The sequence below is a fragment of the Actinoplanes sp. DH11 genome (assembly GCF_020873875.1).
In the GTDB taxonomy this organism is placed as follows: domain Bacteria; phylum Actinomycetota; class Actinomycetes; order Mycobacteriales; family Micromonosporaceae; genus Actinoplanes.
On record NZ_JAHWGU010000004.1, the window covers coordinates 1 to 228494 of the forward strand.

Here is a 228494-nt window from a genome sequence, read left to right on the forward strand (position 1 = left end):
TCCTACCGAACCCGTCACCGGCGAGAACTCCTCGCCAGAGAAACACGCGCCAACCGCTCATAACCGCAGGTCCGTGGGGTCAACTTTCCCGAACCCGCAGAGGGTCAGATTTCAGAAAGCGCTGACATCTGTGGAGAGGTTCGCGGAGGTTGCTGCGATTGGGACGGCAGCGAGGGTTGCCAGCTCACCAAGGATGCCCGGAGCAATGGTGACGAGCGCCTCTGGTGTGCCTACCGCTTGGTGGCGTTCTCCTTCCGCAGCGTCGCGCCAAGGCAGGAGTAGGGCGAGGTCGCCTGGCCAGAATGCTGCGGCAAGAAGTTCTGCCTCCTTGCCCACGGAGAAGCGCTGACGCACAGTTTCGGGGGATGGTGCGACGAATAGGAGAGACTTGTCCGGCGGCCTCTTCTTGGTGGTGAAGATGCGGGCGCAGGCGCCGGGGTTCGAGGCATCGCAGCAGAGCATGTACCAGCGTTCGGTCGGGACGACCACGAGTTCGCCAGCTTCGATGGCGCGTGCCGCGAGATCAAGGTCACTTGACGTCACTATTCGCATTAGTGGTCTCCAGCCGGGGCAAATTGTGTGATTGACACGAAGTTTTTACTTGCAAGGCATAGCCGGGCGAGCCTCAGCCAAGCCGCTGGATCGGACGTGCGCACTGCCGACGTGGACAGCTTTTCCTGGATGCTGCGATGCCTGTCATCCCAAAGGTGAATCACGGGTGTTTGAATGCGGCGCAGGGTGGTAGCGAGTTGGTCAAGTCGGACCATGAGGAGGTGCCCGGCTGGTGGCCGACGCTCTCGAACTACCAGGTCGACGGCGGCGAGCGGGATAGTGTCATCGCAGATGTGATCCAGTAACGCGAAGCCCGCACAGACTCGCGGGTTGATTTCGTGGACGGAATATGGATTGGCCGAGACGACACCGTCGGTGCCGAATGCGCCGGCATAGTCGATCCGCTGCTGCAACCGGCGTGCCGCTGCCCGGACAGCCGAGCGGGAGGCAGCCTCCTGGTCGCCGATTTGTACGGGGCGAATGACCCCGGGCGCGTAGAGACGCCAGCTACGACGATCCCAGTAGGCAAGAGCCTCGAAGGGCCGAAGTCTATTACGTGATCCGACGTGAGGAATCCGTAGTAGGTACATGGAAGGCCGGTGTTCAGGGGCGCCAGTATGATATCGGCGCAATCCTCGGTGATGCGGTCGAGCATCTGGCTGATCCTGCTACGCGAGGCATCTACTGGTAGGAGATACGTGTGACTGACGCCGATCGCGAGGAGCCCGCGCGGTACGCCTTGTATAACAGCGGGGCCATGGGCGACTTGCTCGATGATCGCCTGACGAACGTCGGTGTGGTTCTCGATTCTGAGTAGTTGACGGTCTGAAGTTGCTACTCCAAGTAGTCGATATTGGACGTCCTTTCGCTCGGCGGCGAAGTGGGACTCAAGTCGGTAGCCGAGCACCCGCCGTCCGCAGAAGTTGCGGACGGCGGTGTAGGAACCGGCATACACCAGTCCACGGCCGTCACGGTCGAGATCGTCAACCCTCCGGACGAGGGCTGCCGGCGGATCTGCCAGTAGCTGTTCCCCGGCGGCCAGACGGGACGCGAGTGGCCCCGCAGCTTCGGGAAGCACGAGCCGGTGCACGGCGGCAGCGCCGGCGTCGGCGAAGAAGTCCTCCATCCCCTGGCTGGTGGCCGCGTTGCCGGTGAGAAGTACGACGTGGCCGGAGACCAGAGGCCGCGCCATCTCCAGCGCTGCATTCCGCACAGCGCGACTCGCCTGGCCCATGGGGTGATCAGGCCGTGACGGTGCGGATGTCCGGGTATTCCAGCCAGGGGTCGCGGAGCGCGTCCAATCGTTGGCGTGCGTGCTTGGCGTGGCTGACCCGGAAGTAGGCCATGATGCGGGGCGTCGGTGAGGTGTTGCGGCCGACGGCATGGGGCACGAGGTGGTGCATGAGCAGCACGTCCCCGGGCGAGCCGAGCAGCGGGGTGCCCTGTTCGGCGTCGATGCGTGGGGGCACCTGGTCGGTCATACCGATCGACCATTCGGTCCGGAACCATTCCGCCATGTCCACATGGCCACCGGGTACGTACCGCAACGCGCCGCCGTCGGAGTCGGCGATCTCGGAGAGTACGACGCCGGCCAGAAGCGTGAAGGTTCGCAGTTCGCTGGGGTCGAGATGCGGGCAGGCTACGCCATCGATGTGCATTGCCTTCTCGGGCTGGGTGATGCCGGTGTCTGACTCGGGGACGCGGATCTGGATCTGTGCCGTGACGACCGGCTCGATCTCGGGTACGAGCGAGATCACCAGATCCGCGACGCCGGATTCGTGGAACAGGGCGAGGACGTCGTGGTCATTGCCGAGGTCGGGGGCGAAGGTGCGCTGGGTGTAGGAGCTGATGAGGGCGGGATCCATCTCGGTGCGGTACCAGCCGTCAACACTCGATCGGACGCGGTCGACGAGGCGGCCGGGGACGAAGGCACGGCGAACGACGGCGCCGTCTCGGACGAAGGCGGCCGTCTCCTGCGGAATCAGTGCGGTCTGCATGGGTCCTCCCGGGGGCGCGGATTACGGATCAGGCTTGTTCAGGCGAGCCAGGATGTCGGGGCACCGGTCGAGGGCGCTGGCGATGATCTGTTCGCCGAGTTCGGCGGTCGCTCTCCTCGCGTTGCCGCCGATGATGCCGAGCTGGGACATGGAAGGGTGGTCGGAGTTCCATGGCCACGTGGTGCCGCGATCGAGGACGAGCCGGCGGGTGCCCTCGGCATGGTTAGGGTCCGGCTCGTAGCTGTCCGGCAGACGTTCCAGGTGGACGTCGTCGGGGGCAAGCGCCAGCATCACCGATGTCTCACGGAGGCCGGCGTGGACTTCGGGTAGTTCGCTGTCTGCGCGTACGGTGGCCAGCGAGCTGGGGTGGATCACGCAGACGTTGACGTCGTGCCGTCGGTGCAGGTCGTAGATGACGGCTTCGAGGATGCCGCGGTTGCCGCCGTGCCCGTTGACGATGAGCAGGTTCCGGGCGGGCGTGGATCGGACGTATTCGCCGCAGGTGGCGTCGATGAGGTCCGTGAGCACTCTGACGGGGAGGGTGATGGTGCCCAGTCGTGCTCGGGAGACAGGCCGTACGGGATGGTGGGCAGCATCCACAGGTCGTGGCTGTCGCCGTACTGGTGGACGAGTCTGGTGGTGAATTGCTCGGCGATCACCGTGTCGGTGTGCAAGGTCAAGTGGGGGCCGTGCTGCTCGTACGAGCCGATCGGCAGGCAGAGCACCGATGCGGAGGCCAGCGCGTTGGTGATCTTGTCAGTGGTGAGCCGGCCGAATTGCCGGTCGAGGACGTGGCTCACGTCTGGCTCCGACGGCCGATGCGGATGAGGAACTCGTTCTCCTCATCGAAGGTGTCGTCGCTGCTGAATTCGGTCAGCGTGCGGGTGACGGTCGCCTCGAAGTCGGCGAGCCGATCCCCGAACAGGTGGGGAGCGGCGAACGAGGTGGAGTAGAGGTAGCCGAGGATGCTCTCGGTGGACCACACCCGCTGGACGGGCACGCGGAACTCTTCGACCTGGTTGAATGCGGACTCTTCCATGATTTCGCTGTAGGGGCGGTTGTGGTGGTTGAAGACGCCCGCGCCGGCCCGGCGTTGTTCGCCCAGGAAGTCCTGGATGACGGAGCGGACCGCGGTTTTCCAGGGGCTGGAGGCCACCCAGAAGCTGTTGTCGCCGAAGATCGCCACCGCGCCGTCTTCGGCCACCTGGGATTCGAGGCGTTGCAACACCGCGGCCTGGTCGAGCCAGTGGAACGCGCGGCAGATGGTGACCAGGTCGGCACGCCAGTCCTGCGGCGGCGTGAACTCCTCCGCGGAGAAGCGCTGCAGAACCATCCGCGTTCCTTCCGGAACCATGGGGCGCATTGCCGTCTCGGCGGACGCCAGCATGTCGGCGTCGTTGTCGATCGCGATGATGTCGTCGAATCGGGTGAGCAGCGCCTCGACGACCAGCCCAGTCCCGGTGCCGATGTCGAGCAGACGCCGGGGGTGCCGGTCTGGCACGGCAGCGGCGAGGATGTCGGCGACCTCCTGTGGGATTCCGGGGCGGTACTTGCGGTAGTGCTCGACGGTTCCAGCAAAGGTGCTCATCGGTCTCTCCCTGCGCAGATTTCCCTGACGTGTCCGGTGGCAGCGGCAAGGTCCGTTGCCACCAGAACATTGGATTTGACGGCCTCGGTCGCTTCGGGCAGGGGACGGCCCCCGGAGATCCAGATGGCGCGTGCCCCGACCCGAGTAGCCCCGAGGATGTCGCACTCCCAATCATCCCCAATATGCACCATCTGCGTAGGATCGATACGTCGCTGGGCGGCAACAGCCTCGAATGCGCGGGGGTCGGGCTTGGCGTATCCGATTCTGCTGGACGGGAAATGGTCGTTCACCCACGGCGTTAGGAGCCGCCTCAGCTGCGGCAGGTCTGCCTCCACGCACGTGACGTTCGACAGCGTCACCACCGGCAGCAGGACGCTGATCTGTTCGAGTGCGGCAGCCGCGAACGTGAACAGACGTAGCGGCGTGGCGGTCGCGTGGCGTGGAAACGCCGTGACCGGGATCCGTAGTGCCCGGCACACCTCTTCGACTACCTGATCGGTGATGGCGGGTGCCGTGTGCAGTCGTTCGCGCAGCAGCCGTACGGCGTCGCGGCGTGCCAGCGGCGACGCGGCGACCAGGGCGGCCGTGATTCCGGGGCTATCCGTGGTGCCGATCGTGCCGCCGACGTCCACCGTGACGAGCGCTGGTGCAGCGGCCGAATGATCGCCGTCGTTGCTTTCAGGTTCCTCGGCGGCAAGGCTGTCCACTGAGGCGACGGCGTCCGCGATGACGGCAATGCGGGCTTGGCGGATCGTTTCGGTGGTCGCTTCTTCCAGGAAAGTCAGCGCGTAGCGCAACTCTGCCTCGTCGAGTAGGTCGAGCGTGCGGTGCCGCCGTGAGACCTCCAAGGCGAGGTCTTCAGGAATCGTGCGGCGCCGCGACCCGTGCGACAGGTGCAGAACCCCGGAGTACGTGTCCGCGGCGCCGGCCAGGGCTGTTGCTTCCACAGGGCGCAAGACGGTCACGTCGTCGAGAGTGATGATTCGTACGGGGACTCGCTGCTGACCGATGTCCAGAACGCCGGTAAGGAAGGTGTCGTATCCGACGAGTCGTTCGGTGAGTACGACCTGCGGGGTCCCGTCGCCGTCGCTGATGGATCCCTTGATCGGCAGGCTGTGGGCGGTTGCGGGCATCAGCGTCTCCGTGGGGTCGGGCCAAGCCCAGGTGCGCTCGGCACTACTACCTGCCCGCCCTCGCATTCGAGCGGGTCGGTGAACAGGAGCTGTCGGTGGGGTTCCCATTGCAGCTGGTACTCGACGGCGGCAATCGCCTCGGGGAACGCCGCCGCGAGGTGCACCGCCGGAAGTAGCGACCGACCGTGCGGGTACACCGGCACGCTGGCCGCTGCTGCCTCGGCCACCAGCTCAGCCGCGACGGTGAGGCCGCCGCAGCCGACGACATCGATGGTGAGCGCGCCGAGGTTGGGCAACACCAGCAGCTCTTTCGAGTCGTCGCCGAGATGAAGTCGCTCGCCGAGAGCGAGGGCCGGGTACGGGCATGCCGTCGCGATATCGCTGTATCCGGTGCCGTCGTAAGACGCGAGAGGTTCTTCCAGCCAGATTATCTTCGCGTGGTCGACTTGTTCGCTGAATCTGAGCGCGAGTGCCGGGTCCCAGGTCCAGAGAGCGTCGAAGGCGGCAGGTGATCCCGTAGCCTCGGCGACTTGGTGGACGACGCCGGCCATGCGCTTGGCGTCGTCTGCGACGGGAAGGCCACGGCTACGGCGCAGGCTCCACTTGGTGAACTGCCAGTCCTGGCTGGCTATCCGCCGGATCGTCTCTGCGTCAGCGAGTTGTACGTCCAAGGTGAGCCAGGACGCGTACGCCGGGACGTGGCTCCGTGCTGTGGTGGAGAGCAGGGCTGCGACGGGTCTCTGCTCGATCCGGGCATGTAGGTCCCATATCGCGCAGTCGAGGGCGCCGACGGCCCAGGACGTGACGGCATCGCCCAGCTTCGCGGAAGCTCCGTGGAGCGCGGACAGCAGACCCGAGTGATCGGTGACGTCCGTGCCGATAGCCGAGGCCGCCAGGCTGCCGTCGAGCGCGGTGGCGGCGGCTACGCTGACCGGTCCGTACCAGCCGATCTGACCGGCAGCGTGAACAGCGACGAGGTGGCCGTCGTCTCCGGGCCCCACCAGATCTGTGCAGTCGATGATCTCGACGTTGTCGATGTTCAAGTCGTTCATGTCCGCACCGCCTGGAGGCGTTCTGCCGCAGCGCACACACCGGCGACGTCCATCCCCATCGTCTCGGCCAACTCTCGCTGGCTCATCGGCCGCTCAGGCTCGTGCCATCCGATGACCTCGACCGGTCGGCGGAGCCGATTCTCGATCAGCCCCCAGACGGCGGCCGGGTGGCCGAGCGTGACGATCAGTAGCGGCGTAGCGGAGCCGAAGTAGCGATCGCTCTCCTCCGTCGACAGGCCCACCGGCCATCTGCTGGGTTGGCCGAGGACCGTCAGGTCGTGCACGGCCACGACACGAACGCGTGTCCCGTTACGGCGGCGTATCTCCGGAACGGCCTCGCTGATCACGGCGGCTGGTAGATCGCCGACTATCACCAGGGTCAGATCGGGTTCGTCGAGGTCGCTCAGGTGAGGCCAGACGGCGAGGCCACGTCCGAGTTCTTCGTCGATCGTCTCGATCGGTCGATTCGTAACGGTGTGTTTACCCGCGAGGATGACATTCAGCTTTCCGGTCGAGCAGAGTGCGTCGTCGACGGCTGCGGCCAGCCTGCCGGGGTCGGCGGGCGTCAGCACCCGCACCGCCGGGTCGCCGGTTGCGAGCAGTGCGGTGATCAAGGAGGGGTCGCCGTGGGTGTAGACGTTGTTCCAGCCGTACGAGGTCAACAGCAGGTTCAGGCTCGGTCGGCTGGGCGATGATCCGTTGATGAGGCGGCGCTGTTTGAGTAGTTGGACGAGCCCGGTCGTCAGCAGGGGCGCGAACGCTTCGTAGGAGATGAGCAGACCGCGTCGGCCCGTGGCGGTCCAGCCGGCCAGCCAGCCCAGGAGAACCTCTTCGGCGAGGATTTCGCTGACCCATGGTTCGTCAACAAGTTCACCGAGCCGGTTGGATCCCATCTCGTCGGGACTGAATACGCGGAGGTCGCCGGTGGCAGCATGCCGCCGCAGGACCGTGGTCACCGCCTCGGAGAAGCTGCGGCCGACCTGAAGGCTTACCGACCTGGCTCTCGATACCCGGGGGCGAACGACGCGAGGGTGGGCGTCACGCCGGATCAGGTTCAGGGCGTCGGCCAGCATTCCCTTTGCCGTGCCGTCCGTGTTGAACAGTTCAGCGGGCCGGTATGAGGACAGCCAAGCGGTAAGCGCAGCGAACTGCTCGGGCCGGTGTTGCGGGTCGGCGATGGGCGTCTTGTGGGCATTCGGCGAGTTCAGGATGGGACGTCCGGATACTTCTGACGGCCCGCTCCATCCCTTGACGCATCGCAGGAAGATCACCGTGCGTGTGCCCGCGGCGGCGGCAGCCGCGGCGGCCTGGAGTGCGCGATGAAACTCTTGGTGCTCGTTGTAGCTGGCCGCGTCGACTCTCACCACGGCAGGCTTCCATCCGAGCGCGTCCGCGTATGCGCACAGGCCGGCATCGTCCATGCGGCCGAGTTGCGACGTCCGTCCCATCCGATAGCCGTTGACGTGCACCACCGGCAGGACGGGGCATGGTCCGGGCAATGCATGCGCGGCCAGCCAGGAGGCTGCGGTCGTCGGCGTCTCGCATTCGCCGTCGCCCAGAATCGGCATCACCACCCGGTCGGGAATGTCGAGCGCCATGCCCTGCGCGAACGCGAGTGCGCCTCCAAGCTGTCCGCCGAGATAGGACCCGGCCGGCAACAGCGGCGACACCTCGGCGCCGAGTCCGCCGACGTCGGGGAAGGAGCGCACCAACCGGCTGAGGCCATCGGCGTCAGGTGAGAACTGGGGCCGTATCGCGGCCAGTTCTCCGGTCAGCCAGGCCATCGCGATCTGGACGACACCCGCGTGGCCCGCGCCGAGAATGGGCATGATCTCGACGGAACCGCCGAGTGAGCCGATGGCGGCATGGCTCAGCGCGAAGGCGGTCCCGGGGACCGTTCCCCAGTGGCCAGCAGGACGGGGCTTGACCTGCTCAGGTGCCAAGGGCTCCAGCGACAACGGGTTGGAGTTCAGATGAAGCTGAGCAACGCTCACGTAGGTGACGGCCCGCCACAGAGCGTCCGCGAACCGGGCGGCATCCCTCATCTCGCGCTACCGGCTACGGTGTCGGTGATCAGCGCCTCGTCGCCGAACGTGAAGTACCACAAGGGCCGGTAGCACTCCCAAGCTACGGGGCGCAGGCCGGTCGGTCCGACACTCGTCTCGATGGCTCGGCGAGCCTCTAGGTAGAAGGCGAGGTCATCGGCGGCCGGTGCCCGCAGACCCGCCATGATCGAGTTGTGGGCTTGGTACACCTGGAAGTTCGGGAACTCGGTGATGTGCGGCGCAAGAGCGTCGATGCCCTTCGTCATTGTCGGCAGCGAATCCAGTCCGACGATGTAGGTGTAGGAAGTATCAAGGCCGGCGCGGCGGGCCAGCGCCAACAGATCCGGCATCTGCTCCACGAGCAGGGTGGCTTTGCTCGCCTTCAGCATCAGGTCACGCCGGGTGAAGCACTCGGCGGTCAGCCGCAGAACGAACGGCGCAACATCTGCGGCGATCTGCTCGAATGCCTCGCCACTGCGGATGACCGAGGTGAGGAATCCGATCCGGGCCGAAATCCTATGACGAGAGCAAGCTGCCCGCAGCGCGACCAGGTGCTCGACAGCTGCCTGCTCCCGCTCGAAGCAGCCGGTGGATACCGTCACCTCCGCCAGTTCGGCGAGGCTTCGTCGGGGATGCTGCTCAACGAGCGCCGCGAACAGTTCATCCAGAGCTCTGTCCTCGGCCAGGCGCGGATCAGCTGCGGCTTCGAGCGTGTTGGGGCAGAAAGCGCAACCTGTGCAACGACTGCGTGCGTTCGGGTTGAGCGTGGCCGCCCGCCCACCGTCGCGGAAATAGCCTCCCACCGCCTCGTCGGCATCGATGCGCTCGACGTGCCCGATCAGCCGGCCCTGGATGACCAGGTCTTCGCCGGACAGCTCGAACGGTGACTCCTGAGCGTTGAGCGGCACGATGACCTGCCAGGCGACGCTGGGCTCGCTGACGAGGCGCACCGCGACCCTCGCCCGGCGCCGATCCTGATCTGATGAGATTCCGTACAGGTTGATGGCGATCAGTAGCACGTCCTCAAGGGGCACCCGGTGCTCCATGGCGAGCCGTTCGATGTTTCGGATGTCAGCTACCGGGTTGCCGAGCGGTCGGAAGTTGCGTGTTACGGGCACCATCGCTGCTCCCCATCTAGTCGCGAACCGGCCGATTTCTTCGTAGATCCGAGCGGGCATCTTCTCTGGCGCCGGGAGGACGATCCCTAGTCCAGGCGACGCGATACTTGCAGGACAATTAATTTCGCTTTTCGCAGCGCCATTCCCCCTTGAATTGACTGCGACCGGCCGGGCTGGCGTTGCCATTGACGGCGGAAGTCGTCGTAGTGATAGCCGACCGCGACGTACTCCTTGAACGCAAGTTCGAGCGGGAGGGCGCCGGCCAGACCGAGTTCGAGGGACTGCTGGTTGATCAGCAGGTTGCCAGTGTCATCGTCGTGGGCGAGTAGATACAGCTCAGCGTGCAGAGGCAGGACGCCGCGTGGGTCGAGTCGAAAGGTGGTAGGCACGGGGTTGGCCTTGTCAGCAGTCGCGAACATGGTCATGGCGCGCCGGTCCCGGTGGCATCGGGGTGCGGCGTGGCGCGTAGCCGCTCGTGGGTGCCGCCGTAGAGGTCAGCGCCTCGGAGAAGGTGTTTGGGAAGGCTGGCGAGCATGGTGTAGTTCGGATCTACGACGTTGCCGACCGGTGCGGTGCCGGCCTGCGCGACGAGCTGGTAGGCCTCGAGGGTGTCGAGGCCAGTCAGTTGGGCGGTCCAGCCGACCAGATCGTGTTGGCTGATCCGGAACGCGTCTTCGAGAGGGCGGGCACAGCCCACGGACATGATCGCGTTATCGGACTCGATCCGCGGCCACAGCGTCGGCACGCCTTTGATCACTTCGATGGCGATGGTGGTCGTCATGGCGACCTCGACCGCGACCCCGCTGGACTCTCCTTGGCCCTGGCGAGCGTGTCCGTCGCCGAGGCCGAGCATCGCTCCGTGCATGTTGACGCCGAGGTAAAGGGTGGTGCCGGCGCGTAGCTCCGGGGTGTCCATGTTCCCGCCGTGGGCGTCGCAGGTAATGGTGCTGCGGGTTTCGAAGGCGGCCGGGGCGACACCGACAGTGCCGTGCATCGCGTCCAGCGGCAGGTCCGCTGTGAAGTCTGAGTTGCGGGCGCGGTAGCGCACCAGTCCGGCCTCGGCGTCGATGTCGTAGAGCCAGACACGCTCCTCCAACGGCGGTTGCAGGGCGGCCGTGTGGGAGGTGGACGTGAGCGCCTCGAAATGCGGGAACGTGCTGGAGACCCCGGTCTTGCGGGCAGGCACGATCGACAGAAAATGGACGGCAAGGGTATCCCCGGGCTCCGTGTCCTCGATGAAGAACGGCCCGGCGACCGGGTTCAGGTATGGAAACGTGCAGACCTGGCTCGGAAGGTCGTCGACGGTGGTGACGGCGCCGCCGAAGCAGTCCTCGGTGAACAGCGTCAGCACGTCGCCGGAGCGTAGGCTTGCCACCGGCGGGACCCCGCCGAACGTGTAGGACAGGTCCTTTGCCGTCGGGGTGTACGTGTGTTCTCCCATGAGCGTCACACCTCCTGACGTGCCGGGGTCGCCGGCTGTGACACGGGCGCGAAGCCGGATAGCTCCGGTCGACGCCCGGCCAGGTACAGACCGATGAGCACCAGGACGCCGAGGCCGATCCACACAAACCCGAGGCGCTGGGCGGCGACGTTCGCGTTCCAGACCACGAACCCGAGGATCGTCGCGCCGACCAGCGGCATGAGCAGGTGGGCGACCAGGTTGCGGCTGCGCTTGCGGATGACGTGGTAGACGATCACCGACAGGTGCAGCAGCAGGAACGCGGTCAACGCCCCGAAGTTGATCAGACTCGACAGCAGGGCGAGCCCGTCGCCGCGCTGGTTCATGTAGATGCCGAGCGCGAGCGAGACCGCGGCGACGAGCCAGATCGCGTTGCGCGGCACGTTGCGCTTGCGGGACACCTTCGCCAGAAACACCGGGAGTTGCTTGTCGCGGGCCATCGCGTACAGCAGCCGGGAGATCGCGACCTGCGCGACCATCGAGTCCGGTAGGGGGACTACGGCGAGATCGCCGCTTACACCGGAGCGCACTCCGCCATCACAGGCCCGTCCACCGGCCGTCGACTCCGGATGCTGGCCGACTACCTGGAACTGGACTGGGCGTGGCTCGTCGAACGCTGCCGACAGCTGGGCGAGCACGGATGCAGCGGATTTGCCGCGCCCCGAAGCCGACTACTTTCTGTCGCAGGCGTTGACCGTGCCTGCCAGTACGTGGGCGAAGTCGGCATGATCAGCCGATAGGCTCCGATTATCCGTTCCTTGAGGTGGAGGACAGCCACTGTGGGTGTTGAGATGCCCAAGCCACGCCGAGTCCTGGTGGTCAGCCTGGGCGGCACGATCACGATGACCGCCGCAGCGAGTGGCGGTGTCGTCCCCGCTCTTGCAGCACATGACCTGCTGGCGGCAGTTCCGGGACTTGCGGACCTCGACGTCGCTGTCGAGACCGGCGACTTCCGGCGACTACCGGGGGCGTCACTGTCCCTGGCGGACGTCACGGCGCTGTCCCGGCTGGTGCGCCAGCACCTCGCCGATGGTGTCGACGGCGTGGTCGTGGTGCAGGGCACCGACACCATCGAGGAGACCGCCTACCTGCTCGACCTGTACCACCCCGGGCCGGAACCGGTCGTGGTCACCGGCGCGATGCGCAACCCGACCCTGGCCGGGGCTGATGGGCCGGCGAACCTGCTCGCCGCCGTCCAGACCGCCGCCAGCCAGACCGCCCGCGGCCTGGGCTGTCTGGTCGTGTTCGCCGACGAGATCCATGCTGCCCGGCGCGTCCGCAAGACCCACTCGACAGCGGGGTCCACGTTCCAATCCCCGAACGGCGGGCCGCTCGGCTACCTGGTCGAAGGCCAACCTCGGCTCCTCAACCGGCTCGGCTCTCGTCATGTCGTCCCGCTGCCCGGCGACCGGCCGCGCCCCCGGGTGGTGCTGCTAACGATCAGCCTCGGCGACGACGGCGTCCTGCTGGACGGCCTCGCTGACCGGGCCGACGGTGCGGTGATCGCCGGGTTCGGCGTGGGCCACGTCCCACAGGATCTCGTTCCGACGCTGGCGGATCTTGCCGACCGGATTCCGGTTGTGCTGGCCAGCCGGACCGGCGCCGGACCGGTGCTGACCGCGACCTACGGCTTCCCCGGCTCGGAACGGGATCTGCTGAGCAGAGGACTCGTCCCCGCCGGATTCCTCAACCCGTACAAGGCCCGCATCCTGCTGAACGCGTTGCTTGCCGCTGGAGCCGATCAGAAGACGGTCACTGCGGCGATCGCCGCAGCCGGCGGCTGCGGCGACCCCGAGGCGTGGCCGTGGGCGACCGGCGCCGACAGCACACCGGCGAAGCCGGAGGTTCAGGGTGCGTAGTCAGCAGGTCGACATCGGCCGGAGCTTCGTCGTCGTGTTCGACCACGGCGACGACTTCTTCACCGCCCTCGCCGATTTCTGCCGCGCCAACAACGTCCGGCACGGGATCATCCCCACCTTCATCGCCGGATTCTCGCAGGTCGAGGTCGTCGGCACCTGCGCGAAACTTGACAATCCACAGGCCCCGGTCTGGTCCGCCGTCCACCTGAGCAACGTCGAGGCCCTCGGCGGGGGCACCATCGCCTACGACGAAACAGAGCAGCGGATCCTGCCGCACATCCACGTGTCCGTCGGGCTCAAGGAGCACAGCGCCACCGCGCACACTAGCCACCTGCTGTCGGCCGCCGTCCAGTTCCTCACCGAGATGTACCTCGTCGAAGTCTCCCGGCCGGCCCTGCACCGAGAGCGCGATCCCAACCTCTACGACGTCCCGCTCCTGCGTTTCGACACTGCGAAAATTGAGGAGCGGCAATCTCCTGGGTCGGCTCAAGCAGCCACGGAACAGAGACCTGCCGCGCCAATCGACCATTGGCAGATAGGCCATCATGGGGGGTGGGCCGCATGAGGCGCCACCCTGTGCCAGGCCAGAGCCACCCGAAGAATCCCATCGGCTGCTTTCCGACGTGCGGAGGATGGTGCCACGGTGAACCAAGGCAAGCCGGAGCCCAATTCGCTACTGATGCAGGCGCGACGCTGGCGGCCGTCTCCGTCCGGGTCAGGGCGGCCGATGTCGCGGCAGGAACTCGCCGAGGCCATCAACCTCTACCTCTGGCAGCACCACCAGATCGTCCACCAGTGGGACGAGACAGACATCGGCCGACTGGAGCGCGGCGAGAATCGCTGGCCCGGCAGACGACGCCGGGAGGCATTCCGCGCGGTCCTGCAGGTGGCAGCCGACCATGAGATCGGCTTCTACATCAGGCGCTCATCAACCGCCACATCCGCCCACGGCCAAGCCACCGGCAAGGTCCACGAAGAACTCGACGCCACCAAACGTCAGCTCAAAGAAGCGTCGATCGCCATCGACCGCTACCTCACCGCATTCGAGCGTGGAACCTTCGACGACCAGGACCCCCGACGTCAAAGCCCGCCTGGTCGATCTACGCAAACAGACCAAACAACTCCGAGCCGACAAGGCTCGCCTCGAATTCGAGCTCGACCAAACCCCCGGCCGGCCCCTCTCCCGAAGAACTCGCGCTGCTCCGAGGCCAGATCACCGAGATCATCCGATCGGGCGGGCACCGGGCCAGGAAGGCACTCTTCGAAGCCCTGATCGAGGACATCGAGATCCAGTCGGACGACAGCGTCATCCCGAGGTTCCGCATCCCGACCACGAGAGACGACGAAGGGCTGACCCTGGAGTCAGCCCTTGATCAAAATCAGCCGGACGGTGCGGTTCGCGCACTGCCAACTTTGGTGGGCGATACTGGGATCGAACCAGTGACCTCTTCCGTGTCAAGGAAGCGCGCTCCCGCTGCGCCAATCGCCCTCACTACTGCGAGGTGGAGACGGGATTTGAACCCGTGTACACGGCTTTGCAGGCCGTTGCCTCGCCTCTCGGCCACTCCACCGAGGCGGCCGATGCAAGCTCGCAACAGCCCTCTCCGAGCGGACGACGGGATTCGAACCCGCGACCCTCACCTTGGCAAGGTGATGCGCTACCAGCTGCGCTACGTCCGCACGCCCCCGGAAACTTTCCCCGGCGACGGATGAACCTTAGCTGAGCCCTGCCACCGATGACAAAGCGGGGCCCTCAGTGTGGGTCGCCGAGGACCCGGCGGACCTCGGCGACGAGCTCGGACTGGAAGGCGGCGAGGCTGCCGTCGGTGACTCCGACGCGGTAGTCGGCGCCGGTTTCCGGGTGGTCGGCCTGCTGCTGGTCGTGGTGGCGGGCGGCGCCGTCGGCGTGACCGGCGGTATACGCCTGCAAAGAATCGTCGAACATCGGGACAATCTCGCACTTCAAGCCCGGCTCGGACACCGGCCGGGCAGGGGATGCGAGGGGTACGGGCGGACGCCCCGCCCACCCGGCGGACGGCGACGACCTGCCGTCCCGGCGGCCGCCGGTGCCGGACGGGTGAGGGACTACCGGACGGGTGAGGGACTACAGGACGGGTGAGGGACTACAGGCCCAGCAGGGCGGGCTCGTCGGCCAGTGACCGGAGGCGGTCGGCGGGGGCCGGCACGAGACGGCGGGTGGTGCGGTCGAGCAGCCCCGCCGTTCCGGTGACGACCGCGACAGCGGTGCCGTCGATCCGGGTGAAGTCCTGCTCGACCCGGAACGTCTTGCCCGTACCCCAGATGAACCGGCAGCTGACGTCGACCTCGTCACCGGCTCGCAGCTCTTTCAGGTAGCGGATCGTGGTCTCCAGGACGACCGGGCCGATCCCGCCGCCGACCAGCACGTCCGGTGTCACCCCGGCGGCGATGAAGCACTGCCATCGGGCGTGTTCCCCGTACTGCAGGTAGACGGCCTGGTTGACGTGTCCCTGGATGTCGAGTTCGTATCCGCGTACCGCGATCCGCGCCTGGAAGACCATCGCTCGATGGTCACACAGGGGGGTCGGCTCCGGGGGGTGCCGCCCACTCCAGCAGCCGGCGCAGGTGATCGTCCGCCGCGCCGCTCGTCACTGCCGCCTCGCCGAGCACGATCTCGCCGCTGCTGCCGTCGATCGTGACGACGGTGCCCTCGGGGTAGGAGTGCTCGCCCACCCGTACCCGGGAAGCCGGCAGATCGACGGAAAGTCCGGCCTGCACCACCGCGGGTTTTCCCATCGCCCGTGCGACAACTGCCGCATGGCTGGTGGGCCCGCCGAGGACCGTGACGACTCCGGCGGCCGCCGCCAATCCGTGCATGTCGAGCGGTGAGGTGTGCGGCCTGACCAGCACCACCGGTCCGTGCGCGGCCATCTGCGCGGCGTGGTCCGCGGTCAGCGCGATGCGGCCGCAGGCCACACCGGGGCTGGCGCCCCGGCCTCTGGCGATCAGGTCGGAGCCGTTGCCGGTTCTGCTGATGGTGGGCGTACGGGCGGAGCGGACATGCCGTGGGCTCACCCGCCGCACCGCCTCCCGCCGCTCGATGAGCCCCGCGTCGGCGAGGTCGACGGCGACCCGCACCGCCGCCCGCCCGGCCAGCCCGCCCGGCCGCACCTGGAGGAACCACAGCGACCCGGATTCGACCGTGAACTCGACGTGGCAGGCGTCCCGGTGGTGGACCTCCAGCCGGTCGAGGGCCGCCCGCAGCGCCGCCCGCACCGGCTCGGGCAGCACGGTCAGCGGTTCGGTGGGCCGTTCCCCCGAGACCACGGCGTCACCGCGCGCCTGCCGGACGATCTCGCCGTAGAGTTCCGGCTCCCCGGTGTTGGGGTCCCGGCCGAACGCGACGCCGGAGCAGCTCCGCTCGTCTCTGTCGCCGTGCACCATGGCCTGCACGATCACCGAGGTGCCGAGGTCGTGCGGGATGCCGTGCACCTCACGGTAGGTGACGGCGCGCGGGCTGTCCCACGACCCGACGACCGTGGCGACCGCCCGGTGCAGCGCGTCCCGGGTGCCGACGCCGAGGACGGTGCTCATCATGCCGGGCATCGAGACGGCCGCACCGGACCGTACCGAAACGAGCAACCCCTCCCCTCCCCCGCCGCCCGTGCCGCCTCCCGCGTCGTCTTCCGTGCCGCCTCGCGCGCCGCCTCCCGCGGCGCCGAAGTGCAGCCCGGTGGCCGTCTCGAGGGCCCGGACGCCGTCCGCCAGCTCAGCGGCCAGCCCGTCCGTGACCAGCCCGTCAGTCACGCCGGCCCGGCACTCCGCGGGGCCGATCGCGAACCAGGGCGGCACGGGCAGGCCCAGCTCCCGCAGCACCCGGAGGCCGCGCTCCTTGCCGCTGATCATCGCGGGATCCCGAGCGTCGCCAGCAGGTCCTCGTGCAGCTGGAACCAGACCGAGTGGTACGAATCCATGCCGTCCGCCAGCCACTCCAGGTCACCGGCCCGGACCCGGCCGAGGGCCGCACCGAGCCGATCCGGGTACCGCCCGAACCGGGGCAGCGCCGCGGCCAGTTCCGCGCACACCGTCGTGGCCCGCCGGTGCAGGTCGTCGACCCGGGCCAGCACGCGCGCGTCGTACCCGGCGTCGCCGTGATCGTTGACCTCGCCGACCCCGTCGGTGACGCGCATCTGCCAGGCCGAGCAGAGGTCCAGCAGTTCCGGGTTGAGCACCAGGAACCGTTCGAAGGCCGCCGTCACCGCGGGCCGGGCCCCACCCCCGTCCAGCTCGGCGGCGATCCGCTCGGCGTCCGCCGCCCGGCCGGCGTCGGTCAGACCCCAACCACCGAAGGCGCCAGGGGTACGGGTGACCAGCCCCGCCACCGCCAGGTCGATCAACTCGGACTCGGTCTCCGGTTCGCCGAGCCCGGCGGCGCGGGCCACCCGGGCCAGTTCCGCGAACCCGATGCAGCGCAGCGTGTGCAGGACGAGCAGGTCGGCCGGGGTGCTCACGACGCCACCGCCACGGCGTGCCCGGCACCCCGGCCGCTCGCGCGGGCAACGATCACGCCGCCCCGGACGCGAACCGCCACCTCCGTGCCGTCGCCCGGCTCCGCACAGACCACCGCGGCCACCTCACCCCGGTCGTCGAGCACAAGCTGGAACCACCTGTCCCCCGCCGGAACCGCCGGCCCGCCCGGCGGAACAACAACCGGAAGCGTCGGCCCGGCCGGCGGAACAGCGGCCGGACGCACGTCGGCCGCCCGTTCACCAGGCGGCCGGGCTCGCGGGCCGGTAAGGCAGCTGAGCAGGATGGTCAGCCGGAGCCGGACCAGCGCGCCGGTTTCGGCCGGGTCGCCGGTCACCGCGGCCACGGTGATCGTGTCGCCGGGGCGGGCCGCGCGGACCGCTTCCTCGGCCGCGCTCAGCCGGCCCGAGCCGAGCACCACCACGAGCCCGTCGGCGCGGAGGTCGGCGGCACGGCCGGTGAGTTCGTCGGTCAGGCCGGTGGGCGCGGTCCAGGTCTCGCCGGACGGCTGGGCCGGTTCGACGAAGGCCAGGTGCGGCGGATCCCAGCTGTCCGGCAGGTCGATGGCGGTGAGGTGACGGCAGGCCCGCACCACGTCGAACGGGTCACCGAAGCCGGGCGCGGAGCGGGCCAGCTCGGCCGCGCCGTGCAGCAGGGCGAGGATCAGCTCGGCAAGGCGAACCCGCCGCCCCGGCGCAGAACCGGCCCGTTCCAGGGCCAGGGCCAGCAGCAAGGCCTCCAGGCGGGTCAGCTCGGCCGACGCGGTCCGGCCCGGCTCGTCGTCGAAGACCCCGGCCAGCGACGCCGACCGGAGGCGGGCGCCGGCCGCGGTGTCCCCGGCCAGGGGCAGCCGGTCGAGCCAGGCGCGGGCGACGGACTCCGCCACCTCGGCCGGCCCGGCCAGCGACGGGCCTGCGAAAGGCAGGCCGGCGAAAGGCAGATCGGCGGAAGGCAGGTCGCCAGGAAACAGGTGGCCGGAGGGCGACAGGGTCGGCGCCCGGAGATGGCTCGCGGCCTCGAGCAGCACCGCGAGGTAGAGCTGTCGCTTGCCGGCGAAGTTGGAGTAGACCGCGCCGCGGGTGAGGTCGGCGCGCTCGGCGATCCGGTCGACCTTGGCGTCGGTGTAGCCGTGTTCGCCGAATTCGTCGCGCGCTGCGGCCAGGACGGCGGATCGGGTGCGGGCCTGCTGTTCTGACCTGGTGAGCCGGACCATGGCGCTCAGGATACGCACATCATCCGGATGTTGTGAACATCTGATCAGCGCTGGGCGCCCAGTTCGACCTTCACGTCGGCGGTCTTGCCGTCCCTGGTGAGGCCCGCCGTGACCGTGTCTCCGGGTCGTTTGATCATGGTTACCGCGGCCACGTCGTTGGTGGTGGTGATCGGTTCGCCGTCGATCGCGGTGACGATGTCGCCGGGTCGCAGGCCGGCCTGTGCCGCGGGGCTGCCGGGCGCGACCGACCGGACGTACACGCCGCCCGGCTGGCCCTGCACCGGAGGCACCGTGACCACGTCGAAGCCGAAGTAGGCGTGCGTCACCGTCCCGTTCTCGATGATCTGGTCGGCGACCGACTTCGCCAGATCGACGGGGATGGCGAAGCCCAGCCCGATGTCACCGGCGCTGCCGCCGCCGGAGGCGTCCGGGACGCTGGCGCCGGCCGACGGCACCCCGATCAGCTCGGCCGCGCAGTTGACGAGCGCGCCGCCGCTGTTGCCCGGATTGATCGCGGCGTCGGTCTGCACCGCGGAGACCAGCAGCGCCGTCCCGCCGTCGTCGCCGGGCACCTCGATCGTGCGGTCCAGCGCGCTCACGATGCCGGCGGTGACCGTGTTGGAGAGCCCCAGCGGGGCGCCGAGAGCCACCACCGGCTGACCGACCTGCACGTCCTCGGAGCGTCCGAGTGGGATGACCGGCAGGTCGGCCTGCCCGTCGACCTTGATCACCGCGAGGTCCGCCTGGGGATCGCGGCCGGTGATCGTGGCGGGGACGCTGCGGCCGTCGTTGAAGAGCACGGCCACCTGGCCACCGTTCGCGGCCACCGAGATCACGTGGTTGTTGGTGAGGATGTACCCGTCGCCGCGGATGACCTCGCCCGACCCGGTGCCGGCGCCGGCCTCACCGGAGGCCGAGATGGTCACCACCGAGGGCAGCGCCTTGGCGGCCACCTCGGTCGCGGCGCAGGTCTGTGCGGTGCCCGGCAGCGGCGCCGACGAGGCCTCGCTCCCGGTCGCGGACGGCTGCTCGCCGGCCGACACCACCGCGCCGCCCACCACGGCACCGAGCACGGCGGCCAGCGCCATACCGACCCACGTCATCCAGCCGACGCTGCCCCTGGCGATCTCCATGGCCCACCGTCCTCGCGACCTCGCGGCCCGGTCCGGCGGACCTGGCACCTGGTTCAGCGAAGACGACCGGGGCCGCCGGCACATCCTCCGCGGAGAATGAGCCGACGACCCCGGGCCGCCGGCGACGGTCAGCCGGTGACCGGTTCCCCCGGCACCGCGAAGAGCGGCTGCCACGGCTCGTCCGGGCTGATCGGGAACTCGGTGGAGGGCGCGTCACCCTGCGTCGTCCAGCGTGCCTGGTACGGCAGGCCCTCGAAGAGCACGCGGTCACCGCGGATGTAGGACTTCTTCGCGTCCCACGCGGCGGTCACGCCGGTCACCAGCGGGCTCGGGCTGGGCGCCGTGTCGGTCTTGGTGACCGGCCCGATCACCGACCACGGGCTGGGCGTCCCGGAGTCGCCGTCGGCGGACGGGTCGTACCCCTGGTTGGCCCATTTGGCCTCGTAGACCACGCCGTGCCAGACGACCTTGTAGTTGGCGACGTACTGGGCGGTCAGGCGCCACACCGGGTACGGGCTGGTCTTCGGGTCGTCGACGACGGCCGCCTGGGCCGGCATCGTGATCGACTCACGGCCGGAGGCGTCGGTGCTGCCCGGCAGGCCGGCGAAGATGGTCGAGAAGGCGAGCTTCTCCTGCGGTACGCCGCTGCACGTGTTGGAGTGGACCACCACGTTGGTGAAGGTGCCCTTGCAGGGTGCGTCCCGGTTCACCGACCACATCGAGACCCGGCCGAGGCCCTTGTCCACCGCGAAGGTCGCGAGGCCCCGGGCGTCCTCGACGGTGAACCGCTCGGCGTCCACGTCGTTCTGGCCGATCATCGGGGTCGCGCCGATCCGGGACCAGACCTGCGGCGACGTCAGCTGTACGCCGAGCCGCAGGTAGAGGTCGGAGAGCTGCTTGTGGGTGGCCTCCAGTGCGCTCGTGGAGAGTTCCAGCATGTCCGGTTCGGAGCTCTGCGCGGAACCGAAGTCCATGGTCATCACGTTCACCCCGCGCAGCGCGACGCCGCCCTCCAGGGTGGTGCGGACGGCGGCGAGGCCGTCAGCGGTGAGGCCGCTCGGGCTCACCGGCAGGGTCATCCACACGGTCAGCTCGCTGCCGGCCGCGGTCTGCTCGGCCTGCAGTGTCCTCAGCGCCGCCGCCCGCCGCTGCAGCGACGCCCGGTCGGCCACGGCGGTGCCTTCGATGTCCAGGTCGAGCGTGGTCAGCCCGTACCGCTTGATCAGTTGCCGGTAGGCGTCGGTCAGGCGCGCCTGATCCGTGCAGGCCACCGCCAGCTCGGTGTTCGTCAGGCCGCCGACGCTGAGCATCACGTTGCCACCGGCGGAGCGCAGCTGGTCGATCCGGCGGTCCAGCTCCAGCGACGCCGCCGCCTCGTCCGGCGTGTACGCCCCACCCCAGCTCGGCGCGCACCCGTCGGACGGGTCGGCGACCACGAAGCCCAGCGCCACGTTGTTCGCCGGGTTCGCCGCCGGGTCCTGGAACTGGAAGGTCGGGGTGAGCGTCACGTCCACGTACGGCACGGCCCACGACTTGGCGGTCGGGCCGGCAGTCTCCCGCAGATGCATCACGCCCAGGGTGCCGCCGGTGCCGATCGCTCCCACCAGCAGGGCCAGGAAGCCGACCCGGAGCCAGGACAGCCGGCGCTGCGGCTGGTCCGGTTCCTGCCAGTCCGGATCAGCGAGCGGATCGTCGTGCTCCACCCGCGCGGTCGGCGGGTTCGCTCGATCGGTCAGCATGGGGGCCCTCTCGTTCGCCGGGGTCGTCGACGGGCCTCGCCCGCTGTCCCTGAGCATCGGCAGCAACCGCGCCGGCTGAAGGGTGCCGCCGGAAACCTTCAAGCTCCCGAGCCGCAGCCGATGGAACACGAGACCGGCAGGCACGGCGACACGAGTGAGGGGCTTTCATGCAGCGCAATGCGGCGGAACAGCGCAGACCGGAAGGTCCGCGCCAATGGGGAGCCGACCATCGGTCGGATCCCCATCCCCTCGTGCCGCCGCCGGTCTCCGAGGGACGGATCGCCCGCGGCCGGCTGGCGATCGTACTGACCATCGCCGTCTGGGCCGGATATCTGGCCTACACGGTGTTCGAGCAGTTCATCGTCGGTAAGGCGAACACCGCGCGGCTCGCGGTCGAGGCGATCGTGTACATGCTGGTGATCACGGCGCTGACCGCCTCGGCGATGGCGTACCTGATCACCCGGATCGGCTTCTTCTACCGCAGCCGGTCGCACCGTCGGGCGCCGCGGATCGCCCTGGACCCGTTCCTGGCCGGCGAGACCCCGGCGGTCACCGTCCTGGTCCCCTCCTACCAGGAGGACGAGCGGGTCATCCGTACGACGCTGCTGTCCGCCGCCCTCCAGGAGTACCCGGACCTGCGGGTCGTGCTGCTCATCGACGACCCGCAGCAGCCCCGGACCCGGGCCGCGCGGGACATGCTGCTCGGCGCGCGGGCCCTGCCCGGTGCGATCGAGGCCGAGCTGGCCGTCCCGTTCACCCGCGTGCAGGCGGCCTACGAGCGGTTCGAGCAGGGGTACGGGGACACCCGTACCGTCACTCTCGGCGACATGCGTGCCCTCGCCGCCGAGTACCGGTTCGCGGCGGGCTGGCTCTACGGGCTCGGCCGGCGGCAGGAGATGGTCGACCACACCGACGTCTTCTTCGTCGAGCACATCGTGAACCGGCTCGCCGGTGACCTGGGCACCATCGCCGGCGCGCTGGAACAGGGGGCCGAGGAGGAGGCCACCGTCCCGGCCGAGCGGCTGGTCCAGCTCTACCGCCGCCTGCTGGCCATCTTCGGTGTGTCGGTGACCGGCTTCGAGCGCAAGCGGTACGTGTCGCTGTCGAGCGAGCCGAACAAGGCGATGAACCTGAACAGCTACATCGGGCTGATGGGCGGCAGTTACCAGGAGGTCAGCACCCCGCTGGGTGTCGCGCTCGTCTCGGCGCGGCCCGGCCGTGCCCAGCTCACCATCCCGAACCCGGACTACGTGCTCACCCTGGACGCCGACAGCGTGCTGCTGCCGGAGTACGCCCTGCGGCTGGTGCACCTGCTCGAACAGAGCGCGCACGCCCGGGACGCGGTGGCGCAGACGCCGTACAGCGCGTTCCCCGGCTCGGCCACCCGGATCGAGCGGATCTCCGGCGCCACCACCGACATCCAGCACATCGTGCACCAGGGCATGACGCACTACGGCGCCACGTTCTGGGTCGGCGCGAACGCGGTGCTGCGCAAGAAGGCCCTGGACGACATCTGCGAGGTCGCCTTCGAGGGCGACTGGGAGATCAAGCGCTACATCCAGGACCGTACGGTCATCGAGGACACCGAATCGACGATCGACCTCGGGGTGCACGGCTGGACGCTGTACAACTACCCGGAGCGGCTCGCCTACAGCGCCACCCCGCCGGACTTCGGTTCGCTCTGCATCCAGCGGCAGCGCTGGGCGAACGGCGGCCTGCTGATCCTGTCCCGGTTGAAGGACCAGTTCCGGGCCAAGTCGGGCCGGGGGCAGAAGAACCGGTTCGGCGAGCTGTTCCTGCGGGTCAACTACATGGCCTCGATCTTCTGGAGCTCCATCTGCCTGGTGATCATGCTGGCGTACCCGTTCAACGCCGACCTGCTCAACCCGGTTCTGCTGCTGGTCTCGGTCCCGTACTTCATGATGATGAGCGCCGACCTGAAGCACCTCGGGTACAAGCGCTCCGACGTGCTGCGGATCTACGGCTTCAACCTGATCCTGCTGCCGGTCAACCTCTCCGGCAGCTTCGCGTCCCTGCTCCAGCTGCTGACCGGCGAGAAGAGCCAGTTCAAGCGGACACCCAAGGTACGCAACCGGACCACCGCGGCGACCTCGTACCTGATCGCGCCGCTCGCCCTGATCGCCCTCTGTGCCTACACGGTCGTGCGTGACGTCCAGCTGCACCAGTGGTCGAACCTGGCCTTCGCGGTGATCAACCTGGTCCTCTCCCTGTACGCCATGATCGCTTTCGTCGGTCTCGGCAACACCGTGGTGGACCTGCTCACCCACGTCCGTGACTGGCTGTACCGCCCGGTCACCGCCAAGCGGAAGCCGGCCATCACCGCGAAGCACAGCGCCAAGGCGGGCGCGACCCCGGCCGCCGGCGGCCACGCCGAGGCCCGGGCCACCGCCGGCGCGATCGGCGACTGGGCGTCCGTACTGCACTACGGCGGCGAGGCCGGTTCGGCCGGCATGGTCGCGGTCCGCAACACCCCGGCGGCGCCGGGCGCCACCCGCCGGACCGCCGGCACCGGGTCCAGCTCGTTCGAGGAGTTCACCTTCTTCACCGTCTTCCAGCCGATCTTCGACCTGGACTCCGGCGACGTGGCCGGCTACGAGGCGCTGACCCGGTTCGCCGACGGCAGCACCCCCCAGGGCGGCCTGGCCGCCGCGGAACGGCAGGGTCTGCACATCGACCTGGACGCCGCCCTGATCCGGGCCGCGCTCGCCTCCGCCGGCACCCTCCCGGACGGCGCCTGGCTCTCCCTGAACGTCTCGCCGGAACTGCTGCGCCGCACCGGTGAGCTGGCACAGTTGCTCGCCGAGACGAACCGCCCGATCGTCCTGGAGGTGCACGACGCCGACCGCGCGGACCTGGAGAACCTGCCCCCGAACGTCCGGATCGCGGTCGACGACGCCGGCGCCGGATACGACAGCCTGGCCCGGATCGAGCAGCTGAAGCCGGCCTTCCTCAAGCTCAACCCGGCCGCGCTGACCGAGATCACCACCAGCGAGGCCCGGCAGGCAGCGATCCGCTCCCTGGTCACCTTCGCCCAGTCACACGACTGCACGCTGATCGCCGAGGGCATCGAGACGGCACCGCAGCGGGACGCCCTGCTGGCCTGCGGGGTTCCGCTGGGCCAGGGCTTCTACCTGGGCCGCCCGGCCCCGGTGGAGCGGGCCCTGGCGCACGCCGCCAACTGACCGGACGCCGAACCGCGGGGTCACCACACCGGTGGCTCCGCGGTTGCCGCTTTTGCCCGCTGCCGCGAGCACACGTGCCTGGCGCGTGGAGTCACCTATCCGCACTCTTACCGCATTTGGCCACGCTGAACTTCTGATCGTTCCCGGTCGGCGCGACCGCATTGAAAAGGCGCAGAGATTTGCATTCCGCGCCTTTTCGAAGCGGATCGCGCATGGCCTTCCAACACCGTTCCAGCGGTCGCATACGATCGGAGACCTGCCCGCTGATGCCGCCGCGCCGGCTGCCGCGAGAACAGTGCGGCGTCCACCGGACGACCGCCCGGCCGCCCGGCCCCGGACACCGCCGCGGGCCTGATTGTTCTCGGTCCCCGGCCGCGGAGCGGCGCCGGCTGAGCCGGCATCCGCGGCTCCCGCCATCGACCAGTCGCTGGCCTTCCCGCCACATTCCAGCTGGTAGATGGCCGATAGACCCACCGGGGACCTGCCGCCGATCCGCACCGCAACGGATCTCAGCCGCGAGCACCTACGAGCCGCCCGGCAGCCGTCAGATCGTCGATCCGTGCCTGTGCGTGCTGCGGCGCGCCATGGCCCGGGCCTGGCGAAAGGCGATCTCAGCACCCTGAAATCGGGCCGAGATCATCCATTAAACAATTCATGAACGTCTTTTTGTTACATCGGTGAACCTCGTTCTAAAAGGGTGATTGCAAGGTGTTGGTGAGTCTGCCACTCTGCGTCAGGAGCTCACTCGGAGCAACCGAGTGGCCACGGGGAGGAGACACCATGCGCAACAGATTCATGAGGTCAGCGGTTGCGGTCGCGGTGACCGCGGCACTGGCGGCCACCCTCAGCCCGGCCGCCGCGCAAGCGGCGTCCGACGACCGGAACACGGTCTCGAGGTCGGCGGCCGTCTCCCAGTCGAAGAGCTCGGCCTTGGCGCCGCTCGCGGTGAAGAACAAGAAGTCGGGCAAGTACCTGCAGCCCAGCAGCTCGTCCAACAACGCCATCGTCCGCCAGCAGAACGCCAGCGCCAACAATCTGCAGGGCTGGACCCTCGTCAACGACGCCGGATACACCACGCTCTGGAACTTCGGCGTGAACCGGAACATGGGTACCTCGGGCGCCAGCACCGCCTCCAACACGTCCGCGGTCATCGTCAACCCCTCCGGCAGTTTCGACCAGGACTGGCTCGTCTCCTGGATCAACAGCACGGAGTTCTATCTGAAGAACCGCAAGAACACCGGGATGTGCCTGGGCATCGACGGTGCCAGCACCGCCGCCGGCGCGCGGGCCGCCATCTACGGCTGCGCCAACGCGATCAACCAGACGTGGTCGTTCACCACGTTCTAGGCCGTCACGCGCCTCCGTCGGCGCACAACCGCCACCTGAGCGGACGCCGATCGCGAGGTCACCACACCGGTGACCTCGCGATCCGGCCGTTCAGCCCTTCTCGCGCAGCGTGTCCACCACCGCGACCCGGTCGATCAGCCAGTCCGCGGTGCCCACCAGCCGATGGGTTCCCGGGTCGAAGATCCAGACCACGCGCTCCGCCGTGTCACCCGGCCCGGCCCACGCCACGCCCACACCCTCGCGGCCTTGCACGTCCGTCACTCCCTCGACCAGCCGGACCCCGTCGAGCAGCCCGATCGCCCGGTAGAGAGCCGCCCGCTGCGCCGGCCGCATCCAGAACTGGTAGGCGAGCACACCGACGTACCTGCCCAGGTCGCCGGCCTGGGCGTCGCCGGCCTCGGCACGGACGTAATCCCTGATCCAGCCGGCCATGGCGGCCGGTTCGGTCGGCATGTCCGGCCGGTAGCGCCGCACCGGCTCGCAGCCGACAACGGTCCTCCCGTCGTCCGCCGTCGTCCGGTTGTTGCGACAGCCCGGCGAGATGCGGTAGTTCCCGTTCTGGTCACGGCTCCGGTTGTCGTGCTCGCCGTCGATGGACAGCCAGGTCTCGTGGAGCGTGCCGATCCGGCCGACGGTGCGGTAGTAGAGGTACTGGTCGTCGCGGGGAACCGTCTCCGGGTCACCGGCCGCGACAGTGGCGGCCTGATCGAGGAACGCGGCGACGGCCGTCATCTCCGGCACCCGCGTCGCCGTGCCCGCCGTGGCCGGGGTCGTGGCCGGGGTGCTCGGCGTGGTCTGCGCGGTCTGCACGGCCGGGAGCACCACGACCGGGATCGTCACCGCGGCGACGGCCGCCGCGGCCAGCCCCGCCACCGTCAGCCGGCGCCGCTTGCGCCGGGGCGCCACCTCCGACAGCAGGGCCGTCCGCGCCCGGCTGAGGCGTTCCGGTGACGGCAGCGGCGTCTCCGCGCCCAGTTCCCGGACCAGCGTGATCTCATCCATGACGAATCCCCTCCTCGGCGGTGTTCAGCGGATTGCTGCCGCCCAGCGCGGCACGCAGCTGGGTCCGGGCCCGGTGCAGGCGCGACCGCACCGTGCCCACCGGGATGGCGAGCGCGGCCGCGACCTGCTCGTACGTCAGTTCCTCCTGCACCACGAGCAGCAGCACATCGCGGTCGCCGTCGCCCAGGTCGGCCAGGGCCGAGGTGAGCACATCGCGCAGCGCGGCCGCGGTGACATCGGCGGCCACCCGGTCGGCGTGACAGGTGGTGTCCGGCTCCCGCGGGACGGCCCGGTGCAGCCGCAACCGCCGGAGTTCGGCACGGCGATGCTGGGCGACCAGATGGGTGGCGATCCCGTAGAGCCACGGCCGCGCGTCCCGCTGACCCGCGCGGAACGTGCCGCGCCGCCGGAACGCGACCAGGAACGTCTCGGCGACCAGGTCGTCGGCCTGCTGATCACCGAGACGCCGGGCCAGATAGCGATGGATGTGCGCGGCATGCCGGTCGAACAGGGCCGCGAAATCCCCACGGATCAGCGCGACGTCGTCCGGTTCGGTGCTGTGCTGCATGAACCGTCCTTCCAGAGCAGAGTGACACCTGTTATCCGTCACTCGCCGGAAAAGAGTTCACGCCACCCACACCCCCCTGGCCGCCGGGAGTGACCAACAACGCAACCCGGGGCGTGCCAGGCCCTTGGATCAGCGAGGCATGTGAGCGCTCGGGAGGTCACCGGAGCAACAAAGGCTGGAGAGGCCCGCGCCGCGGGCGGCTGCGGTGGGTCCACCCTGCGGTGTTGATCTGCTAGCGCTGCGAAATCGCGGTCTTAACCCCTTGATCACAGCGATTTCGTAGCGCTAGCAGATCAACATCTCGGCACCGGCGGCGTGCCCGGCGCCACCGGCGTGGAAACGAAGAGAACCGAGTTGATGCGCGGGCGGCATCGGCTGGACGGCGATCGGGGTGCAACAGGGCGCCGAGCCGACAAAGGTCAGGGCGCCCCAGCCAGGCAACCGAAGGCAACCAGAGCGACCCCGCCCAGGGACCCGAAGGCAACCAGGGCGACCCCGCCAGCCAACCGAAGGCAACCAGGGCGACCAGGCCAGGCGACCGAAGGCAACCAGGGTGACCAGAGGCAAGGGGGTGCGGGTGGCGAAGCCCTCGCCCGCGCGACGAAGTCGCGCAAATAGAACGAGGCTGGAAGGTGAGCGCGTCACGCGAACACAATCCAGCCCCAGTTTCGTGGGCGATACTGGGATCGAACCAGTGACCTCTTCCGTGTCAAGGAAGCGCGCTCCCGCTGCGCCAATCGCCCTGAAGGTGCGAGGTGGAGACGGGATTTGAACCCGTGTACACGGCTTTGCAGGCCGTTGCCTCGCCTCTCGGCCACTCCACCGAGGTGGCCCCGTGAACAGGCCGCTCCGAGCGGACGACGGGATTCGAACCCGCGACCCTCACCTTGGCAAGGTGATGCGCTACCAGCTGCGCTACGTCCGCACGCCCCCGGTGTTTCCCCCGGCGACGGAGAAAACATTAGCCGGTCACCGAGCCACTCGCCAAACCGGGGTACCCCGGCGTGTCGTCACCTGGGCAAACGCACGAGGATCGGCGCGTGGAGCTGATTACCTGGTATCTCGAGCAGGGTGATGTCGCGCAGGTCCGGCCGGGCCGCGAGCCGGCGGTGCCGGTGGAGGTGCGGCGGGCGGAGCTGCCCAGTCCGGAGCTGAACCGTTTCCTTTACACGGCGGTGGGTGGTGACTGGTTCTGGACGGATCGGCTGGCCTGGGCGTGGCCGCAGTGGCAGGACTGGCTGTCGGCGCCGGGCGTGGAGACCTGGGTGGCGTCGGTGCGGGGCACCCCGGCCGGCTACGCGGAGCTGGACGGGCGACGGCCAGGTGAGGTGGAGATCGCGTATTTCGGGTTGCTGCCCCAGTTCGCCGGGCAGGGCATCGGTGGTCACCTGCTGACCGAGGTGCTGCGCCGGGCCTGGGATCTGGCCGGCCGCTGGCCGCACCAGACGGCGATCAGCCGGGTCTGGGTGCACACGTGCAGCCTGGACGGCCCGGCGGCGCTGGCGAACTACCGGGCGCGTGGCCTCACCGTCTACCGGACCGAGGTGACCTCGGCGGCGGACGGCGCGGCGGCACCGGGCCCGTGGCCGGGCGCCCAGCGGCCGGCCACGGGGGCATGAGCAGAAATCAGGGGAGGGCGCGGGCCATCCCGAGGGAGTACGGCGCGGTCTCGCGGAACCCGTGCCGCTCGTAGAGGCGGCGGCCGGGCGGGGCGGCGCGGCGGTCACGCCACCGGCAGGCCGGGGGACGTGAAGGCGCGGCCGTCGTCGGTGACGGCGGCCGATTCGTACCCTTCGGCGGCCTTCTTGGCGAGCCAGGCCAGGCCGGCTTCCCCCATGGCGAGGGCTGCGGTGGCGTACGCGTCGGCGAGTGCCAGGTCGGGGCCGGTCACGGTGACCGATCGCAGGCCGGTCGCCGGTTTCCCGGTGCGCGGGTTGATGATGTGGGCGCCCCGCTCGTACGTCCCCGAGGTGGCCACCGCCCCGTCGGTGAGCGCCAGCACCCAGCTCAGCTTGTCCGCCTCCCAGGGGTGCCGGACACCGACCCGCCAGGGACCGCCGGACGGCCCGGCGCCACGCATCCGGATGTCCCCGCCGGCGTTCAGGTAGTGCCGCCCGGAGCCGGCGTCGTGGAGGCGCTGCGAGGCCACCTCGACGGACCAGCCCTTGACGTAGCCGGACGGGTCGAGCTGCCCGCCCGCGTACGCGTCGAAGTAGCCGTCGGTCTCGCGCCACAGGTCGGCGCACCGGTCGAGCACGTGCCGGAGGTCGGCTGAGCAGTCGTCGAGGGCGATCTCGCCGCGGCGGAACCGGCAGACCTCGCTGTCGTCGCGGTAGGTGCTGAACCGGGCGTCCACCTCGTGCAGCCAGGCACAGGTCGACGCGATGAGTTCCGGCCCGGCGGAGTCGTCGGGCAGCTCGATGCTGACGACCGTACCCATCACATGTTCGACGTGGCGCACGAAGCCTGACCCTACGCGCCGGCCTTGTCCAGGGCCGCCTGGAGGGAGTCGACGTAGGAGCCGCTGGTGGCAGTCGCGCCGGACACCGCGTCGACCTGGGCGCTCTGTGCCGCGAGGGTGGCTTCGCTGAGCTTCTTCACCGCGTTCGGGTTGATCGTCCCGCTGAAGCCGCTCGTCGGGTACGTCGCGTCCGCCGCCGAGATCTTCCCGCCGCTGACCTTGATGGTGACCTGGACGGTGCCGTACTCGTTCTGCACGGCCTTGCCCTTGTAGGTGCCGGCTTTGAGCCCGGCCTCCTCCTCCTTTTTCTCCTCCTCGGCGGGCTTCTCGGCGGAGGAGGAGTCATCCGACTCCTTCTTCTTGGCGGGCTTCTTGCTGGCCGTGGCCTCGGGCTCGGCGGCAGCCTCCTGCTCGCCACCACCGTCGCCGTCCGCGGGCGCCTCCTGCGAGACCGGCGCCGTGGCGACCGGGGCGTCCGGCGGCTGCACGCTCAGGCGCACCCCGAGGATCAGGGCCGCGCCGGTGAGGGTGCCGACGGCTGCTGCGGTACTACGTCGCATCGCGAGAACTCCAGTCGTGAGGAGAGGAAGGGGTCAGAATTCGAACGGGTCGAGGTGCAGCTGGCTGTCCGGCACGTCGAGCCGGCGCAGCGTGCCGACCGCCGCGTTCACCAGCCCGGGCGGGCCGCACAGGTAGACGTCGCGCCGGTTCACGTCCGGCACCAGGCCGCGCAGGCCCTCCGGGGTGAAGAGCCGCTGCGGGCCGGGATCGGTGCGGGAGCCGACGATGTAGCGCACCCACGCGTCCCGCTGCTCGGCCAGTTCCTCCAGCTCGGCGCGGAACACCAGCTCCTCGGGGCGGCTCGCCCGGTAGATCACGATGGTGTCCGCCGGCATGTCCTCGAGCAGGGCCCGGATCGGCGCGATGCCGCTGCCGCCGGCGATCAGAAGTGCCCGGCGACGGGTACGCCGCTGCGCCGTGAACGTGCCGAAGGGACCTTCCGCCCAGACCGGCGTGCCCGGCCGCATCGTGGCCAGCTTCGCGGTGTGCCCCCCGGCGATCGTCACGGTGAGCCGCAGCCACTGCGAGTTCGGCGCCGCGGACAGGGAGAACGGGTGCGACTGCCACCAGCCGTTCGCGGTCAGGAACCGCCACCGCATGAACTGGCCGGCCTGCACCGGGATCTTCTCGAGGCGCTTGCCCTCGATGTAGATCGAGAACGTGTTGGCACCTTCGCTGACGACCTCGGCGACGGTGAACCGGTGCCGGGCGTTGAGCCAGACCGGTTCGACCACCCGGCCCCAGATCAGGGCGGCGAGGGTGAGGCAGCCCAGGGCCGGCCAGAAGACGGACGCGAACCGGCCGCTCATGTCGGCGCCGGCGGCGATCTGGTGCCCGTACCCGAGGAGCAGCACCCCGTAGCTGGTCAGGTGGATCAGGTGCCAGAGCTCGTACGGCAGGACGTTGCGGATGAACCGGATCGAGACCAGCGCGATCACCACGAGCATCACTGTCGCGACGGTGGCGCTGATCATCTCCGGGAACGTGGTGATCACGGTCCAGGCCTGGTCGACGACGCCGGTGCCGGCGGTCAGCGAGTAGGCGTAGACGATGAAGACGATGTGCGCGACCACCATGGCCAGCAGCGAGGTGCCGAGCCAGCGGTGCCAGCGCAGCAGGTCACGCGAGCCGACCCACTCCTCGAGCCAGGAGACCCGGCTCATCATGAGCAGCTGGATGAAGAGCAGGTAACCGCCGATCAGGCCGGTGATCCGGCCGGCCGCGAGCATCAGGCTGGTGGTGTCGCCGACCGCACCGGCCTGGGTGTTGAAGAGCCAGAGGGCGACGCTGGTGGCCAGGCCGGAGAAGAACAGCAGCACGGTGAGCAGCCGGTTGCCGCTTGTCGCCTCGGCCGGTGGGCGGTCGTCCGCGATCGGGAAGCCGGTGCCGGCCTTCCACCCGCTGGGGTCGGTGAGCGACTCCACCACGATGTCGCCGCGCCGGTAGGGGTCGGCGGGCTGGTACGGGTCCGCGGGCTGGTACGAGGCCGCCGGCCGGTAGGGGTCCTGCCGGTACGACTCCGCCGGCTGCTCGTCGTACTGCTGCTGGTCGTACTGCTGCTGCTGGTCGTACTGCTGCTGCTGGTCGTACTGCTGCTCGCGCCAGGACGGCATGGGCTCGTCCCAGCCGGGCCGGGCCTCGTCGCGCAGGCTGGCGAAGTATCCGTCGTCGTCGGGCAGCTCACGCTGATCCTGGAAGGCCGGTATGGCCATCGTCCTCACCTGTCCAGCAGTCGTCTCACGGCGTCTGCCACCCCTGCGGCTGACGTGGCGGCCCCGGTCGGCGGAGGAGCCGTCAGGGATGGGTACGCGCGCGAGCTCCGGTCGGCTCAATGCCGGTCCGGAAAATCTGCGTCAGGTGCCGCCGTCTAGGTTTCTTCCCATGAACGGGACGGACGTGATCACGGTGATCGGCATCGGCGCCGGTGGGTGGTCCGACCTTTCCGGTACGGCCCGGCGTGCTCTCGCCTCGGCCGACGTGGTGCTCGGCAGCTCACGGCAGCTGGAGCTGCTTCCCGCCGAGGTGGCCGCACGCCGCGTGCCGTGGCCGTCCCCGCTGGTCCCGGCCCTGCCCGGGCTGATCGAGGCAGAGCACGGCCGATCCGTCGGCGTGCTCGCCAGCGGCGACCCGATGTTCCACGGCATCGGCGCCACGCTGGTCCGGCTGTTCGGCGCGGACCGGCTCCGGGTGCTGCCACACCCCTCGTCGGTGTCGCTGGCGGCCGCCCGGCTCGGCTGGGATCTGGCCCGCACCGACGTGGTGAGCTTGGTCACGGCACCCGTCGCGACGCTGAACCGGCTGCTCAACCCGGGTCGGCGGATCCTGGTGCTGGCCGCCGGCGCGCACACCCCGGCGGAGGTCGCCGAACTGCTCGCCGCACGCGGCTACGGGTCGGCGGCGGTGACCGTTCTGGAACAGCTGGGCGGCCCGGCCGAGCGGGTGGTCGCCGGCACCGCCGACGGCTGGGCGATGCCGCCGGGCGACCCGCTCGCCGTGATCGGGGTGGAGCTCGGCGACGGGCCGCCGGTCTCCGGTCTGGCCGGGCTTCCCGACGAGGCGTACGAGGGTGACGGCCAGCTGACCAAGCGGGAGGTGCGGGCCGTGACGCTCGCCGCCCTGGCCCCGGTGCCCGGGCAGCTGCTCTGGGATGTCGGCGGCGGCTCCGGGAGCATCGGCATCGAGTGGATGCGCAGCCATCCGGCGTGCCGGGCGATCGCGATCGAGTCCTCCGCGACCCGGGTCGCCACCATCACCGCGAACGCGGCCGCCCTCGGCGTGCCCGGGCTGCGGGTCGTGCACGGCCGCGCGCCGGAGGCGCTGGACGGCCTCGACCAACCCGACACGATCTTCATAGGAGGCGGCTTGACCGGCGACGGAGTCCTGGACCGGTGCCTCGCGGCGTTGCGGCCCGGCGGCCGGCTGGTCGCCAACGCGGTCACCGTCGAGTCCGAGGCGGCGATCGCGGCCGGGTACGCGCGACTCGGCGGCGAACTGACCCGGCTCACCGTGCAGCGCGGCTCGCCGGTGGGCGGCTTCACCGGCTGGCGGTCGTTCATGCCGGTCACCGTCTGGTCGGTGGTGCCGCGATGACCGTGCACTTCATCGGCGCCGGCCCGGGCGCGGCCGACCTGATCACGCTGCGCGGGCACCGGCTGATCGCCGCCGCGCCGGTCTGCCTCTACGCCGGCAGCCTGGTGCCGGTCGAACTCCTGGAGGCCTGCCCGCCCGGCGCCCGGCTGGTGGACACCGCGAACCTGACCCTCGACGAGATCGTCGCCGAGATGGTGACGGCGCACGAGGCCGGGCAGGACGTGGCCCGGCTGCACTCCGGTGACCCGTCGGTGTTCAGCGCGGTCGCCGAGCAGATGCGGCGGCTGGACGCGGCCGGGGTGCCGTACGACGTGACGCCCGGTGTGCCGGCCTTCGCGGCGGCGGCGGCGTCGCTGGGACGCGAGTTCACGGTTCCGGGGGTGGCCCAGACGGTGATACTCACCCGGACCGCGGAACGGGCCACCGCGATGCCGCCCGGCGAGGACCTCGCCACCCTCGGCGCGAGCCGGGCCACGATGGTGCTGCACCTGGCGGTGCAGCGGATCGAGGCGGTGGTGGCGGAGCTGGTCGGCAACTACGGCGCGGACTGCCCGGTCGCGGTGGTGGCCCGGGCCAGCCGGCCGGACGAGCTGATCGTGCGCGGGACGCTCGCCGACATCGCCGCCCGGGTGCGGGCCGCCGGGATCAAGCGGACCGCGGTGATCGTGGTGGGTGCCGCGCTGACCGCGGGACAGTTCCCGGACAGCCACCTCTACTCGGCGGACCGCTGCCGGCCATGAGGGTGCTGCTGCTCGGCGGGACGGCGGACGCGCGCCGGCTGGCCGGGCTCCTCGTCGCGGCCGGCCATCGGGTGACGACCTCGCTGGCCGGGCGGACCCGGGACCCGTTGCTGCCCGCCGGCGCGGTGCGGATCGGCGGGTTCGGCGGGGTGGCCGGGCTGGTGGCGTACCTGCGGGACGAGCGGACCGACGTCCTGATCGACGCGACCCATCCCTTCGCCGCGGTGATGACCGGCAACGCCGCCGAGGCGTGCGCGACCTCGGGCGTACGCCGCCTGGTGGTGCGCAGACCAGGCTGGACCGCCGCGCCGGGCGACGTGTGGCACCGCGTCGCGTCCCTCGGCGACGCCGCGGCGTTCCTCCCCCGGATCGGCCGGCGGGTGTTCCTGACGACGGGCCGGCAGGGCCTCGCCACGTTCGCCGGGCTCGGTGGCTGCTGGTTCCTGGCGCGGTCCGTGGAACCGCCGGACGGTGTCGTGCCGGAGCGGCTCCAGGTGCTGCTCGACCGCGGCCCGTTCGATGTGGAGGGTGAGCGCCGGCTGATGCTGGCGCACCGGATCGACGTGCTGGTCACGAAGGACAGTGGCGGTCCGGACGCGAAACTGGTGGCGGCCCGCGAGCTGGGTGTACCGGTCGTGATGGTGGACCGCCCCGCTCTCCCGCCCGGTCCCGTCGTCACCACCGCCGAGCAGGCCGTCACCTGGCTGGGTACCGGAACGCGCTGAAACACGACACCACCGAGGGATCCGCATCGGCCTCGATCGGTGCGAGGCTCGGAACATGCTGGGCACCGCGCTGCACACCGAGTTGACCGCGGTGCGCGCCCTGGTGTCGCACGGCCTCACCGAGGTGAGCGACGCCGGTGACATCGGGCAGTTCTGGATCCGCTCGGCGTGCACCCGGTTGTCCGCCGCCGACGCCGTGCTGGTCGAGGCGGCCGGCGTGGTCGCCGGGCCGGTCCAGGCCGTCGTGGCGGCCGCGGTGGCGGCCGGCGCGGTGCTGCTCTCCGCGACCGCTGCCCGGGCCGCCGGGCTCGGCACCGCCGGCGTGCTGATCATCGCCGCCCTGATCCTGGTCGCGCTCGCCGCGGCCGCACCCACCGCCGGCCGCTGGGCGCGGACCGCGGTGGGCCGGCGGCGGCTCGCCCGGGTGCCGGTGCCGGCCGTCCCCGGCCACACACCCCGATGGCCGGGACTGATCGTCGTGCCGGAGACGCTGCTGCACGCCCGGGTGCGCCTGGTCTCGACGATCCTGCGGCGCGCCGGCTCCGGCCGGTGGGGTGCCGCGGAGCTGCGCGTGGTGGCGGACGCCGACCCGGTGGTGCGGCACCTCGCCGAGGCCGATCTGCTGCTGTGCCAGGCCGTCGACTGCCTGGAGCGATACCTCGACGACCTGGCGAAGGGATGACGTGATGATCGCTTCATCCCCGTCTTCCGGACGGCAGGGCGGCCTGTCCGGCGGGATGTTCCGCGGCCGGCGCGACGATCTCTTCGGCGGCCGGACGGCGCCCCGGCTGCGCCGGATCGAGCGGGAGCTCGCGGCCGCCGTCACCGACGCCCAGAGCCGGGATTGGGCCGCCGATCGGCCCGATCGGGTCGGTTTCGCGCGGCTCGGGCAGGTCCGTCACGAGGTGGCCCAGGCGCGGCGGCATCAGCGTTCCGTCGTTGTCCCCCGGGTCCCTGCGGCCTTTCTGGTCGTCTGGCTCGCGCTGGTCACGACCCTGTTGCTCCGCGGCGGCGACCCGAGCCACCCCCCTGTTCTCGCCGCCGCGACAGCCGTCGCGCTCGGCGCCGTCCTGGCCGTGACGGCGGCGGCCCGGGGGCTGCGCCGCGCCCGGGCCCGCCGAGCGCCGGGCACGCCCGCCGTGATCGACGATCCGTATCTCTACCCGGAGCTGCGCCGGCGACTCGAGGGGTGCGCGGTGGCGGCCCGGTCCGACAACTCGTACCGGCGGCGGGCCGCCGCGACCGACCTGGAGTACGCCCTCGACTGGCTCGCCGCCGCCGAGGAGGAACTGCCCCGCCGGCCGTGACGGCCAGCACTGTCACCTCCCGGGCACCCTCGGCGTCCCGGTCAGGACAACAGCGCCCCCACGTCGGGGCACAGCGAACGGGCCGGCCCCGCTGATGCGGAACCGGCCCGTGCTGTCGAACTCGATCGAATGCCGGCCGTCGCCGGGCTGCGGACGGGTCAGATGCCGGCCATCGCCAGGCTGCGGACGGTGATGTCGTGCCGCCAGCACACCGTGGCGGCGGACACCTCGCGGACGCGGCGCGGGGTGCGGGCGAAGAGCACGGCGCAGACGACGAGCGAACTGGTCAGGCCCACCAGCGCGGACGCCCAGACGGCCGGCTGGCCGGTGCCCAGGCCGTACGCCAGCCAGGAGGCGCACGCCGCCGCGGCCAGGCGCCAGCGCAGCGGCGAGAGGCCGGAGAGGTCCTGGTCGCGGTTGCGGAGCAGGGCCAGCGGCTGCGGGATCGCCGACACGAACGAGACCGTGGCGAGGACCGTGCCCAGCATCGCGGCGGCGGCCGGGCCGGAAACCTGCGGCAGGGCGGCGAGCGCGGAGATGACGGCGATCGCCACCAGGACGCCACCGGCCATGGCGGCGCTGGTCAGCAGCGCCCGGCGGGTCCGCAGCTGCGGCTGCGTGAGCAGCAGCGCGGCCAGGATCGCCAGGCCGGTGCCGGCGGCGACGACATTGGTGACGATCTGGAACGGATCACCGATCAGCAGCCCGTAGGTCACCCAGCCGATCGGCATGGCCACACCCAGCTTGCAGGCGGTGGCCGACAGGCCGCTGGTGCGGCGGCGCACGCAGGACCGGTAGACCTGGGGCCAGGCGATGGACATCGACAGGGCGGCACCGAGAATGCCGAAGAAGTGGGTAAGCATGATCCGTTTCCGGGTCGGGGTTCAGGTCCGGCCGTTGCGGATCAGGTGTTCCGCGGCCACCGTTCCCTTCGTCGGCCCCCCGGGCCGGCTGACACCCCGCACCCGGACCGCACCCCGCGACAACGAAGCCGCAACTCGCGGCTGAAGGAAGAGACCGGACCCGGGGGTGACGGTCACCCACCCGGGTTTGGCACAGTGGACGGATGCTGACCGACGTGGACCTGCCCGCGCCCGGACTGCTCTGGACCCGCTGGGCCACGCTGGGCGCCGCGTTCACCGGCATCGGCCAGCCCGCGGTCTGGTCGATCGACGACCGTGGCGCCGCGCTCGACGACCGCGACGCGGGCTGGGCACGGTTCGCGCTGCTGGACGGCCGCCGGGCCGTCGTGTACGGCCATCACCGCGAGCACAGCGCCACCACGCACAGCGATCCCCCGCTCGACCTGCTCACCGGCGCGCCCGACTGGCTGCCGTGGGACGAGCTCTCCCCGCTCGCCGAGGCGGAGCGGCTGGGCTTCGTGATCTGGCACGAGAACGGCCGCTGGTCACGCGTGCGCTACCGCGACGGTCTCCTCGACGGCATGGCGGACCTGCTGGCGCCGCTGCTCACCGCGGACAGCACGGTCCTCGCGCTGAGCGCGATGGCCTCCGGGTCACGGGCGGCGAGCGAGCGGGTCCTCAACGCGGCGGTACGGGCGGAGCTCACCACCGACGACCTCGCGGCGCTGCTCGGCGATCTCGTGGACGGCGACGCGGCGCTGCGGGTGGCGGCCCGGGCCGGGCTGCTCCCGGACACCAGGGCGCCCCGGATCCGGCCGGGCAGCCGGCCGCCGATGCGCCGGATCCGCCGGCTCAGCCAGGGCGAGCACGACCGCCTCGTCTGGGCCGCCATGCGGGACGCCACCGAGCTGCGGCGTCCCGCGCCACCGGCCACCGACGAGCTCGACGATCTGGTCCGCTGGCTGCAGGAACGCGCGCCGCACGGCGACGGCCGCTGCACCCTGCTCGCCTACGCGGACGGCACCAGCTTCAGCTCCCAGCCCGGTGGGCACCCACCCGCCGACCGTCCCGGCGAGGAACGCTTCGCGACGTTCCGCCGCCTCACCGAGCTGGTCCGCGCCCTGCGCCGCGCCGAGTCCGACCCGCGGTACGGTCGCTGGCTCTACCTGCGGATCGAGACGAGCGCGACGGGCGTCCGGGTGGAGCGGCGGTACGACTCGTGGCCGCCGTGGTGGCACGACGACGGCGTCTCCGGCCCGTGGCGGACCAACCTGCAGGAGGAGATGGACGGCCGGCTGCCCGCCTACCGGCCGGACTGGGTGGCCCTGCTCGACCCGGAGCTCGCGTACCGCCCGACGTCGTGACCTCAGCGCGCCTTGCCGGCGCGCAGCAGGCCGAGCGACTTCGCCAGCCGCCGGGCCCGGGTCTCGTCGGTCCGCGCCGAGGTCAGCTGCTCGGCGTGCCATCGCCGGTTACTGACCGACAGGCCCTCCCAGAACGCCTTGGCCTCGGGTTCCGCATCCAGCGCGGCGGCCAGGTCGGCGGGTGTCTCCACCGTCCGCGGCGCGCTGTCCAGCTCCACCTCGAGGTCGTAGCTCTGCCCGCCCTCGACGCCCGCCGCGGCCCGGCGCTCGGCGCTGACGCCGAGCCAGTACTCCCCGCCCATTTTCGCGATCGACGACCGGAACTCGTAGCCGTTCACCCGCACGACCACCTTCGGCCGCCCACCACCGCCGAGCGCGGCCACGATTTCGTCGGCCACCTGGAACCCGGTGGTGGTCCCCCCGGTCCGCTGCAACTCCGCCCGGAACTTCATAGCGGTCACCCTAGGCCGTGCGTGCCTCGAAGCGGGAGCGGTCGAGGAAGGTCAGGCGGGCGGTCTTGTGACCGAGGTCGATCTCCGGGCCGAGGTTGAAACCCTCCCGTCGCAGGCGGGTGATCATGCGCTCGTTGCGGATGTCCGGTTCGGCGATGATCCGCTGGTGGGCGGGATCGGCGAACAGGTGGCGCAGCAGGGCGGGGAAGACCGCGCTCGTCACGTGCGGCAGGTCGCGGTCGCCGGCGTCCAGCAGCAGGTGCAGACCGAAGTCGCCGGGCCGGACGTCGTAGCACTCGCCGACCGGGTCGTGTTCCGGCTCGTACGTCTGGAAGATCCCGATCGGGGCGTCGTCGAGCAGCAGCAGGTACGCGTGGTGGGTGTCGAGGCCGTCGACGAAGGTGTAGACCTCCTCGACCTGCTGGACGGTGTGCTCGCCCATCCCCCAGTACCTGTTGCGCGGCTTGGTCACCCAGCCGTGCACGACCGCAGCGTGTGCGGCCGGTGCGAGCGGGACCATGATGAGTTCGCCGAGGCCGGGAAGTTTCTCCGAGAAGACGATCACAGCTGTTCCTCCAGTTCGAGCCGGTCCCAGTCGGTGACCAGCGGGACCAGCGAACCGGCCGCCCAGAGTGGCAGCTGGTCCAGGAAGTGCGGCGACGCCGGGTCGTCGACCGCGCCGAACGGCACCACCCACCGGCTGCGTTCCCGGTCGGCGAGGTCCCAGACGTACCGGGCGACCGGCCCGCGCAGGCACAGATCACTGACACCGGTGACGCTCGACGTGTTGAGCACGCAGTCCCGGGATCCGGCGAGGGGGGTCCGCGGGAACGGGACCTCGTGGCCGGGCAGCTGGATCGGGTACAGCAGGTGCCGCTCGCCCCACGGTTCGGCGGGGGCGGCGGCCGGGTCGGCGAGGTCGGCCGGGTCCAGCCCGAGCCCGGCGAGCACGCCGTCCAGGGCGTTTCCGATGCGTCCGCGCGGGTCGGTCCAGGGCGCGAAGAGCGGGTCGTGGCCGCAGTCCTCGAAGAGCGGCTTGAGCTCCGGGCGTTCCCACAGGGCCCGGGCCACCGCGGAACGCCAGGCCTCGTGCCGACCGGCCTCGGCGGAGTCCGCCGCCATCGAGGTGTCCATGTGGATCAGGGCGTGCGGCACACCGGCGTCGAGCAGGGTGCGGATCCGGCGTGCCCGGGCCGGCGGCGCGAAGTCGATGCCGTGCGCCTCGGTGTCGGGCCGCCGGTCGTTGGCGTTCACCGCGTCCGGCACGTCGGCGCGGGCCATCGGCGCCCAGCCGGGTTGCCAGGCGTACCGCCGGTCCCAGGCCGGCACCGGAACCCACTTGTTGCGGTCGTCGCGGACCGGGACCCGACCGGCGGTGAGCTGCACGATCCGGCCGGTGTCGTCGGCGACGAGGACGCTGTTGACCGGTTCGACCCACCGGGACAGCGCGTCCGCCACGTCGTCCACGGTGGACGCGCGCAGCAGCGGCAGGAGGGCGTCGAATCCGAGGTCGGCGGCGACCCGGGCCGGGGTGCGCAGGCTGAGGGTGCCGTCGATGATCGGGCCGCGGGCGGTCTCCAGGATGTCGATCACCACGGGCTCGGCGTCGCGTACCGCGATCGTCTCCCGAAGCGTGATCACCGGCTCCCAGCCGGTCGCGCCCCGGGCCTCGACCCCCGCGTCGCCGGTGCGCAGGTCCTCGACGTAGAGGTCCTGGTAGTCGGCCATCGCGTTGGTGATCGCCCAGGCCACCGAGCCGGCGTGACCGAAGTGCTGCACCCCGGGCACGCCGGGGAAGGTCAGCCCGGCCACGTCGAACTCCGGGCACGCCAGCCGGATCTGCTGGTAGACGCCGGGGAGTTCGAGGAGGCGGTGCGGGTCGCCGGCGATCTCCCCGGGCACCGCCCAGGCGTTGCTGCCGGAGCCGTTCGGGCCCTCGATCGCGAACCAGGCCACCGCTTCCGGGCCGAGGGTGCGTTCCACGTGCGCGCGCCACATCTTGTTGGGGAACGTCCCGAACAGGATGTGGTGCACCTGGAAGACACCGAGCGACGACCACGGGTGCCACTCGACGCCGCCGGCCCGGACCCCGTCCGCGTAGGCCTCGAGGAACGCCCGGGTCTCGTCGCTGAGTCCGGCGAAGCAGCGGCGGGCGGTGTCGTCGAGCCGGGCGCGGCGGGCGAAGACGTCCCACCCGAGCTCGTCCCGGCCCGCCTCGGAGGCGAGCCGGCCCTCCGAGCGCAGGCGTTCGATGTGCAGCTGCCGCCCCCGGTCGGCGGCGGTCACCCGCCCCTGCAGGTGGGCCAGTTCGAGGACCGAGCCGGCCCGCAGGTGCGGGATGCCGTAGTCGTCGCGGTAGACCTTCATGCCGAGATCGGGTTCTCCAGCTCGCCCGCGTAGATCAGCGAGCTCTCCTGGTCGGCGATGTTCACCATCTGGAGCGTGTTGCGCAGCTGCAGCCGGTTCAGGCAGGAGTGCGCGAAGGACTGCCGCAGCAGGTCGAGCCGACCGGCCAGGGACGGGTGGTCCTTCGCGTGCTCGCGGACGCAGTCGCCGGCGAGCGACCAGAACTCGGCCCAGGTCAGCACCCCGTCGGCGTCCAGGATCCCGGCGAGGTGCCGCAGGAACCCGTCGAAGACGTCGGTGAAGAGGGCCAGTTCCTTCAGCTCGACCGAGGTGATCATCCGGATCCGTTCGACCTCGGGCGGCAGCGGCCGGTCGCTCATCACCGCCACCTCCTCGCCGATGTCCTTCACGAACACCCGCCGCGGCACATGGCCGGTCAGCACCATGATCAGGTTTTCGCCGTGCGGCATGAACGCCAGGTCGTGCGCGAGCAGGCAGTGCACGATCGGCCGCAGATAGGCCCGGAAGTACGCCGACACCCACTCCGCCGCGCTCACCCCGGACTCCCGAATCAGGGCGGTGACCAGGGCGTTGCCGTCCCGGTCGCGGTGCAGCAGGCTGGCCATCGTGGCGAGACGCTCGCCGTCGGCGAGCTTCGGGACCGGGCTCTCGCGCCAGAGGGCGGCGAGCATCTTGGTGTACGCGCTCGGCGTGCCCGTCCGGTGGTAGGCGTCGCCGACGTAACCGGCCGCGGCCAGCTCCCGTAGCACCTGGAAACCGCAGGCCCGCAGTTCCTCGTCGTTGTGCACCAGGTCCGCGACCCACTGGTTGATCGGCGGCGTGGCCCGCATGTACTTCGGCGACAGCCCGCGCATGAAGCCCATGTTCTGCACCGCGATCGCGGTCTTCACGTAGTGCCGGTCCGGCCGGTCGATGTTGAAGAACGTACGGATCGACTGCTGTGCCCGATAACGGTCGGTGCTCTCGTCGAGCGGGACGATCGCGCGGCGGGCCACCTCGGGCGCGAACGTGACGGCGACCTTGTGCTCCCACTGCCACGGGTGCACCGGCAGGTACCGGTAGTCCGCCGGGTTCAGCCCCTTCGACCGCAGCTGGCGCTCGTAGTGGTCGAGCGTCTCGGCGCCGAACTCGGCCAGGTAGTGCTCGCGCTCGTCACCGTCGTACACGAAGATGCTCTCGGTCCGCAGGACGGCCAGCCACCGCAACCGCACCGGCCGGCCCGCCTCGGGGGCGTATGCCTCATGATCTTTGAGACCGAAACCGATCCGCCCGTTGTTCGCCACGAACCCGGGGTGTCCCTCGGTCATCGCGGCCTCGACGGTCTGGAAGTCCGCGTGCACCAGCTCCTCGGCCGTCTCCCGCCGGTGGGTCACCTTCCAGGCGGTGCCGGCGAGGGTCGCGGAGATCTCCTCCAGGTACGTGCCGAGCAGTTCCTCCGGGATGCCCAGGGTCTCCCGGAGCCCGGCGATGAAGTCGAGCGCGTCGAGCGGCCCGCCGAGCGAGGCCGGGTCCACCACCCAGTGCTCCAGCGGGTACCGCCGGGCCGTGAACGTGACGTCGCCGAACCGGTAGGTGCCGTCGCCGGTGGGCACCGGCTCGATCAGGCGCTCGTGGCTGAACTCGCCGATCGCCTTCGCGATCAGCCGCCGGTGGGCGAGTTCCATGGCGGCCGGGTTCAGGTGCGGGACGCTCATCTCGTACGCGGCCCGCGTGCAGAAGCTGAGCCGCGCCACCTTGTCGTGCAGCTGGACGTGCCGTTCCTCGACGAACCCGGCCTCGGCGTTCTTCCGGGCGATCGCCTCGTTGCGCACGTCCGGTTCGACGACCACGCGATCGACGCGGGAGTCGGCGAAGCAGAAGTCCAGCACCGCGCGCATCACCGCCGAGGTGAGCCCGGAGCGTGCCCGGGTCGGCGGCGCGACAAGCACGTGCATGCCGATGTCGCCGGGCCGCACGTCGTAGTGCTGCGCCAGCTCACTGTGCGCCGGGTCGTAGGTCTCGGCGAGGAACAGCGGCGTGCCGTCGTCGTCGGACCCGAGCCACGCGTGGTGGTGCGGGTTGGCGGCGATCTTCTGGTACTCGTCGCGCACCCGGTCCACGCTCGCGCCCTGCAGACCCCAGAAGTGCGAGCGCGGATGGGTCACCCAGGCATGCAGCAGGTCCAGATCACGGTCAAGATCAAGGGGTACGAGTCTCACGACTTCACCAGTGCCTTGGGGATGTCGGCCTTGGGGGCGCCGAACTGCTGGAAAGCGATGGTCTCCTCGATCGGGTAGACCTCGCGGCCGGTGATGCCCTTGAGGATCACCGAGTTGCGGTACGGGCCCATGCCGAGGTCGGGGGCGTTGACGCTGTGCGTGTGCTCCTCGGCGTTCTGCACGAACACCTCGTTGCCGGCCAGGTCGACCGCGTAGTCGACGGCGACGTCGAAGCGGCCCCGGGCGTCCCAGCGGATCCGGTCGCGCACCGGATCCAGGAAGGACGGCACCCGGGGTGCGTACCCGGTGGCCAGGATCAGGCCCTGCGTGCCGGCGGTGAACGACTGGCCCTGCTCGGCGTGGTGCAGCGCCAGGGTGTAGCGCTGCTCCGCTGCGTCCCAGATCACGTTCTCCAGGGCGGTGTTCGTGAGCAGGGTCGTCGGTACCGGCCCGCGCAGGCTCTTGGCGTAGAGCGTGTCGTAGATCGCGTCCACCAGGTCGCCGCTGATGCCCTTGTACAGGTTGCGCTGCTCGCGGCCGAGCCGGTCGCGCACGTCGAGGGGCAGCGCCTGGTGGTACCGGATGTAGTCCGGCGAGGTCATCTCCAGGGTCAGCTTCGTGTACTCCATCGGGAAGTACCGCGGTGACCGGGTGATCCAGCTCAGGTGGTAGCCGTACGTCTCGATGTCGTTCAGCAGGTCGAGATAGATCTCGGCGGCGCTCTGCCCGCTACCCACCACCGTGATCGAGTCGAGGCCCTGGAGCCGCTCCTTGTTCGGCAGGTAGTCGGCGCTGTGCAGCCACGGACCCTGGTCCACCGCAGCCGGCACCCGCGGCTCGGTGCCGATGCCGAGCACCAGCTTGCGGGCCCGGAAGGTGGCACCGGCGGTGTGCACCAGGTAGGCCTCGCCGTCGTGGGTGACGGTGTCGACCCGGGTGTTCCACCTGATCGACGGCAGCTGACCGGCGACCCATCGGCAGTACTCGTTGTACTCGGCGCGCAGCGGGTACCAGTTCTCCCGGATGTAGAACGGGTAGAGCCGGCCCACCTGCTTGAGGTAGTTGAGGAACGAGAACTTCGACGTCGGGTCGGCCATCGTGACCAGGTCGGCCAGGAACGGCACCTGGATCGTGACACCGTCCAGCATCAGGCCCGGGTGCCAGTCGAACTCGGCCCGCTGCTCCAGGAAGACACCGTCGACGTCGGGCAGGCCGGCCGTGAGCGCGGCCAGGCCGAGGTTGAACGGGCCGACGCCGATGGCGACGAAATCGTGGGTGTGCATCAGACCATCACCGCCGCGGTGGTGTCGCGCTGGTTCATCTCGTCCCGGCCGATCTCCCGGATCAGGTCCAGGACACTCCGGATGTTGTCGTTCGTGGTGTTCGGGTTGAGCAGGGTGAACTTGAGCCAGTAGTGGCCGCCGACGGTGGTGCCGGCGACGATCGCCTGCCCGCCGTGGAAAAGCCGCTGGCGCATCTTCGGCATCAGTTCGTCGCACTCGGCCGGGGTCAGGCCCGCCGGGCGGAACCGGAAGAGCACGGTGCTCAGCGACGGCTCGGTGAGTGCCTCGAAGTCGTCGTCGGCGAGGATCTGGCGGTACGCCTCGTGCGCCCGGTCCACCACCGCGTCGAACATCTCGCCGATCTGCTCGGAGCCCATCGTGCGCAGGGTCATCCAGAGTTTGAGCGCGTCGAACCGCCGCGTCGTCTGCAGGCTCTTGTCGACCTGGTTCGGCACGGTGGCGGTGCGCGGGTTGAGGTAGTCCGCGTGCACCGCGATCCGGCGCATCGTCTCCCCCCGGCGCACCACTATCGCGCTGGAGCTGACCGGCTGGAAGAAGCTCTTGTGGAAGTCCACGGTCACCGAGTCGGCCTGTTCGATGCCGTCGAGCAGGTGCCGGCGCCGGGTGGAGACGAGCAGACCGCAGCCGTACGCGGCGTCGACGTGGAACCAGACGCCGTGCTCGGCACAGATCGCACCGACGGCGTCGACCGGGTCGATCCGGCCCAGGTCGGTGGTGCCGGCGGTGGCGACCACGGCCATCGGGATGCCGCCGTCGGCCCGTACCGCGTCGAGGGCCGCCGCCAGCGCGGCCGGGTCCATCCGGGCGTCGCCGTCGGTCGCGACCGGGACGACGGCGTCCGCGGCGAGGCCGAGGATGCCGGCGGACTTGCTGACGCTGAAGTGGCTCTCGGTGGTGGCCAGGATCCGCAGCCGCGGTATCGCGGTCTCGCGCGGCTCGGGCACGCCGGCCAGGGTCTCCTCGCGGGCGAGCAGCAGCGCCTGCAGGTTGGACTGGGTGCCGCCGCTGGTGAAGATGCCGTCCGCGTCCGGGCCGAAACCGATCCGGCCCGCGGTCCAGTCGATCAGCCGGCGCTCGATCAGGGTGCCGGTGGCGCTCTGGTCCCAGGTGTCCACGGAGGAGTTGACGGCGGAGATCAGGACCTCGGCGCTGAGGGCCGGGATGGCCACCGGGCAGTTCAGGTGCGCCACGTAGGTCGGTTCGTGGAACCAGATGGCGTTGTCCAGATAGAGCCGGGCGACCTCGTGCAAAGCGGCGCCGGTGTCACCGAGCGGGCGGTCCAGGTCGACGGCGTCCACCTGGTCCTGCAACTCGGTGACGGATGCACCGGAGTACGGCTGCCGCACCCTCTTCACCCGGTCCGCCAGCAGCGCCGACGCGTGCCACACACTCGACGTGTACGCGTCGAGGGTGGACCCGGAGAACAGATGCGGGGACGCGAACCCCTCCAACGTGGCCTCCACTAATAAGGTAACCCTTACCTAACTAAGCGGAGGCTAACGGGCTTGACCCACGTTGGAAACTCGATCAGGTCGTGTCGCGCGGCAGCGGCCGGCCCGCACACCCCCCGGAACGGCCGCGACCAGCGCATCGACCGCCGCAAGATTGTTCCGTGACTGAAGGGTGATTCATCCCACAATGCGGATGTGGGGCCCACCGTCGCCACGGTGGACCCCACGCGCGCGCCCGGCAGAACTCGGGCGCCGGCGTCAGAACGCGCTCAGAGTGATCCCGGCCGCCTGCGGGTCGCCGTCGTGCACCAGCGACTCCTGGTTCTGCACGTCGTCGAAGGCGAACGCGTACGCCTTGCCGTCGACCATGTTCCGGTGAATCTCACGGGCGTAGGCGTTTGTCACTTCACCCTGGTAGAAGTCGCTCGCCGACCCGCTCGGCTGGGTGTCCAGCCGACCCAGCGTGGTCCGCTGCAGCGCCGCGCACAGGGTCCGGGCGATCGGGCCGACCACCTGGTCGTTGGGCGCCGCGAGTGCACCGTCGCAACCCCAGACCGCGGCCGTCGACGGCTTGGTGAAGGAGGCGACGGTCCGGCCCGACGTATCGGTGAAGCTCAGCACGTCACCCGCGGTCCGGCCCAGGTATTTCACACCCGGCTGATCGGTGAAGGGGGTGACGGTCAGCGTCTTACCGGCATAGGCGTTCCACGCCTGCGTGATGTACGGGTCCAGATAGGAGGGGCTCATCAGGCCGGCGTCGGCGGCCTTGCCGGGGGCGAGCACCCGCAGGACCGTACCGTCGGCCGCGGTCACCACGCTCTTCGCGAAGTCCGGGTTCGCCCGGATCGCATCGATCACCTTCTGCCGGCCGCCCGGCTTCACCTCACCGGTCTCGGCGGTCGTGCCGTCCGCGCCGGTCACGCTCACCACGTGCGGCACCGCGAACATGTCGACCTGCGAGCTGTTCAGCCAAAGACCCGACGAGTTGAGGGTGAACTCGCTCCAGTCGAAGAGGATGTCGCGGTTCGGGTCGCCGCCCGCCCACGGCGCGGGCTGGACCAGGCCGTCACCGGCGAGCCGGAAGTCCAGCTTGCGGCCGAACGAGAAGTAGATCCGGCCGGACAGGTTCTCCGGGATCTGGATCGTGGTGGCCGAGTCGTCGCCCGGCCCGGCGATGGCGACGTCCGGCGCGGGCACCGGGACGGGACCCCCGCCGGTCCAGGCCGTGAACTTGCCGGCCCGGTCCACGTAGCCCAGTTTGCCGGTGTTCAGGTCGGTGCCCAGGACGTAGACGTGCACCGGCTCGCTGCGGCCGCTGTCGTTGGTGATGGTCAGCGGCAGCAGGCCGTCGACCTTGACCGGCTTCGCCGGTGCCGTGCCGGGCTTCGTGGTCGCGGTGGCCGCCGGGCTCGGATCGGCCGGCTTCGTGGCGGCCGGCTTCGTCGCGGCCGGTGCGGTGGCCGAGGGGGCGGTGCTGGGCACGGTCGCCGGCGCCGTGGCAGGCGCGGTCGCCGGGACGGTCGTGGGTGCCGCGGTCGGCGCGGACGTGCCGCCGTCGCACGGGATGCCGTTCAGCTTGCAGCCGACCGGCCGCGCACCGGTGCCGACGAACCCGAAGGTGGCAGTGCCGCCGACCGGGACGGCACCGTTCCAGGACCGGTTCGTGAAGGTCCGGTGCGCGCCCGAAGCGGTCATCTCGGCATCCCAGAAACTACCGATCGAGGAGCCCGCCGGCAGGTCGAATTCGACTTTCCAGGACGTCATCGCGGACGCGCCGGTATTGCTGATCGTCACCTCGTTCTGCCAGCCGCTCCCCCAGTCGGCGACCGTGCGCACGGCGGCCGTGGGCGCGGCGGCCGAGGCCGGCAGGGCGATCCAGGCAGTGCCGAGGGCGGCCGCAGCGGCCGCGGCGGCGAGGATCAGACTTCGTTTGCGGGGCATGGGGGTGCCACCCTTCGAAGGGAACGGTCGGGGACGACCGCCATTATTCAAAGGCCCGTGCCGCAAATGCGCGCTGTTTAAGGTCGCTTTAATGTCGGATCCGGTGGACGTTTTCCGCGCCGGCCGATAACACTTTTCGCCGGTACGGCCCGGCCGGACCACGCGGAGGCGGGCGCGGCCGGGACGGTCCGGTGGTCAGGCCCGGGTGAGGCGGACCGCGGACCAGGAGACGCGGGGCAGGGTCAGCGTCACCGTGCCGCCCCCGGCCGTCACCGCCCCGGTGGGCACGTCGCCGAGTGGCCGCAGCGTGACCCGGTCCGGCTCCTCCCTGGTGTTCACCGCCCGGACGTCGTCGTCGGTGAGCGTGCACGCCTCCGCCACCGCCAGGTCCGTGCCGAACGCGCTCAGGTCCACGACGAACTCGACCGGCTGCTCCTGGTCCCGGTTGACCACGAGGACCACCACGTCGCCGGTGGCCCGATCGTGCGTGGCGACGGCGTCGATCACCGGGGCGTCGCCGTGCCGGGCGGTCCCGTACACCGGGCTCTGGATGTCCAGGCGCAGCACGTCGCCCTTGGCGAGTGCGGCGGTCCGGGCGAACGGGTGGAAGATGGTCTGCCGCCAGGCCGGGCCACCCGGCTCGGTCATGATCGGGGCGATCACGTTCACCAGCTGCGCCTGGCAGGCCGCGGTGACCCGGTCGCTGTGCCGGAGCAGCGAGATCAGCAGGTTGCCGACCACCACGGCGTCGGCCACGGAGTACCGGTCCTCGATGACCGGCGGGGCGACCTTCCACTCGTCGGGCAGCGGGGCGTTCTGGAAGCGGGACAGGTACCAGACGTTCCACTCGTCGAACGACAGGTTGATCTTCTTGGGGCTCTTCAGCCGGGCACCGACCGCGTCCGCCGTGGCCACGATGCTGTTCACGAAGTGGTCCATGTCCACCGCGCTGGCCAGGAAGGAACCGAGGTCGCCGTCGTGCTCCTCGTAGTAGGCGTGGCAGGACACGTAGTCGACCACGTCGTACGCGTGCTCCAGCACCGTCGACTCCCACGCGCCGAACGTCGGCATCGACGAGCTCGAACTGCCGCACGCGACGAGCTCCAGATCCGGCTCGGCGGACCGCAGCGCCCGTGCCGTGGCGGCCGCGAGGAGCCCGTACTCCTCGGGGGTCTTGTGCCCGGTCTGCCACGGCCCGTCCAGCTCGTTGCCGAGGCACCAGATCTTGACGCCGTAGGGCTTCTCCGCGCCGTTCGCCCGCCGCAGCTCGGAGAGGTGCGTGCCCTCCGGATGGTTGAGGTACTCGTGCACGTCGAGCGCCTCCTGCACGCCGCGGGTGCCGAGGTTGACCGCGTACATGATCTCGACGTCGGCCTTCGCCGCCCAGGTGGCGAACTCGTCGACGCCCACCTCGTTCGTCTCGATGCTGCGCCAGGCCAGGTCCCGCCGGCGCGGTCGCCGGTCGGCCGGGCCGACACCGTCCTCCCAGCGGTACCCGGAGACGAAGTTGCCGCCGGGGTAACGCACCATCGTGACGCCCAGCTCCCGGGTCAGGGCGAGCACGTCGGTACGGAACCCGTCCTCGTCGGCGAGCGGATGGCCCGGCTCGTAGATCCCGGTGTAGACGCAGCGACCCATGTGCTCGACGAAGGAGCCGAAGGTGCGGCGGCTGACAGGAGCCACGACGGAGTCCGGATTCAGTGCGACACGTGCATGGAGCATTGTGGTGTCCCTTTACCAAAGAAGAAGAGGAGATGCCGGGGCTACTTGACGGCGCCGATGGTCAGGCCACCGCGCCAGTACCGCTGCAACATCAGGAAAGCCAGGATCAGGGGAAGGATCGCCATCAGGGCTCCGGTCACGATCACGTTGAACGTGGCCGCTCCGCCGTTGCCCATGATCGCGGACATGTACCAGGTCCGCAGCCCGACGGTGAGCGGATAGAGCCGGTCGTCGCTCAGCATCACCAGGGGCAGGAAGAAGTTGTTCCAGGACGCGACCATGCTGAACAGCAGCACCGTGACCAGGGCCGGCCGCATCGCGGGCAGAGCCACACTACGGAAGATCCGGAACTCGCCGGCGCCGTCGATCCGGGCCGCCTCGAGCATCTCGTCCGGAATCGAGTCGTACACGTACACCCGCAGCAGATAGACGCCGAACGGGTTGAGCAGCGACGGCAGGATCACCGCCCAGATGGTGTCGACCAGGTTCACCTGCGACATCAGCAGGTAGGTCGGCAGCACCAGTGCCGTCGCCGGCACCATGATCAGACCGAGGAGGAGCGCGAACAGACCGTTGCGGCCCGGGAATCGCAGCTTGGCGAAGGCGTAGCCGGCCAGCGCCGCGATCGCGGTGGCGCCGACGCCGCTGACCACCGCGTAGAAGGCCGAGTTGCGCAGCCAGGTGAGGTAGATGCCGTTCTCCTGGTTGAACAGCAGCTTGAGGTTCTCGGTCAGGTGGAACCCGGAGAACCAGAGCGAGCCCGTGTCGAACAGGCTGTCGTTGCTCTTGGTCGAGGCCACCAGCAGCCACCAGAACGGCAGCAGGAAGTAGACGACCATCAGGGCCATCACCACATGGGCGGCGACGCTGCCTCTCTTCAAGCTCATCGCAGCGCGCTCCTCTTCCGGGTGGCGAACAGGAAGATGTAGGACCCGACGAAGACCACCGCACCGAGCAGGAAGGAGATCGCCGCCGAGTAGTTGTACTGCTGGAACGAGAACGCCTGTTGGTAGGCGTACACGTTGGGCGTGTAGTGCTGGGTGATGGCGCCCGGGTTGAGCGGCTGAAGGATCAGCGGCTCGGTGAAGAACTGAAGCGTGCCCATGATGGTGAAGAGCGTGGCCAGGATCAGCGCCGAGGAGATCATCGGTGTTTTGATGCGGAGGGCGATCTGAACCTCTCCGGCCCCGTCGATCCGGGCGGACTCGTAGATCTCCTTCGGCACACCCTGCAACGCCGCGTACAGCACGATCATGTTGTAGCCGGCCCACTGCCAGGTGACGATGTTGCCGAGCGACGCCAGCACCGTGTCGGCGGCGACGAAGTTGACGCCCAGCGCGGAGAACGGGCCGATGCTGTCGCTGTAGAGGAAGCCCCACATCAGCGTGCCGATGACCACCGGCACCGCGTACGGCACGAAGGCGGCGAGCCGGAAGAAACGGGAGAACCGCGAAGTGGCCGCATCGATCAGCAGCGCCGCGAGCAGAGCAATCCCGATCATCACCGGGGTCTGGATCAGGCCGAAGACGAGGACCCGGGCCACACCCTCACGGACCAGCGGGTCGTCGATCGCCTGCCGGTAGTTGTCGAAGAAGGCGAAGACCTCACCCTCGACGAGCGTGGAGCGATAGAGGCTGATCTTGAACGCGTACGCCATCGGCAGCAGCAGGAAGGCGACCAGCAGCACCGTGAACGGCAGTACGAAGAGCCACCCGGTGAACGTCTCGCGGGTGAGCGACCGCCGCTTCACACGTCCCGCCGGTGCGGGGCCCGCAGCCGCCGGAGCGGCCGCGGGCGTCGTCTGGAGCTCGGTCATTACTGAACCTTGAAGCCCTGCTGAGTGGCGTACTGGGTGATGTTGGCCTGCGCGGTGTCCAGCGCCGCAGTCCACGAGGTCTTGTTTTCGATCGCCTGGTTCAGCCCGGTGGTCAGCTGGTTGAAGTTGTAGCTGTTGAACGGGCTCCAGGCCAGCTCGCCGATCGCGTTGTAGGCGGGGACGAAGACCTCGTTGACCTTCTGCCCGCCGAAGAACTCGTACTCCTTCTTCAGGAAGGTGTCCGACTCCAGGATCGGCGTGGCGGTCGGGAAGAGGAACGCCTTGTCGATGCCGATCTTCCAGGCGTCGGTGTTCTTCGGACCGAAGATTTCCATGGCGACCTTGGCCGCGACATCCGGGTACTTGGCCTGGTCGGTCACCGCGAACGAGGAGCCACCCCAGTCGCCCTGCGCGTTGGCGCCGGCGGTCCACTGCGGCAGCGGAGCGGCTTTCCACTTGCCGGACGACTTGGCGGCGACGTTCTGAAGGTAACCGGGGCCCCAGCCGGCAGCGAGGTAGGTCGCGTACTTCTCGCCGCCCAGACCGTTGTAGAAGTCCGTGGTGTGGAAGGCCGTGGTGTCGACGAGACCGTCGTTCACCATGCCCTCCCAGTACTCGATGACTTTCTTGGCCTCGGCACTGTTGACGTTCACGCCGATGTTCCCCGGGGCGGCCACATCGTAGGCGTAGGGCTTGGCGCCGGCCTGCCAGAAGAGACCAGTCATGAAGCCCCCGTCGTTGGCGCCGAAGTCGGTCATGAAGGTCTTGCCGCCGGCGGCAGTCTTCAGCTTCTCCGCCTGCTGCCGGTACTCGTCCCAGGTGGTCGGGACGGTGAGGCCGTACTCCTTGAAGATGTCCTCGCGGTACAGCATCGCCATCGGGCCCGCGTCGACCGGGATGGCGTAGACCGAGTCACCGGAGCTGACCTGCTTCCACGCCCAGTCGACGTAGTCGCCCTTGACGTCGTTGGCGCCGTACTTGCCGAGGTCGACGAGGTGCTTGGTGAGCTGGAAGGTGGGAATCTCCTGCAGTTCGAGCTGCACCACGTCGGGCGCACCCTTGCCGGCCTTCAGCGCGGTCTGGAGCTTGGTGTACTGGTCCTGCCCGGTGCCCGCGTTGGTCCACTCGATCTTGATATCGGTGTGGGTCTTGTTGAAGAGGTCCACCACGGCTTGGAACTCCGGGTACCACGCCCACACCTTGACGGTGACCGGACCGCTCGGCTTCTCAGGGGTCGCGCTCTCCTCACCGCTGCTGCAACCGGTCAGCGCAAGAGCCGTAGCCGCGACGGCCGCCACAACCGATCGCCGCGTGGCACGCCGTGCGCTAAGTTTGGTGACGTTCACTGGGTCCTCACAGACAAGTAGATGCGTATCCAGTCGATCAGATCTGGCCCCTGCTCAGGGCCAGGGAGCCGGCCTCCGGTGCTGGCACACCGGGGGTCGGCCGACAAGCCGAAAGTCGCGCGTCGAACAGTGCCTTACTGCTGCGGCACACTCTGTTGCTACGCTTTTGCAGCGCTGCAAAACACAGCATGCACGCGCCCCACAATGACGGCAAGGGGTAACCTGCCGGAAACTTGAGGCGGGCAAAGGGGGGGCGCAATGCGTCGAGAAGTCACTCTCCGTGACGTTGCGGAGCTGGCCGGCGTATCAAGCCGTACCGTCTCCAACGTCGTGAACGGTTACGCCAACGTCACCGACCGGACCAAGGAGCGCGTTCAACGCGCGGTCGAGCAACTCGGATACCGGCCGAACGTGCTGGCCCGGAACCTGGCGCAGGGCCGGTCCGGTCAGATCGCCCTGGTCGTGCCGTACCTGGACACGCCGTACTTCGCCGAGCTGCTGCAGAGCGTGATCCGGGCGGCGCGCATCAGCGGCTACAACGTGCTCATCGACCAGACCGACGGCGACCCCGAGCACGAGCGTGGCTTCATCGCCCACGGCTCGCGCCGGCTGCTCTTCGACGGCGTCATCTTCAGCCCGCTCGGCCTCGACCAGCAGGCGCTTGCCGACCGGGACCCGGCGCTGCCGCTCGTCATCCTCGGCGAGCGGACCAGCGACGGCACCTTCGACCACGTCGGCATCGACGACGTCGCCGCCTCCCGGCAGGCCACCGAACACCTGCTCGACCTGGGCCGGCAGCGGGTGGCCGCGATAGGCGACCAGCCGTACGCCACCGGCGAGGCCGCCCAGCTGCGCACCCGCGGGTTCCGGGAGGCGCACACCGCCCGCGGGCTACCGGTGCACGAGGACCTGATCATCGGCACGCCGCGGTTCAACCGGCCCGACGGCGCCCGGGCGATGGCCCGGCTGCTCGACCGGGAAGACCCGCCGGACGCCGTCTTCTGCTACAGCGACCTGGTCGCGCTCGGCGCCATCCACACCATCGTCGCGCGCGGCCTGCGGGTGCCCGAGGACGTCGCGGTGATCGGTTACGACGACATCGAGGACGGTGCGTACTCCAACCCCAGCGTCACCACGATCTCGCCGGACAAGGAGTGGATCGCGACCACGGCGGTGGAGCGCCTGCTGCTGCGCATCACCAGCAGCACCCCACCGCCGGGCCTCGAACTGCGGGCGCCGCACCGGTTGATCGTGCGGGAGAGCACCACCGGGCGGGCTCGGCGGGGCTAGTTGCCGAACAGCTTCGCCGCCGTGATCACGGTCTGCACGACGCCGTAGCCGAGGAGGACGCTCACCAGCGCCCAGGAGAAGAAGAGCCGCATGCTCTGGCTGCCCTCCACCGGAACCGAAGAGCCACGCTCGTTTCGCTCGGTCATGCCGCGACCTCCTCCTTCGTGGCCGGCTCGTGGTATTTCTCCGGCACCGGGCGCACCAGCAGGTTCGCGGCGAACCCGACGGCGAGCAGGGCGACCATGGTGAACAGCGCCGGCCGGTACGCGTCAGCGGTGAGCGTGCCCGGCTTGCCCTGCGCGTCCAGGAACCCGTTGATGATCAGCGGACCGGCCACCCCGGCGGCGGACCACGCGGTCAGCAGCCGGCCGTGGATCGCGCCCACCTGGTACGTGCCGAACAGGTCACGCAGGTAGGCCGGGATGGTCGCGAACCCGCCGCCGTAGAACGACAGGATCACGCCGGCCAGCAGCACGAACAGCGCGGTCGCGGCCGGGCCGAAGAGGGCCAGCAGGGTGTAGAGCACCATGCCGCCGCCCAGGTAGATCATGTAGATCGGCTTGCGGCCGATCAGGTCCGAGGTCGACGACCAGACGAACCGGCCCGCCATGTTGAACAGCGACAGCACGCCGACGAAACCGGCCGCCGCGGTGACCGCCACGGTCGAGGTGCCGCCGTCCCGGAAGAAGTCCTGGATCATCGGACTGGCCTGCTCGAGGATACCGATGCCGGCCGTGACGTTGCAGAACAGCACGATCCAGAGCAGCCAGAAGGCGCGGGTCCGGATGGCGTTGGCGGCCGAGATCTGCGCGGTCGTGACGAGCGGCTTCTCGCGCACCGAGGCGGGGTCCCAGTCCGCCGGCCGCCACCCCTCCCGCGGCACCCGAATGTTGACCACACCGAACATCATGATCACGAAGTAGCCGAGGCCGAGGGTGACGAAGAGGGCGGTCAGCGCGCCGCCGTCGGCCACCGAGGTCGCGACGTTCGGGTCGTAACCGCTGTCGTAGAACGACATCAGCTGCCGGGAGAGCGGTCCGGCGACGAGCGCGCCCCCGCCGAACCCCATGATCGCCAGGCCGGTGGCCAGGCCGGGACGGTCCGGGAACCACTTGATGAGGGTGGAGACCGGTGAGATGTAGCCGATGCCGAGCCCGATGCCGCCCAGCACGCCGTACCCCAGATAGAGCAGCCAGAGCTGCGAGGTGGCGATGCCCAGGGCGCCGACCAGGAAGCCGGTGGTCCAGAAGGAGGCGGAGACGAACATCGCCTTGCGGGGGCCGTTCGCCTCCACCCAGGTGCCGCCGACCGCGGCGGAGAGCCCCAGCATCACGATCGCGATGCTGAAGATGACGCCGATCGCGGTCTGGCTGGTGTCGAAGTGCTGGACGAGGGAGTTCTTGTAGACGCTTGTGGCGTACACCTGGCCGATGCAGAGGTGTACCGAGAGCGCGGCAGGCGGGATGAGCCAGCGGCTGTACCCCGGTGGAGCAACGGTGTGCTCGCGGTCCAACGCGGATAGGAGGGCCATGGCGGGCGCCCTACCCATCGTGATCAGTCGATAAACCCTCCCGGTCGGCCCACTCCAGCAGTGTGTCCAGCGAAAACGCGTGATCGTCGATGGTGGCGTGCAGGTCGCCGAGCGCGGCGAAACGCGCCGGCACGGTCCGGATGGTCAGGTCCCCCGGCTCGACGTCGGGGATCTCGTCCCAGGTCACCGGGGTGGAGACCGTCGCCGCCGGCACGCCGCGCACCGAGTACGCACTGGCGATGGTGTGGTCCCGCGCGTTCTGGTTGTAGTCGATGAACAGCGCCGCCGGGTCGCGGTCCTTGCGCCACCACGTGGTGGTCACGTCGTCCGGCGCCCGCCGCTCCACCTCCCGGGCGAACGCGAGCGCCGCCCGGCGCACCTCGGCGAACCCCCAGCGCGGCTCGATCCGCACGTAGACGTGCAGGCCCTTGCCGCCGGAGGTCTTCGGATAGCCGGTGATGCCCAGGTCGTCGAGCACCTCGCGCACCACACCGGCGACCCGGCGCACCGTGCCGAACGGGCAGTCCGGCATCGGGTCCAGGTCGATCCGCCACTCGTCGGGCCGCTCGGTGTCGGCCCGCCGCGAGTTCCACGGATGGAACTCCACGGTGGACATCTGCACCGCCCAGATCACGTCGGCCGGTTTGGTCACGCAGAGTTCGTCGGCGTACCGGTTGTAGCGCGGGAACTTCACCCGGACCGTCTCCAGCCAGGGCGGCGCGCCGTTCGGCACCCGTTTCTGATGCACCTTCTCCCCGGCCAGGCCGTCCGGGAAGCGGTGCAGCATGCAGGGCCGCTCCCGCAGCGCCCGGACGATCCCGTCGCTCACCGCCAGGTAGTACTCGACCAGGTCGAGCTTCGTGGCGCCGAGCTCCGGGAAGTAGACCCGGTCCGGGTTGGAGACGCGGACGTCGTGGTCACCGACTTCGACGACGGTGGCTTTACCGGCCATCCTCGGAACATTAGCCCAGCCAGGCCTCGTCAAGGTCGAGAAGCAGGGTGTCACCCGAGTCCAGAAGATCCAGCATCGGCCCGATCCGGGGCAGTTCGTGGCCGACGAAGTACCGGGCGGCCAGGCGCTTGCCGTCGTAGAAGTCGCCGTCCTTGCCCTCGGCGGCGCGCCACTGCTCCAGCCACAGCCACGCGATCACCAGGTGCCCGGCGGCGTCGAGATAGGCCGTCGCGTTCACCAGCGCACTCGCCGGATCACCGGCGGCCCACAGCTTCGCCGTGGTCCGGGCCAGGCGGTCGGCAGCCTCCGCCACCGGCTTCCCGAGATCCTCGGGTACGGCCGACGCGGTGCCCCGGATCCGGTCGAGCAGCAGGGCCAGTCCCGCGCCGCCCTTCATGGTCACCTTGCGGCCCAGCAGGTCGAGCGCCTGGATGCCGTCGGTGCCCTCGTGGATCGAGTTGAGCCGATTGTCCCGGTAGAACTGCTCGACCGCGTACTCGCGGGTGTAGCCGTACCCGCCGTGCACCTGGATGGCGTGGTCGTCGGCGAGCCGGCACCACTGCGACGGCCAGGCCTTGACGATCGGGGTGAGCACGTCGAGGAGCAGCTGGTTCTCCTCGGACGGCTCGTCGACCAGCTTCGCCGCGTAGAGGACCAGGGCCAGGCCGCCCTCGACGTACGACTTCGAGGCGAGCAGCATCCGGCGCACGTCCGGGTGCCGGATGATCGGCACCGCCGGGGCCGAGGGGTCCTTGTCCGCGGCCGGACGGCCCTGCGTGCGTTCCTTGGCGTAGTCGAGGGCGTGCAGGTACCCGGTGTACCCGAGGGCCACCGCGCCGGCGCCGATGCCGATGCGGGCCTCGTTCATCATGTGGAACATGATCGCCAGGCCCCGGCCCTCCTGCCCCACCAGGTAACCCGTCGCGCCGTCGAAGGCGAGCACCGTGTTGGTGGTCCCCCGGTAGCCCATCTTGTGGTTGAGCCCGGCCAGGGTGACACCGTTGCGCTCGCCGGTGTCCAGGTCCTTCTTCGGCACGATGAAGAGCGAGAGGCCCTTCACCCCGGCCGGCGCGCCCTCGACCCGGGCCAGCACCAGGTGCACGATGTTCTCGCTGAGCTCGTGGTCACCGGCCGAGATCCACATCTTGCTGCCGGTGATCCGGTAGTTCTCGCCGTCCCGGACGGCCTTCGTGGTCACGTCCGACAGCGACGATCCGGCCTGCGGCTCGGACAGGCACATCGTGCCGGTGAACCGGCCCTCCAGCATCGGGTGGACGAATCGGGTGATCTGCTCCGGGGTGCCGTGCGCCAGCAGCAGGTGCGCGTTGGCCGAGGTGAGCATCGCGTACGAGCTGGTGCCGGTGTTGGCGGCCTGGAACCAGAGGAAGCAGGCCCGCTGCACGACAAGCGGCAGTTGCAGCCCGCCGTGCTCGGCGTCGACGGTCCCGGCGATCAGCCCGGACTCGGCGAAGACCTTGAGCGCCTTCGCCACCTCCGGGATGATCTCCACCCGCTCGCCGTCGAAGGTCGGCTCGTGGAGGTCGTTCTTCCGGTTGTGCGGTGCGAAGTCGCGCTCGGCGATCCGCTGCGAGACGTCCAGGAACGCATCGAACGTCTCGCGGGAATGGTCGGCGTACCGCTCGCGCGCCGTCAGCGACTCCACATCGAGCCATTCGTAGAGCAGAAACGCGAGATCACGCCGGGAGAGCACCTTGGACACCGCAGCCACCACCGTTCGCCGGAAAGAACTCCTTGCACACAGTGTGCACTAAGTTCAGTCCGCCGCGCGGTGCCGTCCCGCCCGCCCGGTCGCCGCGGCACCGGGGCGGCGGCTGCCACCGGCGTGCTTGACGGCGTACATCGCGTGGTCGGCGGCCCGCAGCGCGGCGTCCGGGTTCTCCGCCGCCGGCGCCAGGTGCAGGCCGACGCTGGCGCCGATCCGGATCTCCTGACCGCCGATCCGGAAGGGGAGTTCCAGGACGTACCGGATCCGGCCGCTCATGGTCGTCGCGTCCTTCTCCGACAGCACGCCCGGCATCAGCACCACGAACTCGTCGCCGCCCACCCGGCTCAGCACGTCGGTCGACCGCACACAGGCGCTGAGCCGGTCCGCCACCTGCCGCAGCAACTCGTCGCCGACCTCGTGGCCGTACGCGTCGTTGACCGGCTTGAACCCGTCCAGGTCCACGAAGAGCACCGCGACCGGGGCGGTACGCAGCGACGAGTCCAGCGCGTCCTGCATGCGGCGCCGATTCGGCAGCCCGGTGAGCGGGTCGTGCTGCGCCTCGTGCGCCAGCCGCTCCTGGAACGCCCGGTTCTCGGACACGTCCCGGGCGTTGATCACCACGCCGTCGAGGGCCGGGTTGTGCATCTGGTTGGAGGCGGTGAAGTCGAACCAGCGGTACTTGTCGTCCGCCGACCGGATCCGGCACTGGAGCCGGATCACGCCGGACGGGTCGTCGAGCAGCTGGGCGAGCCGCTCCCGCATCTCCGGCTGATCCTCCGGGTGGACCAGGTCGAAGACGCTGCGCCCGGTGAGCGCGCCGTTGGTGAACCCGAGGACGGCGTACGCGCTGGGGCTGCTGAACACGATCCGGCCACGGCCGTCCAGGACCGAGACCAGGTCCGGCGCGTGCTGGAAGAGCGCCTGGAACCGCTCGTCGGCGCGGCGGCGCTGCACCTGGGTGCGGTACCCGAGCACCGAGATGCCGGCCACGCCGATCAGCAGCATGGCGAGCAGCGTCAGGTTCAGGGTCTGGCTGCGGTCGTGCACCACACCGTCGAAGGACGACCTGGTCTGCGTCCGCACGTACGACCAGTCACTGGTCAGGCCGCCGTAGACGATCGCGATCATCGGGGTCTTCCCGGAGTGGTACTCGACGAACTGCACGCCGTCCGCGCCGAGCCTGGCCCGCACCGCCGGGTCCAGGGTGGCGCCGAGCCGGCCGGCGTCACTCGACGCGCCCACCCGGCCGGTCCGGTCCACGACGAACGTCTCGTGCGCCCCGGACGAGAGCCGCACCAGGTAGCTCTGCAGCGACGTCCGGGACACCTCGTTGATCCCGACCAGGTATCCGAGGACGGAGTCGTTCGCCGTGATCGGCACGGCCACCGCGGCGAGGACCGCCCCGTCGACGGTCATCACGTCGGAGAAGCCGGCCGGGCCGCCCGCGCGCAGCTGCGCCTTCATCGGCTCCCACCCCGGGTCCCCGGCCGGCGGCAGACCGGTGGCCCGGCCGGCGGTCAGTACATTGCCGTCCCGGTCGGTGGTCAGCAGGCCGTACTGGAACGTGGTGCTCTTCAGCGCCGCCGCCGCCAGGATGGTGCGATCCGCCGCGCTGTCCCGGCCCAGGTGCAGGACGTGCTCGGCGAGGATCTCGGACAGTTCGGACGCCGAGTTCACCTGCAGCTGCCCGGTGAGCGTTCCGTTGTTCGCGCCGAGCGCGCTGCTGTCCGCCCGGTGCACGGCGTCCGCCGCCCGCAGTGCCGAACGGTTCACCAGAAAGCCCACGACACCGGCGGCGGCCAGCAACAACACGCTGACCACCACCGCGATCCAGTTGCGCAGCCGCATTCGTTCCTCCTCCCGATGGTCATCGGCAGGCCGGGCGCGGACTGAACCAATCCCACCTAGGGGCTTCGCCAGGGAAGAAGTCGGGGAAAAGAGGGCGGCGCTCGTGACCATCGACCCACGATGATGAGGGGGCAACTGTGCGTCGTCGATGAACGGAGCACCGCATGCGCCAACAGGTGGTCGCGTCGCCTCCGGGCTGGTTCACGCCCCTCCGCGCCCGGATCCCCGCGCCCCGGCGATCGGCGCGGAGCAGCCCGCTGGCCGCACCGGCCCAGCGCCGGATCGTCCGGGCCGGACTGACCCTCACCGGCTCCGCGTTCGCCGCCGTCTTCTTCTGCCTCTCGTTCACCCCGTCGCTGCTGCCCCGCGCGTGGTTCCTGCAGGGTGTGGTGGCCGGCATCACCGCCGCGATGGGTTACGCGCTGGGCACCGCGATCGGCGCGCTCGTGCGGGTGCGCCGGCACTTCGGCGCGCGGACGGTCACCATCGCGTGGCGGGTGCTGTTCTCCCTCGTACCCCTGCTCTTCCTCTTCTTCCTCTGGCTCGGCACCCGCTGGCAACGCGAGCTGCGCGGTCAGCTGGGCATGCCACCCGCGCAGGAGTACGACGTCGCCCGCACCCTCGGCGCCGGGCTGCTCACCTTCGGCCTGATCCTGCTGGTCGCGCGCGCCCTGCGGCTCGCCACGCACGGCTGCGCCCTGGTGTTCCGTCAGGTCGTGCCGAACCGGGCCGCCTACTGCGCGGGCACCGTGGTCGTCGCGCTGCTCAGCTACAGCGCGGTGGACGGCGTCGTGATGGCGCAACTGTTCACGATGGCCGACCGATCCGCCGCGGTGGTCAACAGCGGCACCGGCAACGGCGTCGTCATCCCCGCGTCCGCGCTGCGCTCCGGCGGCCCGCGGTCCCTGGTCCCGTGGGACTCGCTGGGCCGGCAGGGCCGGGCGTTCGTGGCCGGCGCGCCGTCGGCCGAGCAGCTCACCGCGTTCGCCGGGCGGCCGGTGCTCGACCCGATCCGGGTCTACGCCGGGCTCACCTCCGCCGAGACCGTCGAGGACCGGGCCGCGCTGGTGGTGCGCGAGATGGATCGGACCGGCGCCTTCGACCGGGCGGTGATCGCCGTCTTCACCCCCACCGGCACCGGCTGGGTGGACAACCGGGTCACCCGGTCCCTGGAATACATGTACGGCGGCGACACCGCCCTCGTCTCCATGCAGTACTCGTACCTGCCCAGCTGGATCGCCTTCTGGGGCGACCGCTCGGACGTGGTCGACACCGCGTCCGCCCTGATCACGGCGGTCCGCGCGCGCTGGGCCGCGATGCCCGAGGCGCACCGGCCCAAGCTGCTGCTCTTCGGCGAGAGCCTCGGGACGTACGGCATCGAGGCGACCTTCGGCTCCGCGGCCGACCTGGTCACCGGGTCGGACGGCGCGCTGCTGCTCGGACCGACGTTCGCGAACCCGGTGCATCGGCAGCTCACCGAGGCCCGCACCGGCGGCAGCCCGGTCTGGGAACCCGCCTACCCGGACCTGCCGATCGCGTTCGCCGAGAACGCGGCCGGGTTGCGCGCCCCGACCCGTGACCGGCCCCGCGTCGTCTACCTGCAGAACGCGACCGATCCGGTCGTCTGGTGGAGCTGGGACCTGTTCTGGAAGAAACCGCAGTGGCTGGACGGCCCGCGTGGCCCGGACGTCACGCCGGACATGCACTGGTACCCGGGCATCACGTTCTGGCAGACCTCGTGCGACCTGCTCTTCGCCAACAAGGTGCCGACCGGGCACGGCCACGTCTACAAGTCGGAGACCGTCGACGGCTGGGCCGCGATAGCGCCACCACCGGGCTGGACCGTGGACGACACCCTGCGCCTGCGCGCCCTGCTCGACGGGTGACGCCCGGCCTTTACCGCTTGAGCCAGGGCTGGCCTTATCGCTTGAGCCAGGGCGGGCCTTATCGCTTGAGCCAGGGCTGGCCTTACCGCTTGAGCCAGGGCTGGCCTTACCGCTTGAGCCAGGGCTGCAGGAGCCGGGTCACCTGCGGCAGCACCAGGTAAGTCATGATCGGCGTCAGCACCAGGGTGCTGACCAGCGTCTTGAGCACCGTGTTCAGGGCGCCGAGGTGCGGCATCAGCAGGACCGCGGACAGCAGGCTGACCGGGAAGAAGCCCAGCCAGATGGTGACCGCCTGCTTCCACCGCGGCGGGGCGGCAGGCGCCGGCGCCGGCTGGTCGACCTCACGCTCCCGCGGCGGGTCGAACCACCCCTCGATGCCGGTCCGCCGCTCCACCCGGGTGTGCTCGACGAAGCCCTCCGCCGACGACAGCCACCATTTGCGCTGCGCCGACTCCTCCCAGTCCCGCAACGACCCGGCGTCGGCGAACCGGTAGAGCATGTGCCACTCCGACGAGCTCTGGCCGGACCGCACCCAGCCGGTGCCGAGGAAGCCGGGGAACGTCTCGGCCAGCGACGCGCCGGCGCGCACCCAGGCGGCCATCTCGGCGGCCCGCTCCGGGTCGGCGCGGCGGGTGATCGCCACGGTCACGGCGAGTTGCGTCGTCGAAGTCATGTCCCACATTCTGGTAACCGCTTGTTTCAGGCGGGCGTCATCCCACGGATCAGTGCGATGCCACACACCCCCGCCGGGCGGTAGGTTGACGGACCATGACGACGCAACGAAACCTGTCTATCTCAGCACTCGTTCTCGTGATGGCCGCCGGCACCGGCTGGACCCCGGGCCACGGCGTCTCCTGGCAGCTCACCGACACCGGCTCCACCGCACGGTTCCGCGGCCTCGCCCCGGTCGACGCCTCGGTCGCATGGGCCGCCGGCTCCGCCGGCACCGTCCTGCGCACCGTAGACGCCGGCCGCACCTGGACCTCGCTCGGCCCGCCCGCCGCCGCCGGCCTCGAATTCCGCGACATCGAGGCCCACGACGCGCGCTCCGCGGTGGCCCTGACCGTCGGCACCGGCACCGACTCCCGCATCTACACCACCACCGACGCCGGCCGGACCTGGACCGAGACGTTCCGCAACGAGGACCCGGTCGCCTTCTACGACTGCCTCGCGTTCAGCGACCACCGACGGTCCGCCGGGTCGCCCTTTACCGAGTCGGCCTCCACCGAGTCGCCCTCCACCGGGCCGTCCTCCACCGGGCCGTCCTCCGCTGGGTCGTCTTCCGCTGGGTCGTCTTCCGCCGGGCGCCGGCACGGGCTTGCGCTCTCGGACCCGGTGGACGGCAAGTTCCGGATCCTCGCCACCCGCGACGGCGGCCGCACCTGGGACGTCGTGCCCAGCACCGGCATGCCGGACGCGCTGCCCGGCGAGTTCGCCTTCGCCGCGAGCGGCACCTGCCTCGTGTCCGCCGGACGCGACTACTGGTTCGCCACCGGCGGCGGCGCCACCGCCCGCGTCTTCCACTCCCGCGACGGCGGCCGCACCTGGTCCGTGACCGACTCCCCGGTGCCCAGCGGCCCGAGCGCCGGCATCTACGGCCTCGCCTTCCGCGACAGCCGGCACGGCCTGGCCGTGGGCGGCGACTACGTGACCCCGGCGGCCGCCCCCGACGGCGCCGCCGTGACCCGCGACGGCGGCCGGCACTGGGACGTCTCGCGGCGCGTACCGGGCGCGTACCGCTCCGGGGTGACCTGGAAGGGCCACTCCCGCACCGCCATCGCCGTCGGCCCCACCGGCAGCGACATCTCCTACGACGGCGGCCGGACCTGGCGCAACTTCGACACCGGCAGCTTCGACGCGGTGGCCTGCACGTCCACCGGCGCCTGCTGGGCCTCCGGCCAGTCCGGCCGGATCGCCCGCCTGCGCCACTGAGCTTCCGACCGACCCACCCCGATCACCGCCCCAGCCGATGCCGCCCCGTCAATCCCGTAGTTCCCTCCCGCCCTCATGTCCCCCTCCGGCCCCCCTTGTCCCGCCGGCCACTGCGTCCCCGCCGGCCCCGTGTCCCCGTTGGCGCCGATGGCGCCGGAGGCCATGTCCCCGTTGAGATGTTGATCTGCTAGCGCTACGAAATCGCGGTTTCAACCCCTTGATCACAGCGATTTCGTAGCGCTAGCAGATCAACAACGCCGCACGGACGCAACGCGGCTGCTTTCACTGAGGGGAAGGGAGCCGAAGGCCAAACCCCACCCACTCACCTGCCTCGCCCGCCGCCGCATCGATGTCCCGCACGCCGTCCCCGGCGCCCGCCACCGGCACAAAACGGCAGAAAACACCGGGCCGCCCGCCACCAGACACCGGGCGGCGCGCTCAGCAGGCACGGGACGGACCGCTCAGCAGGCACGGGACGGACCGCTCAGCAGGCGCAGGGCTGACCCGCGTGGCGGACCGCTCAGCAGACGCGAGACTGACCGCTCAGCAGGCGCGGAGTGATCCGCGTCGCGGACCGCTCAGCCGACGCGGGACGGACCGCTCAGGAGACGCCGGGCGGGCGCTCAGGAGTTCAGGTAGGCCAGGACTGCCAGCACGCGACGGTGATCGTCGTCGGAGACGGGCAGATCCAGCTTGGTGAAGATGCTGCTGATGTGTTTGCTGACGGCCTTCTCGCCGATGAACAGCTTGGCCGCGATGGCGCCGTTGGAACGGCCCTCGGCCATCTGACCCAGGACCTCGCGTTCGCGGCCGGTCAGGGCGGCGAGTGGGGGCTCGTTGCGGGCCAGCAGCTGGGAGACCACCTCCGGGTCCATCGCGGTGCCACCGGCGGCGACCCGGCGGACGGCGTCGACGAACTGGGCGACGTGTGAGACACGGTCCTTGAGCAGGTAGCCGACGCCACCTTTGCGGTCGCTGAGCAGTTCGCGGGCGTAGAGCGGCTCGACGTGCTGGGAGAGGACCAGGACCGGCATGCCGGGCACCGCGTCCCGGGCGGCGATCGCGGCCTGCAGACCCTCGTCGGTGAAGGTGGGCGGGAGCCGGACGTCGATGACCGCCACGTCGGGGCGGTGCTCGAGGAGTGCCGGCAGCAGCGACGGTCCGTTGTCGACCGCCGCCACCACCTTGAAGTCGTACGCCTCCAGCAGCCTTGTCAAGCCGTCCCGGAGGAGGGCGAGATCCTCGGCGATGACAACGCGCACGGCAGCTCCATGGTCACGACGGTCGGTCCGCCCGGCGGGCTGGACAGGCTCATCGTGCCATCGAAGGCGGCAAGACGACGTTCGATGCCGCGCAGGCCGGTGCCGCCGGCCGGGTCGGCCCCGCCCAGCCCGTCGTCGGCGACCCGCATCGTGAGCAAGCCGTCGCTGTGCCAGAGCTGCACCTCGACGTGGTGGGCGAAGCTGTGCCGGGTCACGTTCGCCAGCACCTCGGCCACCGCGAAATAGGCGGCCGACTCCACCGGCGTGTCGAGGCGCCCGGGCACCGACGCGCCGACGGCGGTGGGGATCGGCAGGGCCATCGCCAGGGCGCGGACCGCGCCTTCGAGCCCGCGTTCGGCGAGGACCGGCGGGTGGATGCCGCGGACCAGGTGACGCAGTTCGACGAGTGCGTCCGAGCTGGTCTCGCGCGCCTCGGCGAGCAGTTTGCGGGCTTTCGCCGGGTTGGTATCGACCATCTCCTCGGCCAAGCCGATCGTCATGCCGAGGGCGACCAGCCGGGCCTGTGCGCCGTCGTGCAGGTCCCGTTCGATGCGGCGCAGCTCGGCGGCCTGCGCGTCGACGGTGTCGGCGCGGGTGACGGTGAGCTGACTGACCCGCAGGCGCAGCTCGGCGTTGCGGGTCGGTGCCAGGAAGAGCTTGGCGAGGTACGCGTCGGCGCGCCGCAGGTACGGCGCCATCGCCAGCCCGATCGCCAGGATCACCGTGCCCTGCGGCAACGACAGGAACCCTTCGCCGACCGTCTCGATCGGCCAGACCGCGCCGTACCCGTAATCGCCGGTGCCGAGCCAGATCCAGAGCGGCAGCAGCAGGATGCCCTCGATGCCGTAGAGCGGCACCGCCAGCGACAGCACCCCCAGCACCAGCCCGGCCACCGCACCCGGCAGCAGCCAGGCGAAGTCGCGCCAGGTGGCCGGGTCGGTGATGATCCAGCGATAGCGGACGAGCGGCCCCCGCGACTCGGGAGCCGGTCGGTACGGTCGCGCGATCGGCATCCCGAACGTCGCGGCGAGCCGGCGGGCCAGCCGGGCCCGGAACCGGACCAGCGCGGTCACCAGCGGCAGCAGCACCAGGCCGATCCCGAGCACGGGGGTGAGCACCAAAGACACCACGAACAGGACGAAGAGCGGGATGTTGGTGATGGCGAGAGCGACGCCGAGTACGCCGCCGGCCACGGCCCGGATGCCGTCCCTGATCCAGTCACGCGAGTCCATGACCCCATCCTGGCCGCCGGGTGCGAACGTGTCGGTAGTGCCAGCCCTACCACCGGCGGGGGTCTGGCACTCCTGTCCTACGCGCGCGAGGCCGGGACTCTGGTGGGCATGACGACGACAGCCGAGACACGAGCCACCGGCAGCGACTTCGCGGAACTGGCCCGACGGATCAACGCGGCGGGGCTGCTGCGGCGCCGGCCGGGCTACTACGCCGTACGCCTCACCTGCGTCTCCCTGGCCCTGATCGGCGGCTGGGCCGCCTTCTTCCTGATCGGCTCGTCCTGGTGGACGCTCGCGGTGGCCGTCGTGCTGGCGGTGGCGTTCGCGCAGACCGCGCTGGTGGCGCACGACCTGGCGCACCGGCAGGTGTTCCGCACGAACCGGCCGAGCGCCCGGGCCGGCCTGATCGCCGGGAACCTGGCGATCGGCATGTCGTACGGCTACTGGATGGACAAGCACACGAAGCACCACGCCAACCCGAACCACGACGACCTGGACCCGGACGTGGGCCCCGGTGTGCTGGTGTGGAACCGGGAATCCGCCGCGGGCTTCGTCGCGAAATATCAGGCGTACCTGTTCTTCCCGCTGCTCACCCTGCTCGGCCTGTCGCTGAAGCGGGACAGCGTGCGTGCCCTGTTCAACGGCACCGTGAAGCGGCCGGCCCTGGAGGGCACCCTGCTGGCCGTGCACTTCGCCGCCTACGTGGCGGCGCTCCTGCTCGTGCTTTCCCCGCTTCAGGCGCTGGCCTTCTTCGTCGTGCACCAGGCGCTGTTCGGCGTCTACCTCGGCCTGACCTTCGCCCCCAACCACAAGGGCATGCCGCACCCGGACGGCACCGAGGACTTCTTCCGCAAGCAGGTGCTGACCTCACGCAACGTCCGCGGCGGCCGGTTGGTGGACGCGGCGCTGGGCGGCCTCAACTACCAGATCGAGCACCACCTCTTCCCGGCCATGCCGACGCCGAACCTGCGCCGGGCCCAGCCGGTGGTGCAGCGTTACTGCGCGGAGATCGGCGTGGCGTACGAGATCACCAGCCTCACCGACTCGTACGCCCAGGCGCTGCGCCACCTTCACGACGTCGGCGCCGACCTGCGCCGCAAACCCGCCGCCGCCTAGCGCCCGTTCGGGCCGGTTGTCATCTGGTGTGTCCGAATTCGCCCAGGAGTCCTGTTGATCAAGAGGTTCCCGGGGCCTCGCGGGATTCCTGGGCGTAAAGTCTACGGTTCCGGGTAGCCCCCGGTCGCACCACCACATGACATCGGTCCATCCCCGGCAGGCGGGTGGGCGCGGACGCCCCGGCACGCCGGGCCGGCCGCGAGTAAGGTCGACGACATCGACGAACCGGCCGGAGTGGACACGGTGACCGATTACCGGGCGACGCAGTCAGCGTCACTGCAGGTAGTGGCCCATGTTTCACCGGCGGGGCATTTGGCGTTCGCATAGGATTAAGGTCTAGAGTGCCGCGCGTGAAGGTGACCTTGCAGGAGATCCGGGAGCGGACCTACAAGCCGGTCGACGCGTGGTGGACCGTGCTTCTGGTCGACCCGCTGGCGTCCCGGCTGGTGCGTCTGGTCGCGCCTTACCGGTGGATCACACCCAACGTTCTGACCCTGCTCGCGACCGTGATCGGCGTGGGCGCGATGGTCTTCTTCGCCATCGGCGACCGCTGGGCGCTGGCTGCCGGCGCCGTGCTCTTCCACCTGAGCTTCGTGGTCGACTGCATGGACGGCAAGATCGCCCGCCTGAACGGGACAGGCACGATCTTCGGCCAGTGGCTCGACTTCGTGCTCGACCGGGTGCGCGTCTTCTTCTGCGCGATAGCGCTCTTCGGCGGTCAGTACGTGCAGACCGACAACATCGCCTACCTCTGGGTGATGGCGGTCGCGGTCTTCCTCGACCTGTTCCGTTACCTCAACGGCCAGCAGATGGCGAAGGTCCGTCGCGTCATGCGCGAGGAGATCGAGGCCCTGCAGCCGCCGGTGACCGACCCGGCACCGGCCGCCCTGGCCGCGGAGCCGGTCGAGCAGGCCGCCGCCGGGGGCACCTCGTCGCTGCGCCGCCGGGTCGGCAGCACCCTGCGCCGCAACCGGATCCGCACCCACCTGTTCAGCGGCATCGAGTACGAGATGTTCGTCTTCATCGTGGGCCCGCTGCTCGGCCTGGTCATCCCGGTCACCGTCGTCGCCGGCGTGGGCCTGCTGACCTTCGAGCTGTTCCTGATCCTCCGGCTGCTGCGTGCCTGCCAGCAGCACCCGGCGAAACTGGCCGCCGCCGAGCGCGAGTTCGCGGCCTGGCAGTCGGAGCAGGCCACGCCGTCCACGCCGGCCGGCGTCCCCGCGCCGGGCATGCCCGCGGCCGGTGTGCCCAGCACCGTCTGACCGTTCGTCACCTCCAGCAGCACCCCCGGCGTCCGCGCCCGGGGGTGCTGCTGTTTCTGCCCCGCCGGCGATCCGCGCGGGGCTCTCCCCACCGGCGATCCGCGCCGGGTACTCCTGTTCTGCACCCTGCCGGTGATCCGACAGCCGCCTCGCGCGCCGAATCTGAGGATGCCGGACCGGACGAAGGGGAGACGCCATGCGACGGGAGAACGTGCCGCTCACGGTGCGACTGCGCCTGGTGAGCGCGAACTCGGGGCGACCGATGCCCGGGTACGCGGTCAGCCTGTGGCACTGCGACCGGGAGTCCCGTGGCCGGCAGACCGCCGACCCGTCCGGCTGGGTCGCCTTCCCGACCGCCTTCCCGGGCGCCGACCCGGGGCACTGGCCGCACGTGCACTTCGAGGTGTATCCCGGCGACGCCGAGGACCCGGTGCACGCCGCACAGCTCGCCATCCCCGGTGACGGCCGGCGGACCGGGCTCAGCCTCTCCACCGACGCGTGCTTCACCGGCGGATGGCCACTGGAGATCCCTTCGGTGACCGGGGACCCGGACCGCGGGCTCGTCGCCACCCGCACGGTCGGTCTCTGACTCGTCCCTACGGGAGGCTGGACCGGTTCGCGGGCAGCGCCTCGGGGACCGGACGCTCGGCGAGCGGGCCGGCCCGGCGAATGAGCATCACCACCGCCCAGACGAAGAGGGCGAGCGCGGCGAGCACATAGGCGTTGCCGACGATGTGTTCGATCGGACCCCAGCCGTACTCGCGGCGATGACGCCACGGTGGCCACACGAACGGGCGAACCAGGAAGACCACGGTCCACAGGACGCTCGCCCACCGGTTGTACGTCCACAGCGCCAGCCCGATGGGCACGGCCCACACCCAGTGGTGGGACCACGAGACCGGCGAGGCGAGCAGCATCGCCAACGCCCCGAAGCCGGCCCCGAGCACCCGGTCGCCCCGGCGCCACCACACCGCGCCGAGGACCACGACCGCCAGGGCGATCGGCCCGGCGACCGCGAGCCACAGCAGCGTCGGTGGCACACCGTCCAGCAGACGGGTGAGCACACCGAAGACCGATTGGTTGTGGGCCATCTCCGGCGGGCCGACCCGGCCCGCGTTGATCAGGTTGTCGGTCCAGTAGGCCTTCGCCGAGCCGGGGATCACCGCGAAGCCGATCACCACAGTGCCGGCGAAGGCCAGGAGCGCCCGTCCCGCTGCCGTCCGGCGGCCGACCAGCACCAGCAGCACGACGAACACCAGCGGGGTCAGCTTCACACCGGCCGCGATGCCGATGAGCACCCCGGACCAGCGCCGTTCCGGGCGAACCAGGTCGATGAGCACAGCCAGCATCAGCAACAGGTTGATCTGGCCGAAGGTGAGGTTCTGCCACACCGGTTCGAGCACGAGCGCGCCGACGGTCAGCAGGGCGACGAGCCATCCCGGAACGGGACGGCGGAGGGCGCGGCCCGCCACCACGATGACGCCGGCCAGCGCTCCGACCGACGCCCCGGTCCACAGCGCCGTGGCGAGCCAGCCGGGCAGCAGCGCCAGCGGCGCCATCACCACCGCCGCGAACGGCGGATAGGTGAACCGCAGATTGGTCACCGGGTCACGGGAGCCGTAGAGCGGCAGGCCGTCGATCACCAGCTGGCCGCCGTACTGGTAGACGAAGAGGTCGATGAACTCCCCGTGCAGGTGCAGCCGGGCAGGCACCTCCGCCCAGGCGACCGCACCGGCCACGGCGGCCGCGACGACCACCACGGCCAGGATCGGACCAGGCCCCTCCAGGGCGCGTGACGGCCTCACCGGTGCGGAGCGGCAATCCACTCGTACGCCCTGCGATCGCGAACCCGCACGGCCGCCATGAAGAAAAACATGGATGGCATCGTAGCCCGCACCGCCGCAGCGACAGCCGTTCCCATCAAGGACCGCTCGTTCGATAGCCATCTATCGCCGTCAGGTCTTTACGGTTACTCACCGGTAATGCTTAGGTGATGCGATGACGCATTACGACATCGTCGTCGTCGGCAGCGGCTTCGGCGGCAGCGTCAGCGCCCTGCGGCTGGCGGAGAAGGGGTACCGGGTCGGCGTGCTCGAGGCCGGCCGCCGGTTCACTCCGGAAACTCTGCCCAAGACCTCCTGGGACCTGCGCAACTTCCTCTGGGCGCCGCGCCTCGGCCTGCGCGGCATGCAGCGGATCACGCTGCTCAAGGACATCATGGTGCTCTCCGCGGCCGGGGTCGGCGGCGGCTCCCTGGTCTACGCCAACACGCTCTACCGGCCGCCCGCGCCGTTCTTCGCCGACCCGCACTGGGCCGGGATCACCGACTGGGCGGCCGAGCTCGCGGTCTTCTACGACCAGGCCTCCCGGATGCTCGGCGTCACCGAGCAACCCACCATGACGCCCTCCGACGTGGCGATGAAGCAGGTCGCCGACGAGATGGGCGTCGGGCACACGTTCCGCCGTACCCCGGTGGGTGTCTGGTTCGGCGAACCGGGCAAAACCGTGCCCGACCCGTACTTCGGCGGGGCCGGCCCGGACCGCACCGGCTGCGTCGAATGCGGGAACTGCATGATCGGCTGCAAGGTCGGCGCGAAGAACCGGCTCGACGTCAACTACCTCTACCTCGCCGAACGGGCCGGCGCCGTGGTCCACCCGGACACCGAGGTCACCGCCCTGCGGCCGCACGACGGCGGCTGGCAGGTGCGGACCCGGACCGGTGACTTCACCGCCGACCAGGTGATCCTCGCCGCCGGGGCGCTCGGCACCCAGCGGCTGCTGCACGCCATGCGCGACACCGGTGTGCTGCCGCGGGTGTCGGCCCGGCTCGGGCGGCTCACCCGCACCAACTCCGAGGCCCTGCTCGGTGCGGCGGTCAAGGACGTGCCCGCGCCGCCGTTCTCCACCGGCATCGCGATCACCTCGTCGTTCCATCCGGACGCCGACACCCACATCGAGCCCGTCCGGTACGGCCCCGGCAGCAACGCCATGGGCCTGCTCTCCACCCTGCTCGTGGACGGCGGCGGACGGGTGCCCCGGCCGCTGCGGTTCCTCGGGCAGGCGCTGCGCCACCCGATCCTGCTCGGCCACTCCCTTTCCGTCCGCCGGTGGAGCGAACGGACGATCATCGCGCTCGTCATGCAGACGGCCGACAACTCGCTGACCGTCCGGCGCACCCGGTCGGGCCGGCTCACCACGTCCCTCGGCCACGGCAGCCCCAACCCGACCTGGATCCCGGTCGGCCACGAGGCGGTGCGGCGACTCGCCACCACGATCGGCGGCTACCCCGGCGGTGGTGTCGGCGACGTCTTCAACATCCCGCTGACCGCACACATCCTCGGCGGCGCCACCATCGGGGCCACCCCGGAGGAGGGCGTCGTGGACGCGTACCACCGGGTCTTCGGCTACCCCGGCCTGCACGTGGTGGACGGATCGGCGGTGCCGGCCAACCTGGGCGTCAACCCGTCACTGACCATCACCGCCCTCGCCGAACGAGCCATGTCGCTCTGGCCCAACAAAGGCGACGCCGACCCGCGACCCGAACCCGGCGACGACTACCGGCGGCTCACCCCCGTGCCGCCCCGCTCACCGGCCGTCCCCGCACACGCCCCGGCCGCCCTCCGCCTCCGATGATCCACTCGCTGCCACCGGAACCGGTCGCAGCACCCTGCCACGTCGTCACCGGTCGGCCGGACCCCCGGTTGCGCGGGCTCGTCCTGGCCTACGGCGGTTTCCGGCGGCCGGCGCCGATCGCGCACCGGATGCTCGCCCTGAACATCCCGGTCCTGGTGGTGGACCTCGGCGGAGGCGGGCGGGTGGTCACCGGCCCGCGGGTGCGGCCGGTGATCTGCGAGGCCGATCGATGGGGGCACGGTGTGACCGTCGCGCTGACGCCGGCGGGGGTGCCTGCGGTGCTGGGCGTGCCGCTGCGGGAGATCACCGAGCGGACGGTGGCACTGGAGGATCTGCTGGGCGCCGCGGCGGGGGCGGAACTGGCGGAGCGGCTGGCGGTGTCGGGGCGGTTCGCCGCTCTTGACTCGTGGTTGCTGGACCGCATCGGCTCATCGGACATTCCGAATTTGTCCGGTGGGTTGGTGGCGGCGGCCTGGTGGCGGCTTCAAGGCCTCGGCCCGAAAACCCGCGCCCCGGAAAGCGCCAAACCCGAGCAGGCCCGGCCGGGAGCGGCGGCAGGAGACGAGCGGGTCCGGGTGGGTGCGGCGGCAGGAGACGGGCGGGTCCGGGTGGGTGCGGCTGCCGGAAATGGGCGAATCCGGGTGGGGGCCGCGGGAAATGGGCGGGTCCGGGTGGGTGCGGTCGCGGCGGCCCTCGGGGTGGGGCGGCGGAGGCTGGAGAGCGAGTTCCGGCGCGAGATCGGGCTCACCCCGGTCGCGGTGGCCCGGATCGCGCGTTTCCAGCGCGCCACGAACAGCCTGGCGGCGGGCACGGAGCTGCATCGGGTTGCTGCCGACACGGGGTACGCGGACCAGCCGCACCTGACCCGCGAAGTACGAGCGATGTCCGGCCTCACCCCGGCCGTGCTCCGGGCAACCCTGCGGTCCGCCTTGGGCCGCGCCCCGGATCAAAAGCATGGCCGCGCCCCGGATCAAAACCATGGCCGCGCCCCGGATCAAAAGCATGGCCGCGCCCCGGATCAAGACCATGGCCGCGCCTCGGACACGGTCCGAAGCCGCGCATCGGTTCAAGACCGGAGCGCGCCGGAACCCTAGCCTCGGGCTCATGACGCTCGCACTCGCCGGACGCACGGCCCTGGTGACCGGTGGTTCCCGCGGTATCGGCCGGGCCGTGGTCCGGCGGCTGGCACGGGACGGCGCCCGGGTGGTCTTCACGTTCCACGCCGCCGCCGGTGCCGCCGCGGAGCTGGCCGCCGCGACGGGCGCCGAACCGGTCCGCTGCGATCAGGCCGATCTGGGCACTCTCGCGGATGTCTTCGCGCCGGTCCGGGACGGCCTCGACATCCTGGTCAACAACGCGGCCGTCAACGTCCCGCAGCCGATCGCCGACCTGACGCCGGCCGACTTCGACCGGGTCATGACGGTCAACGCGAAGTTTCCGCTCTTCGCCATGCAGGCCGCCGCCCCACTGCTGCGCGAGCACGGGCGGATCGTGAACGTCTCCACGCTGAACACCAGGGTCCCGGCGCCGGGGCTGGCCCTTTACGCCGCGAGCAAGGCGGCCCTGGAGCAGTTCACCGCGGTTGCCGCCCGCGAGCTCGGGCCCCGGGGCATCACCGTGAACACGGTCTCCCCCGGCGCGACCGACACCGATCTGCTGCACGCCACCAACCCGCCCGCAGCGCTCGCGCAGACGGCCGCGCTGACCGCGCTGGGCCGGCTCGGCCGCCCCGAGGACATCGCCGCGGTGGTCGCGTTCCTGGTCTCACCGGACGCGAGCTGGGTGACCGGCCAGAACATCGCCGCCACCGGAGGCCTGCTCCTCTGACCGGCACAGGGCTGCGACAGCCGCTCTCGATCAGGCGATCTGTTGCCACCAGCCGTCCACCGCGGGCGGGTTGTCGACGTCGACGCGCTCCCCGGGGCGGGGGACGGCGAGCCGGACGTCGCGGGCCTTGGCCTCGCGCCACGTGCGGTCGGCGGGCTCGGACCAGTCGTGCAGGGCCAGGTTGAACGTCGCCCAGTGGACCGGGATCATCAGGCCGCCGCGGACGTCGACGTGCATGGCGACGCCGTCCTCGGGGAGCATGTGGATGTCGGGCCAGGCGTCACCGTACGCGCCGACCTGCACCAGCGTGGCGTCGAACGGCCCGTACTGTTCGCCGATCTCGGCGAAGCCGGGGAAGTATCCGGTGTCACCGGAGTAGAACACCTTGCGGGTCGGACCGTTGATCACCCAGCTGGCCCACAGCGTCTCGTCGCGGGAGAAGCCGCGACCGGAGAAGTGCCGGGCCGGCGTGGCGACGAACTCGACGCCGTTGACCTTGGCCGTCTCGTTCCAGTCGAGCTCGATGATGCGGGTGGCGGGCACGCCCCACTTCTCCAGGTGGGCGCCGACGCCGAGCGGCACCAGGAACGGCGCGGCCTGGAGGTCGACCAGGTTCTGGATGGTCGGCATGTCGAGGTGGTCGTAGTGGTCGTGCGAGATCACCACGGCGTCCAGCGGGGGCAGCTCGCGCAGCGGGACCGGCACGTCGTGCAGCCGGCGCGGGCCGGTGAGGCGGGACGGCGAGCAGCGGTCGCTCCAGACCGGGTCGAGCAGGACACGCCGGCCCTCGATCTCGACGAGGGCGGACGAGTGGCCGTACCACGTCACGTGCAGCCCGGACGCGTCCGCACCCGGCACCGGCGCGACGAGCGGCACGGGCTGGTGCGGGTGGCGGGCGTCGCGGCCGGTCAGGGTGGCCGCGGCGACCCGCGGCATGGAGGCGGCGGCGACCATGGTCGCGGGCACGGTGTTGCGGAACTTGCCGCCGGCGAACTGCGGGGACGCCTCCACCCGGGCCAGCCGGTCACCGCGGGCTTTCGCGCCGAGCTGCCGGGGGATGTCGCGGGCGGCCCACACCGCCGCGGCGCCCAGGGCCAGAGCCATCACGGTACGGGTACGCGGTCGCTTCGCCATCGCTCCAGTCTGACCGCCGGGTGCCGTGCCCGACCAGCGTGCGGACCATGAAACACTCCGGTCGTGACGCTCGACACCCTTCAGGCCCAGCACCGGCTCATCATCCGCCAGCGGATCCGCTTCATGGTCAACCAGTACGAGGTGCACGCCGTCTCCCCGGACGGGCAGGAGGCCGGCGTCCTGGCGTTCGCCCAGCAGAAGCGCATGGCGTTCAAGGAGCAGGTGACGCTCTACACCGACGACACCAAGCAGACCCCGCTGCTCGGCTTCGCGGCGCGTCAGGTGATCGACCTGGGTGCCACCTACGACGTCGTCGACGCGGCCGGCCAGCCGATCGGGCTGTTCAAGAAGAGTTTCGCGGCCTCGTTGCTGCGCTCCACGTGGGTGCTGGAGCAGCCGGGGTACGGCGAGATGACCGGCCAGGAACGCAGCCTGCTCGTCGCGATCCTGCGCCGCTTCGTGGACTACCTGTCCTGGCTGCCGTACCACTTCGATTTCACCATCGGCGGGCGCCCGGCCTTCTCGGTGGTCCGCAAGTGGGGGCTGCGCGACCGGTTCGAGGTCACCGTCGCGGATCCTCACCTGGACCGTCGCCTGGTCGTCGCGATGGCCGTCGCCCTGGATGCCCTGCAGTCCCGGTGACCAGCCACCGGTAGCCTCCGGGCATGGACGATCCACGTGCCCAGAGGCTGTTCGGCGACAATCTCGTCGCCCCGGGTGATCTCGCGTCGAGCCCGTTCCGGGTGGACCGTGACCGGATCGTCAGCTCACCGTTCCTGGCCCGTCTCGCCGGCGTCACCCAGGTGATCAGCCCGGGCGGCGCGGGTCTGCTCGTGCACAACCGGCTCACCCACAGCCTCAAGGTGGCGCAGGTCGGCCGGGCCATCGCGGAACGGATCCTGCACGACAACCGGGACCTGGCCGACAAACTGGGCGGTTGCGACCCGGACGTGGTGGAGGCGGCGGCGCTCGCCCACGACCTCGGGCACCCGCCGTTCGGGCACCTCGGCGAACGGGTCCTGGACCGGCTGGCCCGGCACCGGCTGCGGCTGCCGGACGGGTTCGAGGGCAACGCCCAGTCGTACCGGATCGTCACCAGCACCGAGGTCCGCGGCCAGGCGACGATCGGCCTGAACCTGACGAACGCCGTCCGGGCCGCGATCCTGAAGTACCCGTGGACGCGGCGGGACCACCCGGACCCGCACCCGCGGTTCATGGACCCGGCACCGCGTGGGGCGGCGGCCGTGCCGGACGACCCGGACGGCGGTTCGCTGAAGTTCGGCGCCTACTCCACCGAGATCAACGACGTGCGGGCGGCGCGGGCGCCGTTCGCCGGGCGGGTCGCCGACTGGCAGCAGACGGTCGAGGCCTCGGTGATGGACACGGCGGACGACATCGCGTACGCCATCCACGACCTCGAGGACGTCCACCGGGTCGGCGTGCTCCAGCAGGGCGCGGTCGCCGCCGAGCTGATGGCGTGGCAGCGGTGGGGTCACCAGACCGACATGAACCGGGCCGGCGGCGCGATCGAGTCACTGCGTCGCCAGCTGCACCGAAAGGACGCCTGGATCGCCGACGACGACGCTTTCGCCGGTGCCGTCGAGCTGGTTCGCGCCGAACTGGTCGACGGCCTGCTGGCCCGGCCCTTCGACGGCTCGATCGAGGCCGAGGCCCGGGTGGCGGCCTTCTCCGCGACGTGGACCCGCCGCCTGGTCGACTCCATCGAGATGACCGGCCAACCGGCGATCAGGAGCGGTCACGTGCAGCTGTCCCGTGCCCAGTGGCACGAGGTGCAGATCCTCAAGTTCGTGCAGAACCGCTTCGTCCTGGAACGCCCCGACCTGGCCCTGCACCAGCGCGGCCAGGCCCGCCTGCTGGCCTCGCTGGTCGAGGCCCTGCTCGCCTGGCTCACCGACCCCGACGAGGAACAACGCCTTCCCCGCCGGCTCCGCGACCTGGTGGAGCTGGCCGAGGCGGAGTTGCCGCTGGGCACCCCGGAACGCCTGGGCCGCGCCCGCGGCCGCGCCGTGATCGACTTCGTGGCGGGCCTGACGGACAGCCAGGCGGTCGGCCTGATGGAGGCGCTGTCCGGCCGTTCGCGCCAGCTGTGGACCGACGCGTTCGTCCTCTGAGCGCGACACACCGCCGCGTTCGTTCTCTGAGCGGGACACGCCGCCGGCAACCCGGCTCTTGAAGCGGACGGCCGCGCCCGGCGCGGGCTGCTCAGGGGACCAGCTGGAAACCCGCGGCGAGCAGACCGATCAGCACGACGGCCATCCCGGCGGCCAGCCGGGCGGTGTGCGCCCAGGCGATCCGCCGGGTGTCCCGGACCGCGTGCTTCGCCGCGTGGACGTCGTGCCAGGCGGCCCGGGCGCGACCGGCCCGGTACGCGACGACGATCGTGGCGGTGAGCGTGCCGGCCAGCAGGCCGGCGGCTATGAGGTACGGCATGGTCAGCCCCCTGGAGTGGTTCGGTGACAGCCAGTCTGGGCTCGCGTCGCGCGAACTATCCAGGGGATTGGTGGGCAGGAACCGGCGAGAACGACGGAGAAGGACACGAACCTTCCTGTCGCCTATCGGTCACTCGTTACGACAGACCGATGCCGGGTCAGGGCCGGGCCGGGACGCAGATCTGGACGGCGCCGGGGACCACCGAGGCGCTGAACTTGCGCGTCTTGGCGCGGGCGCCGCCGTCCAGCTCGTATTCGAGCTTGGACTCCAGCTTGACGTCGATGCGCCGGGCCCGGGTCATCCGGACGAAGGGCGAGTTGTCGGAACGCCCCACGGCCATCGTGCCGAGGGCACGCGCCCACTGCAGGGCGCCCTGCGCGGTGGCCACGCCGACGTCGAGCCAGCCGTCGTCCGGGGCGGCGTCGTCGAAGGCCCGGATGCCGCCGGTGATCGTGCCGACGTTGCCGATCAGCACGCAGCTGGCCTCGTCGTCGAACCAGTCCGTGCCGTCCACCTTGATCTTGGCGCGGGGTGCGTCGCCGTTGACGTGGCGGATGCCGGTCCAGACGTACGCCAGCTTGCCCAGCCGGTCCTTCAGCGCGCCGTCGGCGTCCTTGATCATGGCGCCGTCGAAGCCGATACCGGCCATCACCGCGAAGTGCTCACCGGCGAGGCGGCCCAGATCGAAGCGGCGGCGCTCGCCGGTGAACGCGAGTTCGACGGCCTTCTCCATATCGGTGGGGATGCCGAGGTTGCCGGCGAACAGGTTGCCGGTGCCGGCGGGCATGATGGCGACCGGGATCTTGCCGCCGCCCTTGGTGGCGGCGAGCACGTCGAGCGAGCGCTGGACCATGCCGTCGCCGCCCCAGACCACCAGGAGGTCCACGCCGGCCTCGATCGCCTTGCGGACCTTCTTGGGGGCCTTGCGGCTTTTCGGCACCTCGAACCAGAGCAGCTCGTCGACGCCCTCGCCGGTGATCCGGCGCCGGAGTTCGTCGAGTCCGCCACCGAGAGTCTTCCGCTGGTGGGCAACGACGGCAATTCTGCGGGGGGTACGCATGCCGCCGCCGTTACCCAGAATCAGCGGAAGCCGAAACGGCTGCGCTTCTTGCGGCCGAACGTGTTCTGCAGCATGTCGGCGCCCTGACGCAGCAGCCGGGTGCCCCGGCTGGCGCCGCGACGCCGCTCGATGGTTTCGCTGAGCTTGCGGGCACCGGCGGCGCCGAGCGGGACAAGGATGGCGGTCAGGATCATTCTGCGGGCGAGGTTCCAGATCATGCTGAGCTAATACCCAGCTTCGGTGATCAGCTCACCGTGTCGCGCATCCGCTGTTCGGCGGCGGCACTACGGATCACCATGAGGCGCAGTTCCAGCTCGTCGGCGACGATCGAGGCCAGGTGCTCGAGGGCCTTGAGCTGGCGCTGCCCGGCCTCCCGGGGGCGGCTGTCGATGACGTTGACGGTGCCGAGCCGGTAGCCGTCGTGGGTGCGGATCGGGGCGGCGGCGTAGAACCGCAGGCCCAGCTCCCCGCGGACCAGCGGGTGGTCGAGGGTGCGCGGGTCGACGGCCGCGTTGTTGATCACGTAGACGTCGTCCTGGGCGATCACGGACGCGCAGAGGCCGGGCTCCTTGCCCACCTCGCGCACCCCGGCCGGCAGTCCCTGGCAGGCGGCCAGCCAGACCCGGTCCTGCTCGACGAGCGAGACCGTCGCGATCGGGGTCTCGAAGATGGCACCGGCCACGAACGCGATCCGGTCGTACGCGTCCTCGATCGGCTGGTCGACCATGCGGTACCGGCGGACCGCCGCGAGCCGGGCCTCCTCGCTGCCCTGGGGCCCGACGTTGTCCAGATATTCATAGGCGTGAGACGGCGATGTCATGGACGCCAGCCTATGTCCTCCGAACGTGACGCGTCGCACACCCGGTCAGTCAGAATCGGGCGAACGACCTGATCGGCATGCGCGGGCCGAACTTCGGGGCGCCGATCCCGCCGAGGGCGAAAAGGTCGCAGACCCGGCCCCGGTGACCGCGGAACGGCTCCAGCAACTCCAGCATCCGCTCGTCGGTGCCGCGGACCTCGCCGGCCAGCGCCCAGGCCACCGTGTTCGGGATGTGGAAGTCACCGACGCTCACCGCGTCCGGGTCGCCGAACGCGTACCGCACCACCTCGGCCGCCGTCCACGGCCCGATGCCGGGCAGCGCGGTCATCCGGGCGGTCGCCTCGGCCGCGTCGGCGCACCGCTCCAGCCGGTCGGCCACCTGAGCGGCCCGCAGCAGCGCCTGGGTGCGGCGCTGTTCCACCCCGAACGGGTGGAAGGTCCAGTAGGGCGTGGTCGCGATCGCGGCCGGGTCGGGCGGCAGCACGAGATCCACCGGGCCGGGCGCCGGCTCACCGAAATGACGGCAGATCGCCCGGTACGACCGGTGCGCCTCCTTGCCGGTCACCTTCTGCTCGAGGATCGCCCGCAGCAGTCGCGGGAACACTCCCCCGGTCGCCGGCAGGCGGACGCCGGCGAAGGTCTTCGCCAGCCGGGCCACCAGCGGGTTGCCCGCCGCCAGCGGCAGGAAGCCGGTCACGTCGTCGCGCAGCCCGGCGATAGCGTCGGCCCGGTCGACCACCCACGCCGCGCCCGGGCCGTGACCGGTCGCGACCAGATCACCGGCGGTGCGCGCCAGGTGCAGCGTCGCCGGCCCGTCCGGGGTACGCACGGCGAGCCAGAACTCGCCGTCGCGCAACAGGCCGCAGGGGTCGTGTTTCGGCACCAGCAGCGGCCGCACCGAGACACCGAAGTGGTAACGCTCGGGCGGCGTCATCCGGCGGCTCACGGTCACCGGGCAACTATGCCACCACCGACCCGGAAAAGGGCAGGCCGATGGCCCTGACCTTGCTCCGGGGTCAGGGCCATCGGGAGGTGAACCGGACACCCGAGAAACGGTCCGGTCACCTGTGTGCGGAGCGCCGCCCGGTGGTGGCCGGGCGGCCCGTCGCGTGATCCGTCCGGCAGGGGGAAGGACGGCCGGTGCGCCGGAGGGGGGCCCGGACGAATCCGGTCCGGCGACACCGTGCGGCGGTACTCCGCGAACGGTGGTCGTACGACTCAGCCGCGGACGCGGACCCGCACCGAGTCGAAGGCGGGCGTCTGGTTGGCGCGCTCCATCATCGGCGTACGGTGCGAACCGTCACCGGCCCACGAGGAGCACTGGAACGTACCGGCCTCGGGCAGGCCCGGCACCTGGATGGAGACGGTGTCCGGGGCAGCGCCGCCACGGCTGTCCTCGGTCGCCACGAAGAACGCCGGCACGGGAGCCGGGTCCGGCGCCGCGTTGGTGCTGTTCAGGATCCGGCACGCGGTGTGGAAGTGGCCGCGGACCAGGCCGTTCTGCAGGACGCTGCTCTCCACGTAGTAACCGCCCTGGCCGGCCGCGAGGAACCGGTCCCGGATCAGGTTGCGCGTGCTGACCTGAAGGGTGAACGGCTGGTTCACGTTGACCTGGCGGGGAGCCCGCGTGATCAGCAGGGTGGGGTTGTTCGCGGCGGCGCCGACCTCACCGAACTCGGTGGAGACGCACCGGTCGCCCCGCTGGAAGCCGTCGTGCGCCTCCAGGTTGCTGGTGTCGCAGGTGTTGGTGAGGATGCCGAGCCCGGCGCCGGGCGGCGGCGTGGTGGCGGTGGGGTCCGGAGCGGGCTGCTCGGGCTGCTCCTCCGCCGGCGGCTGGGTCTCCTCGGCGGGCGGCTGGTTGCCCTCGCCGTCGCCGTCGCCGGGGGGCTGGTTGCCCTCGCCGTCGGCGGGCGGCTGGGATTCTCCGCCCTCGGCGGGCGGCTGGTTGCCCTCGCCCTCACCGTCGGCGGGCGGCTGGGATTCCCCGCCTTCGGCGGGCGGCTGGGACTCCTCGCCCTCGGCGGGGGCGCTGGGCTCCTCGGACGGGGCCTCGCTCGGCTGGCCGTTGCCGCCGCCGTTGTTGCCGCCGCCGTTGTTCCCGCCGCCGTTGTTGTTCCCGCCGCCGTTGCCGCGGCGGCGAGCCTGGGTGGTGGCCTCCTCGGCCGCCTCCTCGTTGGCGACGTTGTTCATGACCCACTGACGGCACCGGGCACGCACCTCGGCCGTGGTGGCGACATCGCCGGCACCGTCGTCGGCGTGCTGGGTGACGCGGCCGTTGTTAGTGGTCCATGTGCCCTGCCGGGTCTCCGTGGAGAGATCCGTCTTGTTCGGGGCAGCCAGGTCGTCACAGGCGGCGAGAGCCCGCTTGGTGGTCCGGTCGGTGCTGGCGCTCGAGACCTGGGTGACGGTCACGATACCGCCGAACGCGACAAGCGTGGCCGCGACAGCGATGATGCGGCGCCGACCGCTGAACCATGTCGGGGAACTTGCGCGCCGGTACTTGGACCTTCGCATGGGTGACACCTTTCTTGGTCGCCGTGGGCGATGTGAGACCTAGCGCGCCCGGAAGATGCGCATGGTCGTGATGACGCCGACCACCAGTGCGGCGGCGAGGACGAGCAGGATCACGGTGTTGCTGAGCCCGGGGACGTTGCCGCCCTCGGTGGCGGCGACGAGCATCTGGTTGTCGACCGGGACCGGGCCCTGTCCGGGAGCCGCCGGCGCGGGCGCCGTGGGCAGCGCCGCGTAGTCGACGATGCCGCTGCTCTCCAGGAGGGTCATGTGGGTCATCACGAACTGGTTCGTCTGCTGTGCCAGCAGCCGGACCGAGTCGTTGCGGGTGCTGGCCCGGATCGTGCCGATCGCCGGGAAGATCTTTCCGTGCGCGGCGCGCAGCCGGTCGATGAAGATCTGGTCGAACTGGGCCGGCGTCGGCGCGTTGCGCATCTCGTTGAGCCAGACCTCCTGGTCGCCGTTGGGCTTGTTCGGGAGGCTGATGCCGAGTTTCTTGGCGACCTTGCGGTCCAGGTTGTCCAGCGAGACGTGCTGTTCCGCGATCGCCTTACCGATCTTGACGACGGCCGGGTTCTCGGACTTCTCCTGGGCCATGTTGCCGGCCGGGATCTCCCAGAGACCGGCCAGCCGGACCTTGATGACGAAGTCGCGGTCGGCCGCCGTCACCGTGCCGACACCCTTGTCGGTGAGCCCGGTGTTGGGGGGGATCGGCACCTTGTCGTCGGCGTGCGCCGGCCCGGCGGGCGCCAGCAGGAAAGCCATGGTCAATGCCAGAGTGCCGACCAGCCATCGGGGAATACGGCGGGCGTTCATCGGTCTCCTCCAACCTCGATCGATAGGGAACGGCTCGGTCAGTAGCTGAAGTCGCTGCCGGAGTCCGACGACTCCTCGCCGCCGGCCTCGCTGTCAGCCGGCGGGGCGACCGGCTTCGAGATCTTGGGGAGGCAGGTCAGGTTCTTGGTGCCTTTCGGCGTGATGACGAACCACTTGCCGCTGACGTTCTGGCCCTTCCACTGACCCGGCTTCTTGTCGCCGATGTAGCGGTAGAGCGGCCAGCCCTTGAGGGTCAGCTGCTTGGTGCCGTCGGCCCGGGTCACCGTGCCGACGAGCGACTCGTCGACGCCGTCCACGGCCGGCTCGCCGTCGTTGGTCAGCACCGGCGGCCAGATCTCGGCGCACTCGCCGTTGCAGTTGGACTTCGCCGGGTCGTCGGAGTCGGCGTCGAACCGGTAGAGGACGAAACCGTCCTCGTCTTGGACCGTCTCGCCCATCTTCGCGACCTTCTGGGCGGTGAGCTGGGTCGTGGCGAGTTCCTCGCTAATCTCCGGCGTGTTGGCCTCGTCGCCGGGGGCCGCCTCGGTGGTCGACTCGGGGTCGGCCTCACCGGTCGCCTCGGGATCCGCCTGACCGGTCGCCTCCGGGTCTGCCCCGGCGGTCGCGCCCGGCGACGCGGCGACCTCGTTGGACGCGGGCTCGGCCGCGTTGCCGTAGTCGGCCGCGTCGTATCCGGCCGGGGCACAGCCGGGCAGTGCTACCACCGCCGCGAGCGCCGCGCCGACAACCATCAACTTCCGCTTCTCCGGTACCACGGGTCCTCCAGCTGATTAATGGCTCCGCCATTTCCGGGCTGTAGTACGCAGGGGGTGCGAAGTCGGTTGAACATTCGGCTCGATCAAATTGGGAATTTTTCCGTTGAACCATCCGGTCCTCCCGTACGTGAAGAGATGACCGCTACGCGCAGAAAGGCCCGGCCGCTGATGCGGCCGGGCCTTTCTGTCGTCGGATGGTTACGGAACGCGAACCAGGGTGTCTCCCGGGCCGTTCCCGGTGATCTCCTGCACCTGGAGGTGGGCGATGTCCTCACGCGTGGTGCTGGTGACCGCCTGGAGCAGGAGCGGCGACGGGTTCGCCGCGGTGCCCCAGCCCTTGTCCCCGATGTCCCAGCTGGCGAGCAGCTCGGCGGTGCCGTCGGTGCGGACCGCGTAGAGACCGCACTTCTTCGGGCCGGTGATGTTGGAGACCGCGAAGGAGACCTGGGTGCCCCAGTCCTTGCTCTCCAGACCGACCGCCATCGCCACGCCGGTGCGTGGATCGCTGCCGCTGAACGGCTCGCCGGGCAGCTCGGTGCCGCCGAGGCCGACGCCGTCGGAGTTGGGCAGCGGGTCGAGCTGGCTGCTGCTGCTGCTGCTCTGCGCCCCGGTCTCCGGCGCCGTCGCGTCGGGGCCGAGCCAGCGGCCGCCGGCGAAGAGCGCGCCGATCGAGAGCATCGCGAAGACGACGACCGCGGCGGCGAGCGAGTAGAGGCGGCGGCTGTTCGCCCGGCGGCGTTCGGTGCGGACCTCGCTGAGCATCCGGTTGAGCACCTGGCCGTCGCGCTCGGAGTGCTCCGCGGCGATCAGCGCCTCCGCGTCGACATCCGCCAGCACGTCCGCCACCTGGACGAAGGACTCCAGCTCGAGCGCGCACTGCGGGCACTCGATGAGGTGGTCCTCGAAGCGGGCGGCATCCCGGTCGTCGAGCACGCCGAGGGCGTACGACGCCACGTCGTAATGCTGTTCCTGGGTCATTCCGTCACCCCCCGTTGCTGCAGAGCCGTGCGCAACGCCCGGAGAGCGTAGTAGACCCGCGACTTCGCCGTGCCGAGCGGGAGGTTCAACGCCTCCGCCGCCTCGGGGACGGTACGTCCGCGGAAGTACGTCTCGATGAGGATCTCCCGGTGCGAGTGGCTCAACTGCCGGAGCGCGTCCGACACCGTCATCGACTGCAGGACCTTGTCGGTCTCGTCGGACGTGGTCGGGAAGCTCTCCAGCTCCCGATCGTACGTCTCGGCGGGGCGCGCGTTGGCGCTGCGGTGCTCGTCGATGGCGATCCGCCGGGCCACCGTGACAAGCCACGGCCGCAGCGACTGCTGGCCCTGCGCGCCGAGCCGGTGCGCGTTGCGCCAGGCCCGCAGCAGCGTCTCCTGCACGATGTCCTCGGCGCGCTGCCGGTCACCGCCGGTCAGCCGCAGCACGAACATCAGCAGCGGGCCCGCGTGCTCCTCGTAGAGCATCTTGACCAGCGTGTCCTCGTGACTGGGACTGTTGCTCGGAGTGGCTTCGTGCCGCGGCGCCTGCCGCGGGATCACCGTGCCCTCGTCGCGCGAGTGGTTCCCACCGTCGAGAGCCTGCCACCTACCACCGGAGTGTTGCCGTGCCATCACAAGCACCCTCTCCGGCGCGAGCCGATCCTCGGCCACCGCATGCATCGATACCTCCGCCCGGACCTTTCCCCGTCGCCTGAGTTACGGCTGGGGGGCCCTGCCGGGATCAATGCCGGCGCGAGATTTTCCGGGACACTCGGTCTCAACGGTCCTCCGCTGCGATCGTGATCGTGAGGCGTACCGGTCGCGGATCACTCTCCGTATTGATCTACGCCGATTCGGACGCCAGGTAAGGCGGAATAATACTCAGTGACACGGGGGCTCAGACATGGTCGCGAGAATAATTCTCCCGTACGCGGGAGAGCGCGATCTCGTAGCGTGAACCTACGATTTCGTAGCGTGGATCCAAGGGAGTAACAAGTGGTGAATGACGGGTTCGAGAACCGTTCGGGTGACCCCGGAATGCCACTCGGCCGGATTGCCGGGCCGGACCGGCGGGAGCGCTCCCATTCCCAATGGCGCTGCTCCGGCGCCTCCTGATCTCATTCCCGATCACACGCAGCGACCAAGTCGAGGTCAACTTCGCGCGTTCTGAAAGGACACGGCGAGGCCTCCCGCGCCCGGTCCCACGAATCAGGACTGTTGATCATCTGATGGGAGGCGCGGCGCACATGGTGAGACGCCTCACCACCGGCTCCGCGCCGTCTCGAGCGCGAGCGCCCGGTGCAGCACCCGGGCATCGCCCAGCATCCCGCGCAACCGGCGCTCCAGCCCGGCGATCGGCACCAGGTTCTGCGGTGCGCGCGGATCCTTGTACGCCGCCGACGCGAACCGCGGCAGCGTCACACCGGACAGCTCGGCCAGCTCGATCGCCTGATCGGGTGACAGGTCCGGCGAGCACTCCACCCGCACCACACCGGACCAGGGCGCACCCGTCGAGTTGGGGAGGCGCAGGTACCACGAGAAGCCGCCCAGCAGCCCACCGCCGAGCCCGAAGACCGGGGTCCGCTGACCGTGGCGCAACCGCGGCACCACCGCCTGCTGGGCGGCCGGAAGATACTGCTTCTGCTGGGTCTTCACATAGCCGATCGTGCGCGGCAGGTGACGCCGGTTGCGCAGTGGACCGTCCACGATCAGCAGATCGGCGCCGTCCGAACCCCCGCTGCGGGCCTCCGCCGAGATGTCGATCTCCAGAGCGGTGAGCGGCGGCTGCACGGCAGCCTGCAGCTTGCTCGCCTCCCCGGTGCCGTTGACCCGGTGCACCTCGTAGAGCACCGAACTGGCCCGCATGTCCCCCACCGACGGGCTGGCGGTGAAGAGGCCCCGCTTGACCCGCGCGCCGGCCAGCTCGGCCACACCCCGGGCCAGATCGCAACGGACCACCCCGGCCGCGTACGAGGCGGCGAGGCCGGCGTAGGAGGTGCCGTCCTCCTCCTCGGTCCACAGTTGGGCGTCGTTGCGCCGCACACCGTCGACCAGGAACACCACGTCCGGCGGGCGGACCGCACTCGAGGCGTCGATCGGCGCCCACTCGGCGGCCGGCACCTCGACGTCCACATCGACCTGGGCGCTGCTGGCCGAGGCCGGGCCGTCGCCACCGCCCTCGCCGCCCTCGAACGACGAACCGTAGGACGGATCCCACGCATCCACGAACATCCTCGTCACAGGCCCGACCTTTCGACGTGGGCGGTACGCGCGTCCTTGTGCACCTCGAACCGGACCGGCACCCGCTCGGCCAGCGCCTGCACGTGGGTGACCAGCCCGACCATCCGGTCACCGCGGGCCGCCAGGTTCTCCAGCGTCGCGGCGACCACGTCCAGGGTGGCGGCGTCCAGGGTGCCGAAGCCCTCGTCCAGCACGATCGACTCCAGGCTGGCCGCGGTCGTGCTCATCCCGGCCAGCTGCTCGGAGAGGGCCAGCGCGAGCGCCAGCGACGCCTGGAACGTCTCGCCGCCGGACAGCGTGCGGACCCCGCGCCGCAGGCCCGCGTCGTGGTGGTCGACCACGAAGAACTCGCCCTTGTCGTGGATCAGCTCGTACTGCCCGTTGGTGAGCTCCCGCAGGATCCCGGAGGCGCCGTCGACGAGCACGTCGAGTGCCTCCTCCAGGAGCCAGCGCTCGAAGTTGTTTGCCCGCAGGTGCCCGGCCAGCGATTTCGCCACCCGGCTCTGCTGCTGGAGCGCGTTGCGCTGCTCGGCCGCGTCGGTGGCCTCCTGCCGCCGCTCGACCAGCCGCTGCCAGGCCGCCTCGGCACGCTCCGCGGCCACCGCGGCCGCCCGGATCAGGCCCGCCTCGGCATCGGCCACCGAGGCGCTGCGCTCCGCCGCACGCGACGCCGACACACCGGGCCGGGTGACGCCCGGCGCCGGGCCGCCCGGCGGGTTCAGGCCCGCCTCGGTGAAGAGGGCGACGATCGACGTGTAGACCTGGACCGTCGACTCGTGCGCGGCGGCCACCGCGGCCTCCGCCTCGGCGCGGGCCGCCGAGCGGGCGGCGTGCTCCCCGGCCGCCCAGCCGACCAGGGTCTGCCAGGCGCCGGCCAGGTCGTCCCGGTCGGCCGGCGGCGGCTCGAACCGGGCCAGACCGTCCCGGGCCGTGTCGAAGGTGCGCCACGCGGCACGCTGCTGGTCCTCGGCGGCACGGACCGCGGACTGCGCCCGGCGGTGCGCCTCCCGGCCCGCACGGACACCGGCGGCCGCCTCCTCCAGCCGGCCCTGCAACGCACCGACCTCGGCCAGCCGGGCCCGGACCGCGTCCACGTCGGGCAGGTCGGCCACCGCGGCGCGCACCTCGGCCAGGCGGGAGCGGTGATGCTCGTACTGCCCGCGCTTGCGCTCCAGATCGCTCTCCAGGTTGCGGGCCACCGCGTCGCGTTCCCGCCAGCGGGCCGCCGCGCGCTCGGCCGCCTCACGCGCCGCGGCGCCGGCCGCCTCGGCGAGGCGCACCGCGGACTCCTGCGGCACCTCCGGGACCACCCGGACCGGCTGCTCGCACACCGGGCAGTCGTGCCCGGCCACCAGGTGACCGCGCAGGGCGGCGGCCCGGTCGAGCTGCTGGGCGTCCCGGTAGTCCTGGCGGGCCTGCTCCAGCAGCTGCTGCGCGCCGGTGTGCTCGGACTGGGCGAGCTCGGCGGCCGCGGCGGCGTCACGGTACTCCACCTCGGCGACCGAGACCTTGCCCGCGAACCAGTCCTCCTGCTCGACCAGGCGCTGCAACTCGGTGTGCCGGTCCAGCATCAGCCGCAGCGTGCCGGCGTCACCCGCCGCGGCCAGCTCGCCGCGGATCTTCTCCTCCGCCTCCTCGGCCGCGTGCACCTCACGCGCCGCCTGCTCGGCGGCGGTGCGGGCGGCGGTGGTCGCGCCGGTCGCCTCGGACAGACCCGCGGGGGTACGCACGGAGGACAGCGCCGCCAGCTCGGCGTCGATCGTGTCGCGGGCGCCGACGGCGGCGCTCTCCGCCTCGCGGGCCACCCGCAGCCCCGGAACGGCGTCCTCCACCGCCCGGGTCAGGTCGCGCATCCGGGCGAGCGTCGCCGCGGCCGCCTCCACCGCGTCGTCCGTCGCGTCCGCCAGAGTGCCGAGCTGCTGCTCCACCACGCTCAGCTTGGCCTCGGCGGTCTTGCCCCGCTCGGCCGCCTTGACCTGCACCTCCTCGTAGACGTGCAGGCCGAGCAGGTTGACCAGGATCTGCTGGCGGGTGGCCGGTTTGGCGTGCAGGAAGTCGGCGAACTGGCCCTGCGGCAGCACCACGCAACTGGTGAACTGCTCGTACGGCAACCCGACCGCGTCGAGCACCGCCCGGTCCATCTCCGCCGGGGTGCCGGCCAGTGCCTCGCCCAGGTCGTCCAGGTCCATGCCGGTGTCCAGCTTGGTGACGTCGAAGCCGGGCGGCATCAGCTGCAGGCCGGCGCCCGCCGTCTTCACGTTGCCCCGGCCGTCCCGGCGGACCACCCGGGTCGCGATGTAGCGGTCACCGGCGGACTCGAAGCAGAGGCGCACCTTCGCCTCCACCGCCGACGGGGCGAGCGCGTTGCCGATGCCCCGGGCGCCGCCCCACCGCGGGACCGTGCCGTAGAGGGCGAAACAGATCGCGTCGAGCACCGTCGACTTGCCCGAGCCGGTCGGGCCGACCAGGACGAAGTAGTCGGCGTCGGTGAAATCCACGGTGGTCGGGTCGCGGAACACCGTGAAGCCGGCCATGTCGAGCCTCAGTGGCCTCATTGGTTGCTGCTCACCTCGTCGTACAGCTCGTCGAAGAGCTCGCGGACGCCGTCCTCGGCGTTGCCACGACTGTCCAGGTAGTCACCGAACAACTCGCGCGGGGACCGGCCGGCCCGCTCGGCCGTGCGCTCCCGGGTGCGGTCCGGCAGCATGTCCGGGTCGATCCGCACCTCCAGCGCGTTGGGCAGGAGCTCCTGCACGTCCTCCCGGAGGCCGGGGCGGGGCACCTCCCGGACCAGGACACGCAGCCAGGCGTCCGGCAGGTTCACCTTGGCGAGCTGCTCCAGCGAGCCGCGCACCGTGCGCAGGGTGAGCGCCGAGGTCACCGGCACGTCGCGGACCCGGGCGGCCTGGTGGGCGGAGACGTCGACGACCGCGACCGAGCAGACGTTCTCCTCCTCGCCGAAGTCGACGGCCAGCGGGCTGCCGCTGTACCGCGTGGGGCACGGCGAGATCACCTGCTGGGTGCGGTGCAGGTGGCCGAGGGCGACGTAGTGCGCGTTCGGCGGGAAGACGGTGGCGGGGACCGCGTACCCCATGATGGTGTGCGCCTCCCGCTCGCCGCCGCCGGTGCTCGCGCCGACGATCGTCAGGTGCGCGGTGAGCAGGTTGACCACGCCCGGCTCGGCGAACGACTCGCTGAGCTTGGCGATCAGCCGGGCCACCAGGTCGGCGTAGGTCTGGTTGGCCTCGGCGGCGGACAGGTCGTACATCTCGGCGGCGCGGATCGCGTACCGCTGGGAGAGGAACGGCAGGGCGACCAGCCGCCAGCGCTCCCCACCCTGGGTGGTTCCCTCGATCAGCAGGTCGGCCAGATCGCCTTTCGGGTACGACCCGCGGAGCTCGATGCCGGCCGCGTCCGCCCAGGGGCGCAGCGCGTCCAGGGCCGCACCGTTGTCGTGGTTGCCCCCGATCGCCACCACCCGCGCACCCGTCTTGCGCAACGCCGACAGGGCCCGGGTGACCAGCCGGGTCGCGTCGGCGGTCGGCGCCGCGGTGTCGTAGAGGTCACCGGCGACGATCACCAGGTCGGGGCGCTCCGCCTGGGCGATCTCGACCACCTGGGCGAGGACCCGGATGTGCTCGTCCTGTCGGTTGCGGCCCTTCAGGACCTTGCCGACGTGCCAGTCGGAGGTGTGCAGGATGCGCATCGCGAAACCTTAGACCTAGAACGGGATGTCGTCGTCGGAGCCGCCGCCACCGCTGCCCACCACGGCGAACGGGTCGGCGGCCTGCACGATCGAGCGCAGCGTCTCGGCCGGCGGGGGGCCGGACTCGGACTTGCGGGTCGCCCAGGCCGGGAACGGGAACTCCACGCAGAGCGGCACCGGGATGTCCGGCTGATTGACGAACATCGTGCCGGGCCGGGCCAGCAGCGCGCGCTGCCGCATCGCCGGCGGGAGGAAACCGTACTCCGGGCGGGAGGCCTCGGCCGGGTCGAGCCGGCCGACCACCCGGATCGCCGAGTTGGTGACGATCCGCCGCTCCACCTCGCTCGCGGTCTGCTGCGCGCCGATCAGGATCACCCCGAGTGAGCGGCCGCGCTCGGCGATGTCCAGCAGCACCTCCTTGATCGGGGAGCTGCCCTCACGGGGTGCGTACTTGTTGAGCTCGTCGAGGACCACGAAGAGCAGCGGCCGGCCGGTGCCGGACTTCTCCTTCTCCTCGAACTCGGTCTTCAGCGTCACGCCGACCACGAACCGCTGCGCCCGGTCCGGCAGGTTGTGCAGGTCGACGACGGTGACCTGGGCGCTGGCCGCGGTCTTGATCTGGTGCGGCCGGCGTGAGGCCAGGTCGCCGCGGATCAGCCGGGACAGGTCACGCTTGCTGTTGATCAGACGGCGGGCGAACGCGTTGACCGTGCCCATGTTGACCGCGCTGCCGGCCCAGGTGGACCGGGTCTCGTCCTCGGTCAGCTGCTCGACGACGTGGTCCACCAGCTCCTGGTAGGACCCGATCCGCTTGCCGTCGATGCTGACGCCGCCCTCGGCGGGGACCGCGTAGCGGTTCAGGTGGGCGGTCACCGAGTGCACGACCATCGTGTACTGCTGGCGCTCGTCGTCGGCGTCGGCGAAGACGTAGGGCAGCAGCTTGAGCGAGCAGAACTCCTCGAGCGTCCAGTAGAACGAGTCGACGCCGGTCAGCCGGCTGCTCACATCCGGCGCGCCGGAGGAGTCGCCGGCGCGCGGCGGCGCGTAGACCCGGACGTCCGGGAAGGGCGCCGCGGGCAGACCCAGCAGCGCGTACGCCTTCGTGGTGTTCTCGTCGAGCTTGGTGTTGGGGTGGTCGAGGAAGAGCAGGTCCTCGCCCTTGACGTTGAAGATCAGGGCGCGCGCGTTGGCGCCGTCCGCGCCCAGCTGCCCGGAGCGGAACACCGAGTAGAGCAGGAACGTCGCGAAACTGGTCTTGGTGGCCACGCCGGAGATGCCGGAGATCGACACGTGGGCGCCGCGGGTGCCGTCCAGGAAGTCGGCGTTGAGGAAGACCGGCACGCCGTCCCGGCCGGTGCCCATCGGGACGCGGCGCTCCATCCGGTCGAAGTGCAGCGCGGCGTCGCGGGCCTCGCCGGTGGCCCGGTGCACGATCGCGCCCGGCGCGGGCGGGACGTAGAGCTCCGGGTCGACGCGGGTGGTGGTGATCTCGGCAGCCTCCTGGACCATGGCCGGCAGCGTGCCGTCGGCGATGGCGAACACGTCCGAGTCGAACTGGGCGCCCTCGTGCCGCGCGCGCACCTGGGTCACCACCCCGGCGATCGTGACCGGTTCGCGGTCCGGCAGGTCACGCTGGGTCACCACGACATCGTCGAGTTGCAGGTAGCTCCCGGGCGCCACGGCCGTCCAGAACTGCAACGGCGTGGCGTCCGCTGTTCCGAGCACCCGCCCGACGGGGGAAGTTTCGTCAGACACGTCGATCATGTTGCCTCAGGTGTACGACAAAATGCCCGTCGCATCCGTTGTCCACAACTTCTGGTGTCCATCCACAGAGTTACGCACAAGATCTTGATCACCGGTCGGAGGCGCGCCTGAAGCCGAACCGATGGAGACCGATCGGCCGGCTCTGGTCTCCGCATCGCAGGCGACGGCGTCCTGGACCGGCGGGGTGGTCAGGTGCTTCGCGCGTACCGCAGGAAAAGCATGTCCTCGCGGGTCAGCACGTGGCGCAGCGACATCCGCCGCGGTGGCCCGCCCGGGCCGTGGGCGATGCGCCCGGCCTGGCCACCGGCCAGCAACGGCGCGACCGTGAGACAGAGCTCGTCCACCAGGTCGGCGGCGATCAGCGAGCCGAGCAGGCCGGGCCCGCCCTCGCAGAGCAGCTGGCCGGCACCCCGCTCGCGCAGCAGCTCCACCCCCGCGGCGAGATCGACGCGATCGTCACCGACAGCGATCACCTCGGCGACCTCCGAGATCGGCGAGGCGGGCGCCGACCGGTGGGTCAGCACGACGGGACGGACCGGCGCGTCCGCGAAGACCAGCTGCTCAGGGTCGAGATCCAGACTGCCGGAGACGATCACCATGAGCGGGAACTCGGTGAGCCCGGCAGCCAGCCGCCACCGCCGGGCCTCCGGGGTGAGGCGTAACGCATCGTAGTTCTCCGCCCGGACCGTACCGGCGGCCACCACGAGGGCGTCGCACACCGTCCGGAGCGAGTCGAAGATCTCCTTGTCGCCCGGGCCCTGCAATCCGGCGGAAAGACCGTCGACGGTGACCGCGCCGTCCGCGCTGGCGATGAAGTTCACCCGCAAGGTGGACGCCGGATTGCGCGGATAGAGCTCCAGCAGCGGCGCGGGCCAGGTGTGCAGGGCCGTCATGGGCCGGGTGGGCCGGTCACCGGCGGCGTCGGCTCCGGCGGGCGGTGCTGGCAGTCGCACCACGAGCCGCCCCGGCAGTCGTCGTGCCGCCGCTCCCGGCAGGCCTGGCAGATCATTCACCGACCCTAACCCGCCGGCCCGCGCCGTCCCCGGCCCCCGGCCGCACCGTCCCCCGTCCGGCCCACGCCGCCCGCCGGTCCGCACGACCGGGTGATCCCGGCGTGTCTTGACGGGCGGGACACGGCGGTGCAATCGGTCCGAAACGCCCGGTGTGCAGGCTGACCACCGAGAACGCCGGCACCGGCGGTCGCGACGGGAGGAGTTTCATGTTGCTGCGGGTACGAGTCACCCTGCCGGACCGTCCCGGCGCCCTCGGACAGGTCGCGCGCACCCTCGGGGTCGCCGGCGCCGACATCGTCCAGGTCGTGGTGCTGGAACGGCTCGGCGGCCGGGCCGTCGACGACTTCACCGTCGTGTGGCCGGGCGCGTCCCGCGTCGAACGCCTCCTCGCCGGCCTGGCCGCCATCCCGGGCGTCCAGGTCGACGGCGTCTGGAAGGCCATCGGAGCACCGATCGGCGGCGGCCACGACGCCGAACTCCTCGCCCAGGTCGCCGCGAACCCGGCCGACGGCCTCGCCACCCTGGTCGACGCGATGCCCGGCCTGCTCGCCGCCGACTGGGCCGCCGCCGCCCTCGTCCCGGCCGACTGGGCGTCGCGCAACGGCACCGGCACGGCTGGACAGCCGCACGTGGTCTACGCGAGCTGGCGTGCGCCGTCCCCGCTGCGACTCCCCGAGGTCACCCCGCTGCGGGCGCGGCCGTTCGCCGAGCCCGGCGGCGCCCGCTACGCGGTCGCCCCGTTCGGCCGCGGCGGGCTCGTCCTGCTCCTGGCCCGCTCCGACGACCAGGACATGCCGGCCGCCGCCTTCCACGTGACCGAGGTCGACCGGGTCGCCCAGCTGGTCCGCGCCGCCGCCGTCATCCTCGGTGACCGCCTCGACGCCATCGTGCCGCCCGCCCACGCCGACCAGGTGGTGTGACGACCATGACCGCCTGTGATCGTTCTAACGCGGAAATCGCAGGTAAAGCAACACCCGGGTAACAACGCCGGTGCAGCCTTGAGTGCGTACCGCGATCGACGCACGGAAGGAGTGCCTGGCATGGCGTTGTGGCGGATCCGGGCCACGGTCGACGACCGTCCCGGCTACCTCTCCGTGCTGACCGCGAGCCTCGCCCTGCGGTCGGTGAACATCCTCGCCGTCCAGGTGCACACCACCGAGGAGGGCGCGGTCGACGACTTCCTCGTCGACGCGCCCGACTCGCTCACCGAGGCGGACGTCCTGGCCGCCGTGCTCAAGGGCCGCGGGCGGGACGCCTTCGTCACCCGGGCCGAGGCGCAGGGTCTGGCCGACCAGCCCACCCGGGCGCTGGCACTGGCCGGCCGCCTCATGCACGAACCGGACACGCTCGGCGAGACGCTCGTCGCGCTGCTCGACGCGACCGAGGTGCGGTGGCGCCCCGGCACCGCCGGCGAACCGTCCGGCTTCCACGGCGGACGGATGACGCTCACCGACCCGGCCGGCGGGGCGTACGAGGTGCTCCGCGCCCTGCCCGCCTTCACCCCCGCCGAGTACGCCCGGGCGCAGGCCCTGGTCGAGATCGCCGGTGCGCTGGTGCGCCAGCAGCGCGACCAGGTCACCGTGCTGCTGGCCGACGGCGCCGAACTGGTGCTGCGCCCGGCCACGAAGCACGACCTCACCGCGCTCCGCGAGCTGCACGAGGCCTGCTCCGCCGAGACGCTGCACCGCCGGTACCTGACCGGCACCGTCCCCGGCGACGCGCGCCTGCGCCGGCTGCTCGAACCGGCCGGCGGCACCACCCTCGTCGCGACCACCCCGGCCGGCGCCGTGGTGGCGGCCGCCAACTTGATCACCGAGGGCGACCTCGGTGAGGTGGCGCTGCTGATCGAGGACGTCTGGCAGCGGCGCGGCCTGGGCACGGCCCTGCTGCGCCGGCTCTTCGCGCACGCCAGGCGATCCGGGCTCGCGGCGGTGGTCGCGCACACCGGCGCGGACAACGTGGCGATGCTGCGCACCCTGCGCCGGCTCGGCGCCGGCCGGATCGAACGCGACGGCGCGCTGATCAGCGTGACGATGCCGACGACGGCCCAGCCGGTCGGCAACGAGACTCCTGCTCCCCACGGGTTTCGGCGCTCCGCGCCGAAACCTGACAGGAGTCCTGGCTGAGCTTCAAACCTGACGTCGCCGCCTTGCCATTTGTTCCGGTCAGCCCTGTGTGGTGCCGTGCTCGACGCAGGCCGCCGTCCAGCCGGTCGGGACCACCTGGACCTTCATCCGGCGGCGGCAGTGCGGGCAGAAGCGCGGCGGCTCCAGCTCCCGCGCGGCCGCGCAGGCGGTGTGGTCGCCCTCGGCCGCGGGCAGACCACACCTGTCGCAGAACATCAGAACGTGGCCGACAACGACTTGACCGGCATCTTCAGGTCCTGAAGAAGCTCCAGGTCGGCGGTGGCGGGCCGGCCCAGGGTGGTCAGGTAGTTGCCGACGATCACCGCGTTGATGCCGCCGAGAAGGCCGTCACGCGTACCCAGGTCGCCCAGGGTGATCTCGCGGCCGCCCGCGTACCGCAGGATGGTCCGCGGCATCGCCAGCCGGAAGGCGGCGATCGCGCGCAGGGCGTCCTTGCCCTCCACGACCGGGCGGTCACCCAGCGGCGTGCCCGGACGCGGGTTCAGGAAGTTGAGCGGCACCTCGTGCGGGTCCAGCTCGGCCAGCTGCGCGGCGAACTCGGCACGCTGCTCGACCGTCTCACCCAGACCCAGGATGCCGCCGCAGCAGACCTCCATGCCGGACTCGCGGACCATCTTCAGCGTGCTCCAGCGCTCCTCCCAGGAGTGCGTGGTCACCACGTTCGGGAAGTAGGAACGGCAGGTCTCGAGGTTGTGGTTGTAACGGTGCACACCCATCTCGGCAAGCTCGTCGACCTGCTCCTGGCTGAGCATGCCGAGGCTCGCGGCGACCTGGATGTCGACCGCTTCCTTGATCGCCTTGACGCCGGCCCGCATCTGGTCCATCAGGCGCTTGTCCGGCCCGCGGACGGCGGCCACGATGCAGAACTCGGTGGCCCCGGTGGCGGCGGTCTGCTTGGCGGCCTCCACCAGAGAGGGAATGTCCAGCCAGACGGCCCGGACGGGGGACGAGAAAAGACCCGATTGCGAACAGAAGTGGCAATCCTCCGGGCAGCCGCCGGTCTTGAGCGAGATGATCCCCTCCACCTCGACCTCGGGGCCGCACCACTTCATCCGCACATCGTGCGCCAGCTGCAACAACGCGGGCAGGTCGTGGTCCGGCGACTGGAGAACCTCAAGGATCTCCGACTCGGTGAGGCCGGCACCGGCATCGAGCACCCGGGTCCGCGCCCGGTCGAGGATGTCTGGCATGCCCGTACCCTACAGAGTTCCCGGCCCGGCAAGGACTGTCGGTGGTGGGTGGTAGTTTCCGGGTCTCGTGATCTCTGGGGGTGTCTTGGCCGGCTGGTTGGAGGCGATCGACGGCCTGGCCCGTGAACGGGCCAAGGCCGGGCTGACCCGTCGGCTGCGGCCCCGGGCCGCCGGAGACACCGTGGTCGACCTGGCCGGCAACGACTACCTGGGCCTTTCCGCGCACCCCGACGTGGTGGCCGCCGCCGGCGAGGCGCTTCTGGCGTACGGGCTGGGCGCCACCGGATCCCGCCTCGTCCGCGGCTCCACCGAGGCGCACGCCCGTCTCGAGGAGACTCTGGCCGGCTGGCTCGGCGCCGAGAGCGCCCTGGTCTTCTCCTCCGGCTACCTGGCCAACCTGGCCGCGATCCGGGGCGTCGCCGCGGTCTGCGACCTGATCGTGTCGGACGCCTACAACCACGCCTCGCTCATCGACGGCTGCAAGTCGGCCGGCCGGCCGGTCCGGGTCGCACCGCACAACGATCCCGCCGCCGTCGCCGCCATCCTCGACGCCCACCCCGGCCGGGCCGCCGTGGTCACCGAGTCGGTCTTCTCGGTCGACGGCGACCTGGCCCCCCTGGCCGCCCTGCACGACGTCACCTCGGCGCGCGGCGCCCTGCTGATCGTCGACGACGCGCACGCGCTCGGCCTGCTCGGCGACGAGGGTTCCGGCGGGGTCGCCGCCGCCGGGCTGGCCGGCCGCCCCGACGTGCTCGTCACCGCCACGCTCTCCAAGGCGCTGGGTGGTGCCGGTGGCGTCGTCGCCGGCCCGGAGGCGTTCACCCGCCACCTGGTCGACACCGGCCGCACCTTCATCTACGACACCGCGCCACCACCGGCCGTGGTCGCCGGCGTCCTCGCCGCGGTGCGGGTGGCCCGCTCCGCCGACGACCGGCGCGACGTGCTGACCCGCCGGGGCGCCCGCATCGCGGCCCGCCTGCGCGCCGCCGGCTTCGACCTGCGCGACCCGGCCGCCGGGGTCCTCTCGGTGCCCGCGCCCGGCCCGGAGGCAGCCGTCGCCTGGGCCGCCGACTGCCGCGACCGCGGGGTCGCGGTGGGCTGTTTCCGGCCCCCCTCGACGCCGGACGGCAGCTCCCGGCTCCGGCTGACCCTGAACGCGGGCGTCCCGGCGACCGATTTCGCCCACGCCCTGGATGTGCTTGTGGAGTGCGCACCATGACCGCCGATCCCCCCTCGGAGACCTACTACGCCGGGCGTCCGGCGACGCCACCGGCACGGGAGCCGCGCCGCGGCGGCCACGGCCTGCCCGACCCGGTGCCGTCACGGGACGCGCGGGGAGGCGGGCACGGCCTGCCCGACGCGGTGCCGTCACGGGACGCGCGGAGAGGCGGCCACGGCCTGCCCGACGCGGTGCCGGCGCGGGAGTCGCGCGGTGGGCGCGGGCTGCCGGAGGCGATGCCGGGGCGCGGCCGCGATGCCATTACGGCGGGTCACGGCGCGTTCCGGGCGCGTGGTGGGGGACGTATTCTGGGCGTACCGTCTCCGCTCGCCACCGCTCCACCCACCCAGCCGGACGCCGATCCGCCGCTTTTGCCCCTTCCGCCGGAGGCGCCGGTTCTGTCCCCCGAGCAGGCGGAGCCACTGACCGAAATCGACGTCGACGGCGAATCCCTCGCGGCCGAGATCGACAGTGAGCTGGCCGCGCAGGCCGGCGAGCCGGAGCCCGCGCCGAGCCGGGCCGGCACCGACGAGTGGCACGGGATCGTCCTGGTCACCGGCACCGACACCGAGGTCGGCAAAACCATCACCACCGCCGCGATCGCGGCCGCCGCGCAGGCCGCCGGACTCCGCGTTGCTGTGATCAAACCCGGTCAGACCGGCGTGGCCACCGGCTCGCCCACCGACGCCGAGGTGATCACCCGGCTGGCCGGGCCGGAGACGGTGCGCACGCTCGCCGAGTACCCGGAACCGCTGGCGCCGCTGGCCGCCGCGAAAGTCGCCGGCCTGCCCCCGCTCGACCTGTCCGCCGTCGCCGACGCCGTCCGCGCGGAAGCCGGCAAGCACGACCTCGTCCTGGTCGAAGGCGCCGGCGGCCTGCTCGTGCCGATGGGGCTGCGGCCGTCCGGCGAGGCGTGGACGTTCGCCGACCTCGCCACCACGCTGGGCGCCAACATGATCGTCGTGGCGCGGGCCGGGCTCGGCACGCTCAACCACACCGCGCTCACCCTGGAGGCGCTGCACCGGCGCGGCGTGCACGCCCGGGTCGTCCTCGGCGCCTGGCCCACCGAACCGGAGCTGGTGCACTGGGCCAACCTCGGCGAACTCGTCCCGCACCTGGTCGGGGCCCTGCCCTCGGGTGCGGGCTCGATGGACCCCGGCGTCTTCCGGCGGTCCGCGCCCGGCTGGCTGACACCGGCACTGCACGGCGTACTTGACAACTGGCGCGTCTGGGCGGAAGAGGCGGGATAGCGGCACGCCCGTCACAATTGCTGTGCCGGGAGGTGGTCGACATGCACACTGGCCGCGTGGCTTTCACCCTGACGATCGACTGTGGCGGCGGCGGCATCAAGGGCTCGGTCCTGGACGAAGCCGGCACGATGCGGGCACAACCGATCCGGGTGCCGACACCGTACCCGTTGCCGCCCGAACTCTTCGTCAAAACGCTTGTGGGCCTGGGCGAACAGTTGCCGGCCGCCGACCGCGTCACCGTCGGGATGCCCGGCATGATCCGGCACGGCGTGGTGGTGGCAACCCCGCACTACGTCACCCGTAGCGGGCCGCGCACCAAGGTGGACCCGGACCTGGTGCAGGCGTGGCGGGGGTTCGACGCGCGCACCGCCCTGGCCGACGCGTTCGGCCTGCCCACCCTGGTGCTCAACGACGCCGAGGTGCACGGCGCCGGGGTGGTCGCGGGAACCGGCTGCGAACTGGTGCTGACCCTCGGCACCGGCCTGGGCTGCGCCCTCTTCGACGGCGGCGAACTGGCGCCGCACCTGGAGATGTCGCAGGCGCCGGTACGCTGGGGGATGTCCTACGACACGTACATCGGTGAGCACGAACGCCGCCGGCTCGGGGACGCGCTCTGGTCACGCCGGGTCCGCAACGTGATCGAAGGTCTGCGGCCGGTCTTCCTCTGGGACCGGGTCTACCTCGGCGGCGGCAACAGTCGCCTGATCACCCCGGCACAGCTGGCCCGGATGGGCGACGACGTGGTGGTGGTGCCGAACACCGCGGGGATCGTCGGTGGCGTCCGCGCGTGGACCTTGGGGAGCCGCTGATGCCCGCCGCGGTTCTCTTCGACTTCGGCGGCGTTCTCGCCGACGCGCCGCCGCAGCGCACCGCCCCGCCCGAGCTCGTGCTGCGCCTCTTCAACCTGATCAAGGGCGCGCTCACCCCCGGCGAGATCCAGCGTTCGCTCACCGAGGGCGCCGCGGCCTACGCCGCCTGGCGCGACGAGGACTGGCCGGACGAGCTGCCACAGGCGGAGGTCTGGGAACGCTTCGTGATCCACGACTGGCCGACTGAGGCACAGGCACGGGTACGCCCCTCCGTAGCGCGAGTCAGCTACGACTGGGCCTGGCGCGACGGCTGGCAGCTGCGGCCCGGCATCCCGGAGGCGCTGTCCGCCCTGACCGAACGCGGCATCGCGATGGCGGTCGTCAGCAACACGCTCTCCGGTGCCGCCCATCGCGACTTCCTCGACAAAAAGGGTGTGGGCTACCTTTTCGTGACGCAGATCTACAGCGACGAGGCCGGCGTCCGCAAACCCAATCCGCAGATGATCTGGAACGCCACCGACGCCCTCCGCCTCCCCGCGACCGACTGCTGGTTCGTGGGCGACAGCCGCCGCCGCGACATCCTCTGCGCCCGCCGCGCCGACATCGGCAAGGCCCTCCTGATGCCTTCCGCCCGCACCGCCGGCGAGGACCCCGCCGCATGGCCACCCCCGGACGAGATCATCGAGGACGGTTTCGGGTTGCTCGAGCTGCTCTGACCCCCGATGCGCACGGCATCAGACCAGGCGAAAGCTCACCGAGCGCCCCAGCCCTGCCGCTCAACGCACACCACCCTCCCGGGGCTCAGCGTGCACCCCTCGCGCCGGTCGCCGCGCGTCCCACTGTCCGCGTCTCAGCGTGCACCCGTCGCGCCGCTCACCCCGGCCCCTCTTCCCCGCGTCTCAGCGTGCACCCCTCGCGCTGCTCACCGTGTGTCTCAGCCACCGTGCCGGCCGAGTACGCCCGGTGGCCCGGCTTGTGGTCGGGATCCTGCGGAGCTGTCACCGCAACCACGAGCACGGGCCGATCGGGCCCGGCTGTCACCCACGGCTGCCGGAGACCACTCCCAACAGCCACCGGTGACAGCCAGCCCCACCCAGCTGTCACCAACGGTCGCCCGAGAGCGCTCCCCACAGCCACCCATGACAGCCAGCCCCACCCAGCTGTCACCCACGGTCGCCCGAGAGCGCTCCCCACAGCCACCCATGACAGCCAGCCAGCTGCGCCCGGGTGACACCCACGACGGTTTCAAGGTGCCTCCGACAACCACCAGCGACAGCCAACCGAACCCAGCTGTCACCCACGGTTGTCAGAGAGCGCTCACAACAACCACCAGCGACAGCCGGCCGACCCAGCTGTCACCCACGGTCGCCTGAGAGCGCTTCCCACAACCACCAGTGACAGCCCGCTGGACCAAACGTGCGGTTACGGGCGCTGACACCACTCGTGGACGAACACCTGCACGAGCCGGCAATGATCGCCAGGGATGGAAGCGGTTGATGGCCATACGAGCGGCGTGAGTCGCGCGGTCGCATACGAGCAGAAATAGCGGAATCGCTATGGCCGGACCTGCCGAACCGACTGCTGAAGGCCGCGATCACCCGCCATCATGCCGCGGTGCGCCCCAACCACCCGAACAAGCCTCAACCACCCGAAGACGCCTCAACCACCCGGATACGACGCAGCCCCCCGGAGAGGCCGCAACCTCCCGCAGACGCCACAACCACCCTAAGGCGCCTCGATCGCCCGAAGACGCCGCGATCACCGGAAGAGTCGGCGACCACCTGGGGGAACCGGCCGCCCATCACACCCACCCGCACCCCTGGCGCCACCGTGCGAAGAGCCCGCCGCCGGAACCCGAGATCCGCCACCGCCAAGCACCCCGAGCTCTCCGCGACCGCACCGCAGCGCCGCGCACCGCCGCGCACCGCCGCGCACCGCACCGCAGCGCCGCGTACCGCACCGCCGCGCACCGCACCGCACCGCACCGCAAAAACGGGAGGAATTCGGAAGAACCGGGAAGGAACGGCGAACCGCCCCGGCACCGGAGGATCGGCGACGAGGCGGCTCGGGTCTAAGCTGGGCACGCTCCGGCGATCAACTCCCCACACCGCCTGGGAGCGCTCCCACGGGTCCACGCTACAACACATTCAGCGCCGTGAAAAGAGCCTGCAATTGCGACATGCCAGAACGGGCAATTTGCACTTGATACCGCGGGCGCGACAGAATGAATGTGACGACGGCGATTCGTATCGTCGAACCGAATGACTTCGCTGTAGGAGCGCCCAACACATGGCCAAGCAGGTAATTACCCTTCTCACCGACGACCTTGACGGCGGTGAGGCCGACCGTACTGTGGAATTCGGGCTGGACGGCGTGAACTACACGATCGACCTGTCCGAGAAGAACGCCGGCAAGTTGCGGAAAGCGCTCGAGCCGTACCTCTCCGCAGCCACCCGACTGGGGCGGAACGGTAACGTTCCGACGGCAGCACGCCGGGCGGCTCCGGCCAGTTCCAGCCGGTCGAGCCGCGATCAGAACCAGGCGATTCGCGAGTGGGCGAACAAGAACGGGCACACTGTCTCGGAGCGTGGCCGGATCCCGAGCCACGTCGTGGAGGCGTACCACAACAAGCGCTGACCACGACAAGCGCTAGACACAACAAGCGCCGACCACAACGAGCGCCGACCAAGCGGATACGAAAAGCGGGAGGGCCAGTGACGGTCGTCATCGTGACCGGAGCGTCCAGCGGCATCGGCCGGACGACCGCACTACGCCTGGCCGGCCGCGGCTGGACAACCGTCCTGGCCGCGCGCCGCGCCGCTGAGCTGGAAGCTCTCGCTGGGGAGATCCGCGCCGCCGGTGGCACCGCGCATGTGGTGCCCACCGACGTGGCCGATCCGGCCGGCGCGGGCGCGCTGGTCGGGCGGACGGTGAAACTGACCGGCCGGGTTGACGCGCTCGTCAACAACGCCGGGGTCGGCGGTGATGCCTCGGTGCTGGCCGACGACGCGGCGGTCCGCACGATTATCGAGGTAAATCTGCTGGCCCCGATCCGGCTGATGCGCGCGGTGGTTCCGGTGATGCGCGGGCAGGGTTCCGGCGCGATCGTGAACATCGGTTCGGTGGCCGGTGAGATCGGCATCGGCGGGGCCTATTCGGCGAGCAAGTTCGGGTTGCGCGGCATCAACGACTCGGTTCGCCGGGAACTCGCGGGCACCGGGATCGGTGTGAGTCTGATCGAACCCGGTTTCATCGCCACCGAGCTGACCGCCCACCGTTCCGGCCTGCCGGGCCCGGAAATCGTCGCGGACGCCGTGGAACGGGTCTTGAAACGGCCGCGCCGCCGGGTTGTCGTGCCCGGGAAGTATCGTGCCGCGATCCTGCTGTCGAATGCTTTGCCGTTCATCACCGACCGCGTCTACGCCGGCCGAGCGGCCAAAAAACACGCGAACACGGCGGACTGAACTCACCGGCCGAGCAGACCGGGACCGGCCACGCAACAAACAAGGGACACGCAACAAACGAGCACACCCCGACGAACGAGGGCGGTTCAACCGACCCACCGGGGGTACCGCCATTCACATGCGTGTAGTGATCGTGGGGGCCAGCGGCAACGCCGGAACCGCCCTGCTGCGCCGCCTGAGCACCGAATCCGACATCGAGGTCACGGGCATCTCGCGCCGGGTGCCGCCCGATCCGTACCCGGCCACCGACTGGCATGCGGTCGACGTGGGCGCGGACGACGCGACCGGCCGACTGACCTCGATCTTCCAGGGCGCCGACGCGGTGGTGAACCTGGCGTGGCAGATCCAGCCCAGCCACGATCAGCGGCGACTCTACGAGACGAACGTGCTCGGCAGCCGGGCGATCTTCCGGGCGGCGTTGCGCGCGGGCGTGTCGACGCTGGTGCAGGCGTCGTCGGTGGGCGTCTACGCGCCCGGCCCGAAGCAGGCGTTCGTCACGGAGGAGTGGCGGCGCACCGGCGTGATCGAATCCTCGTACAGCAGGCACAAGGCCCTCGTCGAACGCATGCTCGACGAGATCGAGTCCGACCATCCCACGTTGCGGGTGGTCCGGCTGCGGCCCGGCCTGATCTTCCAGCGGGTCGCGGGCACCGAGATCGGCCGCTACTTCGCGGGTCCGCTGCTGCCGGCCCGGCTGCTCCGGTTCGGCTGGATCCCGGTGCTGCCGGACCACCCGGATCTGCGGATGCAGGCGGTGCACGCGGATGACGTGGCGGAGGCGTACCACTCGGTTCTGCGCGCCGACGTCCGCGGCGCTTTCAACCTGGCCGCCGGTCCGGTCCTGGATCCCGCGGTGGCGGCGCGCGCTTTCCACGGCGTACGCGTGCCGGTGCCCGGTGTTGCCCTCGAGGGTGCCGCCGCGCTCAGCTGGTGGCTGCGTCTTCAGCCGGTGGATCGCGGGTGGGTGCGCCTGGGTCTGAAGGCGCCGCTGATGAGTTGCGACCGCGCGGCCGCCGAACTCGGCTGGCGTCCACGGACCGACGCGCTCACCGCGTTGCGCGAGCTGGTCACCGGCCTCGCCGAGCGTGCGCACACCAGCAGCCCACCGCTGCGCGGCGACGCCGACATGCCGGGACGGGCGGGTGGGCTGCTGCGCGGGCGCCTGCCCGGCACCGGAAACCCCTATTAGGCTGGGCCACGCCAGATCGACAGGACACGAACTACGCGTACGGGGCCCACCGCACCCGACCGCATGCGGCGTGTCCCGGAGCGTCAGCGCGGGCACCTGCCCGCGCCCGGCCGTTGCGCGCCTTTCGCTATCGGTGCGGGGGCACGCCTCACACCGCGACCGATTGGGTGTTGCGCAGCCACGCCAGGACCTCGGTGGGGCCGAGCGGGCTGCTGAACAGGTACCCCTGGCCGAGCGGGCAGCCCATCCGCACCAGCAGTTCGCGGAGGGTGGCGCTCTCGATGCCCTCGGCGACCACGACGAGCCCGAGCGACTGCGCGAGGCTGACGATGCCGGTGACCAGGGCGAGTGGCTGCTGGCTGGTGACCATGTCGTCGATGAACATCTTGTCGATCTTGACGATGTCGATGGGGCGCTGACGCAGGTAGCCGAGCGACGAGTACCCGGTGCCGAAGTCGTCGATGGCGATCCGGATGCCCATCTCCCGCAGCGCGCCGAGTTCCGACCACACCTGCTCGTCGTCCTTGACCAGCAACGTCTCGGTGATCTCCAGCATCAGGGCGGCCGGCGGCACCCCGGTGTGCGCGAGGGCGGCACGGACCTGCTCGACGAAGCCGGTCTCGCGGAACTGGCGGACCGAGACGTTGACGCTGACGTACGGCACCTGCGCGGCCGGCAGGATCCGCCGCCACTCGGCGACCGTGCGCAGCGACTCCTCGAGCACCCAGCGGCCCATCGGCACGATCAGGCCGCTCTCCTCGGCGACCTCGATGAACTGGTCCGGGGTGATCACGCCCCGTTTCGGGTGGTGCCACCGGACCAGCGCCTCGAACCCGACCGCCACGCCCGACGCCAGGTCCACGATGGGCTGGTAGTGCAGCAGGAAGTGTCCCTCGTTGACGGCGTGGTCCAGGGCGGACCGCAGTTCGAGCCGTTCCACCATCTCCTGGTGCAGGTGGGCCTGGTAGCGGCGCCACTGGTTCTTGCCGGCGCCCTTGGCGACGTAGAGCGCCAGGTCGGCCTGCCGCAGCAGCTCGTCGGCGTCGTTCGCCTCGGGAGTGGTGGTGATGCCGATGCTGGCGGCGGCGTACAGCGGTTTGGCGTCCGTCTCGATCGGCTCGGCCAGGGCAGCGAAGATCCGGTTGGCGGTCTCCTCGACGGCGCCGGGGTCGTTGACGTTCTCCACCAGAGCGGCGAACTCGTCACCGCCGAGCCGGGCCGCCGTGTCGTCGGCCCGCAGTGCGCCGGCGATCCGGTGCGCCACCGCGATGAGCAGCTGGTCGCCGACGGCGTGCCCCAGGGTGTCGTTGACAATCTTGAAGTCGTCCAGGTCGATGAAGAGCACACCGACCACCGACCCGTCGCGGGCGCCCCGGGCCAGGGCGTGCTGCAGCCGGTCGTTGAAGAGCACCCGGTTCGCCAGACCCGTCATCGCGTCGTGGAACGCCTGATGGGTGAGTTCCCGCTCGAGTTGCCGCTGCTCGGTGACGTCGCGCATGGTGACGACCAGGCCGGCCACCGTCGGTTCGGCCCGCAGATCGCGGCAGTGCATCTCGAGCAGCACCTCGGTACGCCGATTCCCGCGCGCCCGGAAGTCGAGCTGCTGCTGCAACTGGTCGCCGCCCCGGACCGCGCCCAGCACCTCGGTCAGCCGGTTCCGCTCCCCGGGGTGGATCACCTCGGGCAGCAGGGCACCGGTCGGGTCCCCGCCGAAGACCCCGACCGCCGACGGGCTCGCGTACCGGATCCGGTCCTGCTCGTCGATGATCGTGATGACGTCCGCGGTGTTCTGGATCAGCGTGCGGAAGTAGGTCTCGCTGTTGCGCCGGGCCACCTCCTGACCCAGCGCGATCCGTTCCAGGGCGAGCGCCACCTGCCCGGCGAGCACCTCGACCGACCGATGCAACTCCAGCAGTGCCCAGGTCGGCGCGCCCACGTGCAGGACACCGAGCAGCGGGTCACCGGACGGGCGGTCCGTGAGCACCATCGGGCAGCGCAGCGTCTTGTTGAACTGGGTGAGCCGGACCGCGACGGCCCAGTCCACGTCACGGGTGTTGACCAGGCGTGCGGCCGTACCGGTGGCCCGGTCCACGGCGGCCTGCGCGGCGGCCTCGGCGGACTGCGGCTCGTCCTGCAGGATCGTGATGGCGAGAACCACGCCGTGCGGTGCGTCCCCGGGGATCAGCTGGGCCACGGCCGTGCGTACCGCCTGACCGACCGCCTCGGCGTCGACCGCCGACACCAGGGCGGCGGACGCCTCCCGCAGACCCCGTTCCCGGGCCATCACCTGCCGGTGACTCGTCATGATCCCGGCCATCCGGGCCAGCACCAGCAGCAACATCAGCATGCTCAGCGCGGCTACCACGGTCAGGCCGGCGATCTGGGTGTCCCGGTACATCTTGACCAGCAGCACCGTCGGCGCGACCAGGGCCGCCACGGCGAGCAGCGCCAACCGGCCCCGGCTGGTCTCGGTGGGCGGCTTCTCGGCCGGCCGGGTGAGCTCCGCCATCGACGGCAGCAGCGCGGCGAGCCCGGCGGCGGTGTAGAACAGCACGTGCCCGACGGCCGGGTGCCGGGCCACGTCGGCGACGAGCATCGCGGACACCCCCGCACCCAGCCAGTGCCCGGGCGCCACCAGCCGGCCCGGGATGGCCGCGAGCCGGATGAGCAGGCCCAGGCAGAGCAGGTCGCCGAACGGCATCGCCAGGTCGCCCCAGGTGTCGGCGGCGGCACCGTCGAGGCGGGGACCGATCACGAAGGTCCAGATCAGCAGCGCCACGCCGGACGTGACCATGAGGGCGTCGAGGAGGCCGGCCCGGTCCCGGGCCGCGTGCGTGCGGCGGAGCACGAAACCGCCGAGCGCGAGAGCCAGGGCCAGGTAGGCGAGCAGCAGGATCGCGGTGCCGGCGGATTCCAGCCAGACCAGGCGGCCGGTGAGGAACGCGGGAGCCGCGGAGGCCGCGCCACCGGTTGCCGACAGGCCCACCGCGCCGGCCAGCAGCCACCACGGACGGGTGTCGTCGGGCTGTCCACCCCGCAGGCCCAGCGCCAGGGCCGCGACCGCGGAGGCCCCGGCGAGCAGGCGAACCGGACCCTGCCACCCGGGTTCGAGCACCAGGACCACGGTGAGTACCGCCATCCAGGCGCCGAAGAGGGCGGCAGACCACCTGGTCGGCATCCTGCTCCCTTCGAACGTATATGTCGGCCTGATCGGCCCGATCGCCGCGGCACTGAGCGATAGCGGCACAATCGGGAGGTGCTATCGGAGTTCGTTCACGCCCACACCACGCTGGCGCCCGTACCCTTCGTCCCCGAGGTCTCGCTGTGGCAGGCGGCGGAGCCGATCGCGCTCTGGGAGGCCACCGAGGCGGACGGCTCGTCCCAGCCGCCGCCGTTCTGGGCTTTCGCCTGGGCCGGCGGCCAAGCCCTGGCCCGGCACGTGCTCGACGACCCGGACCTGGTCGCCGGCCGCAGTGTGCTCGACCTGGCCACCGGCTCCGGCCTGGTCGCGGTCGCCGCCGCCCGGGCCGGCGCGACACCCGTCACCGCCAACGACATCGACCCGCTCTCCCTCGCGGCGGCGGCGGCGAACGCCGAGGCCAACGGGGTACGGGTGACGACCGTCGAAGCCGACCTGCTCGACAGCGACGAGAGGTTCGGTGTGGTCCTGGCCGGCGACGTCTTCTACAGCCGCGAGATGGCCGGCCGTGTCCTGCCGTTCCTGCGCCGGTCGGCCGCCCGCGGCTCCCTGGTCCTGGTCGGCGACCCGGGCCGCGCCTACCTCCCGGAGGGCCTGATCAAGCGGGCCGCCTACGACGTCCCGGTCGTCGAGTCCCTGGAGAGCGTGCCGGTCCGCCACACCACGGTCTGGCAGGTCACCTGACCGTCCCGGCCCCACCGGGACTCCTCGTCACTCCACCCTCCGCTTCGCCTGCGGCGAACAGGCATGTCCTTTTCGCGCGCAACGGTGTAAGCATGTAATCACGTAAGTTTGAGGGAGGTTGGCATGCGAATCCGAGTTGCTCCGCCCGGTGGGCGGACCGAGCCACCGACCGCCGACGATGCCGCAGCCTGGGTGACCGGAGCCATCCCGGACGGATGGTTCACCGAGCCCCCCGAGGTCGTCGTGGACCGCGACGAGATCATCATCTGGGGCCGGCTCCCGCAGCCCGCCCTGGCCGACGACGCCACCGACGCCGACCGGGCCGCCGGCGAGGCCGGCCGGATCGCCCAGTTCCGGGAGGACACCCGCGACGCCCGGATCCGGGTGGCCCGGCAGGTCGAGCACCGCTACCAGCGCAAGGTCGCCTGGGGCGCACGCTGCGGCGACACCTCCGACCTGTTCACCCACCTGGCGGCGCCGGTGATGACCCGCCTGCGCCAGCCCGAACGCCAGGTCCTCGACACCCTTGTCGATGCCGGCGTGGCCCGCTCCCGTTCCGAGGCCCTGGCCTGGTGCGTCAAGCTGGTCGGCAACCACACCGAGGACTGGCTGGGCGAGCTCCGTGACGCGATGACCCGCGTCGACGAGCTCCGCCGTCAGGGCCCCACCACCTGACAGTCCCCAACCCAACCCCATCCATCTCCCGGACCGGCAGCCCTGCCGGCCCGGGAGACCCCGCCACCAAGCCGGTCCCCGCCCTTCCCCACCCGGCGCGGGCCCGGCGAGCGAGAACCGTAGGGTTGGCGGCGTGCTTCGTCAGGTCACGGCCATCCGATATGTCACCCCGCTGCGTGAGGGCGGTTCCCTTCCCGGCGTCGTGGAGGCGGACGATCTCGGCACCTACGTGGTCAAGTTCCGCGGTGCCGGTCAGGGCCCGAAGGCGCTCGTCGCCGAGGTGATCGCCGGGGAGCTGGCCCGGCGGCTGGGGCTGCCGGTGCCGGAACTGGCCCGCGTGGAACTGGACCCGGTGGTGGCCCGCGCCGAACCCGACGAAGAGGTCCAAGAGCTGATCAAGGCAAGCGCCGGCGGCAACCTCGGCATGGATTTCTTGCCGGGCGCCCTGGGTTACGACCCGAACGCGCACCCGGTCGAGCCGGGACTGGCGAGCCGGGTCATCGCCTTCGACGCCTTCGTGGAGAACGTGGACCGCAGCTGGCGCAACCCGAACCTGCTGATCTGGCACGGCGGCCTCTGGCTCATCGATCACGGCGCCACCCTCTACTTCCATCACAACTGGCCGCGCGCGGCGGCGGTGGTGCACCGCCCGTACCGCTGGGACGATCACGTGCTCAAGCAGTACGCCACCGAACTCGCGACCGAAGGCCCCCGGCTGGCCGAGCGGATCACCCCGGACCTGCTGCGCGAGGTGCTGGCCCTGGTACCGGACGAGTGGCTGGACGGCGTCGACCGCGACGCGTACTTCGAGCACCTGACGCAGCGCGCCGCGCAGCCGGAGGCGTGGCTGCCGTGACGTTCCCTTACGAGTACGCCATCATCCAGGCCGTCCCCCGCATCGAACGCGGCGAGCTGATCAACGTGGGTGTGGTCCTCTACTGCCAGCGCCAGGACTTCCTGAACGCCCGCACGCACCTGGACGAGAACCGGCTCCGCGCCCTGGACCCCACCGCCGACGTACCGGCGATCACCACAGCCCTGGACGCCTGGGCCCGCACCTGCGCGGGCGGCGGCCCGTCCGCAGACATGCGTCTCGGCGAACGTTTCCGCTGGCTGGTGGCACCCCGCAGCACCATCCTGCGAGCCGGCCCAGTACACATGGGCCTGACCACCGACCCCGCCACCGAACTGGACCGACTGGTCGACCTGCTGGTCCGCTGACCCCCGATGGCCTCGGCACGCGGCGGGTGTGCGCCTTTCCGGGGTCTGCGTCTGCCACCGGGCTTCCGCGATCGCGGTTTGCGGGCACACTGAGCGGATGCAGCTGCCGCTCAGTCCACCGGTCAAGCCGATGCTCGCCAAACCCGTCGCCGACATCCCGCCGGGCCAGGTCTACGAGCCCAAATGGGACGGTTTCCGGTCGATCGTCTTCCGCGACGGGGACGAGGTGGAGATCGGCAGCCGCAACGAGAAGCCGATGACCCGCTACTTCCCCGAGGTGGTCCGGGCGGTGCTGGCGAACTTCCCGGAGCGAGCGGTGATCGACGGCGAGGTGATCGTCGCCGACACCGAGCGCAACACCCTCGACTTCGAGGCGCTGCAGCAGCGCATCCACCCGGCGGCCAGCCGGGTGAAGCTGCTCGCCGAGCAGACCCCGGCGAGTTTCGTGGCCTTCGATCTGCTGGCGCTCGGCGACGAGGACCTCACCGAGCTGCCGTTCGGCGAGCGGCGGGAGCGGTTGCTGGCGGCGCTGAAGGATGCGCGGCCGCCGGTGCACGTCACGCCGGCGACCGACGATCTGGAGACGGCGCAGCGGTGGTTCCGCCAGTTCGAGGGCGCCGGGCTGGACGGTCTGATCGCCAAGCCGCGCGACTTGGTCTACCAGCCGGACAAGCGGGTCATGTTCAAGGTCAAGCACAAGCGCACGGCCGACTGCGTGGTGGCCGGTTACCGGGTGCACAAGTCCGGCCCTGACCGGATCGGATCACTGTTGCTGGGCCTGCACGACGAGCGCGGCGTGCTCGTCTCGGTCGGCGTGATCGGTTCCTTCCCGATGAAGGTCCGCGAGGAGCTCTTCGCCGAACTCCAGCCACTGGTCACCACGTTCGACGGCCACCCGTGGGACTGGGCGGCCCACGAGCAGGGCGAGCGCACCCCGCGGAAGAACGAGTACAGCCGGTGGAACAACGGCAAGGACCTCTCGTTCACGCCGCTGCGGCCGGAGCGGGTGGTCGAGGTGCGCTACGACTACATGGAGGGGCTCCGGTTCCGGCACACCGCCCAGTTCGAACGGTGGCGGCCCGACCGGGAGCCGGCGACGTGCACGTACGAGCAGCTGGAACGCCCGGTCAAGTTCGATCTGGCGGAGGTGCTGAACGGTCGCTGACCGCCGCTCACCGGACGACCGGATAGGGTCGTCGTGTGGATCGCCGCTCACGCCTGGTCGTCGCCCTCCTCGCCGTGATTGTCACTACCGTGGCCGGGTGCACCCTGCCCACGTTCGCGCCGAACGGCGCCGACGAACCGGCCAGACCCGGTGGTGTCGCCGCGAGCACCTCGGCCACCGGCGAGCTCGCCGACTGGCGGCCCTGCCCGGAGGTGCCGCAGGAGCTGGTCACCAAGGGCGCACCGGGGATGTCCTACGACTGCGCCACCGTGTCGGTGCCACGGGACTGGGCGGCACCGGGCAGCGGCGAGGACTACGAGATCGCGCTGATCCGGGTCCGCTCGGCGAAGCAGCGCGACCGGATCGGGTCGCTGCTGCTGAACCCCGGCGGCCCCGGCGGCTCGGGCATCGAGCTTGCGGTCTACCTCTCCTTCGGCCCGACGTTCGGCGGCCTGCCCACCGAGATCACCGACCGGTTCGACGTGATCGGCTTCGACCCGCGCGGTGTCGGCCGGTCCAGCCCGGTGAAGTGCATCAGCGCCGCCGATCAGGACGCCAGCTTCGCGGCCGAGCCGGACCCGGTCAGCCAGGCCGCTTTTGATCAGGTCGCGGCGCTGAACAAGAAGATCGCCGACGGCTGCGCCGAGAAGTACGGCGACCAGCTGCGGTTCTTCTCCACCGAGCAGGCCGCGCACGACATGGACGCGCTGCGCACGGCGGTCGGTGACCAGAAGCTCTCCTACCTGGGCTTCTCCTACGGCACGCTGCTCGGCGCCACCTACGCCCAGCTCTACCCGGAGAACGTGCGGGCCCTGGTCCTGGACGGCGCGGTCGACCCGACCGAGAGCTTCGTGCAGGGCTCCGAGGCGCAGGCCAAGGGCTTCGAGCGCGCGTTCGCCAACTTCACCCAGTGGTGCGGGCGGACGCCGGCCAAGTGCCCTGTCGCGCCGGACGCGCGGGGCGCGGTCACCGACGCGATGGCCAAGGCGAGGACCTCTCCGGTACGCGGGACCGACGGCCGCGAGGTCACGCCGGGCTGGATCTTCGTGGGTCTCATCTCGTCGCTCTACAGCGAGTCCGGCTGGCCCAAGCTGGCCACCGCGATCGACTCCCTGCAGGCCGGTGACGGCAGCGGCATCCTGGAGCTCGCCGACCAGTACGCGGAACGCAAACCGGACGGCTCGTACAGCAATCTGTTCGATGCCAACCTCGCGGTGAACTGTGCCGACACCGACGACGCGCCGAGCGTCGCCGATATCCGCCGCCTGCAGGCGGAGTGGCGGGAGAAGTACCCGATGTTCGGCGCCGCCCTGGCGATGGGCATGCTGCCGTGCGCCTACTGGAGCGGCGAACGCGACCCCTACCCGGCGGCGAAGGCGACCGGCGCACCGCCGATCGTGGTGGTCGGCACCACCGGCGACCCCGCCACGCCGTACGAGAACACCGCCGACCTGGCGAACATGCTGGGCGTGGGGCGGGTGCTGACCTGGGAGGGCGAGGGCCACACCGCGTACCCGTCGACCCGCTGCATCTCGGACGCGGTGGACAGTTACCTCATCGATCTGAAGGTGCCCCAGGAGGGTCTGCGCTGTCCGGCACGCTGACGCCCTGACGTGCCGTGAGCTCCTCGAGCAGCTCGCGGCACCGGCGCAGGTTCCGCTTGAGCTCCTCCTGCTCCTCGTGCCGGAACGCGTCGGTGTCCACGATCAGCTTGCTGGCGAAGTGCGCGGTGATCAGCGGGATCACCAGCAGCACCATCGTCGAGATGAGCAGCGCGGCCATCAGCCGGGCCGGCACGGTCTCCGGGGAGATGTCGCCGTACCCGACCGTGGAGGCGGTGACCACCGCCCACCAGACCGAGTCGCCGAACGACGTGTCCGGTTCGAAGACGTTGTAGAGGGACCCGCAGACGGCGATCAGGATCGTGTACGCGAGGAGGAGCTTCTTCGGCGAGTTGGCCAGCCAGACCAGACCGCGGTAAGCCCATCGCGGCAGCGTGAGCAGCAGATGCATGGGGTCATCGTGCCCGAGGCGCGGTGACCGCGACAGCCCGTGGCAGGGTGGAGATCATGGATTTCCGGATCGCCTCCCGCGCCGATGTACCCGCCGTGCTCGACCTGCTGGCCGATGACGAGATCACCCGGCAACGCGGCTTCGGTGCCGTGCCGGAGACCGTTGACGCCGCGATCTGGGCGGCCTTCGAGGCCATCGACGCGGACCAGCGCAACGAGCTCATCGTGGCGACCGACGGCGACGACGTGGTCGGCACCTGCCAGCTCACCTTCATTCCGGGCCTGAGCCGTGGCGGCGGCGAGCGGATGCTGATCGAGGCGGTCCGGATCCGCGCCGACCGCCGCGGTTCCGGTCTGGGCGGCGAACTGATCCGCTGGACGATCGAGCGGGCCCGCGAGCGCGGCTGCCGGTTGGTGCAGCTGACCACCGACAAGCGCCGCACCGCCGCACACCGGTTCTACGAGCGGCTGGGCTTCACCGCCTCGCACGAGGGCATGAAGTTAGCGCTGTGACTTGAGGTCGCGGTCCTTGGAGGGCTGCACGCGTTTCGGCTCGCCGGGCATCTTCGGGTGGTCCGGCGGGTAGGGCAGGTCGCCGAGCCCGTCCCGTTCGTCGCGCTCGGACCACTCCAGCAGTGGCGTGATGTCGTGTTCGACGTCGTCGATGCCGGCGTGCGCGTCTCCGCTCGCGGCGATCCGGGCAGGCACGGTGCGCAGGTCGAAGTCGTCCGGCTCGACCCGGGTCAGTTCGTCCCAGGTGACCGGGGTGGAGACGGTGGCCCGGGCGTTGGCGCGCAGCGAGTACGCGCAGGCGATGGTCCGGTCCCGCGCCATCTGGTTGTAGTCGAGGAACACCCGGTCACCGCGCTCCTCCTTCCACCAGGAGGTGGTGATGCCCGCCGGGTTGCGGCGCTCCACCTCGCGGGCCAGGGCGATCACGGCCCGCCGCACCTCGACGAAGGACCAGCGGGGGGTGATCCGGACGTAGACGTGCACGCCGCGCCCGCCGGAGGTCTTGGGGAACCCGGTCCAGCCCAGGTCGGCGAGGACCTCGCGGACCACGCCGGCGGTCGACACCACGTCACCGAAGGTGAGGCCGGGCTGCGGGTCGAGGTCGAGCCGGAGCTCGTCGGGGTTGTCGGGCGCCGCGCCGCGCACCGGCCAGGGGTGGAAGACCACGGTGCCCATCTGGGCGGCCCAGGCGACGTGGGCCAGGTCGGCGGGGCAGAGTTCGTCGGCCGTACGCATGCTGGGGAATTTGATCTTCGCGGTGCTGATCCAGTCGGGTACGCCGCGGGTCGGTATCCGTTTCTGGAAGAAGGCCTCGCCGTCGATCCCGTCGGGGAAGCGCTGCAGCGTGGTGGGCCGGTCGCGCAGGGCCCGCAGGATGCCGTCGCCGACGGCCAGGTAGTACTCGAAGACGTCGCGCTTGGTGAAGCCGCGGCTCGCGAACACGACCTTGTCGGGGCTGGAGAGTCGCACGGTCCGCCCGGCGACCTCGATCTCTTCCGCGGGGGCTTTCGGCATGCCCCGACGATATGCCGGATCACCCCGCCCAGGTTGCCCCACGCCGGCGGGAACGGCCGCCCGGCGCGATGCCGGGCGGCCGTCAGTGCGGGTCAGTGCGGGTCAGGCCCGGCGGCGCCGGGTGTACCAGACGGCCGTCGTGCCGGCGGCGACCAGCAGGCCGCCGAGGGCGAGGGTGCCGACCAGCGGGGCGCCGGTCACCGGGAGGGTGTTGGTGACGTCGCTGACGCCGCCGCCCGGAGCGCTCGTGCTCGGTGCCGGCGCGACGTCGTCGGCGGTTCCGCTCGACGGGGTCGACTGGATGCCGCCGGGCGGCGTGGTCGGTGCCGTGGTGGGCGGCGTGGTGCCGTAGCCCGGGTTGCCGCGGGTGTCACCGGGAGCGTCGTCGGTCGCGGTGGTGGCCGGGGTCCCTGGCGTGGTGGTGGCCGGCGGCACCTCGTTCGCGGTGCCGCCGTAACCGTCGGCGCCGCGGGTGCCGGCCGGTTCCGGGCTGGTCATGACGGCCGGGTGCCCACCCTGAACGACGTCGGTGGCAGCGGTCGCCGGCGACCCGCTGAGGGCCAGAGCGGCGAGGACGGTGACGCCGACCGCGGGAAGTCCGGCGGTCAGCCGACGCGAGAAGCTCATGAGAGGAGTATCCGTTCTGTCGCTGATGGTACGTTCCATGTTCGCACGGGAGCTTAGCGGGGATTGCCCGTTTTACCCTGAAACATCCTTCGGCGGGTCCTCAACTCGGAAGTCCACCGAAACGGTGACTCCTCCACAAATGCGACAAAGCGAACAGCTTGAGCTCGAACTGCGGGTCCGCGGCGAAGAGACCCCCGCTGTACGGTGCGTGCAGCCGCACACTCGCCCCGGAATCCAGGTAGACCGAGACCACGGTGCGCCGGCCACGCCGCTCGGCACGCAGGTCGACCACCCTGCTCCAGGGCGCCTCGTCCCCACCGAGCACCGACGACGTGCGGATGCCGCGGATGCCCACCTCCACCCCCGTGCGACGCCCCGCCAGCAGCCCCAGGACGGCACCGAGCAGCAGGGGTACGACCAGCAGCACCGCCCACACCCAACCCGGCGGTCCACCGCTCCCCGGCCATGCCAGAGGCGTGATCACCCCCGCCGTGACACCCGCCACAGCGCCGAGGGCACCGAGGTAGAGACCATGGCCGAGCGCCTGCTGCCAGGTCGGCCGGAACGTCGCCGGGGATGCAGCTTCCATAGAAGACTCAACGGGTTCCTCGTCACGCGCGGCGCACGCGAGGTGCGACGTACCGTTTAAGGCATGGCAACTGATGAGACCACGCTGCCGACCACCGAGGACGAGTGGCGGATCCGGCTGAGCCCCGACGAGTTCCGGGTGCTGCGCGAGGCCGGCACCGAGGCGCCGTGGACCGGTGAGTACGTCGACACGAAGACCGAGGGCATCTACGACTGCCGCGCCTGCGGCGCCCAGCTCTACCCCAGCGACACCAAGTTCGACAGCCACTGCGGCTGGCCGTCGTTCGACGACGCCATCCCGGGCGCGGTCAAGGAGATCGAGGACCGCAGCCACGGGATGGTCCGTGTCGAGATCAGGTGCGCGCGCTGCGACTCGCACCTGGGCCACGTGTTCCGGGGTGAGGGCTTCACCCCGAAGAACACGCGGCACTGTGTGAACAGCCTGTCGATCAGGCTCGACCCGAAGTAGGGTCAGCGCACCTCGTAGACGGTGACGTCACCGACGCGGTAACGCTCCGTTGCGAACTGGGCCAGCTCCGGGCTGGCCCAGGCCTCGCCCTTGCGGTCCGGGTCGGGAACCTGCACCGTGCCGACCGCGACCAGCCAGCGCACGCCGTGCTCGGCGGTGAAGGACTTCACCCGCTCCGCCGTCGGGTCCGTGAAGACCTCGTCGTTGCGTTCCAGCAGGGCCGGGTCCCAGAACCGGCTGCGGTACAGCGTCCGGTCGTACAACCCACCGGTGGCGAAGGCCGGCTCGGTGTAACTCCAGCCCTCCAGCACGACCTGCCGCTCGGAGAAGGCGGCCACCCAGAAGTCCCGGCTGTCGCACGGGCTGATCTCCCGGCGGCAGTGGCTGTTGGTGGCCACGACGTCCCGCGGCTGCGAGTTGGCCCGCAGCCACCGGCCGGCCTCGATCGCGCCGGGCGGCATCGCGAAGTAATTGCCCGGTGCGACGATGTCCCGCTGCGTCTTGCCCGAGGTCAGCGCGTCCCAGTAGGCCTGATAGCCCACCACGCCGCTGGTGACCGCCACCGAGGTGACCGCGATCGCGGCCACCGCCAGCACCAGCGTGCGACGCAGCCGGACGATCAGCCCGATCACGACGAGCGCCACCACGATGCCGGCCAGCACCTGGAGCAGTACCACGTAGGGCCGGGTCGCCTGGTCCAGGCTGAAACTCGCCAGCGGCCGCGCCGGCCCCTCCTCGCCCACGGTCTGCCGGATCACCAGCAGGGTGACCACTCCGGCCACCGCGCCGGCCACGGCGAGGGCGAAGAACCGGCGCGGAACGCGCCGGCCGGCGGGGAAGAGGGCGGACAGGCCCAGAGCGGCCAGGATGCCGAGGTACGGCGTCGCCGAGCGCCCGAAGTACGTCTGGCTCATCCCCGGATGCGCCAGGATGTAAAAGGCGCCCACACCGGAGATCGCAAACCCGAACATCACGTGCACGATCGGATCGGTACGCCACCCGCGGCGCAGCAGCCCGGCCAGCAACGCCCAGCCGAGCAGGCCGGCGACGAGCGACACCCCGGTCAGCGCCAGGAGCGACCCCCAGTCGTTGATCGGGTTCTGCGGGCCCATGACGGCCCGGCCGAGGGCCGTGTACTTCACCGTCTGGAGCGGGTTGACCTCGGTGCCCTGCGAACCCGAGCCGTAGAGGACGAACTGCGCGAACGCCAGCCAGCCGCCGGCGATCAGCAGCGCCGGCAGCTCGGGGCCGGGCGCCTTGCGCCGGACCACCCGCAGGAAGAGGGCGAGCAGCAGGCCGCAGATCAGCATCGGCACGAAGGTCGCCTTGGCGCCGGCCATCGCACCGATCAGCACGACCAGCACCGCCCAGGGCATCGGCCGGCGCCGCGCCGGACCCGGTTCCTCCTGGAGGATCCCGCAGAGCACGTAGATCGCCACCATGCAGAAGAGCGCGGCGTACGTCTGTGTCGGACTGACCCACAGGTTGTCGAGGAACGTGAACGAGTCCATCGGCCGGTTGGTCCAGCCCCACGGGACGGTGACCACGGCCAGGATCATCAACCCGATCGCCACGTTCCCCGGCCACCAGCGGCCGGTGATCCGGTGCACCAGGGCGAGGACGACCAGCAGGAACGCCGCGATCATCGGCACCGGCAGCAGCCGCATGATCAGAACCTGCGGCTCGACGCCACTGATCCAGCTCGCCGCGGCACCGTGCGCGTAGACGTACCAGTGGTAGACCAGGTCGACGCCGGACACCCACGGGGTGTTCAGCGGCACGTCGTGCTTGAACCAGCCGACAAGCGCGAACTGGAACGGGAAGTCCACGTGCATGACCGCCGAGACCGGCTCGTCCAGCGAGTTGTAGCGGAACGAGGAGAACGCCGTGCTCAGCAGGATGAAGCAGGTGCCGGCGGCGGCCGTCCAGGAGGCGCCCACCGGCATCCGCTCGCGGTTGCCGCGCCAGAACCGGCGCAGCTTCGGCAGCGCGGTGAAGAGCAGGACCGTGACAACCGGCCAGACGAGGACGGCGTACGGCTGACCGGCCTGCCGGGCCAGCATGTAGACCGGCAGCTCCACCACGAACCCGGCGGCCGTGCCGAACGCCGCGTCCAGGGGTAGGTAACCGGCGCGGCCCTGCACCGCCCGCCAGATGAGCGTGCCCGGCAGGGTCACGCACAGCAGGGAGTACACCGCGAAGGTGATCAGGTCGCGATCGGCGACCCCGTAGTACCGCATCGTCAGGACGATGACGACGAGGGTGAAGATCAGCGCCAGCCAGCCCGGGGACGGCAGACGCCGACGGCCGGCCACCGCAGCGGTGACCGGCTCGGACTCTTCAGTTCTGAGGTGTTCGGTGGTCTCTGTGCTCATCTCACCGGGGTGGCCAGTTGGGTCGGGACAGCCGTCGTCTCCACCGAGACGATGTCCGGCGTGGTGCTCATGGGCTCCTGCTCATCCGTGTCGAAGTCGACCAGGAACCGGGGACGGTTCTGGGTCGCGGCGTAGATCCGCCCCACATACTCCCCGAGCAGACCCAGACAGATGAGCTGCACCGCGCCGAGCAGAAGCACGGCGATGTAGAGGGACGTCCAGCCCGGCACGGTAACACCGAAGCCCCAGGCCGCGACCCCGCTCACCACCAGACCGAGACAGATCATGAAGGTGACCAGGCCGAGCCAGGTGGCGACCCGCAGCGGGGCGGCCGAGAAGCTGGTGACACTGTCCACGCTCAGCTTGATCATCTTGGTCAGCGGGTACTTCGTCTCGCCCGCGACCCGCTCCGCGCGGACGTAGGTGACCTCGCCGCTGGCGAACCCGAGCGACGGCACGACGAGACGGTAGACCGGCTGCTGTTCCTGCAGGTCGTTCAGGGTGTCCACGACGACCCGGCTCATCAGCCGGAAGTCGCCGGCCTGGTCACTCAGGTGCGGGCCGACCAGGCGGCGCATCAACCAGTAGTAGACGCCCGCCGTGTTGCGCTTGAACGAGGTGTCGGTGCTGCGGTCGCTGCGGACGCCGTACACCACGTCGAGCTTCTCGGTGCGGGCCTTCGCCAGCATGTCACCGATGGCCTCCGGCGGGTCCTGGAGGTCGGCGTCGATGCTCACGACGTACTCCCCGCGGGCGGCACGGAGGCCGGCCGCCAGAGCGGACTGGTGCCCGACGTTGCGGCGCAGCTTCACCACGCGCAGGGCCGGCCAGTCCTGGCGCAGCTCGAGCAGGCGCTTGACGGTCTCGTCCCGGCTGCCGTCGTCCACGGCGACCACTTCGTACGCGACGCCCAGACCTTCGAGCACCGGGCGCAACCGGGCCACGAAGTGGTCGACCGCCTCACGCTCGTTGTACATCGGCGTCACCACCGAGAGGGTCAGTGCGTTGAGCACGAAGTCCCGTGACATTTTCCGTCCCCGAATTGAAAGGCTCATCGATAAGGCCCACGTGCGCCCGTCGAACGCGAGCGATCTTCGCCCCCGACGGTCGGAGAGAATACCTCCGGTGTGCTAATGGAAGATGTCACCTCCATGTGAGCCAGGTCTCACCAGGTCGTCTATCCGGTAACGGGCACCTGTCCCCGCGGTGATCCAGCCGGTCGATGACGAGATCACCCAGTCCGAGCCGATCTCCGGCGCGAAGGTGTCGCCCTCCGCATCGAAGTCTATTGTCGTTCGTACCAGATGCGCTGCCCGTGGCAGAAACGCAGCGTAGACCTCACCCCCGCCCATCACCCAGAAGTCGTCCTCGACGATCTCTTCCGGGGAGTGGGCGACCACCGCGCCGGGGGCCGTCCAGCCGCGTGCGCGGGTGAGCACCACGTTACGGCGGCCGGGCAGCGGGCGGAACCGCTCCGGCAGCGAGTCCCAGGTGGCACGGCCCATCACCACGGTCGAGCCGGTGGTCCGCTCCTTGAAGGTGCGCTGCTCCCCCGGGATCCGCCACGGGATGTCGCCGGCTGCGCCGATCACGCCGTTGCGGGCCTGCGCCCAGATCATGTGAACGCTCATACGGCCACGGGTGCCCGCAGCGCCGGGTGGTGCCGGTAGTCCACCACGGTGAAGTCCTCGAACGCGTACTCGAAGAGGCTGTCCCGCGGGGCGATCTCCAGCTCCGGGAACGCGTACGCCTCCCGGCTCAGTTGCTCGGTGACCTGCTCCACGTGGTTGTTGTAGATGTGGCAGTCCCCGCCGACCCAGATGAAGTCACCGGGTTCCAGGCCCACCTGCGCCGCGATCATCCGGGTGAGCAGCGCGTAACTGGCGATGTTGAACGGCACGCCGAGGAAGAGGTCGGCGCTGCGCTGGTACAGCTGGCAGGAGAGCCGGCCGCCGGCCACGTGGAACTGGAACAGCGCGTGGCAGGGCGCCAGCGCCATCTCCGGGATGTCCGAGACGTTCCAGGCCGAGACGATCATCCGCCGGGAGTCCGGGTCCGTGCGGAGCGTCTCCAGCAGCTCGGCGATCTGGTCGATCTCGCCGCCGTCCTTCGCCGGCCACGAACGCCACTGGTGCCCGTAGACCGGGCCCAGCTCGCCGGCGGCGTCGGCCCACTCGTCCCAGATCGTCACACCGTGCTCGTGCAGCCACCGGACGTTGGTGTCACCGCGGAGGAACCAGAGCAACTCCACCGCGATCGACTTGAAGTGCACCCGCTTCGTGGTGATCAGCGGGAAACCCCGGGAGAGGTCGTAGCGCAGGCGCTCGCCGAAAAGGCTGCGGGTGCCGGTCCCGGTGCGGTCGTTCTTCGGCGTACCGGCGTGCAGCACCCGCCGGAGCAGGTCTTCGTACTGGGTGTCGACGGACATGGCGAAAACCGTAGCGCCCCGGCGGGTGCCGCCTCGCTCAGGCGGCCAGCTTCCCGGCGATCGTCACGATCCGGGTGGCCAGATGATCGAGCGCGGCGAACTGCACCTCGGTGAGCGGGCGGTCGTTGCCGCCGCCGGTGACGTGCGAGACGCCGTACGGGTTGCCGTCGGCGAACTTCAGCGGATCGGTGTAACCGGGCGCCACCACGATGCCACCGAAGTGGTAGATCGTGTTGTAGAGCGCGAGCAGCGTCGACTCCTGGCCGCCGTGCTCGGTCTGCGAGGCGGTGAACCCGGCGTACGCCTTGTTCGCCAGCAGACCCTGCGCCCACTGCGGTCCGAGCGTGTCGATGAACTGCTTGAGCTGGCTCGCCACGTTGCCGTACCGGGTCGGGCTGCCGAAGAGCACCGCGTCCGCCCAGACCACGTCGTCCGCGGTCGCCTTCGGCTCGTCCTTGGTGCGATCGAAGTGCTGGCTCCAGGCCGCGTTGGAGGCGATCGCCTCCTCCGGCGCCAGCTCGGGGACCTGACGCAGCCGCACCTCCGCGCCGGCCTTCTCCCCCGCCGCCTGGAGCCGTTCCGCCATGCCGTGCACGGTTCCGGTCGACGAGTAATAGATGATCGCCAGCTTGACGTCTGCCACAGTTCCTCCTCGGGGAGACTCACTTACTGATCAGGAGATCCCCCCGGGAGGCGCGCCGTAACGCTTATAGGCGGATTTCACTGCCGTTCGGACCCACCGCGTCGGCCTGCTCGTCATCCAGCCAGACGCCGTCGGTCGCCAGATAGCGGAACTTGTAGTGCCCGGGTTCGAGCGGCACGCTCACCGTCCGGGTGCCGTTGCGCCGCACCTGCATCTCGTGCCGGCCCGGCTCCCAGTCGTTGAAGTCACCGACGACGCTGACCCGGCCCACCGGCGAATCGGCGGGCAGGCTGAACGTCACCCGCGTCTTGTTGCCGAACAACTTGCTGCGCTTGATCATGGCGTCCTCCACAAAACCGTGCCTCATCCGTACAACGGCAGGAACCGGCCGGAGGTGAGGACACGCCGCGTACGTTGTGACGATGCAACCGGAACCACATGACCAGCTCCGCGTGGCCTCGTTTCGCGATCTCGACACCACAACGCTCTACGCCATCCTGCGGTTGCGCGCGGACGTCTTCGTGGTCGAGCAGAACTGCGCCTACGCCGACCTCGACGGCCGGGACGACGAGCCCGGCACCCGGCACCTCTGGTTCGACCGGAACGGCGAGGTCCGCGCCTACCTGCGCATCCTCTCCGACGACAACAACACCGAGCGCATCGGCCGGGTGGTGACCGCCCCCACCGCCCGGGGCAACGGCCTGGCCGGCAAACTACTGACCGAGGCCCTGACGGTGATCGGCAACCGCCCCACCGTCCTGGACGCGCAGGCCCACCTGGCCGCCTTCTACGCGAGGTTCGGTTTCGAGCAGACCGGCCCCGAGTTCCTCGAGGACGGGATCCCCCACATCCCCATGAAACGAAACAACCGCTGAACCCGTCCGTGAACCGCCGGCCCCGCCCTCGCGACGCAAAGGTCCCAGGCCGCGCCCACTGAAGCCGACGCCGGGCGGAGGCCCCGAACCCCCGCCCGGCCCGGAAACCCCGATGGCCGGTAGCGGCCGACCGGCACGAAACACCTGCCGAGCGGCAAGTCGCCCCCGCCCACCGCCACCGAATGACGGCCAGGCCAAAGCCGACGGCCATGACCGCTTCCGTCGAGGTGCACAACGAGCCTGTGCCCGTCACCTGATGCTTCCCGACGGCCCACCGCAGCCGGCGAGGAGACCTTCCCGCTACCCGATGATCATCCCCAGCCGGGGACTGCCCGGTCACTTGCCCCGGCACGACTGACCGCCCCGGGCACCCACGATCAGGGGTGTTGTCACCGGTCCAGGTAGCACCGGACGCGCCGCCCATGGCGAGATGTTGATCTGCTAGCGCTACGAAATCGCTGTGATCAAGGGGTCTGAACCGCGATTTCGCACCGCTAGCAGATCAACACTGCCCGCCGGCCCAACGCAGCCGACCGCGGCCACTCGTCCAGGCACCGCCACCAGAGCCAAGGGCAAGCAACACCACGCCGCACCCCTCCGCCTCACCGGCCGCCCCATCACCATCCAGCGCGCCACGCTCCGCAACCTTCCACCAGCGCAAACCGGACAGAAAGAGTCAACGCCGCCTGCTCGAAAAGCCCATAGGGCCACTCCCCGAGCAGCAGGCGAAGTGGCCGAGACCACCGAAGCCAACAAAGCCCAGGAGGTCGCGAAGCCGGACCGCCGGAAAGGCACGAATGTCCGGAAAGGCGGGACCCCCGGAAAGGCATGAGCGGCCGGGAGGCAAGCGAGCCGCCGATTCCCAGCCACTCCAGCCCCGAACCCCCGCGATCGCCGCCGGTGAGATGGCGCTCGGTTTTCCGACGCCGCGGGGTTTGCGGTGCCGGAAAACCGAGTGTCATCTCACCGGTTAAAAGGCGATCGCCGCGGAGCGAAGCGAAGCCAGCCAGCTCGAGCCAGCCAGCTCAGGGCAGAGCCCCCACCAGCTCGCCCACCGACCGCCGCCGCCCCGTGTAGAACGGCACCTCTTCCCGGACATGCCGCCGCGCCCCCGAAGCCCGCAGGTCACGCATCAGATCCACGATCCGGTGCAGTTCGTCGGCCTCGAACGCGAGCATCCACTCGTAATCGCCGAGCGCGAACGACGCGACCGTGTTGGCGCGGACGTCCGGGTAGGGCCGGGCCATCCGGCCGTGTTCGGCGAGCAGCTGGCGGCGTTCCTCGTCGGGCAGCAGGTACCACTCGTAGGAGCGGACGAACGGGTAGACGCAGATGTAGGGCCGGGCTTCTTCGCCGGCCAGGAACGCCGGCAGGTGGCTGCGGTTGAACTCGGCGGGCCGGTGCAGCGCCATCTGGGACCAGACCGGCTCCAGGTGCCGGCCGAACCCGGTGCGGCGGAACAGCCCGTAGGCGTCCTGCAGCGCGTCCGGCGAGCTGGAGTGCCACCAGATCATCACGTCGGCGTCGGCGCGCAGGCCGGACACGTCGTAGGTGCCGCGGATCGTCACGTCTTTGCTTTCGAGCTGCTCGAAGAGCTGCTCGACCTCGCCGGCCAGGTCGTCGCGGAGCGCCGGCAGCGGTGACGAGGCCCGGAACACCGACCACATCGTGTAGCGGATGGTCGCGTTCAGCTCCTTGATCCGCGCCGCGTTGGTCTGCTGCTCACTCATGCTTCCTCCAGATACTTGCTTACCTCGTCTGCCGCACGTTCACCACTGGCCACGCAGACCGGGATGCCGACGCCGTCGAACGCCGCGCCGGCCAGCGCCAGCCCGGGCGGCAGCGCGGCCCGGGCCCGCACGATCCGGTCGGCGTGCCCCGGCGCGTACTGCGGGAGCGCGCCGCCCCACCGTTGCACCCAGGAGGCGGCCGGCGCCGGCAGGTCCACCCCGGCCAGTTCGCTCAGTTCCCGGTGGGCGCGGGCGAGGAGGGCGGCGTCGTCGAGTTGCAGGCGCTCCTCCTCACCGGCCCGGCCCAGCGAGGCGCGCACGATCACCGGGCCGGACGGCCGGTCCAGGTGCGGCCATTTGCGGGTGAAGAAGGTGGCCGCCTTGACGAGCGTGCCCTCGCCCGGCGGGACCAGGAAGCCGGAGAGCTCGGGCAGGGACGTGCCGGGGGGCAGCGCCAGCCCGGCCAGTGCGACGCTCGCGTAGGTCAGATCGGCGACCTCGTGCGCCGTCTCCGGTGCCGCCCCGGCCAGCAGCCGGGCCGCCGGCTTCGCCGGGACTGCCAGGACCACGGCGTCGACGTCGGCGGTCTGCGGGTAGGGCGCCGGACCGAGCACCAGATGCCAGCCCGCGGGGGTACGGGTGAGTTCCCGCACCGGCAGCCCCAGGTTGATCCGCGCGCCACTGGCCGACGCGGCGGCCGACACCAGACGGCTCATCCCGCCGTCGACGGCCGCGAAGACGGGCTGCCCGGGGACCCGCCGGGACCGGGCCTGCGCTGCGCGCACCGCGTCACGCAACGTGTGTTCGGTCTCGGCCGCCAGGGCCAGCTGCGGCATCGTCACCCGCAGCGACAGCTGGTCGGCCCGGCCCGCGTAGACGCCGCCGAGCATCGGGTCGACGAGCCGGTCCACGACCTCGGCGCCGTACCGGGACCGCACCAGCGCACCCACCGCGACGTCCGCACCGGGCGCCAGCAGCGGCCGGCCGTCGTCGGTGTCGGCGCCGGCGTCCGGCAAGGCCACGCCGTCCAGCGTGGAGAGGTCGCCGGGGACGCCGACGAGGGTGCCGGCGGGGATCGGGGTGAGCCGGCCGCCGATGGCCAGCGCGGCCGGCTGCCTGGCCGGGTGGACCAGCGCGTCGCCGAGCCCGAGCCGCCGGGCCAGCGACACCGCCGCCGACTCGGCGCCGTCCGCGCCACTGTTCAGGAACGACTCGGCGCCCCGCTCGACCGCGAGCCCGCCCAGGTCACCGGTGCGCAGTTTGCCGCCGAGGGCGTCGCCCTGCTCGTACACGGTGATCTCGGCACCCGCGGGGAGCCGGTCGCGCAGCCGCACGGCGGCCGCCAAGCCGGCGATGCCACCACCGATGACCGCGATCCGCTTCCGCACGCCTTTCACACTCCCAGGTCTGACGACCCCCGCCCGTCCGGGGGTCAGCCGCTGTGACGCGAGTTCCAGGCCGGTGTCCCGCCGGGCCGGGGCTCAAGGTCCCGGCCTCAGCGGGCCGACACCTCGTGCACCAGCGCGACCAGGCGGGTCAGGATGTCCGGGTCGGTCTCCGGCATGACGCCGTGCCCGAGGTTGAAGACGTGCCCCGGCGCGGCGGCGCCCTGTGCCAGCACCCGCCGGGCTTCCCGTTCCACGGTCTCCCAGCCGGCGAAGAGGACGGCCGGGTCCAGGTTGCCCTGCACCGCGCGGTCCGGGCCGATCCGCTTGGTGGCCACGTCCAGCGGGGTGCGCCAGTCGACGCCGACCACGTCCGCGCCGGCCTCGCCCATCGCCTCGAGCAGCACCGCGGTGCCGACCCCGAAGTGGATCCGCGGGACGCCGGCGTCGGCGAGGCCACCGAGGACCGCGGCCGAGTGCGGCATCACGTACTCCCGGTAGTCGGCCTCGGAGAGCGCGCCGGCCCACGAGTCGAAGAGCTGGACCGCGCTCACCCCGGCCTCGATCTGGGTCCGGAGGAACGTGTGTGTGATGCCGGCGAGCCGTTCGAGCAGGGCGTGCCAGAGGTCGGGGGCCCCGTACATCATCGCCTTGGTCTTCAGGTAGGTCCGCGAGGGACCGCCCTCGATCAGGTAGCTGGCCAGCGTGAAGGGCGCACCGGCGAAACCGATGAGCGGCGTGCTGCCGAGTTCGGCGACGAGCAGCCGCACCGACTCGGCGACGAAGTCCACGTCCGCCGGGGTGATCGGGCGCAGCCGTTCCAGGTCGGCGGCCGTGCGCACCGGCTCGGCCACCACCGGGCCGGTGCCGGCCACGATGTCCAGGTCGATCCCGGCCGCGGCGACCGGCACCACGATGTCGCTGAAGAGGATCGCCGCGTCGACGCCGTGCCGCCGCACCGGCTGCAGTGTGATCTCGGTGACCAGGTCGGGCCGGCGGCACGACTCGAGCATGCCGATCCCTGCACGGATCTTGCGGTACTCGGGCAGCGAACGCCCGGCCTGCCGCATGAACCAGACCGGCGTGTGCGGGCCGGGAAGGCCGCGACACGCCCGGACAAAGGGGGAATCCTGGAGAACCGTCACCGAGCCATGGTGCCACGTGAGTGAACCGCTCCGGCGGCGCGCCGAGCACTGCGGATCGTGAGATCGGCTTAGTCTGCCTTCATGGCGTCCCCCGCAGCTGAACCCGAGGCGTTCACCCGCGCCGTCGCCGGGTTGCGCGTGGACTCGCCGTGGTCGGAGATCCTCCTCGAGGAGATCACCCCACCGCAGCGCCTGGCGCCGTACGCGTTCGCGCTCAGCGCCACCGTGCTGCGTGGCGGTGAGGAGGTGGCGAGCGGGCGGCTGATCCTGCTGCACGAGCCGGCCGGCCACGAGGCGTGGCGCGGCGATCTGCGCCTGGTCACGCTGATCACCGCGGAGCTGGAGGCCGACCTGGCCACCGACCCGCTGCTGCCGGCGGTGGCGTGGACCTGGCTGACCGACGGGCTGGAGCACTACGCGGCGGCGTGCACGGCGATCGGCGGCACGGTGACACAGACTGCCTCGACCCGTTTCGGTGAGCTGGCCGGTCCGGCGCCGACCGCGGATCTGGAGGTGCGTGCCTCGTGGACGCCGACCTCCGACGACTTCGGCGCGCACCTGCGGGGCTGGTGCGCGATGCTCGCCTCGACCGCGGGTCTGCCGCCGCCCGGCGTGTCTTCCCTCAGCGACCGGCACCGGGCCCCGGCGGGCTGACCGCCGAGCCCGGCCCTGCTTGCCGCCGCGCGGGCTCTGCTTGCCGCCGGGCCGGCTGTGTGCGCCGCCGGCGGCGTGTCGTTCAGCCCTTGCCGCAGGCGCCGAGTGTCTGGCAGGCGGTGTCGATCGGGATGGCCAGGCCGATGCCCTCGGCGTCGCGCGCCTTGGCGGTGGCGATGCCCACCACCTGCTTGCTCGTGTTGACCACCGGGCCACCGGAGTTGCCCGGGTTGATCGGCGCGTCGAACTGGATCGTCGGGCCGTCCGCATCGTCCGGCCGGAACGCGCTGATCACACCGGTGGTCACCGAGTCGTCGAGTCCGAGGGGCGCGCCCACGACGACCACCTGCTGACCCGGCCTGACGTCCTTCGTGGCGACCCCGATGCTCTTGACCTCGCGCTCGGTCCGCAGCAGCGCCAGGTCCTTGCCCGCGCTCACCTTGACCACCGTGGCCTCGATCCGGGTGTTCCCGCGTTCCAGGGACACCTCACGCTCGCCGCTCTCGAACGTGTCCTCGATGACGTGGTAGTTCGTGAAGAGGTTGGTCCGCCCGTCGTCGGTCTGCCCGACCGCGAACGCGGTGCCGGTGAACTCGCCGGCCCGGACCCGGAAGACGCTGGGCAGCACGGACGCCGCGATCCCCTCCGGGTCGAAGACCGTGGCCAGCTGCTTCTCCAGCTCCTGGCTCCGGCCCTGCTCGGCGGTGACCGCGGAGGCCAGGTCGGCGCTGGTGCGGATCATGCCCTCGACCCGGAAGGCCTGCCAGGCGGAGACGGCGAGCAGGGCGGCGACCAGGCCGATGACCACCAGGCGGCCGCGGCCGCGGCGCCCGGCCGGGCCGGCGGGCGCGGCCGGGTCCGGATAACCCTGCCGGGCCGGGTCGGGGTAGGCCTGCGGGGCGGGTTCGTGGAAGGCCGGCGCCGGCTCGTAGGCGGGCTGCTGCGGGTACCACTGCTGCTGTTGCTGCTGCTCCCACTGCCGCTCTTGCGCCCACTGCTGTTCCTGGAACCACTGCTGCTGTTCCGGTGCCGCCCAGTCCTGCCTGCCGCCCGGCCGCTGATAGCCGTCGGCGGGCGTGAAGGGTTCGTATCCTGGGCTCATCCGGCGCGGCCTCCTGGAGTCTTCGGCGCTGCGAAGGGTGATACGCACCGGAACGCCCAGCGGTTGAAGGTCTTCTCCTTAGATCGAGAAATGACGCGCCGGACCCCGGCTGCGCACCGCAAGGGTGCTACCCCCGTACGGTTACGGAGTGACCGACGAAGCACCCCTGCGCCGTCGGGACTCGCCGGACACAGCAGGGGACGGACCGCACGCAGTGCCGCCCGACCCGAATTCTGGCGGTCCCGAGGCAATTCCGCTCACCGCGCCCCGCGACGGAACCCCGCGTCCGGTGGAGACCGCGGCCGAATTGGCCGAGGTGGTCTCCCGGATGGCGGCCGGCACCGGGCCGGTGGCCGTGGACGCCGAACGCGCCTCCGGCTACCGCTACACCCAGCGCGCCTACCTGGTGCAACTGCGCCGCGCCGGCGCCGGCACCACGCTCATCGACCCGCTGCCCCTGGACGACCTGCGCACGCTCGACGCCGCGCTGGCCGACACCGAGTGGGTGCTGCACGCCGCCAGCCAGGACCTGCCCTGCCTGGCCGAGCTGGGGTTCCGGCCGCGCCGGCTGTTCGACACCGAGCTGGCCGCACGGCTGGCCGGTTTCGAACGGGTCGGGCTGGCCGCGCTGACCGAGCAGCTGCTCGGTTACTCCCTGGAGAAGCACCACTCGGCCGCGGACTGGTCGACCCGTCCGCTGCCGGACTCCTGGCTCACCTATGCCGCGCTCGACGTGGAGCTGCTCACCGATCTGCGTGACCTGCTCGCCGCCGAACTGGACCGGCAGGGCAAGACCGCGTGGGCCGCCGAGGAGTTCGCCGCGCTGGTGGCGAGCGCGGACCGGCCGCCCCGGGTCCGTCCCGATCCGTGGCGGCGCACGTCCGGCATCCACCGGGTGCGTGGCGCGCGGGCGCAGTCGCGGGTGCGCGCGTTGTGGTACGCCCGGGACGGCGTCGCTGCCCGGCGTGACTCGGCTCCCGGCCGGGTGCTGCCGGACTCGGCGATCGTGGCGGCGGCCGAGGCCGATCCGAAGGACGAGCGGACTCTGCTCGGCATCGCCGGTTTCGGTGGCCGGTCGGTGCGCCGGCTGGCCCGCATCTGGCTGGACGCGCTGGACCAGGCCCGGGCGCTGCCCGACGACGCCCTGCCGGTCAACCAGCCGGTCGAGGGGCCGCCGCCCCCGCACCGCTGGGCCGAGCGCGACCCGATCGCCGCGGCCCGCCTGGCGCGCTGCCGGCAGGTCGTGGTGGGCACCGCCGAGCAGCACAACCTGCCGCCGGAGAACCTGATCAGCCCGGACTTCATCCGCCGGCTGGCCTGGTCGCCGCCGGATGAGGTGTCGCCGCAGACGGTCGGTGACACGCTGCGCGGTTTCGGCGCCCGCAACTGGCAGATCGGGTTGATCGCCGACCAGCTCGCCGAGGCCCTGCCCGCCCCCGACTCCACCGTCTGAGCAGACCACCCGGGAACGCGCCGGAAACAGGGCTGTGACGTTTTCGCGATGCGGTGGCACCCTCTAGTTACCGGCGAGTAGCATGCGTTGCACGCTTAGGGTTCACGCCCGCAAGGAGGCTTGCTGTGCCCCGTGAAGTACGCGAGGTCGTCTTCGTCGACGGCGTCCGCACCCCGTTCGGCAAGGCGGGCGGCATGTATGCCGAGACCCGCGCCGACGACCTGGTGATCCGCTGCATCCGAGAGCTGATTCGGCGGAACCCCCAGCTCCCGACCGACCGGGTGGACGAGGTCGCGATCGCGGCCACCACCCAGACCGGTGACCAGGGCCTGACGATCGGCCGCACGGCCGCGCTGCTGTCCGGCCTGCCGAAGACCGTGCCCGGTTACGCGATCGACCGGATGTGCGCGGGCGCGATGACCGCCGTGACGAACGTTGCCGGCGGCATCGCGATGGGCGCGTACGACATCGCGATCGCCGGCGGTGTCGAGCACATGGGCCGGCACCCGATGGGCGAGGGCGTCGACCCGAACCCGCGGATCCTGGCCGAGAAGCTGGTCGACCCGTCCGCCCTGGTGATGGGCTCCACCGCCGAGAACCTGCACGACCGGCTGCCGCACATCACCAAGGAGCGCACCGACGCGTACGCCCTGAACTCGCAGCTCAAGACCGCCAAGGCGTACGCCAACGGTAAGCTGCAGCCGGACATGGTGCCGGTGGCGACCCGCAGCGCCGAGCTGGGCTGGGGCCTGGCGACCGTGGACGAGGCGCCGCGCGAGACCTCGATGGAGAAGCTCGCCACCCTGAAGACGCCGTTCCGCCCGCACGGCAAGATCACCGCGGGCAACGCCGCGGGCCTGAACGACGGCGCGACCGCGGCCGTCCTGGCCGACGAAGCGACCGCCCGTGAGCTGGGCCTGCCGGTCGCGATGCGGCTGGTCTCCTACGCCTACGTCGGCGTCGAGCCGGAGATCATGGGGTACGGCCCGATCCCGTCGACCGAGAAGGCCCTGAAGAAGGCCGGTCTCACCATCGACGACATCGGCCTGTTCGAGCTGAACGAGGCCTTCGCCGTCCAGGTGCTCGCCCTCCTCGACCACTACGGCATCGCCGACGACGACCCGCGGGTCAACCCGTGGGGCGGCGCGATCGCCGTCGGTCACCCGCTCGCCTCCTCCGGCGTGCGTCTCATGACGCAGCTGGCCCGGCACTTCGAGGAGCACCCCGAGGTGCGGTACGGCATGAACGCCATGTGCATCGGCATCGGCATGGGCGGCACCGTCATCTGGGAGAACCCGAACTGGGAAGGCTTCGCGAAGTGATCGAGAACCCGAACGAGGTAGTGACCAAGGCTCTCGTCCGCTCGGTCCGCGTGCCGGGCCTGGACAAGCCGGCCGCCCTGATCACCCTGGACAACGGCTTCGACCACAAGAAGCCGAACAGCTTCGGCCCGGCCGGCCTCCAGTCGCTGGACGAGGCGATCACCGCGGCCACCGCGGCCGACCCGGCGTTCATCGCGATCACCGGCAAGCCGTACATCTTCTGCGTGGGCGCCGACATCACCGGCATGCCGCTCATCAGCAGCCGGGAGCAGGCCGTCGAGCTGGGCGAACTCGGTCACCGGGTGTTCGCGCGGCTCAAGAACAGCACCATCCCGACGTTCGCGTTCATCAACGGCGCGGCGCTCGGCGGTGGCCTCGAGGTCGCCCTGCACTGCCACTACCGCACGGTCTCCGGTGGCGCGGCCGCCCTCGGCCTGCCCGAGGTCGCGATCGGCCTGATCCCCGGCTGGGGTGGCAGCCAGCTGCTGCCGAACCTGATCGGCGTGGTCGGCGCGGCCCAGGTGATCCTGCAGAACCCGCTCACCCAGAAGACCCTGCGCCCCAAGCAGGCCAAGGAGCTGGGCGTCGCCGACGCGCTCTTCGAGCCGGCCGACTTCCTGGAGCACTCGCTCGCGTGGGCCGCCGGCGTGGTCTCCGGCCAGGTGACGGTGGAGCGTCCCGAGGTCGACAAGGACATGTGGGACGGCGTCCTGTTCTTCGCCAAGCAGCAGCTCGACGAGAAGCTGCACGGCGCGGCCCCGTCCGCCAACAAGGCCCTGGAGCTGCTCGCGCTCGCCAAGGAGTCGTCCTTCCAGGACGGGACCGCGGCCGAGACCGAGGCGCTCGCCGACCTGATCATGGGCGACGAGTCCCGTGCCAGCCTGTACGCGTTCGACCTGGTCCAGCGCCGGGCGAAGCGGCCGGTCGGCGTACCGGACAAGTCCCTGGCCCGCAAGGTCACCAAGGTCGGCATCGTCGGCGCCGGCCTGATGGCCTCCCAGCTGGCGCTGCTCTTCCTGCGCCGCCTGCAGGTGCCGGTCGTGCTGACCGACCTGGACCAGGCCCGGGTCGACAAGGGTGTGGCCTACGTCAACGAGCAGATCGACAAGCTGGTCGGCAAGCGCCGGATGGACGAGGGCACCGCGGCCAAGCTGCGCGGCCTGATCAGCGGCTCGGTCGACCGGGAGGTCTTCGCCGACGCCGACTTCGTGATCGAGGCGGTTTTCGAGAACCTCGACCTGAAGAAGCAGATCTGGGCCGAGTTCGAGAAGATCGTCTCCCCGGAGGCGATCCTCGCGACGAACACCAGCTCGCTGTCGATCACCGACATGGCGGCCGACCTCGAGCACCCCGAGCGGGTCGTCGGCTTCCACTTCTTCAACCCGGTCGCGGTCCTGCCGCTCCTCGAGATCATCAAGGGTGAGCAGACCGACGACGCGACGCTTGCCACCGCGTTCGAGGTCGGCAAGCAGCTGCGGAAGTCGTCGGTTCTGGTCAAGGACGCCCCGGCGTTCGTGGTCAACCGGGTGCTCACCCGCTTCACCAGCGAGGTCTTCAAGGCGGTCGACGCCGGCACCCCGCTCGACGTGGTGAACGAGGCGTTCGACCCGCTGGGCCTGCCGATGCGCCCGGTCGCGCTGCTGCAGCTGGTCGGCCCCGCCGTGGCGTACCACGTGGGTGAGACCCTGCACGCCGCCTTCCCGGACCGGTACGTGGACTCGCCCAACCTGAAGAAGATTGTCGACGCCGGCCTGCCGCTGCTGGTCGACGACGAGATCAACCCCGAGGTGGTGAAGGTCCTCGAGCTCGGCGACGCGCCGCTGAGCGCGGACGAGGTACGCCAGCGGGCCCTCGACGCCCTGGCCGAGGAGATCCGGATCATGCTCGACGAGGGCGTGGTCGCGGAGGCGCAGGACATCGACCTGTGCATGATCCTGGGTGCCGGCTACCCGTTCCACCTGGGTGGCATCACGCCGTACCTGGACCGCAGCGGCACCTCCGAGCGGGTCACCGGCAAGCGCTTCGTCAAGCCCGGTCTGGCGAACGTCCCCGCCTGATCCACGGTCGTCGCACGGGAGCCCTCGCACGCGCGGGGGCTCCACCGGCATGTGAGATCTCTCCTGGGCAGGCAGCGGGCTCACAGATAGGCTCCAGCAACCTTTGATCATGGAGCTTTGATGTCGCAACCGCCTTACGACCCGTCCGGCCCGGAGCAGCCTTCGTACGGCCAGCCCTCCTACGGCCCGCCCGCCCCCGAGCCGCCGTCGTACGGCCCGCCGTCGTCAGCGCCGCCCGCCTACGGGCCGCCGTCCTCGGCACCGCCCGCGTACGGCCCGCCGTCCTCGGCACCGCCCGCGTACGGGCAGCCCTCGTCGGCACCGCCCGCCTACGGCCCGCCGCCCGGATACCCGGGGCAGCCCGGCTATCCGGAGCAGAGCGGTTATCCGGCGCAGCCCGGCTATCCCGCTCCCGGCCAGTCGCCCTACGGCCCGCCGCCCGGATATCCGATGGCCCCGCCGCCGAAGAAGTCCAAGGTCCTGCCGATCGTCCTGATCTCGATCGCCGTCTTCCTGGTGCTCTGCGTCGGCGGCGTCAGCGTCCTCTTCCTGATCGGCAAGGACGCGGCCGAGAACGACCGGGGAACCGTCGGCCCGGTCACGGCGAGTGAGCCGGCCACCGCGCCGGAGACCACCGCGCCCGGGACCACCGCGCCCGCGACCCCGGAGGAGACCCGGGGCCCGGCCATCACGATCGTCGAGCCGCGGACGCTCGGCGGCCGGCCGAAGCTGACCGACGGGCAGTTCGCCGGCATCACCAAGCAGCTCCGGGACGGGCTCGCCGCCGGTTACCCGGGCAGCAAGTCGATCGGCGCACTCTACGGCGAGGTCGAGAACCAGGACATCGTCATCGCGATCGGCATCGCGACCGACATCCCGGACCCGGAGGCGGCGCTGGCCGGGACGTTCGCCGGCATCGGCATCGGCGGCCTGAAGGTGAAGAACCTGACCGACGCCGGCACCGGGGACCTCGGCGGGGTGGCCCAGTGCGGCACCGCCGAGACCTCCGGCATCGACGTCGCGGTCTGCAGCTGGGCCGACGAGGGCAGCATCGGCATGTTCATGTGGTACTTCAAGACGGCCGCCAAGGTGAAGGCCGAGTTCCCGAAGCTCCGGGCGCAGATCGAGAAGAAGAGCTGACCGTCACGCGTACGGGCCGGCGCGAGCAATCGTTCCGGCCCGTACGCGTCGTCAGGTGCGGCTGCGCGGCACGCTCACACTGGCGGTCACGACCGGTGTGGTGTCGGCGGCCGGCAGGGTCACCGTGACCTCCAGCCCGCCACCCTCCTGCGCGACAGCCGAGACCGTGCCGCCATGCGCGTCGCAGACCGCCCGCACGATCGACAGTCCCAGCCCCGAGCCGCGCGACCCGGTACGCTCCCAGCCGCCGCGCCGGAACGGTTCGAAGAGCCCCGGCACGTCGGCGGGCTCGACCTCGTAACCGGTGTTGCCGACGACGAGCCGGGTCTGCCCGTTCGCCGACTCGGTGCGCAGCCAGAGCCGGCCCAGCAGGTGGTTGTACCGGATGGCGTTCTCGATCAGGTTGCCGGCCAGCCGGTCCAGCAGGCTCGGGTCGCCGACCACGGGCGCCGGCTCCAGGTCGGTGGTGACGTCCAGTTTCATCCGCTCCGCCTCCGCCTTCACCGCGGACAGGGCGTTGTAGACGCTCGTCGCCAGGTCCGCCGGGACCTTGCGGACCAGCCGCCGGCCGGACTGCGCCTCCGATCGGGCCAGCACCAGCAGCGCGTCGACCAGGCCGTTCGCCCGCTCCGAGGCGTTGCGGACCACCTTGGCCATCCGGCGGTACTCCGCCACATCCGCCTCGTCGTCGCTGAGCGTCACGTCGATCTCGGTGCGCATCACCGCGAGCGGCGTCCGCAACTCGTGGGAGGCGTTCGCCACGAACCGTTTCTGCGACTCGAAGGCGGCCGCCAGCCGGTCCAGCATCGCGTCGAAGGTACGGGCCAGCTCGGCCACCTCGTCGTCCGCGCCGGAGTAACGGATCCGCTGGTCGAGCGTCTCCTCGCCGAGCCGCCGGGCGGTCTGGGTCACACTGTGCAGCGGTTTCAGGGCGCGGCCGGCGACCGCGTACGCCCCGGCGATGCCGATGATGCCGATCGCGACAAGCGCGCTGAAGCCGTTGATCAGCAGTTCCCGGGACGCCTCGGTGACCAGGTCGGTCTGCCAGGCCGACGCGTCCCGGGTGGTCCCGTCGGACAGTGTCACGGTGGAGCCGGCGCGCAGATCCTCGGCCGAGTGCAACGACTCGCTGACCAGCAGCCAGGCGAGCAGCACCAGCACCGCGCCCGCCCCGATCAGCAGGATCCCGTTCAGCAGGGTGAGCCGCAACCGCAGGGTGGGCCGCATCGAGAAACCCAGCGCCCGCCGTTTCGCGCCGAGATAGACCGTCACGACGCCACGACCGGTTCCGGCACCCGGTACCCTGCGCCCACCACGGTCTCGATCAGCGGCGGATCACCGATCTTCTTGCGCAGGGTGTTGATGGTGACCCGGACGGTCGTGGTGAACGGGTCGGTGTTCGCGTCCCAGACCCGCTCCAGCAGCTCCTCGGTGGAAACCACCCCGCCGCGCGCCTTGAGCAGCTCCTCGAGGACGCCGAACTCCTTGTTGGTCAGCTCGATCGGCGTGCCGCCCCGGGTCACCACCCGCCGGGTCTGGTCGAGCACCAGGTTGCCGACGGTGAGCACCGGCGGCGCGGCCGGGGTGGCCCGCCGGCCCAGCGCCTGCACCCGGGCCACCAGCTCCTCGAACGCGAACGGCTTCGCCAGGTAGTCGTCGGCGCCCAGCTCGAGCCCCTCCACCCGGTCGGCGACCGTGCCGCTGGCGGTGAGCATCAGCACCCGGGTCAGCGCACCCGAGGCGACCAGGTCGGCGCAGATCTCGTCGCCGTGCATGCCGGGCAGGTCCCGGTCCAGCACGACCACGTCGTACCGCGTCACGTAAGCCATCTCGTGACCCTCGAGACCGTCGTACGCGACGTCGACCGCCATCCCCTTGCGGCGCAGCCCGCGGGCGATCGCGTCCGCCAGGTTCCGCTCGTCCTCGACCACCAGCACACGCACCGCAGACCTCCGTAGTTCCCTGACCCAGAACTCTAATCAAGCCGCCAAACCCCCACCGAGGCATCGAGGCGGCGGCAGATCAGCGCACCCGCCGCGAAGTGGCAGTCACCGGCCACCTGCTCGGCCGCACCGGACACCCTGATCCGCATCGTGCGCATGTCGAGCACGCCGAACCAGACCCGGTCGGTGCGCGCGACGGCCCGCCGCACGTACGCCGTCTCCGGCGCCGGCCCGGGCCCGCCGCTCTGCCACCGGCCCGCCTCGCCGAGCACGTCGCCGGTGGCCGGGTCGAGCACGAAGTGTTCCGGGAACGCGGTGCCCGGCCGGCCGGTGACCAGGTAGCTGCCGATCCGCTCGGCGTAACTCCACCGGTCCGACGACCAGCGCTCCCGGCCGGTACGCGGGTCGATCACCATGATCCCGCGCTGCGGCAGGAACGTGCAGATCAGCTCGCCGCAGGGCGCCGGGTTCCGGTACCAGCTCAGGTTGACCCCGCTGTGCCACCGCTGCCGCAGGTTCTCGGTCGCGTCGTACCCGGTGGTGCCGGCGCCCCGCGCGCCGATCAGCGCGAGATCACCGGCCGGCCAGAGCGAGATGTTCTCCGGGCCCCGCTGCGGCACGTCCGTGCCGGCCGCCAGCCGGCCGGTCCGGGTGTCCCAGGCCTGCAACCGGCGGTCCCGGGTCAGCTGGTAGAGCCAACGCGGATAGCCGGTGCCCGGCGCCGACGGCGCCGCCTCGTCGCCGGCGGCCTGCCGCACGCTCCAGCGCACCGCGCCGGTCGCCAGGTCCAGGCCCCGCCACCAGGTCCCGTCCGCCCCCGGCTCACGGACCAGCACCAGCCGCTCGTCCGCCGAGACGCCCTCCAGCAGCGCCGTCCGCCGCCAGAGCGGCACCGGCACCCCGGCCCGCAGCGCGATCGTGCCGAACCCGACGGTCCGCTCGTCCTGCACGCTCATCAGCAGCACGTCGCCGGCGGCCGCCACGTCGAGGACCTCGCCGGTGACCGCGGCCCGGTGCCAGGAGAGCTGGGTCGCGTCCGGCAGCGAGAAACTCCGGATCACCCGGACGCCGGGCGGAACGTACCGGCCGATCACGTAGAGCCGGTCGCCGACCACCCGGATCAGGTCGCCCTGCCCGGCCGCGACCACCGCCGGGGGCGCAGGGGCGCGGAGGTGGGCCGCACCGCCGAGGCCGAGGAGCAGGGCCACCGACAGGGCGGCGAGCAGCGCGCGGTACGGCACCGGCGGTGCCTGCTCCGGCACCGCCGGAACCAGGGACTCGCCGTGCGGCACCTCGCCGAGGTCGATCAGGACATCGCGCACGCCAGGCTCCCCGAGCCGGGGATTTACGCCTCATTGTGCCGCGTGCGCCTCAGATCCGGTACGCCCTGACGTTCAGGACCGTGCCATCCCGGCAGACGATGTGCCGGTCGTCGGCCGCGCAATCCCCGCCGCCGGAGCCGATCGTGCCGAGCACCCGCAGCTCCGGGTGCCCGGGCAGCACCGCCGCGAACGTCTGACCCCCGTCCTCGTCGTCGCGCCGCAGCACCAGGGCACCGCCCGGTTCGCCGGCCAGCGCCGCGTCCCAGTCGTTCAGGTCGACGAGCGTCCGCCCGGTCAGCGGGTCGGCGAGCCGCAGCGGGAGATCGGTGTCGGCCCGGGTCTCCAGCACGAAACCGGCCCGCGACGCCAGGTCGGTCTCCGCGTACACCGCCCAGGCCTCGGCGCCGGTGGCCGGGTCCAGCACCAGGAGCTCGCTGCTCGGGCCGGCGCAGAGCACCTCGCGGCAGATCGGGATGGTGCCCTCGACGTCCGGCAGGTCGTGCTGCCAGAGGCGGTCCAGGGTCCGTGCGTCATAACCGACCAGGCGGCTCGGGTTCTGGTAGGCGACCAGGGCCACGTCACCGACGACCGAACCGGTGAACGGCCCGGAGCCGTTCAGCTCGGGCAGGTCGGTGCGGGCCAGCTCCCGGCCGGTGGCGCCGTCGAGCCGCAGCAGCCGGTCGGCGGTGGTGATCAGGACCGCCGGTGGGTCGTCGCGCGCCGCGTCCACGGTCACCGAGCCGGCCGTTGCCGCCGTCCACGCGGCCTCGCCGGTGCTGAGGTCGAGACCACGCACCTCGGTCCGCACCGGCGGCTCGGTGTACGGCACGCCGGTGGCGGAGAAGTAGAGCGGCCCCGGGTCGCCGGAGGCCTGGTCGTACTCACTGTCGGGCCGGAACACCCGGTCCACCACGACACCGATGCGACCGGAACTCAGCAGGGTGACCGCGACCGGCTCGCTCCACCGCACCGCGCCGGTCGCCGCGTCCAGGGCGGTGGTGCTGTACCCCTCGGAGACCAGCACGACGTCACCCGCCTGCCGCACGGTGACCGAGCCGAACAGGCCTCGCGACGCGTCAAAACCCGCGTACAGCGGCGCCTCGGCGGTCCAGAGCCGCCGCGGCGGGTCCAGCTGCCAAGCGGTCAGCTCGCGCAGCGGCCCGGTCGTCGAGATCGTGTAGAGGCGGCCACCGGTCAGCTGGAACGGCGTCTCCTCGGTCCCCACCGGGCCGAGTGTGCCCAGGTCACGCCAGAGGACCGCGGCGTTCGGCGCGGCGCCGCCCAGCACCAGCAGCAGGACGGCGGCGAGGAGCAGGCCGGCATGCCGGTAACGCCACGGCGGTGGACGCCGGCCACCTGCCGGGCCGGGCTCGGCGACGCGGTCCAGATCGATCAGCGCCAAGCCGGGAACCCCTCAGTGGTACGCGGTCAGCCCGCTTCCGTCGGCGTCCGGTAGGCCCAGACCACCAGTTCGCCGTGACTCGCCCGGCAGACCAGCCGCTCCGGGGCGGACTGACAGCTCCCGGTCCCCTCCGGCAGCTCCGCCAGCAGGCGCGGCCGTCCGGCGCCGGGCGACGCGACGGCCACCATCGTACGCGCGCCGTCGGAGGTCTCCCGGGTGACCAGCAACTCGCCGTTACCCGCGGTGCCGGGCACCAGGTCCCAGCCCGCCAGGTCGACACCGGTGCGCCCGGTGACCGGGTCGGCCAGCGCCACCGGGCGGTTCCCGGCGTACCCCACCAGGGCGGTGCCCTGCGTCTCCACGGTCCGCCAGTCGCCGCGGTGCCAGCGGACGTCGCCGGTGGCCGGGTCGATGCCGCGCACCCCGTACTGACCGGCGAAGCAGGCCAGCAGCCCGCACGGCAGCAACCGGCTCGTGCCGTGCGCCGGCCGGGTCCAGATCGGGCGCAGATCGGCCAGGCCGTACGCCGAGACGGCCGTGCCGGACGGCCCGGGATGCCGCAGCAGCAGCACTCCCCCGGCGACGATCGGGTTGTCCGGGTCGTAGTCGGCCGCGGGCAGGGCGCGCGAGGCCAGCAGCCGGCCGGACTCCACGTCGTACATGTCGGCGACCCGGTCGTCGCGGACCAGCAGCATCCGGGACGGGTCGTCGGCCGGGCCGGGCACGCCGAGCAGCACCGCCGTGGATTTCAGATCGACCTGCCAGCGCACGTCGCCGACGGTCGGATCGACCACCTGCACGGCGTTCTCCACCCGGCGGCCCGGCCCGGAACTGGTACGCACGTCGTCGACGGCGAACAGCAGCGAGCTGCCGCTGAAACCGAGCACGTTGTGCTCGTTGCGCCATTGGAGGCCGCCGGTCGCCAGCGAGACCGCGGTGGTGCCGACCGCGAACCGTCCCCACGGGCGCAGCAGGAGCAGGCCGCTCGCGGTCCGCAGCCGGGCCACCCGCATCTCCTGCCGGACACTCCACCGCAGCTCACCGGTCTGCAAATGGTAGGAGTTCAGGTTGCTGCCGGTCTGCGCGAGCAGCCGGCCGCCCTCGGTGATCGCGTACGGGTCGCCGGGCTCGATCGGCACCCGCAGCAGCGCGGTCAGCACGGCCGGGTGGCGCATCGGCGCCGACGCACCGGCGAGCAGGAGCACCAGCACCGCCAGCAGCGACGGGGCGAACCAGGGCGACGTGGTGTGCCGCCCCGGCCGCTCGTACGTCTCCGGCTCGCCGCGACCCAGACCGAGGTCGATGACGACCGGCTCGCCCGCGTTCTCCGCACCCATGCGACAAAGGTAACGGTTCAATAACAGGATTGCCCGTCGGCGAACGGTCAGATCCTGGCGGCCTGCTCCGGCACCACCACGTCCAGACGGGACACCGTCCCCGTCACCTCCCGGGCGATGTCCTGCGCGGTCAGGCCCAGCGACGTGAGGATCTCCGCCCGGGTGCCGTGCGGGTGGAAGCCGACCGGCACCCCGAAATCGCGCAGCGGCACGGAGACACCGGCGTCCCGCAGCGCGCTCGCCACCGCGTCACCCACACCGCCGGCGCGCACACCGTCCTCGCACGTCACCACGAGCCGGTGCTGCGCGGCCAGGCCGGTCAGCTCGATCGGCACCGGGCGCACCCAGCGCGGGTCGACGACCGTCACGCCGTACCCCTGCTCCGTCAGCCGCTCCGCGACCTCCAGGCACAGACCCGCGAACGAGCCCACCGTCACGAGCAGGACATCCTTGCGTACGCCCGCGGCGGGCTCCCGCAGCACGTCCACCTGGCCCACCCGGCGCAGCGCCGGGGTGTCCGGCGCCACCGAACCGGTCGGGAACCGCACGATCGTCGGGCCGTCGTCGACCGCGATCGCCTCACGCAGCTCCTCGCGGAGCGTCGCGGCGTCGCGCGGCGCGGCGATCCGCAGACCCGGCACCACACCGAAGACACTCATGTCCCACATGCCGTAGTGGCTCGGGCCGTCCGGCCCGGTGATGCCGGCCCGGTCCAGCACGAAGGTCACCGGCAGGTTGTGCATCGCCACGTCCAGCAGCACCTGGTCGAACGCCCGGTTCAGGAACGTCGCGTACACCGCCACCACCGGGTGCAGCCCACCCATCGCCAGGCCGGCCGCGGAAGTCGCCGCGTGCTGCTCGGCGATGCCCACGTCGTACGCCCGCTCCGGGTACTTCTTGGCAAGCGCCGCGATGCCGGTCGGCTCCGCCATCGCGGCAGTGATGCCCACCACGTCCGGCCGCTCGTCGGCGATCTTCACGAGTTCCTCGGAGAAGACCTTCGTCCACTTCAGCGACGGCTTCGCGGTGAGCGCGCCCGTCTGCGGGTCGAAGGCGCCCGGGCCGTGCAGGCAGTCCGCCTCGTCCTGCTCGGCCGGCAGATATCCGTACCCCTTGCGAGTCACCGCGTGCACGATCACCGGAGCGTTGAAGCCCTTGGCCCGGCGCAGCGCCGACTCCATCGCCTGCTGGTCGTGACCGTCCACCGGCCCGATGTACTTCAGGCCCAGGTCCTCGAACATCGGCTGCGGGCTGACCGCGTCCTTGATGCCCTTCTTGACCGCGTGCAGCACCTCGAAGACCGGCTTGCCCACCACCGGCGTCTGACCCAGCGCGTCCTTGACCAGGTCGAGCACCTTCTCGTAGCCCGGGTTCAGCCGCAACGTCGACAGGTGGTCGGCGAGCCCGCCGATCGTCGGCGCGTAGGACCGGCCGTTGTCGTTGACCACGATCACCAGGCGGTTGCGGGTGGCCGCGATGTTGTTGAGCGCCTCCCAGCACATGCCACCCGTCAGCGCCCCGTCACCGACGACCGCGACCACGTGCCGGTCCTCGCCGCGCAGCGCGAACGCCTTGGCCAGGCCGTCCGCGTAGGACAGGGCCGTGGAGGCGTGCGAGTTCTCGATCAGGTCGTGCTCGCTCTCCGCCTGGCTCGGGTAGCCGGTCAGGCCACCGCGCTGGCGCAGCAGGTCGAAGCCGTCCTGACGACCGGTCAGAATCTTGTGCACGTACGACTGGTGGCCGGTGTCGAAGAGAATCTTGTCACGTGGGGAATCGAAGACCCGGTGCATCGCGAGGGTCGTCTCGACCACACCGAGGTTCGGCCCGAGGTGACCACCGGTGCGCGACACCTTGGCCACGAGGAAGTCACGAATCTCGGCCGCGAGCAGGGTCAACTGCTCCGCGGACAGTCGCTTGAGATCACCGGGACCGGTGATGCCCGTCAGCAGGCCGGCCGGGGTCGAGGGGGAGTCGCTCATGGGGCATGAGTCTATCGGTGCCACGGCGCGGCGCACCTTACGCGAACGGCCAGAGCCGATCCTCCACACAACCTCCACAACCACCGACCGGTCACCCCGGTTGGCCGGGCGGGCCGGCGGTCGGGCATCCTGGAGGTCACGCAGCGACTGGCGGCACGGGGATGGTCCAACCATCGGGGAGCTCGTTGCGGAGAGTCGACCGCCTGGGCTCCCGCGGGGGTGATCAGTGTCATGACCGCTCGACTTCTTCCCGGCGCTCCCGTCGCCGAATCCGTGCTCGCCGACGTCCGGGCGCGTGTCGCCGCACTCAAGGAACGCGGCGTCCAGCCCAGCCTCGCCACCATCCTGGTCGGCGACGACGACGCCAGCGCCGGATACATCCGGATCAAGCAGAAGCAGGCCGCCGACCTCGGCTTCGCCTCACCGCACCGGCACCTCGGCAGCGACGCCACCCAGGCCGACCTGCTCCGCGTCATCGCCGAGTTCAACGACGACAAAGACGTGCACGGGGTCCTCATCCAGTACCCGATCCCCGGCCACCTCGACTACGACGCGGCACTGCAGACGCTCGACCCCGACAAGGACGTCGACGGCATGCACCCGCTCAACATGGGCCGGCTCGCCGTCGGCCTGCCCGGCCCGCTGCCCTGCACCCCCGCCGGCATCGAGGCACTGCTCGCCTTCCACGGCGTCGAGATCTCCGGCCGCGAAGTCGTCATCCTCGGCCGCGGAGCCACCCTGGGCCGGCCGCTAGCGATGCTGCTCGCCCAGAAACGCCCCACCGCCAACGCCGCCGTCACCGTGGTGCACACCGGCGTCAAGGACTGGCCCCGCTACACCTCCCGAGCCGAGATCCTGATCGCCGCCGCCGGCGTCCCCGGCATCATCCAGCCCGAACACGTCAAGCCGGGCGCCGTGGTGATCGGGGCCGGGGTGCGCTACGAGGGGCGGCGACTCCTCCCCGACGTGGACGAGGCCTGCGCGGAGGTGGCGGGGGCCATCACGCCTCGGGTCGGCGGGGTCGGGCCCACGACTGTGGCGATGCTGTTCCGTAACGCGGTTGCCGCGGCTGAGCTGGGCTGAGCTAGCTGGCTGCGCTTTGCTTCGCTGCTAAACGCCTTGTAACCGGTGAGGAGGCAGCTGGTTCTCCGCCACCCGCAAACCCGGCGGGGGTCGGAGAACCAGTTGCCTCCTCACCGGCGGCGTTTTGCGGGGGCCCGGGGATTACGGACTTTGTCGGTTCTGACTGGTGGCGTGGCGTGGCGGTCGTCTATACGGCGTGGTGTTTCTTGCTCTTGGCTCTTTGTGGTCAATGGCCGGCTGCGGCGGTTCGTGTGGTGGTGTTGATCTGCTAGCGGTGCGAAATTGCTGTGATCATGGGGTTATGACCGCGATTTCGTAGCGCCAGCAGATCAACATCCCGGCGTGGCGGGCGCGGCTGGCGCGGGGTGCGGCCGGGGCGGCCTGGGAGCGCTGGGGTGGGTCAGGTGGGGAGCAGTAGGGCTACGCACTCTATGTGCTGGGTCATGGGGAAGCAGTCGAAGGCTTTGATCTCGGTGGGGGTGTAGCCCTCGGCCCGGAAGGTTTTCAGGTCCCGGGCCAGGGCTGCCGGGTCGCAGGCCACGTAGGCGATGGCGCGGGGGGCGGCTGCGGCCACGGCGCGTGCCACCTTGGCGCCGGCGCCGGCTCGGGGTGGGTCGAGGACTACCAGGTCCACCGGGCCGGTTACCCGGCGGCGAGCCAGGGCGGCGTCCACCTTGGCCGCGACGACCTCGGTGTTCGGGAGGGCTGCCAGGTTGCGGCGGGCCGCGGCCACGCCGGTCGGTGAGGACTCTACGACGGTGGTGCGGGCGCCGGTGCGTTCGGCCAGGGCGGCCGCGAAGAGGCCGGCACCGCCGTACAGGTCCCAGGAGATCTCGCCGGGCTCCGGGCGGAGCATCGCCAGCACCGCGCCGACGAGGGTGTCCGCGGCGGCCGGGTGGACCTGCCAGAAACCTTCCGGCGGTACCCGCCAGGCGCGGCCGCCGGCGATCTCGGAGACCTCGGCGGGGCCGGAGAGGCGGACCAGTGAACCGGGCGCCGGTGCGTCACCGAGGTCGTCCACCGGGGAACCGGACGGAAGGCTGGACGGACGGCCCGGCGAACGGTCGGACGAGCGACCCGGCGAACGGTCGGACGAGAGGCCCGACGAGTGGTCGGACGAGGGGCCCGACGAGAGGCCGGACGAGGGGCCCGACGAGAGGCCGGACCGGTCGGCGGACGGGTGGGCCAGCACCGCGACGTCGCCGCCGGTGGACGCGACCGCCTGGAGGGCGTCCGTGTCCGGCCAGGTGCGGGTGAGCAGGTCGAGTTCCTGGACGGCCGGGTGGGCGATCAGGCAGCGGTCGATCGGCACCACCTGGTGCGACCGGTGCTGGAGGAGGCCGGGGCGGTCGAGGGCGTCGATCGCGTACCGCACGCGGCTGCGCCAGCCGAGCAGGCGGTCAGGTCCCGGTTCGGCCGGGCTGCCCTGGGGGCTCGCGGGACGGCCTGATGCGGTCGGTAACGGTTCCACCCGTACAAAAATGCGATCTTGCTCTTCCGGGGTGAGGCCCGCCAGGCGGGTGAGCTGTTCCCGCACCACGTCGGTCTTCCAGCGCAGCTGGGCGTCGCCGGAGACGTGCTGCAGGTCGCAGCCGCCGCAGCCGCCGGGGTGGGCGTAGACGCAGGGCGGCGTGACCCGGTCCGGCGAGGCCTCGTGGATCTTCACCGCGTCGGCCCGCAGGTAACCGCGGTGCAGTTCGGTGATCTCGGCGGTGACGCGTTCGCCGGGCAGCGCGTGCCGGACGAAGACCACCCGGCCGTGCGGGCCGCCGTAGCGGGCGACGCAGTGCCCGCCGTGCGCCGGAGCGCCCACGGTCAGCTCGATGCGGTCGCCTTCGACCAGGTCCTCGGTGGTCACGGGTGCGGTCACGACGGATCTCCGGAGTCGGTGTCGACGGGCTCGTCGCTGCGGTTGCGCGGACCGCGCGCCGGCGCGTGGGTGAGCCCGCGGTCGAGGCGGTCGAGGTCACGGTCCTGGCTGGACCGCAGCTGCCAGGGCACGCTCGTCACCATCACACCCGGTTCGAAGAGCAACCGGCCCTTGATCCGCAGGGCGCTCTGGTTGTGCAGCAGATTCTCCCACCAGCGGCCGACCACGTACTCCGGCACGAACACGGTGACCACGTCGCGCGGTGAGGCCCGGCGCACACCCTTCACGAAGTCGATGATCGGGCGGGTGATCTCGCGGTACGGGGAGTCGACCACCGTGAGCGGCACCGGGATCTGCCGCCGCTCCCACTCCTCCTGAATGGTCCGGGTGTCCTGGTCGTCGACGTTCACCGTGACCGCGGTGATCGAGTCCGGCCGGGTGGCCTGCGCGTACGCCACCGCGCGCAACGTCGGCATGTGTACCTTGCTGACCAGGACCACGGCGTGGTTGCGGGAGGGCAGGACCGGCCGTTCCTCGGTCGGCTTGAGCTCCTCGGCGACCCGGGTGTAGTGCCGGTGGATCGCCAGCATCAACCCGTAGATCACGACCATGGCGGCGATCGCGATCCAGGCGCCGAGCAGGAACTTCGTGATCAGAACCACGATCAGGACGGCGCCGGTGAGCAGCATGCCGAACGTGTTGATCGCCCGGGACCGGAGCATCCGGCGGCGGCGCTCCGGGTCACGCTGGGTGCGCAGCAGCCGGTTCCAGTGCCGGATCATGCCGGCCTGCGACAGCGTGAACGACACGAAGACACCGACGATGTAGAGCTGGATGAGCTTCGTGACCTCGGCGTGGAACGCCACGATCAGCACCATCGCGGCGACCGCCAGGAAGGCGATGCCGTTGCTGAACGCCAGCCGGTCGCCGCGGGTGTGCAGCTGGCGGGGCAGGTACCGGTCCTGGGCGAGGATCGAGCCGAGCACCGGGAAACCGTTGAAGGCGGTGTTCGCGGCCAGGAAGAGGATCAGCGCGGTGACGGCGCCGACCAGCAGGAGCAGGATCGATCCGTTGCCGAAGACGGTCTCGGCGAGCTGGGTGGTCACGGTCTTCTGCACGTAGTCGGCCGGGCCGGAGACGATCTGGATGCCCGGGTCCTCCACGTACTGCAGGTGGGTGGCCCGGGCCAGCAGGATGATGCCGACCAGCATCGTGATCGCCAGGCTGCCGAGCAGCAGCAGCGTGGTGGCGGCGTTCCGGCTCTTCGGCTGCTTGAAGGCCGGCACGCCGTTGGAGATCGCCTCGACACCGGTGAGCGCGGCACAGCCGGACGAGAACGTCCGTAGCAGCAGGAACGCGAACCCGAAACTGGTGAGGTGGTGCTCCTCGGCCGCGATCACCAGGTCGGCGCTGGGCGCCCGCAGGTCGTCACCGAGCACGTAGACCCGGAACAAGCCGGTCCCGATCATGCCGACGATCACGATGATGAACAGGTAGGTGGGCACGGCGAACGCGGTGCCGGACTCGCGCAGGCCGCGCAGGTTGAGCGCGCTGAGCACCAGCACCGCGGCGATCGCGATGCCCACCTTGTGCTCCGCGACCCACGGGACCACCGAACCCAGGTTGGTGACGCCGGACGAGACGGAGACGGCGACCGTGAGGATGTAGTCGACGAGCAGCGCGCTGGCGACGCCGACGCCGGCCTTCGGGCCGAGGTTGACGGTGGCCACCTCGTAGTCGCCACCGCCGGAGGGGTAGGCGTGCACGTTCTGCCGGTAACTGGCGACCACCGTCACCATCACCACCGCGACGGCGAGTGTCACCCAGGGCGAGTAGAGGTACGCGGCGGCGCCGGCGATCGAGAGCGTCAGGAGGATCTCGTCGGGGGCGTACGCCACGCTGGAAAGCGCATCGCTGGCGAAGACCGGCAGGGCGATCCGCTTGGGCAGCAGCGTGTGCTGCAGCTTGTCCGAGCGGAACGGCCGGCCGAGCAGCAGCCGCTTGGCGAGGGAGGTGGTACTTGCCACGAGTGAAGGGTACGGCTGGACGTCCGGCCGCGTACCCCGCCCCGGACACCGGTGCCGCCAGGCACATGGCAGGCTCACAGTGGTCGGTAGTCGTTCGGGGAGGCACGAACCGTGCACGTGGTGATCATGGGATGCGGCCGGCTCGGTTCCACGCTGGCCCAGAAGCTCGACGCCGAGGGCCACCAGGTCGCGGTGATCGACCAGAACGCGGACGCGTTCCGCCGGCTCGGCGACGGGTTCGGCGGTGTCACCGTCACCGGCATCGGCTTCGACCGGGACGTGCTGCGTGCCGCCGGCATCGAGCGGGCGGACGCCTTCGCCGCCGTCTCCAGCGGTGACAACTCCAACATCATCTCGGCGCGGCTGGCCCGCGAGACGTTCGGGGTGTCCCGGGTGGTGGCGCGGATCTACGACTCCCGCCGCGCCCAGGTCTACGAGCGGCTCGGCATCGCCACCATCGCGACGATCCGGTGGGCCGCCGACCGGATGTTCCGGTTCCTCGCCCCCGGGGACCGGGTCGAGGTCTTCCGCGACCCGACGAGCGTGGTCAGCATCGTGGAGACGCCGCTGCACCGGGACTGGGTCGGCAAGCAGGTGCGGGCGCTGGAGGAGCGGACCGGGGCCCGGGTCGCCTACCTGATGCGCTTCGGGATGGGCACCCTGGCGCAGCCCTCCACCGTCCTGCAGGACGGCGACCAGGTCTTCATGCTTGTCACCGACGAGACCGCGGCCACCGTGCTGGACATCGCACAGGGCGCCGACAAGGAAGGGCACTGACCATGCGGATCGCCATCGCCGGGGCCGGCAACGTGGGCCGGTCGATCGCCCAGGAGCTGATCGGCAACGGTCACGAGGTGATGCTGATCGAGCGGCAGCCGCGGCAGCTCTGCCCGGACCGGGTGCCGCAGGCCCGCTGGATCCTCGCCGACGCCTGCGAGATGAGCAGCCTGGAAGAGGCCGACCTGGCCTCCTGCGACGTGGTGGTCGCCGCGACCGGCGACGACAAGGCCAACTTGGTGGTGTCGTTGCTCGCCAAGACCGAGTTCGCGGTCGGCCGGGTGGTGGCGCGGGTCAACCGGGCCGAGAACGAATGGCTCTTCACCGAGCAGTGGGGCGTCGACGTCTCGGTCAGCAAGCCGCGCCTGATGGCCGCCCTGGTCGAGGAGGCGGTGACGGTCGGCGACCTGGTCCGGCTGATGACGTTCCGGCAGGGCGAGGCGAACCTCGTGGAGATCACGCTGCCGCGCGACGCGCCGTACGAGGGTCAGCCGATCCGTGACGTGCCGATGCCCCGCGACGCCGCCCTGGTCGCGATCCTGCGCGGCAAGCGCGTCATGGTGCCGACCCCGGACGACCCGCTCGAGGCCGGTGACGAGCTGATCTTCGTGTGCACCAGCGAGGTCGAGGACCAGGTCCGCGCCGTGGTGCTCGGGAGCAGCTCCTAGACCGGGTCCGTGGCCGGTGCCGGTGCCGTACCGGCGTCGGCCTCGCGCTTCTGTGCGCTCGTCACCCGGTGGATCGCCCAGGCGGTGAAGGCGAACGTGGCGGCGTAGATCGGCCAGCTCACCAGGATCCGGACGATGCCGAGCGCGTTCGCCTCGTTGATCGAGTAGAGGTAGAACTGGATCCCGGCGCGGACGCAGAGCGAGACCACCCAGAGCAGCGTCAGCCACTGGAAGGTGCGGAACAGCCGGGCGTTGCCGAACCAGTCCTGGTGGCCCTTGTTCGCCATGATGCCCCACGCGTAACCGATGAGCGGTTTGCGGAACACCACCGAGAGCAGCAGCACCCCGGCCTGTCCGAACGTGAGCAGGATGCCGGGCAGGTAGAAGTTCTTGGCGTCGCCGGTGCGCCAGGCCAGCCAGGCACCGAGCGCGATGCCGAAGAGGCCGTTCACCGCGTGCCGGACCGGCTGCCTGCGGGCGAGCCGGAACCCGCCGATCGCGAGCGCCGTGCCGACCGAGCCGATGATCGCCCAGAGCAGCGCCTGACGCTTCTCCAGGCCGGCCACCGAGTCACCGAGAAGCACGTTGAGCATGACGAACGCGAGGACCGGCAGGCTCGACTCGATGAGGCCGCGCACACCGCCCAGCTGTTCGGCGATCTGCTCGCTCATCGACGGGAGGGGCTCCTCCTCGTCGTCCTTGCGCACCGGGGCGGACGGCGCCGGCTTCACCGGGACGGACGGCGCCGGCTCGGGAAGGGCCTTCGGGTTGAGCCCGTGCTCCTCGATGACCTTGTCGGCGAGCGGGTGGAGGTCGAGTTCCTCGACGATCTCCTCAGCGATCCGCTCCTCGACCGACTCGTGCGCGGCGTGGCGCGGCTCGCTACCAGTCACCGGGGCGCCTCCAGCTCGTAGTACGGGTTGTAGATCACCTTACGGTCGTCGCGGAGCGCGATCCGGCCGCGTGCGGTGAGCTGCCGCCCCGGTTCGATGCCGGGAATCGAGCGGCGCCCCAGGAAGACCAGGGTGACCACGTCGCTGCCGTCCCACAGGTCGGCTTCCAGCGTCGGCAGGTTGGTGCGAGGAGTGTACGCCACCGTGCGCAGCCGCCCGGACACCGAAACGATCTGACCCCGGCGGCACTGGGTCGCCGGGACGGCGCCGCACTTGGCGCTGTCCCGCTGCAACTTCTCCGCGTCGAGCTCCGAGTCGGTGGCGGTCAACCGGTTGAAGAACCCGCGGAGGCCGGTGTGTTCGCTGGTCGTCATGACGCCACGATCCCCATGACCCCCACGGTACGCCGCACGATGTCAGCCGGGCTGCTCGGACTGACCCTGCTGCGCCATCTCCTGCGGCAACCGCATCGGCAGCGGCTCGCGGACCGGCCGGGGCTCGTTGTCCCGGACCACGACGAGCCCTTCGAGCACGTCGCCGAGCACGCCCTCCCGGTCCGGGCCGGCGGCCGCGGCGCCCTGGAACAGCGCGCGGATCATCCAGCGCGGGCCGTCCACCCCGACGAAACGGACGTCGGCCGGGCCCTCCGGGGTGCTGACGCGGGCGCGCAGCTCGGTGCCGTACCGCCCGGAGACCTCCTCCGGGGCGACCCCGTCCGAGGCCATCGCGGCCACGATCTCGGCGCGCACCTCGTCCCAGATGCCCTCGGTCTTCGGCGCCGCGAAGACGCCCAGCTGCAGCGCGCTCTCGCCGTCGACGAGGACGACCTGCTCGACGCCACCCTCCGGGTTGGCCTGCACCCGCACCTCGACGCCCTCGACCGCCGGGATCTGGAGGCTGCCCAGGTCGAGCCGCTGCACCCCCTCGGGCGCGTGCTTGACGTCCCACGGGCCGAACTCGGGCGCCGGTGGCTCCCCGTTCGCCGCGAGGCTGTTCGCAAGTGCCTTCGAGGGCGGCGCGTCGGCCGCACGGACGTGCTTAGCGGCATCGCGCTTACGGGAGAACATCACTGCCACCTTCCATTTCGGTTCTGCAGGAAAAGGCCGGGTCAATCCTGCGGGTGCTGCCCGGGCAGCGCTGCGTGGCCGCCGGTCGAACCGTGCCCGCCGGCGCCACGCGCGGTGTCGTCGAGCGTGTCCACGTGGTGGAACACCGCCCGCTCCACCCGCTGGACCACGAGCTGGGCGATCCGGTCGCCGCGGGAGATCTTGACGGTGCTGTCCCGATCGTGATTGATCAGGTTCACCAGAATCTCGCCCCGGTAACCGGCGTCGACCGTACCGGGCGCGTTGAGCACCGTCACGCCGAGGCGAGCCGCCAGACCTGATCGAGGATGCACGAGGCCGACGAATCCGGGCGGCAGCGCGATCGCCAGGCCGGTCCGGACCTTGACCCGGGCGCCGGGGGCGATCTCCACCTCCTCCGCGGCGACCAGATCGGCGCCGGCGTCGCCGGGATGCGCGTAGGCGGGCAGGGGCAGATCGGGGTCGAGCAGGCGAACCTGGACGACGGGGTCGGTCACGTCGAGCCTTTCCTGACGGTCTTCTCCGGCGGTACCACCCTGCCATCCTGCCGCGTCACGCATCGGAGGCACGCCGTACCCTTCGAGGGTGACACCCGAGTCCCCGGCCCGCATCACCGCGGCCCACCAGGAACGGCTCAGCGTCCCGTGGTGGGCCTGGCCGACCGCGCTCGTCTCGGGCGCCATCCTCGCCACCGAGCTGGCCATCGGCCTGCCCGGCATCCCCGGCTGGCTGCCGTACGCGGTGTTCCTGCCGCTGAGCCTGCTCCTGCTGCTCCCGCTCAACCGGCTGAAGGTCGCGGTCACCGCCACCGAGTTCCAGGTCGACGACGCCCGCCTGCCGGTCGAGGTCATCTCGGACGTGGTGGCGCTGGACGCCGCCGGCAAGCGGGAGGTGCTCGGCGTCGGCGCCCACCCGTACGCGTTCGTCGTCCAGCGTCCCTGGATCGGCACCGCCGTGCAGGTGCTTCTCGACGACCCGGCCGACCCCACGCCGTACTGGGTGGTCAGCACCCGCAAACCGGTCCAGCTCGCGACCGTGCTGCTCGAGGTCAGTCGCCGAGAGCGGGCCGAGACTTCCTGAGGTCCTCGCGGACCTTGTCGCCGACCGCGCGGGTGGCCCGCCGGTTGAGATAGCTCGCGACCGCCGCGCCGGTGAGCAGCGGCCCCATCGTGGTCAGGTTGCGGCCGAACCGGCTCAGCAGCGTCTTCTGGAGTTCCTTGCGGGTGGCCGTGCCGAGCACCGCGGCGACCCCCACACCGGGCAGCATCGGGTTCACGCCGCGCTTGCCGGACCAGGACTCGACGAGTTTCAGCGCCCGCTCGGGCGCGCCGCCGGTGATCGGCTGCCGGTAGACCTCGTGCAGCTCCCCGATCAGCTTGATCTCGATCGCCACCACGGCGACCGTCTCGGTGGCGAGCAGCACCGGGGCGGTGAGCAGGGTCGGCGCCGCCACCCATTCGACCGAGGCGACCCCGCCGCCGGCCGCGCCCACCCCGGCGGTGGCCCGGGCGGCGTTGCGGATCAGGCGCTCGGCCAGCTCCTCGTCGTCCAGCTCCGGGAAGTGCCGGCGCAGCGTCTCCAGGTCGCGCACCGGGATGTGCGGCGCCACGTCGGTGACCGTGTCCGTCATCCAGCGCAGGGCAGCGCGCGGACGGAACAGCCGGCCGACGCCTCGGGCGCGGAACTCACCGGCGAGCCGGCCCAGCAGCCGCCGGCGCCCGCCCGGTTCGACCTCGTCCGCGGTGAGCGCGGCGACCGTACGGTTGAGCTCGACGTCGGTGCCCGGGGTGTCCGCCGCGATGTCGCGGACCGGCGTCGGGTGGGCAGCGTCGAACTCGTCCTCGGACCCAGCCCGGAACTCGGGCTCGGCCGCACGATCCGCGTGGTTCATGGTCGTCCTCCCCGTCGGGTCGTCACCGGTACCAGTTGCCCGGTCACTCCCCAGGGTCAAACCCCGTTACAAACCCCCGTGGCGAAAGCCCGTCAGCCCGACCGCGTCATGCCGCGATCGGGTGCAGGCGCGCTGCGCGCGAGTGCGCTCAGGCGCACTCGCGGCAGATCAGATCCCCGTTGCGCTCCACAGCCAGCTGGCTGCGGTGGTGCACCAGGAAACAGCGGGAGCAGCGGAACTCGTCGGTCTGCATCGGCAGCACCTTGACGGTGAGCTCCTCGTCGGCCAGGTCGGCGCCGGGCAGCTCAAAGCTCTCCGCCACCTCGACCTCGTCGACGTCCACTGCGCCCGACTGCGAGTCGGCGCGACGGGCCTTGAGCTCCTCGAGGCTGTCCTCGCCGAGGTCGACCTCATCGCGACGCGGGGCGTCGTAGTCGGTGGCCATCGGTCTTCACTCTCCTGTATCGATGTGTCGCTTGGCGTTAGTAACGCCGAGGACAGGGTTTCGGTTCCCGGTTCCGCTTGACGATTTCTGACACCGGACAACTGATCCGGCGAGCGCGGAACCTTACCGCTGTTGCGGCAGGCTTGTACGCGCTACAGCGGCACATTGTTCCCGATGTGACTGAGGCGACATCAAAGTAGGGGCCCTGGCCTCTGGATCATTGTCGGCGCGCCGGAAGCATTCCCTGTTTCCGCGCGGGTGGCGGACAGACGCTAACCTCTCGACAGGCCCGGCGACCTTACCCGGGTCCGTCCTCCGACCCTGGAGCCAGCCCCATGAGCTTTGCCCGCGTCCGAGCGCTCGTCCTCGTCGGAGTGCTCGCCGTGGCAGCGGTGGTCTTCGTCGTCGTGGCCCTGGTGCGTGACACCCAGGGCGACCTCGCGGACGGCAGCGAGTGCCCGGCCGGCGCCCCGATGGCCGACGTCCTGCTGCCGGACGATCCCGCCGCGGTGACCATCAAGGTCCTCAACGGGACGAACCGCGCCGGACTGGCCGAGAGCGTCACCAACGAGTTCAAGAACCGCCGCTTCACCGTCAAGGAGCCGGCCAAGAGCAAGTCGAAGTTCAAGGGCGTCGCCGAGATCAAGTACGGACCGGAGGCGGTCGGCCGGGCGCAGCTGCTCCGGGCGTACTTCCTGGCGCAGTCCGAGATGACCTACGACGCGAAGCGCAAGGGCGCGGTCATCGACGTGGTGGTCGGCGACCAGTTCCAGCAGCTGGCCACCACCACCGAGGTCAACCAGTCGCTTGTCGAGATCGGCGAGCCGACCCTGCCGCCCGGCTCCTGCCTCAAGCCGGTCGCCGAGGCCGCCAAGGACGAGGGCTGACCCGCTTACGGCCCACCAGCCGCGTCCAGCTCCACCAGGACGTCGTGCAGCGCGGGGAAGAGCGCCGGCGGCGCGGCGACAAGCATCTGCCCGCCCGCCGGCGCGCCGGACAGCCCACTCACCACAAGCCCCGCCTCCGCCGCGATCAGACCGCCGGCCGCGTGATCCCAAAGGTTCAAGCCTTTCTCGAAGTACGCGTCCAGAGTGCCCTCCGCGGTGAGGCAGAGGTCGAGAGCCGCCGCGCCCAGCCTCCGGATGTCACGCACACGAGTGATCAATTGGGCCAGGACGGCGCCCTGGTGTGCGCGCCGGCGGGCGTCGTAACCGAATCCGGTGGCAATCATCGACTGGTCCAGGGTGGTCCGGGCCGAACCGGTCAGCCGGCGTCCGTCCCGCCAGGCGCCACCGCCCCGGGTGGCCGTCCACTCGTCGCCGGTGGCCGCGTTCACCACCACGCCGGCGATCACCTCGCCGTCGCGCTCGGCGGCCAGCGAGACCGCGTACTGCGGCAGCCCGTAGAGGTAGTTCACGGTGCCGTCGATCGGGTCCAGGATCCACCGCACGGCGCCCGGCGCGACCGCTACCGAGTCCCCATACTCCTCGCCCAGCACCCCGTCGCCGGGCCGATCGGCCAGCAACGCCTCCACCACCTGCCGCTCGACCGCCTTGTCGGCCGCGGTCACCACGTCGGTGTCGGTGCTCTTGGTCTGCACGTCCCCGATCGCCTCGTCGCGCATCCGGCGGGCCGTCACGGCGCCCTCCCGGGCCACGCGCACGGCGATCGCCAACAACTCTTCGGGGGTCGATCCCGTCGAAATCTCGCTCACGTCTGGATCCTTTCCGCCGTCAGCATTCTCCCGTGATGCCCTTTCCGGGGCCGCATCGGGCATCTCCGGCGAGGTCGTCGGGCATCGGCGGCGTGCTGTGGGCGGAGGATCTCGGTCGGCGGCGCTACAATTCACCCCTGCCCACGCTTCACGGACAATCGCCTGCGGGACGGTCCGGGTCCCGGGGGCTCCCAAACCGACCCCAGCGAGTCCGCCCCCCGCGTGCTGCGCTGGACCCTGGCCGTGCCCAACCTCATCGCCTCCGGAAGGTCATTCGTGACAGAAGCCCACCAGAACGGTGCCGACGTTCGCTCTCTCACCGAGGCCCTGATCACCCATGCTCAGGGTGCGGGCGGGCAACTCACCTCGGCCCAGGTCGCGCATACCCTCGAGTCCGCAGCGGTGAACCCGGCCCAGGCCAAGAAGATCCTGCGCGGCCTCGTCGACGCCGGCGTCACCGTCGTCGTCGACGGCTCCGCCAGCACGCGCCGCAAGGTCTCCGCGGCCCGCTCGGCAACGCCCGCGTCGAAGGCGACGACCGCGAAGACGGCACCCGCCAAGAAGGCGGCGCCCGCGCCGAAGCAGGCCGCCCCCGCCGCCGGGGGCGACGGTGCCCCGGCGAAGAAGGCGGCTCCGGTCCGCAAGGCCGCGGTCGCGGCGAAGGCGGCACCGGGACGCAAGGCGGCCACCGCCACCAAGGCCACTCCCGGCAAGCCGGGCGAGCCCGGTGGCGCCCCCGGCGAGGAGATCGATCCCGAGGAGCTCGCCGCCGAGATCGAGGACGTGGTGGTCGAGGAGCCGCCCGCCATGGTCGCGGCTGCCGCCACCGACGCCGCCAGCTCGGCGACGGACGGCGACTTCGAGTGGGACGACGAGGAGTCCGAGGCGCTCAAGCAGGCTCGGCGTGACGCCGAGCTGACCGCCTCCGCCGACTCGGTCCGTGCCTACCTCAAGCAGATCGGCAAGGTCCCCCTCCTCAACGCGGAGCAGGAGGTCGAGCTCGCCAAGCGGATCGAGGCCGGCCTCTACGCCGCTGAGCGGCTGCGTGCCGCCGAGGAGGGCGAGGAGGCGCTCGAGCGTAACTTCGAGCGCGACCTCAAGTGGATCAACCGGGACGGCGAGCGGGCCAAGAACCACCTGCTCGAAGCCAACCTGCGGCTCGTGGTCTCGCTGGCCAAGCGCTACACCGGCCGCGGCATGGCGTTCCTCGACCTGATCCAGGAGGGCAACCTCGGCCTGATCCGCGCCGTCGAGAAGTTCGACTACACCAAGGGCTACAAGTTCTCCACGTACGCCACCTGGTGGATCCGGCAGGCCATCACCCGCGCCATGGCCGACCAGGCCCGCACCATCCGCATCCCGGTGCACATGGTCGAGGTCATCAACAAGCTCGGCCGCATCCAGCGCGAGCTGCTCCAGGACCTGGGCCGCGAGCCCACCCCGGAGGAGCTGGCGAAGGAGATGGACATCACGCCGGAGAAGGTGCTGGAGATCCAGCAGTACGCGCGTGAGCCCATCTCGCTGGACCAGACGATCGGCGACGAGGGCGACAGCCAGCTCGGTGACTTCATCGAGGACTCGGAAGCCGTCGTCGCGGTCGACGCGGTCTCCTTCTCGCTCCTGCAGGACCAGCTCCAGCAAGTGCTGCAGACGCTCTCCGAGCGTGAGGCGGGCGTGGTGCGGCTCCGGTTCGGTCTGACCGACGGCCAGCCGCGCACGCTCGACGAGATCGGCCAGGTCTACGGGGTGACCCGGGAGCGGATCCGGCAGATCGAGTCGAAGACGATGTCGAAGTTGCGGCACCCGTCCCGGTCCCAGGTCCTCCGGGACTACCTGGACTAGGACGTTCAGTCAACTTTACGTGTCCAATTGGTCACCACCCGTACATCAACGGGTGGTGATCAGACCGTTGTGTAGAAGTGATCGTTGACGTGGCACCCTTGGATCACGGCACACTAGCCAGAACCAACGGTGTGACCTCGGTCCCCCCGGGGCACATCGGGAAGGCTGCAACGGTGCAGGGTGTTGCACGATGTGTGAGCAGTAGCCGAGGAACATGTTCATCGGTGACGAACAGAGGAGGAAGGCGATGACCCCGACCCTCACGCCGCCGGCGGGAAGCCTGGCCGGTCTAGCAGCCGATGAACGGTGCGACCGCTGCAATGCAGCCGGGAAGCTCCGTTTGACCCTGGCGGGCGGTGGCGATCTTGTGTTCTGCGGCCACCACGCCAACCGTTACGCAGAAGACCTGGTGAAGATCGCCGTGCACTACGCGGCCGATCCGGAATTCACCTGGCGCGGCGCGGGCATGATGTCGAACAACAGCACCAACTAGCAGCAGCGGTCCCCAAAGACTGACGCGAAGAAGGGCACCCTCCGGGCGGGGGTGCCCTTTCCGTGTGCCCAGGAGGCCCGCTGAGCCCCGAAACCGCGTCCGGGGCGCTCTAGCCCCAGATCCGCTCCACCGGCGCCTGGAGCGCTCTGGCGACCTTGATGGCCAGATAGACCGAGGGCGCGTAGTCGCCGCTCTCCATCGCGATGATGGTCTGCCGGCTCACCCCGACCGCCGCGGCGAGACCTTGCTGGGTCAGCCCGACCTCCTTGCGGGCCGCCTTGATCCGGGTGCCGGCGTCACCGCCGGTCGCCTCCGGGGCCCGCACCGGCCCGGACGGGGGCGCCATCAGTCCTCGTCCCCGACGACCTCGGCGTCGCGCAGGCGGCGCTTGCGGGCCTGCCGCGCCTGCATCACCGCACCGAAGGCGCCGCCCACCAGCGCCCCGATCGTCGGCGCCACCCACGCGTCCGGCTCCCCGGACAGCTGCTGGTAGGCCCCGATGACGAACACCACGTACGGCAGGCCCATCAGGGCGCCCACCAGCAGGCGCTTGCGCGTCCAGACCAATGGCACGGTGTCGACCCGGCGGTGCTGGACGTAGACGGCGCCGAACGCCAGCGGCAGCAGCAGCGCCACCAGGACCACGGCCAGCGGCAGCACCGCCGCGCGGCCGAGCGGCCAGACCAGGACGGCAGCCGTCCAGGGCACCGCGATCGCCTGGAGCTGGGCGGCGGTGGTGGTGCCCTCGTACCACAGCTGGCGCTCGCGCTCGTCCCGGCCGTAGAGGTCGCCGTCGAAGTCCAGGTTCCACCGCACGAAGCGGTCCATCATCGTGGTCGCCATGCACCCATCCTGACGTCAAGTCCTCTTAACGTCAAGTCAACTTAACATCGGGGTGGTTCAGAGGGTCTGGATCGTGGCGATCCGCTCCTCCAGCTGCTCGATGGTCGCCTGGGCGCTCGGCGGGCCGCCACAGAGCCGCCGCAACTCGGCGTGGATCTTGCCGTGCGGCAGGTTCGTCCGGTGGTGATGCGCCGCCACCAGGGTGTTCAGCTGCCGGCGCAGGCTGTTGCGCCGCTCCCCCGCGCTCATCGGCACGACCGGTTCCCGCTGCTCCGGAACGGCGGCCTCGGCCGGCTGCTGACGCTTCTGCGCCGCCAGCTGCTCCGACTGCCGCTTGTTGAGCAGCTCGGTCACCTGCTCCGGGGTGAGCAGCCCGGGCAGGCCCAGGTAGTCCAGCTCCTCGGCGGTGCCGCTCCGCGCGCCCGTGCCGAACGACGTCCCGTCGTAGATCACCTGGTCCAGCTCGGCCGTCGCGGAGAGCGCCTCGAACTGCTTCTCCAGCTCGCCGAGGGCGTCCTCGGACTTCTGCGCCCGCTCGATCAGGTCGTCGTCCAGGCCGTCCTTTTCCTTGGGCGCGCCCAGGACGTGATTGCGCTGCTCCTCCATCTCGCTCGCCAGCCCCAGCAGGTGCGGCACGCTGGGCAGGAACACCGTGGCGGTCTCGCCCTCCACCCGGGACCGGACGAACCGGCCGATCGCCTGGGCGAAGTAGAGCGGGGTGGACGCGCTGGTGGCGTAGACGCCGACCGCCAGCCGCGGGATGTCGACGCCCTCGGACACCATCCGGACCGCGACCATCCAGCGCTGCTCGGAGGCGGCGAACGTGGCGATCCGGCCCGAGGCGCCCTCGTCGTCGGAGAGGACCACCGTCGCGGACTCGCCGGTGATGTCGTGGATCAGCTTCGCGTACGCCCGGGCCGACTGCTGGTCACTCGCGATGATCAGGCCGCCCGCGTCCGGCATGCCGTGCTCGCGCAGCTTGCTGAGCCGGGCGTCGGCGGCCCGCAGCACCTGCGGCATCCAGTCGCCCCGGTGGTCCAGGGCGGTACGCCAGGCCTGCGCCACGACGTCCTTGGTCATCGGCTCGCCGAGCCGGGCCGCCAGCTCGTCACCGGCGTTGGTCCGCCAGCGGGTCTCCCCCGAGTACGCCATGAACAGCACCGGCCGCACGACCCGGTCGCGCAGCGCGTCGGCGTAGCCGTACACCGAGTCGGCCCGGGAGCGCTGGACGCCGTCCGGGCCCCGCTCGTACGTCACGAACGGGATCGGGTTCTCGTCCGAGCGGAACGGGGTGCCGGTCAGCAGCAGGCGGCGCACGGCCGGCTCGAACGCGTCCTTGACCCCGTCACCCCACGTCCGGGAGTCACCGGCATGGTGGATCTCGTCGAGGATCACGAACGTGCGGCGGGTGATGGTGCGCCGCTTGTGCACGGCCGGCGCCATGCCCACCTGGGCGTACGTCAGGACGGCGCCGTGGAAGTCGCGGGACGAGTGCACGTCCGAGTTGCGGAACTTCGGGTCCAGCTGGATGCCGACCCGGGCCGCCGCCAGGGACCACTGGGTCTTCAGGTGCTCGGTCGGGCAGACCACGGTGACCGCGTCACAGGTGCCGTCGGTGAGCATTTCGGCGGCGATCCGCAGCGCGAACGTGGTCTTGCCGGCACCGGGCGTCGCCACGGCCATGAAGTCCTCGGAGCGCTGGCGCAGGTACGTCACCATCGCCTTGCGCTGCCAGGCACGCAGCGGCGGGAAGGTCTCCAGGTTCGGCAGGGGCGGGCTCAAGCTGCGGAAATCCCTTCGCTCACGGAAAAACCTCCGCGGTCTGGGGCGCGGAGGCGGAGTTCAGCATAGCCGCGGAACGTTGCGGGCCGGGTGCCACAACGCTGCGACCAAAAGCTCAGAAACCCGCCGACCGGGGCACCGCGACAGGTGCCGACCAGCGGCGGTAGAGCGCGAGAAGGCGTACGCCCGTCATCAGCCCCGCCGCACCGACGAGCGGCAGCGGACCGCTCAGCTGCAGCCCGTGCATGATCGTGACCAGGACCGCGCCGCCCAGGGCGATCACCGCGTAGATCTCGCGCCGGAGCACCACCGGGATCTCACCGGTCAGCAGATCGCGGGCCACCCCGCCGCCGATCGCGGTGAGCATGCCGAGCAGGCAGGCGCCGACCGGCGGGACCCCGGCGGCGAGCGCCTTGAGGGTGCCGGTCGCGGTGAACAGGCCCAGCCCCGCGGCGTCCAGCAGCAGGACCGTGCGGCGCATCCGGTTCAGTGCGGGGTGCAGCCAGAACACGGCGAGCGAGGCCACCACCGCGGTGACCGCGTACCGCCAGTCGGCGAACGCCAGTGGCGGGACCGAGCCGATCGCCAGGTCCCGCAGGATGCCGCCACCCAGCGCGGCCACGAAGCCGACGAACGCGATCCCGAACAGGTCGAGGCGTTTCGCGACGCCGGCCGAGGCGCCGGAGGCGGCGAACACCGCCACACCGATCAGGTCCGCGACGAGCAGGCCGAACTCGCCCGTCACGCGCGGGTCAGACCTTCATGGATTCGTAGATCTCCTTGCACTGCGGGCAGACCGGTGAGCCGGGCTTCGGCGTCTTCGTCACCGGGAAGGTCTCGCCGCAGAGGGCGACGACGTGCGTGCCCATGACCGCGCTCTCGGCGATCTTCTCCTTGCGGACGTAGTGGAACATCTCCGGACCGGTGTCGGCGTCCTTGGTTTCCGGACGCTCCAGGATCTGGGTGCTCACGGTCATCTGCCCTTCAGCTTTTTGATACAGGACCTCAGCCAGCAAGTCTGACACCTCGCGCCCGGGTCGGTCCAACGACTACGCGACTGCCGGGCACCGTACGGTGGATCATGTGACTGACTTCGCGATGCGATACGGCGAGCACGTGACCCGGGCCCGCCGGGACGGACGGCCGGTGGTGGCCCTGGAGAGCACGATCATCTCGCACGGGCTGCCGCACCCCGACAACCTGCGGGTGGCCCGGGAGATCGAGCAGACCGTCCGGGACAACGGCGCCGAGCCGGCCACCATCGGCATGATCGGCGGCGAGGTGGTCGTCGGTCTCGACGACGCCCAGGTCGAGCACCTGGCCCTGGCGCAGGACGTCGCCAAGCTCTCCGTGCGGGACCTGGCGATCGCCGCCGCCCGCCGGGCCGACGGGGCCACCACGGTCGCCGCCACCAGCGCCATCGCCGCCGCCGCCGGCATCGGCGTCTTCGCCACCGGCGGCCTCGGCGGCGTGCACCGGGAGGCAAGCGTCACGTTCGACGAGTCGGCCGACCTGACCGAGCTGGCGCGTACGCCGATCGTCGTGGTCTGCGCCGGCGTGAAGTCGATCCTCGACGTCGGCGCCACCCTGGAACGCCTGGAAACCCTCGGCGTCTCGGTGGCCGGTTACCGCACCAAGCGCTTCCCCGGCTTCTTCATCACCGACGGCGGCTTCGACATCGACTGGCAGCTCGACAGCCCCGAGCAGGTCGCCGACTTCATCCGGGCCCGCTCCGAGCAGGGCGTCAGCGAGGGCGCCCTGGTCCTGGCGAACCCGCTGCCCACCGACGAGCAGCTCGACACCGCGCTGCACGACCGGACCCTGGCGACCGGGCTGAGCCTGCTGGCCGAGCGACACGTCACCGGCAAGGCGGTCACCCCGTTCCTGCTGTCGCACTTCCACTCCAGCACCGAGGGCAAGAGCCTGGAGGTCAACGTCCGGATCATCCTGCGCAACTCGGCGCTGGCGGCCCGGATCGCGGTGGCCTCGGCGGCCGGTGCGGCGGCCCCGGTGGGCTTCGCGGCGCCGTGATCGTCGTCGTCGGCGATCTGGTCACCGACGTCCTCGTCGAGCACGACGGCCCGCTGCGTACCGGTTCGGACACCGACGCGGCGATCCGGGTCACCGGTGGCGGCCAGGCGGCGAACACCGCGGCCTGGCTGGCACACATCGGGCATCGGGTCACCCTGGTCTCCGCGGTCGGCGACGACGCCGCCGGGAGGGACCGGGTGGCCGAGCTGGAGACGGCCGGCGTGCGCTGCGCCGTGCGGATCTGCCCGGGCACGGCCACCGGCAGCGTCGTCGTGCTGAGCAGCGCCGGCGAACGCACCATGATCACCGACCGGGGCGCATCGCTGCGGCTCACCCCGGAGCACGTCACCGCGGCGATCGCGGACGCGCCGGCCGCCACCCACCTGCACCTCTCCGGCTATCCGCTGCTGCACGCCGGCTCCCGGGCCGCGGGGCTGGCCGCCCTGACGGCAGCCGGCCGGCGGGGACTCACGGTGAGCGTCGACGCGGCCTCGGCGGCCCCGCTGCGCTCGGCGGGGGCGCAGAACTTCCTGACCTGGGTACGGGACACCGCCCTGCTCCTCTGCAACGCCGACGAGGCCGACGTGCTCGCCGGGCCGGGCAGCGCCGCCGAACAGGCCGGGCGGCTCACCGCGCACGTGCGCAACGCGGTGGTGAAGCAGGGCGCGGCCGGCGCCGTGTGGAGCGGCCGGGACGGCCTCGTGGTGTCGGGGCGGGCCCCGGCCGTACCCCTGAAGGACCCGACCGGCGCCGGCGACGCCTTCGCCGCCGGCCTCCTCGCCGCCTGGACCAGCGGATCCTCGCCGGAGGCGGCGCTTGCCGCCGGAGCCGGACTCGGCGCCGCGGCGGTCACCGTCCTCGGCGCCCGGCCCTAGCTTTTACGCTCCTCGGCCTGCTTCTCCATCTCCACCACGTCGACGTCGACGACGATGTGGTCCGGCTCCGGAACCGGCTGCGTCAGCGCCCGCCGCACGTCCTCCCGGGCCGCCTCGTCGGCCGCCCGCTCGGCCTTGGTCTTGGGTGGGCGGTCATTGGCGATCAGCACCGCGGCCCAGGGCAGGAAGACCATGCCCAGCGCGCACAGGATCAGCCAGAGCGGGAGCAACGGCACCCGCAGACTGATCAGGACGCCGCCGAGGATCAGGCAGAGCGCCCTGATCGACATCATCGTGGTGTAGCGGATCTGGCGGCTGCGGAGCTGGTCGGCCTGGCTGCGAGCGGCGTTGGTGATCAACACCGGTTGCTTTTTCACGCGCGGACTCCGATCGACTTCGCCATCCTCCCACCGATCGGCGCACAACGGCCAACCGCCGGCGGATCAGGAGGCCTTCGCCGCTTTCGCGTCCGCCTTGGCCTGCTTCTTGTACGCGCGAACCTTCGCCAGCGATTCGTCGTCGACGATGTCCGCCACCGACCGGTACGCGTCCGCGTCGCCATAACCGCCCGCGGCCGCACGCCACCCCTCCGGCTGCACACCGCACTGCTTGCCGAGCAGCGCGACGAAGATCTGCGCCTTCTGCTTGCCGAACCCGGGCAGCGCGAAGATCCGCCGGTAGAGCTCGGCCCCGCTCTCCACGCCGGCCCACAGCGCCGCGGCCTCCCCGTCGTACCGGTCGACGAGCACCCGGCAGACCTCCTGCACCCGGGCGGCCATCGCCTTCGGGAACCGGTGCAGCGCCGGCGGCGCACTGAAGATCGCCAGCAGCGCCTCCGGGTCGAACTCGGCCAGCTCGGTCGCGGTCGGCTCGTGCCCGAGGCGCTGCGCCAGCACGTGCGGCGAGGTGAACGCCTTCTCCATGGTGATCTGCTGATCGAGCGTCAGGCCGATCAGCACCGCGAGCGGGTCACGGTCCAGCAGCGCGTTCGCCTCGGCGTCGATGGGCAACGAGAACGTCATGCCGCCATCTTCCCCTACACGCGGGGCGCACCACCGGCGTACGCCGAGTACTTGACGTACTGCATACATCGCGGCAGGCTTGCGATGAGGGGTGATGTGATGTCGGGGGTTCACTACGAAGGCTATACACAAGCCCGTACCCATCTGAAGGATCTGCTCGACGCGGCCGAGCGCGGGCGAGTGGCAACCGTCCGGCGGGACTCGCAGACGACGGCCCTCGTGGATCGGGAGCGACTGCGCTACTTCCTCTCCGCCGTGACACCCGCGCGTGCCGAGATCGTGGCCGAGGACGGCGGCTGGTCCATCTTCATTCCCGGCTTGCCCGTGGCCGCGGACGGTGCGACGGTCGACGAGTCCCTCGACGAGGTGATCGCCGCGCTGCGCGAATATGCCGAGGACTGGCAGGACCACCTGCTCGACGCACCCAACCACGCTGCCAACTGGGGCTTGGTCCAACTGATCAGCCTCAGTGACGACGATCAGCTGCGGGACTGGCTGATCGGGACCGGGCGATGACCTGGCCTCAGCCGACCCGCCAGCTGCACGAGAAATTCTGCGGGATCGAGGGCTGGGATCGTGTCCGCGATGCCCGTGGCCGAACCGGAACCCACCACATCACCTACGAACTGCGGCTGCGGGACGCTCGCATTCTGCGCACCAGGATCTCTCATCCCGTCGATCGAACCACCTACGGGCCGAGCATGTGGAGCCACATCCTGCGCGACCAGCTGGAACTCCAGGCCACCGAGTTCTGGCACTGCGTCCAGGACGGCGTCAAACCCGCCCGCAGTGCTCCGGAAATCCCGGCCGGGTCCCTCCCGCTCGAACTCGTGCACCTCCTCATCAACCGTGTCGGCCTCACCGAGGCCGAGGTGGCCGCCATGTCCAAGGACGAGGCCGTCGCACGCCTGACCCGGTTCTGGGCCGAAGGCTCCTGAGACCGGCGCACCCGGCGACCCTGTTATTCGGTGGCGGGGTGGTCGGCGTGGGCTTCCATGCGGCGGGCTGCCTCGCCGGCGAGGTTCTGGATGTCGCGCAGCTGGCCGGCGTCGAAGTCGCGGGGACACAGGTCGAGGCCGCAGATGCTGCCGAGGATCTGGCCGCGGGCCGAGACCACCGGGGCGCCGATGTAGGAGCGGACGCCCTCGACCGTCACGAGGGGGTTGTGCCGGTACTCCGGGTCGGTGGTGAAGTCGTTGACGTAGTGGGGTCCGCGCTGACGCAGAAGTGGCCTGCAGAAGGCCCATTCGATCGGGGTGCCGCCGGCCTCGCCGAGCCATTCCGGCATCGGGCCGTAACCGGCGAGGAAGACCTGGGCGTCGCTGAGCAGGACGGTGACCACGGCGAACGGGGTTCCGATCCGGACGGCGACCTGCTCCACCAGCTCGGCGAGGTAGTCGCGGGGGGCTTCCCGGTCGACGCCGAGCCGGGCCACCTCGCGCAGCCGGGCGGGGTCGCGCAGTTCGGGGTAACGGGTCAGAATCATGACGGCACGGTCCTGGCCAGCGCCTCGTACGTGATGATCCGCACCTTGAGCGACCGCCCGGCGACCCGGCTCAGCTCGCCGATCTCCATCACGTGCTCGGCCACCCGCCGCAGGTCGGTCGGCGCGGTCACCGGCCGTTGCATGCCGAGTGCCTGCACGGCGAGGCCCCACATGCCCTCGGCCATCTGCGGGCCGATCAGGTCGGCCAGCGCTTTGACCGCGTCCTGCTCGGTCGGCAGGTCGTGGCCGTAGTTCTCGATGCGAGCCATCGCCGGGACAGCCTCTCGTGATTGGTCGTCGTGGTCGTCAGAAGAGCTCGATGAGCGGTTCGCCGGCGGATTGGGCCTCCTGGCCGGTCTGCTGTGCGTGGGTGGCCCGCTGACGCGCCATCACGTGTTTCGCCCGGAGGCTCTCCACGTTTATGGAGCGATCCCTCAGCTCCTCCTCGGTGAGCTCCCCGCGGGCGTAGGCGGCGATGTCGGCGGCCTGCCGGGCGACGTCGCCGACCGCCTCGGCGACATGTTCCAGCATCTGCCGGCTGATGTCCTGGAACTGGACCTGGGCGACCGCGCCGGTGGTTTCCGAGATGAGCGCGTCGGAGCTGCGCTGCACCTGGTGTGCCGCGTTGACGGTGTCCTTGAGGATGCCGGCGACCATGTCCGACATCTCCCGCTGCGCGCCGGCGATGCCGCCGAGCCGGCGGGTCATCGCCGTCTCCTCGGTCTGCGCCGGCAGCGGCTCGTCGCTGTCGAACTGGCTGTCGTCGGAGAGCACGGCGTCGAGTCGCGCGGTGAGGTCGGCGATGCTGCTGCCGATGCCGTGCGCGGCCTGCGACGAGCGGTGTGCCAGCTTGCGGACCTCGTCGGCGACGACCGAGAACCCCTCGCCGGCGTCACCGGCGCGGACCGCCTCGATCATCGCGTTCAGTGCCAGGATGTTCGTCGCCCGGCTGACCTCTTCGATCTGCGTGACGTGCTGGTTGAGTTCCCGCATCTGGTCCACCAGGGCCCGGATCTGGTGGTCGCGGTGCAGGAAGTAGGAGATCAGGCGACCGACCAGCTGGTCGTTCGAGGCACTGATGTGGCTCAGTTCGCCCTCGGTGCGGCTGAGGGTGCCGGCCAGTTGAGAGACGTCGCCGGCCATCACCTCGGCCAGGGAGTCGACCTTCACGAGCTGCTCGACGATCGCGTGTGCGGCGTCACCGGTCTGCTCGATGACGTCGTGAACGTGGCCGTCGACCACTTCGCAGTACGACGGGATCGGTTCCAGCGCCTCGGCCACGACGTCCCCGCGCACACCCTGATCCGCCGCCGGCTCGGCGGGGGTCAGGGTGATCCTGCGGAGAAGGCTTGGCATGCGGGTACCTCCGTAGCGAGATGAACCGGTCGGTCAGGCGCCGGGCAGAACCTGCTTGATCACACCGAGCAACTGGTCCGGTCCGACCGGCTTGACCAGCCATCCGGTGGCGCCGGCGTTCTTCGCCTCGGTCCGCTTCGACTGTTCCGACTCGGTCGTCAGCATGAGGATCGGGGTGAACCGCATGCCGGGGGCCTTGCGGGCCTCGCGGGCGAAGGTGATCCCGTCCATCTGCGGCATGTTGACGTCGCTGATGATCAGGTTCGGCTTGACGCCCTTGCTGAGCTTCTCCAGGGCCTCTTTGCCGTGACCGGCCGTCTCGACGGTGTAACCGGCCTTGGTCAGGATCGACTTGAGGCTCATCAGCATGGTCGCGGAATCGTCGACGAGCATCACCGTGGTCATGATTCGGTCCCCCTGTTGCTGGCTTGGCCGCTGCCCGCATTGAGTAGCGGCAGCACCTGCGCCGCCAGGAAGGCGTCGGTGGGTGCTGCGGATATCTTCGGTTTGAAGAGCAGCAGAGCTTGGAGCGCGCCGGTGTGCAGATGGTTGCATCGGCGCAGGCTCACCCGGGGCTTGCGGGCCGCCCGCAGCCATCCGGTCAGCTGCTCCACCTCGTCGACCGTCACGACGCCGACGAGCGTCGCGCTGTCGTCATGCAACTCGAGCGGCAAGGCCCAGCACCTCCTTCATGTTGAGCACCAGCAGCACCAGCCCGTCGCCGAGCAGGGCGGTGCCGGAGAACTCGTCGGCGTACGCGAGCAGGCCCTCCATCGGCTTCAGGATCACGTCGACCTCCCGGTGGAACTGTTCGACGAGCAACCCGTACCGCTGACCGTTCACGTTCACCACGAGAATCGCCCGGTCGGCGCCCGCGTCGTTGTTCCACGGCATGTCCAGCGCCCGGGCCAGGTCCAGCACCGGCACCACTTCGCCGCGCATCACGACCACTTCCTGGTGCAGCACGTGGCCCATCTCGGCGGCGGGTACGCGTACCGTCTCGACCACCAGGTCGACCGGGATGCCGAACCGCTGGCCGGCGACGCTGACCACCATCACCTGGGTCACCGCCATCGAGAGCGGCAGCCGCAGCCTGGTCGAGGTGCCCTGCCCGAACCTCGACCGCATCGTCACGGAGCCGCCGAGCTTCTCCACGCTGGCGCGGACCGCGTCCATACCGACTCCCCGGCCGGAGAGATCCGAAACCTGGTCGGCGGTGGAGAATCCGGGGCGGAAGACCAGGTCGACCGCCTCGGTGTCGCCGAGCGACTCCAGCTCCTCCTCGGTGATCAGACCCTTCTCGTACGCCTTGCGCTTGACCCGCACCGGGTCGACGCCGCGCCCGTCGTCGGAGACTTCGACGATCACCGCGTCCCCGTCGGCGACGGCGGCCAGGGTGAGCCGGGCGGCGCCGTTCTTGCCGGCGGCGATCCGTTCCTCGGCCGGTTCGATGCCGTGGTCCAGGCTGTTGCGGACCAGGTGCACGAGCGGGTCGCCGAGTGCCTCGATGACGTCCTTGTCGGCCATCGTGTCCTCGCCCTCGGTGACCAGTTCGATGGTCTTGCCGAGCCGTCGGCTCAGGTCGCGGACCAGGCGCGGGAACCGGCCGAAGGCCACCGAGAGCGGCAGCATCCGGACGTCCATCACGGCCGACTGCAACTCCTCGGCGATCCGGTGCAGGCCCGCGTACTGGTCCTTGATCCGCCGGCTGAGCACCCGGCTGCCGAACTCCTCCTCGGCCGCGTCGGCCAGGAAGGTGAGCCCGTTCTTCGCCACGTTCAGCTCGCCGACCAGCTCCATCAGCTTGTCGACCTTCTCCTGGTCGACCTTGAGCACGCGGGTGCCGACCTGGCCGCCCGGATCGTCGGCGCGACCGGCCGGTTCGGCGGGCGCGGCGGCGGCCGGCGCGGGCGCGGCGGCGGATTGGGGGTGCGCGGCGGCGGGTTGGGGGTGCGTGGGCAGGATGCCCGCCGGCGCGGGCGCGGCCTCGGCGAGCAGGCGGTCCACGGCGGCGCTCACGGCGGCGTGATCGGCATCGGTCAGATCGAAGGGTACGCCCAGCGCCTGCGCCGCCGCGGCGACGGTCCCCGCCACCGCCCGCAGACCGGCACCGTCCGCCGGATTGATCTCCAGGGCCCGGTGCGCGGCGGTGAGCACCGCCCGCGCGTCGGCCGCCAGTTCCGTGTCGACCACCTCGGTAACCGCGACGGTGATCATTTCTTCGACGTGCAGCGGCGGTTCCCCGCTGAGGTGCCGGGTGATCGCGCCGGCGTCCAGCTCGACGATCTGCACCTGGTCCGGGACGTAGCGGAACAGGTACTCCAGTTCGCCGAGCGAGGCCCGGGTGGCGAGCACGAAGGAGAGCAGGCAGACGTACTCGTCGTACTCCTCCGGCGCGGGCCACTTCTCCGGCTGCACGATGCCAAGCTTGTCCAGGGCGGGCACCTGGCGGATCAGGTGGATCGGGTCCTCAGCGCGGAAGAAGCAGTCCGAGTCCGGGGCGTACCGGACGAACCGCATGGTAGACGAGGTCGTCTCCAGCCAGGCCGCGGTCTCGGTGAGCCATTCGGCGTGGAACCAGGCGAGCCACTCCGGGGCCGCGTCGATCACGGCGATGCCGGCGGCGACCGTGGCCTGGGTGTGCGCGACAGGTTCGCCGCCGAGCGGAGCGCGCAGCTTGGTGATCAGCCCGGCCGCGTCGTTGCCGGCGCTGGCGGGCAGCCGTTCGTGCGCGGTGACGTGCGCGAGCCAGCCCCGGATCAGGTCGAACGCGGCGAGCAGGTCGTCGGCCATGCCGGAGTCGAGGGCGAGTCGGCCACCGCGTACGGCGTCCAGCAGGTCCTCGGCCGCGTGGGTGAGCCGGGTCAGCTCCGGGAAGTCGAAGAGTCCGGACGAGCCCTTGAAGGTGTGCGCTGCGCGGAACACCTCGTTGACCAGCTCCGGGTCACCGGGGTCGCGTTCCAGTTGGAGCAGGCCTTCGTCGACCGAGGCGAGCAGGTCGTTCGCCTCGGCCAGGAACTGTGCGAGCAGCGGATTCATGCCGACATGCCCTTCCCGGCGGTGAGCATGGTGGCGATCCGCACCAGCCGGTCCCCGGACACCGGTTTGACCAGGTAGAGGTTGGCGCCGGCGGCGTACGCCCGGTCGGCGTCGCCGGGCCGGTCCTCGGTGCTGATCATCAGCACCGGCGCCTCCGTGCCGACCGTCTCCGAGCGCAGCGTCTCGACGCAGGTGTACCCGTTCATCTTGGGCATGTTCACGTCGACCACGAACAGGTCGAACGGGGTCGCCATGGCCGCTTCCACGGCCTCCAGGCCGTTCGCCGCCTCGTCCACCCGGAACCCGGCTTCCAGGAGCAGGCTGCTGTGGTAGAGCCGCACGGTGGCGGCGTCGTCGACGACGAGCACCCGGGCTCCCGTCGTCTCGGTCTCCGAGGTCATCACTTGCCTCCGGTCGGTCGCTGGTAGACGATGCCCTCCGGCAGGCGGGTCGGGGTGAAGATCGGCGAGATCCGGCTCATCGACTCGGAGTGCCCGAGGAAGAGGTAGCCGCCCGGGCGCATCGCCCCGTAGAGATTTTCGGCTGCCCGGCGGCTGGACAGCTCGTCGAAGTAGATGAGCACGTTGCGGCAGAACACCACGTCGAACTCGCGGAACGCCCGCATCGACGGGGTGTCGCAGATGTTCACCCGGTGCAGCGTCACCGCGCTGCGGATGCCCTCGTCGACCTGGTAGCGCCCGGCGCCGACCGAGGTGAAGTACTTGTTCAGCCACGGCTTCGGCACCCGTTGCAACGATCTCTCGCCGTAGCTGGCGTGCGCCGCCTTGGCGAGCACCTCGCTGTCGATGTCGGCACCGTGGATCTCCACGTCGACGTGGTCGATCTGGTCCCACTCCTCCAGCAGCCGCAGAGCGATCGAGTACGGCTCCTCGCCCGTCGAGCACGGCAACGACAGGATCTTGATCGGCCCGACGATCCGGTTCACCCCGCCGCGGGCCGCCAGCACGTTCGGCAGCACCGTGCTGAGCATCGAGTCGAACTGGTAGTCCTCGCGCAGGAAGTACGTCTCGTTGACGGTCAGCTGGTTGATCAGGTCCTGGAGCATCCCGGAGTTGTCGCTGGACCGCAGCGCGGCGAACCAGCCGGTGAACGTGTCGTACGGCGACGCCCGGATGCAGGTGTCGATCCGCTTGTCGACGAAGTACCGCTTCGCCGGGGTGAAGTGGATGCCGGTCCGCTTGTAGAAGTACTCGGTGAACCGGGTGAAGTCGGCGTCCGAGAGCCCCGTCCCGGCCGTGGCCGCGCCGGCCATCACGCCGTCCCGGAGAGGCGGGGCAGCGCCGCCTGAACGGTGAACCGGAGGAACGGGTCGTCCGGGAAGCGCTGCACGGCACCCTCCAGCACCGAGGCGTGTTCCGGGCCGGCCACCGGCAGGAACGCGTCGATGGCGGCGGTGACCACGTTCGGGTGCGGGTCCTCGCTGATCATCCGGATCAGCCAGACCGCGGTGTCCGGATGCGTCATGTCGGCGAGGACCATCGCGGTCATCACCCGGACGTCGTGGTCGGGGGCGGCCAGCAGGTCGGGCAGCAGCGCCGGCACCGACTGCGGCATGGTGGCCAGCGCCTCCGCCACGGCGGTGCGCAACGCCGCGTCGTCGCTGGCCAGGTGCACGGCCAGGGATCCGGCGACCTGTTCGGTGTCGTACCCGGACAGGGTGGTCAGCACGGCGTCCCGGACGTTCGTCTCGGTCTCCACCGCCACCCGCGCCAGCAGGTCCGGCACCGCCTCCGCGACACCCTCCAGCCCCAGCGCGGCCTCCCGCCGGCAGTCCGGGTCCGGGTCGGCGAGCTGTTCGCGCAGCGCCTCGGTGGACCGCTTCTCGGGCAGCACCTCCTCGGGTTGCTGCGGGGCCTGCTTCCGGACGAGTCCCATCGTGATCCTCCCTCGACGTCAGCGGAACAAGGACGTCAGCGAACCCAGTCGGCGAGCCGGTCGGCGATCTCGTAGGACGGCAGCACCACCGTGGCCCCGCCGCGCCGGGCGAGCTCCCCGGGCATGCCCCACACCACCGCGGTCTCCTCGGCCTCGGCGATGGTCCGGCCGCCACCCTCCTTGACCGCACCCATCTCGGTGGCGCCGTCGTCGCCCATCCCGGTAAGCAGCACGCACACCAGCCGCTCCGGGTCGACGTAGCGGCGAGCCGACCCGACGAGCCGGTCCACACTCGGATGCCAGCGGTACTCCGCGGCGGCCGGCACGCTCTTGACGATCAGGCCGTCGGTACGCCGGGCCACCACCACGTCGGCGTTGCCCCGGCCGATGTAGATGTTGCCGCGTTGCACGTTCATGATCCGGTCCACCTCGTGCACCCGCAGGGCACAGGCCTCGTCGAGCCGGCGGGCCAGCGTCGCGGTGAACGAGGCCGGGATGTGCTGTGCCACCACCACCGGCGCACCCAGGCTGCCGGGCAGGCTCGGCAGCAGTTCGTGCAGGAGCGCCGGGCCCCCGGTGGACGAGCCGATCAGCACCAGGTCGACGGTGCCGACCTTGCTGATCTCCCGGCGTGGCGCGGCGGCGGCCCGCTGCGTCTGCGCCCGGACCCGTGCGGTGAGGCCACCGGTCCGTTTCAGCCGGGCCTTCGCCGCCGACCGCACCTTGTCCACCAGTTCGGCGGCGACGTCCTCGATGTTGAGCGAGACGGTGCCGCCCGGCTTGGGCACGTAGTCGACCGCGCCCAGTTCCAGCGCCTCCAGCGTGACCAGGGCGTTGTGCTCGGTCAGCGAGGAGACCATGACGACCGGCGTCGGGTGCTCCTCCATGATCTTCGCGAGGCAGGTGAGCCCGTCCATCTCCGGCATGTTGATGTCCAGGGTCACCACGTCCGGCTGCAACCGGCCGAGCTGTTCGAGCGCGTCGACGCCGTTGCGGGCGGTGTGCACCTCGAACCCACCGGCGTCGGTCAGGATGCCCTTCAACGCGCGGCGCATCAGCGCCGAGTCGTCGACCACCAGGACGGATGTGGAAGCCATGGTGTACTCCGATCAGACGCCCACGAGCGCCTCGTCGACAAGCGCCTCGCAGAGCTCCGCGGCCTGGTCGGCCTGTTCCGCCGCGAGCAGCTGATCGACCTGCACCAGCAGGAGCATCCGCTGCTGCTCCGGCAGGTTCGCCACCCGGGACACCACCCGGGCCTGCTCCGCCGACAGCTCCGGCGCCGGTTCCAGCACATTGCGCCCGACCCGGGCCACCTCGGCGACCGAGTCCACGATGAAGCCGGTCCGCACCCCGCCGATGATCAGCACGACGATGCGCTGCCGCTCGTCCCGCTCGGTGCGGCCCAGCCCGAGCCGGGTCCGCAGGTCCACCACCGGCAGCACGGTGCCGCGCAGGTTGACCAGGCCCTCCACGAAGTCGAAGGACTTCGGGACCCGGATCAGCGCTTCCGGCACCCGGATGATCTCCTGCACCGTGTCGACGTCGACCGCGTACTCCTCGTCGTCGAGGCGGAACACCACGAAGAGCTCCTCGGCGCCGCGCCCGTCGTCGGTTGCGTCAGGTTCCTCGGCCATCTCCAGGTCCTCCGCCCGGTAGTCGGCGATCTCGTTACGTACCTCGGGCGAGTCGAACATCCGGTTAACGCTGAGCACCGAGACGAGCCGTTTGCCGTCCTCGAGGCGGCACACCGACTCCACCTCCGTCTTGCGCCCGTCGCCCGCGACCACGCCCGGCAGGGGCGCGACCAGCTGGTGCGGCACCCGGAGCACCTCGCGGACGGTGTCCATCACCACGCCCACCACACCGCCGTCGATGGAGACCACGACGATCCGGTTCTGCGGGGCGAGCGGGGTGACCGGCAGGCCGAACACCCGGCGCATGCTGACCACCGGCAGCAGCCGGCCGCGCAGGTCGATCACGCCGAGGATCTCGCTGCCGGCGTTCGGCACGTGACTGACCGACTCGGGCGCCTGCACGATCTCCTGGACCTGATCGATCGGCAGCGCGTACTCCTGGCCCTCCACCGCGAAGCTGACCAGCTCCAGGGTGTCGTCGGACTCGGCGTCGGAGTCCGTCTCGGCCGGCATCCGGGCCGTCGCCGCCGTGTCCCGGCCGGTCCGCGCGGAGAGCCGGGAGAACTGGCTGCCGATCAGCTGGTCGACGTCCAGGACGGTGGTCATGTCACCATCGCCGGACTTGATCACGCCGACCAGCACGTCGGACCGGACCGTCGACTGGACCGACTCCGCCGGTTCCATGTCCTGCGGGTCAATGCTGATCACGCTGGCCACCCGGTCCACCACGAAACCGAGCGGCACCCCGCCGTCGACCACGATCACCCGCGTCGTCTCGTCGTGCGGGGCCTGCTGCATCGCGCAGCAGCCCCGCAGGTTGACCACCGGGAGCACCCGGCCACGCAGGTTCGCCAGCCCTTCCAGCGACGGCGGCCCCAGCGGCACCTTCACCAGGGCGGGCATCCGGATGATCTCCTGGACCCGGCGCATCGGAAAGGCGTACCGCTCCCCCAGCATGTCGAACGTGACGTAATCGGCGTCGTCGTTGAACTCGTCGTCACCGAATTCCTCGTCGGTGTCCATGGGTGCCCTCCCCTTCCCGGCGTCAGCCGGCGTTCTGCAGCTCGTCGGCGAGCGCAGCGATCTCCTCCACGGCGGCGGCGAGTTCCTCCGCGCCCTGCGCCTGCTCCCGGGCGGCGGTGGAGGACTGTGCGGCCAGCTGCTCGGCCTGGTTCGCGGACGAGGCGATCTGCTCGAGACCGACCTTGACCTCGCCGAGCACGGACACGATCTGCTGCGCCGACTCACGCACCTCGTCGTTGCCGCTGCGGACCTGCTGCATGTCGCGCTGGATCTCCTCCAGGCGGGCGGTGGTCGCCTTGGCGGACTCCGCCTCGGTCAGCGAGAGCCGGCTGGTCTCCTCCAGGTCGCCGCGGACCTCGACGATCCGGTCCTGGACCGACTTGACCAGATCCTTGATCCGGTCCGCGTTGTCCGCGGAGTCCCGGGCGAGGTTGCGGATGTCGGTGGACACGACCGCGAAGCCCTTGCCGAACTCCCCGGCCCGGGCGGATTCGACCGAGCCGTTGACCGCGAGCATGTTGGTCTGGATGGAGACGTTGGCGATCGCGTCCACGATCTTGTCGATGCGGCGGGAGATCTGCTCCAGCTCGCTCACCCGGCGGACGTTCTCGGTGCCCTCGCGGGCGCCCTGGCCGATCGCCTCGATCATCGAGTCGACCGATTCCTTGTTCGCGGTGAGCAGCTCCAGGATGGTGTCGGAGCGTTCGACCGCGGCGCCGCCGCGTTCCAGGGACAACTGGGCGCCCTGCTCGATCTGCGCGACCAGGCCAGCGGTCTGCTGGCCCTTCTCGGCGGCGGTACGAGCACCCGCGTTGATCTCGTTGATCGCGGTGTTGATCTGCGCGGCCGCCCGGTTGATCTCCTCGACCGCCGCGGAGAGTTCCTCGGCCGCGGACGCCACCTCTTCGGCGCTCTTGGCGATGTCGGTGCTGCTGCGCAGGGTCTCGGCGACCTCGGCCAGTGCTTCGGCCGCCTGCTCGCTCTGCCGCAGCGCCTGGGTCTGCTGCCCGACGGTCTGCAGCGACTCCTCGCAGGCCGCGGACTGCTGCTCGGCCGCCGCCGCGATCTCCTCGGACCGACCCTTGGCGTCGCTCGCGGACCGCCGGGCCTGCTGCGCAGCGGACGCCATCTCGACCGCACCGGCCATGATCGTGCCCATGTCGGCCCGGATGGTCTCCAGCTGCGTGCCGATGATCTTGCCCTTGTCGGCCTCGCCGCGCGCCGCCTCCGCGGAGGCCTGCACCGCGCCGGCGATCTCGGTGACGCTGCTGCGGACCTCGTCGATCAGATCGCGGATCTGCCGGGCGCTGCGCTCGCTGGTCTCGGCGAGCGTCCGCACCTCGTCGGCGACCACCGCGAAGCCCTTGCCGTGCTGCCGGGCCCGGGCCGCCTCGATCGCGGCGTTCAGGGCCAGCAGGTTCGTCTGATCCGCGATGTGCGCGACCGTCTTGACGATCTCGCCGATCTCGTCGGCCTGCTTCTCCAGCTCGGTGATCTTGGCGACCGATCCGGTCTGCCGGGTGGAGGCGCTGGTGACGTTGGCGAGCAGCGTGTTGATGCCGATGAGCGTCTCGTTGAGCAGGTTCTGCAGGGTCTGACTCAGTTCGGCCACCTGCCGGGTGGTCGTCTCCTGCTGCTCGGCGCGCTCCTCGACCTGGTTCATCGCGGCGAGGCTCTGCTGAGTCGCGCCCGACGCCTCCTCCGCGCCCGCCGCGATCTGCTGCATCGAGTCGGTGAGCTGGCGGGACGCCTCGGCGGCCTCGGCGTTCTGCGCGGAGATCTCCGCGGTGGCGGTGGCGATCCGCTCGGCGGCCTGCTGCTGTTTCGCCACCGATCTCGCCTGGCGGCGGCTGGCGTCCGGGTCACCACCCCGGGCAGCGGGACGGGCCGAGACCGGCGCGGCGGCCGGGCGGGCCCGGGACGCGTCGGTGCGTCCGGCGGAAGTGCTGGTGAGGGGCATGGGTGTCTCCCATCTGAGTACGGTCGATCCGGCGCAGGCGGAGTGCGGTACGAGTCGCCGCGATCGGGAGCACGTCGTCCGGCAACGCCAGAACATTGCGACGGCCCCTCCGACAGGCAAAATCCTGGCACGGTACCGGGCACATCTTGGTCATATCCATGCAAATCGTTTGTTTCATCGGGCGCGTCGCGGTTTGCCGCCGGGCGTACCGGGCATCCCGGGCGGATGAGCGACTCGCAGACCCGTACCGAAGCGGAGATCGCCGGCGACTACGGTCCCGGCGCTCTCGACGAGCCCAGCACCTTCCGGCCGGAGAAGGGATCCGACGGCGATGAGGGGCTGTCCAGCACCATCCCCGCCGGCACCGACCCCGAGCAGCTGCGCGACGGCGGCCCGCCGCCCGCCGGCGGCGGCATCATGACCACCACCGGCGGCACCGCCGGACCGGCCAGCTTCCCGGACCGGCCGCGAACCGGACCCGGCGTCGCGAACACGACGACAGGTGACGCCACGACCGGGGCGCTGCGGACCCCGGCGGACGGGTACACCAGCGACAACGCCGGCTGAACCGGTCGGATACCGTCATCCGGCCGCCGCGATCGGCGCGGCGGCCGGGACGGAGGAACGCCACGTGCGCGCACTGGTGCAGACGGTCAGCCGGGCGAGTGTGACAGTCGGCGAGGAGATCGTCGGGAAGATCGAGGACGGCCTGCTCGTGCTGGTCGGGGTGACCCACGACGACACCGCAGCCACCGCCGCCGAACTGGCCCGCAAGACCTGGGAACTGCGCATCCTCGACGGCGACCGGTCGGCCGCGGACGAGGGCGCCCCGGTGCTGGTGGTCAGCCAGTTCACCCTCTACGGCGACGCGCGCAAAGGCCGCCGGCCCACCTGGAACGCGGCCGCCCCGGCCGAGGTGGCCGAGCCCCTCGTCACCGCGTTCGTGGACGCGCTGCGCGCCCGGGGAGCGACCGTCGCCACCGGCCGCTTCCGGGCACACATGCTGGTGGAAAGCGTGAACGTCGGACCGCGCACGGTCCTGCTGGAGCTCTAGGCTCCCGGACCGGTCAGAAGAACAACCCGCGGCGCTGGGCGGACTGCCGCAGCCACTGGTCCAGCCGGCTCGCCCAGTCGACCTGGTCGGCGGTGGCGTAGTCGACGTCGAAACTGCCGAACGCGTCCTGGCCCTCGGTGAAGAGGCCACCCCGCTTGTCCAGCTCCAGTACCACCTGAAGCTTGTGCGGTGTCGGCAGGAACGTCAGCTCCAGCTGGCTGATGCCGCCGGCGAACTGCGCGGGCGGGTGGAACTCGATCTCCTGGTAGAACGGGAGCTGCTGGTCCACACCGTAGACCCGGCCCTTCTCCACATCCGCCCGGCTGAACCGGAAACCCAGACGCAGCAACGCCTCCAAGATCCGCTCCTGCGCCGGCAGCGGGTGCACGGCCACCGGGTCCAGATCGGACTTGTCCACGGCGCGGGCCACCTCGAGCTCGGTGGTCAAACCCATCGTCATGCCGTGCAGCCGCTGCCCGTACACCTCGGTGATCGGGGTCTGCCAGGGCACGTCGAAGCGGAACGGGACGTCGTGGCGCGCGCCGGAATCCAGCCGGAACGAGCCGGTCAGCCGCTGCCGGTGGAACTCCTGGTCGGCCTGGAACTCGCTGTCGCCGCTCTCCACCTCGACCCGGGTGATCAGGCCGATCGCCAGATATTCGACGTCGACGGCATGATCGCCGCCGACCACCTGGACGGTGCCCTCGAGGAACCCGCCCGGATAGGTGTTCGGGTTGACGAGCACGGTGTCGACCGACGGTCCACCGACACCGAACGCCTGCATCATGCGCTTGAAGACCACGATCATCACCCTTTCTCGGTGCAAGAACATTAACGGCGCCCGGCAAACCCCGCTTGTCGGTTTCTCGACGTCAGGGTTCTCCCTGATTCATGCCACCTGAAGGCTGGCCTCACCTCCGCTTAACGCGCCAGCGACGAAGCTTGCTCTCACCGGCACGGATGCGGCTGGTACGCACGACACGTTGATCGCGGGGAGGGGACGCAAGTGGTCCTGGAGATGAAGGCGTCGGAGCAGATGGTGGTCGAGGGCGGCGTGGCAGACGGAGTCGAGTCGCTCGCCGACCTGGACGCGACGGACGAGCGCGGCGTCTCCGCCGACCTGGTCCGCGCCTACCTCAACGGGATCGGGCGCACACGCCTGCTGACCGCCGTCGAAGAGGTCACCCTTTCGAAGCGCATCGAAGCCGGGCTCTACGCCGAGGAGCTGCTCGCCTCCGCGTCCGCCGACCTGGCGCCGCTGCTGCGGGTCGTCGCCGCCGAGGGCAAGGCCGCGAAGAACCACCTGCTCGAGGCGAACCTGCGGCTCGTGGTGAGCATCGCGAAGCGCTACACCGGCCGCGGCATGGCGTTCCTCGACCTGATCCAGGAGGGCAACCTCGGCCTGATCCGCGCCGTCGAGAAGTTCGACTACACCAAGGGCTACAAGTTCTCCACGTACGCCACCTGGTGGATCCGGCAGGCCATCACCCGCGCCATGGCCGACCAGGCCCGCACCATCCGCATCCCGGTGCACATGGTCGAGCAGGTCAACCGCATGGTCCGCTGCCGGCGCGACCTGGCCGCCTCACTCGGCCGCGAACCCAGCATCGCCGAGATCGCCACCACGATGGACGTGCCGGAATTCCAGGTCATCGAGCTGATCTCGTACGACCGGGAGCCGGTCAGCCTGGACCAGGCCGTCGGCGAGGACGGCGAGAGCGCCCTCGGTGACTTCGTCGCTGCGGTCGACCCGCACCAGCCCGGCGAGGGCGTCGCGCAAGGTGAACTGCGCAGCGAGGTGGAGATCGTGCTCGCCACCCTCTCCGAGCGGGAGTCGGCGGTGATCCGGCTGCGCTTCGGCCTCGACGACGGCCGGCAGCGCACCCTCGACGAGGTGGGCCGCGAGTTCGGCCTCAGCCGGGAGCGCATCCGCCAGATCGAGAAGGTCACGATGCTCAAGCTGCGCGACCCGGAGCGGGCTTCGCGCCTCGAGGCGTACGCCTCCTGATCCGTCACGCGACACCAGACGCCGGCCCGGCTGATCATGCGGGCCGGCGTTCCTGCTTTCCACGACTCTGCTTCCGGCGCTGCGCAGGCGGCGCGGGCCGGTGCTTCAGGCGCTGCGCGGGCCGGTGCTTCAGGCGCTGCGCAGGCGGCGCGGGCCGGTGTCCGGGCGCACACCCGCGTCGCCGAACTCGGCGGCCGCGTGCAGCACCGAGAAACCGTCCGGGCGGGCCAGCACCGGATTCAGCGTGAGCGACCGCACCCGGGGATGCTCGTCGGCGATCCGGCCCACCCGCAGCAGCAGATCGATGAGCGCGTCCCGGTCCACCGGCGTCGACCCGCGGTAACCGTGCAGCAGCGGCGCCGCGCGCGGCTCGTCGACGAGCGCCTCGGCGGCCCGGTCGGTCAGCGGCGCGGCCCGCCAGGCCAGGTCGCCGAGGAGTTCACTGGCCACGCCGCCCAGACCGAACCCGACCACCGGGCCGAACGCCGGGTCCTCGACCACCTCGATCCGGCAGGCCACCCCCGGCGGCACCATCGTCTGGACCAGCACGTCCGGCCCGAACGCGGTGGCCAGTTCGCGGTACGCCGTGCGTACGCCCTCGTCGTCGCCGAGCGCGAGACGCACCGCGCCGAGGTCGATCCGGTGGCGCAACCCGCCGCCAGCCGCCTTGAGCGCAACCGGAAACCCCAGCTCCCGCGCCGCCCGCACGGCGTCGTCGGCGGAACCGGCCAGAGTGGACGGCACGACGGCGATCCCGTACGCCTCCAGCAGTTCCGTCGCCGTCGACGCCGCCTCCGCCGCCGGGACGTCCACACCGGACAGAACCGGCATCACACCGGGCGGCCGCCGCAACCAGTCGGCGTAGTTGACCACCCGGGCCAGCGCCCGCACCGCCTCCTCCACCGACGGATAGGCCGGCACCCGCGCCGGGACCTGCCCGAACACCATCGTGGCGACGGTCGGCTTCTCCCCCGCGAGCGCCACACTCGCCAGCGCCGCGGCGAAGTCGGCGTCCTCGTCGGCGTGCTGCCCCGGCACCGGCGGCGCGAAGACCACCACGAGGGCGTCCACCCGCGGGTCGACCGCCGCGTCGGCGAGCGCGTCGGCCAGGTCGTGCGCCGAGGCGAGCGGGCTGACGTCGCTCGGATAGCCGTCCGCCACGGTCAGCCCGGCGGCCCGGCAGGCGACCACCGCGAGCTGGGCCAGCGCCGACGAGTTGCCGACCACCGCGATCCGCCGGCCGCCCGGCAGCGGCTGATGGGCCAGCAGCATGCCGACGTCGAAGAGTTCCTGGACCGTGTCCACCCGGATCACGCCGGACCTGGCGAACAGGGCGGTCACCGCGTTCGCGTCCGGCCCCGGCGCGTCGCCCGCCAGGCCCGGCGGCCGGGTCGCCGACGCGACCGCCACCACCGGCTTCACCCGGCTCATCCGGCGGGCCAGCCGGGCGAACTTGCGCGGATTGCCGAACGTCTCCAGGTAGAGCAGCACGACGTCGGTGCCCGGGTCGTCCTGCCAGAACTGGAGCAGGTCGTTGCCGGAGACGTCGGCCCGGTTGCCGGCCGAGACGAAACTGGACAGGCCCAGGCCACGGCGGTCCGCCTCGGCGAGCAGGGCGACACCGAGCGCGCCGCTCTGCGCGAAGAAACCGACCCGGCCGGCCATCGGCAGACGCGGTGAGAGGGTGGCGTTCAGCCGCACGTCGGGGTCGGTGTTGGCGATCCCGAAACTGCTCGGGCCGATCATCCGCAGCCCGGCGGCGCGCGCGGCCTCGACCAGGCGGCGCTGGTGCGCGGCGCCCTCCGGCCCGGCGTCGGCGAAACCGGCGGAGACCACCACCACGCCACCCGCGCCGGCGCGGGCCGCGTCCGCGCCGGCCTCCGCGACCGCCCCCGCGGGCACGGCGATCAGGGCCAGGTCGATCGGGACACCGGCGTGCGAGGCGCTGCGGTACGCCGGAAGCCCGGCCACCCGGTCCGCGGTCGGATGCACCGGCACGACCGCGCCGGGGTAACCGCCGTCGCGCAGGTTGCCCAGCATCGCGGCGCCGATGCCCTGCCCGCTGGCACTGGCGCCGTAGATCGCGATGCCCCGGGGGTTGAGCAGCTTGGCGATCGACCGGGCCTCGGTGAGATGCTCGCGGGACTCCTGCACCTCCCGGGACTTCTCGGTCGGCGCGATCGGGAAGCTCAGATGCACGACACCGTCCGCGTACTTGCGCTGCACCGAGAAGCCCGAGTCCCCGAACACGCGCAGCATGCCGCCGTTCTCCGGCAGCACCTCGGCGACGAACCGGGTCAGGCCGTGCTCCCGGGCCGCCTCGGCCAGATGCTCCAGCAGCACCGAGCCGATGCCGCGGCCCTGGTGCGCGTCCTCCACCACGAACGCCACCTCGGCTTCGGGCGAGTCGGGGCCGAGGCGCTCGTACCGGCCGACCGCGGTGATCCGGCCGTCGGCGTCGACGATGACGAACGCCTCCCGGTCGTGGTGGTCGACGTTGACGAAGCGCTGCAGGTCCCGTTCCGGGATCCGCGGGTACGGCGAGAAGTAGCGCAGGTAGCGCGTACGGTCGCTCATCCGGGAGTGGAAGTCCACGATGGCCGGAGCATCCTGGGGCCGGATCTGCCGCAGGCGGGCGGTCGAGCCGTCGGCGAGCAGGACGTCTGCGCTTCGCTCCACGTCGTCAGTCCCTGGGGTCGTGCGGGTCCAGTCCGTGCAGGGGGAACACCGCCGACCGGGTCGCCTGGATGGCCCGGTCGATCGGATCGGTGGTGCCCGGCGACCAGTGTTGCAGGATCGGCTCCGCGCCGTCGGTCATCGACTCCGGAACGGCGCCACCGGGACAGCGCCGGGCCGCCAGTTCCCGCCAGCCCGGCGGGGTCGGCGTCCGCGGGTCGAGCGGCTCACCGGTGGCCACCGCGAGCAGGTGCGACCAGGCCCGTGGGACGACCTCGACCAGGGCGTACCCGCCGCCGCCGGTCGCCACCCAGCGGCCGTCGCAGAGCTCGTCGGCGAGCGCGCGGATCGCCACGTAGGCCGCGCGCTGCCCGTCCACCGACAGCCTCAGATCGGCGAGCGGGTCGAGGCGGTGCGCGTCGGCGCCGCACTGACTGATGATGATCTCGGGTGCGAACGCGCGGACCACCGACGGCACCACCGCGTGGAAGGCACGCAGCCAGCCGGCGTCCTCGGTGCCCGGTGGCAGCGGCACGTTCACCGCGGTGCCCTCGGCGTCCGGCCCGCCGATCTCGTCGGCGAACCCGGTGCCCGGCCAGAGCGCGAGCGGCGTCTCGTGCAGGCTCACGGTCAGCACCCGGGGGTCGTTGAAGAAGGCGGTCTGCACGCCGTCGCCGTGGTGCACGTCGACGTCGATGTAGGCCACCCGCCGGGCACCCTGCTCCAGCAGCCAGGCGATCGCCACGGCCGGGTCGTTGTAGACGCAGAACCCGGAGGCCCGGGCCGGCAGGGCGTGATGCAGGCCGCCGGCCACGTTCACGGCCCGGCGGGCGGAACCCGTCCAGACCGCCTCGGCGGCCGCGATGGTGGCGCCGCAGATCCGGGCGGAGGCGTCGTGCATCCCCTCGAAGACCGGGTTGTCGACGGTGTTGAGGCCCCAGCCGGTGAAGAAGGGATCGATCGGCGCCAGTCGCACCGCGTCCAGGTAGTCGGGCCGGTGCACCCGGGTGAGATCGGTCTCAGTCGCCGGCTGCGGGGTGAGCATCCGGACCGTCGGCCGGTCCAGCACACCCAGTTCCCGCGCCAACGCCATGGTCAACTCGACCCGCACCGGGTTCAGCGGATGATCGCCCATGTCGTAGTCGAGCAGGGCTCCGTCCCACACGACCGCCGTCGTCTCGTCCGCCATGCGCACATGCTGCCACGCCCACGATCGCCCGGCCGGGGGCGACGTGTCGTTAGCACACGTGTTCCGGGGTCGGGTAGGGTCATCAGGCACTTGCTCGGGGCGGATGTCAACCCCCCGCCGCGCGGTATTATCGCTGCTGGGAGGACCGCATCGTGAACGATCTCGTCGATACCACCGAGATGTACCTGCGCACCATCCTCGAACTCGAGGAAGAAGGTGTGCCAGCACTCCGAGCCCGCATCGCCGAACGCCTGCACCAGAGCGGTCCCACGGTCAGCCAGACCGTCGCCCGGATGGAACGAGACGGTCTGCTGACCGTCGAGGGCGACCGCCACCTGGTGCTGACCGACATGGGCCGCGCCAACGCGGTCGCCGTCATGCGCAAACACCGGCTCGCCGAGCTTCTGCTCGTCAACGTCATCGGCATGCCCTACGAGGAGGCCCACGAGGAGGCCTGCCGCTGGGAGCACGTGATGAGCGACGCCGTGGAAAAGCGCGTCTACGAGCTGCTCAACAAGCCGACCCGTTCACCGTACGGGAACCCGATCCCCGGACTGGAGGAGCTGGGCGCGCCGGACGAGACAGCCATCGAGCTGGCGCAGAGTCAGATAGAGCGCAACCTGGCATTCCCCGGCCTGTCCGGCAGTGTCGTGGTGCGTCGGATCTGCGAGAGCGTCCAGACCAACGCCGACGTCCTGCGCCAGCTGCACACCGCCGGCATCGACCCGGGTGCCACGGTGACCGTGGCACAGGAGCGCGACGGCGTCACCATCGACCGTTCCGGCGACAAAATCCGGCTGCCGCGTGAGGTGGCGTCCCGGGTGTTCGTGGCCGGTCACTGACGTTTTTCGTCGGATCTGACGGGTCGTCCTCGTGGCGGCCCGTCGGCTTTTCATGCCGTCCACCTGTGTCACTCAGCCAGCCGATTTCCGCGCTCGGCCCGTGCCCGCCCTTGGCCTTCGCGGTCAGCCGGTAGCCGCCGGACCGCCCAGCCGCCGGACCGCCCAGCCGCCGGACCACCCAGCCGCCGGACCACTCGGCTCGACCCGACCGCCCAGCCGCCCGACCACCCAGCCGCCGGACCACTCGGCTCGACCCGACCGCCCAGCCGCCCGACCGCCCAGCCGCCCGGCTCGCCGGTGCCGGCGTCCGCGTCCGTGCCGGCGTCGGCGTCCGTGCCGGCGTCAGTGCCGGTGCGGCGCACTACGGTCCGCGTGACGGTGTTGATCTGCTAGCGATGCGAAATCGCTGTGATCATGGGGTCATGACCGCGATTTCGCATCGCTAGCAGATCAACATCTCGCTATAGACGCGCGGCCGCCGCCATCCGAGCCGGCAAGGGGGCACGGCGTCGACGCGCGAGCCGGGCCGCCAAAAGAACACGCGGTCGATGCGCGAGCCGAGCCGGCTGGGCGGTGATCGGGCCGCACCCTGCCGGGGAGGCCTGTGTCGCACTCGCTTGACGGCCACTGTCAAGTAGCGCAGGATTGCCGCATGGACGCCCTGGCCGAGCAGCTTCTCCGCCTCGTCGAGGTGCGGCTGCTCGACCCGCTGGAGATCCTGCTCGAGGACGGTGAGACCTCCGTCGCGCTGCGGTCGATGCTGCGCCGGCGGGCCGCCGGCTGGGCGCACACCATCGAGTACGGCGACCACGCCGCGGCCGTCCATGCCATCGCCCGGGTCATGGCGACGTTGCACAGCGACGAGCACGCGTTCGCCCCGCCCCCGGAGTGGTGGCGCACCCCGCTCGGCCAGGCGGTCGTCCGCCGGGTCGGGCACCCGTTCGCGGAGTCGGTCTCCCTGACGACCGCCGGCGCCATGCTCGGCATCAGCCGGCAGGGCGTGCACGACCTGGTCCGGCGTGGGCGCCTGCCCCGCCACCCCGACGGCGGTGTGCCGGTCGCCGCCGTCCGTGACCGCTTGCTCAACACGCCTCCGACAGAGGAGATCCCATGATCAACGACCGTCTCATCGACGCCGGCGAACTGCCCGTCGCCGTCCGGGACTTCGGCGGCGACCAGCCACCGCTGCTGCTCCTGCACGGCGCCGGGGCCAACCTGGCGCACATGACCACGCTGGCCCGCGCCCTCCGGCCACGCCATCGGGTGATCACCGTCGATCTGCGCGGGCACGGCCGCTCCGGCGACGGACCGTGGACCTGGGACGCGGCGCTCGGGGATTTGGCGGCCGTCTGCGTACAGATGGAACTGGACCGCCCCGCAGTTGTCGGTCACTCCCTCGGCGGGATGCTCGCCGCCCTCTGGGGTCAGCGGCACCCGGAGTCGCTCGGTGTGGTCAGCCTCGACGGCAACCCGCCGCCCACGACCCCGGCGCACCTGCCCGGACTGGACCCGGAGAAGGCGACGGCCGAACTGGCCCGGTTGCACAGCGTCTTCGACGCGGTCGAGGCAGCCGCCGGCCAGGTCATCCCCGCGGACCAGCTCCCCGACCTGGTGGAGCAGCAGCAGATGGCGGCCCGCGACATGGGCGCCAACGAGAAGGTGTGGATCGAGGGCTTCCGGCGCAACCTGGTGCACGTGGCCGGCGAGACGTCGATCCGGCCGTCCGCGCAGGCCACCTCCGAGCTGCGCGCGCTGATGAACGCGCTGGACCTGACCCCCGTCTACGCGGCCACCACCTGCCCGGAGCTGGTCGTGCTGCCCACTCGCAGCCTGCCGCAGCAGGAGCCGTTCGCCGAGCTCTACGAGTCGCACCGCCGCTTCCTGGTGGAGCAGGCGCAGTCGGTGCCGCACCTGCGCTACCTCTCGCTCGCCGACGCCTCGCACGCCATGGTTATCGAGCAGCCCACCGCCCTCGCCTCGATCATCAGCGATTTCCTGGCGGGCCATCGCTGACCCACCCGCCGCGCCGGGCCCCGGCTCACTCGTGGTCGGACAGCCCGGCGGCGGCAAGGTTGACGGCAACCAGGGCAAAACCACCGAGTACGGGCCACAGCACCGCACCGGCAAACGCGCCGACCGCACTGTCCCGCCGAGCGTGCCGGCTGTGCCACTGACCGATAAGGATCACCGCAATCGGCGCGGCGGCGAAAACCACCCAGGCGACGGCTGCCTTCCGGACCAGGTAGATGACCACGATCCCACCCGCCCACACGGCCAGGGACTGTGCCAGACCTCGCTTCACCGGCACACCGTACCGGCAGCGTTGCCGCGATGACGGACGATGTCTGCGTGCGGATCCGGAGCATCCTGCGACCCGGCGTGACGAAAGCCCGCCTCGACCCGGCCGCCCGCAGCGAATGCCTCCCGCCCAGAATCGGACGGGAGGCATTCGCTCGCGGGGCTACCCGATGTCAGCTGCAGCCGGAGGTGGAGCCGCAGCCCTCGCAGACGTAGCAGCTGCCCGCGCGGCGCATCTTGGTGCCGCAGGTGAAGCAGAGCGGCGCGTCGGCGGCGTGGCCGGTGACGATTTCCAGGAGCTCGGTCGAGGAGCCGGCGGTGACCGGTGCCTCGGCGGGCGTGGCGGGCTTCGTCGCCTCGGGCGCGGGTGCGGCCGGGGTGGTGGCGGCCACCGGGGCGGACGCGGCCATGCCGGCCAGGTCCACGCCGCCGGCTTCGGCGGCCATCTCGGCCTGTGCCTGGGCGGTACGCTCGGCGGCCGTGAAGATGCCCAGCTCGGAGCGGGTCTCGTACGGCAGGAAGTCCAGTGCCAGGCGACGGAAGATGTAGTCCATCACCGAGGACGACATGCGCACGTCCGGGTCGTCGGTCATGCCGGCGGGCTCGAAGCGCATGTTGGTGAACTTCGCGACGTACGTCTCCAGCGGGACGCCGTACTGCAGGCCGATCGAGATGGCCACCGAGAAGGCGTCCATCACACCGGCCAGGGTGCTGCCCTGCTTCGACATCTTCAGGAAGACCTCACCGAGGCCGTCGTCCGGGTAGGACGACGCGGTCAGGTAACCCTCGGCGCCGCCGACCGAGAAGGACACCGTCTCGGACGGGCGCTTCTTGGGCAGGCGCTTGCGGACCGGCCGGTACTCGATGACCTTCTCGACCTCGGCAGCCGGGGCGGCCTCGGCCGGAGCCTTCTCGGTCGCCTTGGCGCCCTTGCCGGCCGAGAGCGGCTGGCCGACCTTGCAGTTGTCGCGGTAGATCGCGAGTGCCTTCAGGCCGAGCTTCCAGCCCTGGTAGTGGATCTCCTCGATCTCCTCGACGGTGGCCGTCTCCGGCATGTTGACCGTCTTGGAGATGGCGCCGGAGATGAACGGCTGCACGGCCGCCATCATCCGCACGTGACCCAGCGGGGCGATGGCCCGCTCGCCCATGGCGCAGTCGAAGACCGCGTAGTGCTCCGGCTTGAGGCCGGGCGCGTCGACGACGTTGCCGTGGTCGGAGATGTGCTCGACGATCGCCTCGACCTGCTCCTCGGGGTAGCCGAGGGTGCGCAGGGCGCGCGGCACCGTCTGGTTGACGATCTGCATGGAGCCGCCGCCGACCAGCTTCTTGAACTTGACCAGAGCCAGGTCGGGCTCGATGCCGGTGGTGTCGCAGTCCATCATCAGGCCGATGGTGCCGGTCGGTGCGAGCACCGAGGCCTGCGCGTTGCGCCAGCCGTTCTTCTCACCGATCTTGTTGCCGTTCTTCCACTGCTTGGTGGCCTCACGGACGATCTCGGTGGCGACGACGCCCTGCGGGCGGATCTCGTCGTTGGCGGCGGCGTGCTTGCGCATGACGCGCTGGTGGGCGTCGGCGTTGCGGGCATAGCCCTCGTACGCCCCGACGACACCGGCCAGCTCGGCGGAGCGACGGTACGCCGTACCGGTCATCAGCGAGGTGATCGCGGCGGCGACGCCACGGCCGGCCTCCGAGTCGTAGGGCAGGCCCGACGCCATCAGCAGGGCGCCGATGTTCGCGTACCCGATGCCCAGCTGGCGGTAGGCGCGGGTGGTGACCCCGATCTTCTCGGTCGGGAAGTCGGCGAAGCAGATCGAGATGTCCATCGCGGTGATGATGAACTCGACGCTCTTGACGAACTTCTCCACCTCGAAGCCACCGTCGGCCTTGAGGAACTTCATCAGGTTCAGCGAGGCCAGGTTGCAGGACGAGTCGTCCAGCGACATGTACTCCGAGCAGGGGTTGGACGCGGTGATCCGGCCCGTCTCGGGGTTCGTGTGCCAGTCGTTGATGGTGTCGTCGTACTGCAGACCCGGGTCGGCGCACTCCCACGCGGCGGTGGCGATGTCACGGAACAGCTTCTTGGCGTCGATGGTCTCGATGACCTCGCCGTTGAGCCGGCCGCGGAGACCGAACTCGGTGCCCTCCTCGTACGCCCGCATGAACTCGTCGCTGACCCGCACCGAGTTGTTGGCGTTCTGGTACTGCACGGAGACGATGTCGTCGCCGCCCAGGTCCATGTCGAAGCCGGCGTCCCGCAGCGCCCGGATCTTGTCTTCCTCGCGGGCCTTGGTCCGGACGAACTCCTCGATGTCCGGGTGGTCGACGTCGAGGATGACCATCTTCGCGGCCCGCCGGGTGGCGCCACCGGACTTGATGGTGCCCGCGCTGGCGTCGGCGCCGCGCATGAAGCTGACCGGGCCGCTCGCGGTGCCGCCGGAGGAGAGCAGCTCCTTCGAGGACCGGATCCGGGACAGGTTCACACCCGAGCCGGAACCGCCCTTGAAGATCAGGCCCTCTTCCTTGTACCAGTCGAGGATCGAGTCCATCGAGTCGTCGACGGAGAGGATGAAGCAGGCGCTGACCTGCTGCGGCGACTGGGTGCCGACGTTGAACCAGACCGGCGAGTTGAAGCTGAAGACCTGGTGCAGCAGCATCCAGGTGAGCTCGTGGTCGAAGATCTCGGCATCGGCCGGGGTCGCGAAGTAGCCGTACTCCTCGCCCGCCTTGCGGTAGGTCTTCACCACGCGGTCGATCAGCTGCCGGAGCGAAACCTCGCGCTCGGGCGTGCCGACCGCTCCGCGGAAGTACTTCGTCGTGACGATGTTCGCGGCGTTCACGCTCCAGAACGCCGGGAACTCCACGCCGCGCTGCTCGAAGTTGATCGAGCCGTCACGCCAGTTGGTCATGACGACGTCGCGGCGTTCCCACTCCACCTCGTCGTACGGGTGGACGCCCTCGGTCGTCCACACACGCTCCACACGCAGCCCCCCGGCCGCCGCGCCGCTGCCGCCGCTCGTCCGGCTGCGCTGGCGACCTGCTGTGATGCCGTCTCCGGCCATAAGGATGTGCTCCCCCTCGTAGAAACCCGCGGAAAGGTGTAGCTGGCTTGCCGGCTGTGCTCAGCCGTTGAGCTTGGGTGTCCGCGCGCCGGACCGTGGCGCGACGGCGTGTCGCGTCCCGGGTTCCCGGACGGCGGGCGCCTCGCGCAGCGCGGCGATCTCGTTCTCGAATTCGTCGAGAGAGTCGAACGCCTTGTAGACGCTGGCGAACCGCAGGTAGGCCACCTGGTCCAGCTCACGCAGCGGCGTGAGGATGGCCAGTCCCACCTCGTGGCTGGGGATCTCGGCGGCGCCCCGGGCCCGGACGGTCTCCTCGACCCGCTGCGCGAGCAGCGCGATCGAGTCCTCGTCGACGGGACGGCCCTGGCAGGCCTTCCGGACGCCACTCATGATCTTCGTACGGCTGAAGGGTTCGGTGACGCCGCTGCGCTTGACCACCGCGAGGACCGCCTCCTCGACAGTGGTGAACCGCTTGCCGCATTCGGTGCACGACCGGCGGCGGCGGATCAGCTGACCGTCATCGGCTTCGCGCGAGTCGACCACACGCGAATCGGCGTGACGGCAGTACGGGCAACGCACCGCGAACCCCCTCCGAGTCCCTCCCGACGGGGTCCGAGCACACAGAAGCACAGCTTCGCCATGGTCAGAACCACTGCGAGGCTGTGCACGGTGTGTGGATAACCGGGGAGAGGGAAACCCAACCTGTGGATAACTTGCATCCATGTAACCACTAGATGTTGGGGTAGACGCTATGCCCCGGCGGACGCGGACGCAAGCCAAGCGGTGTGCCGACGCGCCGCGATTTAAAGCTCACCACCAGGGGTGATGTCACGATCACTCACCGAAGCCGATGGACGCGGTGCGACGCGCCGGTGAATCGGACGAGCCACCCGACGGATGACCATCGAGGGACAGTTAACGGCGCAGGTCAGCCCTGCGAAGCCGACGTGAACAACACGACACTGGCGAGCACCGCGAGCACCAGGTAGACACCGAGAAGAACCATCCGGCCACGCCGGGTCAGCCGCACGGGCGGCGCGGCGTGTCGCATCCCACTGGAAACCATGTCGACCCCTCCTCGCCCACTGGCTTGTGGACACCAGTTCTATAGAACGCCCGTACGACGGTCTATCAGAACACGCGTACGGAAGTCGAGCCCCGACGCGCGACACGCCGGGAAAAGCTCGTACAGATGTTTGAATATGTCGCATCTCCCTATTACGGTTCTGGGTCAAGAGGGGTCAGCCGGGCAGATGCCATCCCCACAGCGTCGGTCCGGCTCCGCGACGCACCACGTGCCGACAGGCACTGGCCGACAGGGAGGGCGGACGTGTCGACCGACGACCGGACGAGCGAGCAGCAACCGACGAGGAAGCCCGAGGCCGGTAACGCCCCGGCGGCCATCCGGCGCCGCACACCGAGCCGGGCCCGCAGCGCCGACGCACCCCAGCTGCGCTCGGTCACACCGATCGGGCACGTCCCCGAGGCCGTCGCCCCCGACCTCACCGCACGCCAGCGCCGCATCCTCGAGTTCATCCGCGACTGGGTGGAGCGTTACGGATACCCGCCGAGCGTGCGCGAGATCGGCGAAGCGGTCGGCCTGGTCTCCCCCTCCAGCGTGGCCTACCAGCTGAAAGCCCTGGAGAGCAAAGGCTACCTGCGACGCGACCCGAACCGGCCGCGCGCCGTCGACGTCCGCGTCCCCGGCGAGATGGTCGACGACGAGGCGTTGCGCGCCGCCCGCCCGCAACCGGCGTACGTGCCTCTGGTCGGCCGGATCGCCGCCGGTGGCCCGATCCTGGCCGAGCAGTCCGTGGAGGACTTCTTCCCCCTCCCGCGCGAACTGGTCGGCGAGGGCGACGTCTTCATGCTCGAGGTCAAGGGCGAGTCGATGATCGACGCGGCCATCTGCAACGGCGACTGGGTCGTGGTGCGCCAGCAGCACACCGCCGAGGCCGGCGACATCGTGGCCGCCATGATCGACGGCGAGGCCACGGTGAAGAGCTACCGCCAGCGCGACGGCCACGTCTGGCTGATGCCGGCGAACCCCGCCTTCGACCCCATCCCCGGCGACGACGCCACCATCATGGGCAAGGTCGTGGCGGTCCTGCGCCGGGTCTGACCCTTCAGCGGGGTACGGGTGACCGCCCGCACCCCGACGCATCGAGGGCCGGCCCCCAGGACCGGCCCTCGGCCATGGACTCACCATCGCCGGAACACCCGCGCCGGACGGCAGACGACCGGGCTGCGCGGAGCGGTTCCCGGCAGTTGCCTTGCGGCTGCCGCCAAAGGTTCCGCCCATCCGGCGGCGGCTGCCACCGCTGGCCACGGTCCTCCGGCCGGCGGATGTCACCCGTTGGTTCCAGCTATCCAGCGGCCGGTCACTACCGTTGGTTCCAGCCATCCAGCGGCCGGTCACTACCGGTGGTTCAGGTCCATCCGGCGGGCGGCTGCTAGCGGTAGTTCCGGTCCTCCGGCGGGCGGCTGCTAGCGGTAGTTCCGGTCCTCCGGCGGGCGGTTGCCGCCGTAGACGCCCGGCCGCTGGCCGGGACCGCCTTTGCCGGGGCCGCCCTGCGGCGGACCGCCCTGGGGGCCGCGGACGGGACCCTGCTGGCCGCCCTTCGGCCCCGGACCCTGCTGGCCGCCGCCTCTGGGACCAGGCCCCTGCTGGCCGCCACCCCGGGAACCGGCCCCCGGCTGGCCGCCACCCTTGGGGCCGGGGCCCTGCGGGGCGCCACTCTGGGGAGCGGGCCCACCACCGTAGACGCCGCCACCAGCACCGCCACCGCCACGCGGCGGCTGCTGCCCGCGCCCGGGCTGCTGCGGGCCTCGCGGACCACCCTGCTGGGGACCGCGCGGGCCGCCCTGAGGTGCGCCCTGCGGACCGCGCGGCTGCTGCGGACCACGCGCGCCGCCACCCTGCTGCGGACCACCGCGGCCGGGCTGCGACTGCCCGCCGCCACCGCGCGCGGGCTGGGGCTGGGCGCCGCCACCGCGGCCGGGCTGGGACTGCGGGCCCGGACCACGGCCGGGCTGCTGCTGCGGGCCCGGACCACGACCGGGCTGAGACTGCGGGCCGGGACCGCGACCGGGCTGAGACTGCGGGCCGGGACCGCGACCGGGCTGAGACTGCGGGCCGGGACCGCGACCGGGCTGAGACTGCGGGCCTCGCTGACCACCCTGCTGGGGTCCGCGCGCCGGTTGCTGAGGGCCACCGGGCTGCGGCGCGCCGACGGGCTGACCACCAGATTTCTGACCACCGGGCGGCTGACCACCGGACTTCTGACCACCAGGCTGCTGGCCGCCGGGCTGCGAGCCGCCGGGCCGGCGGTACTGGGCGTTGCCCTGCGCCGCGCCGGCCGGGACTCCGCCGTAGACGCCGTTGCCGCCGCGCTGGGGGCCGGCGGGCGCCGGGCCGCCGCCGCGCTGGGGGCCGGGGGCGCCGGGTGCCGGACCGGACTGGGCGGCCGCGCCGTAGACGGGAGATCCGCCGCCGGGGCGGCCGTAGGCGGCTGCCCGCTGCGGCAGGCCGCCGACGCCGATGAGTTCGGTCTCCGGGTCGCCGGTGTTGAGCCCGCCGGGCAGGTCGTCGGCCTCGGCCGCCGCGATCGCGGCCGGTGACTTGCGGAAGCGCACGATGCCGAAGACGCCGGCAGCGACCAGGATGAGGCCGAGGCCCCCGATGCCGGCGACGAACCAGGTCACGTCGTCGACGGTGAGGTTCGAGTACCAGGAGCCGCCGGAGGAGTCCTGCCCGGACTTCGCCGAGACCGCGGCGATCTCGGTGGCGGGCGTGTACTCCCGGATGTTGTTGGCCGTCTCCTTGTCACCGTTCATGTCGGAGACGGTGAGGAAGAGGCGGCCGTCCGTGCTGTACGAGATCGACTCGCCGAACGGCTCGTTGGGCAGGCCGGTCGTCCGCGGCTCGTTCTTCAGCGCGGCCACCACGTCGCCGTTCTTGACATCCCATTCAAGGGCGTCGGTGTACGTGCGGAGCGCCACCTTGTCACCGCCGGGCGCGACCGCGCCGCCGGTGATGGTCCGGTTGCCGATGCGGGCCACGGCGTTGCCGGCGGTCTCGGTCGGGTTCACGGAGAGCTCGGCCACCCGGGTCATCGCCACACCGTCGGTGTTCTTCGCCACGAGCGGGCCGGACGGCTTGTAGACGCCGGCGGTCGCGCCGATCTCCTTGGTGATGACGAGCGGCAGGCCGTCGCCGTCGATGAGCAGCGCCTCGGCGTCGTGCGCGTCGCCGTCGGGGTAGCTCATCCGGTAGAGGGTCGGCTTCTTGGAGCCGTCGGCCGCCATCTTCCAGACCGCGATGTTCTTGCGCGGCTCGCCCTTCTTGTCGCGGGCCACGTTGTCACCGATGTCGGCGATCCAGAGTGTCTTGCCGTCCGCGGAGAGGATCAGGTCCTCGGTGTCCCGCGGGCCTTCCCCGCTGTACTCCTGGGTCTCGACGACCGCGCACTTCTTGTTCAGGAAGAAGATCTCGCGCTTGGCGCTCTCCTCGGTCCCGTCGTCGATGACGACGTAACCGGTCTTGGTCGCCACGAGCCCGGAGATCTCGTCGAGCCGGGGGTCCGTGATCTTGCAGAGTTTCTTGCCGGGGGTCGCCTTGGCACTCACCGTCGGCGCGGGTGTCGGGTCCTCGGCGGACGCGCTTGAGGAACCGACCATCACGAAGCCCGTGGCCACGATGATCGAGAAGACGAGACGCCGCATCCGCACAGTGTCGCATGCGGCGCCGCCCCTGGGTATTACGTGTGGATCACCGCTGGTGAGAGCGATCTCAGAGCCATCGAAGCCACCTGTTCAGAGCCGGAATCCGCCGAGTTCGGCGGCGAGTTCCTCGTCCACCCGGACACGCAGCTCGGTGCCGTCGTCCAGATGGCGTGACGCCAGCACCTGACCGGACCGGTGCACCTTGGCCACCAGGTCACCCCGGTCGTACGGCAGCAGGATCAGCATGTCGACGGCCGGCCTGGGCAGCCGGTCGGCGATGGCCGCATGCAGCTCGTCGATGCCCACACCGGACCGGGCCGACACGAACACGGCGTCCGGCCATGCCCGCTTGAGGCGAAGGAGCGTCTCTTCGTCGGCCGCGTCGACCTTGTTGACCACGAGCAGCTCGGGGATCCGGTCGGCGCCGACCTCACCCAGCACCTCGCGGACGGCACTGACCTGACCCTCCGGGTCCGGGTGGCCGCCGTCGACGACGTGCACCACCAGGTCGGCGTGGGCGACCTCCTCCAGCGTGGAGCGGAACGCCTCCACGATCTGGTGCGGCAGGTGCCGCACGAAGCCGACCGTGTCGGAGAGGGTGAAGACACGACCGTCCTCGGCGGCGGTGCGCCGGGTCGTCGGGTCGAGCGTGGCGAACAGGGCGTCCTCCACCAGCACGCCGGCCTGGGTCAGCCGGTTCAGCAGGCTGGACTTGCCGGCGTTGGTGTAACCGGCGATCGCCACGGCCGGGACACCGCTGGCGGCACGGCGGGACCGTTTGGTCTCCCGTACCGTCTTCATGGACTTGATCTCACGCCGCAGTTTGGCGATCCGGGTGTTGATCCGGCGACGGTCGGTCTCGAGTTTCGTCTCACCGGGACCACGGGTGCCGACACCGCCGCCACCCGCACCGCCACCGGCGCCACCGCCCTGGCGGGACAGCGAGTCGCCCCAGCCGCGCAGTCGTGGCAGCAGGTATTGCAGCTGGGCGAGCTCGACCTGCGCCTTGCCCTCCCGGCTCTTGGCGTGCTGGGCGAAGATGTCGAGGATCAGCGCGGTCCGGTCGACGACCTTGACCTTGACCTGTTCCTCGAGCTTGCGCAGCTGAGACGGGGAGAGCTCGCCGTCACAGATGACCGTGTCGGCGCCGGTGCTGACGACCACGTCACGCAGTTCGTCGACCTTGCCCCGGCCGATGAAGGTGGCCGCGTCCGGCTGTTTGCGCCGCTGGATCAGGCCCTCGAGCACCTGCGATCCTGCGGTCTCGGCCAGCGCGGCGAGCTCGGTGAGCGAGTTCTCCGCGTCGGCGACGCTGCCCTCGGTCCAGACGCCGACCAGCACCACTCTTTCGAGTCGGAGCTGCCGGTACTCGACCTCGGTGATGTCGGTGAGCTCGGTGGAGAGACCGGCCACCCGCCTGAGCGAGTGCCGCTCCTCGAGCTCGAGCTCGCCGGTTGTGAGATCCGGCTCGTCAAGGACCGGTGTCTGGTACGTGTTTCGCAAAAGTTACCTCCTACGCCCGATCGTGGCACGTCACGAGGGCGAGCGCACCCACATAACCGTGGCTGACTCATGAGTAACCACCGCAGGGGCATCGACTATTCCGCAAGAGCGACAATGCGGTGAACTCACCCACCAACGTCGGAGGGACCACCGTGGTGACCACCCGCCTGCCCAGTGCAGGATTCTCGATCACGATCCGTATCGCTGTGACCGCGGACGCCTCGTCCATCGGCCGCCTCACCACCTGCGTCGGTGAAGCCGGGGCGATCGTGACCGCGCTGGACGTGGTCGATTCCGACGCCACCCACGTCATTGTCGACCTGACCTGCGACACCGCCGACTCCGCGCACGCCGACCAGGTGGTCAAGCAACTCGAGGACCAGGACGGGGTCGACGTCCGCAAGGTCTCCGACCGCACCTTCCTGCTGCACCTGGGCGGCAAGATCGAGGTCAACTCGAAGGTTGCTCTGCGTAACCGGGATGAGCTGTCCCGGGCGTACACCCCGGGTGTGGCGCGGGTCTGCATGGCGATCGCCGAGAACCCGGCCGACGCCCGCCGCCTCACCATCAAGCGCAACACGGTCGCCGTGGTCAGCGACGGCTCGGCCGTGCTCGGCCTGGGCAACATCGGCCCGGCCGCCGCGATGCCGGTGATGGAAGGCAAAGCGGCGCTGTTCAAGCGGTTCGGCGGCGTGGACGCCTGGCCCGTGGTGCTGGACACCCAGGACACCGACGAGATCGTGGCGATCGTCAAGGCGATCGCCCCGGCCTACGGCGGGATCAACCTGGAGGACATCGCGGCGCCGCGGTGCTTCGAGATCGAGGCCCGGCTGCGTGAGCTGCTGGACATCCCGGTCTTCCACGACGACCAGCACGGCACGGCGATCTGCGTGCTGGCCGCGCTGACCAACGCGCTGCGGGTGGTCGGCAAGCGTCTCGAGGACGTCCGGGTGGTCGTCTCCGGTGCCGGTGCCGCCGGCACGGCGATCATGAAGCTGCTGCTGCGGCAGGGTGTGGGCGACATCATCGCGTACGACCGGAAGGGCGCCCTGCACCGTGGGATGCCGGACATGTCGGAAACTTGGCAGTGGCTGGCCGAGCACACGAACAAGGACGACTACTCCGGTGACCTGCCGGGCGCGATCGTCGGCGCGGACGTCTTCATCGGCGTCAGCGCCCCGAACCTGCTGACCGGGGACGACATCGCCAAGATGGCCGAGAAGTCGATCGTCTTCGCGCTCGCCAACCCGGACCCGGAGGTCGACCCCCGGGAGGCCCGCAAGCACGCCGCCGTCGTGGCGACCGGCCGGTCCGACCAGCCCAACCAGATCAACAACGTGCTGGCGTTCCCCGGGGTGTTCCGCGGCATGCTCGACGTGAGCGCCGAGGGCTTCACCGAGGAGATGGCCCTGGCTGCGGCCCGGGCGATCGCCGACGTCGTGGGTGAGGACAAGCTCAACCCCACGGTCATCATCCCGAGCGTCTTCGACCAGCGGGTCACCCCGGCCGTGGCCGCCGCCATCCGCGCGGTGGTCCGGGGCGTCCCGGCACCGAGCAACCCGGCCGCGACCCCGGAGTCCGAGCTCGACCAGGCACCCGAGGGCATCTTCTAGCCCGGCGGCGCGACGTCAGCGACGGAGGTCGGTCCAGCCGGTCAGTTCACCCACGTAGTCGGTGATCAGGCCGGCCGCACCGGCCTCCAGCAGGGCGCCCCACTGGGAACGGTCGTTCGCCGTCCACGGCATCACGCCCACGCCCGCGTCGCGCAGCTCGGCCACCATGCCCGGGCCGGTCAGCACGTCGTCCACCGGCGGGTTGCAGAGGACCACGCCGAGCTCCCGGGCCTGGGACACCGTCTCCGCGTCGAAACGGAACAGCAGCAGGCCACGCCGCAGCTCCGGGGCGACCTCGCGGGCCTTGCGGACCACGTCCGGGTCGAAGCTCTGGATCACCGAGCGGTCCAGTACGTCGTACTCGGTGAGCTGGGCGATCACGGCCTTGACCTCGTCAAGCGTCGCCGGCGACTTGATTTCCACGAGGAGTTCGGCCGGTGCGTCGCGGAGCAGGTCGAGCACGGCCGCCAGCGACGGCACCCGGACACCGGCGAAGGCCGGACTGAACCGGACACCGGCGTCCAGCTCGGCGATCTCGTCCCAGCGCAGGTCCCAGATCCGGCCGCGACCGGTGGTGGTGCGGTCGACGGTCCGGTCGTGGATCACCACGGGCACGCCGTCGGCGGTGACCCGCACGTCGAACTCGACGATCGTGGCGCCGGCCCGGACCGCGGCCTCGAAGGCGGGCAGCGTGTTCTCCGGCGCGGCCGCCGCGTAGCCCCGGTGGGCGACCCGGTGCGTCGTCCCCGGGCCGTGCCGGAGCATCAGAGCACCGTGCCGGAGGCGACGAGCACCGCCGGGCCCGCGAGCCACCAGGCGCCCTCCGCGTCGGCGGTCACGGTCAACCGGCCACCCGGCAGGTCCACGGCGATCGAACCAGTCGTGCGGCCCGCGTCCCGCAGGGCGACCGCACCCACGGCGAGCGCGCCGGTGCCGCAGGACAGCGTCTCGCCGGAGCCGCGCTCGTGCACCCGCATCCGGACGTGACCGTCGGCGCCGTCGACCGGCTCGGCCGGCTCGACGAACTCGACGTTCACCCCGTGCGGGAAGACCCCCGCGTCGAACAGCGGCTCCCGGGTCAGGTCCAGCGACCCCAGGGTCACCCCGTCGTGCAGGCCGCAGACGAGGTGCGGGTTCCCGCAGTCCACCGCGACGCCGGGGACGGTGAGTGCGCCGACGGTCGCGGTGCTTCCCGCGTACACCCTCGGGGTGGTCATCCGCACCCGGATCGTCTCCGCGCCCACCACGGCGACCATGATCCCGGCTCGCGTCGCCACCGGCAGGCCCGTCGGGCCGGGCGTGGCCAGGCCGTTCTCCAGCAGGAACCGGACGAAGACGCGGACGCCGTTGCCGCACATCTCGGCGAGCGAGCCGTCACTGTTCCAGTAGTCCATGAACCACTCGGCCTCACCGGCGAACCCGGCGGCCTCCGGGTGCTTGGCGCTGCGCACCACCCGCAGCACGCCGTCGCCGCCGATCCCCCGGCGCCTGTCGCAGAGCGACGCGACGAGCTCCGGCGTCAGCTCCAGCTCGCCGTCGGGGTCGGGCAGGACGACGAAGTCGTTGCCGGTGCCGTGACCCTTGGTGAAACGCAGACCCTTGGTGAGAAGCACGCCGCCCATCATCGCGCAACCGCCAGCGCATCGGCCAGCAGCGTCGGCGCGGCCGCGTCCAGCCAGGTGATCGCGGGATCGCGGCGGAACCAGGACCGCTGCCGGCGGACGAACCGGCGGGTGCCGCGGACCGTGTCCTCCTTGGCCTGCTCCTCGGTGAGTTCGCCGTCGAGCTGGGCGAGCGCCTGCTGGTAGCCGAGGGCGCGCGAGGCCGTCCGCCCCTCCCGGATGCCGGCCAGGCCGCGCACCTCGTCCACCAGACCGGCCGCCCACATCAGGTCGACCCGCAGCGCGATCCGTTCGTCCAGCTCGGCGGTGTCCCGGTCGACGCCGATCTGCACGGCGTCGTAGACCGGCTTCGGGTCGGGCAGAGCCGCCGTGAACGGCTGCCCGGTCAGCTCGATCACCTCGAGGGCACGGACGATCCGGCGGCCGTTCGAGGGCAGGACCTTCGCGGCCGCCGCCGGGTCGCGCGCCGCGAGCTCGCCGTGCAACCGCGCCGGGCCCTCCGCACGGAGCCGCTCCTCCAGCCGGGCGCGGATCACCGGATCGGTGCCCGGGAACTCGAAGTCCTCCAGAACCGCGCGCACATACAGACCGGAACCGCCGACCAGCAGCGGCACCCGTCCCCGGTCCAGGATGTCGTCGATCGCCGACCGGGCCAGCCGCTGGTACTCGGCCACCGCCGCCGGCTCGGTGACGTCCCAGATGTCGAGCAGGTGGTGCGGCACGCCGTCACGTTCGGCCTCGGTGAGCTTGGCGGTGCCGATGTCCATGCCGCGGTAGAGCTGCATCGAGTCGGCGTTGACGACCTCACCACCGATTTCCTGGGCGAGGGCGATGCTCAGCGCGGACTTGCCGGCCGCCGTCGGGCCGACGACGGTGACCACACGATGACCTGCTCGGAACGGCACCGGCCAACCGTAGGACACCGTTGTGTCACGGTCGTTGGCGGGAGCTTTCCCCTGACCGGGTTGGACCTGTGACAATGCGCGAGAAAGAATGCCCGTGGGAAGGTTGGCATTCACTGCGCTGTGGCGGTGGGCGTGGGTCCCGTTTCGGGGCCGGCGACGCCGGGAGAACGAGGATGAGCTGATGAACGACTGGACGGCCTTCGGGCGCGTGGATGCCGACGGCACCGTGTACGTGAAGACCGCCGAGGGCGACCGGGTGGTCGGCTCCTGGCAGGCGGGCACGCCGGAGGAGGGTCTGGCGCACTTCGCCCGCCGATTCGCCGACCTGGTGACCGAGGTCGACCTCGTCGAGGCTCGCCTCAAGTCGGGCGCGGCCGACGCGGCCCACTCCCTGAGCAGCGTCAAGCGCCTGCGCACCACGCTCGACGAGGCCCACGTGGTCGGCGACATCGACGGCCTGAGTGCCCGGCTGGAACGCCTCGCCACCCTCGCCGAGGAGAAGGCCGGCGAGGCCCGGGCGGCCCGCGAGGTGGCCCGCACCGAGGCCCTGGCGCGCAAGACCGCCCTCGTCGAGGAGGCGGAGAAGATCGCTGCCGAGGCGACGGGCTGGAAGTCGGCCGGCGACCGCCTCAAGGAGATCCTCGACGAGTGGAAGACGATCCGCGGCGTCGACAAGAAGACCGACGGCGAGCTGTGGAAGCGGTTCGCGACCGCACGGGACGGCTTCACCCGCCGCCGTGGCGCGCACTTCGCAACCCTTGACGGCCAGCGCAAGCAGGCACAGACCGCCAAGGAAGAGCTGGTCACCGAGGCGGAGGGTCTTGCCGACTCGACCGACTGGGCGGCGACGGCCAACCGGCTCAAGGAGCTGATGACCGAGTGGAAGGCGGCGCCCCGCGCTGCCAAGGAGGCCGAGCAGCGCCTCTGGGAACGCTTCCGGGCCGCGCAGGACGCGTTCTTCACCCGGCGCAGCGAGGTCTTCTCGGCGCGCGACGCGGAGTACCAGGGGAACCTGGAGAAGAAGCAGGCCATCCTCGCCGAGATCGAGGCCCTAGACGTCGACGCGGACGCCCGCGCCGCGCAGAACCGCCTGCGTGACGCCCAGGCCGCGTGGCACGACGCCGGCCGGGTGCCGCGCGAGGCGGCCGCCTCGCTGGACCGTCGCTGGCGGGCCGCCGAGGAGCGCATCCGGGTCGCGATGGACTCCGCCTGGCGCAAGACCAGCCCGCAGGACAACCCGCTGCTGCGTCAGATGCGCGAGCAGGTCGCCGAGGCCGAGCAGCGCCTCGCGCGCGCCCAGGCCGCCGGTGACGCCCGCCGGATCAAGGAGGCCGAGCAGGCACTGGCCTCGAAGCGGCAGTTCCTGTCCCTCGCCGAGCAGGCGAACTGAGCTACGGGGCTCGGTGAGACATCAGAAGGCGGCGGGCCGACCGGCCCGCCGCCTTCTCGCATCAGTCACGCTGCCGGCTCCGGGCACTCCGTCAAGGTGGACAATTCGGTCGCGTCGGCGTTGCCGCCGGTGCAGACGACGGCGACCCGGCGGCCGGTGAAACGGTTCGGATGGGCCAGGACGGCGGCCAGGGCTGCGGCGCCGGCGCCCTCGGCCAGGGTGTGCGCGGCGGTGGCGAGCAGGCGACGGGCCTCGGTGATCCGCTCGTCGTCGACGAGCAGGAAGTCCGCCAGCCGGCCGGCCATCATCCGCTGCGGCAGGGCGTACCCGCGACCGGTGGCCAGGCCGGCGGCCCGGGTGCGGTTGGGGCGCCCGACCAGGGTGCCGGCGTGCCAGGAGTCGTGGGCGGCCGGCGAGGCGGCGGACTGGACGGCGTACACCGCGCAGTCCGGCGCCAGCTCGCCGGCGACCAGGGCAGCCGCCGCCGCGCCCGTGCCGCTGCCGACCGGGACCACCATCGCGTCCAGGTCCGGGCACGCTTGAAGGATCTCCAGGTAGAGGGTGCCCACCCCGGCCAGCAGTTCGGGCGTGTCACCGGGGCTGATCAGGCGGGCGCCGGTCCGGTGGGCGAGGTCACGGGCGTACGCCTCCGCCTCCTCTAGGCTGTCGCCGGACCGGACCGCCCGGGCGCCCCAGCCCTCGACCGCCGCCGCCTTCCACCCGGGCGTGGCCGCCGGCATGATCACGGTGCAGGTGGCGTCGAAGACCCGGCTGGCCCAGGCGAGGGACTGCGCGTGGTTGCCCGTCGAATAGGTGACGAGACCACGCCGCCGCTCGGCAGGCGTCATGCCGGCCAGCAAAGTCAGCCCTCCACGGATCTTGAACGCGCCGACGGGCTGCGTGTTCTCGTGCTTGACCAGCACCGTCGCTTTCGCGATCCGGTCCACCAGCGGGTAGGACCAGAGCGGGGTGGGCGGCAGGTGAGCTGCGATCACGGATCGGGCGGCGTGCATGTCGGCGAGGGTCGGTTCCATACCGTCGATCCTCGGACGACCCGACTCATAGGTCCAATGTCAAAGATCTGGGATACCGATAGATTCGATTGATAGGTTGGCGCCATGCTCGACGTCACCCGGCTCACCGTGCTGGTCGCCGTGGCACGGCATGGCTCGGTCACCGCGGCGGCACGCGCGCTGCACTATGCCCAGCCTTCGGTCAGCCACCACCTGGCTCGGCTGGAGGCGGAGACCGGCAGCCGGCTCGTTCAGCGCGTCGGCCGTGGCATCCGGCTCACCGATGCCGGCCGGTTGCTCGCCGACCGGGCCGAGGAGATCCTGGGCCGGCTCGCGGCGGCCGAGGCCGAACTCGCGACGCACACCGGGCTGCTGGCGGGCCGGGTCCGGCTGGCCGCCTTCCCCTCCGCCCTGAGCACGCTCGTGCCGGCGGCGGCGGCCGGGTTCGCCGCCGCCCACCCGGGGGTGGACCTGCGGTTCACCGAGGCCGAGCCACCCGAAGCGGTCCGGCTGCTGCGCGGCGGCGAGGTGGAGGTGGCCCTGGTCTTCGCCCATCCCGACGAGGCGTCACCGGACTTGGACGGCCTGCGTCACGAGCCGTTGCTGACCGACGGCACGAACCTGGTGACGCCGCCGGACTGGACCGGCGACCGGCTCGCCGACCACCGGGACCGGCCGTGGATCGGTGGGTGCGAACGGTGCCGGGCCCGGCTGGTGACCGCCTGCGCGGCCGAGGGTTTCGTGCCGGACGTCCGGTTCACCACCGACGACTACGTGGCGGTGCAGGCCTTGGTCGCCGCCGGCATGGGTGCCACCACGCTGCCGGGGCTGGCGCTGGCCGCCCACCGCCACCCGGGGGTCCGGGTCGTCCCGCTGCCGGGCGCCGGGCGGGTGGTCTCGGTCGCGCTGCTCGGCGAGCCGCCCGACCCGCCGGGCACCACCGCCCTGGTGGCGCACCTGCGGGCCGCCGCCAGATCGTAGGAAGCGCCGGCTACCCGGCGGATCTCAGAGGGCGCAGCCCTCGACCGGCGGCAGTGGCGCCGGCTTGCCGATGGTGGGCAGGCCCAGCGAGACGCCCTTGAGCTTGGGGCGGATGCCGGCCTCGTGCGCGTCACCGGCGCGGGTGCGGCGGTGCGACAGCGGGTCGCCGTCGGCGTTGAGGTGGTGCGGCGCGGCGTAGGTGACGACCGTCTCGACGATGTCGCCGGGCCGCGGTGCCAGGGCGCCGGTCAGCTCGCCGGTCGCGAAGTGGACCAGGCGGCCGTCGCGGGCGCGGCCGCTCATCCGGCCGGTGCGCTCGTCCTTGCGCCCCTCGCCGACCGCGACCAGGACCTCGACCTTCTCCCCGACCAGCTTCTTGTTCTCCGCCCAGGTGATGTCCTCGAGCGTGGCGATCAGGCGTTCGTAGCGCTCCTGGACGACAGCCTTGGGCAGCTGGTCGTCCATCACCGCGGCGGGCGTGCCGGGACGCTTGGAGTACTGGAAGGTGAACGCGCTGGAGAACCGGGCCCGCCGGACCACCTCGAGGGTCTGTTCGAAGTCCTCGTCGGTCTCGCCGGGGAAGCCGACGATGATGTCGGTGGTGATCGCGGCGTCCGGCATGGCGGCGCGGACCTTCTCGATGATGCCCAGGTATTTCTCCTGGCGGTAACTGCGGCGCATCGCCTTGAGCACCCGGTCCGAGCCGGACTGCAGCGGCATGTGCAGCGAGTGGCAGACGTTCGGCGTCTCCGCCATCGCGGCGATCACGTCGTCGGTGAAGTCTTTCGGGTGCGGACTGGTGAACCGGACCCGCTCCAGGCCCTCCACCTCGCCGGTCGCGCGCAGCAGCTTGCCGAAGGCCAGCCGGTCACCGAACTCGACGCCGTAGGAGTTCACGTTCTGCCCGAGCAGGGTCACCTCGAGGACACCCTCGGCGACCAGGGCGCGCACCTCGGAAAGGATGTCGCCGGGCCGGCGGTCCTTCTCCTTGCCGCGCAGCGACGGGACGATGCAGAACGTGCAGGTGTTGTTGCAACCCACCGAGATCGAGACCCAACCGGCGTACGTCGACTCGCGCTTGGTGGGCAGCGTGGAGGGGAACACCTCGAGCGACTCGAGGAGCTCGACCTGCGCCTCCTCGTTGTGCCGGGCGCGCTCCAGCAGCGCCGGCAACGAGCCGATGTTGTGGGTGCCGAAGACGACGTCGACCCAGGGCGCCTTCTTGACGATGTCGCCCTGGTCCTTCTGCGCCAGGCAGCCGCCGACCGCGATCTGCATGCCCGGGTTCTTCAGCTTGGTCGGGCGCAGGTGCCCGAGGTTGCCGTAGAGCCGGTTGTCGGCGTTCTCCCGGACCGCGCAGGTGTTGAAGACCACGACGTCCGCCGCGTCCGCCTCCACGGCGCGCACATAGCCGGCGTCCTCCATCAGGCCGGAGATCCGCTCGCTGTCGTGCACGTTCATCTGGCAGCCGTAGGTGCGCACATCGTAGGTGCGCGGGGCGCCCTGCATCTCGGTAGTCATGGCAATTGACCAGGCTACCCGTTACGCCACGGCGGGCCGCTCCGGCGTCGGGTCCGGCTTGAACCGCGAACGGTCACATCCGGCCGGCGAGGCGCACGCCGGATCCGAGCCGGTGCACGGCCGGACGTGCCGGCGTTCCGGGCCGTCGTCCGTCTCCACCTCGGTGACGTGCACCGGTCGCAGGGTCCCGTCCTGCTCCGCGAGCACGTACCGCGTCGGGTTGAGGGTGTCGTCGGGAAGCAGGACCTCGGTGCGGAGCCGGACCGCGACGGCGCTCGCGATGGTCTCCTCGGCCAGCTCACCGGGTGCGAGGTAGACGTCGACCAGGGTCGGGAAGTCACCGCCGACGTGATAGACGTCGCAGAGCAGTGCGCCGGGAACGGTGGTCTCGATCTCACCGACGGGGCGTTCCAGGGCGCCGGCGAGGGCGCCCCGCACCCGCTCCGCGTCGAGCCGCTGGGCGGCACACCAGTTCCAGAGGCCGTCCGCCATGCCCACCATGCTGTACACCTCTCCCGCCCTGATCGGGCTGTGTTACCGCTCCGTGACCATTCTCGACACGATCCGATACTGACGTGCCCCTAGGGTGTGTCCATTCGAGTGAACCGACAACGAGTGGATGGACCAGGGGTGACAGGCGAGGCTCTGATCGTTCTGGAGAACGTCAACAAGTGGTTCGGACCCTTGCACGTGCTGCAGGACGTGGATTTGTCTGTCGCACGCGGCGAGGTCGTGGTCGTCATCGGGCCCTCCGGATCCGGCAAATCGACCCTGTGCCGGGCGATCAACCGGCTGGAGCCGATCGACTCCGGCACGATTACTTTCGACGGACAGCCGCTCGCGGCGGAGGGCCGGGCGCTGGCCCGGCTGCGCAGCGAGGTCGGCATGGTGTTCCAGTCCTTCAACCTGTTCGCGCACAAGACCATCCTGCAGAACGTGATGCTGGGACCGGTCAAGGTGCGCAAGGAGAAGCCGGCGGTGGTCCGTGAGCGGGCCATGTCGCTGCTCGAGCGGGTCGGCATCGCCAACCAGGCCGAGAAGTACCCGGCTCAGCTCTCCGGTGGCCAGCAGCAGCGGGTCGCGATCGCCCGCGCGCTCGCCATGCAGCCCAAGGCCCTGCTCTTCGACGAGCCCACCAGCGCGCTCGACCCGGAGATGGTCGGCGAGGTGCTGGACGTGATGACCTCCCTGGCCCGCGAGGGGATGACCATGGTGGTGGTCACCCACGAGATGGGCTTCGCCCGGCACGCGGCGAACCGGGTGGTCTTCATGGCCGACGGCCAGCTCGTGGAGCAGGCGGCACCGGAGGAGTTCTTTGCCAACCCGAAGAGTGAACGCGCCCGCGATTTCCTCTCCAAAATCTTGACGCATTGATCAGAACACCAGTTTCGAGGAGCGTAAACATGCGCATCACCCGATTTGCAGCGACCTTCGGCGCGCTCACCATGGCGTTGGCCGTGGCGGCGTGCGGCGGTGGCGACAGCGAGAGCGGCAGCTCCGGCGGCGCCTCCGGCATCGTCGGCAAGGCCACCAACGACAAGAAGCTGGTCATCGGCGTGAAGGCCGACCAGCCGGGTCTCGGCCTGCAGACCGGTAGCACCTACACCGGCTTCGACATCGAGATCGGCAAGATCATTGCCAAGGGTCTCGGCGTCGAGGAGAGCGGCATCGAGTGGAAGACCACCGTCTCCGCGAACCGCGAGCCGTACATCCAGCAGGGCCAGGTGGACCTGGTGGTCGCCACCTACACGATCAATGACGAGCGCAAGAAGGTCGTCAACTTCGGTGGGCCGTACTTCATCGCCGGCCAGGACCTGCTCGTCCCGGTCGACTCGACGATCACCGGCCCGGAAGCCCTCAAGGGCAAGAAGGTCTGCTCGGTGAGCGGCTCGACCCCGGCCAAGCGGATCCAGACCGACTACAAGGACGCCCAGCTCCAGCAGTTCGACTCGTACTCCAAGTGCGTGACGGCGCTCGCCGGCGGCCAGGTGGACGCGGTCACCACCGACGACATCATCCTCGCCGGCTACGCCGCGCAGGAGCAGTACGCCGGCAAGTTCAAGGTGGTCGGCAAGCCGTTCAGCGAGGAGCCCTACGGCATCGGCCTGAAGAAGGACGACAGCGAGGGCTGCAACAAGATCAACGAGATCCTGAAGGCCGCCGCGGCCGACGGCTCGTACAAGAAGGCGTGGGACGACTCGCTCGGCAAGAGCGGCACCGCCGCGCCGGAGCTCGACACCACCAAGCTCGCGAACTGCGCCTGACCTGACTGACCTGAGCGGAGCCGGGGCGACCCGGCTCCGCTCACCTGTTGCCGAAAAGGTGACGATGGACGTCTTCTCCGACCCCTACAACGTCGACGTGTACGTGACCGGGTTCCTCTGGATCCTGAAGCTCACGGCGGCATCCACGGTGGGCGCGCTCGTGCTCGGCGTGCTCCTCGCCGCGATGCGGGTCTCGCCGGTGCCGGTGCTGCGCGGCTTCGGTGCGGCCTGGGTGAACGTCTTCCGGAACACCCCGCTCACGCTGATCATTTTCTTCTGCTACTTCGGCCTCTTCTCGACACTGGGCTTCTCGGTGTCCGACGAGATCGACCTGAACAACTACTGGCTCGGCGTGATCGGCCTCTCGGTCTACACCGCCGCGTTCGTCTGCGAGGCGATCCGGTCCGGCATCAACACGGTGCCCGCCGGGCAGGCCGAGGCCGCACGGGCCATCGGCATGTCGTTCCGGCAGACGCTCACGATGATCGTCCTGCCGCAGGCCGGCCGGGCCGTCGTCGCGCCGCTGGGCAGCATCTTCATCGCACTGTCGAAGAACGCCACGATCGTCGGCACGATCGGGCTGATGGAGTCCTCCAACGCGATGAAGGAACTCATCAACGCGAACGGAGACGCGGTCATCCCGATCTTCCTGGTCTTCGCCGGCACGTTCGCCGTCGTCCTGATCCCGGCCGGCTACGGCTTCGGCTGGCTCGCGAACCGGCTGGCGGTGAAGAGGTGAGGAGCGAAGCGATCGAACTCCGGCAGCTCAGCCTTGAACATGGCGGCTCGGAGCGAAACGGAGAGCCGGCATGAGCACGGATGCGGTCCTTTACGACCACCCGGGTCCCCGCGCGAAGATCCGTAACGCGGCGCTGACCGTCGTTTTCGGTCTCGTCCTGCTCGGGCTCGCCTACTGGGTGTACGCCAAGTTCGACGAGAAAGGCCAGTGGGCCGGGGCGCTCTGGAAGCCGTTCACCGCGCTGAGCACCTGGACCGACTACATCCTGCCGGGCCTGGGTTACACCCTCGGCGCGGCGGCGGTCGCGATGGTCCTCTCGCTCACGTTCGGCATCGTGTTCGCCGTCGGCCGGCTCTCCGACCACCGCTGGGTCAGGTACCCGGCCGGTGCGGTCGTGGAGTTCTTCCGCGCCGTACCCCTGCTGCTCCTGATGTTCTTCATCTTCTTCGGTGTCCCGTTCATCACCGAGCAGCCGATGTCGATCTTCTGGGCGGTGGTCATCGGCCTGACCCTCTACAACGGGTCGGTGCTGGCGGAGGCTTTCCGGGCCGGCATCCACGCGGTGCCGCGCGGGCAGAGCGAGGCGGCGTACGCGCTCGGCATGCGCAAGAGCCAGGTGATGCGTGAGGTCCTCGTACCGCAGGCCGCCCGTTCCATGCTGCCGGTGATCGTCAGCCAGATGGTCGTGCTGGTGAAGGACACCGCGCTCGGCTACATCATCTCCTACAGCGAGCTGCTGCAGATGGGCGTCAACAACGTCGCCGCGAACTTCGGCAACGTGGTGCAGGCCGCGATCGTCGTCGCCGCCATCTTCATCGTCGTCAACTCGATCCTGACCGCGCTGGCCGGGTGGCTGGAACGACGGACCCGCCGCAGTGGCCGGGCGCCGCGCACCAAGGGCCAGCCGGTTCCGGCCGGGCTGGTCCAGACCGGCGAAGCCGCCGGCGACTGACCGAGCGCCCTCCTACCGGGCCAGCTCCGTGACACGCGACTCCCTGACGACCGTGACGCGGATCTGGCCCGGATAGGTCAGCTCCTCCTCGATCTGCTTGGCCACGTCGCGGGCCAGGACCGCCGCCCCGATGTCGTCGATGTCGTCCGGCCGCACCATCACCCGGATCTCCCGGCCCGCCTGCATGGCGAAGACCTTCTCCACGCCGACCTTGCCGGCGGCGATCTCCTCGATGCGTTCCAGGCGTTTCACGTACGCCTCCAGGCTCTCCCGCCGGGCGCCCGGCCGCCCACCGGAACACGCGTCCGCGGCCTGCGTCAGCACGGCCTCGATCGTCTGCGGCGGCACCTCGTTGTGATGCGCTTCGATGGCGTGCACGACGTCCTCGTGCTCGCCGTACTTGCGGGCCAGATCCGCGCCGATCAGCGCATGACTGCCCTCGACCTCGTGGGTGAGCGCCTTGCCGATGTCGTGCAGGAACGCCGCCCGCTTCATCGTCGGCACGTCCAGTCCCAGCTCAGCCGCCATGATCCCGGCGATGTGCGCGGTCTCCACCAGATGCTTCAGCACGTTCTGGCCGTAGCTCGTGCGGTACCGCAACCGACCCAGCAACTTCGTCAGCTCCGGGTGGATGTCGGTGATCCCGACGTCGACGAGCGCCTCCTCGGCGGCCCGGTCACAGAGCCGTTCCACCTCGTTCTTGGCGCTGTCGAAGACCTCCTCGATCCGGTGCGGATGAATCCGGCCGTCCAGCACCAGCTTCTCCAGCGTGAGGCGGCCCACCTCCCGGCGCACCGGGTCGAAGCAGGACAACAACACCGCCTCCGGGGTGTCGTCGATGATCAGGTTCACCCCGGTGGTCGACTCGAACGCCCGGATGTTGCGGCCCTCGCGGCCGATGATCCGGCCCTTCATCTCGTCACTCGGCAGGTGCAGGACACTTACCACGCTCTCCGCGGTCTGCTCGCTCGCGATCCGCTGAATGGCGTCGACGACGATGTGCCGGGCCCGGGTGTCCGCCGTGTTCTTCGCCTCGATCTCGATGTCCCGGACCAGGATCGCGGCCTCCCGCTTGGCCTGCCCCTCGATCGCGTCGATCAGCTCCGCCTTCGCGGTCTCCGCGGTGAGCGCGGCGATCCGCTCCAACTCCCGGCGCTTCGACTCCTCCACCTTGGCGATCTCGGCCTCGCGCTTGGCAAGCGTCGCCTCCCTGGTGTTGAGCTCGCTCTCCCGCGCGGCCAGGCGGCGCTCCCGCTCGACGAGGCGCTCCAACTCCTCGGAATGCAGCCGCTCCCGCTCGTCGATCCGGGCGGCCCGGCGCTCCACCTCGGCGGCCTGCTCCTTCGCGGTGGCATTGAGCAGCGCGATCTCCCGCTCCCCGGACCGGCGGGCCTGCGTACGGAGCTGCTCGGCGTCGGCCTCGGCCTGCCGGTGCGCGTGCTCCAGAATCGTGTCGGCCTCGCTGTGCGCGGCCTCCAGGACCCGGCGGGCCTCGGCGCGCGCCGCACCCGCCTCCGCCTTGGCGGCGGCGGTCTCCGCACGCACCGAAGCAGCCTTCGCGTTGGCGTCGGCCACCTTCGCCTGCGCCGCGCCGACGGCCTGCTCCTGCCGGTCCTGCGCGTCCTGCCGCTCCGCGTGCAACTGACGCAACGCCCTCGACCCGAGGACCAGCCCGGCTATCACCGACGCGGCGAGCACGATGACAGCAATCACGAGCACCCAGTCCAGGGGGGTCATCTCGCCGCGTCTCCCTTCGCCGCCGGCGCGATGTGCACGCGCGCGGCCATCCTGCGGGATGCCCGACCAAAGCAGTGATCGCAACCGGCACCGGGAGTCTCCGGGGTTGCACGCTTCACCGCCGGCCTTGCGACCGGCCCCATCTCCGTCCGCCCGGCGACCCCGGGGGTGCGCCTTCCGCCGCTCCCGCTCGCTGAACGGCTCGCGGTTTCGCTCGCCGTCCCCGGCTTGCGGTTCCGGTCGCCTTCCGGCCTGCGGGCTCGGTCGCCTTCTGGCCTGCGGGCTCGCTTGCCGTCCGGCTTCCGGCTCCGGGCCCGCCGACTGGCTGTCGGCTGCCTTTCGGGCTGCCGCTCGCGAATCCGCCTGCCTTTCGGGCTGCCGCTTGCCTTATCGGCTGCCGCCTGCCGGTTCGCTGGCTGCCGTCGGCTGCCGGGTTTGCGGTCCGGTTGGCTTACCTGCCGCCGGCTGCTCACCTGCGGCTGGTTGCGCCCGCACGCCGGCAGTTGCTCGGCCGCCGCCGGATGGCTCACCCGCTGCCGCCGCCGGCTGCATGCCTGCCCTTGGCCGGGCGTTCCCGCCGCCGCCGGCTGCATGCCTGCCCTTGGCCGGATGGATCGCCTGCCGCAGGTGCGGCCGGCTTCGGGTGTGCTTCGCCGCAGGCGTGGCCGGTGGGCCGCGCCTGCGCGCTCGCTCCGCGATATGCCGAAGTCGCGGCCCGGGCTGGATGCTCGGGTCGCCCGGTCCTGTTGCGGGCCTCAGCCGTTCGCTGCGGTCTGGGCGGGCGCTTCGCCTCAGCGGGTTCGCTGGGACTTCCATGTCCGCTTCGCCGTATAGCTATGGCTTTGGCCGCCTTCGGTGACCGGCTGTACAGCGGCTGTGTCGCGGTAGCCGCTCGGCACATGCGGTTGACCGCTGGCTGGCACGGATGCCGCCGGCGACGGAGCAACCATGCGGAGAGGTGATCTCGGCTCGAGTTACAGGTGCACTCGGGCTCCGTCACGCCGCCGGATGCCATCCGTCCCCGACGCGGCAGTCGCCGTTCGGATCGGAGTGTGTGGAGTTGTGGGCCCGACTGCCGATATGTCGCACCTTCGGGCGCGGGTTCACGACCGGGAGGAGCATCGACGAGTACGGGGTGAAGCGCTCAAGTGATGCCGTAATGTAATGCGATCTATGTTGTGTCTGTTGCTTACGATGGTCGAACAAACCTTGTGTAACGCGAGGCTAGGTCGCGAGCACCGCTTCGGTCAAGGACTCATGATTCGGCAGCGGATAGGACGTAGGGCACAGACGCGCTTACGCCCAGCTCACGATCGCGCCGGGCATTTCCGACGTACCGTGTGATGACGCCCCAACAGTCGTTACCAACCCGCAACCGAGGCCCCGCCCATTATGGCCCGCGCCGCAACTGTGCGTAGCTGTGAACCCAGCGCGCCCAGCCGCCAGCCCCGAGCCACCGGCATGGACCGGAGGCCGGATGCTCGCGAATGGGTTAGAAGCTCACAACAGGACTATATCGGTGAGCGGTGCGGAGGCGTGCCCAACCGCACCGGCAACCTCCGCCGACGACCCGTCGCCCGGGCCACCGGTCCCGCGCAGCGGAAGCTCGGCAGCGGCGGTCGCCCTGGGGAGCGGAAGAGCCGGCAGCCCCGATCGCCCTGCGGAGCGGAAGGGCCGGCAGCCGCGATCGCGCTGCGGAGCGGAAGGGCCGACAGCGGCGATCGCCCTGCGGAGTGGCGATTCAGTCGGCCGTGCTGAGTGCGGCATCCTTGTCGCGACTTCTCCGCCGTGCGTTGTCCGCGGTGCAGGACCGCATCGTCGTTGTCCTGGACGCGGCCCATCTCCAGCGACCAAGCATGAAGCCCTCGGTCAGGAAGAGACGTCGGTCTCGTCGGCCAGGGCGTCGGCGTCTATCGCGTCCGCGAACTCGGCGGCTTCGGCGTCTCGGGCGGCCAAGGCGTCCTTGACGGCGCGGATGGCGATGCCGGCCGGGTAGCCCTTGCGGGCGAGCATTGCCACGAGGCGGCGGAAGACTGCTTCCGGCGTACCCGTTGCGGTCCGCAGCTTGCGGTCCACCAGAGCGCGCGCCGTCGCGGCCTCGGACTCGTCGTCGACCGACTCGAGGGCCTCGCTCGCTTCCTCGGCACTCACGCCGCGCTGGCGCAGCTCGTTGGCGAGCGCACGGCGGGCCAGGCCGCGGCCGTGATGCCGGCTGGAGACCCAGGCACGGGCGAAGGCGGCGTCGTCGATGATGCCGACCTCGTCGTAACGGTCGAGAACCTCGGCGATCACCTCCTCGGAGATCTCCTTGCGCGCCAGCACCTTCGCCAGCTCGGCGCGGGTCCGGGGGCGGACGGCCAGCTGGCGGAGGCAGATCTCGCGCGCGATCTCCGACTCACTGCGCTGCTCGGTGGGCCGGGGAGGACGGGCCGCCGCACCGGACCGGCCGGCCTCGTCGGGCAGGCCGCCCAGGTCATGACCGCCCAGGTTGTAACCGCCCAGGTTGTAACCGCCCAGGTTGTAACCGCCCGGCGACGGATCGCCGGGCGGCAAGCCCTCGTCGGAGGAACGTCTGCGTCGGGACGTGCCTCCCCCGCGGGCGGGCCTGGCCTCCCCCGCGGGCGTGTCGTCCACGGCCCGGGGCGGGATGGCATCCCATCCACGCCCGGACCGTGCACCACGTCGACCGGCCATCGCGGTCGGCCGGATCAGAAGTCGACCGGCGGCAGCTCAGGGCCACCGGCGGCGTCACCGGTGGTCTGGCCCACGCCGAGCTTCTCCAGGATCTTCTTCTCGATCTCGGCAGCGACGTCGGGGTTCTCCTTGAGGAACTCCCGCGCCTTCTCCTTGCCCTGACCGAGCTGGTCGCCGTCATACGTGTACCAGGCGCCGGACTTGCGGATGATGCTCTGCTCGACACCGACGTCGATGAGCGAACCCTCCCGCGAGATGCCCTTGCCATACATGATGTCGAACTCGGCCTGCTTGAACGGGGCGGCCACCTTGTTCTTGACGACCTTGACCCGGGTGCGGTTGCCGACGACGTCGGTGCCGTCCTTCAGGCTCTCGATGCGGCGCACGTCGAGCCGGACCGAGGCGTAGAACTTCAGCGCGCGACCACCGGTCGTCGTCTCCGGCGAGCCGAACATGACGCCGATCTTCTCGCGGAGCTGGTTGATGAAGATCGCGGTGGTGCCGGAGTTGCTGAGGATACCGGTGATCTTGCGGAGCGCCTGGCTCATCAGCCGGGCCTGGAGACCGACGTGGCTGTCACCCATCTCACCCTCGATCTCGGCACGCGGCACGAGGGCGGCGACCGAGTCGATGACGATGATGTCCAGCGCGCCCGAGCGGATCAGCATGTCCGCGATCTCGAGCGCCTGCTCACCGGTGTCCGGCTGGGAGATCAGCAGGGCGTCGGTGTCGACACCCAGTGCCCGCGCGTAATCCGGGTCGAGGGCGTGCTCGGCGTCGATGAACGCCGCGATGCCGCCGGCCTTCTGCGCGTTCGCCACCGCGTGCAGGGCAACCGTGGTCTTACCGCTCGACTCCGGCCCGTACACCTCGATGACGCGGCCTCGCGGCAGGCCGCCGACGCCGAGCGCCACGTCGAGGGCGATGGAGCTCGTCGGGATGACGGCGGTCTGCACGACCGGCCGCTCCCCGAGCCGCATCACGGAGCCCTTGCCGAACTGCTTGTCGATCTGCGCCAACGCTAGTTCGAGCGCCTTTTCCCGATCCGGACCTGCCATTGCCGCCACCCCTATGTTCGACTTCGCGTTCGCGGTCTTCGCCGAAGTGCTTCTGTTCACCACGGCCGACACGGTATGCGGTGGGTACGACAAAAATCTCCCACCCCGCCTCCACCTGTGGATGGCCGAGCCGCTGTGGACAATAGCCGAACACCTGTACGACTATCGAGCGACACGCCAGAACAAGCGTACGAAAAACGCGTCACCGCAGGCGGGAGGGCACCCGATCGGGGTAGTCGGCCACCACTGCTCGCCAGATTGTGACGGTCTCGACACCCTGTGCAATCGCTTGGTCGATTGTCCGGCCGCCCAATGATGCGAAGGCGTGATCCGCCGCGATGCTCCGCGCATACGCCGCGCCGAATGTCTCCTCGAGACGTCCCCAGAAATCTGTCAGCCGCACCGTACGAGCGTACTCAGACAATCAGCCCACGGCCTGGGCCGCCACTTTGAGGTCGTCGACAAGCCCGCGGTACGCCGCGTCACGGTCGTCGGCTCGCAGCACCGCCGACGGATGGATCGTCGCGAGCGCCTGGATCTCGGCGACCGGGAAGTCCTCCGGGTGCTGGGCCGAGGCCGGCCAGGGCAGCAGCTGCCCCCGCGAACGGGTCACCCGGAACGACGGACCGAGCAGCGCCTTTGCCGCCGTCGCGCCCAGCAGAACCACCAGCTCGGGGCGGAGCAGCGAGAACTCGGCCACCAGCCACGGCCGGCAGGCGGCGATGTGCGCCGGGCCGGGCGTCTGGTGGATGCGGCGCTTGCCCCGCAGCTCGAAGCGGAAATGCTTCACGGCATTGGAGATGTAGAGCTGAGCCGGGTCGATCCCGGCGTCGTCCACCGCCTCGCGCAGCAACCGGCCGGCCGGGCCGACGAACGGCAGGCCGCGCTGGTCCTCCACGTCGCCGGGCTGCTCGCCGACGAAGACGATTCTCGCGTGTTCAGCGCCGCGGCCGAAGACGGTCTGCGTCGCATTCTCGTGCAGCTCGCAGCCTTGGCAGCCGGCCGCAGCCGACTTCAGCTCGTCGATGCCGCTGGGGTTCGCCGGAACCCAGTGCTGCGCGCCGGGTGGTGCCTCGGTCGATGCCATTGCTCCGTTCTACCCGTGTGGTCCGTCACCATGCCGACCGGATTGCCCCTTCCGGGTGGACGGATCCGTCCCACCGGTCCTGGGGCGGCGGCCGCGCGGACGAGGCGTCAGCGCATCGGGACGCCGGAACCGGCGGAACGGACGGCGGCCACGACCGCCCTGGCCAGATCAGGGATGTCCGCGTCGTCAAGGCTGCTGACGGTGATCCGGATCCCGGGCTCCGATCGGATCCGGAACAGCGTGCCGGGCGCCACCGCGTACCCCATGTCGCGCAGCGCCGCCACCGCCCGCGCCTCGTCCGGGACCGGAACCCAGACGTTGATCCCGGTCTCGCCCAGGGCGGGGATGTCCTGCGTCAGCAGGGCGGAACGCAGGCCGTCCCGATGACGCGCATAAGTTCGCGCGGCGTCCGCCACCAGCTCGGTGACCTCAGGATCACGCCAGAGCCGCAGCAGCAGCCGCTGCGTCACCGTGGAGACCCAGCCCATGCCGATCCGCATCCGGCCGACCACCCGCGCCACGCTCGTCTCGTCGCCGGCCAGCACCGCGATCCGCAGGTCGGGGCCGAACGGTTTCGAGGCGGAACGGACGAACGCCCAGGACCTGGTCACCGGGCCGATGCAGTGCGGCGGGCCGTCGGCGAGCTCGGCGGCATGGTCGTCCTCGACAACCAGCACCTCGGGATGCCCGGCCAGCAGATCACGCAGCTTCGCCGCGCGGGGCTCGGAGACCGCGGCGCCGGTCGGGTTCTGCGCGCGGACGGTGACGATGACGGCTTGCGCGCCGGACCGCAGCGCCTCCTCGAGCGCCTCCGGCCGCATGCCCTCGCTGTCGACGGCGACCGGGACGGGACGCAGGCCGAGAGCGGCGAGCAGATCGATCAGGTTGGCCCAGCCGGGATCCTCGACGGCAACCGCATCACCGGGACGCAGGTGAGCGTTGAGCAGCCGCTCGATCGAGTCGAGAGCGCCCGCGGTGACCGTGATCGACGCGTCGGTGATCGGCACACCCTCCTCCCGGAGACGGGAACGGGCGGCGTCGGCCAGCTCCGGCATCGCGACCGAGGAGGCATAACCCTCCGGGCCGGCCAGCTCGGCGGCGACTGTCGCGAGAGCGGGACCGAGAGGGGGCAGCCGGCGCACGTCCGGCTCACCGGTCGACAGGTCCTGGACGCCGGGCGGGACCTGTGGCGCCAGGTCCGCGCGGAGCACGGCCACCGAGGGACGGTGCCGCACCCGGGTGCCGCGCCGGCCCTCCGTCTCGATCAACCCGCGCTGGCGGAGCTCCTGGTAGGCCTTCGCCACCGTCGCCGGGCTGACGTGCAGAGCCCCGGCCAGGATCCGCACCGAGGGAAGCGCCGCGCCGGAGACCCAGTCACCGCGCAGCACCCCCGCTTCGATGCTGGCCGAAATCTCGGCGGCACTCTCTCCACTGACCTGATACTGTGCTGGCACAGATCCGATTGTGTACTAGTACAGCGCTCCACGCAAGGAGGCTCCCCGATGACCGGCCTTTATCAGCAGACCGAGCGGACCACCGCCACCCGCAGCCGCCACAAGATGCGGTACGAGCGAGAGGCGGCGCACGCCATTCTCGACGAGGCGTTCGACTGCGCGGTCGGTTTCGTCGTCGACGGTGAGCCCCGAGTCCTCCCCAACCTGCACGTCCGGCTGGACGACACGCTCTACCTGCACGGTTCCACCGGGTCACGGATGATGCTGGCCGCTCGCGGCGACGGCATCCCGGTCTGCGTGAGCGTCACGATCATGGACGGGCTGGTCTATGCGCGATCCCAGTTCAACCACAGTGCCAACTACCGTTCGGTCGTGGCCCTCGGCACTGCCCGGCCGGTGACCGAGGACGCCGAGAAGAGCCGGGTGCTGACCGCTCTGGCCGACAAGGTGGGCGCCGGCCGTTCGGCGGACAGCCGCCCCGGTGACCGGCGGGAGCTCGCGCAGACCAGCCTGCTCGCGCTGCCTCTGGCCGAGGTGTCGGTCCGGATCCGGGCCGGCGGTGTCGGTGACGACCCTGAGGACCTGGGTTTGCCGCACTGGGCCGGCGTGCTCCCACTGCGCACCGTGGCCGGGCCACCGATCACCGACGCGGGGGTCGGCGTGGCGCCTCCGGCGTACCTTCCGGGTTCTCCCTCGCCGTGGCAGACACCTGCCGCCCTTCACGGGCAGCACGTGCGACTCGAACCGCTGACGCCCGCGCACGCCCCCGGGCTGTTCGAGGCGCTGGACGACGAGGAGGTCTGGCGGCACATGTCCGGACCGCGCCCGCGCGGGCCGGAGGACTGCCTCGCGATCATCGACACCGTGCTGCGCGGCCAGTGGCTCGGCGACCGTTCCGGCTGGGCGCAGGTCGATCCGGTCACCGGCGCCGTGATCGGGATGACGACCTACCACGACGTCGACGCCGAGCAGAAGTCCGTCGCCATCGGCCAGACCATGGTCGGCCGGAAGTGGTGGCGCACCGGAGTCAACACCGAGGCGAAGCTGATGTTGCTGGAGCGGGCGTTCGACGTGCTCGGTGCCGAGCGCGTGTCCTGGCACACCGACATCCGCAACCAGCGGTCACAACAGGCCATCGCCCGGTTGGGCGCCAGCCGGGACGGGCTGATCCGCCGGCACCGGCTCCGGCCCGACGGCACGTGGCGCGACACCGTGGTGTTCGCGATGACGGCCGACGAGTGGCCCGCCGCCGCGCAGAAGCTGCGCGACCGCCTGGCAGCCGCGACCCGGGAGGCGTGACCGTGCTGGGCATCACCGACTTCTGGACGTACGTGCTCGGGGTGGTGGCGATCATCCTGCTGCCCGGGCCGAACTCCATATTCGTGCTGTCGGTCGGAGCGCGACGCGGTGTGCGCGCCGGTTACCTGGCGGCCGGCGGCGTGTTCCTGGGCGACGCGGTCCTCATGGTCCTCTCCGCGACCGGCGTGGCCTCGCTGCTCAACACCTATCCCCCACTTTTCATGATCTTGAAGTACGCGGGCGCCGCCTACCTGCTCTGGGTCGGCGTCAACATCATCCGCAGCGCCTGGCACCGCTGGCGGGACCGCTCTACGTCGACCCCCGTCACCACCGGGGACATGCCGGGACTCCAGCACCCGTTCCGGCGTGCCGCGGTGATCAGCCTGCTCAACCCGAAGGCAATCCTTTTCTTCATCTCGTTCTTCATCCAGTTCGTCGAACCCGGATACCCGCATCCGGCCCTGTCCTTCCTGGTGCTCGGCGCGGTGGTGCAGTTCTTCAGCGCGCTGTACCTGACGGCCCTGATCTTCGGTGGGCGCTTCCTGGCCGGGCAGTTCCGTGAGCGACGACGATTGGCCGCGGGCGCGTCAACGGGGGTGGGTGCGCTTTTCGTCGGATTCGGCATCAAACTGGCCACGGCCAGCGCCGGCTGAGAGCCTTCAGCCGGCGCTGGCTGAGCCTTCGGTCATCGCCGGCTGACCGCGCCGGCGTCACGGCTCGGGCGGGTGGTGAAGAAGGTGGTCCGGACCATCCGGAGCCGGCTGTCGTTCTCCGCCCAGGCCGCGTCCGGGACGGCCCAGCCGATCGCGTAGGCCTTGTCGCCGACGGTCATCCAGCGGGTGCTCGACCTGCGGAGTCCGCCGGGGCCCTGGTAACGCACATCCCAGTCGGCGGCGCGGTGCAGCAGGGCGACACGTTTGATGGAGACCAAGGCGTACCCGGGAATCTTTCCCTCCCGCCGAAGCCTCCGGTCCTCGGCCCGGCACGCCTTCACCGGGTCGTCGGCCGGGTTCCGCGCGAGGTCGAGGCTCATCACATGCGAACCACGGGGGTCACGAAAACAATAAATGGCACCGATGCGCTGAAAGGTCCAGCCGTCCGGCACGGCCAGATGAAATCCCGAGCCGTCGCTGAAGTACGACCAGCCCACCGGCAAGGTCCCGCCGTTGACGCCGCGAGCCGCGCCCCTCTTCGGAGTCGTCCGAAGGCCCGCCGGCGCCGGGGTGTCGCAGGTGATCGGCGAGAAGCCGCCCGGACCAGCGAAGGTCCGTGACTGCACCGGTTGCCTCGACGCCCTGGTCTCGATCGCCGCCGCTTTCCGGCTGCTCGAGGCCTGCACGGGTGCGGACGGGAACGGAGCGGTCGTTGCCCCTGTCGGCAGGGTCTTCGTCGGGACGTTCCCCGGCGGCCGTTCCCCCGGTGCCGTCACTGTTGGCGGCTCTTCCGCCGGGGCCGTCGTTGCCTGCGGCTGTTCCGGCGAAACCTTCGCCGAGTGGGATGCCGACGGGACCACTGTCTGCCCGGTTGACGATGGAATGTCCGTTGAAGTGACATCCGCTGACGTGGCGGTCACCGGCGGAATGTCCGTCGGCATGGCGTGCGCCGACGTGGCATTCCCCGACGCGGCGTTCGTTGACGTGGTGTTCCCCGACGCGGCGTTCGTTGACGTGGTGTTCGCTGGGGGCGCCTCCGCCGACTGAGCGGGAAGTACGGTGCCGGACGGTGGGAGGACCAGGCGGGAATCGGTGCCGCGTTGCTGGAACAGGTAGCCGCCGATCATGAGCACCAGCAGCACGGCGGCGATTGTCAGCCTGGCCCGTTTACGGGGCGTCCCGGGTGCGACCCCGGTGGGGGTCGCGGCCGGTTCCAGGATCTCGCCGACGAGGGCGACGCTCGGAGCGGGGACCGAGCGGACGGTGGCCTGCCCTGCGGCGCGCGGGAGCGGACGTGGACGCGGACGCGGACGCCGGGCGGCGGCGGTCGGCGGCGGGCCTTCGGGCGAGGGCAGGCCCCCGGGTGGCGGCGCACCTTCGGTCAAGGACGGGCCTTCGGGCAGCGGCGGACTTTCGGGCAGCGGCGCGTTTCCGGGCAGCGGCGGGCTTCCGGGTGAGGGCAGGTCTTCGGGCAGCGGCGCGTTTCCGGGCGGGAGTGGGCCTTCGGGCGGGGGTGGAAGCGAGTTGGTTGCGGCATCCGGGCGTACGGCTGGAGGCGTCGGCGTATTCACCACAGAACCGGGATCGTCGCTCGCTCCGTGGAGAACCGCGTGATCTTTTTCAGTCACGCCGGGTGAAATGGGAGAGTCCTGGGCTGGGCGGAAGTCCGACGCGGAACGGCGAGCAGCCTCCGTTGCCGCGTACTGGTCGACGCCCTCGGCCGACGCCTGCTGACCACGATCATCGGTTGCCGGCGGCCGGCTCACGGTCGGCCTCGACAGGAGCGAAGCTATCGCGGGAACGACCGCTGCGGAGACATCGGATGTGGTCGCCGTCGCCTCGTCGTGGACGGACATGTCGGGCATCGATATGACGCCCGTCAGGTAGGGGTCGTTTCCGGTCTCCGGGATGTCCCGCCAGGGCTTCTTGACCGGCTCCGCATCGGTGTGGTGCTGAGGCCGGCTCGCTGGGATCGGCGATGAGTCGGCCGCCGCGTACCGCTCGGGGGTTGTCACCGGCTCAGCGAATCCCTGGGCCGGGCGCACCGAGAAGGCGGCCGCCTCTGCGCCCGGCGCCCGGTCAGGCGACCGCTCCGGGCCGGGCCGTGGTGCCGGCTCCGGCCCGGGCCACGGCGACGGCTCGGTTTCGGGCCACGGCAGCGGTTCCGGTCCGGTGGATGGCGCTGGGACAGGGCGGGGCCAGACGTCAGGCACCATTTCCGGTCGTGGCCACGGCTGAGGCGCCGGTCCGCCGCCGGGAGGCAGCGGCGAGAGGGGTCCGCCTCCGACCGGTCCGGAATCCTGGGAGTGCCACTCCCCGACGCTCAGCGGAGCGTCGTCCGGGCGTTCGGCTTCGACCGGGTACCAGATGTCGCCGGACGATTCGGCCTCCGGGGGCGAGTGCCTCGAAGGAGGAAAACCCGGGAAGCCCGGCACGGCAGATCCGGGAACGGGAGACCCCCGGAGCGGAGCCGCCTCCTCGATCAGCGGGCGGAGCGGACCGCGCTGGCCCGGTACCAGCGGAATGTCCCGATGGTCGGTCGCCACTATGCCGAGCAACCCGCGTTCGACCTCGGCGGCCGTGAGGCGGTCGGCCGGCTCGAATCGGAGCAGGCCGTCGAGGATCGGAGCGAGCGGGCCGGCGCGTACCGGCGGATCGGGTGGATCGGATGCGAGCGCGGCCAGGGTGGCCATCGCGCTGTCCCGGGCGTACGGCGAGCGGCCCTCGACGGCGGCGTAGAGGGTGGCCCCGAGCGACCACAGATCCGCCTCCACGGTGGAGGCGCCGTCGCGGGCCCGTTCCGGTGAGACGTACTGCGGGGAACCGACGATCAGGCCGGGCATGGTCACCGAGCCGTCGTCAACGAAGGTGGCGAGACCGAAATCGGTCAGGACTACGCGGCCGTCCGCACCGATCAGGACGTTGTGCGGTTTGACGTCGCGGTGCAGGACACCGGCGTGGTGGGCGGCGTCGAGCGCGTCCAGCACGGCCAGGCCGATGCGGGCGGCGCCGGCCGGATCGTACGGCCCTTCGTCGGCGAGCACCTGGTGCAGGGAGCGGGACGGGATGTACTCCATGACGATCCAGGACTGGTCGCCGGAGTGCACGACGTCGTAGATCCGGACCACGTGCGGATGGTTCAGCCGGGCGGCGCTGCGGGCCTCACGCAGGGTCCGCGCACGCAGGCGATGCTGTTCGGCACCGGTCATCCAGGCCGGCGGGACGATCTCCTTGATGGCGATGTCGCGGTGGAGCATCTCGTCGCGGGCCAGCCACACACGCCCCATCCCACCGGCGCCGACCGGCTCCAGAAGACGGTATCGATCGGCGACGAGCATCTGCCTGACCGCCATCGGCACCCACCCATCAAGTCGGGTATCAGGATAATCAGCACAGACCGCCCACGGAACGACGATCACCCGGTCGCCGCGTGCGGCTCACCCCGTACCTCTGAATGATCTTGATCTGGGGGGCGCGGCGCGCCTTGCGACAACGCCCATTCAGGGCAAGCCCGGCGGGGTACGTGAGACCGAGGTTTTCTGTCGTACCCGCGAGGCAGGATGGTCCGCATGCCAGAGGTGCTCGAAACGTTCGGTCCGGCCACACGTGAGTGGTTCACGGCCGCTTTCGCCGCGCCCACCGCTGCTCAGGCCGGCGCGTGGCAGGCGATCGGCGCCGGCCGCAACGCCCTGGTCGTCGCGCCCACCGGGTCCGGCAAGACGCTTGCCGCCTTCCTCTGGTCCCTCGACAAACTGGCGCGCGAGCCGGTGCCGGAGCAGGCCCGGGAGCGGTGCCGGGTGCTCTACGTCAGCCCGCTGAAGGCGCTCGCGGTCGACGTCGAGCGCAACTTGCGCGCGCCGCTGACCGGCATCCGGCAGGCGGCCGGTCGGCTCGGTCTGCCACCGCCGGAGATCACCGTCGGCATGCGGACCGGTGACACCCCGGCGGACGAGCGACGCGCCTTCGCACGCACCCCGCCGGACATCCTGATCACCACGCCGGAGTCACTGTTCCTGCTGCTCACCTCGGCGGCACGGGATTCGCTGCGCGGTGTCGAGACGGTGATCATCGACGAGGTGCACGCGGTCGCGGCGACCAAGCGCGGCGCGCACCTGGCGCTCTCGCTGGAGCGGCTGGACGCGCTGCTCGATCGCCCGGCGCAGCGGGTCGGGCTCTCCGCGACGGTCCGGCCGATCGACGAGACGGCCAGATTCCTCGGTGGCGCCCAGCCGGTCGAGATCGTGCAGCCGGCCAGCGCCAAGACGATCGAGGTGGCGGTCGAGGTCCCGGTGGAGGACATGACCCGCCTCGACGAGGTGCCCGACTCCGGCGCCGACGATCCGGGCGGCAACCGGCACACGCCGTCGATCTGGCCGGCGGTCGAGGAACGGGTCCTCGACCTGATCGAGGCGCACCGGTCGACGATCGTCTTCACCAACTCGCGACGCGGCGCCGAGCGGCTCTGCGCCCGCCTCAACGAGCTGGTCGCGGAGCGGGCCGACGCGGGCGTCGCGCCGGGCGCGGCACCGCCCGCCGAGCCGGCGCGGATGCCCCCCGAGCCGGCGCGGATGCCCGCCGCGATCATGGCGCAGGCCGGTGCCACCCAGGGCGCACCGCCGCTGGTGGCCCGCGCCCACCACGGCAGTGTCTCCCGCGAGGAGCGCAAGCAGATCGAGGAGGCGCTGAAATCCGGGCAGCTCCCGGCCGTGGTCGCCACCTCCAGCCTCGAGCTCGGCATCGACATGGGCGCGGTCGATCTGGTGGTGCAGATCGAGGCGCCGCCGTCGGTCGCCGCCGGTCTCCAGCGGATCGGCCGGGCCGGGCACCAGGTGGGTGCCGTCTCGCGGGGCGTGGTCTTCCCGAAACACCGTGGTGACCTGGTCTCCTGCGCGGTGGTGGCGGAGCGGATGAGCGAGGGCGCGATCGAGGAGCTGCGTTACCCGCGCAACCCCCTCGATGTGCTGGCCCAGCAGATCGTCGCGATGGTGGCGCTCGACGCGTGGCAGGTCGACGAGCTGGCCGCGCTGGTCCGCCGGGCCGCGCCCTTCGCCGAGCTGCCCGACTCCGCGCTGCACGCGGTCCTCGACATGCTCTCCGGCCGATACCCGTCCACCGCCTTCGCCGAGCTGCGGCCCCGCCTCGTCTGGGACCGCGGCACCGACCAGCTCACCGGCCGGCCCGGCGCTCAGCGCCTCGCTGTGACAAGCGGCGGCACCATCCCCGACCGGGGCACCTTCGGGGTCTTCCTGGCCGGTTCGGAGCGGGCTTCCCGGGTGGGCGAGCTGGACGAGGAGATGGTGTACGAATCTCGCGTCGGTGACGTCTTCCTCCTCGGATCCACGTCCTGGCGGATCGAGGACATCACGCCCGACCGGGTGCTGGTCTCCCCCGCACCCGGGGCGCCGGCTCGGATGCCGTTCTGGAAAGGCGACTCGCCCGGGCGCCCCATCGAGCTGGGCCGGGCCATCGGCGCCCGGCTGCGCGGCCTCGCCCGGGCCGGTGACGAGAAGGCCACCACCACGCTCCGGGAGTCCGGGCTGGACGAGTGGGCGGCCGGCAACCTGGTCGCCTACCTGCGGGAACAGCGGGAGGCGACGCGCCACCTGCCGGACGACCGCACCATCGTGGTGGAGCGCTTCCGCGACGAGCTCGGCGACTGGCGGATGACAGTGCACTGTGTCCTGGGCGCGCGGGTCAACGCGCCCTGGGCGCTGGCGATCGGGCGCCGGCTCTCCGAGCGGTACGGGGTGGACGGCCAGGTCATGCCCTCCGACGACGGCATCGTGATCCGGTTGCCGGACACAGCCGAGGAGCCGCCCGGCGCCGACCTCGTCGCCTTCGACCCGGAGGAGATCGTGCAGATCGTCGAGGAGGCGGTCGGCACGTCGGCGCTGTTCGCGTCCCGGTTCCGGGAGTGCGCGGCCCGGTCGCTGCTGCTGCCACGCCGCGACCCGCGCCGGCGCCAGCCGCTCTGGCAGCAGCGCCAGCGCGCCGCCCAGCTGCTCGACGTGGCCCGTGAGTTCGCCGACTTCCCGGTCACCCTGGAGGCGGCCCGCGAGTGCCTGCGCGACGTCTTCGACGTGCCCGGCCTGGCCGGCCTCATGCGGGAGATCTCCGGGCGCAAGGTCCGGCTCGTCGAGGCGGAGACGCAGCGGCCGTCACCGTTCGCCCGGTCACTGCTGTTCGGTTATGTCGGCGCCTTCCTCTACGAGGGCGACTCCCCGCTCGCCGAGCGCCGGGCCGCCGCGCTCTCCCTCGACTCCACCCTGCTCGGTGAGCTGCTCGGCCGGGTCGACCTACGGGAACTGCTCGATCCCGGCGTCGTCGCCGAGACCGAGACGCAGCTCCAGTGGCGCACCGAGCAGCGCACGCCGCGCGACGCCGAGGACACCGCCGAACTGCTGCGCCTGCTCGGTGACCTCTCCACGGCCGAGCTGGCCGAGCGGGGTGCGCCCGAGGAGTGGGCACGCACGCTGGAGAGCGCCCGGCGCGCGATCCGGGTGCGGGTGGCCGGCGAGGAACGGTGGATCGGGATCGACGACGCCGGCCGCTACCGCGACGCGCTCGGCGTGGCCCTGCCGGTCGGCATCCCCGAGGCCTACCTGGAGCCGGTCGCGGACCCGCTGGGCGACCTGGTGGCGCGCTATGCGCGGACGCACGGGCCGTTCCTCGCGGCGACCTGCGCGGCCCGGTTCGGGCTCGGGGTGTTCGTCGTGGAGCAGGCCCTGAAACGGCTCAGTGCCACCGGCCGGGTGGCATCCGGTGAGTTCTCCCCCGGTGGCGCCGGGACCGAGTGGTGTGACGCCGAAGTGCTGCGCATGCTGCGCCGGCGTTCGCTGGCCGCGCTGCGCCGCGAGATCGAGCCGGTGCCGCCCCGGGTGCTCGCCGCGTTCCTGCCGCGCTGGCAGCAGGTCGGCGGCAACGCCCGCGGCGTGGACGCGGTGGCCGCCGCGATCGAGCAGGTGCAGGGTGTCGCGGTGCCCGCCTCGGCGTGGGAGCGGCTGGTGCTGCCGGCCCGGGTCGCCGACTACGGGGCACCGATGCTCGACGAGTTGTGCGCCGGCGGTGAGGTGTTGTGGGCCGGTTCCGGCTCGATCTCCGGCGGGGACGGATGGGTCACCCTGGCGTACGCGGACAGCGCCCCCCTGCTGCTCCCACCGCCCGACGACGAGTTCGCGGCCACCCCGCTGCACCAGTTGGTGCTGGACGCGCTCGCCGACGGCCAGGCCCTGTTCTTCCGCTCGCTCGCCGACCGGATCGGCTCCACCGACGACACCGATCTGGCCGCCGCCGTGTGGGACCTCGTGTGGGCCGGTCACCTGACCAACGACACGCTCGCGCCCGTGCGTGCCCTCCTCGGCGGCAGTGGCGCGCATCGGGCCCGTGCCACGCCGGCCCGCGCACGTTACCGGCGACCGGGCCGGCCCACCATGCCGTCCCGCACCGGACCGCTGAACATGGTGGGCCGCTGGTCCCGGCTGCCCGACCGCGACCTCGATCCGACCCGTCGCGCGGCAGCCCTCGCCGACCTGCTGCTGGAACGGCACGGCGTGGTCACCCGGGGCGCGGTGATGTCCGAGGGCGTCACCGGGGGGTTCGCGGCGGTCTACCCGGTGCTGGCCGCGCTGGAGGAACGCGGCGGGGCCCGGCGGGGCTACTTCGTGGAAGGGCTCGGGGCCGCACAGTTCGCGGTGCCCGGCGCGGTCGACCGGCTGCGAGCCCTGGCCGAGCCGGCCGAACTGGCGAAACGAACCGGAACGTCGGCCGTGGTGCTGGCGGCCACCGACCCCGCGAACCCGTACGGTGCGGCGCTCCCCTGGCCCGAACGGATCGTGGACAGCGGCGACGGCGAACCGGTCGCCAAGGCCGGGCACCGGGCCGGGCGCAAGGCGGGCGCCCTGGTGGTGCTGGTCGGCGGGGACCTGGCCCTCTACGTCGAGCGCGGCGGGCGCACGCTGCTGTCGTTCACCGACGACGGCGAAGCACTCACCGCCGCGGGGCAGTCGCTGGCCGCGGCCGTGCGCTCGGGCGCGCTCGGCGCACTGTCGGTGGAGCGGGCGGACGGCGAGTCGGTGAACGCGTCACCCCTGCGGGACGCGCTGACCGCGGCCGGTTTTCGAGCCACCCCGCGGGGTTTGCGGTTGCGGGCATGAGCAGGCGGGCGTTCCTGACCGGGCTGGGCGGAGCGGTGGGGAACGCGCGCCGGGCAGTGCGGCTGGAACGGTGGAGCGCGGCAGGCCGATGACGCGGGTGGCGGTGGGGGCCGGGGTGAGGCGCGCGGCCGGTTGGGGTGGCGCGCGCCTCGGGCCGGTGGGTGGGTGTCAGAGGTGCGGGGCTACCTCGGCGGCGACCAGGTTCACGTGGTCGAGGTCGGCGAGGTCGAGCACCTGGAGGAAGAGGCGGGAGGCGCCGGCTTCGGCGTACCGCTTGATGGTTTCGACCGCCTCGGCGGGGGTGCCGACGATGCCGCCGTTCTCGCGCATCTCGTCGGCCTCGCGGCCGATGGCCGCGGCGCGGCGGCGGACCTCGGCATCGTCGCGGCCCACGCAGAGCACTGCCGCGGCGGAGAAGGCGGGCGGCTCGGTGCGGCCGATGGCGGTGCTGGCGACGCGGACCCGCTCGTACTGGGTGGGCAGGTCTTCGATCTTGGAGAAGGGGACGTTGAATTCGGCGGCGTAGCGGGCCGCCAGGGCGGGGGTGCGCTT

The 228494-nt window shown here is 71.0% G+C and carries 206 protein-coding genes, 6 tRNA genes, 3 pseudogenes and 1 riboswitch (1 of these 216 running past the window's edge); of the genes and pseudogenes, 75 read left to right on the forward strand and 140 right to left on the reverse strand.

The annotated features are described in order from the left end of the window. Positions 1 to 111: 111 nt before the first annotated feature. From LPA41_RS07090 to LPA41_RS07140, 11 genes and pseudogenes are all read right to left on the reverse strand, one after another. On the reverse strand, positions 112 to 543 hold the full coding sequence (locus LPA41_RS07090) for an L-threonylcarbamoyladenylate synthase (protein WP_229069143.1): 432 nt from the start codon (positions 541 to 543) through the stop codon (positions 112 to 114). Positions 544 to 1793: 1250 nt separating this feature from the next. Then, a complete protein-coding gene (locus tag LPA41_RS07095; RefSeq protein ID WP_229069144.1) occupies positions 1794 to 2549 on the reverse strand; it encodes a phytanoyl-CoA dioxygenase family protein in 756 nt (251 codons plus the stop codon). A gap of 21 nt (positions 2550 to 2570) precedes the next feature. After that, positions 2571 to 3349, reverse strand: a pseudogene (locus LPA41_RS07100) (creatininase family protein). Next, a complete protein-coding gene (locus LPA41_RS07105; protein WP_229069146.1) occupies positions 3346 to 4137 on the reverse strand; it encodes a trans-aconitate 2-methyltransferase in 792 nt (263 codons plus the stop codon). Before LPA41_RS07105 ends, LPA41_RS07100 begins: the two are co-directional and overlap by 4 nt. Continuing rightward, positions 4134 to 5270: an HAD family hydrolase gene (locus tag LPA41_RS07110; protein ID WP_229069147.1), complete on the reverse strand. Its 1137-nt coding sequence runs from the start codon at positions 5268 to 5270 to the stop codon at positions 4134 to 4136. Before LPA41_RS07110 ends, LPA41_RS07105 begins: the two co-directional genes overlap by 4 nt. Continuing rightward, positions 5270 to 6322 (reverse strand): enolase C-terminal domain-like protein, encoded by a 1053-nt coding sequence (locus LPA41_RS07115; RefSeq protein WP_229069148.1) that lies wholly within the window; start codon positions 6320 to 6322, stop codon positions 5270 to 5272. Before LPA41_RS07115 ends, LPA41_RS07110 begins: the two co-directional genes overlap by 1 nt. Next, the gene (locus LPA41_RS07120) at positions 6319 to 8367 is read right to left on the reverse strand and encodes a hypothetical protein (protein ID WP_229069149.1); all 2049 of its coding nucleotides are present in this window, start codon (positions 8365 to 8367) and stop codon (positions 6319 to 6321) included. Before LPA41_RS07120 ends, LPA41_RS07115 begins: the two co-directional genes overlap by 4 nt. Beyond that, complete coding sequence (locus tag LPA41_RS07125; RefSeq protein WP_229069150.1) at positions 8364 to 9488, reverse strand: hypothetical protein; 1125 nt, start codon at positions 9486 to 9488, stop codon at positions 8364 to 8366. The genes LPA41_RS07120 and LPA41_RS07125 overlap by 4 nt, the downstream gene beginning before the upstream one ends. A gap of 83 nt (positions 9489 to 9571) precedes the next feature. After that, positions 9572 to 9910 (reverse strand): GPP34 family phosphoprotein, encoded by a 339-nt coding sequence (locus tag LPA41_RS07130; protein ID WP_229069151.1) that lies wholly within the window; start codon positions 9908 to 9910, stop codon positions 9572 to 9574. After that, positions 9907 to 10935: an acetamidase/formamidase family protein gene (locus LPA41_RS07135; RefSeq protein ID WP_374238121.1), complete on the reverse strand. Its 1029-nt coding sequence runs from the start codon at positions 10933 to 10935 to the stop codon at positions 9907 to 9909. The genes LPA41_RS07130 and LPA41_RS07135 overlap by 4 nt, the downstream gene beginning before the upstream one ends. Next, complete coding sequence (locus tag LPA41_RS07140; RefSeq protein ID WP_374238122.1) at positions 10932 to 11582, reverse strand: APC family permease; 651 nt, start codon at positions 11580 to 11582, stop codon at positions 10932 to 10934. The genes LPA41_RS07135 and LPA41_RS07140 overlap by 4 nt, the downstream gene beginning before the upstream one ends. A 153-nt stretch (positions 11583 to 11735) precedes the next feature. Here LPA41_RS07140 and LPA41_RS07145 point away from each other — a divergent pair, with 153 nt between their 5' ends. From LPA41_RS07145 to LPA41_RS07155, 3 genes and pseudogenes are all read left to right on the forward strand, one after another. Further along, positions 11736 to 12803 (forward strand): asparaginase, encoded by a 1068-nt coding sequence (locus LPA41_RS07145; RefSeq protein WP_229069153.1) that lies wholly within the window; start codon positions 11736 to 11738, stop codon positions 12801 to 12803. Beyond that, a pseudogene (locus LPA41_RS07150) lies at positions 12796 to 13248 on the forward strand (PPC domain-containing DNA-binding protein); the annotation flags it as partial. The gene LPA41_RS07145 and the pseudogene LPA41_RS07150, both read left to right, overlap by 8 nt. A gap of 198 nt (positions 13249 to 13446) precedes the next feature. Further along, a complete protein-coding gene (locus LPA41_RS07155) occupies positions 13447 to 14076 on the forward strand; it encodes a hypothetical protein (RefSeq protein WP_229069154.1) in 630 nt (209 codons plus the stop codon). Positions 14077 to 14217: 141 nt separating this feature from the next. Here the strand turns inward: LPA41_RS07155 and LPA41_RS07160 are convergent. The 10 genes from LPA41_RS07160 to LPA41_RS07205 all read right to left on the reverse strand — a co-directional run bounded on the left by LPA41_RS07160 (position 14218) and on the right by LPA41_RS07205 (position 21394). Further along, positions 14218 to 14292, reverse strand: a tRNA-Val gene (locus LPA41_RS07160). 11 nt (positions 14293 to 14303) lie between these two features. Beyond that, positions 14304 to 14374: transfer RNA gene (locus LPA41_RS07165), tRNA-Cys, on the reverse strand. A gap of 36 nt (positions 14375 to 14410) precedes the next feature. After that, positions 14411 to 14483 (reverse strand) — tRNA-Gly (locus LPA41_RS07170). A 73-nt stretch (positions 14484 to 14556) separates the two neighbouring features. Further along, positions 14557 to 14748, reverse strand: coding sequence for a hypothetical protein (locus LPA41_RS07175; RefSeq protein ID WP_229069155.1), 192 nt, complete (start codon positions 14746 to 14748; stop codon positions 14557 to 14559). Between the two features lie 178 nt (positions 14749 to 14926). Next, positions 14927 to 15343: a thioesterase family protein gene (locus LPA41_RS07180; protein WP_229069156.1), complete on the reverse strand. Its 417-nt coding sequence runs from the start codon at positions 15341 to 15343 to the stop codon at positions 14927 to 14929. Positions 15344 to 15353: 10 nt separating this feature from the next. Then, positions 15354 to 16688: a PEP/pyruvate-binding domain-containing protein gene (locus LPA41_RS07185; RefSeq protein WP_229069157.1), complete on the reverse strand. Its 1335-nt coding sequence runs from the start codon at positions 16686 to 16688 to the stop codon at positions 15354 to 15356. Continuing rightward, entirely contained in the window at positions 16685 to 17293 is a 609-nt protein-coding gene (locus LPA41_RS07190) for a transcriptional regulator (protein ID WP_229069158.1), read from the reverse strand. The genes LPA41_RS07185 and LPA41_RS07190 overlap by 4 nt, the downstream gene beginning before the upstream one ends. Then, positions 17290 to 18540 (reverse strand): TetR/AcrR family transcriptional regulator, encoded by a 1251-nt coding sequence (locus LPA41_RS07195; RefSeq protein WP_229069159.1) that lies wholly within the window; start codon positions 18538 to 18540, stop codon positions 17290 to 17292. The genes LPA41_RS07190 and LPA41_RS07195 overlap by 4 nt, the downstream gene beginning before the upstream one ends. A gap of 26 nt (positions 18541 to 18566) precedes the next feature. Beyond that, positions 18567 to 19655, reverse strand: a complete 1089-nt coding sequence (locus LPA41_RS07200; RefSeq protein ID WP_229069160.1) for a S1C family serine protease — start codon at positions 19653 to 19655, stop codon at positions 18567 to 18569. A gap of 128 nt (positions 19656 to 19783) precedes the next feature. Beyond that, the gene (locus LPA41_RS07205) at positions 19784 to 21394 is read right to left on the reverse strand and encodes a chitinase (RefSeq protein ID WP_229069161.1); all 1611 of its coding nucleotides are present in this window, start codon (positions 21392 to 21394) and stop codon (positions 19784 to 19786) included. A 251-nt stretch (positions 21395 to 21645) separates the two neighbouring features. On the opposite strand from LPA41_RS07205, the gene LPA41_RS07210 reads away from it, so the two are divergent. Next, complete coding sequence (locus LPA41_RS07210; RefSeq protein WP_229069162.1) at positions 21646 to 24597, forward strand: EAL domain-containing protein; 2952 nt, start codon at positions 21646 to 21648, stop codon at positions 24595 to 24597. Positions 24598 to 25377: 780 nt separating this feature from the next. After that, positions 25378 to 25944: an RICIN domain-containing protein gene (locus LPA41_RS07215; RefSeq protein WP_229069163.1), complete on the forward strand. Its 567-nt coding sequence runs from the start codon at positions 25378 to 25380 to the stop codon at positions 25942 to 25944. 90 nt (positions 25945 to 26034) lie between these two features. Here the strand turns inward: LPA41_RS07215 and LPA41_RS07220 are convergent, their stop codons facing one another. The 5 genes from LPA41_RS07220 to LPA41_RS07240 form a co-directional block, all read right to left on the reverse strand. Continuing rightward, positions 26035 to 26946 (reverse strand): CU044_5270 family protein, encoded by a 912-nt coding sequence (locus LPA41_RS07220; protein ID WP_229069164.1) that lies wholly within the window; start codon positions 26944 to 26946, stop codon positions 26035 to 26037. After that, positions 26939 to 27514, reverse strand: coding sequence for an RNA polymerase sigma factor (locus LPA41_RS07225; protein ID WP_229069165.1), 576 nt, complete (start codon positions 27512 to 27514; stop codon positions 26939 to 26941). The genes LPA41_RS07220 and LPA41_RS07225 overlap by 8 nt, the downstream gene beginning before the upstream one ends. 671 nt (positions 27515 to 28185) lie before the next feature. Then, positions 28186 to 28257: transfer RNA gene (locus LPA41_RS07230), tRNA-Val, on the reverse strand. A gap of 10 nt (positions 28258 to 28267) precedes the next feature. Then, a tRNA-Cys gene (locus LPA41_RS07235) sits at positions 28268 to 28338 on the reverse strand. 28 nt (positions 28339 to 28366) lie between these two features. After that, a tRNA-Gly gene (locus LPA41_RS07240) sits at positions 28367 to 28439 on the reverse strand. Positions 28440 to 28554: 115 nt separating this feature from the next. On the opposite strand from LPA41_RS07240, the gene LPA41_RS07245 reads away from it, so the two are divergent. Beyond that, entirely contained in the window at positions 28555 to 29133 is a 579-nt protein-coding gene (locus LPA41_RS07245; protein ID WP_229069166.1) for a GNAT family N-acetyltransferase, read from the forward strand. A 104-nt stretch (positions 29134 to 29237) separates the two neighbouring features. Here the strand turns inward: LPA41_RS07245 and LPA41_RS07250 are convergent, their stop codons facing one another. The 3 genes from LPA41_RS07250 to LPA41_RS07260 are packed head-to-tail and all read right to left on the reverse strand — an operon-like array spanning position 29238 to position 32248. Continuing rightward, complete coding sequence (locus LPA41_RS07250; RefSeq protein ID WP_229069449.1) at positions 29238 to 29954, reverse strand: FAD:protein FMN transferase; 717 nt, start codon at positions 29952 to 29954, stop codon at positions 29238 to 29240. Between the two features lie 32 nt (positions 29955 to 29986). Continuing rightward, a complete protein-coding gene (locus tag LPA41_RS07255; RefSeq protein ID WP_229069167.1) occupies positions 29987 to 30535 on the reverse strand; it encodes an FMN-binding protein in 549 nt (182 codons plus the stop codon). Between the two features lie 33 nt (positions 30536 to 30568). Continuing rightward, a complete protein-coding gene (locus tag LPA41_RS07260) occupies positions 30569 to 32248 on the reverse strand; it encodes a ferric reductase-like transmembrane domain-containing protein (RefSeq protein WP_229069168.1) in 1680 nt (559 codons plus the stop codon). 169 nt (positions 32249 to 32417) lie between these two features. Between LPA41_RS07260 and cbiE the strand changes: the two genes are divergently transcribed. Genes cbiE through LPA41_RS07285 form a run of 5 tightly spaced genes read left to right on the forward strand, consistent with a single transcriptional unit; the run spans position 32418 to position 36398 of the window. After that, entirely contained in the window at positions 32418 to 33626 is a 1209-nt protein-coding gene (gene cbiE / locus LPA41_RS07265) for a precorrin-6y C5,15-methyltransferase (decarboxylating) subunit CbiE (RefSeq protein ID WP_229069169.1), read from the forward strand. Continuing rightward, positions 33623 to 34366, forward strand: a complete 744-nt coding sequence (cobM, locus tag LPA41_RS07270; protein ID WP_229069170.1) for a precorrin-4 C(11)-methyltransferase — start codon at positions 33623 to 33625, stop codon at positions 34364 to 34366. The genes cbiE and cobM overlap by 4 nt, the downstream gene beginning before the upstream one ends. Continuing rightward, on the forward strand, positions 34363 to 35091 hold the full coding sequence (locus LPA41_RS07275) for a cobalt-precorrin-6A reductase (RefSeq protein WP_229069171.1): 729 nt from the start codon (positions 34363 to 34365) through the stop codon (positions 35089 to 35091). Before cobM ends, LPA41_RS07275 begins: the two co-directional genes overlap by 4 nt. 55 nt (positions 35092 to 35146) lie before the next feature. After that, positions 35147 to 35773: a hypothetical protein gene (locus LPA41_RS07280; protein ID WP_229069172.1), complete on the forward strand. Its 627-nt coding sequence runs from the start codon at positions 35147 to 35149 to the stop codon at positions 35771 to 35773. A gap of 4 nt (positions 35774 to 35777) precedes the next feature. After that, positions 35778 to 36398, forward strand: a complete 621-nt coding sequence (locus LPA41_RS07285) for a hypothetical protein (RefSeq protein WP_229069173.1) — start codon at positions 35778 to 35780, stop codon at positions 36396 to 36398. 158 nt (positions 36399 to 36556) lie between these two features. On the opposite strand, the gene LPA41_RS07290 is transcribed toward LPA41_RS07285, so the two are convergent. Beyond that, positions 36557 to 37261 carry a SemiSWEET transporter gene (locus LPA41_RS07290; protein WP_229069174.1) on the reverse strand — a complete coding sequence of 235 codons (705 nt, stop codon included), beginning with the start codon at positions 37259 to 37261 and terminating at the stop codon, positions 36557 to 36559. A 203-nt stretch (positions 37262 to 37464) separates the two neighbouring features. Between LPA41_RS07290 and LPA41_RS07295 the strand changes: the two genes are divergently transcribed. Then, on the forward strand, positions 37465 to 38625 hold the full coding sequence (locus LPA41_RS07295; RefSeq protein ID WP_229069175.1) for a hypothetical protein: 1161 nt from the start codon (positions 37465 to 37467) through the stop codon (positions 38623 to 38625). 2 nt (positions 38626 to 38627) lie between these two features. On the opposite strand, the gene LPA41_RS07300 is transcribed toward LPA41_RS07295, so the two are convergent. The 11 genes from LPA41_RS07300 to LPA41_RS07355 all read right to left on the reverse strand — a co-directional run bounded on the left by LPA41_RS07300 (position 38628) and on the right by LPA41_RS07355 (position 53174). After that, positions 38628 to 39077: a YdeI/OmpD-associated family protein gene (locus LPA41_RS07300; RefSeq protein ID WP_229069176.1), complete on the reverse strand. Its 450-nt coding sequence runs from the start codon at positions 39075 to 39077 to the stop codon at positions 38628 to 38630. 10 nt (positions 39078 to 39087) lie between these two features. Then, a complete protein-coding gene (locus LPA41_RS07305) occupies positions 39088 to 39639 on the reverse strand; it encodes a GNAT family N-acetyltransferase (protein ID WP_229069450.1) in 552 nt (183 codons plus the stop codon). Beyond that, positions 39639 to 41444 carry a penicillin acylase family protein gene (locus tag LPA41_RS07310; protein WP_229069177.1) on the reverse strand — a complete coding sequence of 602 codons (1806 nt, stop codon included), beginning with the start codon at positions 41442 to 41444 and terminating at the stop codon, positions 39639 to 39641. Before LPA41_RS07310 ends, LPA41_RS07305 begins: the two co-directional genes overlap by 1 nt. Next, positions 41441 to 43642, reverse strand: a complete 2202-nt coding sequence (locus LPA41_RS07315; RefSeq protein WP_308036519.1) for a GNAT family N-acetyltransferase — start codon at positions 43640 to 43642, stop codon at positions 41441 to 41443. The genes LPA41_RS07310 and LPA41_RS07315 overlap by 4 nt, the downstream gene beginning before the upstream one ends. Further along, positions 43639 to 44925: a lysine N(6)-hydroxylase/L-ornithine N(5)-oxygenase family protein gene (locus LPA41_RS07325; RefSeq protein ID WP_229069178.1), complete on the reverse strand. Its 1287-nt coding sequence runs from the start codon at positions 44923 to 44925 to the stop codon at positions 43639 to 43641. The genes LPA41_RS07315 and LPA41_RS07325 overlap by 4 nt, the downstream gene beginning before the upstream one ends. After that, the gene (locus tag LPA41_RS07330; RefSeq protein WP_374238123.1) at positions 44925 to 46409 is read right to left on the reverse strand and encodes an aspartate aminotransferase family protein; all 1485 of its coding nucleotides are present in this window, start codon (positions 46407 to 46409) and stop codon (positions 44925 to 44927) included. The genes LPA41_RS07325 and LPA41_RS07330 overlap by 1 nt, the downstream gene beginning before the upstream one ends. A gap of 246 nt (positions 46410 to 46655) precedes the next feature. Continuing rightward, on the reverse strand, positions 46656 to 48338 hold the full coding sequence (locus LPA41_RS07335; protein ID WP_229069179.1) for a beta-1,3-glucanase family protein: 1683 nt from the start codon (positions 48336 to 48338) through the stop codon (positions 46656 to 46658). A 195-nt stretch (positions 48339 to 48533) separates the two neighbouring features. After that, on the reverse strand, positions 48534 to 50060 hold the full coding sequence (locus LPA41_RS07340; protein ID WP_229069180.1) for an alpha-N-arabinofuranosidase: 1527 nt from the start codon (positions 50058 to 50060) through the stop codon (positions 48534 to 48536). Between the two features lie 41 nt (positions 50061 to 50101). After that, the gene (locus LPA41_RS07345) at positions 50102 to 50947 is read right to left on the reverse strand and encodes a carbohydrate ABC transporter permease (protein ID WP_229069181.1); all 846 of its coding nucleotides are present in this window, start codon (positions 50945 to 50947) and stop codon (positions 50102 to 50104) included. Then, positions 50944 to 51876 carry a carbohydrate ABC transporter permease gene (locus tag LPA41_RS07350; protein ID WP_229069182.1) on the reverse strand — a complete coding sequence of 311 codons (933 nt, stop codon included), beginning with the start codon at positions 51874 to 51876 and terminating at the stop codon, positions 50944 to 50946. Before LPA41_RS07350 ends, LPA41_RS07345 begins: the two co-directional genes overlap by 4 nt. Then, on the reverse strand, positions 51876 to 53174 hold the full coding sequence (locus LPA41_RS07355; RefSeq protein ID WP_229069183.1) for an extracellular solute-binding protein: 1299 nt from the start codon (positions 53172 to 53174) through the stop codon (positions 51876 to 51878). Before LPA41_RS07355 ends, LPA41_RS07350 begins: the two co-directional genes overlap by 1 nt. A 306-nt stretch (positions 53175 to 53480) precedes the next feature. Here LPA41_RS07355 and LPA41_RS07360 point away from each other — a divergent pair, with 306 nt between their 5' ends. Then, positions 53481 to 54512 (forward strand): LacI family DNA-binding transcriptional regulator, encoded by a 1032-nt coding sequence (locus LPA41_RS07360; RefSeq protein ID WP_229069184.1) that lies wholly within the window; start codon positions 53481 to 53483, stop codon positions 54510 to 54512. Here the strand turns inward: LPA41_RS07360 and LPA41_RS07365 are convergent. The 5 genes from LPA41_RS07365 to LPA41_RS07385 are packed head-to-tail and all read right to left on the reverse strand — an operon-like array spanning position 54509 to position 60569. Continuing rightward, a complete protein-coding gene (locus LPA41_RS07365) occupies positions 54509 to 54658 on the reverse strand; it encodes a hypothetical protein (RefSeq protein WP_229069185.1) in 150 nt (49 codons plus the stop codon). The genes LPA41_RS07360 and LPA41_RS07365 overlap by 4 nt on opposite strands. Next, the gene (locus tag LPA41_RS07370; protein WP_229069186.1) at positions 54655 to 56043 is read right to left on the reverse strand and encodes an OFA family MFS transporter; all 1389 of its coding nucleotides are present in this window, start codon (positions 56041 to 56043) and stop codon (positions 54655 to 54657) included. Before LPA41_RS07370 ends, LPA41_RS07365 begins: the two co-directional genes overlap by 4 nt. Positions 56044 to 56053: 10 nt before the next feature. Next, positions 56054 to 56995 carry a non-homologous end-joining DNA ligase gene (ligD, locus tag LPA41_RS07375; RefSeq protein ID WP_229069187.1) on the reverse strand — a complete coding sequence of 314 codons (942 nt, stop codon included), beginning with the start codon at positions 56993 to 56995 and terminating at the stop codon, positions 56054 to 56056. A 10-nt stretch (positions 56996 to 57005) separates the two neighbouring features. Continuing rightward, the gene (locus LPA41_RS07380; RefSeq protein WP_229069188.1) at positions 57006 to 58724 is read right to left on the reverse strand and encodes an acyl-CoA dehydrogenase; all 1719 of its coding nucleotides are present in this window, start codon (positions 58722 to 58724) and stop codon (positions 57006 to 57008) included. A 45-nt stretch (positions 58725 to 58769) separates the two neighbouring features. Further along, positions 58770 to 60569 (reverse strand): diguanylate cyclase domain-containing protein, encoded by a 1800-nt coding sequence (locus LPA41_RS07385; protein WP_229069189.1) that lies wholly within the window; start codon positions 60567 to 60569, stop codon positions 58770 to 58772. Between the two features lie 164 nt (positions 60570 to 60733). Here LPA41_RS07385 and LPA41_RS07390 point away from each other — a divergent pair, with 164 nt between their 5' ends. Beyond that, positions 60734 to 62455 carry an alpha/beta-hydrolase family protein gene (locus tag LPA41_RS07390; RefSeq protein WP_229069190.1) on the forward strand — a complete coding sequence of 574 codons (1722 nt, stop codon included), beginning with the start codon at positions 60734 to 60736 and terminating at the stop codon, positions 62453 to 62455. Between the two features lie 106 nt (positions 62456 to 62561). Here LPA41_RS07390 and LPA41_RS07395 read toward each other — a convergent pair whose 3' ends face one another. After that, positions 62562 to 63128 (reverse strand): antibiotic biosynthesis monooxygenase, encoded by a 567-nt coding sequence (locus LPA41_RS07395; protein WP_229069191.1) that lies wholly within the window; start codon positions 63126 to 63128, stop codon positions 62562 to 62564. A 95-nt stretch (positions 63129 to 63223) separates the two neighbouring features. Here LPA41_RS07395 and LPA41_RS07400 point away from each other — a divergent pair, with 95 nt between their 5' ends. Then, entirely contained in the window at positions 63224 to 64387 is a 1164-nt protein-coding gene (locus LPA41_RS07400; RefSeq protein ID WP_229069192.1) for an oxidoreductase, read from the forward strand. A 623-nt stretch (positions 64388 to 65010) separates the two neighbouring features. On the opposite strand, the gene LPA41_RS07405 is transcribed toward LPA41_RS07400, so the two are convergent. Both LPA41_RS07405 and LPA41_RS07410 read right to left on the reverse strand, forming a co-directional pair. Then, the gene (locus LPA41_RS07405) at positions 65011 to 65649 is read right to left on the reverse strand and encodes a response regulator transcription factor (protein WP_229069193.1); all 639 of its coding nucleotides are present in this window, start codon (positions 65647 to 65649) and stop codon (positions 65011 to 65013) included. Beyond that, positions 65601 to 66881, reverse strand: coding sequence for a sensor histidine kinase (locus LPA41_RS07410; protein ID WP_229069194.1), 1281 nt, complete (start codon positions 66879 to 66881; stop codon positions 65601 to 65603). Before LPA41_RS07410 ends, LPA41_RS07405 begins: the two co-directional genes overlap by 49 nt. A gap of 108 nt (positions 66882 to 66989) precedes the next feature. Between LPA41_RS07410 and LPA41_RS07415 the strand changes: the two genes are divergently transcribed. The 3 genes from LPA41_RS07415 to LPA41_RS07425 all read left to right on the forward strand — a co-directional run bounded on the left by LPA41_RS07415 (position 66990) and on the right by LPA41_RS07425 (position 69848). Beyond that, positions 66990 to 67997 (forward strand): acyl-CoA desaturase, encoded by a 1008-nt coding sequence (locus tag LPA41_RS07415; RefSeq protein WP_229069195.1) that lies wholly within the window; start codon positions 66990 to 66992, stop codon positions 67995 to 67997. A gap of 350 nt (positions 67998 to 68347) precedes the next feature. Next, the gene (locus LPA41_RS07420) at positions 68348 to 69259 is read left to right on the forward strand and encodes a CDP-alcohol phosphatidyltransferase family protein (protein WP_229069196.1); all 912 of its coding nucleotides are present in this window, start codon (positions 68348 to 68350) and stop codon (positions 69257 to 69259) included. Between the two features lie 196 nt (positions 69260 to 69455). Beyond that, a complete protein-coding gene (locus LPA41_RS07425) occupies positions 69456 to 69848 on the forward strand; it encodes a hypothetical protein (protein WP_229069197.1) in 393 nt (130 codons plus the stop codon). A 7-nt stretch (positions 69849 to 69855) separates the two neighbouring features. On the opposite strand, the gene LPA41_RS07430 is transcribed toward LPA41_RS07425, so the two are convergent. Further along, entirely contained in the window at positions 69856 to 71064 is a 1209-nt protein-coding gene (locus LPA41_RS07430) for a glycosyltransferase 87 family protein (RefSeq protein WP_229069198.1), read from the reverse strand. Positions 71065 to 71257: 193 nt separating this feature from the next. Between LPA41_RS07430 and LPA41_RS07435 the strand changes: the two genes are divergently transcribed. The 3 genes from LPA41_RS07435 (at position 71258) to LPA41_RS07445 (ending at position 74719) form a co-directional block, all read left to right on the forward strand. After that, entirely contained in the window at positions 71258 to 72892 is a 1635-nt protein-coding gene (locus LPA41_RS07435) for an FAD-dependent oxidoreductase (protein WP_229069199.1), read from the forward strand. Between the two features lie 155 nt (positions 72893 to 73047). After that, positions 73048 to 73986, forward strand: coding sequence for a helix-turn-helix domain-containing protein (locus LPA41_RS41765; RefSeq protein ID WP_308036520.1), 939 nt, complete (start codon positions 73048 to 73050; stop codon positions 73984 to 73986). 10 nt (positions 73987 to 73996) lie between these two features. After that, positions 73997 to 74719: an SDR family oxidoreductase gene (locus LPA41_RS07445; RefSeq protein ID WP_229069200.1), complete on the forward strand. Its 723-nt coding sequence runs from the start codon at positions 73997 to 73999 to the stop codon at positions 74717 to 74719. Positions 74720 to 74749: 30 nt separating this feature from the next. Here the strand turns inward: LPA41_RS07445 and LPA41_RS07450 are convergent, their stop codons facing one another. Further along, positions 74750 to 75853 (reverse strand): MBL fold metallo-hydrolase, encoded by a 1104-nt coding sequence (locus LPA41_RS07450; RefSeq protein ID WP_229069201.1) that lies wholly within the window; start codon positions 75851 to 75853, stop codon positions 74750 to 74752. A 123-nt stretch (positions 75854 to 75976) separates the two neighbouring features. Here LPA41_RS07450 and LPA41_RS07455 point away from each other — a divergent pair, with 123 nt between their 5' ends. Then, positions 75977 to 76495: a hypothetical protein gene (locus LPA41_RS07455; RefSeq protein ID WP_255689396.1), complete on the forward strand. Its 519-nt coding sequence runs from the start codon at positions 75977 to 75979 to the stop codon at positions 76493 to 76495. A gap of 23 nt (positions 76496 to 76518) precedes the next feature. Beyond that, positions 76519 to 77985, forward strand: coding sequence for a deoxyguanosinetriphosphate triphosphohydrolase family protein (locus LPA41_RS07460; RefSeq protein ID WP_229069203.1), 1467 nt, complete (start codon positions 76519 to 76521; stop codon positions 77983 to 77985). Between the two features lie 91 nt (positions 77986 to 78076). On the opposite strand, the gene LPA41_RS07465 is transcribed toward LPA41_RS07460, so the two are convergent. From LPA41_RS07465 to LPA41_RS07535, 15 genes are all read right to left on the reverse strand, one after another. Then, positions 78077 to 78304 carry a hypothetical protein gene (locus LPA41_RS07465; RefSeq protein ID WP_229069204.1) on the reverse strand — a complete coding sequence of 76 codons (228 nt, stop codon included), beginning with the start codon at positions 78302 to 78304 and terminating at the stop codon, positions 78077 to 78079. Positions 78305 to 78461: 157 nt separating this feature from the next. Beyond that, entirely contained in the window at positions 78462 to 79364 is a 903-nt protein-coding gene (locus tag LPA41_RS07470) for a diacylglycerol kinase family protein (protein WP_229069205.1), read from the reverse strand. Between the two features lie 20 nt (positions 79365 to 79384). Beyond that, the gene (locus tag LPA41_RS07475; RefSeq protein WP_229069206.1) at positions 79385 to 79582 is read right to left on the reverse strand and encodes a hypothetical protein; all 198 of its coding nucleotides are present in this window, start codon (positions 79580 to 79582) and stop codon (positions 79385 to 79387) included. A 26-nt stretch (positions 79583 to 79608) separates the two neighbouring features. Next, the gene (locus tag LPA41_RS07480) at positions 79609 to 80184 is read right to left on the reverse strand and encodes a GAF domain-containing protein (protein WP_229069207.1); all 576 of its coding nucleotides are present in this window, start codon (positions 80182 to 80184) and stop codon (positions 79609 to 79611) included. A gap of 49 nt (positions 80185 to 80233) precedes the next feature. Further along, on the reverse strand, positions 80234 to 81118 hold the full coding sequence (locus tag LPA41_RS07485; protein WP_229069454.1) for a DNA-3-methyladenine glycosylase: 885 nt from the start codon (positions 81116 to 81118) through the stop codon (positions 80234 to 80236). A 284-nt stretch (positions 81119 to 81402) separates the two neighbouring features. Then, positions 81403 to 82698: a Pecanex-like protein 1 gene (locus tag LPA41_RS07490; protein ID WP_229069208.1), complete on the reverse strand. Its 1296-nt coding sequence runs from the start codon at positions 82696 to 82698 to the stop codon at positions 81403 to 81405. 39 nt (positions 82699 to 82737) lie between these two features. Further along, entirely contained in the window at positions 82738 to 83511 is a 774-nt protein-coding gene (locus LPA41_RS07495) for a DUF4142 domain-containing protein (RefSeq protein ID WP_229069209.1), read from the reverse strand. A 38-nt stretch (positions 83512 to 83549) separates the two neighbouring features. Beyond that, positions 83550 to 84263, reverse strand: coding sequence for a hypothetical protein (locus LPA41_RS07500; protein WP_229069455.1), 714 nt, complete (start codon positions 84261 to 84263; stop codon positions 83550 to 83552). A gap of 222 nt (positions 84264 to 84485) precedes the next feature. Further along, a complete protein-coding gene (locus LPA41_RS07505) occupies positions 84486 to 85265 on the reverse strand; it encodes a zf-HC2 domain-containing protein (protein WP_229069210.1) in 780 nt (259 codons plus the stop codon). Further along, a complete protein-coding gene (locus tag LPA41_RS07510) occupies positions 85262 to 85945 on the reverse strand; it encodes a sigma-70 family RNA polymerase sigma factor (protein ID WP_229069211.1) in 684 nt (227 codons plus the stop codon). Before LPA41_RS07510 ends, LPA41_RS07505 begins: the two co-directional genes overlap by 4 nt. 579 nt (positions 85946 to 86524) lie before the next feature. After that, positions 86525 to 87505, reverse strand: coding sequence for a hypothetical protein (locus tag LPA41_RS07515; RefSeq protein WP_229069212.1), 981 nt, complete (start codon positions 87503 to 87505; stop codon positions 86525 to 86527). Then, entirely contained in the window at positions 87502 to 90060 is a 2559-nt protein-coding gene (locus tag LPA41_RS07520) for an AAA family ATPase (RefSeq protein WP_229069213.1), read from the reverse strand. Before LPA41_RS07520 ends, LPA41_RS07515 begins: the two co-directional genes overlap by 4 nt. Next, on the reverse strand, positions 90057 to 91211 hold the full coding sequence (locus LPA41_RS07525; protein ID WP_229069214.1) for an exonuclease SbcCD subunit D: 1155 nt from the start codon (positions 91209 to 91211) through the stop codon (positions 90057 to 90059). Before LPA41_RS07525 ends, LPA41_RS07520 begins: the two co-directional genes overlap by 4 nt. A gap of 15 nt (positions 91212 to 91226) precedes the next feature. Then, positions 91227 to 92975, reverse strand: a complete 1749-nt coding sequence (locus LPA41_RS07530) for an ATP-binding protein (protein WP_229069215.1) — start codon at positions 92973 to 92975, stop codon at positions 91227 to 91229. Between the two features lie 188 nt (positions 92976 to 93163). Beyond that, the gene (locus LPA41_RS07535; RefSeq protein ID WP_229069456.1) at positions 93164 to 93868 is read right to left on the reverse strand and encodes a pyrimidine reductase family protein; all 705 of its coding nucleotides are present in this window, start codon (positions 93866 to 93868) and stop codon (positions 93164 to 93166) included. A 326-nt stretch (positions 93869 to 94194) separates the two neighbouring features. Here LPA41_RS07535 and LPA41_RS07540 point away from each other — a divergent pair, with 326 nt between their 5' ends. Next, complete coding sequence (locus tag LPA41_RS07540; protein ID WP_229069216.1) at positions 94195 to 94908, forward strand: amino acid-binding protein; 714 nt, start codon at positions 94195 to 94197, stop codon at positions 94906 to 94908. 120 nt (positions 94909 to 95028) lie between these two features. Further along, a complete protein-coding gene (locus LPA41_RS07545) occupies positions 95029 to 96114 on the forward strand; it encodes a GNAT family N-acetyltransferase (RefSeq protein ID WP_229069217.1) in 1086 nt (361 codons plus the stop codon). A 39-nt stretch (positions 96115 to 96153) separates the two neighbouring features. Here LPA41_RS07545 and LPA41_RS07550 read toward each other — a convergent pair whose 3' ends face one another. Continuing rightward, positions 96154 to 96333: a hypothetical protein gene (locus tag LPA41_RS07550; RefSeq protein ID WP_374238129.1), complete on the reverse strand. Its 180-nt coding sequence runs from the start codon at positions 96331 to 96333 to the stop codon at positions 96154 to 96156. After that, complete coding sequence (gene bioB, locus LPA41_RS07555) at positions 96330 to 97325, reverse strand: biotin synthase BioB (protein WP_229069219.1); 996 nt, start codon at positions 97323 to 97325, stop codon at positions 96330 to 96332. The genes LPA41_RS07550 and bioB overlap by 4 nt, the downstream gene beginning before the upstream one ends. A gap of 85 nt (positions 97326 to 97410) precedes the next feature. Here bioB and LPA41_RS07560 point away from each other — a divergent pair, with 85 nt between their 5' ends. From LPA41_RS07560 to LPA41_RS07590, 7 genes are all read left to right on the forward strand, one after another. Beyond that, positions 97411 to 98544 carry an 8-amino-7-oxononanoate synthase gene (locus LPA41_RS07560; RefSeq protein WP_229069220.1) on the forward strand — a complete coding sequence of 378 codons (1134 nt, stop codon included), beginning with the start codon at positions 97411 to 97413 and terminating at the stop codon, positions 98542 to 98544. Between the two features lie 476 nt (positions 98545 to 99020). Further along, positions 99021 to 99794: a dethiobiotin synthase gene (gene bioD, locus LPA41_RS07565; protein WP_229069457.1), complete on the forward strand. Its 774-nt coding sequence runs from the start codon at positions 99021 to 99023 to the stop codon at positions 99792 to 99794. Positions 99795 to 99850: 56 nt separating this feature from the next. Beyond that, positions 99851 to 100603: an ROK family protein gene (locus LPA41_RS07570; RefSeq protein ID WP_229069221.1), complete on the forward strand. Its 753-nt coding sequence runs from the start codon at positions 99851 to 99853 to the stop codon at positions 100601 to 100603. Beyond that, positions 100603 to 101319, forward strand: coding sequence for an HAD family hydrolase (locus tag LPA41_RS07575; protein WP_229069222.1), 717 nt, complete (start codon positions 100603 to 100605; stop codon positions 101317 to 101319). The genes LPA41_RS07570 and LPA41_RS07575 overlap by 1 nt, the downstream gene beginning before the upstream one ends. A 1573-nt stretch (positions 101320 to 102892) precedes the next feature. Further along, positions 102893 to 103240, forward strand: coding sequence for an Lsr2 family protein (locus LPA41_RS07580; protein WP_229069223.1), 348 nt, complete (start codon positions 102893 to 102895; stop codon positions 103238 to 103240). 77 nt (positions 103241 to 103317) lie between these two features. Next, positions 103318 to 104067, forward strand: coding sequence for an SDR family oxidoreductase (locus tag LPA41_RS07585; RefSeq protein WP_229069224.1), 750 nt, complete (start codon positions 103318 to 103320; stop codon positions 104065 to 104067). Between the two features lie 118 nt (positions 104068 to 104185). Beyond that, positions 104186 to 105256: an NAD-dependent epimerase/dehydratase family protein gene (locus LPA41_RS07590; protein ID WP_229069225.1), complete on the forward strand. Its 1071-nt coding sequence runs from the start codon at positions 104186 to 104188 to the stop codon at positions 105254 to 105256. Between the two features lie 148 nt (positions 105257 to 105404). On the opposite strand, the gene LPA41_RS07595 is transcribed toward LPA41_RS07590, so the two are convergent. After that, a complete protein-coding gene (locus LPA41_RS07595; RefSeq protein WP_229069226.1) occupies positions 105405 to 108434 on the reverse strand; it encodes a bifunctional diguanylate cyclase/phosphodiesterase in 3030 nt (1009 codons plus the stop codon). A gap of 78 nt (positions 108435 to 108512) precedes the next feature. On the opposite strand from LPA41_RS07595, the gene LPA41_RS07600 reads away from it, so the two are divergent. The 6 genes from LPA41_RS07600 to LPA41_RS07625 all read left to right on the forward strand — a co-directional run bounded on the left by LPA41_RS07600 (position 108513) and on the right by LPA41_RS07625 (position 113804). Next, positions 108513 to 109139 carry a methyltransferase gene (locus LPA41_RS07600; protein WP_229069227.1) on the forward strand — a complete coding sequence of 209 codons (627 nt, stop codon included), beginning with the start codon at positions 108513 to 108515 and terminating at the stop codon, positions 109137 to 109139. A 123-nt stretch (positions 109140 to 109262) separates the two neighbouring features. Then, positions 109263 to 109814, forward strand: a complete 552-nt coding sequence (locus tag LPA41_RS07605) for a hypothetical protein (RefSeq protein ID WP_229069228.1) — start codon at positions 109263 to 109265, stop codon at positions 109812 to 109814. A gap of 133 nt (positions 109815 to 109947) precedes the next feature. Continuing rightward, positions 109948 to 110670, forward strand: a complete 723-nt coding sequence (locus tag LPA41_RS07610; RefSeq protein ID WP_229069229.1) for a HipA family kinase — start codon at positions 109948 to 109950, stop codon at positions 110668 to 110670. Continuing rightward, positions 110667 to 111035 carry a DUF3037 domain-containing protein gene (locus tag LPA41_RS07615; RefSeq protein ID WP_229069230.1) on the forward strand — a complete coding sequence of 123 codons (369 nt, stop codon included), beginning with the start codon at positions 110667 to 110669 and terminating at the stop codon, positions 111033 to 111035. The genes LPA41_RS07610 and LPA41_RS07615 overlap by 4 nt, the downstream gene beginning before the upstream one ends. A 97-nt stretch (positions 111036 to 111132) precedes the next feature. Continuing rightward, entirely contained in the window at positions 111133 to 112200 is a 1068-nt protein-coding gene (locus LPA41_RS07620) for an ATP-dependent DNA ligase (RefSeq protein WP_229069231.1), read from the forward strand. A gap of 35 nt (positions 112201 to 112235) precedes the next feature. Beyond that, positions 112236 to 113804 (forward strand): alpha/beta hydrolase, encoded by a 1569-nt coding sequence (locus LPA41_RS07625; protein WP_229069232.1) that lies wholly within the window; start codon positions 112236 to 112238, stop codon positions 113802 to 113804. On the opposite strand, the gene LPA41_RS07630 is transcribed toward LPA41_RS07625, so the two are convergent. Beyond that, positions 113755 to 114213 carry a potassium channel family protein gene (locus tag LPA41_RS07630; RefSeq protein ID WP_229069233.1) on the reverse strand — a complete coding sequence of 153 codons (459 nt, stop codon included), beginning with the start codon at positions 114211 to 114213 and terminating at the stop codon, positions 113755 to 113757. The genes LPA41_RS07625 and LPA41_RS07630 overlap by 50 nt on opposite strands. 56 nt (positions 114214 to 114269) lie before the next feature. On the opposite strand from LPA41_RS07630, the gene LPA41_RS07635 reads away from it, so the two are divergent. Next, positions 114270 to 114725 carry a GNAT family N-acetyltransferase gene (locus LPA41_RS07635; RefSeq protein WP_255689367.1) on the forward strand — a complete coding sequence of 152 codons (456 nt, stop codon included), beginning with the start codon at positions 114270 to 114272 and terminating at the stop codon, positions 114723 to 114725. On the opposite strand, the gene ligD (LPA41_RS07640) is transcribed toward LPA41_RS07635, so the two are convergent. The 3 genes from ligD (LPA41_RS07640) to LPA41_RS07650 all read right to left on the reverse strand — a co-directional run bounded on the left by ligD (LPA41_RS07640) (position 114714) and on the right by LPA41_RS07650 (position 116955). Next, positions 114714 to 115739 carry a non-homologous end-joining DNA ligase gene (gene ligD, locus LPA41_RS07640; protein ID WP_229069235.1) on the reverse strand — a complete coding sequence of 342 codons (1026 nt, stop codon included), beginning with the start codon at positions 115737 to 115739 and terminating at the stop codon, positions 114714 to 114716. The genes LPA41_RS07635 and ligD (LPA41_RS07640) overlap by 12 nt on opposite strands. A gap of 102 nt (positions 115740 to 115841) precedes the next feature. Next, complete coding sequence (locus LPA41_RS07645) at positions 115842 to 116366, reverse strand: hypothetical protein (RefSeq protein WP_229069236.1); 525 nt, start codon at positions 116364 to 116366, stop codon at positions 115842 to 115844. Between the two features lie 100 nt (positions 116367 to 116466). Next, positions 116467 to 116955, reverse strand: a complete 489-nt coding sequence (locus LPA41_RS07650) for a hypothetical protein (protein WP_229069237.1) — start codon at positions 116953 to 116955, stop codon at positions 116467 to 116469. 63 nt (positions 116956 to 117018) lie between these two features. Between LPA41_RS07650 and msrB the strand changes: the two genes are divergently transcribed. Continuing rightward, positions 117019 to 117423, forward strand: a complete 405-nt coding sequence (msrB, locus tag LPA41_RS07655) for a peptide-methionine (R)-S-oxide reductase MsrB (RefSeq protein ID WP_229069238.1) — start codon at positions 117019 to 117021, stop codon at positions 117421 to 117423. 2 nt (positions 117424 to 117425) lie between these two features. On the opposite strand, the gene LPA41_RS07660 is transcribed toward msrB, so the two are convergent. The 6 genes from LPA41_RS07660 to LPA41_RS07685 all read right to left on the reverse strand — a co-directional run bounded on the left by LPA41_RS07660 (position 117426) and on the right by LPA41_RS07685 (position 123209). After that, complete coding sequence (locus LPA41_RS07660; RefSeq protein ID WP_229069239.1) at positions 117426 to 119798, reverse strand: hypothetical protein; 2373 nt, start codon at positions 119796 to 119798, stop codon at positions 117426 to 117428. Then, complete coding sequence (locus tag LPA41_RS07665) at positions 119795 to 120826, reverse strand: glycosyltransferase family 2 protein (protein WP_229069240.1); 1032 nt, start codon at positions 120824 to 120826, stop codon at positions 119795 to 119797. The genes LPA41_RS07660 and LPA41_RS07665 overlap by 4 nt, the downstream gene beginning before the upstream one ends. 102 nt (positions 120827 to 120928) lie before the next feature. Beyond that, positions 120929 to 121429 (reverse strand): dihydrofolate reductase, encoded by a 501-nt coding sequence (locus tag LPA41_RS07670; RefSeq protein ID WP_229069241.1) that lies wholly within the window; start codon positions 121427 to 121429, stop codon positions 120929 to 120931. Further along, positions 121426 to 122226 carry a thymidylate synthase gene (locus LPA41_RS07675; protein ID WP_229069242.1) on the reverse strand — a complete coding sequence of 267 codons (801 nt, stop codon included), beginning with the start codon at positions 122224 to 122226 and terminating at the stop codon, positions 121426 to 121428. The genes LPA41_RS07670 and LPA41_RS07675 overlap by 4 nt, the downstream gene beginning before the upstream one ends. A gap of 37 nt (positions 122227 to 122263) precedes the next feature. Next, positions 122264 to 122869, reverse strand: coding sequence for an NAD(P)H:quinone oxidoreductase (gene wrbA, locus LPA41_RS07680; protein WP_229069243.1), 606 nt, complete (start codon positions 122867 to 122869; stop codon positions 122264 to 122266). A 64-nt stretch (positions 122870 to 122933) separates the two neighbouring features. Beyond that, positions 122934 to 123209, reverse strand: a complete 276-nt coding sequence (locus LPA41_RS07685; RefSeq protein ID WP_229069458.1) for an isoamylase early set domain-containing protein — start codon at positions 123207 to 123209, stop codon at positions 122934 to 122936. An 82-nt stretch (positions 123210 to 123291) separates the two neighbouring features. Between LPA41_RS07685 and LPA41_RS07690 the strand changes: the two genes are divergently transcribed. Continuing rightward, positions 123292 to 123744, forward strand: a complete 453-nt coding sequence (locus tag LPA41_RS07690) for a GNAT family N-acetyltransferase (RefSeq protein ID WP_229069244.1) — start codon at positions 123292 to 123294, stop codon at positions 123742 to 123744. A 1025-nt stretch (positions 123745 to 124769) separates the two neighbouring features. Here LPA41_RS07690 and hemQ read toward each other — a convergent pair. The 3 genes from hemQ to hemE all read right to left on the reverse strand — a co-directional run bounded on the left by hemQ (position 124770) and on the right by hemE (position 128004). Further along, positions 124770 to 125474, reverse strand: coding sequence for a hydrogen peroxide-dependent heme synthase (gene hemQ, locus LPA41_RS07695; RefSeq protein WP_229069245.1), 705 nt, complete (start codon positions 125472 to 125474; stop codon positions 124770 to 124772). Continuing rightward, entirely contained in the window at positions 125471 to 126862 is a 1392-nt protein-coding gene (hemG, locus tag LPA41_RS07700) for a protoporphyrinogen oxidase (protein WP_229069246.1), read from the reverse strand. The genes hemQ and hemG overlap by 4 nt, the downstream gene beginning before the upstream one ends. A gap of 107 nt (positions 126863 to 126969) precedes the next feature. Then, positions 126970 to 128004: a uroporphyrinogen decarboxylase gene (gene hemE, locus LPA41_RS07705; RefSeq protein ID WP_229069247.1), complete on the reverse strand. Its 1035-nt coding sequence runs from the start codon at positions 128002 to 128004 to the stop codon at positions 126970 to 126972. Positions 128005 to 128085: 81 nt separating this feature from the next. Here hemE and LPA41_RS07710 point away from each other — a divergent pair, with 81 nt between their 5' ends. Continuing rightward, positions 128086 to 128658: a DUF3000 domain-containing protein gene (locus tag LPA41_RS07710; RefSeq protein ID WP_229069248.1), complete on the forward strand. Its 573-nt coding sequence runs from the start codon at positions 128086 to 128088 to the stop codon at positions 128656 to 128658. 82 nt (positions 128659 to 128740) lie between these two features. On the opposite strand, the gene LPA41_RS07715 is transcribed toward LPA41_RS07710, so the two are convergent. Further along, positions 128741 to 129760: a S1C family serine protease gene (locus LPA41_RS07715; protein WP_229069249.1), complete on the reverse strand. Its 1020-nt coding sequence runs from the start codon at positions 129758 to 129760 to the stop codon at positions 128741 to 128743. Positions 129761 to 129908: 148 nt separating this feature from the next. Between LPA41_RS07715 and LPA41_RS07720 the strand changes: the two genes are divergently transcribed. The 4 genes from LPA41_RS07720 to LPA41_RS07735 all read left to right on the forward strand — a co-directional run bounded on the left by LPA41_RS07720 (position 129909) and on the right by LPA41_RS07735 (position 135732). Next, positions 129909 to 131213: a ribonuclease D gene (locus tag LPA41_RS07720; RefSeq protein ID WP_229069250.1), complete on the forward strand. Its 1305-nt coding sequence runs from the start codon at positions 129909 to 129911 to the stop codon at positions 131211 to 131213. 125 nt (positions 131214 to 131338) lie between these two features. Continuing rightward, the gene (locus LPA41_RS07725; protein WP_229069251.1) at positions 131339 to 132535 is read left to right on the forward strand and encodes a thiolase family protein; all 1197 of its coding nucleotides are present in this window, start codon (positions 131339 to 131341) and stop codon (positions 132533 to 132535) included. After that, on the forward strand, positions 132532 to 134592 hold the full coding sequence (locus tag LPA41_RS07730; protein ID WP_229069252.1) for a 3-hydroxyacyl-CoA dehydrogenase NAD-binding domain-containing protein: 2061 nt from the start codon (positions 132532 to 132534) through the stop codon (positions 134590 to 134592). The genes LPA41_RS07725 and LPA41_RS07730 overlap by 4 nt, the downstream gene beginning before the upstream one ends. A 120-nt stretch (positions 134593 to 134712) precedes the next feature. After that, positions 134713 to 135732, forward strand: coding sequence for a hypothetical protein (locus tag LPA41_RS07735; protein ID WP_229069253.1), 1020 nt, complete (start codon positions 134713 to 134715; stop codon positions 135730 to 135732). A gap of 51 nt (positions 135733 to 135783) precedes the next feature. Here the strand turns inward: LPA41_RS07735 and LPA41_RS07740 are convergent, their stop codons facing one another. From LPA41_RS07740 to dxs, 6 genes are read right to left on the reverse strand one after another with little or no spacing between them, the layout of a single operon-like run. Beyond that, entirely contained in the window at positions 135784 to 136959 is a 1176-nt protein-coding gene (locus tag LPA41_RS07740) for a cell wall metabolism sensor histidine kinase WalK (RefSeq protein WP_229069459.1), read from the reverse strand. 41 nt (positions 136960 to 137000) lie between these two features. After that, on the reverse strand, positions 137001 to 137675 hold the full coding sequence (locus LPA41_RS07745) for a response regulator transcription factor (protein WP_229069254.1): 675 nt from the start codon (positions 137673 to 137675) through the stop codon (positions 137001 to 137003). Positions 137676 to 137707: 32 nt separating this feature from the next. Continuing rightward, the gene (locus tag LPA41_RS07750) at positions 137708 to 138997 is read right to left on the reverse strand and encodes a PQQ-like beta-propeller repeat protein (protein WP_229069255.1); all 1290 of its coding nucleotides are present in this window, start codon (positions 138995 to 138997) and stop codon (positions 137708 to 137710) included. Between the two features lie 49 nt (positions 138998 to 139046). After that, entirely contained in the window at positions 139047 to 140399 is a 1353-nt protein-coding gene (locus tag LPA41_RS07755; RefSeq protein WP_229069256.1) for a PQQ-binding-like beta-propeller repeat protein, read from the reverse strand. A gap of 26 nt (positions 140400 to 140425) precedes the next feature. After that, complete coding sequence (locus LPA41_RS07760; protein ID WP_229069257.1) at positions 140426 to 141736, reverse strand: PQQ-binding-like beta-propeller repeat protein; 1311 nt, start codon at positions 141734 to 141736, stop codon at positions 140426 to 140428. A 47-nt stretch (positions 141737 to 141783) separates the two neighbouring features. Further along, positions 141784 to 143715 (reverse strand): 1-deoxy-D-xylulose-5-phosphate synthase, encoded by a 1932-nt coding sequence (gene dxs, locus LPA41_RS07765; protein ID WP_229069258.1) that lies wholly within the window; start codon positions 143713 to 143715, stop codon positions 141784 to 141786. Positions 143716 to 143848: 133 nt separating this feature from the next. Further along, positions 143849 to 143931: riboswitch (ZMP/ZTP riboswitch) on the forward strand. A gap of 15 nt (positions 143932 to 143946) precedes the next feature. On the opposite strand from dxs, the gene LPA41_RS07770 reads away from it, so the two are divergent. Further along, complete coding sequence (locus tag LPA41_RS07770; RefSeq protein ID WP_229069259.1) at positions 143947 to 144798, forward strand: bifunctional 5,10-methylenetetrahydrofolate dehydrogenase/5,10-methenyltetrahydrofolate cyclohydrolase; 852 nt, start codon at positions 143947 to 143949, stop codon at positions 144796 to 144798. Between the two features lie 400 nt (positions 144799 to 145198). Here LPA41_RS07770 and LPA41_RS07775 read toward each other — a convergent pair whose 3' ends face one another. Then, entirely contained in the window at positions 145199 to 146668 is a 1470-nt protein-coding gene (locus tag LPA41_RS07775; protein WP_229069260.1) for a class I SAM-dependent RNA methyltransferase, read from the reverse strand. Beyond that, positions 146665 to 148695 carry an APC family permease gene (locus tag LPA41_RS07780; RefSeq protein WP_229069261.1) on the reverse strand — a complete coding sequence of 677 codons (2031 nt, stop codon included), beginning with the start codon at positions 148693 to 148695 and terminating at the stop codon, positions 146665 to 146667. Before LPA41_RS07780 ends, LPA41_RS07775 begins: the two co-directional genes overlap by 4 nt. Before the next feature lie 117 nt (positions 148696 to 148812). Here LPA41_RS07780 and LPA41_RS07785 point away from each other — a divergent pair, with 117 nt between their 5' ends. Further along, entirely contained in the window at positions 148813 to 149472 is a 660-nt protein-coding gene (locus tag LPA41_RS07785; RefSeq protein ID WP_229069460.1) for a TrkA family potassium uptake protein, read from the forward strand. Continuing rightward, positions 149469 to 150140, forward strand: a complete 672-nt coding sequence (locus tag LPA41_RS07790) for a TrkA family potassium uptake protein (protein ID WP_229069461.1) — start codon at positions 149469 to 149471, stop codon at positions 150138 to 150140. Before LPA41_RS07785 ends, LPA41_RS07790 begins: the two co-directional genes overlap by 4 nt. Here the strand turns inward: LPA41_RS07790 and LPA41_RS07795 are convergent. Genes LPA41_RS07795 through dut form a run of 4 tightly spaced genes read right to left on the reverse strand, consistent with a single transcriptional unit; the run spans position 150137 to position 152615 of the window. Further along, positions 150137 to 151033, reverse strand: coding sequence for a DUF3159 domain-containing protein (locus tag LPA41_RS07795; RefSeq protein WP_229069262.1), 897 nt, complete (start codon positions 151031 to 151033; stop codon positions 150137 to 150139). The two genes, LPA41_RS07790 and LPA41_RS07795, sit on opposite strands and share 4 nt — an antisense overlap. Next, the gene (locus LPA41_RS07800; protein WP_229069263.1) at positions 151030 to 151407 is read right to left on the reverse strand and encodes an OB-fold nucleic acid binding domain-containing protein; all 378 of its coding nucleotides are present in this window, start codon (positions 151405 to 151407) and stop codon (positions 151030 to 151032) included. The genes LPA41_RS07795 and LPA41_RS07800 overlap by 4 nt, the downstream gene beginning before the upstream one ends. A gap of 42 nt (positions 151408 to 151449) precedes the next feature. After that, positions 151450 to 152100, reverse strand: coding sequence for a DUF3710 domain-containing protein (locus LPA41_RS07805; protein ID WP_229069264.1), 651 nt, complete (start codon positions 152098 to 152100; stop codon positions 151450 to 151452). A 41-nt stretch (positions 152101 to 152141) separates the two neighbouring features. Next, positions 152142 to 152615, reverse strand: a complete 474-nt coding sequence (gene dut, locus LPA41_RS07810) for a dUTP diphosphatase (protein ID WP_229069265.1) — start codon at positions 152613 to 152615, stop codon at positions 152142 to 152144. 88 nt (positions 152616 to 152703) lie between these two features. Between dut and LPA41_RS07815 the strand changes: the two genes are divergently transcribed. Further along, entirely contained in the window at positions 152704 to 153198 is a 495-nt protein-coding gene (locus LPA41_RS07815) for a DUF3093 domain-containing protein (protein WP_229069266.1), read from the forward strand. Here the strand turns inward: LPA41_RS07815 and LPA41_RS07820 are convergent. Beyond that, positions 153167 to 154009, reverse strand: coding sequence for a hypothetical protein (locus tag LPA41_RS07820; protein ID WP_229069267.1), 843 nt, complete (start codon positions 154007 to 154009; stop codon positions 153167 to 153169). The two genes, LPA41_RS07815 and LPA41_RS07820, sit on opposite strands and share 32 nt — an antisense overlap. Before the next feature lie 148 nt (positions 154010 to 154157). After that, complete coding sequence (locus tag LPA41_RS07825; RefSeq protein WP_229069268.1) at positions 154158 to 154454, reverse strand: DUF4193 domain-containing protein; 297 nt, start codon at positions 154452 to 154454, stop codon at positions 154158 to 154160. Positions 154455 to 154789: 335 nt separating this feature from the next. On the opposite strand from LPA41_RS07825, the gene LPA41_RS07830 reads away from it, so the two are divergent. Further along, positions 154790 to 155341, forward strand: a complete 552-nt coding sequence (locus LPA41_RS07830; RefSeq protein ID WP_229069269.1) for a LytR C-terminal domain-containing protein — start codon at positions 154790 to 154792, stop codon at positions 155339 to 155341. Positions 155342 to 155346: 5 nt separating this feature from the next. Here the strand turns inward: LPA41_RS07830 and LPA41_RS07835 are convergent, their stop codons facing one another. Next, a complete protein-coding gene (locus LPA41_RS07835) occupies positions 155347 to 156168 on the reverse strand; it encodes an inositol monophosphatase family protein (protein ID WP_229069270.1) in 822 nt (273 codons plus the stop codon). A 276-nt stretch (positions 156169 to 156444) separates the two neighbouring features. On the opposite strand from LPA41_RS07835, the gene LPA41_RS07840 reads away from it, so the two are divergent. Then, on the forward strand, positions 156445 to 158010 hold the full coding sequence (locus LPA41_RS07840; protein WP_308036523.1) for an RNA polymerase sigma factor: 1566 nt from the start codon (positions 156445 to 156447) through the stop codon (positions 158008 to 158010). Positions 158011 to 158257: 247 nt separating this feature from the next. After that, the gene (locus tag LPA41_RS07845; RefSeq protein WP_229069271.1) at positions 158258 to 158503 is read left to right on the forward strand and encodes a hypothetical protein; all 246 of its coding nucleotides are present in this window, start codon (positions 158258 to 158260) and stop codon (positions 158501 to 158503) included. A gap of 109 nt (positions 158504 to 158612) precedes the next feature. Here LPA41_RS07845 and LPA41_RS07850 read toward each other — a convergent pair whose 3' ends face one another. From LPA41_RS07850 to LPA41_RS07870, 5 genes are all read right to left on the reverse strand, one after another. Further along, entirely contained in the window at positions 158613 to 158849 is a 237-nt protein-coding gene (locus tag LPA41_RS07850; protein WP_229069272.1) for a helix-turn-helix transcriptional regulator, read from the reverse strand. Then, positions 158849 to 159346 carry a hypothetical protein gene (locus LPA41_RS07855; RefSeq protein ID WP_229069273.1) on the reverse strand — a complete coding sequence of 166 codons (498 nt, stop codon included), beginning with the start codon at positions 159344 to 159346 and terminating at the stop codon, positions 158849 to 158851. The genes LPA41_RS07850 and LPA41_RS07855 overlap by 1 nt, the downstream gene beginning before the upstream one ends. Before the next feature lie 57 nt (positions 159347 to 159403). Next, positions 159404 to 161128 carry a DEAD/DEAH box helicase gene (locus tag LPA41_RS07860; protein WP_229069274.1) on the reverse strand — a complete coding sequence of 575 codons (1725 nt, stop codon included), beginning with the start codon at positions 161126 to 161128 and terminating at the stop codon, positions 159404 to 159406. Between the two features lie 115 nt (positions 161129 to 161243). Further along, on the reverse strand, positions 161244 to 161873 hold the full coding sequence (locus tag LPA41_RS07865) for a trimeric intracellular cation channel family protein (RefSeq protein ID WP_229069275.1): 630 nt from the start codon (positions 161871 to 161873) through the stop codon (positions 161244 to 161246). 7 nt (positions 161874 to 161880) lie between these two features. Further along, positions 161881 to 162105, reverse strand: coding sequence for a DUF3039 domain-containing protein (locus LPA41_RS07870; RefSeq protein ID WP_229069276.1), 225 nt, complete (start codon positions 162103 to 162105; stop codon positions 161881 to 161883). A gap of 106 nt (positions 162106 to 162211) precedes the next feature. Here LPA41_RS07870 and LPA41_RS07875 point away from each other — a divergent pair, with 106 nt between their 5' ends. Then, entirely contained in the window at positions 162212 to 163159 is a 948-nt protein-coding gene (locus LPA41_RS07875) for a pseudouridine-5'-phosphate glycosidase (protein ID WP_229069277.1), read from the forward strand. Next, complete coding sequence (locus LPA41_RS07880; protein ID WP_229069278.1) at positions 163156 to 164034, forward strand: PfkB family carbohydrate kinase; 879 nt, start codon at positions 163156 to 163158, stop codon at positions 164032 to 164034. Before LPA41_RS07875 ends, LPA41_RS07880 begins: the two co-directional genes overlap by 4 nt. Here the strand turns inward: LPA41_RS07880 and LPA41_RS07885 are convergent. Continuing rightward, the gene (locus LPA41_RS07885) at positions 164031 to 164411 is read right to left on the reverse strand and encodes a DUF3099 domain-containing protein (protein ID WP_229069279.1); all 381 of its coding nucleotides are present in this window, start codon (positions 164409 to 164411) and stop codon (positions 164031 to 164033) included. The two genes, LPA41_RS07880 and LPA41_RS07885, sit on opposite strands and share 4 nt — an antisense overlap. Before the next feature lie 66 nt (positions 164412 to 164477). Further along, on the reverse strand, positions 164478 to 165056 hold the full coding sequence (locus tag LPA41_RS07890) for an HhH-GPD-type base excision DNA repair protein (protein ID WP_229069280.1): 579 nt from the start codon (positions 165054 to 165056) through the stop codon (positions 164478 to 164480). 99 nt (positions 165057 to 165155) lie between these two features. On the opposite strand from LPA41_RS07890, the gene LPA41_RS07895 reads away from it, so the two are divergent. Together LPA41_RS07895 and LPA41_RS07900 are read left to right on the forward strand one after the other, a co-directional pair. After that, positions 165156 to 165572, forward strand: coding sequence for a hypothetical protein (locus tag LPA41_RS07895; RefSeq protein ID WP_229069281.1), 417 nt, complete (start codon positions 165156 to 165158; stop codon positions 165570 to 165572). Next, entirely contained in the window at positions 165569 to 165994 is a 426-nt protein-coding gene (locus LPA41_RS07900; protein ID WP_229069282.1) for a hypothetical protein, read from the forward strand. The genes LPA41_RS07895 and LPA41_RS07900 overlap by 4 nt, the downstream gene beginning before the upstream one ends. A gap of 23 nt (positions 165995 to 166017) precedes the next feature. Here LPA41_RS07900 and LPA41_RS07905 read toward each other — a convergent pair whose 3' ends face one another. Genes LPA41_RS07905 through LPA41_RS07960 form a run of 12 tightly spaced genes read right to left on the reverse strand, consistent with a single transcriptional unit; the run spans position 166018 to position 177453 of the window. Continuing rightward, entirely contained in the window at positions 166018 to 166542 is a 525-nt protein-coding gene (locus LPA41_RS07905) for a GAF domain-containing protein (RefSeq protein ID WP_229069283.1), read from the reverse strand. Further along, complete coding sequence (locus LPA41_RS07910; RefSeq protein WP_229069284.1) at positions 166539 to 166811, reverse strand: hypothetical protein; 273 nt, start codon at positions 166809 to 166811, stop codon at positions 166539 to 166541. The genes LPA41_RS07905 and LPA41_RS07910 overlap by 4 nt, the downstream gene beginning before the upstream one ends. A gap of 37 nt (positions 166812 to 166848) precedes the next feature. Next, the gene (locus tag LPA41_RS07915; protein ID WP_229069285.1) at positions 166849 to 167898 is read right to left on the reverse strand and encodes a methyl-accepting chemotaxis protein; all 1050 of its coding nucleotides are present in this window, start codon (positions 167896 to 167898) and stop codon (positions 166849 to 166851) included. A 33-nt stretch (positions 167899 to 167931) separates the two neighbouring features. After that, positions 167932 to 168303: a response regulator gene (locus tag LPA41_RS07920; RefSeq protein ID WP_229069286.1), complete on the reverse strand. Its 372-nt coding sequence runs from the start codon at positions 168301 to 168303 to the stop codon at positions 167932 to 167934. Further along, positions 168300 to 168572, reverse strand: coding sequence for a hypothetical protein (locus LPA41_RS07925; protein ID WP_229069287.1), 273 nt, complete (start codon positions 168570 to 168572; stop codon positions 168300 to 168302). The genes LPA41_RS07920 and LPA41_RS07925 overlap by 4 nt, the downstream gene beginning before the upstream one ends. After that, entirely contained in the window at positions 168553 to 170937 is a 2385-nt protein-coding gene (locus LPA41_RS07930; protein WP_229069288.1) for a chemotaxis protein CheA, read from the reverse strand. The genes LPA41_RS07925 and LPA41_RS07930 overlap by 20 nt, the downstream gene beginning before the upstream one ends. Next, positions 170934 to 171338 (reverse strand): response regulator, encoded by a 405-nt coding sequence (locus LPA41_RS07935; RefSeq protein WP_229069289.1) that lies wholly within the window; start codon positions 171336 to 171338, stop codon positions 170934 to 170936. The genes LPA41_RS07930 and LPA41_RS07935 overlap by 4 nt, the downstream gene beginning before the upstream one ends. Continuing rightward, the gene (locus LPA41_RS07940) at positions 171338 to 172210 is read right to left on the reverse strand and encodes a protein-glutamate O-methyltransferase CheR (RefSeq protein WP_229069290.1); all 873 of its coding nucleotides are present in this window, start codon (positions 172208 to 172210) and stop codon (positions 171338 to 171340) included. The genes LPA41_RS07935 and LPA41_RS07940 overlap by 1 nt, the downstream gene beginning before the upstream one ends. Then, the gene (locus LPA41_RS07945; RefSeq protein WP_229069291.1) at positions 172210 to 172833 is read right to left on the reverse strand and encodes a HEAT repeat domain-containing protein; all 624 of its coding nucleotides are present in this window, start codon (positions 172831 to 172833) and stop codon (positions 172210 to 172212) included. Before LPA41_RS07945 ends, LPA41_RS07940 begins: the two co-directional genes overlap by 1 nt. Positions 172834 to 172868: 35 nt before the next feature. After that, complete coding sequence (gene cheB / locus LPA41_RS07950) at positions 172869 to 173930, reverse strand: chemotaxis-specific protein-glutamate methyltransferase CheB (protein WP_229069292.1); 1062 nt, start codon at positions 173928 to 173930, stop codon at positions 172869 to 172871. Between the two features lie 12 nt (positions 173931 to 173942). Further along, positions 173943 to 175493: a chemotaxis protein CheW gene (locus LPA41_RS07955; RefSeq protein WP_229069293.1), complete on the reverse strand. Its 1551-nt coding sequence runs from the start codon at positions 175491 to 175493 to the stop codon at positions 173943 to 173945. Positions 175494 to 175515: 22 nt separating this feature from the next. Beyond that, positions 175516 to 177453, reverse strand: a complete 1938-nt coding sequence (locus tag LPA41_RS07960) for a methyl-accepting chemotaxis protein (protein WP_229069294.1) — start codon at positions 177451 to 177453, stop codon at positions 175516 to 175518. Between the two features lie 225 nt (positions 177454 to 177678). Here LPA41_RS07960 and LPA41_RS07965 point away from each other — a divergent pair, with 225 nt between their 5' ends. Next, the gene (locus tag LPA41_RS07965) at positions 177679 to 178020 is read left to right on the forward strand and encodes a hypothetical protein (RefSeq protein WP_229069295.1); all 342 of its coding nucleotides are present in this window, start codon (positions 177679 to 177681) and stop codon (positions 178018 to 178020) included. A gap of 64 nt (positions 178021 to 178084) precedes the next feature. After that, positions 178085 to 178507: a D-aminoacyl-tRNA deacylase gene (dtd, locus tag LPA41_RS07970; RefSeq protein WP_229069296.1), complete on the forward strand. Its 423-nt coding sequence runs from the start codon at positions 178085 to 178087 to the stop codon at positions 178505 to 178507. A 13-nt stretch (positions 178508 to 178520) separates the two neighbouring features. Here the strand turns inward: dtd and LPA41_RS07975 are convergent, their stop codons facing one another. Then, entirely contained in the window at positions 178521 to 179309 is a 789-nt protein-coding gene (locus LPA41_RS07975; protein WP_229069463.1) for a sporulation protein, read from the reverse strand. 234 nt (positions 179310 to 179543) lie between these two features. Between LPA41_RS07975 and sigB the strand changes: the two genes are divergently transcribed. After that, positions 179544 to 180515 carry an RNA polymerase sigma factor SigB gene (gene sigB, locus LPA41_RS07980; RefSeq protein ID WP_229069464.1) on the forward strand — a complete coding sequence of 324 codons (972 nt, stop codon included), beginning with the start codon at positions 179544 to 179546 and terminating at the stop codon, positions 180513 to 180515. A gap of 37 nt (positions 180516 to 180552) precedes the next feature. Further along, positions 180553 to 180609 (forward strand): annotated as a pseudogene (locus LPA41_RS43220) (CGP-CTERM sorting domain-containing protein); the annotation flags it as partial. Between the two features lie 35 nt (positions 180610 to 180644). On the opposite strand, the gene LPA41_RS07985 reads toward LPA41_RS43220, so the two are convergent. Both LPA41_RS07985 and LPA41_RS07990 read right to left on the reverse strand, forming a co-directional pair. Then, on the reverse strand, positions 180645 to 183194 hold the full coding sequence (locus LPA41_RS07985; RefSeq protein ID WP_229069297.1) for a bifunctional GNAT family N-acetyltransferase/acetate--CoA ligase family protein: 2550 nt from the start codon (positions 183192 to 183194) through the stop codon (positions 180645 to 180647). Positions 183195 to 183198: 4 nt separating this feature from the next. Next, complete coding sequence (locus LPA41_RS07990; RefSeq protein WP_229069298.1) at positions 183199 to 184380, reverse strand: acetoin utilization protein AcuC; 1182 nt, start codon at positions 184378 to 184380, stop codon at positions 183199 to 183201. A 149-nt stretch (positions 184381 to 184529) separates the two neighbouring features. On the opposite strand from LPA41_RS07990, the gene LPA41_RS07995 reads away from it, so the two are divergent. From LPA41_RS07995 to LPA41_RS08005, 3 genes are all read left to right on the forward strand, one after another. Further along, on the forward strand, positions 184530 to 185222 hold the full coding sequence (locus LPA41_RS07995; protein WP_308036528.1) for a metal-dependent transcriptional regulator: 693 nt from the start codon (positions 184530 to 184532) through the stop codon (positions 185220 to 185222). 652 nt (positions 185223 to 185874) lie between these two features. Then, the gene (locus LPA41_RS08000; RefSeq protein ID WP_229069300.1) at positions 185875 to 186336 is read left to right on the forward strand and encodes a hypothetical protein; all 462 of its coding nucleotides are present in this window, start codon (positions 185875 to 185877) and stop codon (positions 186334 to 186336) included. After that, positions 186333 to 187235 (forward strand): alpha/beta fold hydrolase, encoded by a 903-nt coding sequence (locus tag LPA41_RS08005; protein WP_229069301.1) that lies wholly within the window; start codon positions 186333 to 186335, stop codon positions 187233 to 187235. The genes LPA41_RS08000 and LPA41_RS08005 overlap by 4 nt, the downstream gene beginning before the upstream one ends. Positions 187236 to 187260: 25 nt before the next feature. Here the strand turns inward: LPA41_RS08005 and LPA41_RS08010 are convergent, their stop codons facing one another. The 4 genes from LPA41_RS08010 to LPA41_RS08025 all read right to left on the reverse strand — a co-directional run bounded on the left by LPA41_RS08010 (position 187261) and on the right by LPA41_RS08025 (position 191645). Continuing rightward, on the reverse strand, positions 187261 to 187476 hold the full coding sequence (locus LPA41_RS08010; protein WP_229069302.1) for a hypothetical protein: 216 nt from the start codon (positions 187474 to 187476) through the stop codon (positions 187261 to 187263). A 217-nt stretch (positions 187477 to 187693) separates the two neighbouring features. After that, positions 187694 to 190579, reverse strand: coding sequence for a vitamin B12-dependent ribonucleotide reductase (locus LPA41_RS08015; protein WP_229069303.1), 2886 nt, complete (start codon positions 190577 to 190579; stop codon positions 187694 to 187696). A 60-nt stretch (positions 190580 to 190639) separates the two neighbouring features. Then, a complete protein-coding gene (nrdR, locus tag LPA41_RS08020) occupies positions 190640 to 191158 on the reverse strand; it encodes a transcriptional regulator NrdR (RefSeq protein ID WP_229069304.1) in 519 nt (172 codons plus the stop codon). Positions 191159 to 191507: 349 nt separating this feature from the next. Then, a complete protein-coding gene (locus LPA41_RS08025) occupies positions 191508 to 191645 on the reverse strand; it encodes a hypothetical protein (protein WP_229069305.1) in 138 nt (45 codons plus the stop codon). Positions 191646 to 191909: 264 nt separating this feature from the next. On the opposite strand from LPA41_RS08025, the gene lexA reads away from it, so the two are divergent. Further along, positions 191910 to 192701 (forward strand): transcriptional repressor LexA, encoded by a 792-nt coding sequence (gene lexA, locus LPA41_RS08030; protein WP_229069306.1) that lies wholly within the window; start codon positions 191910 to 191912, stop codon positions 192699 to 192701. 365 nt (positions 192702 to 193066) lie between these two features. On the opposite strand, the gene LPA41_RS43225 is transcribed toward lexA, so the two are convergent. Beyond that, entirely contained in the window at positions 193067 to 195304 is a 2238-nt protein-coding gene (locus LPA41_RS43225) for a hypothetical protein (protein WP_374238124.1), read from the reverse strand. 90 nt (positions 195305 to 195394) lie between these two features. After that, a complete protein-coding gene (hflX, locus tag LPA41_RS08040; protein WP_229069307.1) occupies positions 195395 to 196807 on the reverse strand; it encodes a GTPase HflX in 1413 nt (470 codons plus the stop codon). A 152-nt stretch (positions 196808 to 196959) separates the two neighbouring features. On the opposite strand from hflX, the gene LPA41_RS08045 reads away from it, so the two are divergent. Further along, complete coding sequence (locus tag LPA41_RS08045; protein ID WP_229069465.1) at positions 196960 to 198420, forward strand: NAD-dependent malic enzyme; 1461 nt, start codon at positions 196960 to 196962, stop codon at positions 198418 to 198420. A 15-nt stretch (positions 198421 to 198435) separates the two neighbouring features. Here LPA41_RS08045 and LPA41_RS08050 read toward each other — a convergent pair whose 3' ends face one another. The 3 genes from LPA41_RS08050 to miaA are packed head-to-tail and all read right to left on the reverse strand — an operon-like array spanning position 198436 to position 201061. Beyond that, positions 198436 to 199185, reverse strand: coding sequence for a glycerophosphodiester phosphodiesterase family protein (locus LPA41_RS08050; protein WP_229069308.1), 750 nt, complete (start codon positions 199183 to 199185; stop codon positions 198436 to 198438). After that, on the reverse strand, positions 199185 to 200015 hold the full coding sequence (dapF, locus tag LPA41_RS08055) for a diaminopimelate epimerase (RefSeq protein ID WP_229069466.1): 831 nt from the start codon (positions 200013 to 200015) through the stop codon (positions 199185 to 199187). The genes LPA41_RS08050 and dapF overlap by 1 nt, the downstream gene beginning before the upstream one ends. A 26-nt stretch (positions 200016 to 200041) precedes the next feature. Further along, positions 200042 to 201061: a tRNA (adenosine(37)-N6)-dimethylallyltransferase MiaA gene (gene miaA, locus LPA41_RS08060; RefSeq protein WP_374238125.1), complete on the reverse strand. Its 1020-nt coding sequence runs from the start codon at positions 201059 to 201061 to the stop codon at positions 200042 to 200044. 67 nt (positions 201062 to 201128) lie between these two features. Here miaA and LPA41_RS08065 point away from each other — a divergent pair, with 67 nt between their 5' ends. Then, on the forward strand, positions 201129 to 202337 hold the full coding sequence (locus tag LPA41_RS08065; RefSeq protein WP_229069310.1) for a DUF349 domain-containing protein: 1209 nt from the start codon (positions 201129 to 201131) through the stop codon (positions 202335 to 202337). 65 nt (positions 202338 to 202402) lie between these two features. Here the strand turns inward: LPA41_RS08065 and LPA41_RS08070 are convergent, their stop codons facing one another. Beyond that, positions 202403 to 203371 (reverse strand): threonine/serine dehydratase, encoded by a 969-nt coding sequence (locus LPA41_RS08070; RefSeq protein ID WP_229069311.1) that lies wholly within the window; start codon positions 203369 to 203371, stop codon positions 202403 to 202405. Between the two features lie 84 nt (positions 203372 to 203455). Between LPA41_RS08070 and LPA41_RS08075 the strand changes: the two genes are divergently transcribed. Next, a complete protein-coding gene (locus tag LPA41_RS08075; RefSeq protein WP_229069312.1) occupies positions 203456 to 204331 on the forward strand; it encodes a LysR family transcriptional regulator in 876 nt (291 codons plus the stop codon). 24 nt (positions 204332 to 204355) lie between these two features. Here LPA41_RS08075 and miaB read toward each other — a convergent pair whose 3' ends face one another. Then, positions 204356 to 205852: a tRNA (N6-isopentenyl adenosine(37)-C2)-methylthiotransferase MiaB gene (gene miaB / locus LPA41_RS08080; protein WP_229069313.1), complete on the reverse strand. Its 1497-nt coding sequence runs from the start codon at positions 205850 to 205852 to the stop codon at positions 204356 to 204358. Positions 205853 to 205873: 21 nt separating this feature from the next. After that, positions 205874 to 206344 carry a hypothetical protein gene (locus LPA41_RS08085; RefSeq protein ID WP_229069314.1) on the reverse strand — a complete coding sequence of 157 codons (471 nt, stop codon included), beginning with the start codon at positions 206342 to 206344 and terminating at the stop codon, positions 205874 to 205876. A 138-nt stretch (positions 206345 to 206482) separates the two neighbouring features. Between LPA41_RS08085 and LPA41_RS08090 the strand changes: the two genes are divergently transcribed. The 4 genes from LPA41_RS08090 to LPA41_RS08105 all read left to right on the forward strand — a co-directional run bounded on the left by LPA41_RS08090 (position 206483) and on the right by LPA41_RS08105 (position 209807). After that, entirely contained in the window at positions 206483 to 207226 is a 744-nt protein-coding gene (locus tag LPA41_RS08090; RefSeq protein ID WP_308036524.1) for an amino acid ABC transporter ATP-binding protein, read from the forward strand. 29 nt (positions 207227 to 207255) lie between these two features. Continuing rightward, positions 207256 to 208116, forward strand: coding sequence for a glutamate ABC transporter substrate-binding protein (locus LPA41_RS08095; RefSeq protein ID WP_229069315.1), 861 nt, complete (start codon positions 207256 to 207258; stop codon positions 208114 to 208116). 64 nt (positions 208117 to 208180) lie between these two features. Next, positions 208181 to 208855 carry an amino acid ABC transporter permease gene (locus LPA41_RS08100; protein WP_229069316.1) on the forward strand — a complete coding sequence of 225 codons (675 nt, stop codon included), beginning with the start codon at positions 208181 to 208183 and terminating at the stop codon, positions 208853 to 208855. 70 nt (positions 208856 to 208925) lie between these two features. After that, entirely contained in the window at positions 208926 to 209807 is an 882-nt protein-coding gene (locus LPA41_RS08105; protein WP_229069317.1) for an amino acid ABC transporter permease, read from the forward strand. A 12-nt stretch (positions 209808 to 209819) separates the two neighbouring features. Here the strand turns inward: LPA41_RS08105 and rny are convergent, their stop codons facing one another. The 6 genes from rny to LPA41_RS08135 all read right to left on the reverse strand — a co-directional run bounded on the left by rny (position 209820) and on the right by LPA41_RS08135 (position 217837). Next, on the reverse strand, positions 209820 to 211544 hold the full coding sequence (gene rny / locus LPA41_RS08110) for a ribonuclease Y (protein WP_229069318.1): 1725 nt from the start codon (positions 211542 to 211544) through the stop codon (positions 209820 to 209822). A 1869-nt stretch (positions 211545 to 213413) separates the two neighbouring features. Next, the gene (locus LPA41_RS08115; protein WP_229069319.1) at positions 213414 to 214238 is read right to left on the reverse strand and encodes a regulatory protein RecX; all 825 of its coding nucleotides are present in this window, start codon (positions 214236 to 214238) and stop codon (positions 213414 to 213416) included. Between the two features lie 14 nt (positions 214239 to 214252). Then, positions 214253 to 215296 carry a recombinase RecA gene (recA, locus tag LPA41_RS08120; protein ID WP_229069320.1) on the reverse strand — a complete coding sequence of 348 codons (1044 nt, stop codon included), beginning with the start codon at positions 215294 to 215296 and terminating at the stop codon, positions 214253 to 214255. Between the two features lie 202 nt (positions 215297 to 215498). Then, positions 215499 to 215699, reverse strand: a complete 201-nt coding sequence (locus tag LPA41_RS08125; protein WP_229069321.1) for a DUF3046 domain-containing protein — start codon at positions 215697 to 215699, stop codon at positions 215499 to 215501. Positions 215700 to 215720: 21 nt separating this feature from the next. Next, positions 215721 to 216383 (reverse strand): UdgX family uracil-DNA binding protein, encoded by a 663-nt coding sequence (locus LPA41_RS08130; protein WP_229069322.1) that lies wholly within the window; start codon positions 216381 to 216383, stop codon positions 215721 to 215723. 107 nt (positions 216384 to 216490) lie between these two features. Beyond that, entirely contained in the window at positions 216491 to 217837 is a 1347-nt protein-coding gene (locus LPA41_RS08135; RefSeq protein ID WP_229069323.1) for an aminotransferase class I/II-fold pyridoxal phosphate-dependent enzyme, read from the reverse strand. 48 nt (positions 217838 to 217885) lie between these two features. On the opposite strand from LPA41_RS08135, the gene LPA41_RS08140 reads away from it, so the two are divergent. Next, positions 217886 to 219136 (forward strand): bifunctional pyridoxamine 5'-phosphate oxidase family protein/GNAT family N-acetyltransferase, encoded by a 1251-nt coding sequence (locus LPA41_RS08140; protein WP_229069324.1) that lies wholly within the window; start codon positions 217886 to 217888, stop codon positions 219134 to 219136. Then, the gene (gene leuE, locus LPA41_RS08145) at positions 219133 to 219789 is read left to right on the forward strand and encodes a leucine efflux protein LeuE (RefSeq protein ID WP_229069325.1); all 657 of its coding nucleotides are present in this window, start codon (positions 219133 to 219135) and stop codon (positions 219787 to 219789) included. Before LPA41_RS08140 ends, leuE begins: the two co-directional genes overlap by 4 nt. Before the next feature lie 32 nt (positions 219790 to 219821). On the opposite strand, the gene LPA41_RS43230 is transcribed toward leuE, so the two are convergent. Beyond that, complete coding sequence (locus LPA41_RS43230; RefSeq protein ID WP_374238126.1) at positions 219822 to 223142, reverse strand: protein kinase; 3321 nt, start codon at positions 223140 to 223142, stop codon at positions 219822 to 219824. Between the two features lie 207 nt (positions 223143 to 223349). Here LPA41_RS43230 and LPA41_RS08155 point away from each other — a divergent pair, with 207 nt between their 5' ends. Continuing rightward, entirely contained in the window at positions 223350 to 227942 is a 4593-nt protein-coding gene (locus tag LPA41_RS08155) for an ATP-dependent helicase (protein WP_229069326.1), read from the forward strand. Positions 227943 to 228110: 168 nt separating this feature from the next. Here LPA41_RS08155 and LPA41_RS08160 read toward each other — a convergent pair whose 3' ends face one another. Further along, positions 228111 to 228494, reverse strand: the end of a protein-coding gene (locus LPA41_RS08160) for an LLM class F420-dependent oxidoreductase (protein ID WP_229069327.1). The gene runs 543 nt beyond the window's last position; the window shows 384 of its 927 coding nt (coding positions 544–927); the start codon falls outside the window, past its right edge; the stop codon is at positions 228111 to 228113.

Bases quoted from the DNA above. Each gene is read 5' to 3' on its own strand.
- LPA41_RS08095 (WP_229069315.1), top strand. From the start codon at position 207,256: ATGCGCATCACCCGATTTGCAGCGACCTTCGGCGCGCTCACCATGGCG.
- cbiE (WP_229069169.1), top strand. From the start codon at position 32,418: ATGAACGGGACGGACGTGATCACGGTGATCGGCATCGGCGCCGGTGGG.
- LPA41_RS07470 (WP_229069205.1), bottom strand. From the start codon at position 79,364: ATGCGTACCCCCCGCAGAATTGCCGTCGTTGCCCACCAGCGGAAGACT.
- LPA41_RS07130 (WP_229069151.1), bottom strand. From the start codon at position 9,910: ATGACCATGTTCGCGACTGCTGACAAGGCCAACCCCGTGCCTACCACC.
- LPA41_RS07960 (WP_229069294.1), bottom strand. From the start codon at position 177,453: ATGCCCCTCACCAGCACTTCCGCCGGACGCACCGACGCGTCCCGGGCC.
- LPA41_RS07095 (WP_229069144.1), bottom strand. From the start codon at position 2,549: ATGCAGACCGCACTGATTCCGCAGGAGACGGCCGCCTTCGTCCGAGAC.
- msrB (WP_229069238.1), top strand. From the start codon at position 117,019: ATGGCAACTGATGAGACCACGCTGCCGACCACCGAGGACGAGTGGCGG.
- LPA41_RS07580 (WP_229069223.1), top strand. From the start codon at position 102,893: ATGGCCAAGCAGGTAATTACCCTTCTCACCGACGACCTTGACGGCGGT.
- LPA41_RS07450 (WP_229069201.1), bottom strand. From the start codon at position 75,853: ATGGCGAAGCGACCGCGTACCCGTACCGTGATGGCTCTGGCCCTGGGC.
- LPA41_RS07205 (WP_229069161.1), bottom strand. From the start codon at position 21,394: ATGCTGACCGATCGAGCGAACCCGCCGACCGCGCGGGTGGAGCACGAC.
- LPA41_RS07395 (WP_229069191.1), bottom strand. From the start codon at position 63,128: ATGACTTCGACGACGCAACTCGCCGTGACCGTGGCGATCACCCGCCGC.
- LPA41_RS08155 (WP_229069326.1), top strand. From the start codon at position 223,350: ATGGTCCGCATGCCAGAGGTGCTCGAAACGTTCGGTCCGGCCACACGT.
- LPA41_RS07520 (WP_229069213.1), bottom strand. From the start codon at position 90,060: ATGAGGCCACTGAGGCTCGACATGGCCGGCTTCACGGTGTTCCGCGAC.
- LPA41_RS07300 (WP_229069176.1), bottom strand. From the start codon at position 39,077: ATGAAGTTCCGGGCGGAGTTGCAGCGGACCGGGGGGACCACCACCGGG.
- LPA41_RS07930 (WP_229069288.1), bottom strand. From the start codon at position 170,937: ATGAATCCGCTGCTCGCACAGTTCCTGGCCGAGGCGAACGACCTGCTC.
- LPA41_RS07850 (WP_229069272.1), bottom strand. From the start codon at position 158,849: ATGGCGCCCCCGTCCGGGCCGGTGCGGGCCCCGGAGGCGACCGGCGGT.
- LPA41_RS08085 (WP_229069314.1), bottom strand. From the start codon at position 206,344: ATGGCGGACGGCCTCTGGAACTGGTGTGCCGCCCAGCGGCTCGACGCG.
- ligD (WP_229069235.1), bottom strand. From the start codon at position 115,739: ATGCCGAAAGCCCCCGCGGAAGAGATCGAGGTCGCCGGGCGGACCGTG.
- LPA41_RS07250 (WP_229069449.1), bottom strand. From the start codon at position 29,954: ATGGGTACGGTCGTCAGCATCGAGCTGCCCGACGACTCCGCCGGGCCG.
- LPA41_RS07605 (WP_229069228.1), top strand. From the start codon at position 109,263: ATGCGAATCCGAGTTGCTCCGCCCGGTGGGCGGACCGAGCCACCGACC.
- LPA41_RS07335 (WP_229069179.1), bottom strand. From the start codon at position 48,338: ATGCCCCGCAAACGAAGTCTGATCCTCGCCGCCGCGGCCGCTGCGGCC.
- LPA41_RS07890 (WP_229069280.1), bottom strand. From the start codon at position 165,056: ATGACGTTCTCGTTGCCCATCGACGCCGAGGCGAACGCGCTGCTGGAC.
- LPA41_RS08115 (WP_229069319.1), bottom strand. From the start codon at position 214,238: ATGGCCGGTCGACGTGGTGCACGGTCCGGGCGTGGATGGGATGCCATC.
- LPA41_RS07390 (WP_229069190.1), top strand. From the start codon at position 60,734: ATGCGCCAACAGGTGGTCGCGTCGCCTCCGGGCTGGTTCACGCCCCTC.
- LPA41_RS07455 (WP_255689396.1), top strand. From the start codon at position 75,977: ATGGTCAACCAGTACGAGGTGCACGCCGTCTCCCCGGACGGGCAGGAG.
- LPA41_RS07480 (WP_229069207.1), bottom strand. From the start codon at position 80,184: ATGACATCGCCGTCTCACGCCTATGAATATCTGGACAACGTCGGGCCC.
- LPA41_RS07915 (WP_229069285.1), bottom strand. From the start codon at position 167,898: ATGCCAAGCCTTCTCCGCAGGATCACCCTGACCCCCGCCGAGCCGGCG.
- LPA41_RS08140 (WP_229069324.1), top strand. From the start codon at position 217,886: ATGACCGGCCTTTATCAGCAGACCGAGCGGACCACCGCCACCCGCAGC.
- LPA41_RS07635 (WP_255689367.1), top strand. From the start codon at position 114,270: ATGGATTTCCGGATCGCCTCCCGCGCCGATGTACCCGCCGTGCTCGAC.
- LPA41_RS07125 (WP_229069150.1), bottom strand. From the start codon at position 9,488: ATGGTGCCCGTAACACGCAACTTCCGACCGCTCGGCAACCCGGTAGCT.
- LPA41_RS07590 (WP_229069225.1), top strand. From the start codon at position 104,186: ATGCGTGTAGTGATCGTGGGGGCCAGCGGCAACGCCGGAACCGCCCTG.
- LPA41_RS07595 (WP_229069226.1), bottom strand. From the start codon at position 108,434: ATGCCGACCAGGTGGTCTGCCGCCCTCTTCGGCGCCTGGATGGCGGTA.
- LPA41_RS08050 (WP_229069308.1), bottom strand. From the start codon at position 199,185: ATGCTCCGGCACGGCCCGGGGACGACGCACCGGGTCGCCCACCGGGGC.
- bioB (WP_229069219.1), bottom strand. From the start codon at position 97,325: ATGCCAGACATCCTCGACCGGGCGCGGACCCGGGTGCTCGATGCCGGT.
- LPA41_RS07685 (WP_229069458.1), bottom strand. From the start codon at position 123,209: ATGATCAAGCGCAGCAAGTTGTTCGGCAACAAGACGCGGGTGACGTTC.
- LPA41_RS07310 (WP_229069177.1), bottom strand. From the start codon at position 41,444: ATGAAGGTCTACCGCGACGACTACGGCATCCCGCACCTGCGGGCCGGC.
- LPA41_RS07360 (WP_229069184.1), top strand. From the start codon at position 53,481: ATGCGTCGAGAAGTCACTCTCCGTGACGTTGCGGAGCTGGCCGGCGTA.
- LPA41_RS07905 (WP_229069283.1), bottom strand. From the start codon at position 166,542: ATGATTCTGACCCGTTACCCCGAACTGCGCGACCCCGCCCGGCTGCGC.
- LPA41_RS07500 (WP_229069455.1), bottom strand. From the start codon at position 84,263: ATGGTTGTCGGCGCGGCGCTCGCGGCGGTGGTAGCACTGCCCGGCTGT.
- LPA41_RS08075 (WP_229069312.1), top strand. From the start codon at position 203,456: ATGCTCGACGTCACCCGGCTCACCGTGCTGGTCGCCGTGGCACGGCAT.
- LPA41_RS07910 (WP_229069284.1), bottom strand. From the start codon at position 166,811: ATGGCTCGCATCGAGAACTACGGCCACGACCTGCCGACCGAGCAGGAC.
- cheB (WP_229069292.1), bottom strand. From the start codon at position 173,930: ATGGCTTCCACATCCGTCCTGGTGGTCGACGACTCGGCGCTGATGCGC.
- LPA41_RS07940 (WP_229069290.1), bottom strand. From the start codon at position 172,210: ATGGCCGGCGCGGCCACGGCCGGGACGGGGCTCTCGGACGCCGACTTC.
- miaB (WP_229069313.1), bottom strand. From the start codon at position 205,852: ATGACTACCGAGATGCAGGGCGCCCCGCGCACCTACGATGTGCGCACC.
- LPA41_RS07715 (WP_229069249.1), bottom strand. From the start codon at position 129,760: ATGAGCCCAGGATACGAACCCTTCACGCCCGCCGACGGCTATCAGCGG.
- LPA41_RS07525 (WP_229069214.1), bottom strand. From the start codon at position 91,211: ATGCGCATCCTGCACACCTCCGACTGGCACGTCGGCAAGGTCCTGAAG.
- LPA41_RS07370 (WP_229069186.1), bottom strand. From the start codon at position 56,043: ATGGCCCTCCTATCCGCGTTGGACCGCGAGCACACCGTTGCTCCACCG.
- LPA41_RS07460 (WP_229069203.1), top strand. From the start codon at position 76,519: ATGGACGATCCACGTGCCCAGAGGCTGTTCGGCGACAATCTCGTCGCC.
- LPA41_RS07505 (WP_229069210.1), bottom strand. From the start codon at position 85,265: ATGACCCAGGAACAGCATTACGACGTGGCGTCGTACGCCCTCGGCGTG.
- rny (WP_229069318.1), bottom strand. From the start codon at position 211,544: ATGACCCCCCTGGACTGGGTGCTCGTGATTGCTGTCATCGTGCTCGCC.
- LPA41_RS07630 (WP_229069233.1), bottom strand. From the start codon at position 114,213: ATGCATCTGCTGCTCACGCTGCCGCGATGGGCTTACCGCGGTCTGGTC.
- ligD (WP_229069187.1), bottom strand. From the start codon at position 56,995: ATGGCCGGTAAAGCCACCGTCGTCGAAGTCGGTGACCACGACGTCCGC.
- LPA41_RS07200 (WP_229069160.1), bottom strand. From the start codon at position 19,655: ATGGAGATCGCCAGGGGCAGCGTCGGCTGGATGACGTGGGTCGGTATG.
- LPA41_RS43225 (WP_374238124.1), bottom strand. From the start codon at position 195,304: ATGCGGCGTCTCGTCTTCTCGATCATCGTGGCCACGGGCTTCGTGATG.
- LPA41_RS07545 (WP_229069217.1), top strand. From the start codon at position 95,029: ATGGCGTTGTGGCGGATCCGGGCCACGGTCGACGACCGTCCCGGCTAC.
- LPA41_RS07340 (WP_229069180.1), bottom strand. From the start codon at position 50,060: ATGCTCCATGCACGTGTCGCACTGAATCCGGACTCCGTCGTGGCTCCT.
- LPA41_RS07490 (WP_229069208.1), bottom strand. From the start codon at position 82,698: ATGCGAAGGTCCAAGTACCGGCGCGCAAGTTCCCCGACATGGTTCAGC.
- LPA41_RS07670 (WP_229069241.1), bottom strand. From the start codon at position 121,429: ATGAGCGTTCACATGATCTGGGCGCAGGCCCGCAACGGCGTGATCGGC.
- LPA41_RS07485 (WP_229069454.1), bottom strand. From the start codon at position 81,118: ATGACGCCGCCCGAGCGTTACCACTTCGGTGTCTCGGTGCGGCCGCTG.
- LPA41_RS07175 (WP_229069155.1), bottom strand. From the start codon at position 14,748: ATGTTCGACGATTCTTTGCAGGCGTATACCGCCGGTCACGCCGACGGC.
- LPA41_RS08105 (WP_229069317.1), top strand. From the start codon at position 208,926: ATGAGCACGGATGCGGTCCTTTACGACCACCCGGGTCCCCGCGCGAAG.
- LPA41_RS07365 (WP_229069185.1), bottom strand. From the start codon at position 54,658: ATGACCGAGCGAAACGAGCGTGGCTCTTCGGTTCCGGTGGAGGGCAGC.
- LPA41_RS07225 (WP_229069165.1), bottom strand. From the start codon at position 27,514: ATGCAGCACAGCACCGAACCGGACGACGTCGCGCTGATCCGTGGGGAT.
- LPA41_RS07120 (WP_229069149.1), bottom strand. From the start codon at position 8,367: ATGAGGGATGCCGCCCGGTTCGCGGACGCTCTGTGGCGGGCCGTCACC.
- LPA41_RS08000 (WP_229069300.1), top strand. From the start codon at position 185,875: ATGGACGCCCTGGCCGAGCAGCTTCTCCGCCTCGTCGAGGTGCGGCTG.
- LPA41_RS07475 (WP_229069206.1), bottom strand. From the start codon at position 79,582: ATGATCTGGAACCTCGCCCGCAGAATGATCCTGACCGCCATCCTTGTC.
- LPA41_RS43230 (WP_374238126.1), bottom strand. From the start codon at position 223,142: ATGGCGGTCAGGCAGATGCTCGTCGCCGATCGATACCGTCTTCTGGAG.
- LPA41_RS07965 (WP_229069295.1), top strand. From the start codon at position 177,679: ATGAGCGACTCGCAGACCCGTACCGAAGCGGAGATCGCCGGCGACTAC.
- LPA41_RS07180 (WP_229069156.1), bottom strand. From the start codon at position 15,343: ATGGTCTTCCAGGCGCGGATCGCGGTACGCGGATACGAACTCGACATC.
- LPA41_RS07805 (WP_229069264.1), bottom strand. From the start codon at position 152,100: ATGTTCTCCCGTAAGCGCGATGCCGCTAAGCACGTCCGTGCGGCCGAC.
- LPA41_RS07530 (WP_229069215.1), bottom strand. From the start codon at position 92,975: ATGATCGACGTGTCTGACGAAACTTCCCCCGTCGGGCGGGTGCTCGGA.
- recA (WP_229069320.1), bottom strand. From the start codon at position 215,296: ATGGCAGGTCCGGATCGGGAAAAGGCGCTCGAACTAGCGTTGGCGCAG.
- LPA41_RS07945 (WP_229069291.1), bottom strand. From the start codon at position 172,833: ATGGGACTCGTCCGGAAGCAGGCCCCGCAGCAACCCGAGGAGGTGCTG.
- LPA41_RS07495 (WP_229069209.1), bottom strand. From the start codon at position 83,511: ATGAACGCCCGCCGTATTCCCCGATGGCTGGTCGGCACTCTGGCATTG.
- LPA41_RS07760 (WP_229069257.1), bottom strand. From the start codon at position 141,736: ATGGGTGCGGAGAACGCGGGCGAGCCGGTCGTCATCGACCTCGGTCTG.
- LPA41_RS08005 (WP_229069301.1), top strand. From the start codon at position 186,333: ATGATCAACGACCGTCTCATCGACGCCGGCGAACTGCCCGTCGCCGTC.
- LPA41_RS07445 (WP_229069200.1), top strand. From the start codon at position 73,997: ATGACGCTCGCACTCGCCGGACGCACGGCCCTGGTGACCGGTGGTTCC.
- LPA41_RS07770 (WP_229069259.1), top strand. From the start codon at position 143,947: ATGACCGCTCGACTTCTTCCCGGCGCTCCCGTCGCCGAATCCGTGCTC.
- LPA41_RS07935 (WP_229069289.1), bottom strand. From the start codon at position 171,338: ATGACCTCGGAGACCGAGACGACGGGAGCCCGGGTGCTCGTCGTCGAC.
- LPA41_RS07990 (WP_229069298.1), bottom strand. From the start codon at position 184,380: ATGGCGGACGAGACGACGGCGGTCGTGTGGGACGGAGCCCTGCTCGAC.
- LPA41_RS07830 (WP_229069269.1), top strand. From the start codon at position 154,790: ATGAGCTTTGCCCGCGTCCGAGCGCTCGTCCTCGTCGGAGTGCTCGCC.
- LPA41_RS07955 (WP_229069293.1), bottom strand. From the start codon at position 175,493: ATGGACACCGACGAGGAATTCGGTGACGACGAGTTCAACGACGACGCC.
- LPA41_RS07345 (WP_229069181.1), bottom strand. From the start codon at position 50,947: ATGAGCTTGAAGAGAGGCAGCGTCGCCGCCCATGTGGTGATGGCCCTG.
- LPA41_RS07710 (WP_229069248.1), top strand. From the start codon at position 128,086: ATGGCGTCCCCCGCAGCTGAACCCGAGGCGTTCACCCGCGCCGTCGCC.
- LPA41_RS07435 (WP_229069199.1), top strand. From the start codon at position 71,258: ATGACGCATTACGACATCGTCGTCGTCGGCAGCGGCTTCGGCGGCAGC.
- LPA41_RS07215 (WP_229069163.1), top strand. From the start codon at position 25,378: ATGCGCAACAGATTCATGAGGTCAGCGGTTGCGGTCGCGGTGACCGCG.
- LPA41_RS07400 (WP_229069192.1), top strand. From the start codon at position 63,224: ATGACGACGCAACGAAACCTGTCTATCTCAGCACTCGTTCTCGTGATG.
- LPA41_RS07350 (WP_229069182.1), bottom strand. From the start codon at position 51,876: ATGACCGAGCTCCAGACGACGCCCGCGGCCGCTCCGGCGGCTGCGGGC.
- LPA41_RS08100 (WP_229069316.1), top strand. From the start codon at position 208,181: ATGGACGTCTTCTCCGACCCCTACAACGTCGACGTGTACGTGACCGGG.
- LPA41_RS07280 (WP_229069172.1), top strand. From the start codon at position 35,147: ATGCTGGGCACCGCGCTGCACACCGAGTTGACCGCGGTGCGCGCCCTG.
- LPA41_RS07540 (WP_229069216.1), top strand. From the start codon at position 94,195: ATGTTGCTGCGGGTACGAGTCACCCTGCCGGACCGTCCCGGCGCCCTC.
- LPA41_RS08130 (WP_229069322.1), bottom strand. From the start codon at position 216,383: ATGGCATCGACCGAGGCACCACCCGGCGCGCAGCACTGGGTTCCGGCG.
- cobM (WP_229069170.1), top strand. From the start codon at position 33,623: ATGACCGTGCACTTCATCGGCGCCGGCCCGGGCGCGGCCGACCTGATC.
- hemQ (WP_229069245.1), bottom strand. From the start codon at position 125,474: ATGAGTGAGCAGCAGACCAACGCGGCGCGGATCAAGGAGCTGAACGCG.
- LPA41_RS07920 (WP_229069286.1), bottom strand. From the start codon at position 168,303: ATGACCACGGTGATGCTCGTCGACGATTCCGCGACCATGCTGATGAGC.
- LPA41_RS07665 (WP_229069240.1), bottom strand. From the start codon at position 120,826: ATGTCACGGGACTTCGTGCTCAACGCACTGACCCTCTCGGTGGTGACG.
- LPA41_RS08070 (WP_229069311.1), bottom strand. From the start codon at position 203,371: ATGGAACCGACCCTCGCCGACATGCACGCCGCCCGATCCGTGATCGCA.
- LPA41_RS07510 (WP_229069211.1), bottom strand. From the start codon at position 85,945: ATGCATGCGGTGGCCGAGGATCGGCTCGCGCCGGAGAGGGTGCTTGTG.
- LPA41_RS07800 (WP_229069263.1), bottom strand. From the start codon at position 151,407: ATGACGACCAGCGAACACACCGGCCTCCGCGGGTTCTTCAACCGGTTG.
- LPA41_RS07185 (WP_229069157.1), bottom strand. From the start codon at position 16,688: ATGATCAGCGGCAAGGAGCGCGGCCTCCGGGTGCTGCGGGAGCTGGGC.
- LPA41_RS07145 (WP_229069153.1), top strand. From the start codon at position 11,736: ATGCCCAAGCCACGCCGAGTCCTGGTGGTCAGCCTGGGCGGCACGATC.
- LPA41_RS07110 (WP_229069147.1), bottom strand. From the start codon at position 5,270: ATGCCCGCAACCGCCCACAGCCTGCCGATCAAGGGATCCATCAGCGAC.
- sigB (WP_229069464.1), top strand. From the start codon at position 179,544: ATGGTGGTCGAGGGCGGCGTGGCAGACGGAGTCGAGTCGCTCGCCGAC.
- LPA41_RS07895 (WP_229069281.1), top strand. From the start codon at position 165,156: ATGTCGGGGGTTCACTACGAAGGCTATACACAAGCCCGTACCCATCTG.
- LPA41_RS07410 (WP_229069194.1), bottom strand. From the start codon at position 66,881: ATGGACTCGCGTGACTGGATCAGGGACGGCATCCGGGCCGTGGCCGGC.
- LPA41_RS07660 (WP_229069239.1), bottom strand. From the start codon at position 119,798: ATGAGCACAGAGACCACCGAACACCTCAGAACTGAAGAGTCCGAGCCG.
- LPA41_RS07535 (WP_229069456.1), bottom strand. From the start codon at position 93,868: ATGACGGCCCTGCACACCTGGCCCGCGCCGCTGCTGGAGCTCTATCCG.
- LPA41_RS07820 (WP_229069267.1), bottom strand. From the start codon at position 154,009: ATGAACCACGCGGATCGTGCGGCCGAGCCCGAGTTCCGGGCTGGGTCC.
- LPA41_RS07415 (WP_229069195.1), top strand. From the start codon at position 66,990: ATGACGACGACAGCCGAGACACGAGCCACCGGCAGCGACTTCGCGGAA.
- LPA41_RS07620 (WP_229069231.1), top strand. From the start codon at position 111,133: ATGCAGCTGCCGCTCAGTCCACCGGTCAAGCCGATGCTCGCCAAACCC.
- LPA41_RS07220 (WP_229069164.1), bottom strand. From the start codon at position 26,946: ATGGATGAGATCACGCTGGTCCGGGAACTGGGCGCGGAGACGCCGCTG.
- LPA41_RS08065 (WP_229069310.1), top strand. From the start codon at position 201,129: ATGAACGACTGGACGGCCTTCGGGCGCGTGGATGCCGACGGCACCGTG.
- LPA41_RS07260 (WP_229069168.1), bottom strand. From the start codon at position 32,248: ATGGCCATACCGGCCTTCCAGGATCAGCGTGAGCTGCCCGACGACGAC.
- LPA41_RS07425 (WP_229069197.1), top strand. From the start codon at position 69,456: ATGCGACGGGAGAACGTGCCGCTCACGGTGCGACTGCGCCTGGTGAGC.
- LPA41_RS07255 (WP_229069167.1), bottom strand. From the start codon at position 30,535: ATGCGACGTAGTACCGCAGCAGCCGTCGGCACCCTCACCGGCGCGGCC.
- LPA41_RS07465 (WP_229069204.1), bottom strand. From the start codon at position 78,304: ATGCCGTACCTCATAGCCGCCGGCCTGCTGGCCGGCACGCTCACCGCC.
- LPA41_RS07275 (WP_229069171.1), top strand. From the start codon at position 34,363: ATGAGGGTGCTGCTGCTCGGCGGGACGGCGGACGCGCGCCGGCTGGCC.
- LPA41_RS07385 (WP_229069189.1), bottom strand. From the start codon at position 60,569: ATGCGGCTGCGCAACTGGATCGCGGTGGTGGTCAGCGTGTTGTTGCTG.
- LPA41_RS07645 (WP_229069236.1), bottom strand. From the start codon at position 116,366: ATGAGCTTCTCGCGTCGGCTGACCGCCGGACTTCCCGCGGTCGGCGTC.
- LPA41_RS07290 (WP_229069174.1), bottom strand. From the start codon at position 37,261: ATGCTTACCCACTTCTTCGGCATTCTCGGTGCCGCCCTGTCGATGTCC.
- LPA41_RS07855 (WP_229069273.1), bottom strand. From the start codon at position 159,346: ATGGCGACCACGATGATGGACCGCTTCGTGCGGTGGAACCTGGACTTC.
- LPA41_RS07845 (WP_229069271.1), top strand. From the start codon at position 158,258: ATGACCCCGACCCTCACGCCGCCGGCGGGAAGCCTGGCCGGTCTAGCA.
- LPA41_RS07650 (WP_229069237.1), bottom strand. From the start codon at position 116,955: ATGGAAGCTGCATCCCCGGCGACGTTCCGGCCGACCTGGCAGCAGGCG.
- LPA41_RS07575 (WP_229069222.1), top strand. From the start codon at position 100,603: ATGCCCGCCGCGGTTCTCTTCGACTTCGGCGGCGTTCTCGCCGACGCG.
- LPA41_RS07690 (WP_229069244.1), top strand. From the start codon at position 123,292: ATGCAACCGGAACCACATGACCAGCTCCGCGTGGCCTCGTTTCGCGAT.
- LPA41_RS07825 (WP_229069268.1), bottom strand. From the start codon at position 154,454: ATGGCCACCGACTACGACGCCCCGCGTCGCGATGAGGTCGACCTCGGC.
- LPA41_RS07735 (WP_229069253.1), top strand. From the start codon at position 134,713: ATGTCGCAACCGCCTTACGACCCGTCCGGCCCGGAGCAGCCTTCGTAC.
- LPA41_RS07325 (WP_229069178.1), bottom strand. From the start codon at position 44,925: ATGCACACCCACGATTTCGTCGCCATCGGCGTCGGCCCGTTCAACCTC.
- LPA41_RS08015 (WP_229069303.1), bottom strand. From the start codon at position 190,579: ATGGCCGGAGACGGCATCACAGCAGGTCGCCAGCGCAGCCGGACGAGC.
- LPA41_RS07900 (WP_229069282.1), top strand. From the start codon at position 165,569: ATGACCTGGCCTCAGCCGACCCGCCAGCTGCACGAGAAATTCTGCGGG.
- LPA41_RS07870 (WP_229069276.1), bottom strand. From the start codon at position 162,105: ATGACCGTGAGCACCCAGATCCTGGAGCGTCCGGAAACCAAGGACGCC.
- LPA41_RS07105 (WP_229069146.1), bottom strand. From the start codon at position 4,137: ATGAGCACCTTTGCTGGAACCGTCGAGCACTACCGCAAGTACCGCCCC.
- LPA41_RS07115 (WP_229069148.1), bottom strand. From the start codon at position 6,322: ATGAACGACTTGAACATCGACAACGTCGAGATCATCGACTGCACAGAT.
- LPA41_RS07740 (WP_229069459.1), bottom strand. From the start codon at position 136,959: ATGCGGCCCACCCTGCGGTTGCGGCTCACCCTGCTGAACGGGATCCTG.
- dxs (WP_229069258.1), bottom strand. From the start codon at position 143,715: ATGAGCGACTCCCCCTCGACCCCGGCCGGCCTGCTGACGGGCATCACC.
- LPA41_RS07295 (WP_229069175.1), top strand. From the start codon at position 37,465: ATGCTGACCGACGTGGACCTGCCCGCGCCCGGACTGCTCTGGACCCGC.
- LPA41_RS07285 (WP_229069173.1), top strand. From the start codon at position 35,778: ATGATCGCTTCATCCCCGTCTTCCGGACGGCAGGGCGGCCTGTCCGGC.
- LPA41_RS08025 (WP_229069305.1), bottom strand. From the start codon at position 191,645: ATGGTTTCCAGTGGGATGCGACACGCCGCGCCGCCCGTGCGGCTGACC.
- LPA41_RS07675 (WP_229069242.1), bottom strand. From the start codon at position 122,226: ATGTCCGTCGACACCCAGTACGAAGACCTGCTCCGGCGGGTGCTGCAC.